At 63.0% G+C, this 227,526-nt stretch carries 210 protein-coding genes, 2 tRNA genes and 3 pseudogenes (1 of these 215 only partly in view); 109 read left to right on the forward strand and 106 right to left on the reverse strand.

The genetic code is table 11. The features are described from left to right. Positions 1-217: 217 nt before the first annotated feature. The 5 genes from pimD to EAV90_RS04280 all read right to left on the reverse strand — a co-directional run bounded on the left by pimD (position 218) and on the right by EAV90_RS04280 (position 7,909). Positions 218-1,360 carry a pimeloyl-CoA dehydrogenase small subunit gene (gene pimD / locus EAV90_RS04260; RefSeq protein WP_122405784.1) on the reverse strand — a complete coding sequence of 381 codons (1,143 nt, stop codon included), beginning with the start codon at positions 1,358-1,360 and terminating at the stop codon, positions 218-220. 135 nt (positions 1,361-1,495) lie between these two features. Then, positions 1,496-2,686: a pimeloyl-CoA dehydrogenase large subunit gene (gene pimC, locus EAV90_RS04265; protein ID WP_122405785.1), complete on the reverse strand. Its 1,191-nt coding sequence runs from the start codon at positions 2,684-2,686 to the stop codon at positions 1,496-1,498. A 134-nt stretch (positions 2,687-2,820) separates the two neighbouring features. Then, the gene (locus EAV90_RS04270; RefSeq protein WP_129142676.1) at positions 2,821-4,008 is read right to left on the reverse strand and encodes an acetyl-CoA C-acyltransferase; all 1,188 of its coding nucleotides are present in this window, start codon (positions 4,006-4,008) and stop codon (positions 2,821-2,823) included. Next, positions 4,005-5,687 (reverse strand): dicarboxylate--CoA ligase PimA, encoded by a 1,683-nt coding sequence (gene pimA, locus EAV90_RS04275; protein ID WP_129142677.1) that lies wholly within the window; start codon positions 5,685-5,687, stop codon positions 4,005-4,007. Before pimA ends, EAV90_RS04270 begins: the two co-directional genes overlap by 4 nt. A 125-nt stretch (positions 5,688-5,812) precedes the next feature. Continuing rightward, a complete protein-coding gene (locus EAV90_RS04280) occupies positions 5,813-7,909 on the reverse strand; it encodes a 3-hydroxyacyl-CoA dehydrogenase NAD-binding domain-containing protein (protein WP_129142678.1) in 2,097 nt (698 codons plus the stop codon). Between the two features lie 130 nt (positions 7,910-8,039). Here EAV90_RS04280 and EAV90_RS04285 point away from each other — a divergent pair, with 130 nt between their 5' ends. The 10 genes from EAV90_RS04285 (at position 8,040) to EAV90_RS04330 (ending at position 19,587) form a co-directional block, all read left to right on the forward strand. Continuing rightward, a complete protein-coding gene (locus tag EAV90_RS04285) occupies positions 8,040-8,906 on the forward strand; it encodes an IclR family transcriptional regulator (RefSeq protein ID WP_162500653.1) in 867 nt (288 codons plus the stop codon). 66 nt (positions 8,907-8,972) lie between these two features. Then, complete coding sequence (locus tag EAV90_RS04290) at positions 8,973-9,770, forward strand: ABC transporter ATP-binding protein (RefSeq protein ID WP_122405789.1); 798 nt, start codon at positions 8,973-8,975, stop codon at positions 9,768-9,770. Next, the gene (locus EAV90_RS04295) at positions 9,767-10,480 is read left to right on the forward strand and encodes an ABC transporter ATP-binding protein (protein WP_122405790.1); all 714 of its coding nucleotides are present in this window, start codon (positions 9,767-9,769) and stop codon (positions 10,478-10,480) included. The genes EAV90_RS04290 and EAV90_RS04295 overlap by 4 nt, the downstream gene beginning before the upstream one ends. A gap of 232 nt (positions 10,481-10,712) precedes the next feature. Continuing rightward, entirely contained in the window at positions 10,713-11,591 is an 879-nt protein-coding gene (locus EAV90_RS04300) for a branched-chain amino acid ABC transporter permease (RefSeq protein ID WP_122405791.1), read from the forward strand. A gap of 2 nt (positions 11,592-11,593) precedes the next feature. Then, a complete protein-coding gene (locus tag EAV90_RS04305; RefSeq protein ID WP_122405792.1) occupies positions 11,594-12,613 on the forward strand; it encodes a branched-chain amino acid ABC transporter permease in 1,020 nt (339 codons plus the stop codon). A gap of 37 nt (positions 12,614-12,650) precedes the next feature. Then, positions 12,651-13,886 (forward strand): ABC transporter substrate-binding protein, encoded by a 1,236-nt coding sequence (locus EAV90_RS04310; RefSeq protein WP_164936772.1) that lies wholly within the window; start codon positions 12,651-12,653, stop codon positions 13,884-13,886. 119 nt (positions 13,887-14,005) lie between these two features. After that, positions 14,006-15,232 carry an ABC transporter substrate-binding protein gene (locus EAV90_RS04315; RefSeq protein ID WP_129142679.1) on the forward strand — a complete coding sequence of 409 codons (1,227 nt, stop codon included), beginning with the start codon at positions 14,006-14,008 and terminating at the stop codon, positions 15,230-15,232. Between the two features lie 264 nt (positions 15,233-15,496). Continuing rightward, positions 15,497-16,723, forward strand: coding sequence for an ABC transporter substrate-binding protein (locus EAV90_RS04320; protein ID WP_129142680.1), 1,227 nt, complete (start codon positions 15,497-15,499; stop codon positions 16,721-16,723). Positions 16,724-16,889: 166 nt separating this feature from the next. Then, positions 16,890-18,119: an ABC transporter substrate-binding protein gene (locus tag EAV90_RS04325; protein ID WP_129142681.1), complete on the forward strand. Its 1,230-nt coding sequence runs from the start codon at positions 16,890-16,892 to the stop codon at positions 18,117-18,119. Between the two features lie 184 nt (positions 18,120-18,303). Then, positions 18,304-19,587 carry a glycerate kinase type-2 family protein gene (locus EAV90_RS04330; protein ID WP_129142682.1) on the forward strand — a complete coding sequence of 428 codons (1,284 nt, stop codon included), beginning with the start codon at positions 18,304-18,306 and terminating at the stop codon, positions 19,585-19,587. A 130-nt stretch (positions 19,588-19,717) separates the two neighbouring features. On the opposite strand, the gene EAV90_RS04335 is transcribed toward EAV90_RS04330, so the two are convergent. After that, positions 19,718-20,239 carry a MarR family winged helix-turn-helix transcriptional regulator gene (locus tag EAV90_RS04335; protein WP_122405797.1) on the reverse strand — a complete coding sequence of 174 codons (522 nt, stop codon included), beginning with the start codon at positions 20,237-20,239 and terminating at the stop codon, positions 19,718-19,720. A 173-nt stretch (positions 20,240-20,412) separates the two neighbouring features. Between EAV90_RS04335 and EAV90_RS04340 the strand changes: the two genes are divergently transcribed. The 3 genes from EAV90_RS04340 to EAV90_RS04350 are packed head-to-tail and all read left to right on the forward strand — an operon-like array spanning position 20,413 to position 23,956. After that, a complete protein-coding gene (locus EAV90_RS04340) occupies positions 20,413-21,453 on the forward strand; it encodes a branched-chain amino acid ABC transporter permease (RefSeq protein WP_162500463.1) in 1,041 nt (346 codons plus the stop codon). A gap of 5 nt (positions 21,454-21,458) precedes the next feature. Continuing rightward, a complete protein-coding gene (locus tag EAV90_RS04345; protein ID WP_122405798.1) occupies positions 21,459-23,228 on the forward strand; it encodes a branched-chain amino acid ABC transporter ATP-binding protein/permease in 1,770 nt (589 codons plus the stop codon). Continuing rightward, the gene (locus EAV90_RS04350; protein ID WP_129142683.1) at positions 23,225-23,956 is read left to right on the forward strand and encodes an ABC transporter ATP-binding protein; all 732 of its coding nucleotides are present in this window, start codon (positions 23,225-23,227) and stop codon (positions 23,954-23,956) included. The genes EAV90_RS04345 and EAV90_RS04350 overlap by 4 nt, the downstream gene beginning before the upstream one ends. A gap of 53 nt (positions 23,957-24,009) precedes the next feature. Here the strand turns inward: EAV90_RS04350 and EAV90_RS04355 are convergent, their stop codons facing one another. Continuing rightward, entirely contained in the window at positions 24,010-24,642 is a 633-nt protein-coding gene (locus EAV90_RS04355) for a pyridoxamine 5'-phosphate oxidase family protein (protein WP_129142684.1), read from the reverse strand. A gap of 120 nt (positions 24,643-24,762) precedes the next feature. Between EAV90_RS04355 and EAV90_RS04360 the strand changes: the two genes are divergently transcribed. Next, a complete protein-coding gene (locus EAV90_RS04360) occupies positions 24,763-25,647 on the forward strand; it encodes a LysR family transcriptional regulator (RefSeq protein WP_129142685.1) in 885 nt (294 codons plus the stop codon). Positions 25,648-25,700: 53 nt separating this feature from the next. Here EAV90_RS04360 and EAV90_RS04365 read toward each other — a convergent pair. Beyond that, a pseudogene (locus tag EAV90_RS04365) lies at positions 25,701-26,120 on the reverse strand (PaaI family thioesterase). Between the two features lie 255 nt (positions 26,121-26,375). After that, positions 26,376-27,545 (reverse strand): 4-hydroxybenzoate 3-monooxygenase, encoded by a 1,170-nt coding sequence (pobA, locus tag EAV90_RS04375; protein WP_129142686.1) that lies wholly within the window; start codon positions 27,543-27,545, stop codon positions 26,376-26,378. 264 nt (positions 27,546-27,809) lie between these two features. Between pobA and EAV90_RS04380 the strand changes: the two genes are divergently transcribed. From EAV90_RS04380 to EAV90_RS04425, 10 genes are all read left to right on the forward strand, one after another. Continuing rightward, on the forward strand, positions 27,810-28,826 hold the full coding sequence (locus tag EAV90_RS04380) for a TRAP transporter substrate-binding protein (RefSeq protein WP_129142687.1): 1,017 nt from the start codon (positions 27,810-27,812) through the stop codon (positions 28,824-28,826). Between the two features lie 203 nt (positions 28,827-29,029). Then, positions 29,030-29,539: a TRAP transporter small permease gene (locus EAV90_RS04385; protein WP_122405805.1), complete on the forward strand. Its 510-nt coding sequence runs from the start codon at positions 29,030-29,032 to the stop codon at positions 29,537-29,539. A gap of 2 nt (positions 29,540-29,541) precedes the next feature. After that, positions 29,542-30,861 (forward strand): TRAP transporter large permease, encoded by a 1,320-nt coding sequence (locus EAV90_RS04390; RefSeq protein WP_129142688.1) that lies wholly within the window; start codon positions 29,542-29,544, stop codon positions 30,859-30,861. Between the two features lie 106 nt (positions 30,862-30,967). Beyond that, on the forward strand, positions 30,968-31,426 hold the full coding sequence (locus EAV90_RS04395; RefSeq protein WP_129142689.1) for a DUF3237 domain-containing protein: 459 nt from the start codon (positions 30,968-30,970) through the stop codon (positions 31,424-31,426). Between the two features lie 305 nt (positions 31,427-31,731). Next, the gene (locus EAV90_RS04400; protein WP_122405808.1) at positions 31,732-32,412 is read left to right on the forward strand and encodes a DUF2270 domain-containing protein; all 681 of its coding nucleotides are present in this window, start codon (positions 31,732-31,734) and stop codon (positions 32,410-32,412) included. Between the two features lie 132 nt (positions 32,413-32,544). Continuing rightward, on the forward strand, positions 32,545-33,354 hold the full coding sequence (locus EAV90_RS04405; RefSeq protein ID WP_122405809.1) for a crotonase/enoyl-CoA hydratase family protein: 810 nt from the start codon (positions 32,545-32,547) through the stop codon (positions 33,352-33,354). After that, positions 33,351-35,234 carry a feruloyl-CoA synthase gene (locus EAV90_RS04410; RefSeq protein ID WP_129142690.1) on the forward strand — a complete coding sequence of 628 codons (1,884 nt, stop codon included), beginning with the start codon at positions 33,351-33,353 and terminating at the stop codon, positions 35,232-35,234. The genes EAV90_RS04405 and EAV90_RS04410 overlap by 4 nt, the downstream gene beginning before the upstream one ends. A gap of 25 nt (positions 35,235-35,259) precedes the next feature. Then, positions 35,260-36,021, forward strand: coding sequence for an SDR family NAD(P)-dependent oxidoreductase (locus EAV90_RS04415; RefSeq protein WP_129142691.1), 762 nt, complete (start codon positions 35,260-35,262; stop codon positions 36,019-36,021). Between the two features lie 22 nt (positions 36,022-36,043). Beyond that, positions 36,044-36,463 carry an acyl-CoA thioesterase gene (locus EAV90_RS04420; RefSeq protein ID WP_129142692.1) on the forward strand — a complete coding sequence of 140 codons (420 nt, stop codon included), beginning with the start codon at positions 36,044-36,046 and terminating at the stop codon, positions 36,461-36,463. 78 nt (positions 36,464-36,541) lie between these two features. Continuing rightward, the gene (locus EAV90_RS04425) at positions 36,542-37,693 is read left to right on the forward strand and encodes an ABC transporter substrate-binding protein (protein WP_122405813.1); all 1,152 of its coding nucleotides are present in this window, start codon (positions 36,542-36,544) and stop codon (positions 37,691-37,693) included. A gap of 158 nt (positions 37,694-37,851) precedes the next feature. On the opposite strand, the gene EAV90_RS04430 is transcribed toward EAV90_RS04425, so the two are convergent. Together EAV90_RS04430 and EAV90_RS04435 are read right to left on the reverse strand one after the other, a co-directional pair. Beyond that, complete coding sequence (locus EAV90_RS04430) at positions 37,852-38,580, reverse strand: glutathione S-transferase family protein (protein WP_129142693.1); 729 nt, start codon at positions 38,578-38,580, stop codon at positions 37,852-37,854. 35 nt (positions 38,581-38,615) lie between these two features. After that, a complete protein-coding gene (locus EAV90_RS04435) occupies positions 38,616-38,891 on the reverse strand; it encodes a hypothetical protein (protein ID WP_129142694.1) in 276 nt (91 codons plus the stop codon). Positions 38,892-39,018: 127 nt separating this feature from the next. On the opposite strand from EAV90_RS04435, the gene EAV90_RS04440 reads away from it, so the two are divergent. Both EAV90_RS04440 and EAV90_RS04445 read left to right on the forward strand, forming a co-directional pair. Beyond that, positions 39,019-39,717, forward strand: a complete 699-nt coding sequence (locus tag EAV90_RS04440; protein WP_122405816.1) for a helix-turn-helix transcriptional regulator — start codon at positions 39,019-39,021, stop codon at positions 39,715-39,717. 5 nt (positions 39,718-39,722) lie between these two features. Further along, the gene (locus tag EAV90_RS04445) at positions 39,723-40,037 is read left to right on the forward strand and encodes a YkgJ family cysteine cluster protein (RefSeq protein ID WP_164936773.1); all 315 of its coding nucleotides are present in this window, start codon (positions 39,723-39,725) and stop codon (positions 40,035-40,037) included. Here EAV90_RS04445 and EAV90_RS39280 read toward each other — a convergent pair. Together EAV90_RS39280 and EAV90_RS04455 are read right to left on the reverse strand one after the other, a co-directional pair. Further along, complete coding sequence (locus tag EAV90_RS39280; RefSeq protein ID WP_162500465.1) at positions 40,034-40,432, reverse strand: hypothetical protein; 399 nt, start codon at positions 40,430-40,432, stop codon at positions 40,034-40,036. The genes EAV90_RS04445 and EAV90_RS39280 overlap by 4 nt on opposite strands. Before the next feature lie 241 nt (positions 40,433-40,673). After that, positions 40,674-41,021: a DUF3307 domain-containing protein gene (locus tag EAV90_RS04455; RefSeq protein WP_174221653.1), complete on the reverse strand. Its 348-nt coding sequence runs from the start codon at positions 41,019-41,021 to the stop codon at positions 40,674-40,676. 397 nt (positions 41,022-41,418) lie between these two features. On the opposite strand from EAV90_RS04455, the gene EAV90_RS04460 reads away from it, so the two are divergent. The 4 genes from EAV90_RS04460 (at position 41,419) to EAV90_RS04475 (ending at position 45,392) form a co-directional block, all read left to right on the forward strand. Beyond that, complete coding sequence (locus EAV90_RS04460) at positions 41,419-42,867, forward strand: TAXI family TRAP transporter solute-binding subunit (RefSeq protein ID WP_129142696.1); 1,449 nt, start codon at positions 41,419-41,421, stop codon at positions 42,865-42,867. A 239-nt stretch (positions 42,868-43,106) separates the two neighbouring features. Then, complete coding sequence (locus EAV90_RS04465; protein WP_122405820.1) at positions 43,107-43,325, forward strand: hypothetical protein; 219 nt, start codon at positions 43,107-43,109, stop codon at positions 43,323-43,325. A gap of 163 nt (positions 43,326-43,488) precedes the next feature. Beyond that, entirely contained in the window at positions 43,489-44,595 is a 1,107-nt protein-coding gene (locus tag EAV90_RS04470) for a cyclic nucleotide-gated ion channel (protein ID WP_129142697.1), read from the forward strand. Positions 44,596-44,606: 11 nt separating this feature from the next. Further along, positions 44,607-45,392 carry an enoyl-CoA hydratase/isomerase family protein gene (locus tag EAV90_RS04475; protein WP_129142698.1) on the forward strand — a complete coding sequence of 262 codons (786 nt, stop codon included), beginning with the start codon at positions 44,607-44,609 and terminating at the stop codon, positions 45,390-45,392. Positions 45,393-45,396: 4 nt separating this feature from the next. Here the strand turns inward: EAV90_RS04475 and EAV90_RS04480 are convergent, their stop codons facing one another. Beyond that, positions 45,397-46,041, reverse strand: coding sequence for a glutathione S-transferase family protein (locus EAV90_RS04480; RefSeq protein WP_129142699.1), 645 nt, complete (start codon positions 46,039-46,041; stop codon positions 45,397-45,399). An 85-nt stretch (positions 46,042-46,126) separates the two neighbouring features. Here EAV90_RS04480 and EAV90_RS04485 point away from each other — a divergent pair, with 85 nt between their 5' ends. Together EAV90_RS04485 and EAV90_RS04490 are read left to right on the forward strand one after the other, a co-directional pair. Next, entirely contained in the window at positions 46,127-47,107 is a 981-nt protein-coding gene (locus EAV90_RS04485) for a helix-turn-helix transcriptional regulator (RefSeq protein WP_129142700.1), read from the forward strand. 136 nt (positions 47,108-47,243) lie between these two features. Further along, positions 47,244-47,486 (forward strand): hypothetical protein, encoded by a 243-nt coding sequence (locus tag EAV90_RS04490; RefSeq protein ID WP_129142701.1) that lies wholly within the window; start codon positions 47,244-47,246, stop codon positions 47,484-47,486. 72 nt (positions 47,487-47,558) lie between these two features. On the opposite strand, the gene EAV90_RS04495 is transcribed toward EAV90_RS04490, so the two are convergent. From EAV90_RS04495 to EAV90_RS04505, 3 genes are all read right to left on the reverse strand, one after another. Then, positions 47,559-48,506: a fatty acid desaturase gene (locus EAV90_RS04495; protein WP_129142702.1), complete on the reverse strand. Its 948-nt coding sequence runs from the start codon at positions 48,504-48,506 to the stop codon at positions 47,559-47,561. Positions 48,507-48,521: 15 nt separating this feature from the next. Beyond that, positions 48,522-49,535, reverse strand: a complete 1,014-nt coding sequence (locus tag EAV90_RS04500; RefSeq protein WP_129142703.1) for an alpha/beta fold hydrolase — start codon at positions 49,533-49,535, stop codon at positions 48,522-48,524. A gap of 160 nt (positions 49,536-49,695) precedes the next feature. Further along, positions 49,696-50,499: an MBL fold metallo-hydrolase gene (locus tag EAV90_RS04505; RefSeq protein WP_129142704.1), complete on the reverse strand. Its 804-nt coding sequence runs from the start codon at positions 50,497-50,499 to the stop codon at positions 49,696-49,698. 184 nt (positions 50,500-50,683) lie between these two features. On the opposite strand from EAV90_RS04505, the gene EAV90_RS04510 reads away from it, so the two are divergent. Then, entirely contained in the window at positions 50,684-51,883 is a 1,200-nt protein-coding gene (locus EAV90_RS04510) for an MFS transporter (RefSeq protein ID WP_122406948.1), read from the forward strand. Positions 51,884-51,962: 79 nt separating this feature from the next. Here EAV90_RS04510 and EAV90_RS04515 read toward each other — a convergent pair whose 3' ends face one another. Further along, complete coding sequence (locus EAV90_RS04515; protein WP_129142705.1) at positions 51,963-53,573, reverse strand: acyl-CoA synthetase; 1,611 nt, start codon at positions 53,571-53,573, stop codon at positions 51,963-51,965. Positions 53,574-53,795: 222 nt separating this feature from the next. On the opposite strand from EAV90_RS04515, the gene EAV90_RS04520 reads away from it, so the two are divergent. Then, positions 53,796-54,986 (forward strand): ABC transporter substrate-binding protein, encoded by a 1,191-nt coding sequence (locus tag EAV90_RS04520; RefSeq protein ID WP_164936795.1) that lies wholly within the window; start codon positions 53,796-53,798, stop codon positions 54,984-54,986. A gap of 97 nt (positions 54,987-55,083) precedes the next feature. On the opposite strand, the gene EAV90_RS04525 is transcribed toward EAV90_RS04520, so the two are convergent. After that, complete coding sequence (locus EAV90_RS04525; RefSeq protein ID WP_129142707.1) at positions 55,084-58,140, reverse strand: ATP-binding protein; 3,057 nt, start codon at positions 58,138-58,140, stop codon at positions 55,084-55,086. 279 nt (positions 58,141-58,419) lie between these two features. On the opposite strand from EAV90_RS04525, the gene EAV90_RS04530 reads away from it, so the two are divergent. From EAV90_RS04530 to EAV90_RS41610, 6 genes are all read left to right on the forward strand, one after another. Continuing rightward, positions 58,420-58,914 (forward strand): hypothetical protein, encoded by a 495-nt coding sequence (locus tag EAV90_RS04530; RefSeq protein ID WP_129142708.1) that lies wholly within the window; start codon positions 58,420-58,422, stop codon positions 58,912-58,914. Between the two features lie 548 nt (positions 58,915-59,462). After that, positions 59,463-60,053: a pentapeptide repeat-containing protein gene (locus EAV90_RS04535; protein ID WP_129142709.1), complete on the forward strand. Its 591-nt coding sequence runs from the start codon at positions 59,463-59,465 to the stop codon at positions 60,051-60,053. Between the two features lie 411 nt (positions 60,054-60,464). Then, positions 60,465-61,715 (forward strand): site-specific integrase, encoded by a 1,251-nt coding sequence (locus tag EAV90_RS04540; protein ID WP_129142710.1) that lies wholly within the window; start codon positions 60,465-60,467, stop codon positions 61,713-61,715. A 1,012-nt stretch (positions 61,716-62,727) separates the two neighbouring features. Next, entirely contained in the window at positions 62,728-62,940 is a 213-nt protein-coding gene (locus EAV90_RS04545) for a helix-turn-helix transcriptional regulator (RefSeq protein ID WP_129142711.1), read from the forward strand. After that, positions 62,937-65,063 (forward strand): phage/plasmid primase, P4 family, encoded by a 2,127-nt coding sequence (locus EAV90_RS04550; RefSeq protein WP_129142712.1) that lies wholly within the window; start codon positions 62,937-62,939, stop codon positions 65,061-65,063. The genes EAV90_RS04545 and EAV90_RS04550 overlap by 4 nt, the downstream gene beginning before the upstream one ends. Positions 65,064-65,397: 334 nt before the next feature. After that, complete coding sequence (locus tag EAV90_RS41610) at positions 65,398-65,799, forward strand: hypothetical protein (RefSeq protein ID WP_129142713.1); 402 nt, start codon at positions 65,398-65,400, stop codon at positions 65,797-65,799. Between the two features lie 214 nt (positions 65,800-66,013). Here the strand turns inward: EAV90_RS41610 and EAV90_RS04560 are convergent, their stop codons facing one another. Next, entirely contained in the window at positions 66,014-66,394 is a 381-nt protein-coding gene (locus EAV90_RS04560; protein ID WP_129142714.1) for a hypothetical protein, read from the reverse strand. A gap of 79 nt (positions 66,395-66,473) precedes the next feature. Here EAV90_RS04560 and EAV90_RS04565 point away from each other — a divergent pair, with 79 nt between their 5' ends. Genes EAV90_RS04565 through EAV90_RS04575 form a run of 3 tightly spaced genes read left to right on the forward strand, consistent with a single transcriptional unit; the run spans position 66,474 to position 69,828 of the window. Then, positions 66,474-68,039, forward strand: a complete 1,566-nt coding sequence (locus EAV90_RS04565) for a recombinase family protein (protein ID WP_430644714.1) — start codon at positions 66,474-66,476, stop codon at positions 68,037-68,039. Next, positions 68,036-68,920 carry a plasmid partitioning protein RepB C-terminal domain-containing protein gene (locus EAV90_RS04570; protein WP_129142716.1) on the forward strand — a complete coding sequence of 295 codons (885 nt, stop codon included), beginning with the start codon at positions 68,036-68,038 and terminating at the stop codon, positions 68,918-68,920. The genes EAV90_RS04565 and EAV90_RS04570 overlap by 4 nt, the downstream gene beginning before the upstream one ends. Next, positions 68,917-69,828, forward strand: coding sequence for a plasmid partitioning protein RepB C-terminal domain-containing protein (locus EAV90_RS04575; protein WP_245509450.1), 912 nt, complete (start codon positions 68,917-68,919; stop codon positions 69,826-69,828). The genes EAV90_RS04570 and EAV90_RS04575 overlap by 4 nt, the downstream gene beginning before the upstream one ends. 508 nt (positions 69,829-70,336) lie before the next feature. On the opposite strand, the gene EAV90_RS04580 is transcribed toward EAV90_RS04575, so the two are convergent. Beyond that, entirely contained in the window at positions 70,337-70,564 is a 228-nt protein-coding gene (locus EAV90_RS04580) for a hypothetical protein (protein WP_129142717.1), read from the reverse strand. A gap of 550 nt (positions 70,565-71,114) precedes the next feature. Between EAV90_RS04580 and EAV90_RS04585 the strand changes: the two genes are divergently transcribed. The 6 genes from EAV90_RS04585 (at position 71,115) to EAV90_RS04615 (ending at position 74,937) form a co-directional block, all read left to right on the forward strand. Beyond that, positions 71,115-71,363 carry a hypothetical protein gene (locus EAV90_RS04585; protein WP_129142718.1) on the forward strand — a complete coding sequence of 83 codons (249 nt, stop codon included), beginning with the start codon at positions 71,115-71,117 and terminating at the stop codon, positions 71,361-71,363. Then, on the forward strand, positions 71,360-71,590 hold the full coding sequence (locus tag EAV90_RS04590; RefSeq protein WP_129142719.1) for a hypothetical protein: 231 nt from the start codon (positions 71,360-71,362) through the stop codon (positions 71,588-71,590). The genes EAV90_RS04585 and EAV90_RS04590 overlap by 4 nt, the downstream gene beginning before the upstream one ends. Before the next feature lie 27 nt (positions 71,591-71,617). After that, the gene (locus EAV90_RS04595) at positions 71,618-72,838 is read left to right on the forward strand and encodes a DUF2130 domain-containing protein (RefSeq protein WP_129142720.1); all 1,221 of its coding nucleotides are present in this window, start codon (positions 71,618-71,620) and stop codon (positions 72,836-72,838) included. 206 nt (positions 72,839-73,044) lie between these two features. Further along, on the forward strand, positions 73,045-73,239 hold the full coding sequence (locus tag EAV90_RS04600) for a helix-turn-helix domain-containing protein (RefSeq protein WP_129142721.1): 195 nt from the start codon (positions 73,045-73,047) through the stop codon (positions 73,237-73,239). A 229-nt stretch (positions 73,240-73,468) separates the two neighbouring features. Further along, positions 73,469-73,972 carry a BREX-3 system P-loop-containing protein BrxF gene (gene brxF / locus EAV90_RS04610; RefSeq protein WP_129142722.1) on the forward strand — a complete coding sequence of 168 codons (504 nt, stop codon included), beginning with the start codon at positions 73,469-73,471 and terminating at the stop codon, positions 73,970-73,972. Then, the gene (locus EAV90_RS04615; RefSeq protein ID WP_208738467.1) at positions 73,969-74,937 is read left to right on the forward strand and encodes a DUF6079 family protein; all 969 of its coding nucleotides are present in this window, start codon (positions 73,969-73,971) and stop codon (positions 74,935-74,937) included. The genes brxF and EAV90_RS04615 overlap by 4 nt, the downstream gene beginning before the upstream one ends. Before the next feature lie 92 nt (positions 74,938-75,029). On the opposite strand, the gene EAV90_RS04620 is transcribed toward EAV90_RS04615, so the two are convergent. Next, positions 75,030-76,553, reverse strand: coding sequence for a DNA methyltransferase (locus EAV90_RS04620; RefSeq protein WP_129142723.1), 1,524 nt, complete (start codon positions 76,551-76,553; stop codon positions 75,030-75,032). Positions 76,554-76,558: 5 nt separating this feature from the next. Then, complete coding sequence (locus EAV90_RS04625; protein ID WP_129142724.1) at positions 76,559-77,659, reverse strand: DUF6079 domain-containing protein; 1,101 nt, start codon at positions 77,657-77,659, stop codon at positions 76,559-76,561. Between the two features lie 29 nt (positions 77,660-77,688). Here EAV90_RS04625 and EAV90_RS04630 point away from each other — a divergent pair, with 29 nt between their 5' ends. From EAV90_RS04630 to EAV90_RS04655, 6 genes are read left to right on the forward strand one after another with little or no spacing between them, the layout of a single operon-like run. After that, positions 77,689-78,822: a hypothetical protein gene (locus tag EAV90_RS04630; protein ID WP_208738468.1), complete on the forward strand. Its 1,134-nt coding sequence runs from the start codon at positions 77,689-77,691 to the stop codon at positions 78,820-78,822. Further along, positions 78,819-80,756, forward strand: coding sequence for an AAA family ATPase (locus tag EAV90_RS04635; RefSeq protein WP_129142725.1), 1,938 nt, complete (start codon positions 78,819-78,821; stop codon positions 80,754-80,756). Before EAV90_RS04630 ends, EAV90_RS04635 begins: the two co-directional genes overlap by 4 nt. A gap of 1 nt (position 80,757) precedes the next feature. Further along, entirely contained in the window at positions 80,758-81,798 is a 1,041-nt protein-coding gene (locus EAV90_RS04640; RefSeq protein ID WP_129142726.1) for a hypothetical protein, read from the forward strand. After that, on the forward strand, positions 81,795-84,683 hold the full coding sequence (locus EAV90_RS04645) for a DEAD/DEAH box helicase (protein WP_208738469.1): 2,889 nt from the start codon (positions 81,795-81,797) through the stop codon (positions 84,681-84,683). The genes EAV90_RS04640 and EAV90_RS04645 overlap by 4 nt, the downstream gene beginning before the upstream one ends. After that, entirely contained in the window at positions 84,680-86,686 is a 2,007-nt protein-coding gene (gene pglZ, locus EAV90_RS04650; protein WP_129142727.1) for a BREX-3 system phosphatase PglZ, read from the forward strand. The genes EAV90_RS04645 and pglZ overlap by 4 nt, the downstream gene beginning before the upstream one ends. Then, positions 86,683-87,435, forward strand: coding sequence for a hypothetical protein (locus tag EAV90_RS04655; protein ID WP_129142728.1), 753 nt, complete (start codon positions 86,683-86,685; stop codon positions 87,433-87,435). Before pglZ ends, EAV90_RS04655 begins: the two co-directional genes overlap by 4 nt. A 346-nt stretch (positions 87,436-87,781) precedes the next feature. Here EAV90_RS04655 and EAV90_RS04660 read toward each other — a convergent pair whose 3' ends face one another. After that, positions 87,782-88,324, reverse strand: a complete 543-nt coding sequence (locus EAV90_RS04660) for a hypothetical protein (protein WP_129142729.1) — start codon at positions 88,322-88,324, stop codon at positions 87,782-87,784. A 93-nt stretch (positions 88,325-88,417) separates the two neighbouring features. Here EAV90_RS04660 and EAV90_RS04665 point away from each other — a divergent pair, with 93 nt between their 5' ends. The 4 genes from EAV90_RS04665 to EAV90_RS04680 all read left to right on the forward strand — a co-directional run bounded on the left by EAV90_RS04665 (position 88,418) and on the right by EAV90_RS04680 (position 91,341). Beyond that, positions 88,418-88,993: a tyrosine-type recombinase/integrase gene (locus EAV90_RS04665; RefSeq protein ID WP_129142730.1), complete on the forward strand. Its 576-nt coding sequence runs from the start codon at positions 88,418-88,420 to the stop codon at positions 88,991-88,993. 35 nt (positions 88,994-89,028) lie between these two features. Then, positions 89,029-90,054 (forward strand): hypothetical protein, encoded by a 1,026-nt coding sequence (locus EAV90_RS40045; RefSeq protein WP_129142731.1) that lies wholly within the window; start codon positions 89,029-89,031, stop codon positions 90,052-90,054. Between the two features lie 214 nt (positions 90,055-90,268). After that, the gene (locus tag EAV90_RS04675; protein ID WP_129142732.1) at positions 90,269-90,889 is read left to right on the forward strand and encodes a tudor domain-containing protein; all 621 of its coding nucleotides are present in this window, start codon (positions 90,269-90,271) and stop codon (positions 90,887-90,889) included. Positions 90,890-91,002: 113 nt separating this feature from the next. Next, positions 91,003-91,341, forward strand: coding sequence for a DUF3768 domain-containing protein (locus tag EAV90_RS04680; protein ID WP_129142733.1), 339 nt, complete (start codon positions 91,003-91,005; stop codon positions 91,339-91,341). Between the two features lie 647 nt (positions 91,342-91,988). Here EAV90_RS04680 and EAV90_RS04685 read toward each other — a convergent pair. From EAV90_RS04685 to EAV90_RS04695, 3 genes are all read right to left on the reverse strand, one after another. Then, positions 91,989-93,536, reverse strand: a complete 1,548-nt coding sequence (locus EAV90_RS04685) for an argonaute/piwi family protein (protein WP_129142734.1) — start codon at positions 93,534-93,536, stop codon at positions 91,989-91,991. Then, the gene (locus EAV90_RS04690) at positions 93,533-94,945 is read right to left on the reverse strand and encodes a toll/interleukin-1 receptor domain-containing protein (RefSeq protein ID WP_129142735.1); all 1,413 of its coding nucleotides are present in this window, start codon (positions 94,943-94,945) and stop codon (positions 93,533-93,535) included. The genes EAV90_RS04685 and EAV90_RS04690 overlap by 4 nt, the downstream gene beginning before the upstream one ends. A gap of 230 nt (positions 94,946-95,175) precedes the next feature. Next, positions 95,176-95,252: transfer RNA gene (locus EAV90_RS04695), tRNA-Met, on the reverse strand. Positions 95,253-95,620: 368 nt separating this feature from the next. Here EAV90_RS04695 and EAV90_RS04700 point away from each other — a divergent pair. Together EAV90_RS04700 and EAV90_RS39300 are read left to right on the forward strand one after the other, a co-directional pair. Continuing rightward, a complete protein-coding gene (locus tag EAV90_RS04700; protein WP_129142822.1) occupies positions 95,621-96,997 on the forward strand; it encodes a coniferyl aldehyde dehydrogenase in 1,377 nt (458 codons plus the stop codon). Between the two features lie 38 nt (positions 96,998-97,035). Continuing rightward, the gene (locus tag EAV90_RS39300) at positions 97,036-97,188 is read left to right on the forward strand and encodes a hypothetical protein (protein WP_164936771.1); all 153 of its coding nucleotides are present in this window, start codon (positions 97,036-97,038) and stop codon (positions 97,186-97,188) included. 29 nt (positions 97,189-97,217) lie between these two features. Here EAV90_RS39300 and EAV90_RS04705 read toward each other — a convergent pair whose 3' ends face one another. Further along, complete coding sequence (locus tag EAV90_RS04705; protein WP_129142736.1) at positions 97,218-97,979, reverse strand: SDR family oxidoreductase; 762 nt, start codon at positions 97,977-97,979, stop codon at positions 97,218-97,220. 104 nt (positions 97,980-98,083) lie between these two features. Here EAV90_RS04705 and EAV90_RS04710 point away from each other — a divergent pair, with 104 nt between their 5' ends. Together EAV90_RS04710 and EAV90_RS04715 are read left to right on the forward strand one after the other, a co-directional pair. Then, on the forward strand, positions 98,084-98,596 hold the full coding sequence (locus EAV90_RS04710) for a CvpA family protein (protein ID WP_129142737.1): 513 nt from the start codon (positions 98,084-98,086) through the stop codon (positions 98,594-98,596). A gap of 129 nt (positions 98,597-98,725) precedes the next feature. After that, positions 98,726-99,508 (forward strand): SDR family oxidoreductase, encoded by a 783-nt coding sequence (locus EAV90_RS04715; RefSeq protein ID WP_122405833.1) that lies wholly within the window; start codon positions 98,726-98,728, stop codon positions 99,506-99,508. Between the two features lie 80 nt (positions 99,509-99,588). Here the strand turns inward: EAV90_RS04715 and EAV90_RS04720 are convergent, their stop codons facing one another. Continuing rightward, positions 99,589-100,065 carry a DUF3775 domain-containing protein gene (locus EAV90_RS04720; protein ID WP_122405834.1) on the reverse strand — a complete coding sequence of 159 codons (477 nt, stop codon included), beginning with the start codon at positions 100,063-100,065 and terminating at the stop codon, positions 99,589-99,591. 112 nt (positions 100,066-100,177) lie between these two features. On the opposite strand from EAV90_RS04720, the gene EAV90_RS04725 reads away from it, so the two are divergent. The 7 genes and pseudogenes from EAV90_RS04725 (at position 100,178) to EAV90_RS04755 (ending at position 107,814) form a co-directional block, all read left to right on the forward strand. Next, positions 100,178-101,026 carry an MBL fold metallo-hydrolase gene (locus EAV90_RS04725; protein ID WP_164936779.1) on the forward strand — a complete coding sequence of 283 codons (849 nt, stop codon included), beginning with the start codon at positions 100,178-100,180 and terminating at the stop codon, positions 101,024-101,026. Between the two features lie 256 nt (positions 101,027-101,282). Further along, positions 101,283-102,125: a fumarylacetoacetate hydrolase family protein gene (locus tag EAV90_RS04730; protein ID WP_129142740.1), complete on the forward strand. Its 843-nt coding sequence runs from the start codon at positions 101,283-101,285 to the stop codon at positions 102,123-102,125. Between the two features lie 158 nt (positions 102,126-102,283). Continuing rightward, positions 102,284-102,895 (forward strand): glutathione S-transferase family protein, encoded by a 612-nt coding sequence (locus EAV90_RS04735; protein WP_129142741.1) that lies wholly within the window; start codon positions 102,284-102,286, stop codon positions 102,893-102,895. Positions 102,896-102,909: 14 nt separating this feature from the next. Continuing rightward, the gene (locus EAV90_RS04740; protein ID WP_129142742.1) at positions 102,910-103,779 is read left to right on the forward strand and encodes an MBL fold metallo-hydrolase; all 870 of its coding nucleotides are present in this window, start codon (positions 102,910-102,912) and stop codon (positions 103,777-103,779) included. Between the two features lie 117 nt (positions 103,780-103,896). Beyond that, positions 103,897-105,045, forward strand: coding sequence for an alpha/beta hydrolase (locus EAV90_RS04745; protein WP_129142743.1), 1,149 nt, complete (start codon positions 103,897-103,899; stop codon positions 105,043-105,045). 67 nt (positions 105,046-105,112) lie between these two features. After that, entirely contained in the window at positions 105,113-106,084 is a 972-nt protein-coding gene (gene mbfA, locus EAV90_RS04750) for an iron exporter MbfA (RefSeq protein WP_122405839.1), read from the forward strand. A gap of 261 nt (positions 106,085-106,345) precedes the next feature. Further along, positions 106,346-107,814 (forward strand): annotated as a pseudogene (locus EAV90_RS04755) (amidase). A gap of 140 nt (positions 107,815-107,954) precedes the next feature. On the opposite strand, the gene EAV90_RS04760 reads toward EAV90_RS04755, so the two are convergent. Both EAV90_RS04760 and EAV90_RS04765 read right to left on the reverse strand, forming a co-directional pair. Further along, positions 107,955-109,043 carry a Zn-dependent alcohol dehydrogenase gene (locus EAV90_RS04760; protein ID WP_129142744.1) on the reverse strand — a complete coding sequence of 363 codons (1,089 nt, stop codon included), beginning with the start codon at positions 109,041-109,043 and terminating at the stop codon, positions 107,955-107,957. Positions 109,044-109,118: 75 nt separating this feature from the next. Then, a complete protein-coding gene (locus tag EAV90_RS04765) occupies positions 109,119-110,903 on the reverse strand; it encodes an acyl-CoA dehydrogenase family protein (protein WP_129142745.1) in 1,785 nt (594 codons plus the stop codon). A 221-nt stretch (positions 110,904-111,124) separates the two neighbouring features. Here EAV90_RS04765 and EAV90_RS04770 point away from each other — a divergent pair, with 221 nt between their 5' ends. From EAV90_RS04770 to EAV90_RS40360, 3 genes are all read left to right on the forward strand, one after another. Continuing rightward, entirely contained in the window at positions 111,125-111,826 is a 702-nt protein-coding gene (locus tag EAV90_RS04770; protein ID WP_129142746.1) for an SDR family NAD(P)-dependent oxidoreductase, read from the forward strand. A gap of 125 nt (positions 111,827-111,951) precedes the next feature. Continuing rightward, on the forward strand, positions 111,952-112,782 hold the full coding sequence (locus tag EAV90_RS04775) for an enoyl-CoA hydratase (protein ID WP_129142747.1): 831 nt from the start codon (positions 111,952-111,954) through the stop codon (positions 112,780-112,782). 119 nt (positions 112,783-112,901) lie between these two features. Beyond that, positions 112,902-113,063 (forward strand): RNA polymerase sigma factor region1.1 domain-containing protein, encoded by a 162-nt coding sequence (locus tag EAV90_RS40360; protein WP_283810436.1) that lies wholly within the window; start codon positions 112,902-112,904, stop codon positions 113,061-113,063. Between the two features lie 57 nt (positions 113,064-113,120). On the opposite strand, the gene EAV90_RS04785 is transcribed toward EAV90_RS40360, so the two are convergent. Together EAV90_RS04785 and EAV90_RS04790 are read right to left on the reverse strand one after the other, a co-directional pair. Further along, positions 113,121-113,744, reverse strand: coding sequence for a GNAT family N-acetyltransferase (locus EAV90_RS04785; RefSeq protein ID WP_122405845.1), 624 nt, complete (start codon positions 113,742-113,744; stop codon positions 113,121-113,123). A gap of 67 nt (positions 113,745-113,811) precedes the next feature. Then, on the reverse strand, positions 113,812-114,015 hold the full coding sequence (locus tag EAV90_RS04790; RefSeq protein WP_129142748.1) for a DUF1127 domain-containing protein: 204 nt from the start codon (positions 114,013-114,015) through the stop codon (positions 113,812-113,814). A gap of 110 nt (positions 114,016-114,125) precedes the next feature. Between EAV90_RS04790 and EAV90_RS04795 the strand changes: the two genes are divergently transcribed. Continuing rightward, the gene (locus EAV90_RS04795) at positions 114,126-115,025 is read left to right on the forward strand and encodes a transcriptional regulator GcvA (RefSeq protein WP_129142749.1); all 900 of its coding nucleotides are present in this window, start codon (positions 114,126-114,128) and stop codon (positions 115,023-115,025) included. A gap of 56 nt (positions 115,026-115,081) precedes the next feature. Here the strand turns inward: EAV90_RS04795 and EAV90_RS04800 are convergent, their stop codons facing one another. From EAV90_RS04800 to EAV90_RS04810, 3 genes are read right to left on the reverse strand one after another with little or no spacing between them, the layout of a single operon-like run. Beyond that, the gene (locus EAV90_RS04800; RefSeq protein WP_122405848.1) at positions 115,082-115,495 is read right to left on the reverse strand and encodes a Rieske (2Fe-2S) protein; all 414 of its coding nucleotides are present in this window, start codon (positions 115,493-115,495) and stop codon (positions 115,082-115,084) included. Next, positions 115,495-116,604, reverse strand: coding sequence for an amidohydrolase family protein (locus EAV90_RS04805; protein WP_122405849.1), 1,110 nt, complete (start codon positions 116,602-116,604; stop codon positions 115,495-115,497). The genes EAV90_RS04800 and EAV90_RS04805 overlap by 1 nt, the downstream gene beginning before the upstream one ends. A gap of 25 nt (positions 116,605-116,629) precedes the next feature. Next, a complete protein-coding gene (locus EAV90_RS04810) occupies positions 116,630-117,688 on the reverse strand; it encodes an amidohydrolase family protein (protein WP_122405850.1) in 1,059 nt (352 codons plus the stop codon). Between the two features lie 144 nt (positions 117,689-117,832). Between EAV90_RS04810 and EAV90_RS04815 the strand changes: the two genes are divergently transcribed. Next, the gene (locus tag EAV90_RS04815; RefSeq protein ID WP_122405851.1) at positions 117,833-118,315 is read left to right on the forward strand and encodes a CinA family protein; all 483 of its coding nucleotides are present in this window, start codon (positions 117,833-117,835) and stop codon (positions 118,313-118,315) included. A gap of 267 nt (positions 118,316-118,582) precedes the next feature. On the opposite strand, the gene EAV90_RS04820 is transcribed toward EAV90_RS04815, so the two are convergent. From EAV90_RS04820 to EAV90_RS04875, 12 genes are all read right to left on the reverse strand, one after another. Then, positions 118,583-118,858 (reverse strand): DUF1488 family protein, encoded by a 276-nt coding sequence (locus EAV90_RS04820; protein WP_162500468.1) that lies wholly within the window; start codon positions 118,856-118,858, stop codon positions 118,583-118,585. An 80-nt stretch (positions 118,859-118,938) separates the two neighbouring features. Next, positions 118,939-120,408, reverse strand: a complete 1,470-nt coding sequence (locus EAV90_RS04825; RefSeq protein ID WP_164936780.1) for an AMP nucleosidase — start codon at positions 120,406-120,408, stop codon at positions 118,939-118,941. Between the two features lie 165 nt (positions 120,409-120,573). Next, the gene (locus tag EAV90_RS04830; RefSeq protein WP_122405852.1) at positions 120,574-121,908 is read right to left on the reverse strand and encodes an HlyD family type I secretion periplasmic adaptor subunit; all 1,335 of its coding nucleotides are present in this window, start codon (positions 121,906-121,908) and stop codon (positions 120,574-120,576) included. A gap of 10 nt (positions 121,909-121,918) precedes the next feature. Further along, positions 121,919-123,667 (reverse strand): type I secretion system permease/ATPase, encoded by a 1,749-nt coding sequence (locus EAV90_RS04835; protein WP_129142750.1) that lies wholly within the window; start codon positions 123,665-123,667, stop codon positions 121,919-121,921. Between the two features lie 360 nt (positions 123,668-124,027). Continuing rightward, complete coding sequence (locus EAV90_RS04840; protein ID WP_122405854.1) at positions 124,028-124,297, reverse strand: GlsB/YeaQ/YmgE family stress response membrane protein; 270 nt, start codon at positions 124,295-124,297, stop codon at positions 124,028-124,030. Positions 124,298-124,390: 93 nt separating this feature from the next. Continuing rightward, positions 124,391-125,365 (reverse strand): ABC transporter ATP-binding protein, encoded by a 975-nt coding sequence (locus EAV90_RS04845; protein ID WP_129142751.1) that lies wholly within the window; start codon positions 125,363-125,365, stop codon positions 124,391-124,393. Beyond that, positions 125,362-126,777: an amidase gene (locus tag EAV90_RS04850; RefSeq protein ID WP_129142752.1), complete on the reverse strand. Its 1,416-nt coding sequence runs from the start codon at positions 126,775-126,777 to the stop codon at positions 125,362-125,364. The genes EAV90_RS04845 and EAV90_RS04850 overlap by 4 nt, the downstream gene beginning before the upstream one ends. Then, entirely contained in the window at positions 126,774-126,971 is a 198-nt protein-coding gene (locus EAV90_RS04855) for a hypothetical protein (RefSeq protein WP_129142753.1), read from the reverse strand. The genes EAV90_RS04850 and EAV90_RS04855 overlap by 4 nt, the downstream gene beginning before the upstream one ends. Continuing rightward, on the reverse strand, positions 126,968-128,029 hold the full coding sequence (locus EAV90_RS04860) for an ABC transporter ATP-binding protein (RefSeq protein ID WP_164936781.1): 1,062 nt from the start codon (positions 128,027-128,029) through the stop codon (positions 126,968-126,970). The genes EAV90_RS04855 and EAV90_RS04860 overlap by 4 nt, the downstream gene beginning before the upstream one ends. Positions 128,030-128,217: 188 nt before the next feature. After that, complete coding sequence (locus EAV90_RS04865) at positions 128,218-129,120, reverse strand: ABC transporter permease (RefSeq protein WP_122405858.1); 903 nt, start codon at positions 129,118-129,120, stop codon at positions 128,218-128,220. A 4-nt stretch (positions 129,121-129,124) separates the two neighbouring features. Further along, the gene (locus EAV90_RS04870; RefSeq protein ID WP_122405859.1) at positions 129,125-130,078 is read right to left on the reverse strand and encodes an ABC transporter permease; all 954 of its coding nucleotides are present in this window, start codon (positions 130,076-130,078) and stop codon (positions 129,125-129,127) included. Between the two features lie 250 nt (positions 130,079-130,328). Continuing rightward, on the reverse strand, positions 130,329-131,987 hold the full coding sequence (locus tag EAV90_RS04875; RefSeq protein WP_129142754.1) for an ABC transporter substrate-binding protein: 1,659 nt from the start codon (positions 131,985-131,987) through the stop codon (positions 130,329-130,331). Between the two features lie 199 nt (positions 131,988-132,186). Between EAV90_RS04875 and EAV90_RS04880 the strand changes: the two genes are divergently transcribed. Then, a complete protein-coding gene (locus tag EAV90_RS04880) occupies positions 132,187-133,782 on the forward strand; it encodes an ABC transporter substrate-binding protein (RefSeq protein ID WP_122405861.1) in 1,596 nt (531 codons plus the stop codon). Between the two features lie 206 nt (positions 133,783-133,988). On the opposite strand, the gene EAV90_RS04885 is transcribed toward EAV90_RS04880, so the two are convergent. Together EAV90_RS04885 and EAV90_RS04890 are read right to left on the reverse strand one after the other, a co-directional pair. Beyond that, positions 133,989-136,220 (reverse strand): CHASE2 domain-containing protein, encoded by a 2,232-nt coding sequence (locus EAV90_RS04885; protein ID WP_129142755.1) that lies wholly within the window; start codon positions 136,218-136,220, stop codon positions 133,989-133,991. A 73-nt stretch (positions 136,221-136,293) separates the two neighbouring features. After that, on the reverse strand, positions 136,294-142,164 hold the full coding sequence (locus EAV90_RS04890) for a VCBS domain-containing protein (RefSeq protein ID WP_129142756.1): 5,871 nt from the start codon (positions 142,162-142,164) through the stop codon (positions 136,294-136,296). Between the two features lie 618 nt (positions 142,165-142,782). On the opposite strand from EAV90_RS04890, the gene EAV90_RS04895 reads away from it, so the two are divergent. Next, positions 142,783-143,514: a transglutaminase-like cysteine peptidase gene (locus EAV90_RS04895; RefSeq protein WP_129142757.1), complete on the forward strand. Its 732-nt coding sequence runs from the start codon at positions 142,783-142,785 to the stop codon at positions 143,512-143,514. A gap of 87 nt (positions 143,515-143,601) precedes the next feature. Next, positions 143,602-144,717: a lysozyme inhibitor LprI family protein gene (locus tag EAV90_RS04900; RefSeq protein ID WP_129142758.1), complete on the forward strand. Its 1,116-nt coding sequence runs from the start codon at positions 143,602-143,604 to the stop codon at positions 144,715-144,717. 237 nt (positions 144,718-144,954) lie between these two features. On the opposite strand, the gene EAV90_RS04905 is transcribed toward EAV90_RS04900, so the two are convergent. The 6 genes from EAV90_RS04905 to EAV90_RS04930 all read right to left on the reverse strand — a co-directional run bounded on the left by EAV90_RS04905 (position 144,955) and on the right by EAV90_RS04930 (position 151,747). Further along, positions 144,955-146,154: an ABC transporter substrate-binding protein gene (locus EAV90_RS04905; protein ID WP_122405866.1), complete on the reverse strand. Its 1,200-nt coding sequence runs from the start codon at positions 146,152-146,154 to the stop codon at positions 144,955-144,957. 80 nt (positions 146,155-146,234) lie between these two features. Then, positions 146,235-148,076 carry an AMP-dependent synthetase/ligase gene (locus tag EAV90_RS04910; protein ID WP_129142759.1) on the reverse strand — a complete coding sequence of 614 codons (1,842 nt, stop codon included), beginning with the start codon at positions 148,074-148,076 and terminating at the stop codon, positions 146,235-146,237. Between the two features lie 91 nt (positions 148,077-148,167). Then, complete coding sequence (locus EAV90_RS04915; RefSeq protein ID WP_129142760.1) at positions 148,168-148,956, reverse strand: ABC transporter ATP-binding protein; 789 nt, start codon at positions 148,954-148,956, stop codon at positions 148,168-148,170. Between the two features lie 3 nt (positions 148,957-148,959). Beyond that, positions 148,960-149,718 (reverse strand): ABC transporter ATP-binding protein, encoded by a 759-nt coding sequence (locus EAV90_RS04920; protein ID WP_129142761.1) that lies wholly within the window; start codon positions 149,716-149,718, stop codon positions 148,960-148,962. Further along, positions 149,715-150,866: a branched-chain amino acid ABC transporter permease gene (locus tag EAV90_RS04925; RefSeq protein WP_122405870.1), complete on the reverse strand. Its 1,152-nt coding sequence runs from the start codon at positions 150,864-150,866 to the stop codon at positions 149,715-149,717. Before EAV90_RS04925 ends, EAV90_RS04920 begins: the two co-directional genes overlap by 4 nt. Before the next feature lie 5 nt (positions 150,867-150,871). Continuing rightward, positions 150,872-151,747 (reverse strand): branched-chain amino acid ABC transporter permease, encoded by an 876-nt coding sequence (locus EAV90_RS04930; RefSeq protein WP_129142762.1) that lies wholly within the window; start codon positions 151,745-151,747, stop codon positions 150,872-150,874. A gap of 262 nt (positions 151,748-152,009) precedes the next feature. Here EAV90_RS04930 and EAV90_RS04935 point away from each other — a divergent pair, with 262 nt between their 5' ends. The 4 genes from EAV90_RS04935 to EAV90_RS04950 all read left to right on the forward strand — a co-directional run bounded on the left by EAV90_RS04935 (position 152,010) and on the right by EAV90_RS04950 (position 155,007). Beyond that, positions 152,010-152,759 (forward strand): ABC transporter ATP-binding protein, encoded by a 750-nt coding sequence (locus EAV90_RS04935; protein WP_162500655.1) that lies wholly within the window; start codon positions 152,010-152,012, stop codon positions 152,757-152,759. Then, the gene (locus tag EAV90_RS04940; protein ID WP_122405873.1) at positions 152,756-154,282 is read left to right on the forward strand and encodes a permease; all 1,527 of its coding nucleotides are present in this window, start codon (positions 152,756-152,758) and stop codon (positions 154,280-154,282) included. Before EAV90_RS04935 ends, EAV90_RS04940 begins: the two co-directional genes overlap by 4 nt. 78 nt (positions 154,283-154,360) lie before the next feature. Beyond that, positions 154,361-154,615, forward strand: a complete 255-nt coding sequence (locus EAV90_RS04945) for an AbrB/MazE/SpoVT family DNA-binding domain-containing protein (RefSeq protein ID WP_122405874.1) — start codon at positions 154,361-154,363, stop codon at positions 154,613-154,615. Next, the gene (locus EAV90_RS04950; RefSeq protein ID WP_122405875.1) at positions 154,612-155,007 is read left to right on the forward strand and encodes a type II toxin-antitoxin system VapC family toxin; all 396 of its coding nucleotides are present in this window, start codon (positions 154,612-154,614) and stop codon (positions 155,005-155,007) included. Before EAV90_RS04945 ends, EAV90_RS04950 begins: the two co-directional genes overlap by 4 nt. A gap of 17 nt (positions 155,008-155,024) precedes the next feature. Here the strand turns inward: EAV90_RS04950 and EAV90_RS04955 are convergent, their stop codons facing one another. Then, positions 155,025-156,191: an acyltransferase family protein gene (locus EAV90_RS04955; protein ID WP_129142763.1), complete on the reverse strand. Its 1,167-nt coding sequence runs from the start codon at positions 156,189-156,191 to the stop codon at positions 155,025-155,027. Positions 156,192-156,414: 223 nt separating this feature from the next. Here EAV90_RS04955 and EAV90_RS04960 point away from each other — a divergent pair, with 223 nt between their 5' ends. The 5 genes from EAV90_RS04960 to EAV90_RS04980 all read left to right on the forward strand — a co-directional run bounded on the left by EAV90_RS04960 (position 156,415) and on the right by EAV90_RS04980 (position 159,162). Next, on the forward strand, positions 156,415-156,819 hold the full coding sequence (locus EAV90_RS04960) for a glycosyl hydrolase family 28-related protein (protein ID WP_129142764.1): 405 nt from the start codon (positions 156,415-156,417) through the stop codon (positions 156,817-156,819). A 5-nt stretch (positions 156,820-156,824) separates the two neighbouring features. Continuing rightward, positions 156,825-157,403, forward strand: coding sequence for a hypothetical protein (locus tag EAV90_RS04965; RefSeq protein ID WP_122405878.1), 579 nt, complete (start codon positions 156,825-156,827; stop codon positions 157,401-157,403). After that, positions 157,403-158,215: an MBL fold metallo-hydrolase gene (locus EAV90_RS04970; RefSeq protein ID WP_122405879.1), complete on the forward strand. Its 813-nt coding sequence runs from the start codon at positions 157,403-157,405 to the stop codon at positions 158,213-158,215. The genes EAV90_RS04965 and EAV90_RS04970 overlap by 1 nt, the downstream gene beginning before the upstream one ends. A 70-nt stretch (positions 158,216-158,285) precedes the next feature. Further along, positions 158,286-158,555 carry an EamA family transporter gene (locus EAV90_RS04975; RefSeq protein WP_244607827.1) on the forward strand — a complete coding sequence of 90 codons (270 nt, stop codon included), beginning with the start codon at positions 158,286-158,288 and terminating at the stop codon, positions 158,553-158,555. Positions 158,556-158,622: 67 nt separating this feature from the next. Beyond that, entirely contained in the window at positions 158,623-159,162 is a 540-nt protein-coding gene (locus tag EAV90_RS04980; RefSeq protein WP_162500471.1) for a hypothetical protein, read from the forward strand. 86 nt (positions 159,163-159,248) lie between these two features. On the opposite strand, the gene EAV90_RS04985 is transcribed toward EAV90_RS04980, so the two are convergent. Continuing rightward, positions 159,249-159,704: a cupin domain-containing protein gene (locus EAV90_RS04985; protein ID WP_164936783.1), complete on the reverse strand. Its 456-nt coding sequence runs from the start codon at positions 159,702-159,704 to the stop codon at positions 159,249-159,251. Positions 159,705-159,939: 235 nt separating this feature from the next. Between EAV90_RS04985 and EAV90_RS40365 the strand changes: the two genes are divergently transcribed. Next, positions 159,940-160,077 (forward strand): hypothetical protein, encoded by a 138-nt coding sequence (locus EAV90_RS40365; protein WP_244607828.1) that lies wholly within the window; start codon positions 159,940-159,942, stop codon positions 160,075-160,077. A gap of 347 nt (positions 160,078-160,424) precedes the next feature. Here EAV90_RS40365 and EAV90_RS04995 read toward each other — a convergent pair whose 3' ends face one another. Both EAV90_RS04995 and pcaB read right to left on the reverse strand, forming a co-directional pair. Next, positions 160,425-161,681, reverse strand: coding sequence for an aminopeptidase (locus EAV90_RS04995; protein ID WP_122405882.1), 1,257 nt, complete (start codon positions 161,679-161,681; stop codon positions 160,425-160,427). 113 nt (positions 161,682-161,794) lie between these two features. Next, the gene (pcaB, locus tag EAV90_RS05000) at positions 161,795-163,156 is read right to left on the reverse strand and encodes a 3-carboxy-cis,cis-muconate cycloisomerase (RefSeq protein ID WP_122405883.1); all 1,362 of its coding nucleotides are present in this window, start codon (positions 163,154-163,156) and stop codon (positions 161,795-161,797) included. A gap of 369 nt (positions 163,157-163,525) precedes the next feature. Here pcaB and EAV90_RS05005 point away from each other — a divergent pair, with 369 nt between their 5' ends. Together EAV90_RS05005 and EAV90_RS41150 are read left to right on the forward strand one after the other, a co-directional pair. Next, positions 163,526-165,082 carry a winged helix-turn-helix domain-containing protein gene (locus tag EAV90_RS05005; protein WP_122405884.1) on the forward strand — a complete coding sequence of 519 codons (1,557 nt, stop codon included), beginning with the start codon at positions 163,526-163,528 and terminating at the stop codon, positions 165,080-165,082. A gap of 99 nt (positions 165,083-165,181) precedes the next feature. Beyond that, positions 165,182-165,940: pseudogene (locus EAV90_RS41150) on the forward strand (GMC oxidoreductase); the annotation flags it as partial. A gap of 93 nt (positions 165,941-166,033) precedes the next feature. Here EAV90_RS41150 and EAV90_RS40380 read toward each other — a convergent pair. The 4 genes from EAV90_RS40380 to EAV90_RS05035 all read right to left on the reverse strand — a co-directional run bounded on the left by EAV90_RS40380 (position 166,034) and on the right by EAV90_RS05035 (position 169,171). Continuing rightward, positions 166,034-166,717 carry a hypothetical protein gene (locus EAV90_RS40380; protein WP_129142766.1) on the reverse strand — a complete coding sequence of 228 codons (684 nt, stop codon included), beginning with the start codon at positions 166,715-166,717 and terminating at the stop codon, positions 166,034-166,036. Between the two features lie 88 nt (positions 166,718-166,805). Next, positions 166,806-167,519 (reverse strand): hypothetical protein, encoded by a 714-nt coding sequence (locus EAV90_RS05025; RefSeq protein WP_162500473.1) that lies wholly within the window; start codon positions 167,517-167,519, stop codon positions 166,806-166,808. A 196-nt stretch (positions 167,520-167,715) separates the two neighbouring features. Beyond that, entirely contained in the window at positions 167,716-167,964 is a 249-nt protein-coding gene (locus EAV90_RS05030; protein WP_122405886.1) for a hypothetical protein, read from the reverse strand. A gap of 241 nt (positions 167,965-168,205) precedes the next feature. Further along, positions 168,206-169,171, reverse strand: a complete 966-nt coding sequence (locus tag EAV90_RS05035; RefSeq protein WP_164936784.1) for an NAD(P)H-dependent flavin oxidoreductase — start codon at positions 169,169-169,171, stop codon at positions 168,206-168,208. 108 nt (positions 169,172-169,279) lie between these two features. Here EAV90_RS05035 and EAV90_RS05040 point away from each other — a divergent pair, with 108 nt between their 5' ends. Then, positions 169,280-170,842 carry an AMP-binding protein gene (locus EAV90_RS05040; protein ID WP_129142768.1) on the forward strand — a complete coding sequence of 521 codons (1,563 nt, stop codon included), beginning with the start codon at positions 169,280-169,282 and terminating at the stop codon, positions 170,840-170,842. 477 nt (positions 170,843-171,319) lie between these two features. On the opposite strand, the gene EAV90_RS05050 is transcribed toward EAV90_RS05040, so the two are convergent. From EAV90_RS05050 to EAV90_RS05085, 7 genes are all read right to left on the reverse strand, one after another. Beyond that, positions 171,320-172,093 carry a thioesterase family protein gene (locus EAV90_RS05050; protein WP_122405889.1) on the reverse strand — a complete coding sequence of 258 codons (774 nt, stop codon included), beginning with the start codon at positions 172,091-172,093 and terminating at the stop codon, positions 171,320-171,322. A 144-nt stretch (positions 172,094-172,237) separates the two neighbouring features. Then, a complete protein-coding gene (locus EAV90_RS05055) occupies positions 172,238-173,206 on the reverse strand; it encodes an NAD(P)H-dependent flavin oxidoreductase (protein ID WP_122405890.1) in 969 nt (322 codons plus the stop codon). Positions 173,207-173,470: 264 nt separating this feature from the next. Further along, positions 173,471-174,871 (reverse strand): aspartate ammonia-lyase, encoded by a 1,401-nt coding sequence (locus EAV90_RS05065; RefSeq protein WP_122405891.1) that lies wholly within the window; start codon positions 174,869-174,871, stop codon positions 173,471-173,473. Positions 174,872-174,907: 36 nt separating this feature from the next. After that, a complete protein-coding gene (locus EAV90_RS05070; protein WP_129142771.1) occupies positions 174,908-175,426 on the reverse strand; it encodes a hypothetical protein in 519 nt (172 codons plus the stop codon). 46 nt (positions 175,427-175,472) lie between these two features. Beyond that, positions 175,473-176,075, reverse strand: a complete 603-nt coding sequence (locus tag EAV90_RS05075) for a YqaA family protein (RefSeq protein WP_208738470.1) — start codon at positions 176,073-176,075, stop codon at positions 175,473-175,475. A gap of 45 nt (positions 176,076-176,120) precedes the next feature. After that, positions 176,121-176,525, reverse strand: coding sequence for a phosphoribosyl-ATP diphosphatase (gene hisE, locus EAV90_RS05080; protein ID WP_129142772.1), 405 nt, complete (start codon positions 176,523-176,525; stop codon positions 176,121-176,123). Between the two features lie 110 nt (positions 176,526-176,635). Then, complete coding sequence (locus EAV90_RS05085; RefSeq protein ID WP_122405894.1) at positions 176,636-177,001, reverse strand: hypothetical protein; 366 nt, start codon at positions 176,999-177,001, stop codon at positions 176,636-176,638. A gap of 229 nt (positions 177,002-177,230) precedes the next feature. Here EAV90_RS05085 and EAV90_RS05090 point away from each other — a divergent pair, with 229 nt between their 5' ends. From EAV90_RS05090 to EAV90_RS05115, 6 genes are all read left to right on the forward strand, one after another. Then, complete coding sequence (locus tag EAV90_RS05090; protein WP_164936785.1) at positions 177,231-178,280, forward strand: ABC transporter substrate-binding protein; 1,050 nt, start codon at positions 177,231-177,233, stop codon at positions 178,278-178,280. An 85-nt stretch (positions 178,281-178,365) separates the two neighbouring features. Next, positions 178,366-180,162, forward strand: coding sequence for a glucan ABC transporter ATP-binding protein/ permease (locus EAV90_RS05095; protein ID WP_129142774.1), 1,797 nt, complete (start codon positions 178,366-178,368; stop codon positions 180,160-180,162). 289 nt (positions 180,163-180,451) lie between these two features. Continuing rightward, positions 180,452-181,924: a D-alanyl-D-alanine carboxypeptidase family protein gene (locus tag EAV90_RS05100; RefSeq protein ID WP_129142775.1), complete on the forward strand. Its 1,473-nt coding sequence runs from the start codon at positions 180,452-180,454 to the stop codon at positions 181,922-181,924. Positions 181,925-182,117: 193 nt separating this feature from the next. Next, the gene (locus EAV90_RS05105) at positions 182,118-183,800 is read left to right on the forward strand and encodes a long-chain fatty acid--CoA ligase (RefSeq protein WP_129142776.1); all 1,683 of its coding nucleotides are present in this window, start codon (positions 182,118-182,120) and stop codon (positions 183,798-183,800) included. Between the two features lie 17 nt (positions 183,801-183,817). Continuing rightward, positions 183,818-184,372, forward strand: coding sequence for a DUF924 family protein (locus EAV90_RS05110; protein WP_129142777.1), 555 nt, complete (start codon positions 183,818-183,820; stop codon positions 184,370-184,372). Positions 184,373-184,480: 108 nt separating this feature from the next. Then, entirely contained in the window at positions 184,481-184,966 is a 486-nt protein-coding gene (locus tag EAV90_RS05115) for a peroxiredoxin (RefSeq protein WP_122405900.1), read from the forward strand. Between the two features lie 172 nt (positions 184,967-185,138). Here the strand turns inward: EAV90_RS05115 and rnhA are convergent, their stop codons facing one another. Genes rnhA through ispH form a run of 3 tightly spaced genes read right to left on the reverse strand, consistent with a single transcriptional unit; the run spans position 185,139 to position 187,558 of the window. After that, positions 185,139-185,603 (reverse strand): ribonuclease HI, encoded by a 465-nt coding sequence (rnhA, locus tag EAV90_RS05120; RefSeq protein ID WP_122405901.1) that lies wholly within the window; start codon positions 185,601-185,603, stop codon positions 185,139-185,141. After that, positions 185,600-186,583 carry a homoserine kinase gene (locus EAV90_RS05125; RefSeq protein ID WP_129142778.1) on the reverse strand — a complete coding sequence of 328 codons (984 nt, stop codon included), beginning with the start codon at positions 186,581-186,583 and terminating at the stop codon, positions 185,600-185,602. Before EAV90_RS05125 ends, rnhA begins: the two co-directional genes overlap by 4 nt. A gap of 6 nt (positions 186,584-186,589) precedes the next feature. Next, a complete protein-coding gene (gene ispH / locus EAV90_RS05130; RefSeq protein WP_129142779.1) occupies positions 186,590-187,558 on the reverse strand; it encodes a 4-hydroxy-3-methylbut-2-enyl diphosphate reductase in 969 nt (322 codons plus the stop codon). Between the two features lie 265 nt (positions 187,559-187,823). Here ispH and EAV90_RS05135 point away from each other — a divergent pair, with 265 nt between their 5' ends. Continuing rightward, on the forward strand, positions 187,824-188,516 hold the full coding sequence (locus EAV90_RS05135) for a DUF1013 domain-containing protein (RefSeq protein WP_164936786.1): 693 nt from the start codon (positions 187,824-187,826) through the stop codon (positions 188,514-188,516). 136 nt (positions 188,517-188,652) lie between these two features. On the opposite strand, the gene EAV90_RS05140 is transcribed toward EAV90_RS05135, so the two are convergent. The 5 genes from EAV90_RS05140 to EAV90_RS05165 form a co-directional block, all read right to left on the reverse strand. Then, positions 188,653-188,859 (reverse strand): DUF6494 family protein, encoded by a 207-nt coding sequence (locus EAV90_RS05140; RefSeq protein WP_027575415.1) that lies wholly within the window; start codon positions 188,857-188,859, stop codon positions 188,653-188,655. Positions 188,860-188,883: 24 nt separating this feature from the next. Further along, positions 188,884-189,153, reverse strand: coding sequence for a hypothetical protein (locus EAV90_RS05145; protein ID WP_122405905.1), 270 nt, complete (start codon positions 189,151-189,153; stop codon positions 188,884-188,886). A 235-nt stretch (positions 189,154-189,388) separates the two neighbouring features. Beyond that, positions 189,389-191,299: a propionyl-CoA synthetase gene (locus EAV90_RS05155; RefSeq protein WP_129142781.1), complete on the reverse strand. Its 1,911-nt coding sequence runs from the start codon at positions 191,297-191,299 to the stop codon at positions 189,389-189,391. 412 nt (positions 191,300-191,711) lie between these two features. Beyond that, positions 191,712-193,094: a tetratricopeptide repeat protein gene (locus EAV90_RS05160; RefSeq protein WP_129142782.1), complete on the reverse strand. Its 1,383-nt coding sequence runs from the start codon at positions 193,092-193,094 to the stop codon at positions 191,712-191,714. A gap of 109 nt (positions 193,095-193,203) precedes the next feature. Continuing rightward, positions 193,204-193,968, reverse strand: coding sequence for a tetratricopeptide repeat protein (locus tag EAV90_RS05165; protein ID WP_164936787.1), 765 nt, complete (start codon positions 193,966-193,968; stop codon positions 193,204-193,206). 81 nt (positions 193,969-194,049) lie between these two features. Between EAV90_RS05165 and EAV90_RS05170 the strand changes: the two genes are divergently transcribed. Further along, positions 194,050-195,627, forward strand: coding sequence for a cation:proton antiporter (locus tag EAV90_RS05170; RefSeq protein ID WP_129142784.1), 1,578 nt, complete (start codon positions 194,050-194,052; stop codon positions 195,625-195,627). A 223-nt stretch (positions 195,628-195,850) separates the two neighbouring features. Next, positions 195,851-196,621, forward strand: a complete 771-nt coding sequence (locus EAV90_RS05175) for a hypothetical protein (protein ID WP_129142785.1) — start codon at positions 195,851-195,853, stop codon at positions 196,619-196,621. A gap of 170 nt (positions 196,622-196,791) precedes the next feature. Here EAV90_RS05175 and EAV90_RS05180 read toward each other — a convergent pair whose 3' ends face one another. The 5 genes from EAV90_RS05180 to EAV90_RS05200 form a co-directional block, all read right to left on the reverse strand. Further along, positions 196,792-197,598: an SDR family NAD(P)-dependent oxidoreductase gene (locus EAV90_RS05180; protein WP_122405911.1), complete on the reverse strand. Its 807-nt coding sequence runs from the start codon at positions 197,596-197,598 to the stop codon at positions 196,792-196,794. 61 nt (positions 197,599-197,659) lie between these two features. Then, positions 197,660-198,073: a DUF1850 domain-containing protein gene (locus EAV90_RS05185; RefSeq protein WP_129142786.1), complete on the reverse strand. Its 414-nt coding sequence runs from the start codon at positions 198,071-198,073 to the stop codon at positions 197,660-197,662. Then, positions 198,034-200,145, reverse strand: a complete 2,112-nt coding sequence (locus EAV90_RS05190; RefSeq protein WP_164936789.1) for a TRAP transporter permease — start codon at positions 200,143-200,145, stop codon at positions 198,034-198,036. The genes EAV90_RS05185 and EAV90_RS05190 overlap by 40 nt, the downstream gene beginning before the upstream one ends. Before the next feature lie 190 nt (positions 200,146-200,335). Beyond that, positions 200,336-201,283 (reverse strand): TAXI family TRAP transporter solute-binding subunit, encoded by a 948-nt coding sequence (locus EAV90_RS05195; protein ID WP_129142787.1) that lies wholly within the window; start codon positions 201,281-201,283, stop codon positions 200,336-200,338. A gap of 180 nt (positions 201,284-201,463) precedes the next feature. Next, on the reverse strand, positions 201,464-201,943 hold the full coding sequence (locus EAV90_RS05200; protein ID WP_162500481.1) for a hypothetical protein: 480 nt from the start codon (positions 201,941-201,943) through the stop codon (positions 201,464-201,466). A 192-nt stretch (positions 201,944-202,135) separates the two neighbouring features. On the opposite strand from EAV90_RS05200, the gene EAV90_RS05205 reads away from it, so the two are divergent. After that, entirely contained in the window at positions 202,136-202,441 is a 306-nt protein-coding gene (locus EAV90_RS05205; RefSeq protein WP_129142788.1) for a hypothetical protein, read from the forward strand. Between the two features lie 167 nt (positions 202,442-202,608). Here EAV90_RS05205 and EAV90_RS05210 read toward each other — a convergent pair whose 3' ends face one another. Beyond that, entirely contained in the window at positions 202,609-203,826 is a 1,218-nt protein-coding gene (locus EAV90_RS05210; protein WP_129142789.1) for a hypothetical protein, read from the reverse strand. A 56-nt stretch (positions 203,827-203,882) separates the two neighbouring features. After that, entirely contained in the window at positions 203,883-204,509 is a 627-nt protein-coding gene (locus tag EAV90_RS05215; protein WP_129142790.1) for an NUDIX hydrolase, read from the reverse strand. A gap of 64 nt (positions 204,510-204,573) precedes the next feature. Here EAV90_RS05215 and EAV90_RS05220 point away from each other — a divergent pair, with 64 nt between their 5' ends. From EAV90_RS05220 to EAV90_RS05235, 4 genes are all read left to right on the forward strand, one after another. After that, positions 204,574-204,999, forward strand: a complete 426-nt coding sequence (locus tag EAV90_RS05220; protein WP_122406958.1) for a PaaI family thioesterase — start codon at positions 204,574-204,576, stop codon at positions 204,997-204,999. Between the two features lie 182 nt (positions 205,000-205,181). After that, positions 205,182-206,204, forward strand: a complete 1,023-nt coding sequence (locus EAV90_RS05225) for an aldo/keto reductase (RefSeq protein WP_129142791.1) — start codon at positions 205,182-205,184, stop codon at positions 206,202-206,204. A 15-nt stretch (positions 206,205-206,219) separates the two neighbouring features. Then, on the forward strand, positions 206,220-207,533 hold the full coding sequence (locus EAV90_RS05230) for a tetratricopeptide repeat protein (protein WP_129142792.1): 1,314 nt from the start codon (positions 206,220-206,222) through the stop codon (positions 207,531-207,533). 202 nt (positions 207,534-207,735) lie between these two features. Then, positions 207,736-208,314: a hypothetical protein gene (locus tag EAV90_RS05235; RefSeq protein ID WP_122406959.1), complete on the forward strand. Its 579-nt coding sequence runs from the start codon at positions 207,736-207,738 to the stop codon at positions 208,312-208,314. Between the two features lie 6 nt (positions 208,315-208,320). Here EAV90_RS05235 and EAV90_RS41405 read toward each other — a convergent pair whose 3' ends face one another. Next, positions 208,321-208,578 (reverse strand): oleate hydratase, encoded by a 258-nt coding sequence (locus EAV90_RS41405; RefSeq protein WP_430644715.1) that lies wholly within the window; start codon positions 208,576-208,578, stop codon positions 208,321-208,323. Then, complete coding sequence (locus tag EAV90_RS41615; RefSeq protein WP_283810433.1) at positions 208,544-208,642, reverse strand: oleate hydratase; 99 nt, start codon at positions 208,640-208,642, stop codon at positions 208,544-208,546. Before EAV90_RS41615 ends, EAV90_RS41405 begins: the two co-directional genes overlap by 35 nt. 197 nt (positions 208,643-208,839) lie before the next feature. Between EAV90_RS41615 and EAV90_RS05245 the strand changes: the two genes are divergently transcribed. Continuing rightward, a complete protein-coding gene (locus tag EAV90_RS05245) occupies positions 208,840-209,187 on the forward strand; it encodes a DUF3088 domain-containing protein (RefSeq protein WP_122405919.1) in 348 nt (115 codons plus the stop codon). A gap of 337 nt (positions 209,188-209,524) precedes the next feature. Continuing rightward, the gene (locus EAV90_RS05250) at positions 209,525-209,836 is read left to right on the forward strand and encodes a hypothetical protein (RefSeq protein ID WP_164936791.1); all 312 of its coding nucleotides are present in this window, start codon (positions 209,525-209,527) and stop codon (positions 209,834-209,836) included. A 36-nt stretch (positions 209,837-209,872) separates the two neighbouring features. On the opposite strand, the gene EAV90_RS05255 is transcribed toward EAV90_RS05250, so the two are convergent. The 7 genes from EAV90_RS05255 to EAV90_RS05285 all read right to left on the reverse strand — a co-directional run bounded on the left by EAV90_RS05255 (position 209,873) and on the right by EAV90_RS05285 (position 217,677). Next, positions 209,873-211,144, reverse strand: a complete 1,272-nt coding sequence (locus EAV90_RS05255; protein WP_129142793.1) for a flavin monoamine oxidase family protein — start codon at positions 211,142-211,144, stop codon at positions 209,873-209,875. Between the two features lie 9 nt (positions 211,145-211,153). Further along, positions 211,154-211,861 (reverse strand): RibD family protein, encoded by a 708-nt coding sequence (locus EAV90_RS05260; protein WP_129142794.1) that lies wholly within the window; start codon positions 211,859-211,861, stop codon positions 211,154-211,156. Positions 211,862-211,880: 19 nt separating this feature from the next. Further along, complete coding sequence (locus tag EAV90_RS05265; protein WP_122405921.1) at positions 211,881-212,555, reverse strand: FABP family protein; 675 nt, start codon at positions 212,553-212,555, stop codon at positions 211,881-211,883. 184 nt (positions 212,556-212,739) lie between these two features. Next, a complete protein-coding gene (locus EAV90_RS05270) occupies positions 212,740-212,988 on the reverse strand; it encodes a hypothetical protein (protein WP_122405922.1) in 249 nt (82 codons plus the stop codon). 292 nt (positions 212,989-213,280) lie between these two features. Continuing rightward, complete coding sequence (locus tag EAV90_RS05275; protein ID WP_129142795.1) at positions 213,281-215,974, reverse strand: bifunctional diguanylate cyclase/phosphodiesterase; 2,694 nt, start codon at positions 215,972-215,974, stop codon at positions 213,281-213,283. Positions 215,975-216,201: 227 nt separating this feature from the next. Then, on the reverse strand, positions 216,202-216,966 hold the full coding sequence (locus EAV90_RS05280; protein ID WP_244607831.1) for a DUF2182 domain-containing protein: 765 nt from the start codon (positions 216,964-216,966) through the stop codon (positions 216,202-216,204). A 78-nt stretch (positions 216,967-217,044) separates the two neighbouring features. After that, complete coding sequence (locus tag EAV90_RS05285) at positions 217,045-217,677, reverse strand: DUF1326 domain-containing protein (protein ID WP_122405925.1); 633 nt, start codon at positions 217,675-217,677, stop codon at positions 217,045-217,047. Positions 217,678-218,172: 495 nt separating this feature from the next. Between EAV90_RS05285 and EAV90_RS05290 the strand changes: the two genes are divergently transcribed. Together EAV90_RS05290 and EAV90_RS05295 are read left to right on the forward strand one after the other, a co-directional pair. Then, the gene (locus tag EAV90_RS05290) at positions 218,173-218,643 is read left to right on the forward strand and encodes an aminoacyl-tRNA deacylase (protein ID WP_174221614.1); all 471 of its coding nucleotides are present in this window, start codon (positions 218,173-218,175) and stop codon (positions 218,641-218,643) included. A 115-nt stretch (positions 218,644-218,758) separates the two neighbouring features. After that, complete coding sequence (locus EAV90_RS05295; protein ID WP_122405926.1) at positions 218,759-219,178, forward strand: CBS domain-containing protein; 420 nt, start codon at positions 218,759-218,761, stop codon at positions 219,176-219,178. A 275-nt stretch (positions 219,179-219,453) separates the two neighbouring features. Here EAV90_RS05295 and EAV90_RS05300 read toward each other — a convergent pair. The 11 genes from EAV90_RS05300 to EAV90_RS05355 form a co-directional block, all read right to left on the reverse strand. Then, positions 219,454-219,529: transfer RNA gene (locus EAV90_RS05300), tRNA-Phe, on the reverse strand. Positions 219,530-219,715: 186 nt separating this feature from the next. Beyond that, positions 219,716-219,898, reverse strand: coding sequence for a DNA gyrase inhibitor YacG (gene yacG / locus EAV90_RS05305; protein WP_122405927.1), 183 nt, complete (start codon positions 219,896-219,898; stop codon positions 219,716-219,718). Positions 219,899-220,019: 121 nt separating this feature from the next. After that, the gene (locus EAV90_RS05310) at positions 220,020-220,649 is read right to left on the reverse strand and encodes a Maf-like protein (protein ID WP_122405928.1); all 630 of its coding nucleotides are present in this window, start codon (positions 220,647-220,649) and stop codon (positions 220,020-220,022) included. Between the two features lie 157 nt (positions 220,650-220,806). Continuing rightward, positions 220,807-221,274: an arsenate reductase ArsC gene (locus tag EAV90_RS05315; protein WP_122405929.1), complete on the reverse strand. Its 468-nt coding sequence runs from the start codon at positions 221,272-221,274 to the stop codon at positions 220,807-220,809. A 72-nt stretch (positions 221,275-221,346) separates the two neighbouring features. After that, positions 221,347-221,844, reverse strand: coding sequence for a UPF0262 family protein (locus EAV90_RS05320; RefSeq protein WP_129142796.1), 498 nt, complete (start codon positions 221,842-221,844; stop codon positions 221,347-221,349). Beyond that, positions 221,841-223,136 carry a histidinol dehydrogenase gene (gene hisD, locus EAV90_RS05325; RefSeq protein ID WP_129142797.1) on the reverse strand — a complete coding sequence of 432 codons (1,296 nt, stop codon included), beginning with the start codon at positions 223,134-223,136 and terminating at the stop codon, positions 221,841-221,843. Before hisD ends, EAV90_RS05320 begins: the two co-directional genes overlap by 4 nt. A gap of 142 nt (positions 223,137-223,278) precedes the next feature. Beyond that, positions 223,279-223,722: a DUF2948 family protein gene (locus tag EAV90_RS05330; protein ID WP_162500484.1), complete on the reverse strand. Its 444-nt coding sequence runs from the start codon at positions 223,720-223,722 to the stop codon at positions 223,279-223,281. A 524-nt stretch (positions 223,723-224,246) separates the two neighbouring features. Next, positions 224,247-225,071, reverse strand: coding sequence for an alpha/beta fold hydrolase (locus EAV90_RS05340; protein WP_129142798.1), 825 nt, complete (start codon positions 225,069-225,071; stop codon positions 224,247-224,249). A 123-nt stretch (positions 225,072-225,194) separates the two neighbouring features. Continuing rightward, positions 225,195-225,704: a hypothetical protein gene (locus tag EAV90_RS05345; protein WP_122405933.1), complete on the reverse strand. Its 510-nt coding sequence runs from the start codon at positions 225,702-225,704 to the stop codon at positions 225,195-225,197. 299 nt (positions 225,705-226,003) lie between these two features. Further along, positions 226,004-226,312: an EthD family reductase gene (locus EAV90_RS05350; RefSeq protein ID WP_122405934.1), complete on the reverse strand. Its 309-nt coding sequence runs from the start codon at positions 226,310-226,312 to the stop codon at positions 226,004-226,006. Positions 226,313-226,517: 205 nt separating this feature from the next. Beyond that, on the reverse strand, positions 226,518-227,526 hold the 3' portion of the coding sequence (locus EAV90_RS05355; protein WP_129142830.1) for an FAD-dependent oxidoreductase. Its footprint extends 698 nt past the window's final position; only the last 1,009 of its 1,707 coding nucleotides appear in the window; its start codon lies off the right edge, out of view — the gene reads right to left on this strand; the stop codon is at positions 226,518-226,520.

The raw sequence follows: 227,526 nt of genomic DNA on the forward strand, positions 1-227,526 counted from the left end.
GTCGCTTCGCGACGGCCCTACGGGCCGACCTTGACTCGATCTGCGCGCGCCATCCTACGTGCTCCACGGTCGGGACGAAGAGCTGGCCTGCAATCGAACAAAGAGCTGAACAAACCGCCTTGACACACCAAATCCCCATGTGAGCAATCCAGACTGCCTCAACGGAAAGATCCTGGATTGCTTCGCTTCGCTCGCAGTGACGTGACGGTGGTGATACTCAGATCAACCCGCCCGCGTCCGCGACGCGGCGCTGGTGGTAGTCGGTGTCGCCGAACGTGTTCTCGATCATGGTGAGGCGCTTGAAGTAGTGGCCGATCTTCGCCTCCATGGTCATGCCGATGCCGCCGTGGAGCTGGATCGACTGCTGGCCGACGAATTTGGCGGACTTGCCGATCTGCACCTTGGCCGCGGCGATCGCGTTGGACCGCTCCTTGGCGTTCTCGAAATCGTTCGCCATGGTCGCGAACATCGACATCGAGCGTGCCTGCTCGGCGGCGACGAACATGTCGGAGGCGCGGTGCTGGAGCGACTGGAACGAGCCGATCGCGACGCCGAACTGTTTTCTGGTCTTGATGTACTCGACGGTGGTCTTGAGCGATTCATCCATCAGGCCGACCGCCTCGGCACAGAGTGCGACGCGGGCGTCATCGACCACGCGCTCGATCAGTGCGAGCGAATCCTCGGGGTTGCCGAGCACGGCATCCGGGCCGACCTCGACACCGGTGAAGGTGATGTCGGCGGCGTGCAGGCCGTCCTGCGTCGGATAGCCCTTCCTGGCGACGCCCTTGGCATTCGCCGGGACCAGGAACACGCCGATGCCGGTCTTGTCGCGGCGGTCACCCCTGGTGCGGGCGGTGACGACAAGCGTGTCGGCATTCTCGCCATTGAGCACGACGAATTTTTCGCCGTCGATGATCCAGCCATCGCCCTTCTTCTTCGCGGTCGTGGTGACGTCGAACAGATCGTAGCGCGAGTTCTTCTCGAGCTGCGCGAAGGCCAGCGTCTTGCTGCCGTCGATGATCCCGGGCACGTGCGCGGCCCTCTGCGCATCGGTGCCGGCATGGCGCAGGAAGCCGCCGCCGATCACGACCGTGGCGAGATACGGCTCCAGCACCAGCGCCTTGCCGAGCGCCTCCATCACGATCATGGTCTCGACGCCGCCGCCGCCAAAGCCGCCGTCGGCCTCGCTGAAGGGCAGGCCGAGCAGGCCCTGCTCGGCGAGCTTGAGCCAGACGGTCTTGCTCCAGCCGCCCTTCTCCGCCATGTACTTCTTGCGGCTCTCGAAATCGTAGGAATCGGTCAAGAGGCCGTCGATGCTTTCCTTGAGAAGCCGCTGCTCCTCGTTCAAATCAAAATCCATGTTTCTCTACTCTCCCGGTATCTGATGTCGTCATGCCCGGCCTTGTGCCGGGCATCCACGTTTCTCCGTGCCGCTAGGCGTGGATGGCCGGGTCAAGCCCGGCCATGACGTCGAGTGCATGGCGACGAGTTGCAATCACAGCCCCAGCACCGCCTTGGCGATGATGTTGCGCTGGATCTCGTTGGAGCCGCCGTAGATCGAGACCTTGCGATTGTTGAAGTAGCTCGGCGCGATCTGGGCGGTCCAGTCCATGGCTTCGTTCGAGCCGTCGTCGCCGTGCACGTCGTAAGGCGCGGCGAACGGGCCGATTACTTCCATCAAGAGCTCGGTGGTGGTCTGCTGGATCTCGGAGCCCTTGATCTTCAGCACGGACGAGGCCGGATTGGGCTTGCCCTTGCCGTGCTTGCCTTCGTCGGCGACGACGCGCAGCTGCGTCAGCTCGAGCGCCTTCAGCTCGATCTCGCAGGCCGACAGCTTCTCGCGGAAGGCCGGGTCCTGGATGATCGGCTTGCCGCCGGATTCGACCTTGGAGGCGAGATCCTTGATGCGGCGGATGCGCTCCTTGGAGACGCCGACCCGCGCGATGCCGGTGCGCTCGTTGCCGAGCAGGAACTTGGCGTAGTCCCAGCCCTTGTTCTCCTCGCCGATCAGGTTCTCGATCGGGACTTCCACGTCGTCGAAGAACACCTCGTTGACCTCATGGCCGCCGTCGATAGTCTGGATCGGACGCACGGTGACGCCCTTCGACTTCATCGAGAACACGATGAAGGAGATGCCCATCTGCTTCTTCGCGGAGGGGTCGGTGCGGCAGAGGCAGAAGATCATGTCGGCGTGCTGGGCCAGCGTGGTCCAGGTCTTCTGGCCGTTGATGATCCACTTGTCGCCCTTGCGCTCGGCTTTCGTCTTCAGCGAAGCGAGGTCGGAGCCGGAGCCGGGCTCCGAAAAGCCCTGGCACCACCAGTCGTCGACATTGGCGATGCGCGGCAGATACTTCTTCTTCTGCTCCTCGTTGCCGAAGGTGTAGATGACGGGGCCGACCATGCTGACGCCGAAGGCGAGCGGCTGCGGCGCGGGATGCGCCTGAAGCTCCTCGTTGAAGATGTAGTGCTGCACGGCGGTCCACCCGGTGCCGCCATATTCCTTGGGCCAGTGGCTGACGCCCCAGCCTTTCTTGTTGAGGATGCGCCACCACGTCACCATCTCGTCCTTGGTGAGATGCCGGCCCTCGACCAGCTTGCGCCGCGTATCCGGCGGCACGTTGTCGCGGAAGAACTGCCGCACTTCCTCGCGAAACGCCTGCTCTTCTTTCGTGAATGCGAGATCCATCGGATCCTCCTGTGAACGTTATTCCCTATTCGTCATTCCGGGCGCGCGAAGCGCGAACCCGCAAATCTCGAAATTTTGGCTCGAGGTTCCGGGTTCATTCGCGTGCCGCGAATGCCCGGGAACGACGGGGCCCGTTACTGCAGCACCTCGAACAGCCCGGCAGCGCCCATGCCGCCACCGACGCACATGGTGACGACCGCATATTTGGCCTTGCGGCGGCGGCCTTCGATCAAAGCGTGGCCGGTGAGGCGCGCGCCCGACATGCCGTAGGGATGGCCGACCGAGATCGCGCCGCCATTGACGTTGATCTTGTCGGGATCGATGCCGAGCTTGTCGCGGCAATACAGCACCTGCACCGCGAAGGCTTCGTTGAGCTCCCAGAGGCCGATGTCGTCGACGGTGAGACCGTGGCGCTTCAAAAGGCGCGGCACGGCGAAGACCGGGCCGATGCCCATCTCGTCCGGCTCGCAACCGGCGGAGACGAAACCGCGGAAGATGCCGAGCGGCGCAAGGCCGCGCTTGGCGGCTTCCTTGTCGCTCATGATGACGGAGGCGCTGGCGCCGTCGGAGAGCTGGCTGGCATTGCCGGCGGTGATGGTGAAGCCCTCGCCGCGCACCGGCTTGAGACCGGCGAGGCCCTCGATCGTGGTCTCGGGGCGCGGGCCTTCGTCCTGCGACAGCGTGACCTCCTTCATCGACACGGCGCCGGTTGCCTTGTCGGTGACCGCCATCTGCGTCGTGATCGGCGCGATCTCCTCCTTGAACTTGCCGCCCTGCTGGGCCGCAGCGGTGCGGCGCTGGCTCTCCAGCGAATATTCGTCCTGGCGTTCGCGCGAGATGCCGTAGCGCTTGGCGACGACCTCAGCGGTGTCGATCATGGGCATGTAGACCTCGCCCTTGATCTTGAGCAGCGCCGGATCCTGGGCGTGGAAGCCGTTCATCTTGTCGTTCTGCACGAGCGAGATCGACTCGCCACCGCCGCCGACCGCGATCTCGACGCCGTCGAAGATCACCGAACGCGCGGCGAGCGCGATGGCCTGCAGGCCCGAGGCGCATTGCCGGTCGATGGTGGTGCCGGCGACGGTGACGGGCAGACCGGCGCGGAGCAGCGCCTTGCGCGCGATGTTGCCGCCGGTCGCGCCCTGCTGGAGGGCTGCGCCCATCACGACGTCCTCGATCTCCTTCGGGTCGACTTTTGCGCGCGCGACCGCTTCGCCGATGGCGTGGCCGAGCAGGGTTGCGCCCTCGGTGGCGTTGAGCGCGCCGCGATAGGCCTTGCCGATCGGGGTGCGGGCAGTGGAAACGATGACGGCGTCGGTCAAGAACGACCTCCTGATGCGGTTTTGGTGGATTGTGACGGTTTCTGCTGCTGGCGCAATTCGTGGCGCGACAATTTTCCGACCGGCGTGCGCGGCAGATCGTCGACGAACTCGACCGCGGCCGGCAGTTCGTGCTTGCCGAGCTTGCCGGCGAGCTGCGCGCGCAATTCGTCCAGCGAGAACGGCTTTGCGTCCGGCTTGAGCTTGATGAAGGCCTTCGCGGCCTCGCCGCGATACTGGTCGGGAATGCCGAGCACGATCACCTCGTGCACGCCCGGAATGGTGTAGATCGCCTGCTCGATCATCTGCGGATAGACGTTGAAGCCGCCGGAGATGATCATGTCCTTCTTGCGATCGACCAGGAAGAAATAGCCGTCGGTGTCGACATAGCCGATGTCGCCGGTGAGGAAGCGGCCGTCGACGAAGGCCTCAGCGGATCCCTCCGGCTTGTTCCAGTAGCCCTTGGTGACGTTCGGGCCCTTGATGCGGATCTCGCCGACTTCGCCCGGCGGCAGCACGCGTTTGGGATCGTCGAGCGCGACGACGTCGAGCTCGATGCCGGGCAGCATCAGGCCGATCGAGCCGGGCTTGTCCGGGCCGGCGGGCGGGTGGCCGGTGCCGGGCGAGCAGGTCTCGGTCATGCCCCAGCCGCTGCGCAGCTTCTTGCCGATCTTGCGCTCGAAGAAGCTCGCGATCTCCACCGGCAGCGGCGCGCCGCCGGAGCCGATGGTGACAAGCGAGGAGAAGTCGCGCTTGTCGAGATCGGGGAGCGCGGCGATCGCGATCCACATCGTCGGCACGCCCGGAAAATAAGTCGCGCGTTTCACCTCGATATCGCGCATCACGGCCTCGACGTCGAAGCGCTGATGCAGCGAGATCAGGTTGCCGCGGCGAAGCGAGGACAAGAGCACGACGGTGAGCGCGTAGATGTGGAACAGCGGCAGCACGCAGATCACGCGCTCGATCACGTCGCCGCGGGCGGCGCGCGCTGGCTTGCCCCAGACGTCGTAGATCGACACCGCCGCGGTGAGATTGCCGTGGGTCAGCATCGCGCCCTTGGGCAGGCCGGTGGTGCCGCCGGTATATTGCAGCAGCGCCACGTCGTCGGCCGTCACGGACGGCCACTGGGCCGGTGCGGTCGCGCCCTCGACAAAGGTCTTGAAGGTGACGATGCGGGGATCATCGGGAATCGCCGCCTGCGGCGTGCCGACCTTGCCCCAATGATCGTCCTCGCAGACGACGAGGCGATCGATCAGACCCTTCTCCAAAAATTTCAGCGCGGTCGGCAGCAGCGCCTGGAGATTCGAGGTCACGAGCACGCGCGAGCCGGAGTCGGAGACCTTGTGGGTCAGCGCGATCTCACCGTCGAGCGGCGACAGATGCGCGACGCGGCTGCCTGCCTTCAGCGCGCCGAAGAAATTGATGGGGTGGTCGGGCGTGTTGCCGAGGAACAACGCCACCGACGTGCCCTTGCCGCAGCCGGCCCGCAAGAACGCCGCGGCGGCGCGATCCACCATCGCGGCAAGCTCGGTGTAGGTCATGGGCCGGTCGCGAAACTCGATCGCAGTGCGCGGGCCGTAATCGGCGGCGGCTTTCGACAAGAGGTCGGGCAGCGTGCCCTGGACGATGGTGTCGTCCCACCGCACGCCCTCGGGATAAAACTGTTCGCCGGGATGGATCATTGCTTCTCTAAACCACGCAGACCGTCATTCCGGGCGGCTCGAAGAGCCGAACCCGGAATCTCGGGATTCTCAGGTGCGCAGCTGCGCACCATAGTTCGCCCTTCGGGCAGGGGCAGCAGCGGCCATCACGCCGCCTTCGACGCCGCCGCGAGCGAGGCGAACGTCTTGCCCTCCGCCGCGAGCCTCTTCAGCAGCGGCGCGGGCTCGAGGCTGGGGTCGTTGGTCTCTTTGGCATAGAAGGCGAGACGGTCGGCGATGTGCTTGAGGCCGACGGTGTCGGCCCAGTACATCGGGCCGCCGCGATAGATCGGCCAGCCGTAGCCGTAGAGCCAGACCACGTCGATATCGGAGGGGCGCGCCGCGATGCCCTCTTCGAGGATCTTCGCGCCCTCGTTGATCATCGGGTACATCATGCGCTCGAGGATCTCCTCGTCGCTGACGACGCGCTTCTTGCGGCCGAGGCGGAGAAGCGTCTCGTCGATCAGCTTCTCGACCTCCGGGTCGGGCAGCGGCGCGCGGGAGCCGGCTTCGTACTTGTAGTAGCCCTTGCCGGTCTTCTGGCCGAAGCGGCCGGCTTCGCACAGCGCGTCCGCGATCTCCGACTTGATGCCGCGGTCTTTCCGCGAGCGCCAGCCGATATCGAGGCCGGCGAGATCGCCCATCGCGAACGGTCCCATCGGCATGCCGAACTTGGTGACGACCGCGTCGACCTGCTGCGGCAGGGCGCCCTCGAACAGGAGCTTCTCGGCCTGCTTGCCGCGCTGCGCCAGCATGCGGTTGCCGACGAAGCCATCGCAGACGCCGACAACGGCCGGCACCTTGGCGATCTTGCGCGCGATCGTGACGGCCGTCACGAGAGCATCCGGCGCGGTCTTGTCGGCGCGGACGATCTCGCACAGCTTCATGACGTTGGCCGGCGAGAAGAAGTGCATGCCGAGCACGTCCTGCGGACGCTTGGTCGACTTGGCGATCTCGTCGATGTTCAGGTACGAGGTGTTGGAGGCGAGCACGGCGCCGGGCTTGGCGTACTGGTCGAGCTTGCCGAACACCTCCTTTTTCACTGCCATGGTCTCGAACACGGCCTCGATGACGAGATCGGCATCGCCGACATTCTCGATGCCGACCTTGCCGTCGATCAGCGCCATGCGCTTGGCGGGCGCATCGGCCGGAATGCCGCCGCGCGCAGCGGTCGCTTCCCAGTTCTTCTGCATCACGCCCATGCCGCGCTTGAGCTGCTCCTCGCCGGTCTCGATCAGGGTGACCGGAATACCGGCATTGGCAAAGGACATCGCGATACCGCCGCCCATGGTGCCGGCGCCGAGAATGGCAACACGGTTGACCGGACGCGGCTTGGTGCCTTCAGGGACGCCCGCGATCTTGTTGGCTTCGCGCTCGGCGAAGAACGCGTAGCGCTGCGCCTTGGACTGATCGCTGGCGACGAGCTTGAGGAAGCCTTCGCGCTCCTTCTTCAGACCTTCGTCGAAGGGCAGGTCGATGGCATAGCCGACGGCGTCGGCGGCCGCGAACGGCGCCTCCAGGCCGCGCGACTTCTTGGTCATGGCGGCAACCGCATTGGTGAAGATCGAGCGGTCGGCCTTGGCGGCCGCGAGCTTGGAATCGTCGTCGCGCAGCCGACGCAACGGACGCTTCTCGGCGATGAGCTTGCGCACGAAGGCTTCGCCGCCGGACGCTGGTCCTTCGACGATCTCCTCGATCAAGCCGTTCTTCAGCGCTTCCGCCGCACCGATCGGGTCGCCGCCGACGATCATCTTGACGGCGAGCTCGGGCCCGACCGCGCGCGGCAGGCGCTGGGTGCCGCCGGCGCCGGGCAACAGGCCGAGCTTCACCTCGGGCAGGCCGAGCTTGGCTTCTTTCACCGCCACGCGGAAATGGCAGGCGAGCGCGACCTCGAGACCGCCGCCGAGCGCAGTGCCGTGGATAGCCGCAACGACCGGCTTGGGCGAATTCTCGATCTCGGACAGCACGTCGTTGAGCGCGGGCGGCTTCGGCGGCTTGCCGAACTCGGTGATGTCGGCACCGGCGATGAAGGTGCGGCCGGCGCAGGTCAGCACGATGCCCTTGATGGCGGGATCGGCGATTGCGGCCTTGATGCACTCGAGGATACCACCGCGGACTGCGGCACTCAGCGCATTGACCGGCGGACTGTTGACCGTGACGATCCCGACTTCGTCATGACGCTCAAGCTTGACCACTTCGCTCACGGTGTCCCTCCTTGGTGGGGATTTACTTTTGTTCGATTTCGCGGTGCGGAATTTAATTCCGCATCTTGACGGCAGGGTTATTTTGAAGCACGGACGTTGTCAACGACTCCGCGCAAGAAGCAGATCAGGGATGAAGCGTACAGGAAAGAAGGCTGCGACCGATCGGAATTTCGTCGTCGCGCTTTCCCGCGGACTGGATGTATTGCGCGCGTTCCAACCCAATGACGGCCTGCTCGGCAATCAGGAGATTGCGGCCCGCACCAAGCTGCCCAAGCCGACCGTGTCGCGGCTGACCTACACGTTGACCAAGCTCGGTTATCTGACGCCGGTTCCCCGGTTCGAGAAGTACCAGCTCGCCCCTGCAGCGATGTCCCTCGGCTATGCGGCATTAGCCAATCTGGGCGTTCGGCATTTGTCCGAGCCGTTCCGCGAGGAAGTGATGCGCGCGACCGGCGGCGCCGTCGCCGTCGGCGGCCGCGATCGTCACAGCATGATCTATTTCGGGCAAAGTCGCGGCAGCGAGACGGTCGGTGTTCAACTTGACGTCGGCTCGCGCGTGCCGATTGCAACTACCGCGATGGGGCGCGCCTATTACTGGGCCCTCGACGACGAGGGTCGCGCTGAAGTGTCGCGCATTCTGCGCGAACATTACGGCAGCCGCTGGCCGAAGATGCGCGACGGCTTGGAGCGGTCCGGCGAGATCATAGCGAAGTATGGCTTCGCCATTTCGGTCGGAGACTGGCACGACGACATCGGCGCCGCCGGAGTGGCGCTCAAGCTCAACGACGGAACCGGACCTTACGCATTCAATTGCGGCGCGCCAGCATTCCGTTTCACGGAAGAGCGTTTGATCAACGACATTGGACCGCGTCTGCTTGCGATGGTAAGGAACATCGAAGCGGCGCTCGGGGGTCTGATGCCGCATTCCAAAAAAGACATCAGCAAAAAGCTGAAATCAGGAGGAAAAGTTGCGCGTGTGGCCGAGGGATTCAGATAGCCTTTGTCGTCACCGGGAGCGGTTCGCATCGCCCCATCGCTCACTGAAGAACGTGAGCGAGACGAGATGACGCAGGCACAGCTCGCGCGGGGGACATCGCCCCTGCTCGCAGTTCGCGACGTCAGCGTCGTGTTCGGCGGCATCGTTGCGCTCAACGGTGTGTCCTTCGACATGCACAAGGGCCAGATCCTCGGATTGATCGGGCCCAACGGCGCCGGCAAGACCACGCTGTTCAACTGCCTCAGCCGGCTCTACCAGCCGTCGTCCGGCGACATTCTGATGGAAGGCGTGAGCATCCTGTCGCGGCCACCGCACCGGATCGCCGAGATCGGCATCGGCCGCACCTTCCAGAACGTGGCGCTGTTCCCGAATCTGTCGGTGATGGACAACGTCCGCGTCGGCGCGCATTCGAAGACCTCCAGCGACATCATCAGCGACTCCTTAAGGCTGGCCTGGGTCCGGCGCAGCGAGACCGAGGTCAACAAGAAGGTGCACGAGATCCTCGCCTATCTCGATCTCGAGGACGTCGCCCACACCGTGGTGTCAGGCCTGCCCTTCGGCACGCAGAAGCGGGTCGAGCTGGCGCGTGCGCTGGCCGCCGACCCGAAGATCCTGCTGCTCGACGAGCCGGCGGGCGGTCTCAATCATGAGGAGGTCTATGTGCTGGGCGACCTCATCCGCCGCATCCGCGATGAGCGCCACATGACCGTGCTGCTGGTCGAGCACCACATGGGCCTCGTGATGTCGATCGCCGACCACGTGGTCGCGCTCAATTTCGGCAAGAAGCTCGCGGAAGGCACCCCCGCCCAGGTGCAGGCGGACCCCCACGTCATCAAGGCCTATCTCGGGAGCAAAGACCAATGACGACACTGCTCAACGTCAAGGATCTGCGCGCCTATTACGGTCAGGTCCAGGCGCTCCATGGCCTGTCCTTCTCGCTCAACGAGGGATCGCTGACGACGCTGCTCGGGGCCAACGGCGCCGGCAAGACCACGACGCTGCGCGCGATCTGCAACATGGTGCGCTCGACCGGCGCGATCGAGTTCGACGGCAAGCCGCTGAACAACCGCTCGACCGAGAACATCGTGCGGTACGGCATTGCCCATGTGCCGCAGGGCCGCGGCACCTTCACCAACATGACCGTGGAGGAGAACCTCCAGCTCGGGGCGATCACCCGCAAGGACAGCGCCGGCATCGTCTCCGACATCGAGCGCATGTATGCGCATTTCCCAGTCTTGAAGCAGCGCCACACCCAGCAGGCCGGCACGCTGTCCGGCGGCGAGCAGCAGATGCTGGCGGTCGCTCGGGCGCTGATGCTGCGGCCGCGCCTGATGCTGCTGGACGAGCCCTCCTTCGGGCTCGCGCCGCTGGTGGTGCGCGATCTGTTCGGCATCCTCGGCAAGATCAACCGCGAGGACAAGGTGTCGATCCTGGTGGTCGAGCAGAACGCCCAGCTCGCGCTCGAGCTCGCCGATCAGGCCTATGTGATCGAGACCGGGCGCATCGTGATGTCGGGCAAGGCCAAGGACATCGCGAACAACGAAGAAATCCGCAAATCCTATCTGGGTTATTGAGGTGGGTGCATCGATGGAATCGATCTATCCGCGCGCTCGCTACACCTCTCCCGAAGGGAGAGGTCGATTTGCGAAAGCAAATCGGGTGAGGGGTTACGGTCTCTCGTTGGAGCGGCGCCCCCTCACCCGGATTGCTTCGCAATCCGACCTCTCCCCGCTGGGAAGAGGTGTCGTCGCCGACGCCGTTCTCGCTCAATCCCAACTCGCAGCGCTATAGGGGAGCCCGAGGTCCATGGAGCTTTTCACCAACCAGGTCCTGGCCGGCATCGCCACCGGCGCGATCTATGCCTGCATGGCGCTCGCCGTGGTCATGATCTACCAGGCGATCGACCATCTCAATTTCGCGCAAGGCGAGATGGCGATGTTCTCGACCTTCATCTCCTGGCAGTTGATGCAGTGGGGCGTGTCCTACTGGGCTGCCTTCATCATTACGCTGGCATTTTCCTTTGTCGCCGGCATCGCGATCGAGCGCATCCTGTTCAAGCCGCTCGCCAAGGCACCGGTGCTGACCAACGTCGCCGGCTTCATCGCCCTGTTTGCGATCATCAACTCCTCGGCCGGCCTGATCTGGGACTTCACCATCAAGCAATATCCGACCCCGTTCGGCTCCGCGCCGTTCCTGGGCAGCCAGCTGATCTCCACCCACCAGGCCGGCATGATCGGCGTCACCGTACTGCTGCTGCTCGGCCTCTATTTCTTCTTCCAGTACACCAGGATCGGCCTCGCCATGCGCGCCGCCGCCTCGGTGCCTGAATCGGCCCGCCTCGTCGGCATCAACACGAGCTGGATGATCGCGCTCGGCTGGGGCATGGCGACCGCGATCGGCTCGATCGCCGGCATGCTGATCGCTCCCGTCGTGTTCCTCGAGCCGAACATGATGGGCGGCGTCCTGATCTACGGCTTCGCCGCGGCGGTGCTCGGCGGATTGTCGAGCCCGTTCGGCGCCGTGGTCGGCGGCTTCCTGGTCGGCGTCTTCGAGAATCTCGCCGGCACCTACATCCCAGGGGTCGGCAACGAGCTGAAACTTCCGATCGCGCTCGCGCTGATCATTTCCGTCCTGGTCGTCAAACCCGCTGGCCTGTTCGGCCGGCACATCGTCAAGCGAGTTTGATCATGAGCGCTGCAGAAGAAGTCGTCGCCGAAGGCCACGAAGCTGTCGAGGCGGTTCCGAAGCGGGCCATGACGCTGGGCACCGGCACCTCGCTGCTGGTGCTGGCGGCGCTGCTGATCGTGCCGGTGTTCGTCAAGAACTTCATCATCTTCCAGATGACGATGCTCCTGATCTACGGGCTCGCGGTGCTGGCGCTGAACATCCTGACCGGCGGAAGCGGCCAGTTCTCGCTCGGCCAGAGCGCGTTCTACGCCGTCGGCGCCTATACCTCGGCGGTGCTGATGGAGCACGCCAACATCAACTACGCGCTGACCATTCCGATTTCCGCCGCGGTCTGCTTCGCATTCGGCTACCTGTTCGGCAAGCCGGCGCTGCGGCTGTCGGGCGTCTATCTCGCGCTCGCGACCTTCGCACTCGCCACCGCGATGCCACAGCTGTTGAAACTGAACTTCCTCGAGCACTGGACCGGCGGCGTGCAAGGCCTCGTCGTCACCAAGCCGGACGCACCGTTCGGCCTGCCGATGTCGCAGGACATGTGGCTGTACTACTTCACGCTCGTCGTGACCGTCGCGATCTACATCTTCTCGGTGAACCTGCTGCGCTCCCGCTCCGGCCGCGCCTTCATGGCGATCCGCGACAACGAGATCGCGGCCTCCTCGATGGGTGTCAACGTCGCGCTCTACAAGACGCTCGCTTTCGGAGTGTCCGCCGGCATCACCGGCGTTGCCGGCTCGCTTGGCGCCATCGCCGTGCAATTCGTCGCGCCCGACAGCTACACCATCACGCTTGCGATCTCGCTGTTCCTCGGCATGGTCGTCGGCGGCGTCGGCTGGCTGCCCGGCTCGTTCGTCGGCGCGGCCTTCATCATCTTCGTGCCAAACATGGCGGAAAGCATCTCCAAGGGCCTTTCCGGCGCGGTGTTCGGGGTGCTGTTGTTCCTCGTCATCTACCTCGTGCCGCACGGCGCAAGACAGGCCGCAATCCTGGGCCAGCAACTCGCTGGCAAGCTCAGGAAGAACTGAAAACTCTCAAGGACCGTCGTTAACCAAGGAGACCCAATTGCTTTTCGGAAGAACACTGCGATCCGCCGCGCTGGTCACGGCAACGGCGGCCATCACTCTCACCTCCGGCGCTGCACTCGCCCAAAAGAAATACGACACCGGCGCGTCCGATACCGAGATCAAGATCGGCAACATCATGCCGTACAGCGGTCCGGCGTCGGCCTACGGCATCATCGGCAAGACCGAAGAAGCCTATTTCAAGATGATCAACGACAAGGGCGGCATCAACGGCCGCAAGATCAATTTCGTGACCTATGACGACGGCTATTCGCCGCCGAAAGCCGTCGAGCAGGTCCGCAAGCTGGTCGAGAGCGACGAGGTGCTGACCGTCTTCAATCCGCTCGGCACGCCCTCGAACACGGCGATCCAGAAATACCTCAACGCCAAGAAGATCCCGCAGCTCTTCGTCGCCACCGGCGCCACCAAGTGGAACGATCCGAAGAACTTCCCCTGGACCATGGGCTGGCAGCCCTCCTACCAGAGCGAAGCGCACATCTACGCGAAATGGCTGATGAAGGAGAAGCCCGATGCCAAGGTCGCGATCCTCTATCAGAACGACGATTTCGGCAAAGACTACCTCAAGGGCACCAAGGACGGGCTCGGCGCCAAGGCCTCTTCCATGATCATCATGGAAGAGAGCTATGAGGTCTCCGAGCCGTCGATCGACGGCCACATCGTCAAGATCAAGGCGGCCAATCCCGACGTGCTGCTGATCTATGCGACGCCGAAGTTCGCGGCCCAGACCATCAAGAAGACCGCCGAGCTCAGCTGGAAGCCGCTCCAGATCCTCACCAACGTGTCGATCTCGGTCGGCAGCGTGATGAAGCCGGCCGGCTTCGAGAGCGCGCAGGGCGTGCTGTCGGCGGCCTATGCCAAGGATTCGACGGATCCGCAGTGGGTCAACGATCCCGGCATGAAGAGGTGGAACGAGTTCGTCGACAAGTACATGCCGGGTGCCGACAAGTCCGACACCAGCATGGTCTATGGCTACGGCGCCGCGTCGACGCTGGCCAAGGTGCTGGAAATGTGCGGTGACGACCTCACCCGCACCAACCTCATGAAGCAGGCGGCGAGCCTGAAGGACTTTGCGCCGGATACCCTGCTGCCCGGCGTCAAGATCAACACCAGCGCCACCGATTTCGCTCCGATCGCGCAGCTCCAGATGATGCGCTTCAAGGGCGAGAGGTGGGAACTGTTCGGCGAGATCATCAGCGGCGACGTCGCCTCCGAATGACACGCTGATGCAACAATTCAGCGCGAAGAGCCCCCGCGGGCAACTGCGGGGGCTTTTTGTTGACGTCTGGCCGCAATCTTGTTCAATGCGGCGCCGATCCAGCTCGGGGTAGGAGAACAATGACTGCCGTTCGTTTTCAGGTTGCGACGCTCTGGGTCGCATTTGCGTTGTGCACTGCAATGAGCAGCGAAGTGCTGGCGCAGAAAAAATATGACAGCGGAGCTTCGGATACCGAGATCAAGATCGGTAATATCATGCCCTATAGCGGTCCGGCCTCCGCCTATGCCGCTATCGGCAAGGCCGAAGAAGCCTATTTCAACAAGATCAATGCCGAGGGCGGCATCAACGGCCGCAAGATCAAATTCATCTCCTATGACGACGCCTATTCGCCGCCGAAAACGGTCGAGCAGGCGCGCAAGCTGGTCGAGAGCGACGGGGTGCTCTTGATCTTCGGCTCGCTCGGAACCTCCACCAACAGCGCCATCCGCAAATACATGAACGAGAAGAAGGTGCCGCAATTGTTCGTAGCGAGCGGTGCGTCGAAATGGAACGAGCCCAAGCAATATCCATGGACCATGGGCTGGCAGCCCTCCTACCAGAGCGAAGCGCGCATCTACGCCAAGTACATCATGAAGGAGAGGCCGCAGGCGAAGATCGGCGTGCTCTACCAGAACGACGATTTCGGCAAGGACTATCTGAAGGGACTCAAAGACGGCCTCGGCGCCAAGGCTTCGATGATCGTGCTGGAAGAGGCCTACAACACCTCGGAGCCGGCGGTCGACGAGCACGTCGTCAAGTTGAAAGCCTCCGGTGCCGACGTCTTCATCAGCATCACCACACCGAAATTCACGGCGCAAGGAATCAAGAAGGCCGCGGAGATCAACTGGCATCCGGTCCAGATCATCTCCAACGTCTCGACCTCGGTCGGCGGCGTGATCGAACCGGCGGGGTTCGAGATCTCGCAAGGCATCCTGTCGGCGAGCTACACCAAGGACGGCTCCGATCCGCAGTGGGATGCCGATGACGGCATGAAGAAATTCTACAACTTCCTCGCCCAATACGACCCCAAGGCCAACAAGCTCGATGCCGGCGTCGCGTTCGGCTATGCCGCCGCGCAGACCATGGTGAAGGTGCTGCAGATGTGCGGCAACGATCTCACCCGCGAGAACGTCATGAAGCAGGCCGCCAGCCTGAAGGACTTCGCACCCGACACGCTGCTGCCCGGCATCAAGATCAATACCGCGCCGGACAATTTCGCCCCGATCGAACAGCTCCAGATGATGCGGTTCAAGGGCCGGAAATGGGAGCTGTTCGGCGACATCATCTCGAGCGAGCTCGGACAATAGAGCCGTCGCGAGCAGCCGCAATTTGGAGTTAATTAGATCGGAGTGACGCAACTCCAGGTTCGCGCGATCGCGGGCGCGGCAGTACTGCCGCATGGAAATATTCCGCACCGCATCGATCAAATCACGCTCTCGACGATGGTTTCGCCGGGGGCGTTTTTCTTGCTGGGTGCGGGAGAAGGGTATTCAATGTGAGCCGGAGCGGCACGAGACGAGCGCTCCCAATCAAGAACAAGCGACACATTCAACAGACCCAGGGAGATCGAGATGCCTGCAATGCATGTGCGTTTGGGGGCCCTTGCGGCTGCCCTCGCGCTGTCTGCCGCTCTGTCCACCGTAGCGTCAGCGCAGAAGAAATACGATACCGGCGCATCGGACACCGCAATCAAGATCGGCAACATCATGCCCTATAGCGGACCGGCCTCCGCTTACGGCGTGATCGGCAAGACGGAAGAAGCCTATTTCCGCAAGATCAACGCTGAAGGCGGCATCAACGGTCGCAAGATCAACTTCATCAGCTATGACGATGCCTACTCGCCGCCGAAGACGGTGGAGCAGGCCCGCAAGCTCGTCGAGAGCGACGAGGTTCTGCTGATCTTCAACTCGCTCGGCACGCCGCCCAACTCGGCGATCCAGAAATACATGAACTCCAAGAAGGTGCCGCAGCTCTTCGTCGCCACCGGCGCGACCAAGTGGAACGATCCGAAAGATTTCCCCTGGACCATGGGCTGGCAGCCCAACTACCAGAGCGAATCGCAGATTTACGCAAAGTACATCCTGAAGAACCATCCCGACGCCAAGATCGGCGTGCTCTACCAGAACGACGATTACGGCAAGGACTATCTGAAAGGCTTCAAGGACGGACTTGGGACCAAGGCCTCGATGATCATCATCGAGGACAGCTATGAAGTCTCCGAGCCGACCATCGACTCGCACATCGTCAGGCTGAAGTCGTCCGGCGCGGACGTGTTCTTCAACATCACGACGCCGAAATTCGCGGCGCAGGCGATCAAGAAGAATGCGGAGATCGGCTGGAAGCCGCTCCATTTCCTCAACAACGTGTCGGCGTCGATCGGCAGTGTGATCAAGCCGGCAGGCTTCGAGAACGCGCAGGACATCATCTCCTCGCAATATTTCAAGGATCCCACCGATCCGCAGTGGAAGAACGATCCCGCGATGAAGGCCTGGAATGAGTTCCTGGACAAATACTATCCCGAGGCCAACCGGGCCGACGCCTCGGTGATGTACGGCTTCATCGTGTCCCAGGGTCTCGTGCAGGTGCTGAAGGCCTGCGGCGACGATCTGACGCGTGAGAACGTGATGAAGCAGGCGGCCAGCCTGAAGGATTTCGAACCGCTCGGCCTGCTGCCGGGCGTCAAGGTTAACACCAGCCCCACCGACTTTGCTCCGATCTCCCAGTTGCAGCTCATCCGCTTCAAGGGGGAAGCCTGGGAGCGGTTCGGCGACGTTCTCAGCAGCGACGTCGGAGGCTAGGGGATCGACAGGCGCGAATAACGACTAAAGACGCAGCCCCTGCGGCCAAGTCGCAGGGGCTTTTCCTTGAAGCTTTCGGGCAAATCGTATTGAATTGCGGTCGCGCCACCAAAAAACCCGAGACAAGAAAAGGGACGCACACACCAAGAAAAACAGGGAGATTGGAATGCCTGCTGTCACCGGCAAGCTTGCGGCCGCATCATTGGCGCTCGCGCTCATCGCGGCCTCGGCCTCAACTGCATCAGCCCAGAAGAAATACGATACCGGCGCGACCGACACCGAGATCAAGATCGGCAACATCATGCCCTACAGCGGACCGGCCTCCGCCTATGGCATCATCGGACGCACCGAAGCCGCCTATTTCAAGAAGGTCAACGACGAGGGCGGCATCAACGCCCGCAAGATCAACTTCATCAGCTATGACGATGCGTACTCGCCGCCGAAGACGGTGGAGCAGGCCCGCAAGCTGGTCGAGAGCGACGAAGTGCTGCTGATCTTCAACTCGCTCGGCACACCGTCGAACTCGGCGATCCAGAAATACATGAACTCGAAGAAGGTGCCGCAGCTGTTCGTCGCCACCGGCGCCACCAAGTGGAACGATCCGAAAGATTTCCCCTGGACCATGGGCTGGCAGCCCAACTACCAGAGCGAGACGCAGATCTATGCGAAGTACATCCTGAAGGAGATGCCGAACGCGAAGATCGCCGTCCTGTTCCAGAACGACGATTACGGCAAGGACTATCTCAAGGGCCTGAAGGATGGCCTCGGCGCCAAGGCCGCCAGCATGATCGTGGCCGAGGAAAGCTACGAGACGTCCGAACCGACGATCGACAACCACATCGTCAAGCTGAAGGCCACCGGCGCCGATATCTTCGTCAACATCACCACGCCGAAATTCGCGGCGCAGGCGATCAAGAAGAACGCCGAGATCGGATGGAAGCCGATCCACTTCCTCAACAACGTCTCCGCCTCGGTCGGCAGCGTGATCAAGCCCGCCGGCTTCGAGAACGCGCAAGGCATCATCTCGGCGGCCTATCTGAAAGACACCACCGATGCGCAATGGGCCAACGACGCCGGGATGAAGGCATTTCTCGATTTCATGACGAAGTACTTCCCCGAAGGCGACAAGACGGACAACGGCACGATCGTCGGCTACGGCGTCGCGCAGACGCTGGTCCAGGTGCTGAAGAACTGCGGTGACGATCTCACGCGCGCGAATGTGATGAAACAAGCCGCGAGCCTGAAGGACTTCCGCACCGAGGTGCTGCTACCCGGCATCAAGATCAACACGTCGGCGACCGACTTCGCCCCGATCAGCTCACTGCAGCTGCAACGCTTCAAGGGCGAGCGATGGGAACTGTTCGGCGACGTGATCGACGCGGAAGCCGGCGGCTAGCGCGAAACACACGACGAGCCCCCCGCGAGACGATCGCAGGGGGCTTTGCTTGCGCGTGGATTATGATCACGCGATTGCACAATCGAATAATGGTAAAGGCCGCTTACGCTTTGCCGCACGATGCGGTAGGCAGATGGCCGGCGACCTTGTCGCCGCCACCTCAGTCTGCTCAAGGCCATCGTCCATGACCGACCGCCGTCCTTTGCTCCGCGCGCTCTACGACGCCGCCGTCGCCGCCGCCCATCCCGACGTGGTGCTGGCCCCTCATTTGCGGCCTGCCCCCAAGGGACGCGTGATCTGTCTTGCCGCCGGCAAGGGCGCCGGCGCGATGGCCGCGGCGGCGGAGCGGCACTATCTCGATACGCTCAAGCTCGCGCCGGAGCGGCTGGTCGGCATCGCCACCACGCGCCACGGCTACGGCGTGCCGACGCGCCGCATCCGCGTGGTCGAGGCCGGTCATCCCGTGCCCGACGAGGCCGGCCTGAAGGGCGCCGCCGACACGCTGGCGCTCGCCGGCGAGGCCGGGCCCGACGATCTCTTGCTGGTGCTGCTCACCGGCGGCGGCTCGGCGAACTGGATCGCGCCGGTGGAAGGCATCAGCTTCGCGCAGAAGCAGGCGGTCAACAAGGCGCTGCTGCGCTCGGGTGCGCCGATCGGCGAGATGAATGTCGTGCGCAAGCACCTGTCGCGCATCAAAGGCGGCCGGCTGGCGCGCGCCGGCAGGAATGCCGCCGAGATCGTCACGCTCGCGATCTCGGACGTGCCGCACGACGAGCCCTCCGCGATCGCCTCCGGCCCCACCGTGCCCGACGCGACGACGCTGGCGGATGCGCTCGCGATCGTGGCCAAGTACAGGCTCGACATCGACGATGCGGTGCGCCGCGCGCTCGACGATCCCAATAACGAGAGCTGCAAGCCGGGTGACGCGGCGTTTGCGCGCGCGCATTTCGAGCTGATCGCGCGGCCCAAGCAATCGCTGGACGCCGCGGTGAAGCTCGCGCGCCAGTCCGGCTACGAGACCATCGATCTCGGCGCAGATCTCGAAGGCGAGGCCCGCGAGGTCGCCGCCGATCATGCCAGGCTGGCGCTGCAAGCCCGCGCCCAGGGCAAGCGCGTCGCGATCCTCTCCGGCGGCGAGCTCACGGTGACCGTGCGCGGCCATGGCCGCGGCGGACCGAACCAGGAATACGCGCTGGCGCTCGCCGAGCTGCTCCAGGATACGCCGGACATTTCGGCGCTCGCCGGCGATACCGACGGCGCCGATGGTGGTGCCGGCCACCCCACCGACCCCGCCGGCGCGCTGATCGACGCAGCGACGTTTGCGAAGATGAAGGCGCTGGCGCTTCAGCCGCAGGCCTATCTCGACAACAACGACGCGACGACGTTCTTCGAGGCCACGGGGGATCTGCTGCAGCCGGGGCCGACGCTGACCAATGTGAATGATATCCGCGTGATCCTGGTGGATTGAGGCGCGAAAGCGGGGAATCCAGTACGCCGCGGCTTATCGACAAATCACAACCGTCTCGGAGTACTGGATCGCCCGCCTTCGCGGGCGATGACGGCAGAGAGTGAGGATCCACCGCCGGTAGCCGCGGGGCTCAAAACTCGTTCGCGATCTTCGCGAGCATCGCGATCAGGGCCTCGCGGTTGGCCTGGCCGAGCAGATCGTTCAACCGGGCCTCGTGCTTGGTGGCAACGAGCTTTTTCGCGCGCGCCAGCACGGCCTTGCCCTTGTCGGTCAGGACCAGGATGTGCGAGCGGCGGTCGTTGGTGGAGCGGATCCGCGCGCAGAGGTCGCGGCTCTCCAAATTGTCGAGCATCGCCACGAAATTCGGCCTGAGGATGCCGAGGGTGGAGGCGATCTCGGTCTGGTTCCGGCCGGGGTTCTTCTCGACCAGCAGCAGCACCGAGAACTGCGCCGGCGTCAGCTGCAGCGAGGCCATGCAGCGCAGAAAGTTCTCGAATACCTTGAGCTGCGCCCGCTTCAGGACATAGCCAAGCTGTTCGGATAGCTCGCCGAGCTGGAGAGCTTCGCTCTGCGGCTCGGCCGCATCCTTGCGGCCCTTGGCCGCGTCAGCCGGCTTTTCGGAGGTCTTTTCAGCGGTTTTGGAAACGGTCATCGCCTCGTGCTCGTAATCCCGCTAAATTCGGGAGGGGTCGCTTCCCACTCTTGATGTTATATTTGATAATTGTTATGGACCATATCAAATATCGCATGCGTTTTTCAATGGCTGTGAGCGGACCGTCCACCGCAATCGAGAGGACCGGTCCGGATTAGGGGGAGCGTCCGGTCTTGAATACCACCATCATGCTGTTCCTGGTGCAGGACGGCATCACCAATGGCGCAATCTATGCGCTGCTCGGCCTGGCGCTGGTGCTGGTGTTCGCCGTCACCCGCGTCATCCTCATTCCCCAGGGCGAATTCGTCACCTACGGCGCGCTGACCTATGCCTCGCTGGCGGCGGGCCAAATGCCGGGCACGGCCAAGCTCGCGCTCGCGCTCGGCATCGGCGCCTTCGCCTTCGACCTGTTCGTGGCGCGCAGGGCGCTGCATGCGCGGCTGGTGGTTCGCAGCTTCATCACCAACATCGTGCTGCCTTCCATCGTGCTGGCGCTGACCCTCTACTTCGCCGCGCAGAAGCCGCCGGTGCCGGTCTGCATCGCGCTGTCGCTGGTGATCGTGGCGATGATCGGACTCTATCTCTACCGCATCGCGTTCCAGCCGCTGGCGCACACCTCCGTGCTGGTGCTGCTGATCGCCTCGGTGGGCGTGCATCTCGCGCTACAGGGCCTCGGCCTGCTGTTCTTCGGCGCCGAAGGCCAACGCGGACCTGCCGTGCTGTCCGGCGCCTTTACTGCCGGCGCGCTGCGCTTCACCGGCCAGAGCATCACCGTCTACGCCATCACCATCGCCTTCATCGTCGCCCTCTGGCTGTTCTTCGGCCTGACGCTCTACGGCAAGGCGCTGCGCGCGACCGCGGTGAACCGGCTGGGCGCGCGGCTTGCGGGCATCCGCACCACGCTGTCGGGGCAGATCGCCTTCCTGCTGGCCTCGGTCATCGGCGCGCTGTCAGGCATCATGATCGTGCCGATCACGACGCTCTACTACGATTCGGGCTTCCTGATCGGCCTGAAGGGTTTCGTCGCCGCGATCATCGGCGGGCTGGTCAGCTATCCCCTCACCGCCGCCGCGGCGCTGGTGGTCGGCATCGTCGAGGCGTTCTCGTCCTTCTATGCCTCCAACTACAAGGAGGTGATCGTCTTCATGCTGCTGATCCCCGTGCTGCTGCTGCGCTCGCTCGCCGCTCCCGCAGTCGAGGAAGAGAAGGACTGACGCGCATGCAGAGCCGGCTTCCCATTCTCGTTTTTGCAGCTCTCATGGCGGCGATCCCGTTCGTCCCCGGCATGCCGCCGTTCTGGATCGTGCTGCTCGACAATATCGGTCTCGCGGCGCTGGTCGCGATGGGTCTCGTGCTGCTGACCGGCGTCGGCGGCCTCACCTCGTTCGGGCAAGCCGCCTTCGTCGGCTTCGGCGCCTACACCACCGCGGTGCTGTCGACGGCCTACGGCCTGTCGCCGTGGCTGACGCTGCCGCTGTCGCTCGTGGTCAGCGGATCGCTGGCGGTGCTGCTCGGGTTGATCACGGTCCGCCTCTCCGGCCATTATCTGCCGCTCGGCACGCTCGCCTGGGGGCTTGGCCTGTTCTATCTCTTCAGCAAGCTGGAATTCTTAGGGAGAAACGACGGCATCTCGGCCATCCCGCCGCTGTCGATCGGTGCGTTCAAGATGCTCTCGCCCGGCTCGATCTACTACGCGATCTGGGTCGCGGTGATCGTCTCGGCGCTGCTGACGATGAACCTGCTGGACTCCCGCACCGGCCGCGCCATTCGCGCGCTCAGGCGCGGCCATGTCGCGGCCGAGGCGTTCGGCGTGCACACGCCGCGGGCCAAGCTCCTGGTGTTCATCCATGCCGCGGTGCTCGCGGGGCTTTCGGGGTGGCTCTACGCGCATCTTCAGCGCGCGGTGAACCCGACGCCGTTCGGCGCACAGGCCGGCATCGAATATCTCTTCATCGCGGTGGTCGGCGGCGCCGGGTATGTCTGGGGCGGCGTGCTCGGCGCGGCGATCGTCGTGGTGCTGAAAGAGGTGCTGCAAAGCTATCTGCCGCTGATCCTGCCCGGCTCCGGCCAGGTCGAGACCATCGTGTTCGGCATCATGCTGGTGGCGCTGCTGCAGCTCGCGCCCGGCGGCCTGTGGCCCTGGCTGATATCGTTCCTGCCCGAGCGCACGGGTGGCAGGAAGCCTGACACCTCGCTGAAGCTGGAACATCGCGCCCGCACGGTTGGCGAGTCCGGCGTCCTGCTTCAGGTGGAGAAAGCGCGAAAACAGTTCGGCGGCGTGGTCGCGGTCAACAACGTCTCCTTCGACGTCCAGGCCCGCGAGATCGTCGCGCTGATCGGTCCGAACGGCGCCGGCAAGAGCACGACGTTCAACCTGATCACCGGCGTGCTGTCGGCGACATCGGGCTCGATCTCGGTGCTCGGCAGGAAGGTTGACAACGCGCCGCCGCAGGAGATCGTCAAGCTCGGCATCAGCAGGACCTTCCAGCACGTCAAGCTGGTCCCCGACATGACCGTGCTGGAGAACGTCGCGATCGGCGCGCATCTGCGCGGCCATTCCGGTCCGATCTCCTCGATGCTGCGGCTCGACCGCGCTGATGAGGCCAAGCTGCTCGCGGAAGCCGCGCGCCAGATCGAGCGCGTCGGCCTCGCCGAGCAGATGCACCAGCTTGCCGGCAGCCTCTCGCTCGGCCAGCAGCGCATCGTCGAGATCGCCCGCGCGTTGTGTGTCGATCCGATGCTGCTGTTGCTCGACGAGCCGGCCGCGGGCCTCCGCCACATGGAGAAGCAGCGCCTCGCAACGCTGCTTCGTGACTTGCGTGACGGCGGGATGAGCGTGCTGCTGGTCGAGCACGACATGGGTTTTGTGATGAACCTCGCCGACCGCATCGTGGTGCTCGATTTCGGCACCAAGATCGCCGAGGGCACGCCCGCCACGATCAAGACCAATCCCGAAGTGATCAAGGCCTATCTCGGAGTGGCGGCATGAGCGCGCTGTTGTCCGTCACCGATGCGCATGTCGCCTATGGCAAGGTCGAGGCCGTGCGCTCGGTCTCGCTCGAGGTCGGCACCAACGAGATCGTCACCATCGTCGGCGCCAATGGCGCCGGCAAGACCACGCTGTTGTCGGCCATCATGGGCATCCTGCCGCTGAAGGGCCGCGTCACCTTTGCCGGCCAGGATCTCGCCCGGCTCGACATCGAGGACCGCGTCGCGATGGGCCTCGGTCTCGTCCCGGAGCACCGCGAATTGTTCGTGACCATGAATGTCGAGGACAATCTCGAGCTGGGCGCCTTCCGCATCGAGCGGAGCCGGGCGAGGTCCTCGATCGAGCGGATCTATGCGCTGTTTCCGCGGCTCAAGGAGCGCCGCAAGCAGCTCGCCGGCACCTTGTCCGGCGGCGAGCAGCAGATGCTCGCGATGGGCCGGGCGCTGATGGGCGAGCCGAAGCTCTTGATGCTGGATGAACCGAGCCTCGGCCTCGCGCCGATCATCGTCGCCGACATCTTCCGCATCGTCACCGAGCTGCGCGCCAGCGGCGTTTCCGTGCTGCTGGTCGAGCAGAACGCCCAGGCCGCACTGAAGATCGCGGACCAGGCCTATGTGATGGAGCTCGGCGAGTTCGTGCTCAGCGGCAAGGCCAGCGACATCGCCGCGAACGAGCGCGTGGCGGCGAGCTATCTCGGCTTCCAGCACGAGGGCACGAGCGTGTTGTGACTCTTACCCTCCCCTGGAGGGGCCCTGGAGGGGGAGGGTAAGTAAGCACGGCGTTACGACGCTCCCGTCCCCTTCTCCCCCTTCAGCGCCGCGACCTCCGCCTCAAGCTCCGCGATCCGCTGGTCTCTTGCCGCCAAAGCCGCCGCGACATCGGCGGCATCGAACTTCTGCGGGATGTGCTGCGGGCAGTTGGTGTCCCAGGCGGCGATCTTGAACAGGATGACCTGCTCCGGCCGCGCGCGATAGCCCTTCGGCATCAGCGACGTGGTCAACGCTTCGTCGTCCTCGACGACGCGCGCCTCGCCCCAGATCTTCACGCGGCGGCGATGGGCGTAGTCCATCACGAAGATATAGGCCTTGGGATTCTCCGAGAGATTGCCCTGGGTGATGAACTGGCGGTTGCCGGCATAGTCGGCGAATGCCAGCGTCTGCTTGTCCAGCACCTTGAGAAAGCCCTTGGGCCCGCCGCGGTGCTGGATATAGGGCTGGCCCTCGGCTGAGGCGGTGGCGAAGTAGAAGCTGTTGGCGTCGGCCAGGAACGCGGCGAGGTTATCGTCGACCTCGGTGCGCCAGCCACGCTGCTCGCTATCCGCATAGGCCTCACGCGAGCCCTTGCGGGCCTGGATCGCCTTCACCGCCGGCGAGAAGGCGACGTCGCTGGCATAGGTGTGGGCTGCGGTGGTCATCGGAACCTCTCCTAAAATTCCGGCGCATCTCTGCGTCTTCGTCGATCAAGATGGAGCTTCCGCCGACTAGAACAATCTAGCCGCTTGACACTTCATCATTGCGGCATATGCAATAATGCCATGGACCGCCTCGACGCCATGCACGTCTTCGTCACTGTCGCCGATCTGCGCGGCTTTGCGCCGGCGGCACGCAAGCTGCGCCTGTCGCCGTCGGTGGTGACACGGATGATCGCGGCGCTGGAGGAGCATCTCGGCGCCCGCCTGCTGCAGCGGACCACGCGCCAAGTGACGCTGACCGACGTCGGCGCGCGCTACCTGGAGCGCGCGCGGCGCATCCTCGCCGATGTCGAGGAGGCCGACGGCTCGGCGCGGCAGGAGCGCAACCGGCCGACTGGGCGATTGGTTGTGTCGGCGCCGGTCGGCTTCGGCCGGCTGCATGTCGGGCCGGTCATGACCGCCTATCTCAAACGCTACCCTGAGGTCGCCGCCGAGCTCAGGCTCTCCGATCACCTGGTCAATCTCGTGGAAGACGCCGTCGATGCCGCGGTGCGGATCGGCCATCTCGCCGATTCCTCGCTGGTGGCGCGCCAGGTCGGCGAGATGCGGCGGATCGTGGTGGCCGCGCCCAGCTATCTGAAGCGCCATGGCGAGCCGAAGACGCCGGAGGCGCTGCGCGAACATCAGACCATCCAGTTCGGCCCGTCCGCCAGCTGGCACTTCGTGCAGGACGGCCGCGACATCGAGGTGACGCCGTCGCCGCGCTTCACCAGCAACAGCGCCGACGCCGCCCTGCAATATGCCGAGGCCGGCGGCGGCGTGACGCGGGTGCTGGCCTATCAGGCGGCCGAGGGGCTGAAGCGCGGGCGCTTGAAGGTCGTGCTGGCGAAATACGAACAGCCGGCGCTGCCGATCCACATCGTCTATCCAACCTCGCGCCTGCTCTCGGCCAAGGTGCGCGCGTTCATCGATCTCGTGGTGGAGACGGCGGAGTGGCGGTTTGGGTAAGGCGTGTCCCGGACAAGCGCGCAGCGGCGCAGAGTCGGGACACGAGAGCGCGGCTACCCCTTCTTCGGCACGACGCGAAACGTGCCGCTGGCGCGCGCGATCACGGCGTCGTCGGCCTTGATCAGGCACTGCGCGAAGCAGATCGTATTGCCGGTCTTGATTGCGTCGCCCTCGACCGCGAGCCACTGGCCGATCTCGGCCGCGCCGACATAGTCGACCGAGAGCGAGATGGTGACGAAGGACGTCGTCCAGTTCGTCGCGTGGGCGCAGCTGTAGCCCATGGCGGCGTCTGCAAGCGCCGCGATCAGCCCACCATGGATCAGTCCGCGCGCGTTGGTGTGCGGCATTGCCAGGCGCAGCCCCACCGTGACGCCTTTCTCGGTCTTCTTCGAATAGAGCGGCTCCTAGGGATCGGTGAGCGGCGCCTTGCGGAAATGCGGCTCGAAGCCGGCGGGGATGTCAGTGGAGGTCATGGCTGTCTCGCGTGTCGTTGGCTGCCGCCATTGAACGCGATGTGAATGACGGTTTCACCGCCTACAAAGTTTTAAACGGGATTTGCGCGTGTGTTTGAAATGGGCGACGCTGTCGCAAAATCTCAAGACTGTCATCACCCGCGAAAGCGGGTGATCCAGTATTCCAGAGGCGGCGCGTCGACACCGAGAGGCCGCGGCGTACTGGATGCCCCGATCAAGCCGGGACATGACACCTATTGTGGGGCGGGCACCGTCTCAAAACGGCAGTCCCACGTAGTTCTCCGACAGCGAAGTCATCGCGGCCTTGGACTGCGTGACATAGTCGAGCTCGGCGAGCTGGATGCGGGCGCCGATGGTGCCGGTGTCGGGGAATTTGTGCAGCATCGAGGTCATCCACCACGAGAAGCGCACGGCTTTCCAGACGCGGGCCAGCGCCTTGGTGGAATAGGCGTCGATGCCGGCGCTGGATTTCTCGTCGTAGAACTCGCGCAAGGCGCTCGACAGATAATGCGCGTCGCTGGCGGCGAGATTCAATCCCTTTGCGCCGGTCGGCGGCACGATGTGGGCGGCATCGCCACACAGGAACATTTTGCCGAAGCGCATCGGCTCGGCGACGAAGCTGCGCAAGGGCGCGATGCTCTTCTCGATCGAGGGTCCCGTGACCAGGCTATCGGCCGCCTCCTGATCGAGCCGGCGTCTCAATTCGTCCCAGAAGCGGTCGTCCGGCCATTGATCGACATGATCGTCGAGCGCGCACTGCACATAGTAGCGGCTGCGTTTGGTCGAGCGCATGGTGCACAGCGCAAAGCCGCGGGCGTGGTTGGAGTAGATCAGCTCATGGCTGACCGGCGGCGTGTCCGAGAGGATGCCGAGCCAGCCGAACGGATAGACCCGCTCGAATTCTTCGATGGCCGAAGACGGCACGCTGGCGCGGCTGACGCCGTGGAAGCCATCGCAGCCGGCGATGAAATCGCAATCGAGCGTATGGGTGACGCCGTCCTTGACGTAGGTCACGCGCGGGTGACTGCCGTCGAAATCATGCGGCTGCACGTCCTTGGCCTCATAGACCGAGACGAGACCCGCAGCCTTCCGCGCATTCATCAGGTCGCGCGTGACCTCGGTCTGGCCGTAGATCATCACCGTCTTGCCGGTCGCGCCCTTCATGTCGATGCGGTGACGGCTGCCGGAAAAGGCGAGCTCGATGCCTTCATGCACCAGGCCTTCGGCATGGGCCCGCGCCCCAGCGCCGACCTGATCGAGCAGTGCGACGGTTCCTTCTTCCAGGAGACCTGCGCGAATGCGGCCGAGCACATAGTCCGGGCTCTGCCGCTCCAGGATGACGTTGTCTATGCCGTATGTGTGCAGAAGTTGCCCAAGCAACAATCCGGCCGGCCCGGCCCCGATGATTGCGACTTTTGTCCGCAATACTTGCTCCTCCCGATGCTGTAGGCTTCGTCGCGGCCTGCTTGTGGCGAAGGCCCGCAGACGATAATTATATCATATAACGGTCTGGCAAAAGGGGAGCGTTCGTCGTCCGAGCAGCGACAAACCCATGCAACATGGCTGACGTAGATGGCGCGGCAAGGCGCGCGTCAGTTCCGGCTTGAACGTGCCGGGCGATTAGATAACATGTTAATTAACGAGACCGGGCCATCGAAGCCCGCCGTCGAAAACAGGGAGAGACGCGTGATGAAAAAAGCCTGTCTGGCGTTGCTGCTGGCAGCAAGCGTGAGCCCAGCGCTCGCGCAGGACAAGACCTTCGACCTGAAGGTCTCGCACTGGGTGCCGGCGTCGCACCCGCTGCAGAAATCGCTGGAAGACTGGGTGGCCGCGGTGAACAAGGATTCCGGCGGGACCATTACCGGCAAGGTGTTTCCGGCCCAGCAGCTCGGTAAGGCGTTCGACCATTACGACATGGCGCGCGACGGCATCGCCGACGTCACCTACGTCAATCCCGGCTACCAGCCCGGCCGCTTCCCGATCATCGGCGCCGGGGAATTGCCGTTCCTGATCTCGGACGCCAAGGGCGGCTCGATGGGACTGGACGCCTGGTATCGCAAATATGCCGAGAAGGAGATGAAGGACGTCAAATACTGCCTCGCCTTCGTCCATTCGCCCTCCTCGTTCCATTCCCGCACCAAGAAGATCGTCAACCCCGAGGACGTGAAGGGCATGAAGATCCGCCCCGCCCACGCTACCATGGCGAACTTCGTGACCTCGCTCGGCGGCACCAACGTGCAATCCTCGGCGCCCGAGGTCCGCGACATCATCGAGCGCGGCGTCGCCGACGGCGTCACCTTCCCCTGGGGTTCCCTCGTGCTGTTCGGCATCGACAAGGTGACGAAGTACGACATGGAGGCGCCGCTCTACACCACGACCTTCGTGTTCGTGATCAACAAGGACAAGTACAATGCGATGTCCGACAAGCAGAAGGCCGCGATCGACAAGAACTGCTCGATCGAGATGGCGGGCGCGGTCGGCGAGCACTGGGGCAAGTTCGAGGATGCCGGCATCGACAAGGTGAAGGCGGAATCCGGCCACGAGGTCTACAAGCTGACGGCTGAGCAGACCGCCGCCTGGAAGAAGGCCGCCGAACCGCTGGTCAAGACCTGGGGCGAGGGCGCCAAGAAGGCCGGCGCCGATCCCGACGCGGCGCTGGCGGATCTGAAGGCTTCGCTGAAAAAGTACAACGCGCTCGCGGAGTGAGGCGATGGCAGGCTCTCTCTCCCCATCTCCCCGTTCTTACGGGGAGAAGGTTGGGGTGAGGGGCTGCTTCCGCAAAGTTGCTGACAGATAGACTCGCGGAGAGTCCCCCTCACCCGGAATTCGCGCTGCGCGCGAATTCGGGGAGAGGCGAAATGCGCAGCGAGACCTGAGCCCAAAATGACGCCACTCGATAGGACCACCCCATGAAGCGCGCCTGGATGGATCGCGTGATCGACTCGATCGAATGGATCGCGGCCGGCTTCGTCGGCCTCGTCGCGCTCGACATCTTCCTGTCGGTGCTGTTGCGCAACACGCTGAACTATTCGATCCCCGACAGCTTCGACATCGGCCGCATGCTGCTCGGCATCCTCATTTTCTGGGGCATCGCGGCGACCTCCTATCGCGGAACCCACATCACGGTCGACCTCGTCTGGGGCAATGTCGGTCCGCGCTACCAGCGCTGGATCGACGTGTTCGCGACACTGGTGCTGCTGTTCGTCGTCACCGTGCAGACCTGGACGCTGTTCGACAAGGTGCGCGGCACCTACAACGACAATGTCCAGACCTTCGACATGCACATGCCGACCTGGCCGTTCTTCGCGGTCGCCTGGATCGGCGACGTCTCCGCCGTGCTGCTGATCGCGATCCGCACCTACCGGCTGATCTTCCACCCCGAAGAGATGCACGACCCCAAGATCAAGGCGACGGAGTAACCATGAGCACCGATGCCGTCGCCGCTATCGGCTTCGTTTCCTTATTTCTCCTGATGCTGCTGCGCGTGCCCGTCGGCATGGCCATGGGCCTCGTCGGCGTCTCCGGCTTCTCCTATCTGGTCGGCGCGACGCCGGCGCTGAAACTGGTCGGCCAGACCTCGATGCGGACCGTGACCGACTACACCTTCGGCGTCATTCCGATGTTCCTGCTGATGGGCTCGTTCGTCTCCCATTCCGGCATGAGCCGCGAGCTGTTCCGCGCCGCCAACGGTTTCGTCGGACATCTGCGCGGCGGGCTCGGCATTGCCACGGTCGGCGCCTGCGGCGGCTTTGCCGCGATCTGCGGCTCATCCGTTGCGACCGCCGCGACCTTCTCCGCCGTCGCCTACCCGGAGATGCGCCGCTTCGGCTATCCGCAATCGTTTGCCACCGGCGTGATCGCGGCAGGCGGCACGCTGGGCGCGATGCTGCCGCCCTCCACCGTGCTTGCGGTCTACGGCATCATCACCGAGCAGGACATCGGAAAGCTGTTCATCGCCGGCATCATCCCGGGCCTCTTGGCGATGACCATGTACATGATCACGATTTTCCTGATCGGCTATTTCAGGCCCGACTTCCTGCCCAAGGGGAAGGTGACGCCATGGCGCGAGCGCTTTGCCGGGTTGAAGGAGATCTGGGCGCCGGTGCTGCTGTTCGTCTTCGTCATCGGCGGCCTCTATGGCCTGCCGTTCCTGCCGCGCTTCACGCCGACGGAAGCCGGCGGCGTCGGCGCCACCGGCGCCTTCATCATCGGCGTGCTGACCGGCCGGCTCGACCGCGAAAAGGTGCTGGCCTCGCTGCTGCAGGCGACGCGCACTGCGGCCGCGGTGTTCACCGTGCTGATCGGCGCGCTGATCTTCGGCTATTTCCTCACGGTGACCCAGACGCCGCAGAAGGTCACTGAATTCCTCACTGGGCTCGGCCTCGGACCCTACGGCGTGCTGGCGCTGATCATGGTGATGTATCTCGTGCTCGGCTGCCTGATGGACGCCATGGCGATGATCATCCTCACCGTGCCGATCATCTTCCCCGTGATCATGCATCTCGGCTTCGACCCGATCTGGTTCGGCGTCATCATCGTGATGACGGTCGAGCTCGGCCTGATCCATCCGCCGGTCGGCATGAACGTCTTCGTCATCAAAAGCGTGGTGAAGGACGTCTCGTTCTCCACCATCTTCAAGGGCGTGATCCCGTTCGTGGCGACGGATCTCGTGCGCCTCGTGATCCTGATCGCCTTCCCGCTGCTGGCGACCTGGCTGCCGACGCGCATGATGGCGCATTGACGTTTTGAGGCTGGACAGTCGCCACAACGGCGGTGAGCCCCCTCGCCCCGCTTGCGGGGAGAGGCGAAGACGCCGGCGCCTTCTGACATGACAGTTGGAGTGATCGATGACCCCCACTCTCGAGACCAAATACGTATTCACCATCACAGCGCGCATCGGCGACGTCATCACCGCCGGCGAGACCGGCATCGGCGTTCGTCGCATCATCCCGATCATCGGCGGCGAGGTGACGGGCACCGTCATCGGGAAGGTGATGCCGTTCGGCGCGGACTTCCAGACAATCCGTCCCAACGAGCTGATCGATCTGGAGGCGAAATACGCCTTCGAGACTGACGATGGCGCAATCGTCTATGTAGAGAACAAGGGCATGCGCTTCGGACCGGTCGAGTTGTTGCAGAAGCTGAAGCACGGCGAGCCGGTCGATCCGAAGCTGATCTACTTCCGCACCGTACCGAAATTCGAGACGGGTCACGAGATGTATCGCTGGCTGATGCAGCACATCTTCGTGGCCTCCGCCGCGCGCCATGCGGACCGCGTGGTGATCGACGTGCATCAGGTGATGTGAGGGAGTCCGTGCGTCCCTTGGACGGCCAACGAAGTTGGCCCGCAGGCATTCAATTTCCTGCAACCGGTAGTGGCAATACCTCAACTGCGCACAGGGGGCGCGGGTACCAGCCGGCGGCTAGCTACCCTGCGCCTCCAAGCATTTCGAGGGAGCGCTGTCCGGCACAACGAGTGAAACGCACCGCGAGAAGGCAGACGTGCGCCCGACGCGACGTGAAAGTCGGATCGCAATCCGCCTTTGACCCAGGGCTCGGCTGGTTTCAGGATGGTCCGGCGCAAGGTTGCGCAGACCAGGGGAGTGCCACCATGTCCCTCATGGCTTCCAGCGGCTCGAGCCCGCAGCACCGCTTCGATCCTGCCGAAATGGGCGCTATTGCCCACCTCTACCGCGGCGAGGTCTATCGCTCGACCATCTGGCGAACGCGGCTCGACAACACGACCAACTGGGCGATCGTCACGATGGGGATCGCGCTGTCAACGACTTTTTCGACCCCGGGAGCATCGCCACTGCCGATGGTGCTCGTCGGCCTGCTGGTCGCCGTGTTCCTCGCCATGGAGGCGCGGCGCTATCGCTATTTCAACGTTTGGCGGGCTCGCGCGCGCTGGCTGGAGAAGAATTTCTACGCCCCGATGTTCACGGGCGAAGCACACGACGATACCTGGCAGGCCATTCTCGCGCGCGACTACACCGCACCCCGTCACCACATCTCATTCGTCCGCGCCGCAGGACGGCGGCTGCGTCGCAACTATGTTTGGATCCTCGTCATCCAGGCGGTCGCCTATTACGGCAAGATCGCCATCCATCCGACGCCGGCCGCGAACCTGGCGGAGTTCGTCGATCGTGCCGCCGTCGGACCGCTTCCCGGCGGGATCGTCCTCATCATGGGCTTTGCCTACGATTTCGGCTGGCTGGCGTTTGCACTCGGCACGCTGTGGCTCGACCAGCGCGAGCACGGCGCCAAGGGCGACGGAGTGGCGATGGGCTAGCGACGGGGTGTTGCGACCACAGACGCGGCGCGGCCGTCGCCACTGTCCTCGCCCTCTTGGGCAGGGAACCCTGTCCCATATTGACTCCTCCAAAATTCGTTATACAACATAACTATTCTGACAAGGACGCAAATGACACAGGGAAACGCCGAGACCGCGAACGCGGGCGCCTCCGGGCTACTCCGGATCGAGCGGGCAGACCGGGTTCTGACCGTGGGTCTGAACCGGCCCGCCAAGCGCAATGCGCTCAATGACGGCATCATCCTGGAAATCGGCGAGTGTTTCGCGAACCTGCCCGAGGACATCGGCGCGGTCGTCATCCACGGCATCGGCGACCATTTCTCCAGCGGTCTCGACCTGTCCGAATTGACCGAGCATGACGCCACGGGCGGCCTGCTCCATTCCCAGATGTGGCATAGGGTGTTCGACCGCATCCAGTACAGCCGCGTGCCCGTCATCGCGGCGCTCAGGGGCGCGGTGATCGGCGGCGGGCTGGAGCTTGCCTGCGCAGCGCATATCCGCGTCGCCGAGCCCTCGACCTATTTCGCGCTGCCGGAGGGACAGCGCGGCATCTTCGTCGGTGGCGGCGGCTCGGTGCGGCTGCCGCGGCTGATTGGCGTCGCCAGGATGATGGACATGATGCTGACGGGCCGCGTCTATAGCGCGACCGAAGGCGCGTCCTACGGCTTCGCGCAATACCTGACCGAGGCCGGCCACGGGCTCGGCAAGGCGCTGGAGCTCGCGACCAAGGTTGCGTCCAACGCGCCGTTGACGAATTTCGCCGTGCTCCAGGCGTTGCCGATGATCGCCGAGGCCAATCCGCAGACCGGCCTGTTGATGGAGTCGCTGATGGCGACCGTCGCGCAGAGCGATAAAGAGGCAAAGCGCAGGATCCGCGAATTCCTCGAGCACAAGACCGCAAAGGTGAAGCCGAAGTCATGAGCGCGCAGCCGTCCTCTTCCAGCATGGAGCGCGGCGCGAGCACTTTCCCGCTGCGGCCGATCTCGTTCGGCGATCCCGTCGTCAACATCGAGCGGCGTGAAGACGGCACGATCTATCTCAGGCCCAAGCAGCCGCTCGGCGACTATCCGGTCCGCATCACCGATCGCCTGCATCACTGGGCCACGACCACGCCGGACCGCGTCTTCATGGCCGAGCGTGAAGGCGGCCGCGGCTGGCGCAAGATCACCTATGCCGAGCTGCTCACCGCGAGCCGGCACATTGCCTCCGCGTTGATCCAGCGCGGCCTGTCGGCGGAGCGGCCGGTCGTGATCCTCTCCGGCAATTCGATCGACCACGCGCTGCTGGCTTTCGGCGCTTTGTACGCAGGCGTTCCGTTCTGCCCGGTGTCGCCGGCCTATTCGCTGGTGTCGAAGGATTACGGCAAGCTATCTTACCTGATGAAGCTGCTGACGCCGGGCCTCGTCTTCGCCGCGGACGCCGACAAGTTCGCCGATGCGCTTGCCGCCAACGTCTCGCTCGGCACCGAGATCGCCGCGTCCTACGGCAGCGTGCCGGGCCGCGACGTCACCCTGCTTGCCGACCTCATGGCCGCGCCGATCCGCGGCGACCTCGACGACGTCCATAGCAGGATCGGCCCCGACACGATCGCAAAATTCCTGCTGACCTCGGGCTCGACGGGCAATCCCAAGGCCGTCATCAACACGCAGCGCATGATCTGCGCCAATCAGGTGATGCTGCGCGAAACGCTCGCCTTCCTCAAGGACGAGCCGCCCGTCATCATCGATTGGCTGCCGTGGAATCACACCTTTGGCGGCAACCACAATATCGGGCTGACGCTCTACAATGGCGGCTCGATGTATCTGGACGCCGGCAAACCGGTGCCCGGCGGCATCGAGGAGACCGTGCGCAATCTCCAGGAGATTTCGCCGACGGTCTATTTCAACGTGCCCAAGGGCTACGAATCGCTGCTGCCCTATTTGCGCAAGGACCAGGGGCTGCGCGCAAAGTTCTTCGACCGGCTGCACGCGATGTTCTTCTCGGGCGCCGCGTTGTCGCCGTTCGTCTGGAACAGTCTCGACGAGCTCGCGGTGAAGGAGAAGGGCTATCGCGTGCCGATGCTGACCGGCCTTGGCGCCACCGAGACAGCACCGTTCTTCATGTCGGTCAATCCGCGCACCAGCCGCTCCGGTCATGTCGGACTCCCGGTGTCGGGCAACGAGGCCAAGCTGGTGCCCAACAACGGCAAGCTTGAGGTGCGCGCCAAGGGGCCGAACGTGATGCCGGGGTACTGGCGCCAGCCCGACATCACCGCAAAATCCTTCGACGAGGAAGGATTTTACAAGATGGGCGACGCGCTCAAGCCCGCCGACCCGAATGATCTCAACGCCGGCTTCGACTTCGACGGACGCGTCAGCGAGGATTTCAAGCTGGCGAGCGGCACCTGGGTCAGCGTCGGCCCCTTGCGCGCGCGCTTCGTTGCGGCCTGCGCGCCCTTGGTGCGCGACGTCGTCATCGCCGGCATCAACCGCGACGAGATCTGCGCGCTGGTCGTGCTCGATCTCGACGGCTGCCGCCTGATCAACCCGACGCTGCCGGCCGACGATCTGGTCGTCGCGACGCGCGACCGGCTGGTTCGCGAGGCTTTCCGCGAGCGCCTGACCATTTTCCTCAGCCAGGCCACGGGCTCCTCGACCCGGATCACGCGCGCGATCCTGATGGACACGCCGCTGTCGATCGACAAGGGCGAGGTCACCGACAAGGGCTCGATCAACCAGCGCGCCGTGCTGGAACATCGCACCGCATTGATCGACGAGCTCTACGCTGCCAATCCGTCGGACCGTGTGATATCGGTCCCCTGAGAAATCATCGCCAAAGGAGAACGCCATGTTGTTGAAGGATCAGGCAGCCATCGTCACCGGCGGCGCATCAGGGCTTGGCGCGGCCACCGCGCGAAAGCTGGCAGCGCAGGGCGCCAAGGTCGCGGTGTGCGATCTCAATACCAAGCTTGCCGAAACGGTTGCGGCCGAGGTCGAGGGCGTGCCCGTGACCTGCGACGTCTCCGATGCCGCGTCCGCTGAAGCCGCGATCGCGCAGGCGACGAAGGCCCACGGCCCGGCGCGCGTGCTGGTCAACTGCGCTGGCATCGGCGTGGCAAAACGCGTCGTTGGCCGTGACGGTCCGATGGCGCTTTCAGACTTCGACAAGGTGATCAAGGTCAATCTGATCGGCACCTTCAACATGCTGCGCCTCGCCGCGGCCGAGATGTCCAAGCTGGAGCCGCAGGCGAGCGGCGAGCGCGGCGTCATCATCAACACCGCCTCCGTGGCGGCCTATGACGGCCAGATCGGCCAGTCCGCCTATTCGGCGTCCAAGGGCGGCATCGTCGGCATGACGCTGCCGATCGCGCGCGAGCTCGCGCAGTTCGGCATTCGCGTGCTGACGATTGCGCCCGGCCTGTTCCTGACGCCGCTGCTCGCCAACCTGCCGCAGGAAGCCCAGGACTCGCTCGCTGCCGCGATCCCCTTCCCGCGCCGGCTCGGCAATGCCGACGAGTTCGCCGCACTCGCCCTGCACATGGTCGAGAATGCCTATCTGAACGGCGAAGTGGTGCGCCTCGACGGCTCGCTGCGCATGGCGCCGAAGTAAATTCGTGACGTAAGGCACCGCCATGTTCGTGAACCGGCGCGAGGTCCAGATCCAGTGGGGTGATTGCGACCCTGCCAACATCGTCTATTACCCGCGCTATTTCGCGATGTTCGACGATTCGACCTCGACCCTGTTCGAGGTCGCCGGCTTCTCCAAGCAGGACCTGGTCCGCAAGTACGGCCTGGTGGGCATTCCCATGGTCGACACGCGGGCCAAGTTCTACATCCCCTCGACCTATGGCGACTGGATCACCATCGAAACCAGAATCGAGAGCATCAAGCGCTCGAGCTTCGAGGTGAAGCACGACGTCTACAAGGACGAGGCGCTGGCGATCGAGGGGTTCGAGACCCGCGTCCTGGTCGGCCGCGATCCTGCCAACCCCGACAAGCTGAAATCGGCACCGTTTCCGCCGGAGATGGTCGCCAAATTCACGGGACGCTAAATCGCCGCATCACCAAAAGAGGGGGCTGAATTGCCCCCCGATTTCTGCTTTCAAGGAACGACGTCAAGGGAGGAATAGATGAAACGCTTTTATTTGACCGCTGCCATCACCGCGGCCGCACTGGCGCTGCCGGCACTGCCTGCGCTGGCCCAGACCAGCGAAATCACGATCGGCATCACCACCACCACGACCGGCCCGGGCGCGGCGCTTGGCATTCCCGAGCGCAACGCGCTGGAATTCGTGCCCAAGGAGATCGGCGGCGTGCCGCTGAAGGTGATCGTGCTCGACGACGGCGGCGATCCCACCACCGCGACCACCAACGCCCGGCGCTTCGTGACCGAATCCAAGGCCGACATCATCATGGGCTCGGCGCTGACGCCGCCGACGATCGCGGTCTCCAACGTCGCCAACGAAGCCGGCATCCCGCACTTTGGTCTGGCACCCTTCCCGATCACGCCGGAGCGCATGAAGTGGTCGGTGGCAATGCCGCAGCCGATTCCGATCGTGGGCAAGGTTCTGTACGACCACATGAAAGCCAAGGGTGTGAAGACGCTCGGCTATATCGGCTATTCGGACTCCTACGGCGACCTCTGGTTCAACGACCTCAAGGCGCAGGCGGTGCCGATGGGCATGACCATCGTCGACGAGGAGCGCTTCGCCCGTCCTGACACTTCGGTGACCGGACAGGTGCTAAAGCTCGTCGCGGCCAATCCCGACGCCATCCTGGTCGGCGCCTCCGGCACCGCCGCCGCGCTGCCGCAGACCGAGCTGCGCGAGCGCGGCTATCAGGGCCTGATCTACCAGACCCATGGCGCGGCCAGCATGGACTTCATCCGCATCGCCGGCAAAGCGGCCGAGGGCGTGCTGATGGCCTCGGGCCCTGTGATGGACCCCGAAGATCAGCCGGACGAAGCTGCCACCAAGAAGCCGGGCCTCGCGCTCAACTCGGCCTATGAAGCCAAGTACGGTCCGAACAGCCGCAGCCAGTTCGCCGGCCATTCCTACGATGCATTCGAGATCCTGAAGCGCGTGATCCCCACGGCGCTGAAAACCGCAAAACCCGGAACGCCGGAATTCCGCGAAGCGATTCGCCAGGCACTGCTTTCCGAGAAGGAGCTTGCAGCGAGTCAAGGCGTCTACAACTTCACCGAAAAGGACCGCTACGGCCTCGACGAGCGCTCGCGCATCCTGCTGACGGTGAAGAACGGCAAGTACTCGCTGGTGAAGTAGGCAGAGCGACAGTTTGAGACGACGAGAGCCGGCCCATTGGGCCGGCTCTTTTGTTTTTCTTCGGGATCAAATTGCCACCTGGGTCGTCATGCCCGGGCTTGTCCCGGCCATGACGATGTGGGGAGTTCAGCGCTTCACGAATAACCGACTTGCAAGCGCTAAGCCGCCTGCCGCAGCGGGGTCCAGGCGAACTCCGGATAGTAATCGTCCATCATGCGGTCGACATACGCCGTGAGGTTTGGAAATCCCTCGGCCCGCTGCCGCAGTCCAGATTCGAAGAATGGCGTCAAGATCCCGGCGAGTGCGCCGAAGGCGGTGGCGTCGACGCCGCAGGGCTTGTTGCCCATCAGATACGCCTTGTCGCCGAGCTGCACCGACAGCGCGAACAGCGAGCGCACGGCGAGATCGACGTCGTCATCGGGCGCATGGCGGCCGAGGCCGGAGAGCAGATAGTTCTCGGCGACGCGGAACTGTGCGTCCTCGCGGAGTTTTTCGCGGCTGTGCTCCGGCGCACCGTCGAAGAAATGCGCAGGGCCCTTGGCGAAGTTGACCGGATCCACCCAGCGGGCGCCGACCAGCGCCCAGTAGACGTGATGCTCGATCATGCGCTCGAACGCCCAAGCCTGCGCACGCTCCTGCAACGAGAGGCCGGCATCGAAATCGAAGCCGTAGCGGCGCTCGATGTGGGCGCGGATGAAGGTGGAATCGGCCACCGCCTCGCCGCCGTCGTCGATGAAAGGCAGCTGCCCCTTGGGCGAAGCCGGCGGCATTGCCCGCTCCTTCCGGTATGGCAGCCCCGCCATCTTGAGCTGCACCTCCGTCTTGGTGACGAAGGGGCTGATTTCCGGCAGGCCGAAGCCAGCGCCAAAGCCGTAAAGCGTGATCATGCGAGCTCTCCTGAACCTGTCGAACGAGAAGGAACCTAGCGGTCTGCTGCTGCCACCATGGTGGCAGCAGCCGTGATATCTTCTGCAAAGCGGGCCCCTCGCCAGGCGAGCCCCATGAAATGGCGGACCAGCGCATCCGCGGCATGAACCAGCGAACGCGTCACGGCGGTCGCGAGCGCAAGGCGGAGGTCGACAATGGTGAAATCGAGCGAAACGAGGCGGCTGAATGCCCAAGCCTGCCACGCCTGCACCTGGAAAGGCTGGCTCCGCCACAACGGGCCGGCCGGGCCGGAATGGGTTGAAATGATCATGGACAAATCCTCTTCAGTCGATGTGTTGCCCCGGTATAGAACTCACCTGCTGCCAACATTCTGTCAGCAGCCGCACGCCGCCTTCTGAGAAAGACCACCGAGAAAAAGCAGCGATAAGAGACCTGTCATGAGACGCGCCGACCGGCTGTTTCAAATCATCCAGGTGCTGAGGCGCACGCGTAAGCCGCTGACGGCGGACGCGATCGCAGCCGAGCTCGAGACCTCGAAGCGCACCATCTATCGCGACATCGCAACCCTGATCGGCCAGCGCGTGCCGATCCGCGGCGAGGCCGGGATGGGTTACATCCTGGAAAAGGGTTTTGACCTCCCGCCGCTCATGCTGACACCCGACGAGATCGAGGCGGCGGTGCTGGGTGCGCAATGGGTCGCAGGCCACGCCGACTCCGCTCTGGCGCGCGCGGCCGAAGACTTGATGGCCAAGATCGCCGACACCGTGCCTGAGCGCCTGCGGCCCTTCGTGCTGGAGCCGGCGAGCCGGGCGCGGCCGAGCTGGAACAGGGAGCCGGACCGCCTGGACATGGCGCGCACCCGCACTCATATCCACGAAGGCAAGAAGATCATGCTGCGCTATCGCGACGAGCAAGGCCGCCCCAGCGAGCGCGTGATCTGGCCGATTTCGGTCGGCTATCTCGAAGCGGTGCGGCTGCTGGCAGCCTGGTGCGAGCTGCGCGGCGACTTCCGCAGCTTCCGCACCGATCGCGTGGTCGAGGCGACCTATCTCGACGAGAAATATCCGGAGCGGCGCGACGTGCTGCGCGCAAGATGGCGGCAGAGCCTGGTCTGGGGTCCGCCAAAGGATACGTGAGGACGATGGAAGAGATCGACCCGTCGAGCTGTTGCCAGGGTTGCGGCGCCTGCTGCAGCTATTCGGAGAACTGGCCGCGCTTCTCGATCGAGAGCGACGAGGAGCTTGCCGCGATTCCCGACGCGCTGGTCAACGCGCGCCAATCCGGCATGCGCTGCGAGGGTGATCGCTGCGCGGCCTTGCAGGGGGAAATCGGAAAAGCGACGGCCTGCGGCATCTATGAAGTGCGGCCGGACGTGTGCCGCACCTGCATGCCGGGCGATGCCGAATGCGCGATGGCGCGGCGGAAGTTCGGGTTGCCGATGATAGAGGCCGTTTAGGCCGGAACGGCTTCGCTGATCTCGTCGTCGAGCTCGTCATCGAGCGGTGCGAGCACCGAGAGCGGTTTGGTCGACAGCGTGATCGGCTTGCGCCCGCCCGACAGCGACGATGAGGATTTCGCCGTGCCTTCGCGCGACAGCGTGTAGAGCGTCGAGCCGACGCGGCCGCCGTTCTCGATCAGGTCGCGCTCGCTGCAGCTTGCTGCGATCGCGACCGCCAGCGAGTGCAGATGGCTGCGGCGGTAGCAGAACAGCGCCAGCCTGGCGCGAACATCAGGGGAAACACTCTCAACCAGCCTCGGCAGGCCGCTCTCGCTGGCGCGATACATCTCGCCAAGGAGCTCGTCGCGGACCGGGCAGAAATCGCCTTCAAAGGTGTCGCGGCTTGAAAACATTGCAGTTCTCCCTCGTGTGCGGAAGATGCAGCGCAATTCTCTAACGAAAGGTTAACCACGCCGGGCGGCAGTCGTCCGGGGTAGTTTCGCGTGACCCGCGAATCAGGAGGGGGGGCTTTGCTGATTGCCGTCATTCCGGGGATCGCGAAGCGAGAACCCGGAATCTCGAGATTCTCTCAGGAGCGCAATTGCGCTCCATCGTTCGGTCCTGCGGACCGCCCCCGGAATGACTGCGCAGCCCTCAGTTCGCCGCCATGAAGATGGAGAGGCCGAAGCCGGTCAGGTGATGCAGCGCCTGGTCGACGCCGATCAGGGTCCAGAACCAGGGATGCGCGAGGTCGACGCCGAAATTGGCGGAGACGAATCCCTTGGCGCGGTCGATCGTGATGTGGATCGCGAAATCAATGAAGGCCACGAACCAGAATTTTGGCGCCACGATCACGATCAGGGGCAGCGCAACGGCAAGGTGGACCAGGCAGTGCACCAGAAGCGGCAGGGCCCAGCCATGCTTCTGGTCCTTGCCGTGCGCCATCCAGGCGGTTTGGAGAACGAAATCGGCAATGATGTGCTTGAAGGTGAGCAGCAACATCCAGCCAATGAGCGCTTCAACCGGAATCGCCGATAACATGGTTGGAAACGACAAGCTGACGCCCTCATTGACGTGACGAGAAGAATTGGAGCGTTCAGCGCGACTTCTTCTTGGACCGGTCAAATCGCCGGGACGCGTGATTTATGACATCTCCCACGGCGGAATGCAGCCGGGTGGAACCGGAAAATCGCCAACTGTGGCTAACTGGTGATAGGATGACCAATAGCCGCGGCCACATCGGGTAAGGTTACCCTCCGGCTCGAAATTTGCATTCCGCTAGCCCGGCGCTATCATCGCCGCTAGAGAATATCGTTCTTTTTTCAGGCGTTTACGAATTACGGGGCGTCCGCCCATGAGCGCACTACCCGCCATCAAAGAGTAAGGCCAGAGTGCTGCCATGGGTACTGAAGGCCCCACCGCATCGCCGACCGTGCCTCCGCCCCGGCGCACCAAGGTGATCAAGACCAACCAGCAGCAGGTTTTCCTCTACGTCGTGCTGACCCTGCTGCTGTCGCTTGCCACCGTCTGGGCCGGCCGCACGCTGGTGCACAATTCGGAAACGCTCACCTTTGCCGTCGGTGGACCCAACAGCGACGAGGCACTGTTCGCGGCCAAGCTCGCTGCTCTCCTGAAGAACAACGCCTCGCGCTTCCGGATCAAGATCGTCAACAACGGCGACAACGCCAAGGCGGTCGTCCAGTTCGACCGCAGGCAGGCCGACCTCGCCGTGCTGCGCACAGATGCCAGGGTACCGCTGCGGGCGCGCACACTCGCGATCCTCGAGCACGACCTCGTGCTCCTGCTCGGTCCCGGCAACAAGAAGATCAAGTCGCTCGCCGAGCTGAAGAAGAAGAAGAAGGTCGCGGTCGTCGCCGAGAACGAAGCCTCGCTCGCCTTCGTCCGCAGCATCCTCGACGTTCCCGACGGCCCTGACGCTGCGAAGATCCAGATGGCGCCGCAGGGCACAACACTCGACAAGCTGTTTGCGCCGTCAAACGGCTTCGGCGCAGTGGTCGCCATCGTCCACGCTTCGAAGGCGGTGCGGGACAAGTCCTATGAGCAAGCCGCCAAACGCGGCGGCTTCACGCTGAACGCGATCGACGAGGCCAAGGCGCTGGCGCGCAAATTCCCGGGTATTTCCGACGAGACGCTGACAGCGGGTACATTGTCGACCTCGCCGCAAATTCCCGACGACGATCTCGACACGATCGGGCTCGAATGGCTGCTGGTCGCACAATCCAGGATGTCCCCGACCACCGCCGGCGAGCTCGCACGCACCATTTACGAGAACAAGTCCGCACTCGGACTCGACAACGGCTTTGCCACCAGGATAGAGCCAGCCTCCGTCGAGAAGGACGCCTTCGTGATCGCGCATCGGGGCGCCGCCGACTACATCAACGACGACACCAAGTCGTTCATGGATAAGTACAGCGACATGATGTATCTGGGCGCCGCCGCGCTCAGCGTCATCGGCTCGATCTTCGCGGCGATCTACGCCAAGATCACCCGCATCGCACCGGAGAAGGCCAGCGAGCTCTCGACTGCGATTCTCGATATCGGCGAGCGGATCGAGCACGCCCACTCGCTGGATCAGCTCGAATGTCTCCAAGACGAGCTGGAGGCCATCTTGCGCGGCGCCGTGATCGGCCTCAGAGACGGCACGATCAGTACCGACGGGCTCGACACCTTCAAGCTCGGCTACGAATTCGTCCGCGACGAAATCGGCATGCGCCGCGACTATCTGAAACGTCATGCCAGCGAAGCTGAAAAGACCGCGCGCGATGCCGGCCCGGCCCCGCTGGACGACAGCAATGTCGTGGTGGTGAAGACCGCCCAGAGCGCCTGATCCACCGGGCTGGGCCAACCCACCACCCTCATGTTCCGGACAAGCTGCAATGCCGAAGGCGTTGCGGCGCCGAGCCGGGACCCAGGAACCCACCACACCATGCGCTGCCATCATTACGTGCTGCGCCGCGCCCGGGGCACGGCACTGAGGCTATGATGTCCCGCCTGATCGTGAGCCGGCGGTCTGGAACCCTGCCCATCCGCAACCGTTGGCTTCCAGTTACAACCGGAGAACGCGGCATGCGTGCACTCCTGATCACCCTCCTTCTGGCAATGCTTGCGGCGGCCGGCTACTTCGCCTATTCCGCGATGGCGGTCGAAGGTGAGCCGATCCCGACTGAAGGTTATGTGGCGCTGGCGCTGGGTGCGGGGTTTTCGGTCATCGTCGGGGTCGGGCTGATGGTACTGCTGTTCTTCAGCAGCCGTCGCGGCTACGACGAGCCGCCACACTTCAGATAGCCACTCCGCCAGCGATGGTGGCACGGACCGGCAAGGCCCGGCGCAGCGGCGCCGGCAAAACGGCCTGCGCCATCGTTGACGGCCTCCGCCCGGGCGGGCACTTTGGTGTCGACGTCCCAACCGGGGCCTCGAGACTTGCCCCGAGACCGAATAGCCTTCCCGCATGTCCAAGCCGCTGATCTCCGCTCTGGCCCAGTTCACGGCCGCCACGGCCGGCCGCAACATGACCAAGGCGGCTTATGTCGCGGTGATCGTCGGCGTGCTCAGCATGGTGTTGCTGACGGACAGCCGGGCCAAAGAGGCGCGCGGCTGGGTCGACGCCCTGCTCTGGACCTGCCTCGCCTATTTCGTGTTCGAATGGCTGGTGCGGCTGCGCCACATGACGCGGCAGGGGCGTCTTTCGCTCTATGTGTCCTCCTCCGCCGGCATCGTCGACGCGATCGGGGCGCTGGCCGTGCCGGTCGCGCTTCTCCTCGGCGTTGAGCCGAAGACGGCCTGGCTGCTCAGCGTGCTCTGGGTGCTGAAGGTGGTGCCGGGCATTCCCGGCCTGCGGCAGCTGCGCCGCGTGCTGGTGCTGGAATCGGGGCCGCTGCTCAGCGTGCTCGTGATCTTCCTGATGGTGGTCTTCCTCGCTTCCGTCGCCGAATATTTCCTGGAGCGCGACGTGCAGCCGCAGACCTTCGGCAGCGTACCGGCCGCGCTGTGGTGGGCGGTGGTGACCCTGACGACGACCGGCTATGGCGACGTCGTGCCGGTCACGCCGCTAGGGCGCTTGGTGGCGGCCCTGGTGATGATCTCCGGGCTCGGCGTGTTCGGCCTCTGGACCGGTATTTTGGCGACCGGATTCGCCGCGGAGACGCGGCGCGACAATTTCCTCAAGACCTGGGAGTCCGTCAGCAAGGTACCGTTCTTCGCGACCCTGGGACCCGCGGCCATCGCCGACGTCACCCATATGCTGCGCACCATCGAGCTGCCGGCGCGCACCACGGTCATCCGCAAAGGTGCGCAAGGCGACTGCATGTATTTTATCGCCGCCGGCGAGGTCGAGGTCGATCTGCCCGGCAAGAAGGTGCAGCTCGGCGAAGGCGACTTCTTCGGCGAGATGGCGCTGCTCGGCAACAACAAGCGCGGCGCGAACGTCTCGACCACGAAAGTGTCGCGGCTTCTGGTGCTCGACCTCGTCGATTTCCGCGTGCTGATGGCGCGGCATCCCGATCTCGCCGAAACTATCGACGCGGAAGCAAAACGGCGTGCGCTCGAGAACAAGTAATGGAGACAAGAATGTCGGATACAGCCGAGACGGCATCCAGCCCCCTGCTCGAGATCACCGGCGCCCGCGCCACCATCCGCCTCAACCGGCCGAAGCATCTCAACCGGCTCCAGGCGGAGGATCTCGGCGAATTGACGAGACTGTTCGACCGGGTCGAGGCCGATCGCGACATTCGCGTGCTGGTGCTGACCGGCACCGGACGCGCCTTCTCCGCGGGCTACGATCTCAATTCGGTGGCAGAACGCGCTGTCAGCGCCAGCGAGCAGCAGAGCGCGGGCTCGGCCTTCGAGGTGGTCGTCAACCGGCTCGAGGATCTCGGCGTGCCGACGATCTGCCGGCTCAATGGTGGCGTCTATGGCGGCTCGACCGACCTCGCGCTCGCCTGCGATTTCCGCATTGGCGTCGATACCGCGGAAATGTTCATGCCGGCGGCGCGGCTTGGGCTGCACTATTACCCGAGCGGTATCAAACGCTACGTGACCCGCCTCGGCGTGGACAATGCGAAGAAGCTGTTCCTGACCGCACAAAAGATCAGCGCCCCGGAGATGCTGCGCATCGGCTATCTCACCGCGATGGTGCCGGTGGAATTCCTGGACGAGGAGGTCGACAAGCTCGCTGGCCTCCTCGCCGGCAACGCGCCGCAGGCGATGCGCGGCATGAAACGCGCGATCAACGAGTTCGCCCGCGGTGAGCTCGATGAGGAAGCCGCCGACCAGCGCCACCGCGACAGCATGCGCGGCGAGGAGATCAAGGAAGGCATCAAGGCGTTTGCCGAGAAGCGGGCGCCGCGGTTTTGAACTCTCATCCACCCGCCGCAGCGGCATGCTGGGCCGCCATCTCGGCGTCGGCGGCGGTGACGCGCTGGAACGCCGGCCGCGCGGTCATGCGCTCGGCATATCTTACGAAGACGTCCTTCTTCGGGACGATGCCGAACATCATGGTCCAACTGAAGGCGACGCCCCACAAGATATCGGCCGCCGTCATACGCTCGCCGAGCAGATAGGGTCCTTTCGCCAGCTGGGCCTCGAGCGCACCCAGCATGGTGTCGTAATCGGCATAGGGCGATTGCGTGATCGGCGCCGGCTCGCGCTGCATGAACTTGTCGATCAGGGCCGGCTCGAACGACGATCCGTAATAGGCGATCCAGCGCAGATAAGGCCCGCGCAGCGGATCGTTCAGGGCGGGCGTCAGCCCAGCCTGCGGGAACAGATCGGCGAGATAGATGGTGATGGCGACCTGCTCCGTCACCAGCGCCTCGCCGTGGCGGATCGCCGGCACCTTGCCGAGCGGATTGATGGCGAGATAGGCGGGCTTGCGCTGCTCGCCGGCCTTCATGTTGAGAATATGGAGATCGTAAGGTGCTCCCAGCTCCTCCAGCAGCACCCGCGTGCCGGTGGCGCGCGTCTGCGGCGAATAGAACAGGGTGACGCGGATCGGATCGGTCATGGCAGTCTCCATCTGGCCGGCTGGCGATGGGCTGCTTCTAGCGAACCATACCTGACATTCTCTGTCAGGTATGGTTTAAGGCATCATGCGCGCGAGCCGGATGCTGTCGATCCTCACCACACTCCAGGCCAGGGGGCGGGTCACCGCGCCCGAGCTCGCGGAAGCCTGCGAAGTCTCGGTGCGCACGATCTATCGCGACATTGACGCGCTCGCCGCGTCCGGCGTTCCCGTTTACGCCGACCGCGGCGCGGAAGGCGGCTATCGCCTGCTCGACGGCTATCGCGTGCGGCTGAACGGGCTGTCGCAGAGCGAGGCCGGCGCGCTGTTCCTGGCGGGATTGCCAGGCCCGGCCGCGGCGCTCGGGCTCGATGCCGCGATGATCGCCGCCCAGAACAAGCTGATGGCCGCCCTGCCTCCGAATTTGCGCGAGGATGCCGGGCGGATGCAGGAGCGTTTCCACCTCGATGCGCCAGGCTGGTTCGGCGAAGCGGAAGACCCGAAGCACCTGCGCACCATCGCCGGCGCGGTGCTGCGCGGGACGCTGATCAGGATCCGCTACCAGAGCTGGCGCGCGGAGAAGCAGCGCCGCGTCGCCCCGCTCGGCCTCGTGCTGAAAGGCGGCAGCTGGTATCTCGCCGGGCAAGTCGACGGCAGCGTGCGCACCTATCGCGTCGCACGCGTGCTCGACTGCACGGCGCTCGACGACCGCTTCGACCGCCCCGCCGATTTCGATCTCGCCGCCTATTGGCAGGCCGCGACACTTCGCCTCGAGGCCGAGATGCATCCCAATGTCGCGATCGTCCGGCTGTCGCCATTCGGCGTCAAGCTGCTCGACGCGCTGAGCCAGCCCTACGTCAAGGCGCGCACGCAGCTCGAAGAGACGGCCGACGCAGACGGCTGGCGCATTGCGCGACTGCCGGTCGGCAAGACGTCGTGGCACGCCGCAGCCGAATTGCTGCGGCTCGGGCCCGAGGCCGAGGTGCTGGAACCCGCCGATCTCCGCGACAAGATGGCCGAGCTGACACAGGCGATGGCTGTGCGCTATCGCGCGGTACGAAGAGCCTGACAGCGGCACATTTGCCGCAGCCGACGAAACAATCCTGAAACACGATTCTTCCCTCGCGCCATGAACGAGTTCGCGGCTCGCGCCGACGCAGACGCAGGGACACAACAACGGCCTCGCGCCAAACTGGAGAATGAAGATGTTTCGTAAGCTCGCTCTTGGTCTGATCGCTGCCGGCTCGCTCGGCGCTGCCGCTCTCGCGCCCACCGCCGCTTCGGCTCACGGCTTCCATCACTGGGGTCATGGCTGGGGCCCGGGCTGGGGCTATGGCGGCATCTACGTCAACACCGGCGTCAGCAACTGCTACCAGGAGCGCGTCGTCCGGACCCGCCACGGCCTGCGCGTGCGCGTCGTGAATGTCTGCCCCTACGGGATCTACTGATAACTCGCGTTCACGACAAAGCTCCGGTCGCATTGCGGCCGGAGTTTTGCGTTCGTTCAAGCGATTTTGGTGTCAGCCGGCCTGCCGCTGCCGGCGAAACCACGCCCAGGTCTCGCGCGTCGTCCTGATGTAGCCGCGCCCGCGATGGAAGATCTCGCCGTCGACGATCTCGTTCAGTTTCGGCAATGCGTGAAAGGGAATCGAGGGATAGGCGTGATGCTCGACATGATAGGGCATGTTCCACGCGAACCATTTGACGATGGCAGCGGTATAGGTGGTGCGGGTGTTCTGGAAGGCGCTGCGGGTACGATCGCAACCGGTGTGCTCGGCCAAGAGATAGGGCCGCAGGAAGAATTGCCCGATGACCAGCGGAACGACCCAGACCATGAGCAGCAGCGCGGAGGAGAACCACAGCGAGAGCGCGAGCAGCAGAACATAGAGGGCGGCATAGACGCGCGCTTCGGTCACGATAATGGCGCGCTTGTTCTCGGGGATCCAGGGCACCGTGACCTTGCCGGTGACGGCATGGCCGAGCATCAGCCGGAGGCGCCCCGCAACCTGGAGCAAGCCGCTATAGGCGATCACGATCTGGGTGTCGGATTTCGGCTTCACGCCGACGATCAGCTCCGGGTCCCTCTCGGGATCCTGGGTGTAGCGATGATGGTCCCAGTGGAACAAGCAGTAATATTCGTAAGGTTGCCCGATGATGAAGGCCGAGAGATAGCCGACCGTGAGATTGAGGCCGCGGCTCTTGAACGCGGTCTTGTGCGCGGTCTCGTGCACCGCCATGAACAGGAAGGCGACGAAATAGCCCTGTATTACCATCAGCGGCAGCGCCCAAAGGACGCCATAGCTCGAGCTGACTTTCCAGATCAACGACCCGACCAGAATGACCACGCCGTAATGGCAAAGGCTGCGCACCGCGCCCTGGAAATTGGAGCGGGCCGACAGTTCGCGCAGCATCGCCGGGCTCAGCGGCTTCAGGCGATGGCCGGACTCGGAAACGGTTGCGTCAGTCATGATCGGGTGCCTGTCTTACTTGCGGAGGAGCCCGGCGATCTCGGCCTTGATGAAGACCTGGTCGCGGGGATTGTTGACGGGATTGCCGGCGCGATGGCCGTGCAGCGATGGGATCGGATGCAGCACGGCTGACTTTGCATTGATCAGCTTGCCGAGTTCGTCCTCGTTGTCGCGGACGTCGAAATAGCGATCGGTCGCGCCCGGCATCAGCAGCATATGCGCCTTGATCGCGGCGAGCGCACGATCGAGATCGCCGCCGAAGGCCGAGCACCGGCTGATGTCGCCGCGCTGCCAGATGCCGATCTGCGCCAGGAGATCGTTGGCATCGCGCCGCGCGAAAGTCGCATCCCAGGCGCGGACGAGATAGTCCTCGAGCGAGGTGAAGCCGGCCTCGCGCCAGAGCTCGTCGCGATAGAAGCCGTGCGACATCGCCCAGCCGGCATAGACGCGTCCCATGGCGCGATAGCCGGCGACGGGCCTTTCGACGAACCGGCCGTCCCGGAAAGCGGGATCGCCGGTCAAGGCGGCCTTCACGCTTTCCAGGAAGACGTAGTTGTAGGGCGCGCAACGCGCGCTGCCGCAGACGACCGCGGCACGCGCGACCATATCAGGATGCAGTGCCGCCCAGTGATAGGCCTGCATGCCGCCCATCGACCAGCCATACACCAGCGCGAGCTTTGTGATGCCGAAGCGCTCGGCGAGAAGGCGATGCTGAACGGCGATGGCGTCGTGAAAGCTGAGTTCGGGGAACGGCGCGGCGGAGTTCGACGGCGAGGATGACAGGCCGTTGCCGAACAGATTCGGGATGACGATGAAATAGCGCGAGGGATCGAGCACGCCGTCAGGCCCGATCAGCCACTCGGTGTCGAAGTGCTGCGCGCTGAACGAGGTCGGATAGAGGATGACGTTGTCTCTGGCCGGGCTGAGCGTTCCGTAGGTCTTGTAGGCGAGCTTCAGCTTCGGAAAGACGACGCCGGATTGGAGCACGACGTTGCCGGCCTCGAAGATCTCATAATCGCGCTCAGCCATTGTGCGTCCCACTCTCGCTCGCGGCCCCCACGACGCGACGCGGCAGCGGCGATGCATCGATCATGCCAGCAGCAGACGCGCCATTGCGTCACACTCAATAACTGTACTTATAGTACATTTATTATGGACCGGCAAGACAAATCCGATCGGGCGCCGGGTCTCAGGCGATGGCCGCGATATATCGCGCCACCGATGCCGCGAACGCGGCCTTGGCAGCGCTGGCGATGTTGCGTCCCCACCAGGCGCCATAGATGCGATCGAAGGCGAGCGGCTCGACGGCAGCAGCGATCCGCCGCACCGCGGCTGCGTTGAGCGGCATGTAGTTTGGATAGGAGTACATGAAGCTGACGAAGCGGCGGTCCATCGTCACCTGCGCGATGTCCCCGGTGAGCAGAGCGCCCGCGCCGTCCGTACCGCGTGCCCAGTGCAGCATGGTGGCGCCGGCGAAATGGCCGCCGGTGCGCAGCAGCAGCACGTCATCGGAGATGCGATGCTGATCGCCGGTCCAGTGCACGATCGACGGATGTGGACGCGTCACCCATTGGCCATCGTCCGCGTGCAGATAGACCGGCACGCCGCCGAAGGCATCGCTCCAGTCGGCGAGCGCACCATAATAATGCGGATGCGAGATCGCGATCGCTTTCAACCCGCCGAGCGAGCGGACGTGAGCGATCGCCTCCGGCGTCGCCAGCGGCACGCAGTCCCACATCATGCATCCATCCGCCTGCGGCACCAGCAGCGCGCGCTGGCCGATGGCGAAACTCGGCTCGAGGGCGAGACCGGTGAGGCCGAGATCGTCGCGCCAGACGACGCGGTGACGTTCGGCCACCGTCTCGCGCGTCATGAAGGTCTGCCCCTTCCAGTTCACATATTGGCGTTCGTCCTCGCAGATCGGACAGGATGCGGGCGGATGTCCGCCATCCGGAAATTGCGCGCCGCAGGTTTCGCAGGTCCAGAGTGGCATGGCCGTAGTCCTATTGAGACCGTCGCAAGTATGACATGACGTCGCGGGGCCGCGATCGCAAGGGCGATCGGAACCAACGTGATGAGCGCAGGTTAGGTTCTGGTCCGCCCGGGCACCTATGAGCCCGCAGTCTCCGCCTCATGCGAGATCCCAGTCGATCGGCAACATTGCGTTGAGCGTCTCGATGACATCGCGCCCTTCACCGTCTCGTATCTGGCCCCTGTTCGCGCTCAACTTCTTCATGGCCGACATGCAGTCCGGCATCGGACCGTTCGTCGGCGTCTTCCTGCAGGAGCGCGGCTGGGCCAGCGGGTTGATCGGCACCGCAATGACGATTGGCAACGTTGCGGGCATGCTGATCACCACTCCTATCGGCGGCTTCATCGATTCCAGCCGCAACAAGCGCATGTGGGTCGTCATCCCCGGCATCTGCGTGGTTCTTGCCTCCGCGATCATCCTGATCTCGCAAAACTTCTGGGCCGTCACCTTTTCCCAGGTCGCGCAATCGCTGGCGAGTGCGGCGATCGTGCCGGCGGTGACGGGTATCACGCTCGGCATCGCCAAGCAGAAGGGCTTCAACGCGCTCAACGGCCGCAACCAGGCGTACAACCACGCCGGCAACATGGTCGGCGCCGCGTTGTCGGGCTATCTCGGCTACAAGTTCGGGTATGTCGCCGTGTTCCTGCTGGCCGCCATATTCGGCGCCATCGCGATCGCCTGCGTGCTGATGATTCCAGCCCAGGCGATCGATGATCGCGCCGCGCGCGGCAGCAAGGAGGACGATTCCAAAGCTCCGCCGGATGCGCTCACGATGCTGCTCAAGCACAAGCCGCTACTCGTGCTGGCGCTGACACTCGCGCTGTTCCATCTCGGCAACGCCGCCATCGTGCCGCTCTATGGACTTGCGGCCGTGGCCGACGGCCAGGCCAACGGCCCGAGCTTCGTCGCAACCACCATCGTGATCGCACAGGGCATGATGATCGTGACCTCGCTGATCGCGATGAAGGCGGCGAGCAAGCGCAATTACTGGCCGGTGATCCTGGTCTCCTTCATGTTCTTACCCGTCCGCGGCGTGCTTGCCTTCTTCGTCACGGGATGGTGGGGTGTCGTGCCGATGCAGGTGCTCGACGGCATCGGCACCGGACTGCAAACTGTCGCCGTCCCCGGCATGGTCGCGCGCTCGCTCAACGGCACCGGCCGCATCAATCTCGGCCAGGGCGCCGTGATCACGGTGCAGGGCGTCGGCGCGAGCCTCAGTCCCGCACTCGGCGGCTGGATCGCGCAATGGATCGGCTACGGCCCGACCTTCCTGCTGCTCGGCGGCTTCGGCCTCGCGTCTATGGCGCTGTGGCTGGCCTTTGGCGCCGCGGTGAAGAAGTATTGAGGGCCGCAACGCGGAGAAGATTGGGTTCCCGCAACCTCCTCCTCTCAGTCATCGCGAGCGCCGCGAAGCAATCCAGCCCTCAGCCAAAATTCTTCTGGATCGCCCTGTCGAGCGTCTCGCCGCCAACGAAGCGCTGGCGCAGCTCGCGCTTGAGCAGCTTGCCGCTCGGGTTCTTCGGCAGGCTATCCACGAAGATGACGCGCTTGGGCACCTTGAAATGCGCCATCTGGCCGGCGCAGTGCTTGATCACGGTGTCTTCGTCCAGCGCCTCGCCGCTCTTGACCACGACGATCGCGGTCACCGCCTCGGTCCAGCGCGGATCAGGCAGGCCGACGACGGCGACTTCGGAGACGGCGGGGATGCGGTAGACCATCTCCTCGACCTCGCGGCTCGCGACGTTCTCGCCACCGGTCTTGATCATGTCCTTGACGCGGTCGACCACGGTGATGTGGCCCTCCTCGTCGACGGTGGCGAGATCGCCGGAGTGAAACCAGCCGCCGGAGAAGGCCGCCGCGGTCTTCACGGGATCGTTGTAATAGCCGGACAGCAGGTGCGGCGAACGGTGCACGATCTCGCCGACCTCGCCGATCTTCACGTCCTCCATCGCCGTGTTGACCACGCGCGTCTCGACATTGAGAACGGGCTTGCCGGCCGAGCCGGCCTTGCGCAGCTGATCCTCCGGCCGCAGCACGGTCGCGAGCGGCGCGATCTCGGTCTGGCCGTAGAAATTCCAGAACTTGACGTTGGGCAGGCGGCGCTGCAGCTCGAGCAGCACCTCCACCGGCATGATCGAGGCTCCGTAATAGCCTTTCTGCAAGGTGGACAGATCGGTCTTGTCGAAGTTCGGCGAGCGCAGCATCGCGATCCAGATCGTCGGCGGCGCGAAGAACGAGGTGATCTTGTGTGCCTGGATCAGCGCCAGAATGTTGTCGGCCGTCGGCTTGCCCGTGATCACGCCGGAGGCACCGAGATAGATTTGCGGTCCCAGGAACACATCGAGCTGGGCGCAGTGATACAGCGGCAGCGCGTGCAGGAACTTGTCCTCCACGCTCATGCCGCCATCGATGATGCAGCTGACATACTGCCACATCACGGCTTCATGGGTCAGCATCGCGCCCTTGGGCAGTGATTCCGTGCCGCTGGTGTAGACGATCTGCGCGAGATCGCGGCTGTCGACGGAAGCGTCCAGGAAGGAGCCGTCGGCGTCGAGGAGATCGTCGAAGGTGGTGAGGCCCGCAGGCGCCGTGGCCGGATCCTCGCCGGGCAGCCAGATCATCTTCTCGACCGCGCAATCCTTGGCGCTGGCCGCGCGTCCGGGCTCGACGAAATCGGGTCCGGTCGCGAGCAGCTTGGCGCCGGAGCTCTTCAGGATGAAATTGATCTCGTCCGGATTGAGCATGAAGTTGATCGGCACCAGCACCGCGCCGATCCGCGCCACGGCGAAGCGTAGCGCGGCGAAGGCGTGCGAATTGCGCGAGAGCACGGCGAGGCGGTCGCCCTTCCTGACGCCGAGTCCCAGCAGGCCGCGGCCGAGGCGGTTGCAGATCGCATCCATCTCGGCAAAGCTCCAGCTGACATTGCCGCAGCTCACCGCGAGCTTGTTCGGCTCCCGGCCCGCCGAGCGGCGCAGGAGGTCGCCGATGGAATGCTCGCGCGCTTTCGAGATGGTGGCTGCGGTGTCGCCGGTCATGTCCTTCCCCCTGAATCTTTACCCTGCGTGAATGGTGGCATGAGCATCCGCCGGCCCACCGCATTCAAGCGTTTTGTGTTTGCGCAAACGTAGTCGGCACGATTGGCTGCGTCAAATTAGCCGGCCCGCGCGGCGCCAGCACGCAAGAATTGACACTCCGGAGCAGCAAATCTGGATTCGTGCACCAACCATAATATCAGGGGGAATACCATGTGCCGGACTATGTGCGCCGCATTTGCGGCCGCACTCGCTGCGTTTGCCATCTGCCCTTCTCATGCCCAGCAGGCGCCGCTCAAGATCGGGGTGCTCTCCGACTTCTCATCCGTCTATTCCGACATCGGCGGCATGGGGAACGTCGAGGCCACCAAAATGGCGATTGAGGATTTTGGCGGTCAGATGTTCGGCAAGCCGATCGAGATGATCAGTGCCGACGTGCTCAACAAGCCCGACGTCGCCTCCACCATCGCCCGCAAATGGTGGGAGACCGAAGGCGTCGACATGATCATCGACCTGCCGACCTCGGCCACTGCGCTCGCGGTGATGGAGCTGTCGAGGCAGTACGAGAAGATCATGATCGTGACGGATGCGGCGAGCTCCGATATCACCGGAAAATCCTGCTCGCCCTACACCGCGCATTGGACCTACGACACCTATGCCAACGCGCACACGGTCGGCAGCGCCATCGTCAAGAATGGCGGCGATACCTGGTTCTTCCTCACCGCCGATTACGTGTTCGGCCATTCGGTCGAGCGCGACACAGGTGACGTCGTGAAGGCCTCCGGCGGCAAGGTGCTAGGCAGTGTCAAGCATCCGCTCAACACGGCGGATTTCTCCTCGTTCCTGCTTCAGGCCCAGGCGTCCAAGGCCAAGATCATCGGGCTGGCGAATGGCGGCGGCGACACTATCAACGCGATCAAGCAGGCCGGCGAGTTCGGTATCGTCGCCGGCGGCCAGAACCTGGCTGCGATCGTGATGTTCATCTCCGACGTGCACAGCCTTGGCTTAAAGCTGGCGCAAGGCCTGATCATCACCGAGGCCTATTACTGGGACCTCAACGACAAGACCCGCGCCTTCGGCAAGCGCTTCCTGGAGCGCGTCAAGCGCATGCCGACCATGAATCAGGCCGCGACCTACAGTGCAACGCTACACTACCTCAAGGCCGTGCAGGCCGCCGGCACCAAGGACGCCAAGACGGTGATGGCCAAGATGCGCGCGCTGCCGGTAAGGGATGCCTTCACCGACGACGGCGTGCTGCGCGAGGACGGCCGCATGGTGCACAGCATGTACCTGTTCCAGGTGAAGAAGCCCGAGGAATCGAAGGGCCCGTGGGATTACTACAAGCTTCTCGCCGAAGTCCCGGCCGACCAGGCGTTCCGGCCGCTGAAGGATGGCGGCTGCCCGCTCGTGAAGTGAGGCTCGCGGGGACGTACAACCGGTCGATCGGCCTCAATTCGCTCGCAGCGGCGCTGAGGTCGGCCGCAGCAGCATCGCGGACCGGCCCGAGGCAGAGTCAGGTGAACTCGTCGCCGCTCGCCAGCATCGCGCTCAGCATCGCTTCGGCCTTGTGCTTCAGCGGCAGCGCGCCGCTGTCGGAGGCGAGCGCGATGGCGGCGCGCAGAGCGACAAAGATAGCGGCCTTGTTCGCCGCATCCGATGGCGGGGTCACGATGGCTTCGCCGAACAGGGCTTCGGCCTCGAGGCCCGAAAACCCCTGCTGACAGGCGGTGTTGCGGGCCTCGCGCAGCATGTTCTGCGCGGCCCTGATATCGCCGAGGCGGTGGGTGACGAGCGCAAGATAGATCGAGCTGCGCAGCACCGCCGAGGTATAGCCGACCGCCCTCGCCTCCTCACGCGCCTCGGTCAGCATGCCGCGCGCCCGCTCCAACAGCCCCTGCTCCAGATAGGCGATGCCGAGATGGCAGGCGAGCACCGGCACGAACAGCCGGATGCCGTGCTTCTGCGCCAGGACAAAACCGTCTTCGAGAATGGCGGCGGCGGCCGCCGGATCGTTCTGCCCGAGCTTCAGCCAACCGCCGCTATAGGCGGCGGCGACGCGGTCGTAGGGGCGGCCGGTCTCCTCGGCGATCGTGGCGGCTTCGCGCTGGAGCTGCTCGGCGGCGTCGAGCTGGCCCATGACGGTGTGGGTGAAGCTCTTCATCATGCAGCAGAGGAGGAGTGTGTATTTCGGGGGCGTGGCGAAAGGCGCACTCGCTTCCATCCCCAAGAGATGACTACGGGCCCGTGCGAAGGTCTGCTCTGCCTCGCGATAGCGCCCGGCAAGAAAGTACGCTTGGCCGAGATTGTATAGGGCGAGGTTGCGCCACCCCGGATTACCTGTTTCCTCGGCAAGACCAACAACTTCCTCACCGAGAGCAACAGCTTCGGTGGGCGTCCCGTAGAAGTTCTGCCCGCCGGCCATGACTGTCATGGCGGCAACCTTCCTACCGACGTCTTCGATCTCGTTGGCCCTGCGGTCGGCCTCCTTTCCCAGCTCGACCCACTCGGCAATCCGGCCGGACCAGATGAAAGCCATGCGCGCTTCCATCCGAAGATCGATGGCATTCATCTCACGCGAACGCGTTATCGGGGTTTTGTCGAGCGCACTCATCGCCGTCTGGAAATAGTCGACCGCATCAGCATATGCCGAACGCAAAAGACACTTTTGTGCGGCGCTTCTCCCGTAGCTGAACGCCTTCGGCCAGTCCTTGGCACGTACCGCATGGTAACTGAGGGAGTCGGGATCATCTCTCCACGTACCGTCGCTCTCGAAAGCCGCGAGAACGCGCGCATGTATGCTCTCGCGTACCTTTTCGACCATCGATTCATACGTAACTTGGCGGACCATTTCATGCCGAAACTCAAGCGAGTTCTCGAGGTCGCTATCGATCCGAACGAGAAGCTCAGCGCGGTCGAGCGCCGCAAGGCAATCTTGGAAGGCGCTTTCAGGCAACTCCGAGACCTTCTGCACGACCGCTTCGTTCGATCGCGGCCCCAATGCGGCAGCCACTTGCAAGACGAGGCGCTCCTGTCTCGACACGCGATCCAGCCGCGCTGCAATCACGCCTTGGATGCTCGCGGGGATACCCAGCTCTTCAATCGGCCGAACGAGAGCCAGATCGCCCCACTGACCGCGCAGCGTACCGTTATCTTTCAGGCCCCGGCAGACCTCCTCGATGAATAGCGGGACGTTTGCCGTGTGAGAAATGATCCGGTTCTTCAAGTCGCCATTTGTCGCTGATGTGCCAAGCATGTCGGTCAGCATCGCCAATCCTGAATCATCGTCCAATGGACGCATCGCAATGACCTCGGCACGACAACGCGCGATCCATTCCGGCATTCCGTTCGGTCGGCTCGTCAGGAACACGAACAGATTGGGAGTCTGGAGCGACGCAATCGCCGCAATAACGTTGTCGCTGGCTCGATCGACCCAGTGTAAGTCCTCTATGAGCAGAATGGCGCTCTTTCCACGGACCACGCTTTCCACGATCGCGCAACTTGCCTCGGAAATCGCGCGACCACGCGCGTAAGGCTCCAATTCGCTCCAGCGCGGATCGGAAATGGGCAAATCCAGCACTGCATCGATTGCAAGCCGATGCACCGCCGACAAATCCTCTCGAGGATCTCCACGGCGATCGCAGTCCTTTGCGACGGCCTCGAGAATAGAAAGCACCAGACGCTTCAAGGTGCTGAATGGCGCCCCCTGAAGGTTAGGGCTGCATTCGGCGTCGACCAGCAGCCAACCATCGGTCCGAAGATCCTGCACAAACTCGTGTGCAAGCCGCGATTTTCCAATGCCGGCGTCGCCCATCAGCAGAACGGTCTGCCGACTCGTCGGAACCCTTTCCGCGGCACGCCAGAGCAGCGCCCGCTCCATCGTCCGATCAACGAACCGGGAAACGCTACGCGCACGCCGCACCCGCCAACTCGAAAGATCGCTCGCTCCAACAATGCGATACACAGGCAGGGCTTCGCTGAAGCCACGCAGGCTCTTGCGACCAAGAAAATCAAAGCGGACGTGCCCGTCTGCTAGCTTCTGGCAGGCTTCCGACACATAGATCTGGTTTGCCTCAGCCGCCGACTCCAGCCGCGCGGCCAAATGCTGGGCTGCGCCACCGATCTCATAAACCTTGGAAAACTCGCTGGAGACCATGTAGGCCACCACATGGCCCGAGTGGAGGCCGACGCGGACCTGAAGTCCGGGATCGCCAAGGCTGCCTACACGCCGGACCAGCTCGATGGCCGCGTGGCAGGCCAAGGGTGCATGGTTGTCGTCGGCGATCGGGGCGCCAAAGACCGCCGCCAGCCCGTCCCCCAACTCCTTGCTGACAATTCCGCCAAACTGACGTACCGCGGCCCTCATCGCTGCCAGCGCCGGCTCAAGGCGCGAGACGGCCTCCTCCGGCTCCAATTCGGCAACAAGACCCGTGGAATCCACGACATCAGCTCGCAGGATCGTCACAAAACGACGTTCGCTATCGGGATCGACCTGCTTGCGCACTGCGGCCCCGCATTTGGAGCACCAGCTATCGTCCGGATCGATCGCCGACTGACATGCGAAGCAATGCATCCCTGCGCCTCAAGGGTCGCGGTCCTTCTGTCGACCAGAATCCACCGGCAACTTTCGACAACAATACCTATCAAGAACCGCTTAGCAATCGCGCTCGCTCCTCAGTCAGCCGGCACGGTGCGGTTGGCGATCTGGACGAAGCACAGTCCTGAGTGGTAGCGTAAACAATCCCAGCAAAGATGGGGCACATTTTCGACGGCGTGAGGTCGGCCAGACTGATCAGCGTTGCCGGAGTTGTATGTATATTCGCAAAGCCAAGGAAATATTGAGGGAAAGGCGATGGGCTCGAGAACTTACACCGGGGCTTCATTCAAGGATTTGATGAACGACAATTATTTCCCGCTGGAAAACATGCAGCGGAGCGTGGACATTCTGAAGGCGTCGCCGGATATTCATCTGCCGACCCTCGAGTATGGCCAATACCACCTGATCCTGACGCCGGCCGACAGATGGCCGGATGGGAGTGCTGCGTATTGGCACAAGGAGAAGGGTTGGGCTCGCGTCGATCTCAGCACCCAGCCGAACTGCACGCCGCTCTCCAACGACGAGCCCGGCGTCATTCCGCTGACTCGCTGCGATCTGCTCGATGCCAGCGTCCGCAAATGCTTCAACTCCGAGCCGCCGATCCCGATGAAGACGAACATCATCACGCATGCAGCCGGCGATGCGTTTGCGCACCGACACGAGATCCGGCTCAAGTGGGAATATGCCAACGGCGAGGACAAGGCGCCAACCCTGCTCTATCTGACGATGGTCTGCCCGTACAGGGACTGATCTTTCGCCGTCTTCGGCTTTGATCAAGGGTCACAGCAATCGCATCTCGCACGCTCCGGCCCCACGGAGTAAAGACGCCGCCGTCAGCTCCGTGTCGGTCAAGCGCTGTCGCCACAACTGCATCGTTGAATGGTGAGCTCGCTGCTCTTGATCGGTGCTGTCGACGTGCGGCCCTTGATCTTGGGGCCCTCGAAGACGTGGGTCGGCTGGAACGCCGCGCAATTTTGCGGAGTTCGTCGAGGGCGGAAAGACGATCAAGTTTCAGCCTGATAGCTTGGTGTGCGGGGAAGCACCCCCGAAGCTGGTCGGGACCGAAAGGCAATCAGGGACTTTTGAGAGCGGCCGAATCTGAAGATGGAAATGGCCCGCTTCGCGCGCGCCATTTCCGTATCGGGGCGGCGCAAATACCAATACCGGCATTCGCTTCAAGTTGCGATCAGATCGAGGCACCTCCCGCGTCACGAACGCAGTGAACCTCCTTCAAGCCATTGATCTTTCGCAATCGCTCCCGGATCGAACGAAAACGTCAGATCGCGCGACAGAGGTGCATGGTTAGATCTGATGATCCCAATGATTTGCCTGAAGAGGATGATCCTCTGGACCGCACGGTGCGCCTGCCGCCCAACGACTGCTCTCTGGCCAGGACGGTGCAGCAGGGCCGCGACATGATGTTCGCGCAGCTCGCTGGCGTCGACATGACCGAAGCGAACTTTTACTGGGCGATGTTTCACGATGCGATGCTCGAAGGCGCCATTTTGGCGCGTTGCGATCTGCGCGGCGCGACCTTCAATGACGCCAATCTGCGCCGAGCCGACCTTCGCGGTGCCAATTGTGGGCTCGACAATCTGGGCGGTTCGACCGATTTCATTGGAGCTGACCTGTCAGGTGCCGACTTGCGTCAGGCCAATATCGGCGGTGCGGATTTCACCAACGCGAAGTTGGTCGGCGCCGATCTTTCCGGTGCCAATGCCGTCAGCGAGTTGCCTAACTGGCGTCTCACATGGTTCGGGGGCGCCGATTTGACGGGTGCACGTCTTGCCGGGGCAAGGCTGAGCGGCGCGACATACGATGATCGCACTGTCTTTCCCCGCGGGTTCAATCCGAACGAGGCCGGAATGATTCTATTCATCGGCCGATAGATGAATGTGGTGGATGTAACCGCCTTCGGGAATTGCGGGAGCTGCACATTCGATTGAGCGACCAGAAGTCCGCACCGCTGCAACGTCTCGCCGAGCCGAGCCTGCCGAACGGCCCTGCAATAATCTCCGCCCAAACAAAAAATGGCCCGCATCAAGCGGGCCATTTTCGCATCGGATCCGGTGAAATCCGAATTTGGTTGCGGGGATAGGATTTGAACCTATGACCTTCAGGTTATGAGAACAATTAGGCTCGTTTCCTGGCGATGCCTCTGGTTGCCTCACGTGTCATAACCCATTGTTTATGCACTATTTATTTGACTTTTCGATTTCGGCGGTGTCCTGTCATTTCCGCTACGGTGGCGACACGGTGGCGACACGAAGAACAAACCGACACCGTTTTTCCGCCCTGGTATGCCAATCAAGCTTTCCAAACGCACTGTTGACGCCATCGCTGCTGGTCCCCTCCCCGCAATCGGCTACGACACCGAACTGAAGGGGTTCGGCGTGCGGATCGGCGCGAGCGGCTCGCTGGGCTGGTTCATCGAGTATAGGCCGGGCGCTGGTGGTCGGCGCGTCGCCAAGAAGCGGTACTACTTTGGCTCGCGTGAATTCACGCCTGAGCAAGCTCGCCAGACGGCCAAAGAGCTGCTTGCCGCAGTGGCCCTCGGCGGCGACCCGATGAAGGAGCGCCACCGCGAGCGCCAGTCGCTGACATTCAGCGAATTTGCTGAGCGCTACCTCTCCGAGGAAGCTGAGGCAAAATTGAAACCCGGCACGATTGCCAATTACAAAATCGCGGTCAGAAAACATGCAAACCCGGAGCTTGGCCGAATCAAGCTCGACAAGATTTCTAATGCCGATCTCGCCCGGCTACACACCAAGATTGGCAAGACCAGCACCGTGACCGCCAACCGGACGATGGAATGCATTTCGTCAATCTTTCGCTACGCCGCCACCTGCAACATCGTTCCAGTCGGTCACAATCCAACCAAAGGAATTCGGGCGTTCCGTGAAACTCGACGTGAGCGTTTTCTCAGCTCGGAGGAACTGGCCCGCCTTGGCGAATCAATCCGGGAGGCAGAGACCGTTGGCACGCCGTATGAAATCGACGAGTCAAAGCCGTCTGCGAAGCACGCCCCCAAACCTGAAAACCGCCGCATCAAGATCGATGCTTACACGGCGGCCGCGTTTCGGCTGCTCATTCTAACGGGTGCTCGTCTTCGCGAAATTTTGCATCTCAAATGGGATTACGTGGACTTTCAACGTGGCCTGCTTCTGCTACCCGACAGCAAGACGGGGCGGAAAGCGATAGTGCTCAATGCTCCGGCCCTTGCCCTACTGCAGAGGATCGAACGAGCGGGCCAATATGTCATTGCGTCAGGGGATCCTGATCGGCCGAAAGCTGATCTTAACCGCCCCTGGCGCACAATTTCCAAGCGGGCTCGTTTAGCGGGCGTCCGGATACATGATCTCCGACACACGCACGCCAGTGTCGGCGCAGCCGCTGGCCTAAGCTTACCTATCATCGGCAAGCTGCTCGGGCATACCCAAGCAAGCACAACACAAAGATATGCGCATCTAGCATCCGATCCGTTGAAGGAGGCATCGGACAAGATTGGATTGTCCATATCGTCGCAAATGGGCGAAGCAGCGCAACGCTAGATCCAATGACAAAAAGAAAAACTAGAGACGCCCGAATAGTTGCTACCGGCATCGGAGCCCACCCGGATGCCGATTACAGATATCTGAGCGATGCGGACTGGCTCAACATTCAACAAAGGTTTGGGAGGGGGATCAAGATACCGGCCAATCTCCGGGAGCAACTCTCCGGGCTCACAGCGATATACTCCGATATGCTTCAAACACCGCGTCTTGGTCGCTCGCTAACTGGAACAGTAGCGGAAATCGAACTCTGGTGTAAGCGAACGGAATCGCTCAAAAGGGCAATCTGGACAGCATCAGCGGCCGAGCCCAAGAACGCGCCACGAGACCTAAGCGACATTATAGAGCGCTATTTCCGTCGCCCTCGCTCACCGATGGAGGCGACGCTCCCACTTGCTCACCTTGCTCAATTTCTCACCGGGGCACAGGCTCTTGCTCGATACATCGTCCAAACTCTGGAAAGGACTGATAGTGATAATAAGACTGCCGAGAGCTGGTTAGTTTGGGCAGCCCTTGTTATTTCCTTTTGCAGAGACCACAAAATTCCGATTGTGAGCGAGTCCCGCGGATCGCTTCATCCAGGATTCTTTTATCTGCTTAAGAGTCTACAAGCTACGCTGCCGAGCAAAGCGCAAAGCTCATTGAGCGGCGGTGAAGCCAAACTGCTTAAACCATCTTCGCCAGTGAAGGCTGGCCCGTCCCTTCGAAAGTCGGCGCTCCGAGCAGCGGCGCTGGCCGACCGAGACTCCGCGGAGGCACTCTTTAGCCGTTTGATGTGGTGGGGGCTCGGTCTGGTCCGCCTGAAGCAAACCGTCCCCTTCGAAAGCAAGGCATCCATAACCAGGATGCTTAAGCGCCTCCTGGCAGATTACTGACCGTTCGCCTAACGAGCCGACGAGAACGCCATAACGCGAAAATAAGGATATAACGCTCCCGTCGCTCGCGGCGGGCGCTCTTAGGATGCCTCCTGTTTCCCGGCCTTACATCGAGAGGCCAACAGCAAGAGGCGAAGATGAGAAACGAAAACTATCTCAACCCGAAAGAGGCGGCAGCTTACCTGAAAAGCTCCACGTCAACGTTAGCCAAACGACGTCTTAGCGGAAGTGGCCCTCGCTTCACGCGCATCGGCCGAGCGATACGCTATCGCAAATCCGACCTCGACGATTTCATGGGCGCCCATACAGCCAGCTCCACGTCAGAGCTCGGAAAGGAGCAGCGCCAGTGAAGAAGTCCAAGCATCGTCCTACAAAGAAAACTCGCGCACTCCAATACGCTCGAAAAGGGTTCGCGGTAGTTCCAATGCATACGGTCAAAGACGCCGTATGTTCGTGCCCTAAGGGCATCACGTGCCCGGCCCCCGGCAAGCACCCATGGAATTCGAACGGCGTCAAAGGAGCTTCGACGAACCGAAAGCAGATCCGTGAATGGTGGACGGCCCACCCAGAGGCGAACATCGGAATTGCTTGCGGACGCAAATCCAACATTCTCGCGCTCGACATAGACCCACGTAATGGCGGGAACGAGACGTTGCGTCAATGGGCAGAGAAGCTTGGGAATTTGAACTCGATCGTTGTGTCGAATACGGGGGGCGGAGGCACTCATCTTGTCTTCACGCTTCCCCAGTTCAAGGTTCGGAAGGACAGCAGCGGAAAAGTATTTGGGCCTGGTATCGACGTAGCATCGGATGGAGCCATCATTATCGTTCCGCCCAGCATTCATGCTTCGGGCAAGATGTACAAATGGCAAAAGGGAGCGTCGCTCTACAAAAATACGCCAGCTCGGCTACCAAAAACTTGGCGCAATCACATCAGGACCCAACAGAAGATCGATAAGCCGAAAGGCGCAGCGACCGAGGTCATTCTCAACGGAGCAAGAAACAACACACTCACGAGTATTGCCGGTAAACTTCAGAACACCGGCATTGGACAACAGACTTTGCTCGCGGCTTTGATGCAAGAAAACCAGCGCTGCCTTGAGCCCCTCGGTAAGGAGGAAGTTGAACGAATAGCCCAAAGCGTCAGCAGAATGACCTCACATTTAAGCGCCGGAACACAAGGCGATCTTGCCGAACGTGTGATGAAACTCGTACTCGACCGCGATTTCGGCGGCGGGAGTCATCTCATCTTCTGCACGGACGGTCGGTTCTGGATGTACAACGGGAAACACTGGGAGCCAACACAGGAGAGTTGGCTTCGCGGCCGGACGTTGGCCGCCATCCAGAGCATGACTGACCGCGGGGCCACCGCGACTTCCGCGATCATCGGGCAGGTTGCAACCCTTCTGAAGGCCAGCCGGTCCGTCAATGGTGATCCTTTGCGGTTTATTGGAATGCCGCTGCCGGTCATCAATTGCGCGAACGGCGAGCTGTGGATCAATGCCGATGGATCTGTTGAACTTCGGCCGCACGCGGCACAGTCATATCTTCGGCATTGCCTGGCTGTGGCTTACGATCCCACTGCCAAGTGCCCCCGTTACGATAAAGCAGTCGAGGAGATATTCAGTAGAGCAACTCCAACAGCCGAAGGTTTGCGCCGCCACTGGGATGAGTTCTTCGGCTACATGATCCAGCAGCGGCGCGAGATTCCAACGGTCGCAATCCTCAAAGGCGGCGGTGACAACGGGAAAACGGTTCTGATGCAGACCGTACTGAGGCTGTTAGGTGACGACCTGGTATCCGCCCAGCGTATCGAGAGTCTAGAAAATCAATTCGCAGTCGGAAATCTCCTTGGTAAACTGCTGTTGCTGGACGACGACGTGAAAGCTGGGATTCGCTTGCCCGACGGACAACTAAAGAAGATCAGTGAGGCTAAGACCGTAACTGGCGAACACAAGCATGGGCCCCAGTTTAACTTCACGATCAGATCGCTGCCGGTGCTCCTCTGCAACAACGTGCCGTCCTTGGCCGATGTATCATACGGGATGAGGCGAAGGTTGATGGTGATCCCTTTTGATCGGACCTTCACCGAGGAGGAGAAGGATGAGGAACTCTTCAAGGCTATTTGGAGAGACGAAATGTCCGGCGTACTCAACCGAGCAATTCAGGGATTTCAACGAGTGTTTGCAAGAGGGATGCGCTTCAAAACACCGAAGGCAGTAGCCGCCGCCAAGAATGCTTGGCTTGCGGAGGCAAACCCCCTGCCTGCGTTCTTGGACGAGCGCTGTGTCCGCGATTCTTCGGCGAGCTACCTTCTCGCCGAGTTCTACAGAGCATACACCGTTTGGGCTGGAGAAAAAGGTTACACCCGTATCCAGCAAGCCGGATCTGTCGCTCGGAATTTGAATCTACTCGGATTCGAGACCAAGAAGCGGAATCGCGGTCAGACCATTCTGGGGCTCAAGGCGATCTAGTGGCAGGCGGTCATGGACATGACCGTGGCCCAATCGGGCAGGTGCAAGCCTGACGCATAGACCCAGAGGGCAGATTGCCCTCTGGGCCATAACACAACATTATTCGTCGAAAGGTGACGAGAGTGACGGCTTTCTCTTCTTTAAGATTAGAAGAATCAACTTCTAATCTTCTGATTCTCAAGGTCTCGTCACTCTCGTCACTGTCGAAGGTGAAGCCGTGTACGGGCCACGGCACAACCAGGCCGCGGACTTGACCACACCAATGGCCATTCTTTGGGTAAAATCATGAACTGCGTCTATCACTGCACAGTACACGCCAATTGCGACCAACATATTGTTCTTTGACCGCTCAGGGCCCACCAAGGATGTTTGGTACTACGAGCATCCGATCCCGGAAGGGCGCAAGAACTATACGAAGACGCTTCCGCTCCAGTTTGAAGAGTTCAAGCCCCGCTTCGAGTGGTGGACCCAGCCCACGGAGAACGAACGCGCGTGTAAGGTGGGCAAGTGTTGCGTAGTAGCTGATCGCGTCCTGAAAGAAATCGATGCAGGGCATATGGATATTGTCGGTCGAGGGGATGTAGCAGGCCCGGCTGCCGCCATGGACCATATTCGCGGCCGTCATTGCGAAAAACGCATCGGCTTGCGCTATGCGCTCCACGGAATCCTCCGGCTACCGTTTGGCAGGAGAAGCCAGATCGCGAAAGCGATCAGCAGGCTGCCGATCACGCAATGAAATAGAGCCAGCCCACTTATGACGACCAAGCGAACGAAATTCGCGATGCGGGTGATGCTGTTCATGGACGCCCCCTCAACAAGTTAAGTCAGGCTAGCGGACACCGCCGGCTATCGAAATCGATCTGTTTGGGAATGTTGTGCAATATCGCGTAATTCTCTCAGGCAGTATCACCTCCTGAAGCTAAGAGGCAGAGAATTACGACTTGACCCAACTAGCCCTGGAGTTCGCCGATAAGGTTGAGCATCTTGATCAAGGTCTGTTTGGAATCGCCGAGCTTCTTAGCGAGAATCAAGTCACTCCTGCCGGACATCCGCAAGACCGCTTCCAGAACCTCATCGGAGATACGTACAAGATCAACCAGGTGTCGACCCGTTGGCCCATTCTTGGCCGAGAACCAGTTCTTCACAGCGCGCTCGTTGGCCTTTGTCAGGGCGACGACCGACTTGATCGCTGCGTGGGTCTCGCCAAACTCCTTGTGAAGAGCCTCTGCAATCTCACGTGCAAACTCGGCGCTTCCGAGGTCTGTCGCTCCATCAGGATGAGAATTTCCTGAAACGGACTGAATCTTTCGGTCCTTTTTCGGAAGCGACATTCCAGCTCTCCCTTGGGTACGCTGAACTATCCGCGAGGCTCGACCCGAATTCAGGTTGATCGATGACCGAGTAGCTCCCGTGCGACGCGCGAGACAAGCAATTGCCGAAGAGCCGCCGAAAGGCCCAGCACGGGCGGCGCAATATGTGCGCATGTCCACCGACCATCAGAAGTATTCGACGGAGAACCAGAAGGACGCGATCGCTGCCTACGCTGCCCGGCACAGCCTCACGATTGTCCGTACCTATGCCGACGAGGGACGCAGCGGACTGCGCATCGAGGGCCGCGACGCGCTGAAGCAACTGATCGACGATGTTCGAAACCGCCGGACCGATTTCGGCGTCGTGCTGGTCTATGATGTGAGCCGCTGGGGCCGGTTTCCGGACGCCGATGAGAGCGCCTACTACGAATACACCTGCAAGGAAGCAGGCATCCGGGTCCAGTATTGCGCTGAGCAGTTCGAGAACGACGGAAGCCTGTCATCCACCATAATAAAGAGTATGAAGCGGGCGATGGCCGGCGAGTATAGCCGGGAACTATCCGCAAAGGTCTTTGCCGGGCAGTGCCGTTTGATCGGTCTCGGTTTCCGGCAGGGCGGCACCCCCGGATATGGTCTCAGGCGGCAACTGATCGACGAACATCGGACGCCCAAGGCCGATCTTGGCCGCGGCGAGTACAAGAGCCTGCAAACCGACCGGGTCATACTAAAGCCCGGACCGCCGCAGGAGGTCGAACTGGTGCGGCGCATCTACAGGTGCTTCGTTCTTCAGCTAAAGTCGGAGGCCGAGATTGCCGCCATGCTCAATCTCGAGGGAATTCCAAACGAATTTGGCCGCCCCTGGACCCGCGGGACAATCCACCAGATCCTCACCAACGAAAAGTATGTCGGCAACAACGTCTACAATCGCGTTTCTTTCAAACTGAAGCAGACGCGTGTGATCAATCCGCCGGATATGTGGATACGCGCCGATCACGCGTTCGATGCCGTGATCGACAGTGACTTCTTCCTCGCCGCCAGACGCATCATCGAGGAACGCAGCAAAAGGCTGACAGACGCTGAAATGCTTGAGCGGCTAACAACCCTTCTGAAGCAGAAGGGGCATCTTTCCGGTCTTGTTATCGACGAGATGGATGAGATGCCCTCAAGCTCCGTGTACCGAACGCGGTTTGGCAGCCTTATCCGGGCTTACCAACTCGTCGGATACGATCCGGGGCGCGACTACCAATATATCGAAACCAACCGCGCCCTCCGGACGATGTTTCCGGAAGTTCTTGATAAAGCGATGGCTGGGATACGCGAAGCTGGGGGAACGGTCGAGTTCGATGAGCTAACGGACATTCTGACGATCAACGGCGAGTTTACGGCCTCGATCGTCATTGCCCGATGCCTGCACACTCCGGCCGGTTTTCTGCGCTGGAAGCTCAGGCTCGATACCGGCCTGCGCCCGGACATCACGATCGCGATCCGCATGGATGCAGAGAACAAGGAGATTCTCGACTATTACCTCCTGCCCAGCATCGATATGTCAGCCGACCGGCTGAGGCTCGCGGAAGAGAATGGTATCTACCTGGATGCCTATCGCTTCGACGATCTCGACGCATTCTTTGGACTTAGCGCGCGCAACGAACTGGGAGTTGCCGCATGAACGACGAAACAACCCCGGAAATCGTTAAAGTCCCTGTCGCGGACATCAGGGTCATCAATCCCCGGTCGCGCAACAAGCGCACCTTTAGCGAGCTTGTGACCAGCATCGCCCATCTTGGCCTTAAAAAGCCAATCACGGTTAGCCGCCGCAATGGTCACGGATTTGACCTCGTCTGCGGCCAAGGTCGACTGGAAGCCTTCATAGCGCTTGGTCAAACGGAAATACCGGCGATTGTCATCGAAGCCTCCGAAGAGGATTGCTTCGTGATGAGCCTCGTTGAAAACCTGGCGCGGCGGCATCATTCTCCCCTGGAGCTGGTCTCCGAGATCGGCAGCCTCAAGAAGCGAGGCTATTCGATTGGTCAGATTGCGGCCAAGATCGACTTCAGCACCGAGTATGTCTATGCAATCTGCTCGCTCCTGGAGAACGGTGAGCAACGGCTATTGGCCGCGGTAGAGAGGGGGATCATTCCCCACACCATTGCCATGGAGATTGCCAAGGCCAAGGATGGTGACGTCCAAAGGGCGCTTGCGGAAGCCTATGAAGCCAACGCAATCCCTGGCAATCAGCTCCTGACCATCCGGAAGATTATCGAGCAACGTAACCTCCTTGGTAAGGCGAAGCCCTCGTCAGGGCCACGGCAGCAGGCGAAGCGCGTAACGTCGGGCGCCCTTGTGCGCGCCTACAGGAAAGAAGCTGATCGGCAGAAACTACTCGTGAAGAAGGCTGGCCTCGCCCAAAGCCGCCTGCTCTTCACTGTTAACGCCCTGCGAATGTTGATGGCAGAGGCCCCGTTCGCCAAACTGTTACAGGCGGAGGAGTTGCATACGCTTCCAAGGCCCATTGCTGAGCGGCTCCACGGGGCGGGAGGACAGCCATGAGCATGGCCGATGTCCGGATAGCCTTTGAGCAAAACATCATTGTCGTTCCCTTTGAGTCGATCCTGCCACTCAAGCAGATATCCGACGAGACGAAGAGGCTTGTCCGGTACAAGCGCGTGGCCCAGTCGATTGCCGAAGTCGGATTGATCGAACCCCTGGTCCTGTCGAAGCACCCTGACGAGAACGGAAAATATCTCCTGCTCGACGGCCATTGGCGCCGCGCGGCTCTGCTGGATCGCGGCGAAACCTCTACACGCTGCATTCTGGCGCATGACGATGAGACCTTCACCTATAACAAGCGCATCAATCACCTCGCGACGATCCAGGAATACTTCATGATCGTGCGGGCACTTGCGCGGGGTGTTTCGGAAGAGAAACTGGCGAAAGCGCTCGACGTCAATATTGGCCACATCAAGCGGCGGCGGGCCATGCTGGACGGCATAAGCCCGGAGGTCATCGAGATGCTGAAGGACAAAATGGTCAGCACGGTGACGTTCGACGTAATGCGCAAGATGGGTTCGATACGCCAGGTCGAAGTCGCAGAGCTGATGTTGTCGGCCTCAAACTTCACTGTTGGCTATGCGCGGGCGCTTCTCGCGGCGACAAAGCAGGCGGATCTGGCGAAGCCTGAACGGGCGAAGCGGATCGACGGCATGACGCCGGAGCAGCTGGCGCGCATGGAACGCGAAATGAGCACGCTTCAGCAGGACTTCAAGGCCGTCGAAGCGTCCTATGGCGAAGATGTTCTCCATCTGGTGATTGCCTCCGGCTACATATCGAAGCTCATCGCCAACCGGAAAGTCGAGCGCTATCTCGATCAAAATCATCCGGAGATACTCGAGGAATTCAAGGCGATCGTTTCAGTTACATCCCTCGATCATCCCGTGCCCGAGTCCACCGCGCGGTGACCGCGATGGCCCGCTCATCGTCTCCTGCAATCGGCATAGCCCCTCGGTGCTTTGGACATCAATGACTGGGATTTGATTCGTCCAGCTCCTCTCATGCTCGCGAATTGTCGCTGTCCCATCGGCACAAACACACCTTCATTGACGCACCCGACAGCCGTGGCAGTGTCGAGGTGAGGGCAGAGAAAGCCTGCCTTCAGCGTGTGAGAACCTCTTAGTGAGCGCAATGATCTTGCGTCATGAGCGACTTATCACTCCCGCGCCCGCCAGTGGAAGGTTCTCTTTGGTATCTTTCCGAGCTTTCCGGTGCGAGATTGTGCGAAGCGTTGTGTTTGGTGTCTTTCTCTCATCCTGCCTTGCCGGTGCATAACGCAATGGCAGCCGATCCTCGAGCCCCTGCACAGAGCCCTCCTCCGAAGGAGCCTCTCTTCTTCTACTTCCCCTCGGACATTATGACGGCTACTAATTGAACGAAACTTCCCGGGGGCTCGAATGCCCCCAGGAACTCCAACTAATTCGCTGAGGCGAGCCGTATTGTTGCGCGTGTACCGGCCTCGGCTGAGGTGGACTTCGGTGCGCCAACCGGCTTCGCTGTCGTGCCAAAGGCTTGAACGGCGGAGCCGGCCTTATCGAGGTCGTTATAGAGGGTGTCCAGCGTCTTCACGGCGGTCTGGAAGCTTTCCCAGGTCAGAGCCGGGTTCGAGAGCTTGTCGTTCTCGTCGACGATCTGGTCGAGCAACTTGTCGATGCTCTGGACCGTGGCTTCAAGGGTGAAAAGATTGTCGCTGCGTCAGATACGCCTGGTAAGCATTGTCTAGATCAAATCCGTTCGCCGCGACAAAGTACGAGCCCTGATAGGTCGGTATCTTTCTCAGCGGTTGGTCCCGAATGAATATGAGTTTTTCGTTCGCGCACTCGTCCCAGGCGTTAAACGCAGCCTGTTCCTTGACGAGGAATTTGGGATACTAGCGCTTCAGATACTTCACCGCTGTTGCAAGCGGCTTGTGTGCCTTGCGTGCGGCGTCGCTGATCTGTTCAACGGCTATCAAGCCCCTGACGTCCGCCGCGAGCGTATCCACGTAAGCACAGCGACGCGACGCCGCGGCAGCAGTTCCTGCTCGACACCCGGGAAAGGATCGACGAGCAGCCTCCCGCCAGCTTCTCCATCTGCTTTGGGGATGGCATTCGCCAGCTTGCGGGTCGCTCATTCGTCACGGTCAGGCCAGATTGACAAAAGAACATATAGAGAACATTATTGAGTGGTCAGGTCAAGCAGTTGGAGTTAGGCCGTGGCGGAAGTCACCTATTTTGTCGCGCTGCCGTTCGTCGCCGCCGATGACGGCATTGCCGCTGGGGAGCCCACGGAATGCTTCAATCCAAACGCCGCTGTAATGCGCGCTGAGGCGTTGTCTCGTAAACAAGGCCACGTCGGCGCAGTGGCCTTTAGCCGCACCGGTGACCCTGCCACCGGCGATTTCAGCGATGCCAAGGTGATCAGGAAATTCGGCCACGTCCCCGATGATTTGAGTGCGCTATGACCCTTCAATTCATCTGCGCTGAGATTGAAAAGCTGCACCTGCAAATTCCTAGGCAACAGAACGACGTCTCCGCGCTTCAACGTTCCGGCATTGGTGCTGCGTCGGCGGAACTGTTGCTGGCGCAGATGCAAGCTTCTGTGGATGCGCTGTGCATAAAGCGAGACAATTTGGTTAGCGAACGGCGCATCGTGCCACTCTGCACGAACAACAGCAATTTGATTCACTGAAGTAACAATTGATCGAGGGGAGCCGTCGTGGCGAACGAGGAAACCGGGTTCGGTACCATCAAATGCCCGGGGTGTGGCGAAGCGATTCCGATCAGCGAAGCCATTCATCATCAAATCGCCGAACGAACACGCCAGGAGTTTAAGGCCGAAACGTTAGAAGCAAAACGGCTGCTCGCCGCGAGAGAACGTGAACTGGATGAAAAGGTCGCCGCTTTCGATCAGACGATTTCCGACCGGCTCGCTGCGGAACGAGCCAGTCTATCGAAAGAGATCGAAGCACAATTGAGGTCCGGACTTTCGACTGAGATTGCAGACCTTAAGAGGCAAGCAGATGAACGGAGTGAGCGGCTGGCGAAAGCACAAGCTGTCGAACTTGAACTCCGAACCGAGAAGCGAAACCTAGAGGAGCGGGAAAAGGCCCGCGATCTCGAAATGGCAAGAAAGCTTGATGAAGAACGGATTTGGCTTCAGCAAGAAATTTCCACGCGGCTCGCAGAGGAACATGCGCGGCAGGTGGCTGAGAAAGATAAGCGCCTTTCAGATGCAATGAAGGCCAACGATGAGCTTCGGCGCAAGTTGCAGCAAGGTTCGCAACAGCTTCAGGGAGAGGTACTCGAACTAGCTCTGGAGGACTTGATCTCCCAAACGTTCCCATCGGATCTGGTTCAGCCGGTACCAAAGGGCATCAACGGTGCGGACATAATACAGCGTGTTCAGAATCCGAACGGCGACCTTGCTGGCTCTATCATTTGGGAATCAAAACGGACGAAAGCCTGGAGTGACGGCTGGATACAAAAGATCAAGGACGACCAGCGGCAGGCCAAAGCCGACATAGCTATACTGGTAAGCGACCCGCTTCCAAAGGACTGTAGTCACTTCAAACAAATAAGTGGAATTTGGGTAACCCATCCAAGGTGCGCGATTCACTTAGCGAGTGCACTGCGGCTGCTTCTAATCGAGGTCGCTTCGGCGAAGCGCGCCGCAGTGGGAAAAAACCAAAAGATGGAGATCCTTTACGCCTACCTGTCGGGCATTGAATTTCGCCAAAGAGTTGAGGCCATCGTCGAAGCGTTCGTCAGCATGCAAGAGGATTTGCAAGAAGAGCGCCGATCAACCGAGCGCCGCTGGGCCAAACGCGAAAAGACAATTCAAAGGGTTATTTCCAATACGTCTGGCATGTATGGTGATCTTCAAGGATTGGTCGGGTCGTCACTAGCAACCATCCCAGCCCTCACTTCCGGCGATTAACAGCCCATCGTGCAAGCTCAGGTGTGCCAAGCGAACGCGCCCTCGGCAAATTGGGCGATCCTCAACCCGTGCGGCCAAGACGGCTGCTGCATGGCAGATTGGCCCCGGAGCAAAGAGCTTCAAGTTTTCTCCAATTATCTCCGGGTTTCTCTCTTTTTCGCTCATTTTCTCTAGGAATCGGCCAGACCGACCCGTATAGTTCCCGAATGGCCGACGAAATCCTAACAATCCGTGAGGTTGCCGAGCTTCTCAAGATCAACGAGAAGACTGCATACAAGCTGGCCTCGGCAGGCAAGATTCCCGGATTCAAAGTCGGCGGGTCGTGGCGTTTTGAGCGCCAGGAAATTGCAAGATGGATCAAACAGAAGGTTGAGGAGCAGCAAGGGGGCAACGGCGAGTGATAACCGAGTACGACGTCAAGCTACTTGCTCATGAGCTGGGCAGACGGCATTCAGTCGCATGTGCCGAGAAGCTGGCTGGCGCTCTGACGGATGCACAGGTTGACCTCAATCCCCATCGGAGCGGTCGGCGCTGGATGTTCAGGCAAGGAGAAGTTGACGGCTGGGTGCGTTCGGGCGGTGCAGCAGACAAATCTGACTCTCCGACTTCTAAACGGGATGGAGAGTGAGTATGCCGACATCAATCCAGAACAGAATAAAGCAGTCGCTCGGACAAGCGGAAAACCTATATCATCGATTGGTCCTACTGGTCGGAAAGAGTGGATCCGGCAAAACCGCTGCTCTGCGCATAGTTGCAGGCGAACTCGGCACTGACGTTATCAACGTCAATTTGGCGCTTTCCGCCAAGCTGATCGAGTTGACGGAGCGCCAACGGACCCTGCACCTTTCGACCCTATTCGGCGGCGTTATCGAAGAGGCTGGGACAGTCGCGTTGCTCGACAACATTGAAATCTTGTTCGACCACGGCTTGCACCAAGATCCGCTCCGTCTCCTTCAAAGTGTGTCCAGAAATCGCTGCGTCGTTGCAAGCTGGAATGGTGCTGTCACCGGCAGCAAGCTGACCTACGCCGAAAGCGGACACCCGGAATATCGAAGCTACGACGCTGCGGATGCATTGATCGTGAACATGAATGAATCGTCCGGGCTTGATGCCCAAGAAAGGCAGCGGGCATGAAATACGGCGATCTTATTCATTTCGACCCCATCGAATCTGTTGTTCAACTGCGCGACGCGAACAAGCACGACGCAGCCCGCCAGCTTGTGAACACCTACGTCATCTCAGATGAGATGGCGGATCGACTGGTCCATCTCGTCATTCCACAGTTGCAGTTCGACGAGCCTGCCGACAACAAGGGACTTTTGGTCGTTGGTAACTACGGCACCGGCAAATCGCACCTGATGTCGGTCGTGTCGAGCCTCGCTGCGGATGCAAGCCTGAACGATGCCTTGCACAGGGATGACGTGCGGCAGGCCGCAGGCCGCATCGCCGGGCGCTTCAAGGTGATCCGAACTGAAATCGGTGCAACCACGATGTCTCTGCGCGACATCCTGATCGCCGAACTGGAGGAGAACTTCGACAAGCTTGGCGTGGATTACGTCTTTCCGGAGTCGGATACGATTTCTAGCCACAAGCGCGCCTTCGAGGACATGATGGCGAAGTTCGGTCAGGTGTACCCCGACCATGGACTCCTGCTCGTCGTGGACGAACTGCTTGATTATCTGCGCACACGCAAAGACCAGGAACTAATCCTCGACCTGAATTTCCTGCGCGAAATCGGTGAAAGCGCCAAGGACTTGCGCTTCCGTTTCATCGCTGGTGTTCAGGAAGCAATTTTCGACAGTCATCGTTTCAACTTCGTGGCCGACAGCATACGGCGCGTGAAGGACCGCTTCGAGCAAGTGCTCATCGCCCGCAACGACGTCAAGTTCGTCGTGGCCGAGCGCCTGCTCAAGAAGACGGCCGAACAGCAGGCGCGTATCCGCGAGCATCTTGTTCCCTTCGCCAAATTCTACGGCAACCTCAATGAAAGGATGGATGAGTTCGTCCGGCTGTTCCCGGTCCATCCCGACTACATCGACACCTTCGAACGGGTGACCGTCGCCACGACTCCCACAAGTAATTCAGTTCGGAATAATTGATGTTTGCTCCAAAAGGAGGGTCAAAGAAAAAATAATCCAGGGAGCTGTCAGGGATCAGAACGGACTCAGACGAGGATGTAAATACAACTTGTCTAGTGGCTGGAATCTCTCTTGCTCAAATACGAAGAGACGTCCTTTATCCTGTATCCAACCATCGCGATAAGACAATATTCTATTTGATTTGATGGGACGTAAAGCGTTCCAGCAAGAACTCCTGCTGTCTTTGACAAATTAGTGTTGAGACGGCTCACCGCAATCTTATGCATTTTGCTTGCCCGCGGGAGTTGATCCCCCACAAGGCAGAGCAACTGACTCTCTATATGCGATGTCGTTAAGATGTGTCGCAGTGTTGCAAGAACGCGCAAATTTCGCTTCGTGTAAAAATGGTGGACGTGCGTAATGCCGATAGGGTCATTTCGACGCGTTTCCCGGCCATCAATCATGCGAGAGGACGGATACCAATATGGAATCGGTTCGTTCTCTATCTTCGAAATCAAAGCAATGTCTTTGCTGTCCGGCTTTTTTTCAAAGCGGCCCGAGAGCCCGGGGACGGAGTAGTTTATCTGAACCGGAGTTTGCTTGGCCTGCTTAACGGTTTCGCCAACAGCAATGTCGTACTTATTGATCCAAGCGCGCTCAAGATTCCTCTTCGTCAGTTTGGCATTGCAGTGCGGGCAGGGAAAGCTATCTCGAACGATACCGTTCTTCTCATCAACTGCTTCTTCCCAGAAGACGAGCTCGCGAACACATTCGTTGCATACGAAAACGTCTGACCAAACCGTGTAATTAATTGTGCCAATACGGCCATCGGAATGCTCCGTCTCATACATCCATCCGCATTGCTTCTCGAGCTCGCTTAGAACACGATGGGCTTCGCGTTCGAAAGCAGTCGTGTTTACGGGCGTATTGTAGTTATATGAGATGAAGGTAGCCGCAGGAGATAAATCGTTCAGTATCGCTCGGCGTATACCGAGCTTGGAAAAAGCCCTCCAAACTTTCTTGCCCGCGTCATCCGTCTCCTCGCGGAGAATGACGCCGTCTGATCGCACCTGGTAACCAAGCGACAAAACAGCATCGCGGTCGCCGCACATTTGCGCCGCAACGCCGGTCATGCCGGTGCCACAAAACGCATCAAATATAATATCCCCCGGCTGGGTATAATGGAGGATGTAGCGCATAACCGCCTTATGCGGCACCTTGGTATGATACGAGTGCGCGTTATAGATCGGATCGTTCTTCCCCTCACTTACGTCCGCGGCGAATGGCTCGCGGTGGTAATGCCAGCCTTCGGACTGGGCCGGCTTTGCCGCCTCCCACTCCTTGATAAAATCCGCAAGCCAGGGGTTTGGGCATGCTGTGTAATACGGTGGGTCGGAAAGCGCGAGGATGTCCTCGTCCGAACCCATTGGGAAGCCTTCCATCTTCCGAAATCCGGGGTCCTTCAGTTTTTCCCGGAGTTTCTCGGTGAACCAGGCCCGCCGATCACCGTCATTCGCAAATGTCATACCGAGACAAGCGACCCGCCCATGAGCGACAGTTAGCTCCTCGTCAAAGAGACGCCCCGACCCAGGCTTTCCGGGGACCAATTTCGATTGGAACAACGAATTCTGCGTCATGTCCCCTACCCGTTCTCCTGATTCTCATTGTTTTCGTGCGCGCCAGACTCCAGCACGATGCGCGCCTTCTGGCGGTCCTTGCCTTTGAGCAGCTTGTCAATCCAGCTTTCGAAGCGGCCTCGAAGCTCATCGACCGTGGCGGCGCCATGATCCCCCACCAGCGTTTGGTCGAGATCGTGCAAGCTGGCCGCCACCCGCACCAGACCGGAGAATGCCTCGCGCAGCGCCTGGACGAAGTCGGAATCCAGCGGGTCCGGCAAGCTTCTGCTGGCCACGAAATCCGCGACCGCCTGGGCGTCCTTTGGAGCGAGAAGGTCGAGATTGTGCCTGGTGATCGGGTCTTCGAGATTGGCGAGCAGCGCGGATGTCCAGCTCGTCACGACATCATCGAGCGTCTTGTCCAACTGGGCCAGCATGACGCCACCCGCGACCACGCTTTCTGTCTGCGGCCGGAAACCGCAGTGCGGGCAGATCGGTGAGGCGTCGAGATCGCGCTCGGTCAATGCGAAGCAGCTCTTCAAGCCGGCAAGGCGGTTCTGGAAGTCGGTCAGTTGCTGCCGCGGCATCAGCTCGATACCGGCAAGGCGCTGAAGCGTCTGCAATCGAGGATCGGTGAGAAGCGTGCTCTTTCGTTTGTCGTCGTTCACGCCGAGGCGTGCGCGCGTGTGCAGATCCATGTAGAGCGTGATGAACTCACGCTTGAAGGGACGAAGCGTACCGGAGAGGCGCTCGAACTCCTCGGGCAGTCTCGGCAGATCGGCGCCGCGAATGGCGCTTTCGAATTCCTGCCGTGCGGCGCGCACGCGCTTCACCCACTCATGCTCGGCGGGCAGCACCGTTTCGGCAAGGCTCAGCCAATGAGCTGTAGCGCCCTGGCGCGCGACGAAATCCCGGACCGCTTCCATCAGTCCAAGGGTACGGACCGCCTCGGCGTGGACGCTGATCTCGCTCGCGGCATAGCGGAGGTTCTTCAGCTTGCCCGGCGAGGAATAGGCTTGGCACGATTCCAGAAACGCCTTGGCGTCGGCCAGCTTCTCCGCGCGGACGGCCAGATCGCCGACATTGCGAAGATCGATGCCCCAGAAGGAAACGCCCTCCCGGAGCATCTGCTGCGCCTCGACAATGCGCCGGACGTGTGGCCCGGTGTTTTGAAGAAGCTTACCGACTGCTCAAGCCTGGCCGCTGGCTTACGGTCGAATTTTCGAATACGAGCGCCGCAGTATGGAACAGCATCCAAGTTGCCTTGGCTGAAGCCGGATTCATCGTGGCCAACGTATCTGCTCTTGACAAGAAACAGGGTAGTTTCAAAGCAGTCACAACGCCAACCGCGGTCAAGCAGGATCTTGTAATTTCTGCTTATAAGCCGAACGGAGGGTTTGAACAGCGATTCCTCAAGGAGGCCCAGACCGAGGAAGGTGTTTGGGACTTTGTCCGTACTCACCTGAAATATCTGCCGCACACGAAAATACACGGCAAAGAGCTGAGATTTATCCCTGAACGGGATGCCCGCATCCTCTTTGATGCAGTGGTGTCTTACTACATCCGGCAAGATTATCCTGTCCCAGTCTCCAGCCAGGAGTTCCAGGCTGGACTGGCGCAGCGATTTGTCGAGCGGGATGGCATGTTTTTCTTGCCGGAACAGGCCGTCGAATATGACCGTGCGAAGATGCAATACGGGAATTCTGGCGAGCATCTAGACACCAGCGTTGTCGATGATGAGCAATCGGCCATCATATGGCTACGCGCACGCCTAAGAAAGGCGCCGCAGGTCTACAGCGACATTCAACCCGCATTCATGCCGATGCTCAGCCATCTTAAGCCGAATGAACGCGAGCTGCTGAGCCTTGAACTCTTACTGAATCAAAATTTTCTTTGCTATGACGGTAATGGGCCGGTCCCAGAGCAAATCCATGCCTACCTGTCGTCCAATTGGAAGGATCTGCGCAATTTGTCCAAGGAGGACGCCAGCTTGTGCGCCAAGGCACGAGACCGCTGGTATCTGCCCGATCCAAGCAAAGCTGGCGATCTTGAGAAGCTAAGAGAAAGAGCCCTGCTCAAGGAGTTCGAAGCCTACAAGGAGGAAAAAAAGAAGCTCAAGGTCTTCCGCCTAGAAGCCGTCCGCGCCGGCTTCAAGAAGGCATGGGCTGACCGCGACTACGCTACCATCGTGGTGGTGGCGGACAAGATCCCCTCCAGCGTCCTCGAAGAGGATCCGAAACTGCTCATGTGGTACGACACGGCGAAGACGCGCATCGGGGGTGATGCATGATCACCAGTTGGCGTGTCTCCAATTTCAAGTCCATTCGGGACGGCAACGACCTGCCGTTGGCGCCGCTGACAATCTTTGCGGGAGCAAATAGCAGCGGCAAGAGCACCTTTATTCAGTCAGTCTTGCTCGTCGCGCAGACGCTGTCGAATAAGGTCGGCTCCCGTTCCGTGGTTCTCAACGGAGCATTCACGAGCCTCGGGCAGTTCGACGACCTGAAATCGATCGGAAATGACTCGGATCAGATCGTCATCAAGGGCACCTGCCACCCCCTTTCTGATGGGGAGGGCGTTCCGCTCTGGGGCGGCTCGTCTCTGCCATCGCGAAGGCGATTGTACTACGGCCGCAGAGCAATGGGCGTGCGCGAAGTCTCGTTCGAAATAGCTTTCGACGCCGATCCTTCGAGCCCGGATCGGGATATCTATCAAATCCAGCCGCGGCTCTTCTCCAGCGGTCTGGACTGCATCCTGCGCGATGAAGACAACGTCGATCAGAAGTACTCAATCTTTGTCCGGCATGCTGGATCGGAAACATCCCCGCGCAAGTTTGGGCTTCTCGATGATGGTTCCGATGTAGACGATTACCTCCGGGCGGGTTTGGCATACGACGTCACTCTGGACGAATTGTCCATGTCCGAGGTCAGGGAGGAAGCGCACTCGGCTCAGCCGGTCGGGTGCGTTCTGCGGCATTTCCTTCCCGCAAGAATCCTGCACACCGTCGATCCCATCCAGGAAGATGCCCGCGCAATCACGGCGGCGCTACAGAACAGCCGCTTGCTCCGCCCCACCGCTTTGGCAGCGCGGCCTTGGCGAGCGCGGGATCTGGTGCTCAGCGGCAACGTTCTCGAAATTCTGAAAGACATCCTCAGAGAAGAAGGCATTGACCTCAATGAGGCATTCGCCGCTCAACTCCAGCAGACATCACTCTTCGAGTCTGACGGCGCAGCAATTCCGCTGAGCCGTTGGCAGGAGGTCTTGCGCTCGCTGTCAAGGGAACAACGACTCAAGGCGCAACAGGCGCTTCAGGACGTGGACAACCTGTTAGAGAGGATTGAAGACGTACTAAGAAAATCCGCCGCTTCGTCGGAGGTGGCAACGGTCATACTGCCATTCGGACCACGACAGATACTGGATTCGTCGCGGTATATTGACGAGTTTTTCGCCTCATCTGTGAAATATCTCGGCCCACTACGAGATGCGCCCAAGCCTCTCTATCCATTGGCGCCATCCGCCGATCCCTATGACATAGGATTGCGCGGCGAGAATACGGCTTCCGTATTGGAGCAGCACAAGAGTCGGCGGATTCGATACATCCCGTCGTCGAACTTCAAATCGCCATCGATCGAACGACGGACGGTTACCCGAACGTTGGAGGCGGCAGTTGTTGATTGGCTCCAGTACCTTGGGATCGCAAGCTCGGTCGAGAGCAAGGACATGGGCAAGCTTGGGCACGAACTCAAGGTGGCGCTGGCCAACTCCGAGGGGAAGCACGATCTGACGCACGTCGGCGTCGGTGTCAGCCAGGTCCTCCCGATTCTGGTCATGTGCCTACTTGCTGAGGCGGATTCGACGCTCGTGTTCGAGCAGCCGGAACTTCATCTGCATCCGAAGGTGCAAACGTTGCTCGGTGATTTTTTCCTCTCCATGGCATTGTGCAACAAGCAATGCATCGTCGAAACGCACAGCGAGTATCTCATCGATCGCCTTCGGTTCCGAATTGCTTCCGCAGAAAAGGAGCCGCTCACCGACAACGCGAAGATATATTTCGTTGAGAAGCTTGGGCCGAATTCGACTTTCCGGGAGGTCAAGATCAATCAATATGGGGCCATTGTCGATTGGCCCGACGGCTTCTTTGATCAGTCTCAGCGACAGGCAGAGGAGATACTTAGAGCAGCGGCGCTAAAGAGGAAACGCACAAGGGACAAGGGCGACGCCTGACATGCTCGACGTAACCATTGACGCTGGCGTCATCGCCGTTCCGTCCCCAATCTCTTCCGCAGATCAGCTTCACGATTATGTGGGCACATTGTTGGATTGGAGCAAGCTGCTCGATGAGCCGTGGGTAGCGATTCATATCAGCGAAGGGGCGGCAGAAGCGCTCGTTGAAGATCAATTGTATCCGCTACGCGACCAGCTCAAAGCTCTTTTCCATGATCATGGCATAGTTGAATATGACGTCAATACGGTCGCCAAGATGACCGACAGATTGCTCGCGTTAACTCCGTCGTTCGAGACATATTATCGAGTGAAGGATGTTTTGGCAGATTCGCTCGATACCAATCCCGACATAATAAAGCTGACAACACATAATGGCCTACAATCGGATTTAGCGCGTTGCGTCTTATTGATCGCGATCCTTCGCAAACATTGCCGGCAACCATTAGCGGGACATTCGCTTATTCTCCGCTCGGTGCCGCACTCACTCGTCAAGGTGCGCGCGCAGATTCACGAGATCGAGCATGAGCGTGACGATCTGCCGGCACTCCCATCACCGCCGGATTATTTCGAAGGCGATGTCCTGGTGTGCGACGACTTCAAGGGGCTCGTTAAGTGTCTCGATGAAAGCGCTATCCTGAAGGAGGCGCGCGATACTCCGGGAGTCGAGCTGGCGATCAAAGTGGCTCTGTTCAAAGAGGCTCTCGCGAAGAGCCAGGAGCCAGACTGGTCAGACACGAGAACCCCGACCATCGGGAGCCGCTTTCTCGAAACGTGCCAAGAGTGTTGCCGCGATCAAGGGGGTGGGCTCGCGCCCAGGATATTGCAGGCTATCGTCGAGACCATGCTGAACCAGAATATGGCGGCGATTCATGCTTTGAGAACGGGTATGGGTGGTGCTGATCCTCAGCGGATGCGAGGTACCGACAAGGCGCAGAGAAGGGATATCGATTACGAGTTTCATCTACACTACTGGGAATGCGCGAATGGCGTCATCGAGCTTGCGTCCGTCGTTCACCACAATGACTTTTCGATACCAGAGTGACGGCTGTGGTGAAGCAATGGCTTTTCAGCACAGTCCATAACTGCGCTTGCAAGGTCATCGAGGAACAGACCTTGTGGGGGCAGACGGTGTGCCGCGTTTGGTTGCCGAACCAAGATGCTGTTGTCCGGGTGTCGCGATCCGCTCTGCGGCCGTTGGGAGCCGATCTACGGCCTGATATCGAGGGGCACCGTATCGCGTATGTCGCGGCGGCCGCCAAGGTGGCCGAGGTGCTGGATGGCGGAACGGGCGACATCAATGGCCCGGTATTGATGGCGCCGATGGAATCCAACGTCATTCCGTTGCCCCATCAGCTCTACGCGCTCTCCCGCGCGATTTCCGGTGATCGCATCCGCTATCTCCTGGCGGATGAGGTAGGGCTCGGCAAGACAATCGAGGCCGGCCTGATCATGCGCGAGTTGAAGCTGCGCGGTCTCGTCCGGCGGACTTTGGTCGTCGCGCCCAAGGGGCTTGCCACCCAGTGGGTAGCGGAGATGCAAAGCCATTTCGATGAGCGCTTCCAGCTTGTCCTCGGCGAGGACATCGGCGCCATGCAGCGTCTCACTTCCGGGACTGGTTTGGCTGCCTCACCGTGGGCGATGTTCGATCAGGTCATCGTCTCGCTGGATTCGGTGAAACCACTCGACCGACGCCGCGGCTGGTCGCAGGCCAGGATCACCGAATTCAACCGCAGCCGTTTTGAGGATCTCATCACAGCAGGCTGGGACCTCGTCGTGGTGGACGAAGCCCATCGCCTGGGCGGCAGCACGGACACGGTCGCCCGCTACAAGCTAGGCCGCGGCCTCGCCGAGGCTGCGCCCTATATTCTGCTCCTTTCAGCGACACCACATCAGGGCAAGAGCGATTCCTTCCACCGTCTGCTGAACTTGCTTGACGATGATGCATTCCCGGAAGCGGGGAGCGTAACGCGGGAGCGCGTTGCGCCCTTCGTGATCCGAACGGAAAAGCGCAAGGCTATCGACGCGGAAGGCAAGCCGCTCTTCAAGCCGCGGCGCACGCAAATGGCTCCGATTGCCTGGGAAGCTCGGCACTATCCACAACAGCGTCTCTATGAGGCGGTCAGTGACTATGTGCGGGACGGCTATAACCACGCCGTGCGCGAGAAGAAGCGGCACATCGGTTTTCTGATGATCCTCATGCAGCGTCTGGTCACCTCCAGCACGCGCGCCATCCTCACCACACTGGAGCGCCGGCAGGCCGTTCTCAAGGGTAGCGAGCTGCGCGATCGGCAGTTGAGCTTGCGGTTCGACGGGACCAACGGCAGGGACGCTGAAACGCAAGAGATTTACGACATGGACGCGCAGGAGTTGCTTGATGAGCTTCTGTCCCATGTATCGGCGTTGAAGAACGAGCGCGGCCATGTCGAAACGCTGTTGGAGGCCGCTCGCGCGTGCGAACAGGCTGGTCCGGACGCGAAGACGGAAGCGCTCATCGACTTGATCTACCGGCTTCAGGCGGAGGAGAACGAGCCCGATCTCAAGGTGCTAATTTTTACCGAGTTCGTCCCCACTCAGGAGATGCTGAAGGAGTTTCTGGAAGCGCGTGGCATCCGAGTTGCGACTCTCAACGGCTCGATGGACATGGATGCCCGCAAGCGGGTTCAGGACGATTTCCGGCTCGATGCGCGGGTACTCATCTCCACGGACGCCGGTGGCGAAGGTCTCAATCTGCAATTCTGCCACGTCATCATCAATTACGACATGCCCTGGAATCCGATGCGGCTGGAGCAACGGATCGGGCGGGTGGATCGTATCGGCCAGACCCGAACGGTACGCGCCATCAACTTTGCAATCGAAGACTCGGTGGAATTCCGCGTTCGCGAAGTGCTGGAACAGAAGCTTGCCGTCATTTTCGAAGAGTTCGGCATCGACAAGACCGGCGATGTTCTGGATTCGGCGCAAGCTGGCGAGCTGTTCGAGGAGGCGTTTGCGGCAGCGATTCTCGATCCTGAAAGCATCGAGCGCACCGCCGAACACGCGACGACACAGATTCGGGACGAAATCCGTAAGGCGCGCGAGTCGTCTCCGCTCGGCGCATCCGCGGAGCCAGACACTCGGTCGGCTGAACAGCTTCGCTTGCATCCGCTGCCAACATGGCTTGAGCGGATGACCGTCAGCTATCTCAGCGGTCATGGAGGCAAGGCGGAGCACAAGCGCTTGACCTGGGATCTGACCTGGCCCGATGGCGAGCGTTTTGCCAAGTGCGTATTCAGCGCGCGGGACGCTGAGAGCACTCCTGATGCAGAATTGATAACGCTGGAAAACAGCCGAACTCGCAGGTTGGCGCTCAACCTGCCAATGATCGTGGCGGGAGAGCCCATTCCGGTTGTAGCGATCAACGGTCTTCCACCCGGCATCGAAGGAGCCTTCGGCCTATTCGAGATTCGAGTTCAGAGCGGTCTTGTATCGGGAGGACGGCTCATCCGGGTGCCTCTCGCCCGGCGGCGCTATCTCGGTGTGTTTGTTGATGAGCAAGACAGGGTCTTCCTGCCAACGGCGCGCCATATCTGGGATGCGATCCAGACGGCAGAAATCAAGATTGAAGACAGCTTGGAGCCGCTGGCGAGCGAGGCTTTTCATGCCCGCCTTGTGGATGCTGCAAAGCAAGCGGGCGAGCACGCATTCTCCGCCTTGCGCCAGGAACACCTCGACGCGATCGACCGGGAGGTAGAGCGCGGCACCACGGCCATGACGGCCCGACGCCGGGCTATCGAGCGGGTCGGACTCGCCGAAGTGCGCCAGCACCGTATGAAACGGTGTGATGCCGAAGACGCTGAGTGGCGACGGGAAGTGGCGGACGCACGGCAAATTGTGCCCGAGATTCGGCCGATCCTCCTGATGCGAGTCATTAGGGCGAGATCGTCATGACGAACTGGCGCGACGCCATCCTGGCGCATTTCGTACCGCACGTCAGCCGGCTCACGATCGTGGCTGATCCGGACGCGCTTCTGACGGAAGAGCGGCTCGCGGTCGAATTGCGGCAAAAGGGTTTCGATCTGGTCGAATTCACAGATTCGGTCGAGTTCCGTTACGCCTATGAATCACAGTATCGGTCGGTCTGGGATCGCGGAGAGCACACTGATCTTGTGGTCGTCTTGCGCCTGCCAGGTTCCTCCGTTGATTCGCTTCCTTACGACCTGTTGCGCGCTGGTCGAAGGTTGGCTTTCGACTTGGGAAGCTTATTCCCCCATCTCAGCTATCGGGTACTGCAATCGCTTGATCGTGGTCTTCTGGACGAGGTCTTCGACGCCCAAACCAGAGCGGCACCCGACCGAATGGGGGACAACGCCACCAAAGATTTCATCCTGCGCCACGTTTTCGGCATCGCCGCAGAGTTGATTGCCACGGACACCGACTTGCTGCGGGCGCTGCTACGGCTGCATTACCGGAGCATGCGCCTGCCGCCTGTGCTGAGCGAAAGGCTCGTCCAGGTTCTCAAGGTGCAGGGCGCGTTCCGCGACTGGCCGCTTGAGGCAATCGTTCCGGACGACGCCACCTTCTACGCTTTCCTTCAGGAGCGTTGGCCAGGCTTTCTGCGTGGCCACGATAGTTCCGGCCTCCACGAAGAAGGGGCGGAATATGGCCGTACATATTCCGGTCCCGATCACCTCCCCTTCGGCCATCACGATATCCGCGTCTACATCGACAATCTCTTCGTTGAGGGAAAACTGAAGCCGGTGCATCTGCCGGCAGGTGCGCCCCCGCCCCAGAGCTGGATGCTGAGCGGAATCATCAAGGATGTCGGCAGCAGCAGCGCCGTGCGGACCGATCGCCTGTTTGAGCTGATTGATGCGGAACAACCAAGCGAAGGCAGCCGGTACACAGACTGGGTCGCCTTTGCGCAGAGATGGGCGGAATTGAGCGCGCTGGTGCATTCGGCAAACCGCAGTGACGCGAAGGGTAGGCTTCTGCGGAAGGGTTCCCAGATCAATGAAGCCTTCGCTCGCTGGCTGGACGGACACTATGCAAGCCTGGTCAATGTGCCGCCTAGCAACCCGGCAATGGTGCATCATGTTGCCCGACATATCGCGCGTGAGCTGGAGAAATCAAAGCAAGCTCGCGCGGCGCTCGTGGTCGTGGACGGGCTGGCGCTCGATCAGTGGATCACGGTTCGCCACGCCTTTGAGGAACGCGATCAGTCCCTTCTCATTCACGAGAGCGCGATCTTTGCCTGGATCCCGACGCTGACTTCCATCTCGCGGCAAACTATTTTCGCCGGGAGGCCACCTCTCTATTTCCCGACTTCGATCTATTCGACCAATGCCGAAGGCAATCTCTGGCGCAAGCTGTGGGAAGACGCCGGTTTCTCCAAGCTGGAAATCGCTTATCAGCGGGCTTTGGGCGACATGCCCTCTAGCGGCGACGTTTCAGAAACGCTCGACGCCGCGCTGATCTCTCCCAAAACGCGGATCGCCGGTCTTGTTGTCGATAAGGTCGATCGGATCATGCACGGTATGCAACTAGGCAGCGCGGGCATGCATAACCAGATCGCCCAGTGGTGCGAGAGTGGGTTTCTCGGTTCCCTGATCGGCGCACTGCTCGACAAGGGCTTCGACGTTTGGCTGACGGCCGATCACGGCAATATTGAGTGCCGCGGCATGGGGCGGCCAGGTGAAGGCGTGATCGCGGAGATCCGCGGCGAGCGGGTGCGAATTTATCCGACGCCGGAATTGCGCGACCAGACGGCAGCAGCCTTCCCGTTCGCCCGCAAATGGAACCCAATCGGCCTACCGGCCGAAACCTTCCCGCTCGTGGCGCAGGGCGAAGGCGCTTTCGTTACGCCGGGCGAGACCCTCGTCGGTCATGGTGGTGTTGCAATCGAGGAAGTCATCGTACCCCTGATCCGTTTCGAGCGGCGGGAAGTGCGATGAGCAAGCGTCATGATTCTATCGGCGTAAAGCAGGTCATTCCGTATGAATGGATGCGGAAGACAGCGAATTTCGTGCTTGCCGGAATGAACGCGAAGGAAGTTCGGCATGAGCTTCATACCGCTCTCGCCGCAGAAGGTAGAAATATACAGCCCGGTGAGCGCAGCGCGTGGACGAGAACATTTCTCGTGAACAATCTGATGGCGATGTGGCCATCACCCGCTGCCGAGTTGGTTGTTTTTCGAGATATGGCGCTCCAGGCCCTGCAGAAGCATCCCGATCAAGAACTTACGATTCAATGGGCAATGATTTCAGCCGCCTATCCCTTTTGGTTTAACACAGCGCGGCAGACCGGGCGTCTGCTAAACCTACAATCCCGGGTTACCCAGGCACAAATTGTGAATCGCCTCAAAGAACAATACGGTGACCGGCAGACAGTCAGCCGTTACGCGCGTTTTGTAGTTCGTTCCTTTGTTGACTGGGGAGTCCTGAGAGATGCGGCTGTTGCCGGCTCTTACGAGAAGGCTGAGCCTGAAATCGTTAGTGACCGCAATGTGATTGCGCTGCTGGTGTATGCCACGTTGCTCGCCATGCCGGAAGGAAAAGCTCCTCTCAGTATGCTGTTAAACAATCCCGGGCTCTTTCCATTTTGTCTCCCAGCCATGCAGGGGGAAAGCCTTCTGGGACCTAGCCGCCATTTCAAAGTTGTTCGCTATGGATTGGATGATGAGCTTGTGGTGCTGAGCACATGAATCGGTGGCTTCCCGGGAGAAGACCGGGAGAAGGTAGGCACAATCTTCTGCTGGCGGGACAGGCGCCATTGTGTCCAAAGTTGTCTCCCTGACGATCAGCGTTCAGCGGTGCGCTCGTCATTTCCATTACAGCAGCAAGGTACGCTGCAGTTAGCGGCGACTCAATGGCGGCATTTAGACAAGGTAGTCTGCGCTTGGCGTACCGAGAGAGCTTCGATCACCACTACGGACGTTGCCAATGGTGACTCATAACTCTCGACAGGCTGACTCGATAACTTTTCAATATTGTGTTCACAGTGAACAACTAACTGATCGGCCCCGGCAGCGAAGGAGCGCCAAGCCAATCTCAAAACGCATTCTTGCGCGCGGCTTGATGGCAATACTTCGAGAACAAATAATCAATCGCCTTGCCGACTCTATCCATGTTTAGATTATTACCCGCAATATCGAATTCGTTGGCGCAATTGGTGTGAATCACCGCGGCTGGAGCAGAACTGCCGTTTGGCAGATTCTGTGTGCAAAAAACGGGGTCTTCGCCTACTGCCCAAACAACGCTTCGTTGAGCGTCGCTTTCTCCAGATTTCCAACCGACGATATGATTGAAGTGAACTTGTACAGCGATTTGCTGGTTTGTCTGCAAGTTGGGCCCAAATCCCTGCACTACACAGCCTTCTTCGCCGGAAATCGAAGTCCATGTTTGCGAAGGGGTCAAATTCAAACCAGACGTATATTGCGGCGTTGAAACTGATCCATCAAGATTCAATTTCATTCTTGATAGATCGACATCTCCACCTAGAACGATAAAAGCGGCGGTCTGTTCAAACGTTTGCGCCTGCGCAGCAGTGACCAAGAAATAGCAAGCAGCAAGGCTAAAGAATGAAGTTCTCATAGGTCCTTTTCCCCCGATCAAAGCGCTTTAATTCATGGTTGCATTATCAATAGCAAAGGCTAGAATCATTGAATTGTAAACTCGATTGACGCAATGCCGGGCAAGCAGGCGAAAATTTTAGCCGCCGACCAGATCGACAACCTCCTACTCTTTGCCGAAACGACTCGGTATCCGCTTAGAGACCGCGTTATCGTCTTGCTATCTGTTAAAGCTGGCCTTCGAGCCGCTGAAATTGCGAATCTCACGTGGGAGATGGTTCTCGATCCAAACGGCGGCATTAGCACGGCGTTGGAGTTGAGAAACTGCGCTGCAAAGAAGGGGCACGGCCGGATCATCCCTATCCATGCCGATCTTCGAGAGGCGCTCTGCGAGCTTCAAGGGACATCCGAGCCTTCACGGCCTGTCGTGCTTTCGGAGCGGGGAAGCAAGATGAAAGCGCGCAGCATCGTTATCTGGTTTAGCCGCGCATACCGCGCGCTCAACCTTGATGGCTGCTCCTCACATTCAGGTCGGAGGACATTTATCACTCGGGCGGCTCGACTCGTGCATAAGGCGGGTGGATCCTTGCGCGATGTTCAGTTGCTTGCTGGACATCGCTCGATCCAGACCACGCAGGGGTACATCGACGGCGACAGTGACGCCCAGCGGAGGTTGGTATCCCTGATCTAGGACCGCGTTCGCGTAGTCTACAACCGCCCCGCAAGATGGCGGCAAAGGTGACTGCTCCGTGTACCGACAATATTGAACCACGCGCGCAGGCCGACGCTTTGATCCGCGCCGTCTGCACGTTCGCCGGATCACTATCGCTACTCGATGAGATAGACGACGAGATTCGTCACGCGGGCCTGGATCAAGCTGTCGCGTCGGGCGATACGCGCCCCATTTTTGATTGGCTCCTAACGGCGTTCAGCTTTCAGGGTATTTCCGACCGGGTTGCTCGGAGCTACATGGAGAAGCATGGGAGCGCGTCCTGGGCCAAACTGGAGGCGAGCCTCCAAGCTTGCCCCTCCTGCCCCAAGCTCCAAAGCTATTGGGATTACGAGGGCTGCCGGTATGACAAGGGCAGCTTTACTTGCGCCGAGCCCGATCATATCGAGGCTTGCCCTGTACCCCGTCCAAGACTCCGCAATGGGAGGTTGAGTCAGACTGCGGCCTCATTCTTCCTATTCATCCGGGACATCGCTGGGGGCGATCTCATTGGCTGGATCGATAGCCAATTGGAAGCCACCACAGGGTCATCTGACGCCGATTTGGAGGCTGCCAGACAGGAAGCCCTGATCGGCCCCCTCCGAGAAGTTTTCGGAGTGGCCGACAAGGTCCTGACGAATGCGCTGTCCTGGCTGATGATAGGGGCGCGCAACCACAGGCCCATTTGGTTCGAGACCGGAAAGGCCATGCTCGTCATTGATACGCTGGTCCACAATTTCTTGCACCGTACCGGCATTCTGGAGAACTGCGGCATTCCCCATCGGTACGGCCCGGCCTGCTACGCCAAAGGCGGCTGCGCCGAGATCATCCGGCGTGCCGCAGAACGGATTGACGCCCGCTCCTTCAATCCGATCTTTCCAAAGGTTTTTCCGCGCTTTGTCCAGCACGCCATCTGGCGATATTGCGCCGCGGACGGCCTAGACCTGTGCAATGGCAATCGAATTGACGACCGCGAGGCGTGCCAAATCAGCTACTGCTACCTCTTTCGAATCTGCGGTCGAAAACCGATAAAATCGACGTAATTTCAGATATTTACTACACTTTCAGATGCTTGTTCTCGACCATTTATTAGCGTATACTGTATAGGCAAGGTCGATTCACGACTTTGCTGGTTTTAGACTTGGAAATACTTCGGGGAATACTTGAATTCACCCCGACCTTCTGGGACTAAAATCACCATTCAATCGCGGATTGAGGGAGCCTGTCGGCTCCCTTTCGCATTTCTGGGAGCAGCAGATGGGTAAGAAAACTGGGAAGACCACACCGGCAAAGGTTGATCCGGTCTACGTCCTGGGACTCGACGCCAACGGCAAACCGCGCGGCGCTCGGTTCGCCGAGCTAAAGGACAGCATCGTGTCGGCGGCCATGGACCTGAAGTGCCGCGTCTTGATCGACCAACCGGAAGCCGTGTCAGCGTTGGGTATGAAGCTGCCGGTAGGACGAGTTTACGGCGGCGGCAAGGTCGTAAGGCTGTTCGTCCCGAATATCAGGCGCGAACTCTACGACAAGATACTGGAAGCGGCGGGTCCGCTTGCAGACGGAGAGCCTGCCGCCGAAAGAGCCCACGTTGCGGGTCTTACGTCCGAGAACCCTCAGGCAAAAGGCGAAACGGATGCTGCGACGGACCACGTGAGGTGCATCTCGCCGGTAACATCGGGCTTGCCGCGCAGTTGGGAGGAAATCACCGTCGGCCACATGGTGCTGGCCCATGAGTCGCCTGACGATGGCTGGTGGGAGGCGGTCGTTATAAAGCGCGAGGAAGAGATTCTGACCTTGCGGTATCGCGACGCACCCAAGCTGCCAAAGTTTATTCGGCACATCAACACGGTCGCATTGGTCAACCCCGGCCCAGCCTAAAAAACGCAACATCGGCTCGGACCTTGGTCCGAGCCATACCTTCTAGACGCCCTGGCCTATGCCACCGGGGCGGTCACTCCAAATCCAATCCCAACATTCACAGGAGACAAACCATGTCTACGGACACGGATCGCATACGCACGCTCAATGATGATCTTCGGAAGCACCTTGTCGGTGGCGCAGCCGTCATCACGGCAGGGATCGCTGAACTTGGATCGGAAGCTGTCGAACGTTTGGTCAAAACCATAGCGATCTTTGATGGCTTTTGTAGCGCCACCCATCCTCACAGCGAGCATGACTTTGGCGTCTTTGATTTCGACGGGACTGCCGTGATGTTCAAGATCGACTACTACGACAAGTCGTTGACCTATCACTCGCCCGACGCTGCCGATCCGGCCGTTACCGAGCGAGTGATCACGATCATGAGGGCAGACGAGTATTTGCCGCGATAACGGCTTCCTCGTATCTCATTCCCTCAGATCAGCATCTTCCCATCACCCCAAAAGAATGCCCCCCTGGAGATTATCTATGAGCGAACAAGTGTCTGTACCTCCACCGATACCGTCAGCTTCAAAGCCAAAAAGAAAGTGGCGCTGGCTAAAGATTCTACTCGGAATCCTCGCGGCAGGATTTTTGGTCGTAAGAATCTTCGGCAGCTACAATCCTGTGGATTTGGAGTTGGTTCGAAGAGACCTTTTCGACGCCGCGCACGACGGCAAGGTCTTGGAAATGACAAACGTAGGCAGCAAGCCGGTCAAGCTCCTCCGCATCACTATCAATGATCGGCCTGATTGCAGCGTCTCTCGACTCTCTTTCGTCGATAACTCCCCGCTATTTCCCTCAGTCATGAGGATTGGGGACCAGCTTAGTCTAGTAAGCTCATGTCAAATTGTTCGGGCCACGGCCGAGACCGACCAGGGTTCAAACACCTACTCGTTTAATCGGTAACGGCTGTAGGGGAGCCGGGCGTCCGCTCGGACGCCCGGCTTTTCACTGCAGCGGCCAAGCTCATGAACATGGCAGCGCTGTTACGGCCCGGAGGCGATTGGAATGACTAGCTCTCGTAAAGGAGGAGGGAACTTCTTACGCAAGTGCATGGCTACACATAGAACTTGAATGGCTGGCGATCCGCGCCCTTAGCAGAGCCCATTGTCAGCACTTCTCCGACCATGCTGGCGAAACGAACCGTTACGGGTAGACCATCGTTATAGTTGCAGGAGTTATAGTTGATCTTCGTCAATCCCATTATGTCACTCAGGATAGTCGATAGTTCCGGCATTGCCTTCTTACTTTTAAGAGCAGTGATGAAGAGCGGATTCGGCGTCTCAGGCCCGATATAAGTGTCGAGCTGCGGGACGTAGCCATTCGTCCAAAGGTAGGCGTTTTTTTCGTCGAGCAGCATCGCCGTGCCACGCAAGACTGGATAGTCACCGTCACGAAAAAGCTTGGTCTCTCCCGAGGTCGTCTTGATGCGCACGCCAACCACGTTGGTGGTCGCGGGTGTCGCTGCTTCAAAGGCTGTCCATTCTTCATCATTGTAAAAAGTCTGCCCGTGTATGAAGAGTTCCTGTGGCGCACATCCATGAATCTCTTCGTATGTAGTCAAGACCTTCTTGATCAAGTCCTTCGCTGCCTCTGCACTCAGATGGTAATCGTAGTCCCCCTTTTTCCAAGGTCCGTTAGCACCCCGAAAAACAACTCCATCACCTTCGCTCAAAAACATCTGAGCTGCACAGCAGGCGTGATCCGACACATCGCCGGGAAGCGTCTTGTAAACAAGCCCAATATAGCAAACGCCTTTTCGGATGCCTGACAGCTTCCACGGCGGCTTGGGTTGCGTCTTGTAGTAAAGGCCGGTCGCTAGATTCCAAGCGACTGTGGCGACATCCTGTGTCCTGCGAAGAGGATAGCCTGCCCTATTCTTGAATTCCTCAGGCACCAACGTGGTCTCTCGCAATATTTGCGTCGGGGAAAGAGTTAGATACTCCGCCTTGACCTGTCGGTGAAAATCCGGCGCATCGTCAAAAAGGTCCTCCTCGGTTAGCACTTCCTTCAACAAAGGAAGATCAGATCGTGTCCTCTTTCTCTTCTCAAAACTGCCAAGCACCATGGGAAGCCCGGTGCGACGTGAGTTTGGCTTGCATCGCTCGAAAATGATTTCCGGTACAACCAAGATCCACAAATCGACTGAACGCTCATCGTTCTCTCGGTGTTTGCGAGTTTTGTCAGCGTAGAGCTTAACAACCTTCTTTACCGCTTCGTGCAAATTTACAATTCGTGTCGCGGCGTCGATTGCTTTCGCGTCCAATACGCACGTTACAAATTCAGCATCGTTCAACGAGATCCCGAAGGCTTCCTCAAGGCCAGGGAAATTAGCAAGATGCAACCTATCCTGCTTTTCCGTCTTTCCCGGCGGAGGGACGGGTATCCCTTTTTTCAGGCACGCCGCCCATGCGCGGAAGTATTTTATTCCCGATATCGTACCAATCACGCCAACGCGGACTTCCTTCGTTTTTTTCGATTTTTCGTGAGGGCCGTACAGGAATAGTCCGTCCTTCGGGTGCGGCGTCGTTTGCTTGAAATTAAACTCAAGTAGAGGCTCGTTGAAATGGACTACCTGCAGCGAACGCTCCGGAAAGCTTGTCACGTTTCTTCCTCCGGTTCGGGACGCCCGAGGGTTGACGGATCGATTTCCTCATCCTCGTCTTGTAAAACTGAGGGAAGGACAGTGCTCACGGGTGAGGAGAACAGTTGCGGAGCTGCTTCGACGCGGACGGTAGCGGCTTTTCCCAGTTCGAGCAGCATGACCGACCTATCGCCGGACAAAAGCTCCAAAAAGGCAAGAAGCCGTCCTTGCCATTGTCTATTTCGCCAGCCTTTGCAGACTGTCCGCCGCAACCGGTGCTGCTTTTTTGGGTCTTGAAGCGGATCGTCGGCCTCACCATCCAGTATCGGCGCGAACAATACCCGCGATTTTAGTTTGAGATGCGGAAAAGGCCAAAAAGACGGAAGAACCGAAACGCCATACTGCCAGACATGCCCCTTAGCAACGTTTCGAAGCATTGAAGAACGGCGCTCACCTTGCGTTCCCCAAGCGATCTTCTTACCGATTGGCGTTTGACCTTTTCCGACATGGAAGCCGACCGCGTTCGAGTAGTGGTATTCGAGAAGTCCTCGCTTTTGGCAGTAAGAATTCCACGCCTGCCTAAACATGGAATGCGCTACATTCGATGCGTCCTGTCGCTTTATGTTTGCAGGTTCGTATCCAGATTCCACGAACGCCATTAGCGGCACCGAATGAACTAGGACAAAGCGGCCCACATCACCGAAGATCGCGGCTACCTCATCGGCAGATTGGAAGGTAACGAACCCGCCCTGCATGAGCGCAACCGGGTAAGGGCTCTTAGGTGCAATCTTTGCAAGAGCATCGCGGTCAATCACACCGCTTGCTTCGAAATAGTTTATGGTGTCCGGAGCTTCCGAAATTCTCAGCCAATTGGAAGTTAGCCGCTCCGGCTCTTCCTTGAGCGCCACACCTCCGCGGCGGCGATAAAGCTCCCAGCTCGGCTGAATAATAGCGGCTTGAGTCCTGACGGGGACTTTCTGCCGTTTCAGGGTTTCCAGCAGCTTCTCTAAGCCTTCCGCCCACCCACGAACAAAGTCGATATATTGGAGACCTGCGATACCAAAGAGCTTTTTATAGGGCCTTATCCGCAGTGGGATCACAAATCGCGGATCCTTAAGCTCTTTGGCAAGGTCCAAGCCAATCTCAATCTCTTCCTGCACGCCCGCAGCAGCAAGTGTCTCGTTGCTACAGCAGAGTAGCATCTTGCACGCCTGATTTTGCAGGGTTGAGGTGATGACGTTTCGCCAACGGTCACCGGGTTCGAGGGTGCGAATATCTGTGAAAACCTTGTAACCCGCCGCCTCAAGCTTCGGTGCGAGCCAAAGCGCAAACTCATCGTCTCCGGGTGTTGCTTTGCTCAGGAAGACGACATCGCGCACTTCCGGCGCGCTGGCCAGCGGAACTGATTGAGCGACGCGTTCTTCCATCATAGCCCCAACCGATTCGGTTAGCAGCGATGGTACACGCGGTAGGCAGTTGCCCTCTCAATGTTCTGCAATTTCATCGTGTGCCCACAGGTACCATGCAAACCGGGATGACGGGGGCGTGAATGCTTAGAGGTTCCTTTTCGGTGGCGACACGGTGGCGACACGGCCTCAAAACAAAAAAGCCGCCCCGAAGGACGGCTTTCTGAAAACCTCGTATAATCAGAGGCTTGTCTTGGTTGCGGGGATAGGATTTGAACCTATGACCTTCAGGTTATGAGCCTGACGAGCTACCGGGCTGCTCCACCCCGCGTTAAACACTTGCGCGCCTTCGCCAAAATGCCGGGACGGTCGGTTGAGGCCGGCGCTGTTCGCGCAGCTTGCTTCTTCCGTCCCAAAGGCTTCCTTGGAAGGCAACCCGGGGGCAGTGCCCGTCGGGTGCGGGGCGTATGTATCAAGGCGAGGTGCCTTTGGAAAGGGCTGCGGGAACGTTTTTTTCGACTTTATGACAGGGAGATGGACGGATTTCGGCTCCGTTCCGCGCGCTCTTGCCAGAAGTTCCACAAAGGGCCAGCTTGCGGCAACAAGATTAAGGCTGGAACGCCGGTCGAGGGGAGGAAAGCCGTGGACAAATCCCTGACGACCGCCCCGCTGCGGACGCTGGAGGAGGCCTTGCACGCCATGATCGTGCGGTCGCGGAGCGAGCCGGCGCCGGACCTTGCCGAGCGGCTCGACCGGCTGGCGCGGCTGCGCAGCGTCGTCGCCGACAATGAAGAGCGCTTCCGGCAGGCGATCACGGCCGATTTCGGCCACCGCTCGGCGGTCGAGACCACCATCGCCGAGATCATGCTGGTGTTCTCCGAGATCCGGCATGCGACAAAGCACCTCAAGACCTGGATGACGCCGCAGCGCGTCGCCACCGCGCTGCAATTCCTGCCCGCACGCAACCGGCTGATGCCACAGCCGCTCGGCGTCGTCGGCATCATCGCGCCCTGGAATTACGCGCTCCAGCTCACGCTCGCGCCCGCGATCGGCGCCATTGCCGCCGGCAACCGGGTCATCATCAAGCCGAGCGAGCTGGTCCCGCACTTCGCGGCGCTGCTGAAAGAGGCGGTCGGGGAGAAGTTCGATGCCGCGGAGGTGCTGGTCACCGGCGTCGAGGACGAGATCGCCACGGGCTTTGCGAGCCTGCCATTCGACCATCTCATGTTTACCGGCTCGGCGCGGGTCGGTCGGCTGGTCGCGGAGGCCGCGGGGCGCAACCTGACGCCCGTTACGCTCGAGCTCGGCGGCAAGTCGCCTGCGATCATCGACGCCTCGGCCGATCTCGACGAGGCAGCCGAGCGCATCGCCTACGGCAAGCTGCTCAATGCCGGGCAGACCTGCATCGCGCCGGATTATGTGCTGGTGCCGGAGCGCTCGTTGCAGGCCTTCGCCGAGAAAGTGCGCGCGCAGATGCGGCGCATGTTCGGCACCGATCCCTCAAATGAGGACTACACCTCCATCGTTTCCGACCGGCATTATGCCCGGCTCGAAGGCCTGGTCGCGGATGCGGCGCAGCGTGGCGCGAAAATCCTGCAACCGGCAAAGCCGGATGATCCCAACTGGAAGGCGCATCGCAAATTCCCGCCGACGCTGATCCTTGGTGCGACCGAGGCGATGGCGGTGATGCAGGAGGAGATCTTTGGGCCCGTGCTGCCGGTGCTCGGCACTCGCGATGCGGCGGAGGCGATCGCCTTCGTCAACGCCCGCGACCGGCCGCTAGCGCTGTATTGGTTCGGCAAGGAACGCAGCGCGCGCGATGAGGTGCTGGCGCGCACCGTCTCGGGCGGCGTCACGATCAACGACTGCCTGTTTCACTTCACGCAAATCAACCAGCCGATGGGCGGCGTCGGCGCCTCCGGCAGCGGCGTCTATCACGGCGAATGGGGCTTTAGGACGTTCAGCAAGCTGAAGCCGGTGTTCTATCGCTCCAAGTTCAACCGTCTCGCCGATCTCTATCCGCCCTACGGCGGCAAGATCGCGCGACTGGAGAAGTTGATGCGGCTCATGTCGTAGATCGTCAAACACCGTCATTGCGAGCCAACGGGTCTGCGATGGAGACGCCGGCGCTGCGCGCGCTGCAGACCAGGGACATGTTCACCGCCAATGTTCGAACCGACGAAGACATCCGCAGCATTCTGCGGCAGCGCGTCGACACGGTCTATCACCCCGTCGGCCCGGCCTCCACCGGGACGACACCTGAGTGAATCGCGCTTGTCCGGGACGACGGAGAAAATCAATTCAGCAGGAACCCGCCGTCCACCGTCACCACGCTCCCCGTCATGTACCGCGACGCGTTCGATGCCAGCAGCAGGATCGCGCCGTCGAGATCGGACTCGGCGCCGACGCGGCGCTGCGGGATGCGTTTGGCGAGGCGCTCGCCTGCCGGCGTCGACCAGAACGCGTGGTTCATCTCCGTGTCGATATAGCCCGGCGCGAGCGCGTTGATGCGGATGTTCTGCCCGGCGAGCTCCAGCGCCATCGCCTTGGTCGCCTGAATGATGCCGGCCTTGGAGATCGCGTAAGGCGAGACAGCCTTCAAGACGCCGGTGCCGAGCACGGAGGCGATGTTGACGATGTTGCCTGACTGCTTGCGCGCGATCATGCGGCGGGCGATCTCGGTCGCGAGGAAATAGGCGCCCTTGAGATTGGCGCCGATCACGGCATCCCAATCGGCCTCGGTCTGCTCGGTCGCGAGCTTCTCGATGGCGATGCCGGCATTGTTGATCAGCACCGTGACGGCACCGAGCGCCGCTTCCGCCGCATCGACGGCCTTCGCGATCGAGGCCGTGTCGGTGACATCGAGCGCGACCGCAGCCGCGCGGCCGCCCTTGCCGCGGATCTCCTCCTCCAAGCTATTCAGCTTGTCAGTCTGCCGCGCGGCAAGCGCGACGGCCGCGCCATGCGCCGCCAGCACCCGGGCAAACTGCCGGCCCAGCCCCTGGCTCGCGCCCGTGACGAGGATGGTTTCTTGACTGACGTCGAATAGGTCTGACATTGGCGATAACCCTTCGCTTTTGGAGCCATCAATACAGACGATTTTAACGATCTGAAACCGGAATGATCGGTTCGGCGTTCATTCGTCAGGCAGGGCTTTCGCTCATGAACAGTTTCGATCTCGCGGTCTATGCCGCGCTCGCCGTCGCGGTCGGCTTCGGCTTCAGGACCGGCCTGCTGCGCAGCGGCATGACCATTCTCGCCTATCTCCTCGCCGCGCCGGTCGCGGTGGCGCTGATGCCGATGATCGCACCGCAAATCGCCGCCAATCCAAACTCGCCGCTGCTGCAGAACTGGATCTGGTTCTTCGCCATCTTCGTGGTGGTCGGCATGCTGTTCGGCCATATGGGCCGCATCGCGCTGAACGACACCATCGGCGAGGCCGGCATCGGCGACCGGCTCGGCGGCGCCGCGCTCGGCGCCGTCAGGGTCGGCCTCGTGGCCACAACCCTGGTGCTGGTGTTCGACCAGATCGTGCCGGCCAACCGGCAGCCGCAGTTCCTCGCCGGCTCGCATCTGCGGCCGCTGTTCTCGGCTGCCGGCCAGATGGGATTCAAGTCGCTGCCGCCGGAGGCTGCGGCCGCGATCGACCGCCTCAAGCAGGAGCGGCGCATCTGATCAGGCGCATATGCATCGCCGCACGGAGGCGCATGCATTTTGGTGCGAGCGTCTCTCTTATCAGAGGCGTCACAGTTGGCTAGAGTGCGGCCCGTCCAAAACCTGCCTGACATTTACGGGAGTGAAACAGTGGATCTTGGGATCAAAGGTCGCCGCGCCATCGTCTGCGCATCCAGCAAAGGCCTCGGGCGCGCCTGCGCCATCTCGCTGGCGGAGGCCGGCGTTCATGTCACGCTGACCGCGCGCGGCGCCGAGGCCCTGAAGAAGACGGCTGACGAGATCCGCAAGGCCTATCCCGATGTGACGGTCACCGAGATCGTCGGCGACATCACGACGCCGGCCGGCCGCGAGGCGGTGCTGAAGGCCTGCCCCGAGCCCGACATCCTGATCAACAATGCCGGCGGCCCGCCGCCCGGCGATTTCCGCAACTGGACCCGCGACGACTGGATCAAGGCGATCGACGCCAACATGCTGACGCCGATCGAGCTGATCAAGGCGACGGTCGACGGCATGATGGCGCGCAAGTTCGGCCGCATCGTCAACATCACCTCGGCCGCGGTGAAGGCGCCGATCGACATCCTGGGCCTCTCCAACGGCGCGCGCGCCGGCCTCACCGGTTTCATCGCCGGCCTCTCGCGCAAGACGGTGATCAACAACGTCACCATCAACGGCCTGTTGCCGGGCCCGTTCGAGACCGATCGGCTCACCGGCACCGCGAAGGCCGAAGCTGACAAGCGCGGCGTCAGCCCTGAGCAGATCCTGGCCGAGCGCGCCAAGCTCAACCCCGCCGGCCGCTTCGGCCAGCCCGACGAGTTCGGCTACGCCTGCGCCTTCCTGTGCGGCGCCAAGGCCGGCTTCATCACCGGGCAGAACATTCTGCTGGATGGTGGTGCGTTCCCGGGCACGCTGTAGTCGGCACCGCAGGTGTGCTCCCTCGCCGCATTCTTAAGGGGCGCGGCGATGGGCTCGCAAGCGACACGACATGATATTGGTCACCGCCGCTTCGTCGATTCGTCCTCGTCCCGCGCGCTGGGATCGGAGGAATCGGCGGTGAGGCGCTCGCCGGTCCAGTCGATGCCGAATTCGTCGAGCCCATTGGCGAGCAGGTCGCCCAGCATCGGCTCGCCAAGCAGATAATGCACCGTTTCGCGACGCGGGCTGCGATACTCCCCCCGCGCCTCGACGGCGCGGGCCCGCAGATCGTCCCAATCCTCGATCGTGCCGTCGCCGCGACCGAGCCAGGTCAGCGCGACGAGATCGAGCTGCTCGTCCTCATTCAAAGCGATCATGAAGCTTCCGAGTTCTTGGATGACGGGGTCGGAGCCATCGTCATCGAGGACATCGACCGCATCGTCATCGCTCGGGTTGGAGCCGGAATCCGGATCGGAGCCCGCCTCCTTGACGTCGAATTCGCGTGCCTTCTCGATGATGAAGGCGACCTTGTCGGCGGATATTGCAAGCTCTGGCATGGCTCCTCCTCCGGTTCCCCGATAACGCCGCATTGCGCCAGATGATCCATTGCGCTTGATGGCGGAAAGCCGCATCTTTCGGCGCCAAAACAAGAACACGGGAAGGCGCCGGATGCGGTGGAAGGTTGGCAGGGTCAAAATCACCAAAGTTGTGGAATTGGAGACGGTCGGCTCGACCCGCTTCATTCTGCCGCTCGCGAGCAACGAGGAAATCCGCAAGCTGCCCTGGTTGATCCCGCATTTCGCAACTGAAGAAGGCCGGCTGAAAATGTCGATCCATTCGCTGGTGGTGGAGACGCCCGGCAGGCGTATCGTGGTCGATACCGGCCTCGGCAACGACAAGCAGGGGCGCAACGTCCCGACCTGGAACAACCGCAGCACGCCATTTCTGGAGACGATGACGGCGGCCGGCTTTCCGCCCGACAGCATCGATACCGTGCTGTGCACGCATCTTCACGTCGATCACGTCGGCTGGAACACGAGATGGTCCGGCGGCAAATGGGTGCCGACTTTCCCGACGGCGCGCTACGTTTTCGGCAAGACCGAATACGAATACTGGCGCGACCATTCGACGGAGCCGGACAAGCAGGCCGTGTTCGGCGATTCCGTGCAGCCGATCGTCGATGCTGACAGGGCCGATTTGATTCCGAGCGACCACCGGCTCTGTGAGGAGATCAGCGTTGTCCCGACCCCGGGCCACAGCCCCGGCCACATGAGCGTCCTGATCCAGTCTGAGGGCGAACAGGGCCTGCTCACCGGCGATGTCGCCCATCATCCCTGCCAGATGGCGCATCTCGACTGGTCCTCGACCGCCGATTCCGACCAGGCGCAGTCTGCCAAGACGCGGGCAGCGCTGTTCGGCCGCTTCGCCGACACGCCGACGCTGGTGATCGGCGGGCATTTCGCGGCCGGGCACATCAGGCGCGACGGGGACGCGTTCAGGTTTGTGGCGCTGGCGTAGGTCTCATGCCCTGGACGCTGCGCAGCACGAAGTGATGCGCTGCTGAGCCGGGGTCCATACCGCGCCAAATCGGGCACAAGTGATCTGGATCCCGGCTCTGCGGAGCAGCGTTGCACGCTGCACCGCGTCCGGGACACGATCGCACCCATCGAATCCAGAAGCCTGCAATGCGGCCCGTTATGAGCGGTTGAATTTCCTGCCGCCCTGTTCCATGAAGCTATTAACCGATCGGTCCAATCTCCAGGGAGAAACGAGAATGAAGCTTGTTCGTTATGGCGAGAAGGGTGCGGAAAAACCCGGCCTGATCGACAGATCCGGCCAGTTGCGCGACCTGTCGGCGCATGTGAAGGACCTCACCGGCGAGGCCTATTCGCCTGAGTCCCTGAAGAAGCTGGCGGCACTCGATCCCGCCTCGCTACCCTCCGTCTCCGGCAAGCCGCGGCTCGGTGCGCCCGTCACCGGCATCTCCAAATTCGTGGCGATCGGCCTCAATTACAGCGACCATGCCAAGGAGACGGGCGCAGAGATCCCGAGCGAGCCGATCATCTTCATGAAAGCCAACACCTCGCTGTCCGGCCCGAACGATCCGGTCGAGAAGCCGCGTGGCTCGACCAAGCTCGACTGGGAGGTCGAGATCGCCGCCATCATCGGCACCCGTGCGAAGTACGTCTCGGAAGCCGATGCGCTCAACCATGTCGCCGGCTATTGCGTCTGCAACGACGTCTCCGAGCGCGCCTTCCAGATCGAGCGCCTGGGCCAGTGGACCAAGGGCAAGTCGCACGACACGTTCGGGCCACTCGGGCCGTGGCTCGCCACCAAGGACGAGATCAAGGACGTGCAGAACCTGTCGATGTGGCTCGACGTCAATGGCCAGCGCCGCCAGACCGGCTCGACCAAGACCATGATCTTCTCCATGGCCAAGTGCATCTCCTATGTGTCGCACTTCATGACGCTGCTGCCCGGCGATATCATCACGACGGGCACCCCGCCCGGCGTCGGCCTCGGCATGAAGCCGCCGACCTTCCTCAATGTCGGCGATGTCGTCACGCTCGGCATCGAGGGCCTCGGCGAGCAGCGCCAGGAGATCGTGGCGGCGTAGGCCGCACGCGCATCACACTCCGTCGTCATGCCCGGGCTTGACCCGGGCATCCACGTCTCGCAGTCTGACCACACCGCGACGCGTGGATGGCCGGGTCAAGCCCGGCCATGACGGAGGAGACACCGTTCGCAAAAGATCGATTGCAGGGAATAGTCCTCATGAAACTCACCTTCTCCCCCGCCTCGCCCTTTGCGCGCAAGGTGCGGATCGCCGCGATCGAGCTCGGGCTGATCGACAAGATCGAGCTCGTGCCGGCGACCGTCGCGCCGGGCATCGCCAACGAGGACTATTCGCGCATCACGCCGCTGAAGAAGCTGCCGGTGTTGATCACCAACGACGGCGACGTGATCTTGGACTCCTATGTCATCGTCGAATATCTCAACGAGCTGGCCGGCGGCAGCCTGGTCCCGGACTACGGCCCGCGGCGCTGGAAGGCCAAGACCAACCACTCGCTGATCAACGGCATGCTCGATTCCATGCTGCTGTGCCGCTACGAGAAGATGGTGCGGCCGCAGGGCCTGCAATGGCAGGCCTGGTCGGACGATCATTGGAACAGGGCCTGGACCGGCATGGCGCGCTTCGAGAACATGCCGGAGGTGCTGAACGGCCCGTTCGACATCTCGCAGATCGGCCTCGTTTGCGTGCTCGGCTATGCCGACTTCCGCTTCGCCGATTGCGGCTGGCGCAAGGCCTATCCCAAGCTCGACGCCTTCCACCAGAAGATGCTGGAGCGGCCCTCCGTGAAGATTTCGGTGCCGCCTCCGGCGTAGTCGCAGGAGTTCTCATGAGCCTCACATACTCGGTCGGCGATCTCACCATCCATCGTGTCATCGAGCAGGAAACCTCGTTCGTCCCGGCGCTTGAGATGCTGCCGGGGCTGACGGGCGAAGTGCTGGCCGAGAACCGGGCATGGATGCGCGAAGCGAAGGCGCTGGATGACCAGGACGTCCTGCTGCTGTGCTTCCAGTCCTACGTGGTGAAGACGCCGCACCATACCATTTTGATCGACAGCTGCATCGGCAACGACAAGCCGCGCCCCAATCGGCCGAAATGGAACATGAAGACCGACGACACGTATTTGCGTGCTCTCAACGCCGCGGGGTTCTCGGTCGATGACATCGACTTCGTGATGTGCACGCATCTGCATGTCGATCACGTCGGCTGGAACACGCGGCTGGAGAACGGTCGCTGGGTCCCGACCTTCCCGAAGGCGCGCTACATCTTCGCGAAGCAGGAATTCGATCACTGGTCCGCACAGAATGCGAAGGCGGAGATCCCCCCTTTCGCCGATAGCGTGCTGCCGGTCGTGGAGGCGGGACGCCATGAGCTCGTCGGCAACGACCATGCGATCGGCGACCACGTCCGCATCCTGCCAACGCCGGGCCACACGCCCGGTCACGTCGCCTTCACGATGGGCCGCGGCAAGGACGACGCGGTATTCTCCGGCGATCTCATGCATTCGCCGTTGCAGACGCACTATCCGGAGCTCTCGATCAAGTTCGACGTCGATCCGGACGCGGCGGCGAAAACGCGCCGCAGCTTCCTGGAGCGCTATTGCGACAGCGACACGCTGTGCTGCACCGCGCATTTCCCCTCGCCGTCGGTCGGCAAGATCAGGCGCAAGGGCAACGGGTTCGTCTGCGTGGCGGTTTAAGGCGACCTTTCTTTTCGGTCATGCCCGGGCTTGTCCCGGACATCCACGTTCTTACAATCGATGGCGACGAAGGACGTGGATGGCCGGAACAAGCCCGGCCATGACGAGGAAGCAATCATGGCCGATCTCCCCGACATTCCCCTTCCCGCCGGCATCCGCTCGCGTTATGTCGACGACATCAACGGCCTGCGCATGCATGTGCTCGAGGCCGGCTTCGAAACCAGGGACCGTCCCTGCATCCTGCTGCTGCACGGCTTTCCCGAGCTCGCCTTCTCCTGGCGCAAGGTGATGCCGGCGCTGGCCGCCGCCGGCTACCACGTGCTCGCGCCCGACCAGCGCGGCTATGGCCGCACCACCGGATGGTCCGCGGACTATGACGGTGATCTTACGCCGTTCTCGCTTCCGAACCTCGTGCGCGACGCGCTCTCACTGGTGTCGGCGTTCGGTTACAGGCAGGTCGACCTGGCCGGTCATGATTTCGGCAGCCCGGTCGCGGCGTGGTGTGCGCTGATAAGGCCGGATGTGTTTCGCTCGGTGACGCTGATGAGCGCGCCGTTCGGCGGCGCGCCGCCATTGCCGTTCGACACGGTCGATGGCCCGCGCAAGCCTGCGCTCGAAGATCCCGTGCATCGCGAGCTCGCCGCGCTGCCGCGGCCGCGAAAACACTATCAATGGTACTACTCGACGCGCGAGGCGAACGCCGACATGCACCGGGCGCCGCAGGGCGTGCATGATTTCCTGCGCGCCTATTATCACCACAAGAGCGCGGACTGGGCCGACAACAAGCCTTATCCGCTGAAGTCGTGGTCGGCGGACGAGCTCGCAAAGCTGCCGACCTATTACGTGATGGACCTCGGTGAGACCATGGCGGAGACCGTCGCTAAGGAAATGCCGTCGCCGGCCGCGGTCGCCGCCAACCAATGGCTGCCGGACAGCGATCTCGCCTATTACAGCGCCGAATATGGCCGCACCGGATTCCAGGGCGGCCTGCAATGGTATCGCTACGGCACGTCGGGCATGCTCAACAGCGAGATGCAGCTGTTCTCGGGCCGCAGCATCGACGTGCCCTCCTGCTTCATCTCGGGCAGGCAGGATTGGGGCACTTACCAGCGTCCCGGCGTGTTCGAGACGATGCAGGGGCGCGCGTGCACGAAGATGCTCGGCTGCCATCTCGTCGACGGCGCCGGCCATTGGGTGCAGCAGGAGCAGCCGGCCGAGGTGAGCCGGTTGCTGCTCGACTTCCTCGCAAAGGCCGGCACGGCCTGATTTGACCCGGAAACGGTGGCGTCCTATATAGTTTAGAATAATTCTAAACAGTTGAAACAGGGCCGCCGTGAAGAATTTTGCCGATCTGACCGAGCGCGAGGTGCTGGCGGTCGCGATCTCCTCCGAGGAGGAGGACAGCCGCATCTACATGACCTTTGCCGAGGATCTGAAGGAGCGCTATCCCGACTCGGCAAAGCTGTTCGAGCAGATGGCCGAGGAGGAGCGCGGCCACCGTCACATGCTGCTGGAAATGTATGAGCAGCGCTTCGGGCAGCACCTGCCGCCGATCCGCCGCGAGGACGTCAAGGGTTTTCTGCGCCGCCGCCCGATCTGGCTGACCAAGAACCTGCCGCTCGACACCATCCGCAGGGAAGTCGAGACCATGGAGCTCGAGGCCGAGCGCTTCTATGCGAAAGCCGCCGAGCAGGCCGAGGACGTCAACGTGCGCCGGCTGCTCGGCGATCTCGCCGAAGCCGAGAAGAGCCATGAGCACACCGCCGCCCGGCTGACCGGCGAAATCCTCAAGCCCGACGTGCGCGCGGAGGAAGACCGCACGCGCCGGCGCATGTTCGTGCTGCAATATGTGCAGCCGGGCCTCGCCGGCTTGATGGACGGCTCGGTCTCCACGCTGGCGCCGCTGTTCGCGGCCGCGTTCGCCACGCACCAGAACTGGCAGACGTTCCTCGTCGGCCTCGCCGCCTCGATCGGTGCCGGCATCAGCATGGGATTTGCGGAAGCCTTGTCCGACGACGGCTCGCTCACGGGGCGCGGCTCGCCCTGGCTGCGCGGCATCACCTGCGGCGCAATGACGACGCTCGGCGGGCTCGGCCACACCGCGCCCTATCTCGTGCCCGACAGCTGGGCGAACGCATTCTGGATCGCGACCGGAATCGCCTGCGTCGTCGTGTTCTTCGAGTTGTGGGCGATCGCCTTCATCCGCTCGCGCTACATGGACACGCCGTTCCTCCAGGCCGTATTCCAGATCGTGCTCGGCGGCGCCATCGTGCTGGCAGTGGGGATATTGATCGGGGCGGCGTAGGCCTCACGGATCTTGCGAAGGCCGGGACCCACAATCACAGGGAGCAATTTGGCGAAAATTCTCGATTATCGAGCGGCGGCAACTTGCACCGCGCGCCCCCGATAGATCACGCGGTATGGGTCCCGGCCTTCGCCGGGACGACGGCGGAAGTTGTAGCGCCGCGTCTGCCTGTTTCTCCCACACGTCAATCGCCATCAAGCAGCGGCTGCAGCGTTCGGCCAAACTGCGCATCATCCAACAACCAGAGCGGGAGAACGCGCCGTGGCCAAATCGGAATGGAGTTTCAAGAGTGCGGTCGAGCTGTCGGCCGCATTGAGCGCGAAGAAGGTCTCGGCGGTCGAGCTCACGCAGGATGCGATCGCCCGTATCGAGCGTCACGATGGCAAGATCAACGCGGTCTGCGTGCGGGATTTCGATCGCGCGCTCGGCACCGCGCGCGAGGCGGACGCCGCATTGGCCCGCGGCGAGCGCAAGCCGCTGCTCGGCCTGCCCTTGGCGATCAAGGAATCCTTCAACATCGCCGGCCTGCCGACGACCTGGGGGTTCGTGCCGCAGAAGGACTTCAAGCCCGTGGAAGACGCGCTGGCGGTGGCCCGCATCAAGCAGGCCGGCGGCGTGATCCTCGGCAAGACCAACGTGCCAGTCGGCCTCGCCGACTGGCAGAGCTACAACGACATCTACGGCACCACGAACAACCCCCATGATCTCGGCCGCACGCCGGGTGGATCGTCCGGGGGATCGTCGGCTGCCCTTGCCGCGGGCTATTGTGCGCTCGCCACCGGCTCCGACATCGGCGGCTCCCTACGTGTGCCGGCATTTGCGGCGTCTTCGCTCACAAGCCGACCATCAATCTGTGCGCCGCGCGCGGCGAGACCCCGCCGCCGTTTCCAGCCATTCCGCGCGAGGGCGACCTCGCCGTCATCGGGCCGATGGCGCGCACGGCGGCGGATCTTTCCTTGCTGCTCGACGTCATGGCGGGACCCGATCCGCTCGACGCCGGTATCGCCTACAAGCTCGACTTGCCTGTCGCACGGCATCAGTCGCTGCGGGATTTTCGCGTCGTGGTGATCGACAGCCATCCGCTGCTACCGACTGACCGGGATGTCCGCAGCGCGATCGACAGGCTCGCAACCGATCTTGCGAAGGCCGGCGTCACCGTCGCGCGCGAGAGCGCGCTGCTCCCGGACTTCGCGGAGACGTCGCGGCTTTACATGCGCATGCTGCTGGGCTTCCTCGGCGCGTTCTTACCTCCCGACGAGCTGGCGGATGCGCGGGCACGGGCGAGCCAGCTGTCGCCGGAGGACCCGAGCCTCGGCGCCGAACGACTGCGCGGCATCACCGCGAGCCACCGCGCCTGGGTGCTCGACGCAGGTAGCCGCGCCGGCCTGCGTGCGCAATGGCGCGCGCTGTTCAGCAGCTTCGACGCGGTGATCTGCCCGATCATGCCGACACCGGCCTTTCCGCATGATCATTTGCCGGAACAGCGCCTGCGACGCATCAGCATCGACGGCAAAGACTACCCTTATTCCGACCAGCTTGCCTGGCCGGGCGTTGCGACGCTTCCGGGCCTGCCTGCGACCGCCGTTCCGCTCGGCCTGTCGAAAGACGGCCTGCCGGTCGGCGTGCAGATCGTCGGCCCCTTCCTCGAGGACCGCACGCCCCTCAAGCTCGCCGAGCTGATCGAGCGCAAATTTGGCGGGTTCAAACCGCCGCCATTATTTGACGATTAGCCTTGATCGTCATTGCGAGCGAAGCGCAGCAATCCAGCATCTTTCCGAGGCGACAGTCTGGATTTGCTTCGTCGCAAGAGCTCCTCGCAATGACGGAGCAGAACAATTTCGAGATTCCGGGGTCGCGCTCCGCGCGCCCCTCAGCTATCGAACACGATCACGCTGCGCAGCGTCTTGCCGGCTTTCATGCTGGCAAAGCCCTCGTTGATCTCGTTCAGCTTCAGCTTGGCCGAGATCCAGTCCTCGAGGTGCAGCCGGCCGCGCAAGTAGAAATCGACCAGGCGCGGCATGTCGACGCGAAAGTGGTTCGAGCCCATCGAGGAGCCTTGGATCTTGCGCTCGCGCAGGAAGTCGAAGCCGTGCAGCTCGATCTTCTGTCCGAACGGGATCATGCCGACGATCGTTGCGGTGCCGCCGGAGGCGAGCATCGCAAAAGCCTGCTCGGCGGTCTCCTTGCGGCCGAGCACCTCGAAGGAATGATGCACGCCGCCATTGGTGAGATCGCGCACCTGCTTCACGACATCGCCATCCGCCGGGTTGATGATGTCGGTCGCCCCCAGCTTGGTCGCGAGCTGGAGCTTGGCCGGATTGGTGTCGATGGCGATGATGCGGCCGGCGCCGGCGATCTGTGCGCCGTTGATCGCGGCCATGCCGACGCCGCCACAGCCGATCACCGCCACGGTCTCGCCGGCCGTCACCTTCGCGGTGTTCACGACCGCGCCGTAGCCGGTGATGACACCGCAGCCGATCAGTGCGGCGAGATCCAGCGGCATCTCCTTCCTGATTTTGACGATGGCGTTCTCGTGCACCAGCATCTGCTCGGCGAAGGAGGAGAGATTGAGGAACTGGTGCAGCTTTTCCGGCTTCGACCATTGCATCCGGTTCGAGACACCCGGCATCATCTTCACCGTGGTGTCGGTGCAGAGCACGGTCCGGCCCGTGGTGCAGTTGTCGCAGGTGCCGCAGAACACGGACAGGCAAGTCACGACATGGTCGCCCGGCTTGACGTAAGTGACGTCCGAGCCGACCTGCTCGACCACGCCGGCGGATTCGTGCCCGAGCACCGCAGGCAGCGGATGCGGATAGAGACCTTCCATGAAGTGCAGATCGGAGTGGCAGAGGCCGGCGACGGCGGTGCGGATCAGAACCTCGCGCGGACCCGGCTTCGGCAGGCTGATGTCCTCGATGACGAGCGGCTGGTTGACTTCGTAGAGGACGGCGGCCTTCATCGGTGTTTCCTCGTTGTTATGATCGTTGCCTTGCAGGGACTCCACCTCTCCCATGGGGAGAGGTGGAGGGAGAGCCTACGCTGCCAGAACCAGCTCGCCAACCTCGCTCATGCCACCTGCGCGATCGCTGAGCAGCAGTTCGGCGATCTTCGTCTGCGCCGCATTTTCCGTCAGCCGGAACGGATCGCTCGGCGAAACCCGATGGTCAATGACGAGGCGTGACAGCAGCAGCCGGCGCGCATCGCCGCGCCTCTCGTGGATGCGATGCGCCTCCCAGGCGAGCGCGACGGCGCTTGCAACATGATAGAGCAGGCTGGTGGCGCGGCGCGCATCAGCCTCGTTCTCGGACCTGCCCGCGACCTCGCGTGCGAAGCCGACCGCGCGATCTGTGAGGCCGCGCAGATGGTCGCGCCAGGCCTGCGGCACGGAGACGCTGTCGTCGAGCCGGGCGTGCAGATCGGCAGCAAGCGCGGACTCCGCGCCGTGACGGCCCACGGCGCGTCGCAGCGCATCGATTGCGACGATGTTGCCGGTGCCTTCCCAGACCGAGCCGAGATGGGCATCGCGCAGCAGGCGGGCGGTGGCGAATTCCTCGATGTAGCCGATGCCGCCGCGCATCTCGAGCGCATCGCCGCAGACCTTTCGCGCGTCACGCGTGGCACGGAACTTCAGCGTCGGGGTCAGGATACGCAGCAGCGCCGCCGCGTCCTGGCTTCCGGCTTCGGCGCGGTCGAGCGCGTCCGCGGTGAGAAAGCTCATCGACAGCGCCTGCTCGACCGGCAGCATGATCTTCATCATTTGCCGCCGCCCGAGAGGCAGATCGATGATGCGCCGACCGAATACGACGCGGTTGGTCGCAACCGTCATCGCGTCATGATAGGCGCGGCGCATCAGCGCGGCCGATTTGACCCCGTTGGAGAGCCGCGACGAGTTCACCATCTCGGCCATCTGCACGAAGCCGCGGTCGAGCTTGCCGACGGCATAGGCGATCGCGCCTTCGAGCTTGATCTCGCCTGACGCCATCGAGCGCGTGCCGAGCTTGTCCTTGAGGCGCACGATCCGGTACTGGTTCTGCGCACCGTCGTCGAGGAAGCGCGGCATCAGGAACAGGCCGACGCCGCGCGTGCCGGGGCCGGCACCTTCGGGGCGCGCCAGCAGCATCACGACCTCAGCATCGGCGTTCGAGCAGAACCATTTCTCGCCGTAGAGACGCCAATGATCGCCCGCCTGCACCGCGCGCGTGGTCAGCGTGCCGACGTCGGAGCCGCCCTCCTTCTCCGTCATGAACTGGCCGCCCTGGGTCAGCTTGCTCATGTCGGTCGAGGTCAGGCCGTCCAAATATTTCGCCTTCAGCGCCTCGCTGCCGAAATTTGCGAGCAGCTTCGCGCAGCCGTCAGTGACGTTGATCGGACAGCCCATGCCGAATTCGGTCTGGTTGAACAGGAAGGTGAAAGCATGCTTGGCGACGACGGGATATTTGTCTGGCCAGCCCATGATGCCCTTGCGGATCGAGAGCGCGTGGATGCCGAACTCACCGAATGCAGCCTTTTCCAACTCGCGGTAGGCCGGGTGATATTCGATCCATTGCACGTCGCGCCCGAACTTGTCGCGCTGATGCAGGATGGGCGTGTGCCGGTCGGCCAGCCGCGCGCATTCGTCGAGATGGCCGCCGGCGAGTTCGCCGAGGCGGTCGAGATGCGGCTCGATGTGGCGGAACAGATTATCCGGCAGATGGATGCGCAAGAGGTCCGCCAGCGCCGGATCGGCGCGGTAGAAATTCATGCCTGACGTATCGGGCGCCAGCAGGCCGGATGGTGCGGCCGCGACATTTTGTGGCTGCGCTGTGGCCGGTTTGTGCATGATCGTCCTCGTCGTTTCCGCCCGACGGCAATTCTTTGCGCTTGCCGCTTGGGATGATGTCGATCATGCTCCAGAGGCGGACGCCGATAAAGCCGCAAATCGTCAGGGCGGCATGACCGTCGCGAGGGAGCAATTCGCCCTGCGGAATTGTGGGCGCTCTGGCTGGTTGTTCGCGCGGGCCATGCATAGATCAACGGCTTCCCGTCCTGAGAGATCACGCCATGGAACATCCGAAATACAAGATCGCCCTCATCGTCGGCGCCGGCGAAGGCCTGAGCGCATCGCTGGCGCGCCTGCTTTCAGCGCAAGGCATCCGCGTCGCGCTCGCCGCGCGAAAGATCGAGAAGCTCGGCGCGCTCTGCACCGAAACCGGGGCCAAGGCCTATGCCTGCAACGCCACCGAGCCTGACGAGGTGGAGCGGCTGTTCGGCCTCGTCGAACGCGAGATCGGCACGCCCGACCTCGTCGTCTACAACGCCAGCGGCCGCACGCGCGGGCCGTTCATCGACCTCGTCCCGGCCGACGTCGCGCGGGCGATCGCGGTCAGCGCCTATGGCGGTTTCCTCGTGGCGCAGCAGGCGGCCAAACGCATGCTGCCGAACAAGCACGGCGCGATCCTGTTCACCGGCGCGTCCGCCAGCGTCAAAGGTTATGCGCAGTCGGCCCCGTTCGCGATGGGCAAGTTCGCGCTGCGCGGCCTCGCGCAGAGCATGGCGCGCGAACTGTCGCCGCAGGGCATCCATGTCGCGCATTTCGTCATCGACGGCGGAATTAGGAGCGCGGCGCGCACCGAACCGGACGACAAGCCCGACTCGATGCTCGATCCCGGTGCGATCGCGTACAGCTATTGGAACGTGTTGCAGCAGCCGCGCAGCGCCTGGAGCTGGGAGCTGGAGCTGCGGCCGTGGGTGGAGAATTTTTGAGGCGATAACGTCGCCACAACAACCGTCATTGCGAGGAGCCCTTGCGACGAAGCAATCCAGGGCTGTCTCCGCGGATACATTTCTGGATTGCTTCGGTTCGCTCGCAATGACGGCAGGGAGGATCAATGACCACGGAAACCACCATCGACACCGGCACCAACGAGTTGCTCTGCGTCATCCGCGACCGCGTCGCGATCATCACGCTGAACCGGCCGGAAGCGCGCAACGCGCTGTCGGACGCGCTGACGCCGGCGCTGCGCAGCATGATCCGGAGCTGCGGCGAGAATCCTGATGTCGGCGCGCTGCTGTTGACTGGCGCGGGCGAAGCGTTTTGTGCCGGCGGCAACGTCAAGGGCATGGGTGCGCATCGCGACAAGTCCAAGCTCGACATGTCCTTTGACGACAAGGTCGCCGATCTGCAGGAGCGGCAGCGGCTGCTCACCGGCGCGCTGGTGTCGGTGCGCAAGCCGACGATCGCCGCCCTGCCCGGCCCCGCGGTCGGCGCCGGTCTCGCCATCGCCATGGCCTGCGACATTCGCATCGCCGCGCAATCGGCCTTCGTCGCCACCGGCTACGCCCGCATCGCGCTGTCAGGCGATTACGGCATCGCGTGGCTGCTCACCCGCCTCGTCGGCACCGCGCGGGCGCGCGAATTGATGTTCACCGGCGACCGTGTCGATGCCGCACGCGCCGAAGCGATCGGCCTCGTCAACCGCGTCGTGCCCGACGACAAATTGCAGACTGAGGCGTTCGCGCTGGCCAAATCGCTCGCCGAAGGCCCACGCCTCGCGCTGCGCTACATGAAGGACAATCTCGACGAGGCCTTGCTGTTCGACTTCGAGACCGCGCGCGACCACGAAGCCGAACGGCTGGTCCGCCTCACCACGACCGCCGACCACAAAGAAGCGGTTCAGGCCTTCATCGAGAAGCGCAAGGCGGTATTCACGGGGAAGTAGGATTAGTCCTCCGAGCAACCCCGACTATCAGCTGACTCCATATAGCAGGTACCCTACTTCATAGCAGGTACCCTACTTCAAGGAGCGCTGAATGGATATCTCTGGGGTCATCCGCCGTCCTGGCGGAGAAGACGGGCTATGTCACGTTCCATCAGTTGAACGAGTTGATACCGTCGGCCAAGGCGGAAGCTGAAGACATCGAGGCGATACTCACCGCTTCGAGCGAGCGGGGTATCTGGATTGCAGAGGAATGGGTCGGCGCTCTTGCGGGATACGATTGAGTTCGTCTCGAAAAAAATGCCCGGCTCTGGCTGGGCCAGGCCGGGCTCGGAGTGTTGTCAGGCCGAGGCTGAGGGGTTGTCGGCCTGACGGGAAAGGGCGGCGAGGCGCCAGCTCGCGCAAGGGATCTCTTTCGGGCCAACGCTGATCTCCTTGTCGAAGCGCACCAGCTTCCAGTCGTCGGGATGGTTGACGAAGGCGAAGCCGGATTTGCGCGCGAGCGAGACCATGGCCTCGTTGGAGCGCAACGTGTCGCCGAACATGTGCTCGGCGCCGAGCGCGGCGGCGCGGCATTCGAGATTCTTCATCAGCGCGGTGGCGATGCCGTGGCCGTGCCAGCGATCATCGACCGAGAGGCCGAACTCGAGCGTCGCGGTCTCGGTATGGAAGGCATAGCGCGCTTCGGCCACGATGGTCTCGAAGCCGTCAACCATCATCGTCGCCACGATGGTGAAACGATCGCGCTCGCCGACCTCGAGGAAATCTCGCAGCAGGCCTTTCGGCAATTCGCTGACGGCGCCGAAGAAGCGGTTGTAGCGGGAGTGGGTCGAGAGCGAACGGAAATAGTGCTGCAGCTCGTCAGTGTCGCGCGGCTCGACGAAGCGGAGATCGAGCCGCTCACCGTGTCGGGTGCGCATCACGTCGGAATATTGCTTGAGGTCTTCGAGGCGAAGGGTGCTCATGACACACGCCATGCGGAAAAGGGACCGCCGGCGCCCCGCAGACAGGCGGCGCCGGCCTGGCGGCCAATCAGGCCCGCCAGAAGGGTTTGTCGGCCTCGTAGGCGATGTCGGACCAGGACAGCCCGACGTCATGGAGGTCGCGGGCGGTCCAGTGGGTCAGTTCGCGCCGGGTTCGGTAGCGCTCGTGCCAGACGTGAAGGGTCTCGCCGATCTGGTGGAGCAGCCCGAGTGCATGATGATTTGTCATCGAATTGTCGGTCAACGTAGACATTTTCAGCTCCTGGAGCTAAGTTGACTACTAATATCTGCCTCCTGCTGCGCTGCGACAAACGACAATTTGTACCTTTTCGCATGAAATAACGTCATGCATCCTGCTGCCAAATGACTGCCAGATTGCCATCCCTGAACGGATTGCGGGCGTTCGAGGCCGCTGCGCGCCATCTCAGCTTCACGCTGGCCGCCAGCGAGTTGAACGTGACCCAGACCGCGATCAGCCATCAGATTCGCAGGCTGGAGGAGGAGCTCGGCATCCGCCTGTTCATCCGGCAGAACCGCGCGCTGGCGCTCACACCGGAGGCGCGCGACTATTTGCCGGGCGTGCGCGCCGCCTTCAACGATCTCCGCCTTGCGACCGACCGGCTGCTGCGCAAGGACGACGACAAGGTACTGACGGTCTCGACGCTGGCCTCGCTCGCGGCAAAATGGCTGCTGCCGCGGCTGACCGATTTCCAGGAGCAGCATCCCGGCATCGACGTGCGCATCACCACCTCGACCAGCCTCGTCGATTTCCAGCGCGACAATGTCGATGCCGCGATCCGCTATGGCCGCGGCCAGTGGCCGGGCGTGCGCGCCGAATGGCTGATGGCGGACGAGCTGTTTCCGGTGTGCAGCCCGTCACTGCTGCGCGGCGACAAACCGCTGCGCCGGCCCGAGGATCTGCGCAACCATCCGCTGCTGCACACATCCAATGCCAACAGCGACGACTGGCGGCTGTGGCTGACCGCGGCGGGCCTGCCGGCCGACATCGCGAGGCAGCCTGGCATCACCTTCGACATGATCTTCATGACCATCCAGGCCGCGATCGACGGCATCGGCGTCGCGATGGGGCGGACCTCCTACGTCCAGGACGACATCGCCAAGGGCCGGCTGGTGGTCCCCTTCAAGATCGCGCTGCCGGCCGATGCCGGGTTCTACCTGGTCGCGCCGGAGGGCCGCCGCCAGGCGCCGAAGCTTGCCGCGTTCCGGCAATGGGTGCTCGCGGCTGCGCAGAATAAAGCCTGAAGGACGCGATTTATCTCCCTAAGAGAAGGCGAGGGAGCGCACCTGCGGTGCGGCACTTACAGCTCCACCACCACGTAATCGCTCTCGATGCTGACCGTAACAGTCTCGGCGACATACGGTCCCTTCACCACGCTCGCGCCCGGCTCGACATTGGCCGGATAGGCCTTCACGCGGAAGCGGCGAGGGTCGCAGTAGGATTGTCCGGTGCGGATGTCGAACTCCCAGCCGTGCCAGGGGCAGCGAATGATCTCGCCGAGTTTCGTGTACTCGATCTCGCCGGGATTCTTTGACTGCGCCAGCCCGATCAGCGGCCCCTCGCACAGCGCCGCGCCCTGATGCGGGCAGCGGTTCATCAGGCCGAAATATTCGCCCTTGATGTTGAAGACCGCGATCGGCCGTCCGTCGATCTCCAGGAATTTTCGCGTGCCGGGCGGAAGCTCGTCCACCGGCGCAATGACGTGTCTTGCCATCAGGAAATGCCGTAGAGCTTCTTCGCATTGCCGAGATAGAACGCCTCTCGATTGGCCTCGCTGACGCCGGCCGGCAAGACGCGCGACGGCTCGTCGTAGTCCCAATGCGGATAGTCGGTTGCGAACAGCAACTTGTCCCAGCCGATCCATTTGATGAGGTCGAACAGATCCTCGCGCCGCTCCGGATCCTCCATCGGCTGCGTCGTCCACCACACCTGCTCGCGGATATATTCCGACGGCGGCCGCTTCACATGCGGCACCTCGCTGCGCAGGCGCTGCCAAGCCTTATCGAGGCGCCAGCAAAGCGATGGCGCCCAGCCGAAGCCGGCCTCGATCATCACCATCTTCAGTTTCGGGAAGCGCTCGAACACGCCTTCGAGCACGATACTCGCCAGCGCCGATTGCTGGCATTGCGAGTGGCCGACCATCTCCTCGATATAATACGACGGCCAGCCCGACGGCGTGATGGGATTGCCGCCGAAGCCGAAGGCGTGCACGCCGACAGGAAGGCCCGCCTCTTCCGCGGCCTGATAGATCGGCCAGTAACGGCGCTGGCCGAGCGGCTCGACGTTGCGGCTGAGCAGCAGCACCTGCACGAAGTTCTTGTCGCCGGCGCGCTCGCGGATTTCGGCGGCGGCCGACAGCCCATCCTCATTACCGACGACGATGGATGCCTTCAGCCGCTTGTCCTTGCTGGTCCATTTATCGATCTGCCAGTCGTTGATCGCCGAGCACAACGCTGCCGAGAGCTCGTGATTGCGGATGCCCTGTCCGGTGTTGAGCGGATTGAGCACCCCAAGCTGCACATTGTTGGGATCGAGCAATTGCTTCTGCATGAAGGACAGCGAGGAGCCCTGCGGACCGCCTTCCGGCGGATAGGCATCGCGGCGCGAGGCGTTGGGCTGGGCCTTGGGATAGGGCGGGCCTTCCATCATGCCCTGATAGGCGTGGACGCCGTAGACTTCGAGGTGATGCTGCCAGCGTTTGGCGAGGTAGGGATAGAGCTCGGTGCGGGTGGCGCGTGCCGGATGGATGTCGCAGTCCGCGATCGCGGTTCTTACGGTCAGTGGGGAAGCGGCTTCTTGGCTCTCGCGGAACTGGATATTCATCGCCTTGCCTCCTTTGGCAGCGGGCTCACGTCAGGCGGGGGTAGGTTGCATGGGGATTGTCGATCATGATCTTGCGCACGAGATCGGGGGACAGACCTTCGGGCAGCGCGTCCTGGCCGTCGAACTGCCAGTGCGGATAGTCCGTGGAGAATAGGACCAATTCGTCGGACTGCATATGCTCAAACAGGCGAATTAATGTCTCAGGTTCCGGCGGCGCATCAAATGGCTGTAACGAGAAGCGGATGTTGCTGCGCACAATCTCCAGCGGCGCACGATCGACCCACGGTGTCTCCATCCGCACCCCGCGCCAGAACTTGTGCAGGCGCCAGAGATAGGGCGCGATCCAGGAGACGCCGGACTCCAGCATCACCATTTTCAGCCGCGCATATTTGGCGAACACGCCCTCGACGATCAGGCTGGTGAGCTGGGTCTGAAACGCCTGGGCCTGCCCGACATAATCCTCGATGTGATAGGACCCCCAGCCCACGGCGGTCGGCGGATTGTGATAGGCGGAACCGGCGTGGATGCCGACGGCAAGTTCCAGTCGTTCCGCAGCCTCATAGATCGGCCACAGCGCTCGCTTGCCCAGCGGCGTGTCGCCCATCACCAGCATGAGCACTTGCACGAAGCGTTTGTCCTGGGCGCAGCGCTCGATCTCGGCGACCGCCTTCTCGACGCTTTGCGTGGGAATCACGATGGAGCCGCGCAGTCGCGCGTCGCGATCGAGCCATTCCTTCGCCAGCCAATCATTCAGCGCGCGGCAGAAGGCGGCCTGCATGTCCTCGGAGAACACCATCTGCACGCCGTACAGTGGATTGCAGATGGCGTAGCTGAGCTGGAAGGGATCGAGCACATGGCGCTGCATGGTCTCCAGACTCTCGCCGGGTTTGCCGGTCTCCGGCCGCCAGTCCGGCCGCGCCGTGATCGGCGAGTTCTGCGGATAGGATTGCGAGACGAGGTCGACCATGCCGCGCGTCGTCACCTGATCGCGCCAATAATCGTTCAGGTATGGCAGCAGGCTGGTCAGATGCGGCACGGCCGGATGCACGTCGCAATCGATGCCGCCGGCAATCAGGGACGCCATCACGTCTCCCTTCTCACGTTTCCTTGCATGTCGCTTCTTGCACCCGCCATTCAAGCAGGCCTGCCCGTCGCCCGCAACTCGGCCAATCATCCTGTCATATGCTAGGAAGGCTGAGCTCGGTTGCGAAGGAATGGGGTACCAGAGATGAAAGAACTCGTCGGCATCGCGCAACAGGTCGCGGCCCAACTGATGGCGCGCAAACAGACCATTGCGGTTGCGGAATCGTCAGCCGGCGGCCTGATCTCGGCCAGCCTGCTCGCGGTGCCCGGCGCCTCCGCCTATTACCTCGGCGGCGCCGTGGTCTACACGCGCGATGCCAGGCGCGTGCTGATGGATATTTCGGACGAAGGAATGAAGGGCTTTCGCTCCTCATCGGAGCCCTACGCCAAACTCCTCGCCGAACAGATGCGGAGCCGCTTTGGCTGCGACTGGGGCCTGTCTGAGACAGGCGCCGCCGGGCCCACCGGCAACCGCTACGGCGATGCCGCCGGCCATAGCTGCATGGCGGTTGCGGGCCCTGCGTCAGAGGTGATGACGCTGGAAACTGATAGCAATGACCGGTTCGCGAACATGCAGGTGTTTGCGGCGACGGCGCTGAAGCTGTTGCTGCGGAAGCTCGAGGGATGAGTTGCTGTGCGGATGAAGTGAGCCGGGATAGCCTCGCCACCAACACTACGGTCATCGCCCGGCTTGACCGGGCGGTTCAGTACTCCGAGGCGGTTGTGATTGAATTGGTGGGCCGCGGCGTACTGGATGCGCCGGTCCCGGCTCCGCCAAGGCTACGTCGGGGCCACAAGAGTGCTCGGCCGCCAAAGCTTTAGCGAAGGCGGCAAGCCGGGGCATGACACCGAGAGTGAGGAGCGATGACAGCCGACGATGGAGCGATAGCAGCAGCTACCGCCCCAAATGCCGCGTGAAGATCCGCACCACGTGCCCCCTCACCCGCGGCGCCTCGTCGTAGAGATCCGACGCGAGCCGCTCGATGGTCTCGCGCAGCGACAGGAATTGCGCCTGCCGCGCACTGCTTTCGGTGCCCTGCATGCCCGCGAGCTCGTCCATCGCGGCGTCGCTGATCTGGCACTGCACCACATCGCCGTCATTGAGCATGGTGAAGCGAAAGGCCAGCCGTTCAAGGTCATGGCCGATGATCTTGTCGCGCGTCAGCGGCATCAAGTCTTCCCGGTCGAGCCCCCGCACCGGACAATGCGGAAAATCGCTGCAATTGTCAGCAGCAAAGTGCAGCTTCGCTCCTACTGGAACGCGACTTCGGCAAAACTGCGAAGCTTGCGCGAATGCAGTCGCTCGGATTCCTGCTGCTTCAGTCGCTCCAGCGCCTTCAGGCCGATCTCGAGGTGCTGACCGACACGGCGGCGGTAGAACTCGCTGGCCATGCCGGCGAGCTTGATCTCGCCGTGCAGCGGCTTGTCGGAGACGCATAGCAGCGTGCCGTAGGGAACACGGAAGCGGTAACCGTTGGCGGCGATGGCAGCCGATTCCATGTCGAGCGCGACCGCGCGCGATTGCGACAGGCGGCGGATCACGTCGGGCCCGGATATCTCCCAGTTGCGGTTGTCGACGCTCGCCACCGTGCCGGTGCGCATCAGGCGCTTGAGCTCGAAGCCTTCGAGCCCCGTGACATCCTCGACCGCCTCCTCGAGCGCGACCTGCATTTCGGCCAGCGCTGGGATCGGCACCCAAAGCGGCAACTCGCGATCGAGCACGTGATCCTCGCGCACATAGCCGTGCGCGAGCACGTAGTCGCCGAGGCGCTGCGTGTTGCGCAGGCCCGCGCAATGGCCGAGCATCAACCAGGCGTGCGGCCTCAGCACCGCGACGTGGTCAGTGACGTTGCGCGCATTGGATGGACCGGTGCCGATATTGATCAAGGTAATGCCGCGATAGCCGGGCGCGATCAGATGGAAAGCCGGCATCTGCGGCGCGCGCTCCGGCGCCGTCCCACTGGTGACGCCGCCACTGCATGTGATCACATTGCCGGGCGCGACGAAGCCATCGAGACCAGCCTCGCCGGACTGAAGCCGCTGCTGGCAGAGTTGTACGAAGGCCTCGACATAGAACTGGTAGTTGGTGAAGATCACGAAGTTCTGGAAATACTCAGGGTCCGTGCCGGTGTAGTGATAGAGCCGGCGCAGCGAGTAATCGACCCGGGCGGCGCGGAACAGGGACAGCGGCTCGGGCGCGCCCGGCTGGAGCTCGAAAGTGCCGTCGGCGATCGAATCGTCCATCGTCGCGAGATCGGGCACATCGAACGCATCGCGCAGCGAGCGCGTGACGGCGGAGCTCTCGCCGGTGGTGATGGCGGCCTCGATGTTGATGTCGCGGCGATAGGCGAAGTGGATCGGGATCGGCTCGGCGGACTCGCCGATCTCGACCGGCACCGCGTGGTTCTGGAGCAGCAATCCGATCTGCTCGGTGAGGTAGGCGCGGAACAGATCCGGCCGCGTGACGCTGGTCTCGTGCACGCCGGGACCATGGACGAAGCCATAAGCGAGACGCGAATCCAGCCGCGCATGCGTCGCCGTGGTGAGACGGACGAAGGGATAATAGGCCCGGACCCGCGACGTGATCGCCTCGCCATTGACGTAAGCTTCGAAACGATCGCGTAGGAACCTGGTATTGCGCTCGTAGATCTCTTCGAGCCGCGCGACGGCCGCGGACGCATCGGAGAAGGATTCGGTGGCGATGGAGGGTGGGGATTGCATTGTTCGACCGCCGGGTTTGCTGTTTGCAATCGCAGTATAGCAAACTGACAGCCAAGTCATCATTGCGAGCGCATCGAAGCAAATCCAGAAATCTGTCCGCGGAGACAGGCTGGATTTGCTTCGCTGCGCTCGCAATGGCGAGGGAAGATGACGCGCAGTCGCGCGTCACTTCTCGCGGAAGGCGCGCATCAGCTGATCGTGCAGCGGCTTCATCAGATAGGACAACATGGTGCGGTCGCCGGTCTGGACGAAGGCTTCCACGGGCATGCCGGGAATCAGCTTGACGTCACCGAGCCGGGCGACCTCCTCGGGCGGCATCGAGACGCGGATGGTGTAGTAGCCTTGACCGGTGCGCTGGTCGGTGGTGACGTCGGGCGAGACGCGGCTGACGACGCCGTTGAGCTCGGGCGTGGTGCGCTGGTTGAACGCGGAGAGGCGCAGCAGTGTCTTCTGACCGATCTGGAGCTTGTCGATGTCGACCGGATTGACCTTGGCCTCGACCTGAAGATCATCGGCCTGCGGCACGATCAGCATCAGGGTATCGCCCGCGGTGACGACGCCGCCGACCGTGTGCACGGTCGATTGCAGCACCATGCCATCCTGCGGGGCGCGGATATCGACGCGGCGGAGCTGGTCTTCGGCAGCGACCTTGCGCTCGATCAGCTCGCCGATCTTGTCGTTGGTCTCGCGCAGGTCCTTGGAGACCTCGCTGACCACGTCCTTGTCGATCTGGATGATCTGGAGCTCGGTCTCGGTAATCTTGCCCTTGGCCTGGGCGCGTGAGGCGATGTACTGCGCGCGCTCGCCATTGAGCCGGGCCGAATCGCGCTCGAGCTGGGTTAGGCGCGAAATCTGCACCAGACGCTTGTCGTAGAGCTCGCGCACGCCGGTGAGCTCGTTCTGCACCAGCGCGATCTCCTGATCCTTGGCCTTCTCCTGGGCGCTGAGACCGGCGATTTCCTCGTTGAGCTGCGTGATGCGCTCGCGCAGCTGGGCTTTCTGCCCGGTGCGGCCGTTGACGCGGACGTCGAACAGCTTGGTTTCGGCGGCGAGCAGCGCCTTGACGTCGGGATCGTCGGCGCGCTCAAGGAGGCTTTGCGGGAATTCGATCTTGTCGAGACCGCGCTGCTCGGCCTGCAATCGGGCCGCACGCGCCTGCGCGGCGTCGAGATTCTTGGTGACGATGGCAAGATTGGCCTTGGTGACGGTGTCGTCGAGCCGCACCACGATGTCGCCGGCCTTGACCAGGTCGCCGTCGCGGGCGCGCACCTCGCCGACCACACCGCCGGTCGGATGCTGCACCTTCTTGACGTTGGATTCGACCACGATCTGACCCGGCGCGATCAGCGCGCCCGAGATCAGCACCGTCGAGGCCCAGCCGCCGAGGCCTACGACGAGGACCAGCACGATCCCAAGACCGAGCATCAGGTGGAACTTGATCGACTCGCGCACGGTCTTCTTCGCGGCAGGCTTCGAGCCGCCGATGGCCATCGTGCTCATGACTTTGTGCTCATGGTTTGGCCACTCCGCCTTCGCTGACGATCTTGATCGGTGCCGGCGGCATCACGCGCGGCTGCAGCACCTGGGCGAGGACCTGTTCCTTCGGTCCGAAGGCCTGCATGCGGCCGTCACGCAGCACCAGGATCTGGTCGACCGCCTCGACGCCGATGGGACGGTGCGCCACCACGACGACGATCGCGCCGCGCTCGCGCGCTGAGCGGATGGCGCGGGTCAGCGCCTCATCGCCCTCGGTGTCGAGATTGGAGTTGGGCTCGTCGAGCACGATCAGGAAGGGGTTGCCGTAGAGCGCGCGCGCCAGCGCCACGCGCTGCGCCTGGCCTGCCGATAGCGCGGCGCCCTGCTCGCCGACTTGCGTGTTGTAGCCCTCGCGCATCTTGATGATCATCTCATGCACGCCGGCTTCTTTCGCAGCCGCGATGATGCCTTCAGAGGTCGCCGCCGGATCGAACCGGCTGATGTTCTGCGCGATGGTGCCGCCGAACAATTCGACGTCCTGCGGCAGATAGCCGATATGGCGGCCGAGCACGTCGCTTGACCACTGATCGAGCGCCGCGCCGTCGAGCCGCACCTTGCCGCGCACCGGCTGCCAGACCCCGACCAGCGCGCGGATCAATGACGACTTGCCGGAGCCGCTCGGGCCGATCACGCCGAGGCCGTTGCCCGCGGCGAGCGCGAAGGTGATGTCCTGCACCACGAGACGCTGGTCGCCCGGCGGCACCATGGCGATGCCTTCGACCGAGAGCCGGCTGGTCGGCGCTTGCAGCTGGGTGGGCATCGTCTGCGCCGGCATCTGCTCCAGCAGACGCGTGAGGCGCTGCCAGCTCTGACGCGCGGCGACGAAGGATTTCCAGTGCGCAATCGCAAGATCGACCGGCGCCAGCGCGCGGGCGGAGAGGATCGAGCCGGCGATGATGATGCCGGCGGTCGCCTCCTGGTGGATGACGAGATAGGCGCCGACCGCGAGCACGGCCGATTGCAGCATCATGCGCAACACTTTTGCGACCGCGCCGAGACCGCCGGCGACGTCGCTCGCACGCTGATTGCCCGTAAGATATTTTTCGTTGGCCTCGCTCCAGCGCTGATTCATCCGGCCGGCCATGCCCATCGCAACCATCACTTCGGCGTTGCGGCGGCTGGACTGGGCGAGATCGTTGCGCTGGGCGGCGAGACCCATCGCCTCTTTCGCCGGCTGGCGGGACATGAACTCGGTGACCAGTGTCAGCCCGACGAGGATGATGGCGCCGACCAAAGCGGTGACGCCGATCAGGACGTGGAAGGCGAAGCAGATGGCGAGATAGAGCGGCAGCCAGGGCAGGTCGAAGAACGCGCTCGGGCCCATGCCGCCGAGGAAGGAGCGGACATTGTCGAGATCGCGCAGCGGCTGCAGGCCTTCGTTGCGGCTGCCGACCAGGAGCGGCAGGCGCACGATGGTGTCGAACACGCGCTTGTTGAGGGCCTCGTCGAGCGAGGTACCGATCCGCCCCAAGATGCGGTTGCGAATCATGTCGAGCACGCCCTGCGCCATATAGAGGAAGCTGGCGAGGATGATGAGGCCGACCAGGGTCGGAATGCTGCGGCTCGGCAGCACCCGGTCGTAGACCTCCAGCATGAAGATCGACCCGGTCAGGTAGAGCAGGTTGATCATGCAGCTCATCAGGCCGACGCCGATGAATGCCGTACGACAAGCGCGCAAGGCATCACCGAGCTCCGAACGGCGGACGCCAGGGATGGCTGCCATCAGTCTGATCTCTTTCAGGTGGGGGCCACAGCCCCTGATTTCACGGGCATTCAGGGTACACGCCCCGGATTAACATCACGTTCGCTCTGCGTCCAAAGCAGCCGAGTTCATCCAGAACCCTGACGGACCACATCTACCCCTGACGGCCCCACACGCAAGTCCGGTATTTCACAGGCTTTGCGGCTTTTTGGTGCAGAGGCCGCCGTCCTCCCCAACTCTGGCGAGGCGACAAGTTCCGACCGATCGAACCGAGGGCTGGCTAAAGCGCGATGAGATTTGGATGAATCGTCATCGCGCTTTAGCTTGTTGTTTACGCATGATCTTTCCGGAAAACCGCTTCGCACTTTTCCGGATCATGCTTTAGAGCCGGCCGCCGCCACGCACCAGCCGCACCACCAGAAGCAGGATGACCGCGCCGATCGCGGAATAAACGATCTCGGAGACCAGGCCGGTGCCGAGCCGAATGCCGAGCTTCGGAAACAGCAAGCTCGCCACCAGCGCGCCGGCGACGCCGACCACGATGTCGCCGATGATGCCGAACCCGGCGCCCCGCACCACCTTGCCGGCAAGCCAGCCGGCGACCAGGCCAACGAACAGGATGACGAGCAGGCCTTCGTTCGAAATGTACATAAGTAAGGTCCCTCTCCGTGAACGGAGCCATGGAACGGGAACCGGGATGAATGAGGTGTGAATGCTGTTCGCGGCTCGCCGGTTGGGCGGTGGCTACGCTGCAACCACCGGCCCTGCCAGCACACACCTTGCCGCTCGTCCTGCCCCCACCTCGACACTCGCAGGCAATTGCTCCAGGCAGCGCGGCTGGGCCACGGCGCAGCGGGGAGCGAAGGAGCAATTGTGCGGCTTCTCGGCGAGCGAGGGTGGCGTGCCGGGGATGGTCTCCAGGCGGGCGCCGCGCTTGGCGCCGTGGATGGTGGAGGCGAGCAGGCCCTTGGCATAGGGATGCACGGGCGAACGCACGATGTCGCGAAGCGTCCCCTGCTCCACGATCTGGCCGGCATACATCACCGCGACGCGATCGCAGATCTCGATCGCAACACCGATGTCGTGGGTAACGAAGATGACGGACATGCCGAACTCGCGCTGCAGCTCGCGCAGCAGCAGAAGGATCTGGATCTGCACGGTGGCATCGAGCGCGGTGGTCGGCTCGTCGGCCAGCAGGATTTTTGGCCGGCAGGCGAGCGCCAAGGCAATCATCGCGCGCTGGCGCATGCCGCCGGACATTTCATGCGGATAGGTATCGAGCCGCCGCTTGGCGGAGGGAATGCGCACGACCTCGAGCATCTCCAGCGCACGTGCCCTGCCCTCGGCAAAACTCTTGCCTTCATGGCGCACCACGCTTTCGGCGATCTGCGCGCCGATGGTGTAGACCGGATCGAGCGCGAGCGCGGGCTCCTGGAAGATCATCGAGACGGAGTGGCCGCGGAAGGACGATAGCTGCTCGTCGTTCATCGCGAGCACGTCCTGTCCCATCACATTGACAGTGCCGGAGATCTGCGTGCGCTTCTTCGGTAATAGCCGCATCAGCGCACGTAGCGTCACACTCTTGCCCGAACCGGATTCGCCGAGCAGGCCCAGCACCTCGCTATTGCCGAGCGACAGGCTGAGGTCGTTCACGGCATAGACCGTGCGCTCGCCGGTGAAGCGGATGTTGAGGCCTGAGATCTCGACGAGTTTTGTCATGACGGCAGTTTCGGTATCCGGTCGTGATAGTCGGTGGCGCGCTGGAACGCGGCGCCGATGGTGAGCAGGGTTGCTTCATCGAAGGAGCGGCCGATCAGCTGCATGCCGACCGGCAAGCCGCTTCTGGTGAAGCCGGAGGGCACGGTGAGCGACGGCAGGCCGAGGAAATTCACCGGGCGGGTGAACAGCGTCAGCCGCTGCAACAGCGCCGGCGCGTTCGGGCCACCACCGACGTCGCTCTCCTCGATCGTCGGCGCCGGCACCGGGGAGGCCGGGGCGATCACCGCATCGACGCCGGCGGTTGCGGCGTTGTGGGCGGCGAGCGCAGGCCCGCGCCAGCGCATGGCCTCGAGATAGGTGATGGCGGGAACGGCGAGACCGTTCTGGAGCCGCATCAGGACCTGCGCGCCGTAGTCCTGCGGACGCTCGATCATCCAGCGCTTGTGGAAGGCGGCAGCTTCGGCGGCGAGCACGAGCTGGCTGGCCGACGACAATTGCCGCTGGTCCGGCAGCTCGACCTTGACGATGTCGGCACCTTCGCGCTTGAGCACCGCGATGGTCTCGTCGAGCACGCGCGCGACCTCGCTGTCGAGATCGTCGACGTAGAAAGACGCGGGGACGCCGATCTTGAGACCCTTCAGCGAGCCTTTCGTCGCCGCGACATAGTCCGACAGCGGCTCGTGGCTGCAGGTCGGATCGGCGGGATCGGGGCCGGCCATCAGCGCCAGCAACAGCGCGCAGTCCTCGGCGGTGCGGGCGAGCGGGCCAACGGTGTCGAGTGATTGCGACAGCGGCATTGCACCGGCGCGGCTGACGCGGCCCACGGTCGTCTTCAGACCGGTGACGCCGCAGAAATGCGCGGGCATGCGGATCGAGCCGCCGGTGTCGGAGCCGAGCGCGGCATAGGTCAGCCGCGCGGCGACCGCCGAGCCGGAGCCCGAAGACGAGCCGCCGGTAATATGCGCGACGTTCCAGGGATTGCGCACCGGGCCGTAATGGGCGTTGTGCCCGGTCGGACCATAGGCGAATTCGGCGAGGTGCAGCGTGCCGAGGCGGACCTGGCCGGCGTCCTTCAGCCGCTGCAGGGCGGTGGACGTGACGGTCGGCACGAAATCGCGGCGGATCAGGGAGCCGCAGGTCGAGACGTGGCCCGCGTCATAATACATATCCTTGTGCGCGAGCGGCACGCCGTGCAGCGGACCACGGACATTGCCCTTGGCCAGCTCGCCATCGGCGGCATCCGCCGCCTTCAGCGCCGCTTCCGCTTCGATCGACATGAAGGCGTTGAGATGCGGCTGCCATTGCGCGATGCGGTGCAGCAGCGCACGCGTGACCTCATGGGAGGACAGCTGCTTCATCGCGATCGCACGCGCGACCTCGGTAAGCGTCATGAAGGCAGGCTCGGTGCTCATTTCGACACCTTCCGCGTCTGCGCGAGCACATGGCCGGCGGGCTCGAGATCGAATGGCAGCGTGCCGGCGATGGCGGCGAAGCCTTCGAAGGCAGGTCCGATGGCATTGGAGATGCGGGTTGCGATCTCGTCGTCCACGGGCACGCCGGCAATTTGCGCGATCGGCTTGATCTCTTTCGGTGTCGGTCTCGTCATTCGGTCTTCTCCCTGGGCGCGCGGCTATGGCCTGAACCCGGTATAGCCATGTAGCACGCGGCCTCATGGCCCATATTATCCAGCGCCGTGAGCTTTGGTGTCGCATTTGCGCAGAGCGGCTCCGCAAACGGACAACGGGTGTGGAAGCGGCAGCCCGAGGGCGGATCGATCGGATTGGGCGGATCGCCCGTGATCGGCGGCGTCTCGGTGCGCCTATCGGGGTCCGATGATGGCATCGCCGCGAGAAGGGCGCGCGTGTAGGGATGCGCCGGCTGATCCCAGACCTGGTCGACCGGGCCGAGCTCGACGACTTCGCCGAGATACATCACCAACACGCGGTCAGAGATGTAACGGACGACGTTGAGGTCGTGGCTGATGAAGAGGTAGGTCAGGCCGAACTCGCGCTTGAGGTCGGCCAGCAAATTGAGCACCTGCGCTTCGACGGATTTGTCGAGCGCCGAGACGGCTTCGTCCAGGATCACCAGCCGCGGCGACAGCGCCAGTGCGCGGGCGATGTTGACGCGCTGGCGCTGACCGCCGGAGATTTCGTGCGGATAGCGGTTGGCGAAGTTTTCGGGGCGCAAGCCGACCTTGCCGAGCAGCTCGCGCGCCAGCGCCCGGGCCGTGCCGTCCGCCATGCCGTGGACCTTGGGGCCGAAGGCGATGGATTCCTCGATTGTCAGGCGCGGATTGAGCGAAGCGTAGGAATCCTGGAACACCATCTGCATGCCGCGGCGCAGCTCGCGTAAGCTCAACGACTGCCCGACGGTCATCCCGTCATAGATGATGTCGCCGTCATCGCGCGGCATCAGATGCATCAATAGGCGCGCGGTGGTGGACTTGCCGCAGCCGGACTCGCCGACTATGCCGACGGTTTCGCCCTTGGCGACGGAGAAGGAGACATTGTCGACCGCACGCACGGTGCGCTTGGCAGCGAACAGCCCGCCGCGCACGGGGAAATGCTTGGTCAGGCCGTTGACCTGGAGCAGCGGCTGCGCGACGCCGCCAACGTCCTCGACCTGCTCCAGCATGGCGACGGAGGTGTTGGTTTCGCTCATGGCCGTTGTCCTTCACCTCTCCACATCGGGGAGAGGTCGGCGCGCAGCGCCGGGTGAGGGGGCGCGACAAACTCGATCGAGCGTAACCCCTCACCTGGATTGCATCTTGCGATGCAATCCGACCCCTCCCTTCGGGAGAGGTGTAGCACCTCCAGCACCGCAACTGTGTGCGTCACTCTCATCATTCGCTAATTCCTGATGTCCATGGCGCTGCGCAGGCCATCCGAGAGCAGATTGAAGCAGATCGAGACCGCGAAGATCATCGCACCCGGCAGGGCTGCGACCCATGGATTGACATAGATCGCGGTGCGCAGCGTGTTCAGCATCAGGCCCCATTCCGGCTCCGGCGGTTTCGTGCCGAGGCCGAGGAAGGAGAGACCGGCGGCCAAAATCATCGAGACCGAGATCAGGCTCGTCGCATAGACGAAGATCGCGCCCAGCACGTTGCCGAGGATGTGCACGCGCATGATGGTGAAGGCGCCGGCGCCCGAGGCGCGCGCGGCCTCGACGAAGTCCATGTTGCGCACGCCTGTGGTGACGCTTTCGGCGACGCGCGTGATTTGCGGCACGAACACGATGGTCAGCGCCACGATGGAGTTGAGAATGCCGGCCCCGAGCGCACCGGAGATCGCGATCGCCAGCAGCACGGACGGGAAGGCGTAGAACACGTCCACCGTGCGCATGATCGCGGTGTTGAGCTTGCCGCCGACATAGCCGGCGACGATACCGAGCGAGGTGCCGATGCAGAAGGCCAGAATCACCGGCAGGATGCCGATCACCAGCGACAACCGCCCGCCATAGATCAGCCGCGCCAGCATGTCGCGGCCGAGTTCGTCGGTGCCGAGCGGATAGCCTGTCGTGCCGATGTGGCGCAAGCGGCGGATCATCGAGCCTTTGTAGGGGTCTTCGAGACCGAGCCACGGTGCAAGGATCGCGGAGAGGAAGATCAGCAGCAGCACCAGCGCGCAGGCCATGCTGACCCTATCGCGCATGATGCGCCGTCCGACCGTCGCCCAATAGCCGCGCGCCTTGGTGGCAGGCGCGGCCTGCAGCGCGGCGTCGGCGGTGGCTGACAAGGGAAGCTCGCTCATCCCGCTAGCCCCGCTTGATGCGCGGGTCGATCGCGGCTTGGGCGATGTCGACCAGCAGGTTGAGGAAGACGAAGAACAGCGCCAGGATCAGGATCGTGCCCTGCAGCAGCGGCAGGTCGCGCTGGAAGATCGCGGAGTTGAGCAGGAAGCCCGAGCCTGGCCAGGAGAATACGGTCTCGATCAGGATCGAGCCGCCGAGCATGTAGCCGAGTTGAAGCCCCATCACCGCGAGCGCGGTGGGCGCGGCGTTCTTGATGACGTGGCGGAACACGCCGGTTTCGCGCAGGCCCTTGGCCCGCAAGGCTTCGACGAAATCCTGCGAGAGGATGTCGCCGGTCAGCGCACGCACGGTGCGGGTGACGATGCCCATTGGGATCACCGAGGTCGTGATCGCCGGCAACACCAGATATTTCAGGTGCGCCCAGTCCCAGGCCCAGGAATTGGAGCCGCTGGGGCCGGCGCCGACCGCGGGCAGCCAGTTCAGCTGGACCGAGAAGATGATGACGAGCAGCATGCCGAGCCAGTAATGCGGCACCGAGACGCCGGCGATGGCAAAGGAGGTCGCGACCTTGTCGATCCAGGTCTCGCGGAAATAGCCGGCGATCAGGCCGAGCAAAATGCCCATGGTGAAGCCGATGACGGCGGCGGCGATCGCGAGCGTGACGGTGTTGCCGACCGCGCGCATGACCTCGGCCAGAACCGGGCGCCCGGTCGCGATGGAATTGCCGAGGTCGCCATGAAGGGCACGGAGCAGCCACAGCCCGAACTGCACCGGCAGCGGGCGGTCGAAGCCGTAGGCGGCGCGCAGCTGCGCGGCGAGCTCCTGCGACGCGTCGGCCGGCAGCACGGCGACCAGCGGATCGCCCGGCGTGATGTGCACGAGCAGGAAGCAAACCAGCGCCACGCTGATGACGATGGGGACGACATAGACAATGCGTCTGGCGGTATAGGCGAGCACTGGTCTTCTTTCTTCCTTCTCCCCTTGCGGGAGAAGGTGGCATAGGCCGCCTCCGGCGGCCGTTTCTTAAGTCGACGCCGAAGCGAAGCTTCGGCTGCGGCGCCGGATGAGGGGTTCTATCCGCGGATACAGTCGTTACGAACGCGAAAGGGGTGTCCGCGGAAAGAGACCCCTCACCCGGCTTCGCTGTCGCGAAGCCACCCTCTCCCACAAGGGGAGAGGGTGCACGGAGTACCTTGCTAGCGCCTCACTACTGCATCGACACCAGCGAGAAGTCGATGAACCAGCTCTTCGGCTGCACGACGCCTGTCACTTTCGGGCTCATCGCGCGCGGGCCGACGTCGTGGGCGACGTAGAGGAAGGCCGCGTCGTCGACGGAGGCCGCGTGCAACTCGGCGAGCGCGGCGTCACGTGCGGCGGGATCGAAGGTCTGACGCGCCTTCTTCACCAGCTCGTCGAACTTGGGGTTGTTGATGAAGCCCCAATTGTTCGAGACCGGCGGCGCCATGCCCGATTGCAGGAAGCGCACCAGCGCGAAGAACGGGTCCATCGCTGCATAGGTCACGTTGGTCGCGTGTGAGCCGTTGGCGCTGGGATCCTTGGCGCCGCGGCGCCAATTGGTGAACAGCGTATTCCATTCGATGACGTCGAGCTGCACATCGAAATAGCATTCGGCCAGCGCCTGCTGGAGGTACTCGTTCATCGGCAAGGGCTGCATCTGGCCCGAGCCGGACGCAGACGTCTGCGTCTTCACGGTCAGCTTCTTGTTGGGACCATAGCCGGCCTCCTGCATCAGCTTTTGCGCAGCCGCCTTGTCATACGTGATCTGGAAGGTGGGATTGCCGCGCCAGGGATGGCCGGGCTCGAAGGTGCCGGTTGCCGGCACCATCAGGCCGGCGAGCAGGCCGTCCCTGAGGCCTTCGCGATCGACGCAGAGGTTCGCCGCCTTGCGCACGCGGATGTCGTTCCAGGGCGAGCCCTCGACGCGCGAGAACTGCCAGGGCCAGACATGCGGCTGCTCGTTGGCGTAGAGCTTGAAGCCGCGCTGCTTGAGTTCGGGCAGCGCGTCCGGCGCCGGCGCCTCGACCCAATCGACCTGCCCGGAGAGCAGCGCGGCGGTGCGCGCATTCGCTTCCGGCATCGGCAAGAGCACCATCTTGTCGATCTTGGGCACGCGCGCCTTGTCCCAATAGTTCGCGTTCTTGACGAGCTCGAGCCGTTCGCGCGGGGTGAAGCTTGCCATCTTCCACGGGCCGGTGCCCGAGGCGTCCTTGGCGAACGCGGTCCACGCGGCCTGCGACTTCGCCTTGGCATCGGCACCTTCCGCCTTGTCGTAGAAGGCCTGCCACTTCGCCGGGCTCGCCATGAACAAATTGGTGAGGTTGATCGGCAGGAAGCTGTCGGGCTCCTTGGTGGTGAGCTCGACCGTCATGTCGTCGATCTTCTTCGCGGAGGCCAACGTCGGCATGCGCGAGGCCGTGACGCCGACCTGGCTGGCGTCGAATTGCGGCGCGTCTTGCTTCAGCACTTTCTCGACGTTCCACACCACCGCATCCGCGTTGAACGGCGAGCCGTCATGGAAGCTGACGCCGGGGCGCAGCTTGAAGATCCATTTTGTCTTGTCGGCATCGTCGACCTTCCACTCGGTGGCAAGGCCGGGGATGACCACGCTCGCCTTGTCGGCGGAGGACAGATCCCAGCCGGTCAGCGCGTCATACATGGTGAGGCCGGTGAAGCGGTTGCCTTCAAAACCCTGATCGGGCTGGCCCAGGGTGCGCGGAATATCGGCAGCGGTCATGCCGATGCGCAGCACAGTTTCCGCAGCTACCGCGCGTGGCCATGCGGCCGCGCTGCCGAGCGCCAAGAGCGCAATCAGCGCCGCGCGGGTCTTGTTGTTCTTGATAAGCATCGCCTCAGTCCTCTTCCGGCTTTCGATGATTAATTTTGATGCAATCGTATGCAATGGCTATGCCAGGGAGAAACTTATTCTGCAAATTGCCCATGCGGCGACAAGTCCTTGTGATGACGCACCGGCGGAAACGGCGCGCTGCCTATTCTGGCATCAAGATTGCACGTTTGGCTTCGACGTCTCCTGGGAGCTTTGGGCCATGCGTATTCGTCTGTCGACCTGTCTCGCCGTGCTTGCGCTGGCGTTGTCCGCAATCTCAGCGGGCGCCGAAACGGTGGTGCGCTATGGCATCTCGATGGCGGACATTCCGCTGACGACGGGCCAGCCCGATCGCGGCGCCGGCGCCTATCAGTTCACCGCCTACACGATCTACGATCCGCTGGTGGCCTGGGAAATGGATGTGGCCGATCGACCCGGCAAGCTGGTGCCGGGCCTCGCCACCGAATGGAAGGTCGACGATGCCGACAAGACCAAATGGCGCTTTACCCTCCGCAAGGGCGTGAAGTTTCACGACGGCAGCGAGTTCAACGCCGACGCGGTGATCTGGAATCTGGACAAGGTGCTCAACGATAAAGCGCCGCAATTCGACAAGCGGCAGAGCGCGCAGGTGAAGACCCGCCTGCCCTCCGTCGCCAGCTACGCCAAGATCGACGACTTCACGGTGGAGATCACCACCAAGACGGTCGATTCCTTCTTCCCCTATCAGATGCTTTGGTTCCTGGTGTCGAGCCCGGCGCAGTACGAAAAGCTCGGTAAGGACTGGGACAAGTTCGCAAGCCAGCCCTCCGGCACCGGCCCGTTCAAGCTGACGAAGCTGGTGCCGCGCGAGCTCGCCGAGCTCAGCAAGAATCCGGACTACTGGAACAAGAAGCGGATTCCCAAGGCCGACAAGATCGTGCTGGTGCCGATGCCGGAAGCGCTGACGCGCACCAATGCGCTGCTCGCCGGACAAGTGGACCTGATCGAGACGCCGGCGCCGGATGCGGTGCCGCAGCTGAAGGCGGCCGGCATGAAGCTCGTCGACAACGTCACGCCGCATGTGTGGAATTATCACCTCAGCGTGCTGCCGGGTTCGCCCTGGACCGACATCCGCTTGCGCAAGGCGCTGAACCTCGCGATCGACCGGGAGGCGGTTGTCGGCCTGATGAACGGTCTCGCCAAGCCCGCCAAGGGGCAGGTCGATCCGTCGAGTCCATGGTTCGGTAAACCCAGCTTCGAACTGAAATATGACCTGGCTGCAGCGAAGACGCTCGTCGAGGAGGCCGGCTACTCCAAGGCAAAACCGCTGAAGACCACCTTCATCATCGCGCAAGGAGGCACGGGGCAGATGCTGTCGCTGCCGATGAACGAATTCCTGCAGCAGAGCTTCAAGGAGATCGGCATCGAGATCGACTTCAAGGTCGTGGAGCTCGAGACGCTCTATACGCATTGGCGCAAGGGCGCGGCCGACGAGATGAACGCCGGCATCACCGCCAACAACATCGCCTATGTCACCTCGGACCCGCTCTACGCCATCGTCCGCTTCTTCCATTCGGGGCAGATCGCGCCTGTCGGCGTCAACTGGGGCGGCTACAAGAACCCGAAAGTCGACGCGCTGATCGACGAGGCCAAGCAGACCTTCGATAGCGCGAAGCAGGATGAATTGCTGGCGCGAGCGCATGCGCTGATCGTGGATGATGCCACGCTGGTCTGGGTCGTCCACGACACCAACCCGCATGCGCTGTCGCCGAAGATCAAGCACTTCGTGCAGGCGCAGCACTGGTTCCAGGATCTGACGACGATCGGGGTGGAGTGAGGGGCGCCCGAGCACGCGCCTCAATGAACGTGATCGTCGCGGCCTTCGTTGGGGCGACCGCCCGGGGTTATTGCGCACAATCGCCCCAGCAGACTCGTCATTGCGAGCGTAGCGAAGCAATCCAGGATCTTTCCGCAGCGGCAGTCTGGATTGCTTCGCTTCCGCAATGACGGAGTGTGGGCGACTGCGAAGCCCACCCCACATCCCTACTTCGTCAGCAGCGCATATGCCCCGGTCCAGCCCTCCGCCGGCGGATTGACCTGGAAATCCCGGATCCTCGCCTCGTAAAGCCTGAACAGCTTCTCCAGCGTGTCGGCGTCCTCGCTCTTGCGGCCCCGTTCGATCGCATCCAGTGCGCCCTGCCAGTCGCGGCTGCGGTAGCAGCCGAGCATCTCGATGGTGATGTTGCGCAGGCGCTGGAACGCGCCCGAATGCATCACGTCCTCGCGGCCCGCGATGGCGTAGATCACTTCCGGCTCGGTCTTGCCCTTGACCATGATGAAGTCGAGCTCGAGGATCGCGAACTTCTCCTTGGCGGCGAGTGCGGTCCTGGAGCCGACAATGATGGGAAAGCCGTACTCCTTCGACTGGCCTTCCAAGCGCGAGGCCAGGTTCACGCTGTCGCCGAGCACCGAATAATTCTTCTTCAGGTCGGAGCCCATGTTGCCGACCACGCCGATGCCGGTGTTGAGACCGATTCCGACGTTGAGCGGGATGTAGACATGGCCGCCGTCGGCCGCTTCCTGCTCGCGCTCCCTGTTGACGGCATCGATCTTCTCGAGCATCTGGATCGCCGCCTCGCAGGCGTTGACCTCGTGCTCGGCATCGTCGAGCGGCGCGTTCCAGAACGCCATGATGGCGTCACCCATGTATTTGTCGATGTAACCCTTCCGCTCGATGATGACGTCGGTCAACGGCGTCAGGAAGCGGTTCATCAGCGCGATCAGCCCTTGCGGATCATGCTTGTAGCTCTCCGAGATCGTGGTGAAGCCGCGCACGTCGGAGAACATGATCGTCATCTCGCGCTCCTCGCCGCCGAGCACGAGCTTGTCCGGCGACTGCGCCAGCTGCTCGACCAGCACCGGCGACATGTATTGCGCGAACATGCCGCGGATCTGCACGCGCTGGCGCTGCTCGCGGACGAAGCTGGCAAAGATCAGCGTCAGATAGATCGCGGTGGTCGAGAGCAGCGGATAGGTGAAGTCGATGAGATAGCGGTACCGCGCGTAGAAGAACCAGGACACCCCGATGAGGATCGCCGCGAACATCGCGCCGGCAAGCACCAGACGGACGGGGCCGAGATTCGGGGTGAAGATGATGACCAGAATGCCGATGATCATCGCGGTGAGCAATTCGACGCCAAGCGCGTAATTCGGGCGAGAGATCGCTGCGCCGGTCAGCACGCTTTCGAGCACCTGGGCATGAATCTCGACGCCCGGCATGGCCCGCGACACCGGCGTGGTCTTGATGTCGTTCAGACCGACCGCGGAGGTGCCGACCAGCACCAGCTTGCCGGCAAGCTTGCTCGGCGGCACCATGTTGTCGAGGACATCGGCCGCCGAGACGTAGATCGATGGATCTTGCCGGGCATAGTGCACCCAGAGCTGACCGTTCTCGTCGGTCGGAATCTCGACGCCTTTGATGCGGATCGCGCGGATGCCGGTCTTGTCGGTGCGCACCAGCAGGGTTGGTGTTCCCGTGACGACCCGCAGGATTTCGAGGCTGAGCGAGGGCATGATGTTGCCCTGCGCGCGCATGATCATCGGCACGCGCCGGATCAAGCCGTCGCGCTCGATTGGAATACTGAACAGGCCGCGCCCCGCCGCGACCTTCTCGATGACAGGGACGTTGCGGAGCAGACCGGGGAACTCGAACAGGAAACGCTCGGCGTTCTCTTCTCCGACCGTGGCAACGCCGGTGAAGGGCAGCGTCTTGTCGATTTCCGACGTGACCTTCTGCTGCCCCGTCTCGCCCAGCACCACGCGCGAGTGCTTGATCGCGTCGGATAGGATCTGGTCGTTGGACGGCAGCTCGCGCAGCTTGCCGCGGGTGGCGTCATCGAGATAGCGCATCTGACCCGCGACCAAATCCGGATTGAGCCGGTCGGCTTCCGAGAACACCACGTCGAAACCGATCGCCACCGCGCCGTTGTTGGTGAGGTTCTGGATCATGTCGGCGATGCGCGTGCGCGGCCATGGCCACTGGCCAAGCTTGGCGAGGCTCTTGTCGTCGATGTCGACGATGGTGACCGGCCGCGCCGTCTTGTGGCGCGGATCGATCAACTGGAACATGTCGAAGACGCGCAGCCGCAATTCCTGGATCGGCGGCGGATCCCAGAGGCGGGCGCCGGCAAACAGAACCAGCAGCGCAAGGCACATCAGCCGCGCAAAGCCGAACTTCTGGGCAAACCACCGCCGCAGGATATTGAGACGCTTCATAGGGCCTGGATATCACGCTTTTGCGGCGAACGGCAGCGCGGATCGCGTGTGCAGACGCGCGGCGCGCCGGCAATCAGGCATTGAAGATAAAATCGCCGGCCTTGAGGTTCGCGGCAATGACGTTATGCAGCAGCAGGGACTCGTGCTCGATGACAGGCGCCCCCTCGCGCCGAGTGATCTGCTGTTGCCACGTCACCATCGCATCGCCGGACTGCTGGACGATGGTGAGATCGTTGATGGAGCTCACGTCCGAGAACTGGCGCAGGTCGATCTTGTCCACGCCAGTCGTGAAATCGGTAATGGTGTGCGTGAAATCGGTGATCGGCTGAGGGCCATAGCCGATTGAGCCCGGCGAGAACACGAACTGGTCCTTGCCGGCGCCTCCAGTCAGCGTGTCCCCCGTCTCGGTCGCGAAAATGACATCCTTGCCGTCGGTGCCTTCCAGAGTGACGCCTTGGCCGGTGTCGCCCGCCTCGTTGAAGATGAAGTGGACGGTATCGAACAGGCCGGTGGTCTTGTCCGTAACCGTAAGCGTGATCTGATCGGTATTCGGCGGCGTCTCGCCCGGATAATAAGTGACGCCATCCGTGAGGACCGAGTTGATGTCATCGAGGGATCCCCACGCTGCGCCCGGATCGACATTGCTGTCCGGATCATGGGCGGTGACCGCCGTGATCTTGAAGTCATGCGTCGCGGCGTCGGGATCGGTGTCGAGGACCGCTAGATGGGTAATGAGATCAGTGCCGCCCTCGTTGTCGTGCCAGACGTAGAAGTGCGTGGTATCGATGACGGGGCCGCTGTCGTCGTTGGCTCCAGTCAGGTCTACCGTGAGCGTTGCAGTGCCGGTCGCGCCATGCACGTCCGTGGTCTGCACCGTGAAAACATCCGAGTAGGAGCCTTCCGGCAGCGCGTTGATGGCGGCGGCGTTCGGAACGTAGCTGTAGCTGCCGTCCGGGTTGACCGTCAGCGAGCCGTACAGTCCCGTCGCCGTCCCATGACAATCCGCATTGAGGACCGCATAGGTCAGCGTCGCCGTCTCACCGCTGTCGGCGTCGGTCCCGGCGAGGTGGCCGGTGAGGCTAGGGAAGGTGTCGGTCGCAGCCGTGTCCGTGAGCGGGCCGATGTGGAGATCGGCAAGCTTCGGCGCATCGTTGGTGCCGGTGATATTGACGGTGACGACTGCGCCCGCGCCAGCACCATGGGCATCCGACGGAACGATCGTGTATTGCAGCGACAGCGTCTGGCCGGCGGCGAGGAAGTCGAAGGCCTGTCCCTGCGAGTTGAAGGACCAGCTGAACTGCGCGTGAGTGGCGGTGCCGTTCAGGATATCGCCGGACGGAACGGCGAGATAGTTCAACAGCGCCTCATGGGACAGCCCGCCGACATTGCCGGTTTGCGCTATGCCGTCGAGAGAGACCTGCAGCTGGCTGACCGATACCGTGACGTGATCGATCGCGTCGACGTCGGAGACCGCCAGCACACCGTGCGCAAGCTGGCCGGCATTGGTTTCCATGAGATCGGCGATGGTCCCACCCGGGCCGGAGGTGCCGCTCGTCCAGTCCGCATCACCCTCGATTGCGAGGCTCTTGGCAGGGTTGACGGCATTGGAAGCCGTGGTCCCACTGCCGTCGCTGAGCTGATAATACGCTGCAAGGTCCGTCTCACTGCCCGTGAGCGCGGTGAAATCGATCGACTGGATCTGCGCCTGCGTGAGCGCGGTGGTCCAAACGCTGACATCGGCGATCGCGCCGTAGAAGCCTTCCGCCCCGAAGCCCGCTGCGCCCGAGTCGCTCGCGGCACCAATCATCATGTAGGACGCAGACGGATTCGACGGACTGCCGTCGATCGGGTTGACCGTCCATGAGTGCGAATATTCGAGGTGCCCATCGAGATAGAGTTTGAAGGTGTCATTCTCGCGGGTCAGCGCAATGTTGTGCCACTGCGACGCCGTGAGTGCCACGCCGGTATCGGCGATCTGGCGGCCGCCCGCTAGAATCTGCAGCTCCATCGTGCCATCAGTGTTGACGGTGCCGAGGAGACCGAAACCGGTGGTCGAGGTGTTGCCGTTGTAGAACAGGATCTGGCCGTGACCGGCATCTGCTGCGCCGTTCCAGTTGACCCAGCCGTCCAGCGTCACGTCATCGGTGGCCGCAGTCGGCACCTCGCCGACGGCGATCGTCTGGCCGTCGAAATTCATGTAGTCCGACGTCACATAGGAAACCGCCGGCGCATCATTGGTGCCGGTGATCGTGACGGTCACGTCCTGGCTAACCTTGCCGCCATGGTGGTCGTCGAAGGTGACGGTGTAGACCTGAGTGATGGTCTGCCCTTCCGCCAGCGACTGCAGCACGGGATCGTCATTGTCCAAAGTGAAATGCCAGCCCAGCGTCGCGCCGTTGCTGGTGTCATTGCTGGCTTCGGTCACCGACGAATCGATCGAGAATGTGCCGATATGCGAACCGGTCCCGAAGCCCGGCAGATCCGTGCTGACGGACGACGACTTGAACGACCACTCCGCCGTGTGGGTGTCGATCAGGTCGAGGTCCTGGATCGCCAGCGTGCCGCCGGTCGTCAGCGACGCGCCCTCGTCCTCGGTGACCGCGCCCCTCGCCGCGTCGGCATCACTCGTGATCGTCGGCGCGTCGTTGGCACCGTTGATCGTGACGGTGACGTCCTGCGAGACCTGCGCGCCGTGATCGTCGATGAAGGTGACGGTGTAGACCTGGGTGATGGTCTGGCCCTCGGCCAGCGATTGCAGCACCGTATTGCTGTTGTCGAGACTGAAGTGCCAGCCCAGGGTCGCACCATTGTCGGTGTCGGTGTTGAATTCGTGCACCGACGGATCAATCGTGAAAGTGCCGAGCGGCGTGTCATCGTCGAAGCCCGGCAGATGCGCACTTGACGTCGACGACTTGAACACGGCCTGCGCCGTGTGGGTGTCGATCAAATCGAGATCCTGGATTGCCAGCGTGCCGTCGATCGACAGAGTGGCGCAGGTATCCTCGGTGACGCTCCCCGAGGCCGCTGCTGCATCGCTGGTGATCGTGGGCGCGTCATTGGTACCGACGATCGTGACCGTGACGTCCTGGGATACCTGCGCACCGTTGTTGTCGGTGAAGGTGACGGTATAGACCTGCGTGATGGTCTGCCCCTCAGCCAGCGACTGCAGCACCGGATTGCCGTTGCCGAGCGTGAAGTGCCAGCCCAGCGTAGCACCGTTGCTGGTGTCGCTGTTGGATTCGGTCACCGACGGATCGATCGTGAAGGTCCCGAGCTGCGTGTTGCCGTCGAAACCCGGCAAATGCGCGCTCGACGTCGCCGACTTGAACACGGCCTGCGCGGTGTGCGTGTCGACCAGGTCGAGATCCTGGATCGCCAGCGTCCCGCCGGTCGACAGCGTCGCGCCGGCGTCCTCGGTGACGGTCCCCGTGGCCGCGCTTGCATCGCTCGTGATGGTCGGGGCGTCGTTGGTGCCGGTAATCGTGACCGTGACGTCCTTGGTCACCGTCCCGCCGTGATGGTCGTCGATCGTAACGGTATAAATCTGCGTGATGGTCTGGCCCTTGGCCAGCGACTGCAGCACCGGATCGTTGTCGTCGATCGTGAAGGTCCAGCCGACCGACCCGCGGGAGCTGACGCCTGGGCTCTCGCTCACCGGTTCAAGCGCGAACGTGCCGATATGCGAGGTGCCGTCGTTGAATCCGGGCAGATGCACGGTCGAATTCGTCGACTTCAGGACGAAGCTCGCGGTGTGCGTGTCCGTGAGATCAGGATCGCTGAAGGTGATGGTGCCGTTCGCGGTGAGCGTGGCCGCCGCATCCTCGGTCACCGCACCGGTCGAGGTGGTGGAGTCCTCGACGATCGTGGGCACGTCGTTGGTGCCCTCGACGTTGACGTCCGCACCGTTGATGGACACCGTGATCGGCGTGCTGACCACGCCGCCATGTCCGTCATCGACCTGCACCACATAGTTGAGGGTCAGCGTCTCGCCTTCGGCGAGGAAATCGAACAAGTGGTCGGGGACGCTGTAGGTCCAGGTCGCCGAGCCATTGTTGGCGTTCCCCGCGCCCTGCACCACCGTCAGCGGCACCTCGACGGCTGCGATCGCGGCGAGTTGCTGCGGCGTCAGCGTCGCGGTGACGTCGTGGCCTTGCGCATCGAGATATTTGAACGGCTGACTCGACGAGAGCGCCGCGCTGACGATCGGCCGGTCCGTCAGATCGACGTCGGCGAAGGTGACCGTGCCCGTGATGGTGTCGAGGGCCTCGTTGCCGGTCCCGACCTTCTCAATGACGGTTCCGCCCGACGTCGCGACGGTCGGCTTGTCGTTGGTCCCCGTGATCGTGATGGTGATCGGGATGAACGCGGACTCGGGGCTGACTACGAAATTGGTATCGACGCGGACCATGTAGGTCAGCGTCAGGGTTTCGCCGGCGGCCAGGAAGTCGAAGACCTTGTCCGGGATCGTGTAGGTCCAGACCGCCGAGCCGTTGTTGTTGTTGGCTGGGTCGGCAACGACACTGATGTGGATTTGCGTCGCCGCGATATCCTGCTTCTGCAGCGCGGTGAGCGAGCTGGTGACGTCCTGCTGGCCGGCGTTCTTGTAGACATAGTTCGGCGCCTCGGCGAGGCTCATGCTCACCGACGGCCGATCGCCGAGATTTTGATCGACGAATCTGATCAGACCGGAAACCGTGTCGGCATGCGTGTCGCCGGTGGTGTCCGCGCGTTCGGTCAGCGCGAACGCCGTCTTCACATTGCCGCCGAGATCGAAGCTTTGCGCAATCGGCTGGCCGGGAATGCGGACGACGGGCGGCGTGGACGTGCCAGGATTGTCATGTCCCTGCGGATTGAGGTTGACGAACGTCGCGATGACGACTGGGCCGGATCCCGACTTGAACACCAGGTCCTGGCCGAACGGTGTGATCGTGTCGGTGAAGTTCGTGGTCAGCTTGGTGTTGGTGTTGTTGTCGGTGAACTTCAGCGTGAACACGTCCGTGATCAGCTTCTGCACCTCCGGCGACATCAGCGCATTGGAGATCGAGACGTTGCCGCCGCTGATCTGGATCATCTGGCCGGCCTGGTTGACCGTCGCGATCGGCAGCAGTGTGATCTTGTCGAACAGGATGTAGGAGCCCGTCGTGCCATTCGGCTCGACCAGCACCTGGAAGCTCGCCTGCGGCTGCGGATCGCCGCCGCCGGCGGGAACGACGAAGTTGATCTGGGTCAGCACCGCGGTGCCGCGGATGCCCATGGTCGCGACCGGCGTGTCGACCTTCATGTCGCCGTGCTTGGCGGTCTCGCCGGCGACGAAGGTGATGGTGCCCGCAACCAGGCTGAGTAGCGAGGAGTTGCTCGACCCGTTGGGGTCATAGACCATCTCGTTCAGCACCATCCGCGCATTGGAGGACAGGCCGAACACGGTGCCGTCGATGAAGGTGATGCCGAGCGTCGAGTCGGCGCCGGTCGAGACCACGTCGCCCTTCTCGACATTGTCACCGTTGTTCAGGATGACCGAGACGCCGTTGCGGATCGCGGTCGCGCTGCCCACGAGCTTCGTGACATGACCGATGACCTGAGCCGCGGCGGCGCCGGGCGCAGCCTGGGCGATCTGGACGTGGCCGGTGAGGGCGTTGACGATGTCGCCGGTGAGGTGGGCGCCGTCGGGCGAGGCGATCGCGGCGCGCTTGTCGCCCCTGAAATAGTCGTGAACCACGAACTCATGCCCTTCATGGGACAGCACGAGATCGAGGCCGGCGCGCTTGAACTCGCCGTTGAAGATCAGGTTGGGGTCGGGAACAATGAACGCGCCATCAGGCACATGACCATGCGCCTTTGCGATGAAGGGCTTGGCCACAGAGGGATCGGCATGGACATAGGCGAACGCGCTGGAACCCTCGCCGTTCAAGGAGGTCGCGGCGTCAAATTTGCCAGCGTAATTCAACCGGGCACCGTAAAGAGGTTAAAATCTAAGTAAGTATCGACTGCTTAAGCTTGCTTAGCATTACCAAGTCCTTAGCGAAACCGTCTACTGCTTGTGTGATTTCGCGTCACTTGGCCATAACAGCCGCCCCAGGGCGGCGCTTTCCCAGAAAAGGCAAAGTAATATTTCAAGCATTCTGAAGTCGAAACAAGCTTAGATGCACGCATTTCCCGTCACCCCAAGTCATCTATCGTACAGTTGGTTGAACAGATACTTGCGTCATCTTTCCTTCGTGGTGCCCTGCAACATCCTGCGGCAAATACGGGGCCAAATCTGTGAGCTAACTAACAGAACCCGTGAAATAGCGGGCTCTTAGCCATAAGAGGCGGAATCGGCAGCCCCGCAACTTCTGCCTGCAACTGGCTCGATTTCGCGGCAATGAGGCCCTCCTTGTCCTCGAATCGTAAAATTTTACGCAATTCGGGCATGTCCGTTTCAGCCTGTCACCCGGTTTTAGGGCCCGTGCTGGGCGCGTTAAGCAGAACAAAGCGGCCCGCCTCACACTATCTCCGCGAAAGCAACAAAGCCCGGCACGTCGAGATCGAGGATATCTCGCGAAGCCCGGGAAGGGGATGTCAGATGGAGACCGCTGCTCGCTCGCGCGCCTGGCGCGCAATCCTTATCTTGTGCGGCTTGGTCCTGCTCGGATCGGCCGCCGAGCTTCGCGCCGGCACGCTGCTGTCGCCGGGCGCCGGCGTCCTCGTGCGCAAATCCGCCGAACCGTTCGGCGTATTCGCCTTCGCCATCTCGTCCGGCAGCCTGCAGCAGAAATGGTCCGCACTGAGGGACAAGTTCGACGACGACATGGTGCAGCTCGCACTGTGCGACGGCGACCGCGACAATTGCGCGTCCCCGGCGGCCTTGAAACTGCTCGCCATCGTTGACCAGGCCCGCGCCCGCGACGGCCGCGCGCGCCTTGGCGAGACCAACCGCGCCATCAACCTCGCCATCCACGCCGCCAATGACGGCACCGACGACGTCTGGAGCTCGCCGCTTGCGACCTTCGCGCGTGGCGCCGGCGATTGCGAGGATTATGCCATCGCCAAGCTGGCCGCGCTGCGACTGGCGGGCGTTGCCGCTGAAGACCTCCGCATCGTCGTGGTGCGCGACGTCAGGGCCGGCGAGGAGCACGCGATTGCCGCAGCGAAGCTCGACGGCCAGTGGCTGATGCTCGACAATCGCCGCATGACGATGGTCCGGGACGACGCGACGCGGAGCTATCAGCCGCTGTTCGTGCTCTACCGGTCGGCGGTGATGAAGTATGTCGACGAACCGGTGCAGGTCTCGATGGCGGCCGGCGAGGCGCGCTGATCACCTCGGCTGCACTCCCAACACAAACCCATTTCGCCGCGCGATCCCAGACGCTAGCATGGCGCCTTCCATGCGGGGGCGACTGGAATGCGATTCATCGTGCTGTCTGTGCTTGCGCTGCTGGCGTTCTCGGCGGCGCCCGCGTCCGCGCAATCCGACCGCTCGGTCGCCGAGAGGCTGCCGCTGTTTGCCAAGAACAACTGCCAGCAGATTCGCGATCCCGGCAACCAATTATTCTGCGCTGACGCCGAGCTTGCCGCCGCCGCCGAGAATCTGAGCATCGCGATCGAGGCGCGGCTCGCCCGCCTGCCCGATCGCCTGCCCGCAATCGAGGAGAATGCGATCTGGATCCGCCAGCGCAACCTCAGCTGCGGCATCGTCGGCCAGACCGCGATCCGCGCCGACGAATTCGACCGGGTGAAGGGGTGCCTGCTCAAGGTCACCGAAGAGCGCGCCGCTATCGTGCGCGACCCTGATTTCGACTGCCTCGCGGCCAATACCGCGGCGGGCGCGCTGATCTGCGCCGAGCCGTCGCTGGCGCTTGCCGAAACCGAGCTCAACGGCCAGGTGCTCGGTCTGATCGGCAAGCTGGACCCGACCGCCGCGCGCTTTGCCTTCGCCGAATATGGAAGGTGGACGCGAGAGCGCGACCGCAAATGCAATCTGGTCGGCAAGGAGAACGTGCCGCTGCAAGAGCTGGAATCCGCGGAGGACTGCCTCGCCGACCATTTGAAGCGCAAGAGCGACGAAATCCGCGCGGCGAAGGGCGATCCCAAAAAAGTGTTCGGCCGGCAGGTCGCGGCCCGTTCGCCCGACACCGACGCCGTCGATTTCTGCGCCGCGCGAATCCATGCGGCCAATTCCTGCGGCAACTTCCTGCGCATCAACCGCGTCTATGCGCTCGACAGCCAGGTGACCGAGCAGGAGGCGCAGGTCACGGGCGAGATCGAGATGGCCGTGCTGGCGCCCTTCACCATGTGCAGCAAGGTCGCCTCCACCTGCACCGGGACCTGCTGGGACGCGAGGACGGGTCGTCCGCAGCCGGGAGCCGGCAACAAGGAGCGCTCCGCAGAAGCCTTCAACGTCACGCGCCGCCTGCGGATCCAGCGAACTTTCGCCTTCGTGAAAGCCGCCGACGGCTGGCGCTGCCGTGAGGACGAGCTGGCCCCGGTGAATTCGGGGACGGCAGGCGGGGGGTCGTAGCAGGGCTATCGCATTTGAGCGCTTTTCTCTGCGGCCATCCTTCGAGACGCCCGCTTAAGGCGGGCTGCTCAGGATGAGGACGGAGTGCGCGGCGCCAGTTTCAACGGCACTGACGCCGATTGGCCTCATCCTGAGGAGGCGCGTAAGCGCCGTCTCGAAGGACGAGGCGTGCGCGCAGGCCGCCGCAACGAGTCATATGCGATAGGCCTGCCGCAGGCGGGGAGAGGCGAAGAAGCATCAAAACATCAGATTGTCCTTCACCAGCACCCAGCGGCCGCCCTTGACCTGCTGCACCTGGGTGATGGTGTTGGCAAGATGGTCGGTCTTGGAGAACTTGGTCGGCGGCGAGTTGAAGATGTCGAGGAATTTCTCGCCCGACTCGAGCGCGTCCAGCATCTTCTGACCAGTGAGATCCTTGCCGGCCTTGCTCGCGTAGAACGCAAACGTCATCATCGCATTGTAGCCGATGATGGCCTGCGTGTTGGCGTCCGTGCCGAACATCTTCTTGTAGTTGACGAGCCAATCCTTCACTTTGCCCTTGGCCGTGTCCTCATAGGGAATCTCGAAGCCGCTGGCGGCATAGAGACCCTCGACGGCGTCCTTGCCCAGCGCCGGAACCTCCATCACGTTGGTGGGGGTGGCGCCGAGGAAAGTGACGTCCCAGCCGAGCTTCTTGGCTTCGGTCATCGCCCCGATGGTCTCGCGCAGCACGGTGCCGAGCACGACGAGGTCGCAGCCATCGGATTTCATCTTGGCGACCTGGGCGCTGAAATCGGAGGCGCCGCGCTTGTAGCTCGTGATCGAGGCCGGCTGCACCTTCATGGCCGTGAGCTGCTGGTTGAAGCCGTCGAGCACGTTCTTACCGTACTCATCATCCTGATGCATGATGCAGGGCTTCCTGAAATTCTTCCACTCCATCATGTATTTCAGCGCGGCCCGCGTGCTCTCGACGTAGGGCAGCAGATTGTTGAACTTCAATCGCTCCTGCGGCTTGGCCGGATCGAATTTGAAGGTGAACTCGGCCGCCGTCAGCGGGAAGAGCTGCAGGACGCCGGCGTCGAAGAGGATGTCCTGCGCGGCGAGCACTGTCGGCGATCCCATCGGCCCCACCATCGCGAAGATCTTGTCACGCTCGATCAGTTTCTGCGAAGCCAGCACGGCCTTTTTCGGATCATAGCCGCTGTCCTCGACGACCAGTCGAATCTTGCGGCCGTTGATTCCGCCGGATGCGTTGATCTCCTCGGTCGCCATCTTCATGCCGTTTGCGACCGGGACGCCCCACCCCTTGATCGGGCCCGACAAATCCTGGTGAGTGCCGATGACGATCTCGGTCGCCGAGATGCCCTCGTTGGTGACCTTGGTTTGCGCTCCGGCCGGCAGACAGGTGAGCACCACGGCACTCACAGCAAGGCCGAATGCGCTGAACGATTTCGACATCGACGTCTCCTCTCCTAAAGGCCCGTGTTGGACGAAGGGCGAGGGCCACAGCCCCTTCGCTTCTCGACTAGGCAGACGCGTCACGCCACCTCACGCTCGCGATACATCGCTTCGATCTCGGCGGCGTAGCGCTTGTTCACGAAGCCGCGCTTCAGCTTCATGGTCGGCGTCAGCTCCTCGTCCTCCGGGGTGAGCTGGCGCTCGATCAGATAAAACTTCTTGATGGTCTCGACACGGGCGAAGTTGCCGTTGACCTGCTCGATCTCGCGCCCGATCAGGTCGTGAATCTCCCTCGCGCGGCACAGGCTCGCATAGTTGGTGAAGGGAATGTCGTGATCCTGGGCGAACTTTTCGACGTTCTCCTGGTCGATCATCACGAGGCAGGTGAGATAAGGCCGCTTGTCGCCGACCACGACCGCGTCCGAGATATAGGGTGAGAATTTGAGCTGGTTCTCGATCTCGGACGGCGTGATGTTCTTGCCACCGGAGGTGATGATGATGTCCTTCATCCGGTCTGTGACGCGGACGAAGCCCTCATTGTCGATGGTGCCGACGTCGCCGGTGTGCAGCCAGCCGCGAGAATCGATGGTTTCCGCGGTCTTCTCCGGCTGGTTCAAATAGCCCATGAACAGGAAGTCGCCCTTGATCAGGATCTCGCCGTCGGGCGACAGCGCGACCTCGCCCCAGGGCACGGCGGTGCCGACCGAGCCGAGCTTGATCCTGTCCGCGGGCATCATGGTGGCGACCCCGCAATTCTCGGTCTGGCCGTAGACCTCGTGCATGTCGATGCCGAGCGCGAGATACCAGCGGATCAGCTCGGGTGCGATCGGCGCTGCGCCGGTGAACGCAATGCGACAGCGGCGGTCGAGCCCGATCATGCGGCGAATGTTGCGGAAGGCGACCAGGTAAGCGATGCGGTTGGCGATGCGTAGCGACAGCGGCGGCGCTCGGCCCTCGAGCCTGTAGTCGACCATGCGATAGCCGATGCCGATGGCGCGGCGATAGACCCATTGCTGCAGCGGCGTCGCATCCTTCAGCGCGATGGTGATGGCGGAGTAGAATTTTTCCCAGATCCGCGGCACCGCGAGGAAGGCGGTCGGCTGCACCTCGCGCAGATTGTCCGGCACGGTTTCCGGGCTCTCGGCGAAATTCATCACCGAGCCGAGCGCGACCGAGATGTAATAGCCACCGACGCGCTCGGCGACGTGGCAGAGCGGCAGGAAGACCAGCCGGTCCTCGTCCTCTCGCGCCGGGATGAAGTCGTTGGCGTGCCGCATCTGGTGGGTGACGCTGCGGTTGGCGTGCATCGCGCCCTTGGGCGGACCGGTCGTGCCGGACGTATAGACGAGGATCGCGAGATCGCCGGCGCTGCGGCTGTCGATCATCTCCTGCCACAGCGCTTCGCGGCCGACCATGTGGTTGCGGCCGAGCGCGCGAAACTCGTCGAGCGACATCACCATGTCGTCGGAGAAGCCGCTGAGCCCCTCCATGTCGAACACGATGATCTTCTGCAGGGACGGACACCGCGCGCGGCAGGTGAGGATCTTGTCGAGCTGCTCCTCGTCCTCGGCGAAGATCACCTTGGTGCGGGAATCGTTGACGAGATACTCGACCTGGGATGGGGAATCGGTCGGATAGATTCCTGAGGAGACACCGCCGGCGCACAATATCCCCATATCGGCGTAGACCCATTCGGGCACGGCATTGGCGATGATGGAGGCGACGTCGCCGGGCAGGAAGCCGATGGCGCGAAGCGCGTAGGCGATCTCCTTCGATATCGCGAGCCATTCGCGCCAGCTGGTCGGCTGCCAGATGCCGAACTTCTTCTCGCGGATCGCAGGCCGATCGCCCCGCGTCTCGGCGGCGCGCAGAAAGCTCTTTGCGATCGTATCAGCGACCGTCAGCACCGCCGGTCGGACCATGCGCCTCTCCTCCCTGTCGCCTGCCTCCGCTGCCTGCCTTGCCGGCGGTCTATGTTGCGGATGAGGAGCTCATCTTACTGCCAGCTCTTCCTCACCGCCATGTCTTCTTCTTTTTCCAGCGCCGCTCGCCGCGTGCGCCCGCTTCCTTGGCGCCAAGGTAGAATTCCTGGATGTCCTGGGAATGCATCAAGCGGTCGCAGGTGTCGTTCATCACGATGCGGCCGATCTCCAGGACATAGCCGTAATGCGCCGTCTCCAGCGCGACTTTGGCGTTCTGCTCGACCAAAAGGATCGACATGCCCTGCTCCTCGTTGACCCGGCGGATGATGGTGAAGATCTCCCTCACCAGTAGCGGCGACAGACCGAGCGAGGGCTCGTCAAGCAGCAGCAGCGTCGGCCGGTTCATCAGCGCGCGTCCGATCGCCAGCATCTGCTGCTCGCCGCCGGAGAGCTGACCGGCCGGCTGGTCGATGCGCTCCTTCAGTCGCGGGAAATAGCCGTAGACGCGCTCCAGATCCTCCACGACGCCATCGCGGTCCTTGCGCGGATAGGCGCCCATCATCAGGTTCTCGCGCACGGAGAGGAACGGAAACACCTCGCGTCCTTCCGGCACATGGCTGAGGCCGAGCCGCACGATCCGGTCAGCCTCCATGCGCTGGATCGGCTTGCCCATGAACTCGATCGTCCCCTTCTGCGGATCGAGGATGCCCGAGATCGTCTTCAGCACCGTGGTCTTGCCGGCGCCGTTGGCGCCCAGCAGCGTGACGATGCGGCCGCGCGGCACCTCCAGCGAGATGCCGCGGATCGCCATGATCGGCCCGTAATAGCTCTCGATGTTGGAGAGCTTCAGGATGATGTCCGGGGTCACCGCGGCTTCCATGCGTCAGGCTCCCAGATACGCCGCGACGACGTCGGGGTGCTCTTGCACCTCGGCGGGCGAGCCCATGGCGAGCACCCTTCCATAGTTCAGCGCGATGACGCGATCGGAGACGCGGTTCACCAGCGACATGTCATGCTCGACCATCAACACGGTGACGCCGAGCTCGCTCTTCATGTCGCGGATCCAGAACGACATGTCGTCGGTCTCCTCGACGTTGAGGCCGGAGGACGGCTCGTCGAGCAGGATCAGCTTCGGCTCGGAGCACAGGGCGCGCGCCAGCTCGATCACCTTGCGCACGCCGTAAGGCAGGCCCGAGATCAGCTTGTCGCGATAGGGTTCCAGATCGAGGAATTCGATCACCTGCTCGACCCTGCGGCGATGCACCTTCTCGTTGGCACGTACGCTCGGCAGGAACAGCAGCTCCTGCCAGAGCTGCGTGGTGGAATGGCGGTGACGCCCGACCAGCAAATTCGACAGCACGGTCGCGTTCTCGAACAGCTCGATATTCTGGAAGGTGCGGGCGATGCCGAGCTTGGCGATGTCGTAGGGCGGCTGCTCGGTGATGTCCTGGTCCTCGAAGAAGATGCGGCCCGAGGTCGGCCGGTAGATCCGCGAGATCAGGTTGAAGATCGAGCTCTTGCCGGCGCCGTTCGGCCCGATGATCGAGAGGATCTCGCCCTTCTCCACCGCGAACGAGACCGCATCGACCGCCTTGAGGCCGCCGAAATGCAGCGACAGGTTCTCGGCGCGAAAATAGCTCATCGGTTGCGCTCCGACTTCACGTAGATCTTCTGCCGCTTGAAGGTGGCGCGCTTGTAGAGCGGAAACAGCTGGAAGAAGAGCTTGATCTTCAGCCAGCGGCCGTAGAGCCCGAGCGGCTCGAACAGTACGAACAGCACGATGATGATGCCGTAGATCGCTCCCTTCAAACCATTGAGCGAAGCGAAAGCCGCGGCGTTCGACTGGATATTTCCCGCAGTCGCCGGGCTCGCGCCGAAGGTTGCGGCGATGCCGGCGATGATGCCGGGCATGTCGTCCTTGAGATAGGTCAGGAACGGATCGATCATCACGATGAAGATCGCACCCAGCACCGCACCGTGCAGGCTGAAGGTGCCGCCGATCAGGATCACGATGATGAACTCGATCGAGAGCTGCAGCGTGAACATCTCCGGCGAGATGAAGGAGAGCTTGTGCGCGAACAGCACGCCGGCAAAGCCGGTGATCGTCGCCGAGATCGCGAACGACTTGACCTTGTAGAGCGCGACATTGACGCCCATGCTGCGCGCCGCCGTCTCGGAGTCGCGGATTGCGACGAAGGCGCGGCCCGTCGGCGAACGTAGGAGATTGAGCGTGCCGACGATGGTCAGCACCAGCACGGCTAGACAGAGGTAATAAAATGTCGGGCTGTCGCGCGGCACGGTGACGCCGAGCAGCGACAGCGTCTTGACCCGCATGCCTTCATTGCCGTTGGTGACGCTCTCCCATCGCGCCAGGATCTCCTCGACGATCAGGGCAAAGGAGATGGTGGCGATGACGAGATAGATGCCGGTCAGGCGCAGGGCGGGAAAACCGACCATCGCGCCGATGATGCCGGTCGAGGCTCCGGCGGCGAGGAAGTAGACCGGGAACGGCACGTTGTACTTCTGCAAATAGGCCGCGGTGTAGGCGCCGATCGCGAGGAACGCGGCGTGGCCGAGCGAGGCCTGGCCGGTGAAGCCGGTCAGGATCAGCAGCGCCACGCCGACGGTTGCATAGATGCAGACGAACACCAGCTGGCTCATCAAATAGCTGGAGAGCACATAGGGCGCGATCAGCAGCAGCGCGAGCAGGAGGCCGTAGGAGATGATGTAACCCGAATGCGGGAACAGCTTGATATCGTCCTCGTAGTCGGTCTTGAACAGGAAGCGCATGATGTTCAGACCTTCTTGCGGACGTGAAGGCCGAACAGGCCTTCGGGCTTCAGGAGCAGCACGGTCAGCAACACCACGTAGGGCGCGACGTCCTTCCAGCCCTCGGGCAGGTAGAAGCCGGCCATGCTCTCGATCACGCCGATCAGGACGCCGCCGACCACGGCGCCCGGGATCGAGCCGAAGCCGCCGAGCACCGCGGCGGGAAACGCCTTCAGGCCAAGCACGAGGCCGACATTGGAGTGAATGAAGGTGATCGGCGCCAGCAGCACGCCGGCGCAGGTCGCGACCGCCGCGCTGATCGCCCAGACGACCGACACCACGCGCTTGACCGGGATGCCCATATAGTAGGCCGCCAGCATGTTCTCGGAGCTGGCGCGCATCGCGGTGCCGAGCATGGTCTTGTTGAAGAACAGCCACAGCAGCGCGCACAGGATCATCGTCGCCGCGATCACCGAGAGCTTGTCGTAGGCGAGCACCAGCGAACCCATGCGGAGCACGCCCTGGCTGAACGGCGTCTCGATCTTCAAATCGTCGGTGCCCCAGATCATGCCGGCGACCGAGCGCAGGAAATAGCCGAGGCCGATCGTGGCCATGATGATCGAGAATTGCGGGTAGCCGAGGATCGGCCGCACCACCACGCGCTCGGCCAGCATGCCGAACAGCGCCATCGTGGCCACTGCACCGGCAAAGCCGATCCAGTAGTTCAGGCCCATCATCCCGATGAAGGTGAAGGCGAAGAAGCCGCCCAGCATCATCAGATCGCCCTGGGCGAAGTTGACGACCTCGGTGGCCTTGTAGACGAGCACGAAACCGAGTGCGATCAGGCCGTAAACGCAGCCGAGCGCAACACCGCTGACCAGCTGCTGAACGAAATCCAGCATCGCCGCGCATCCTCCCGATGCAACCGGCGGTTCTTCGTGACCACCTTGCCGCATCTTGTGTCCAGTCGCTACGCAGTCGTTTCGCTGCGTTAGCGCCATTTGTCCGGCATCAATTCAGCCTGAACGCCCGCGCGCTGTCAACAAACGGTGACTTGCCTTTAGTCCAACCCGGATGGCGGAATTTGTCGGCCGTAAATTCACGGTGCCGAAACATCTTCAAGTCAAGGTCGCGGGCGATGCAAAACCGGATGGTATGGCCGTCATGAAGCCGGGCAACTCGGCGCTGGAAGTTCGAGGGTTAACGAAGCGTTTTGACCGCCTGGCGGTCGACAGCCTCGATCTCACCATTCACGCCGGCGAATTCTACGCCCTGGTCGGCCCCAACGGCGCCGGCAAGACCACCAGCTTGCGCATGGTTGCGGGCCTGCTGCGGCCCGATGCCGGCGCGGTCTCGATCTTCGGCACCGATGCGCTGGAGAATCCCACCGCCGCCAAGCAGGTGATGGCCTGGGTCTCCGACGAGCCCATGATCTACGACAAGCTGACCCCGCTCGAATATCTCGAATTCGTCGCGGGGCTCTGGGGCATCGCCCCGTCGGCCTCGGAACCGGTCGCGGAAGAGCTGCTCAGCTCGCTCGGGCTCGAGGCGCACCGGCACGAGCGCTGCGAGGGCTTTTCCAAGGGCATGCGCCAGAAGGTCGCTCTCGCGGGAGCACTGGTGCACGATCCCCGCCTCATCATCCTCGACGAGCCGCTGACGGGGCTCGATGCCGTCTCCGCCCGCCACGTGAAGGGCCTGCTCAGCGCGCGCGTGCGTGCCGGCTGCACCGTGATCATGACCACGCATATTCTCGAGGTCGCCGAGCGCATGGCCGACCGCATCGGTGTGATCGCGTCCGGGCGCCTGGTCGCCGAGGGCACGCTCAGCGAGCTGCGCCAGCGGAATGGCCATGCCGACACCAGCCTGGAGGATCTCTTCATCGCGCTGGTGACGCTTCAGGCTGCGGCATGAGCTCGGCAACCGCGCTGTCCTGGTTTGCCCGCCACGAGCTGCGGCTCGCCTGGCGCGAATGGGTCGCCATGATGACGGGCGGCCGGCGCAAACGTACGCGCGCTGCCGTGATCGGCCTCGTCTGCTTCGCCGCGCTGCTGCACCTGCCGGCCTGGGCAGTGATCGGCCGTTTCGCCGACCTGCAGCTGCCGCTCGACAAATCCTCGCTGATCGTGATTTCGGCGACGATCTTTCTCGCCTGGACCTTGATGCTGTCGCAGGCGATCGAATCGGTGACGCGGGTGTTCTACGCCCGCGCCGATCTCGACCTGATCATGTCCTCGCCGGCGACCTTGGCCAATCTGTTCTCGGTCCGCATCGCCGCGATCGCACTGACCGTCACCGTGCTCGCGCTGCTGTTCGGGACGCCCTTCATCGACGTTCTCGTGATCGGCGGCGGCGTGCGCTGGCTCGCCGCCTTCGGCGTCGTCGTTGCGATGGGCCTGTCGGCCGCGGCGATCGCCATCGCCGTCACCATTCTCCTATTCCGGCTGATCGGCCCGGCGCGAACGCGCCTGATTGCCCAGATCCTCGCCGCGATCATCGGCGCCGGTTTCGTGATCGCGCTTCAGATCGCCGCGATCATCTCCTACGGCACGTTGTCGCGCTTCACCATCCTGACCTCGGGGAGCCTTGCCGCCTACGCGCCTGATATCGGCAGCATCTGGTGGTGGCCGGCCCGGGCAACCATGGGCGACAGCGAGGCGCTGCTGCTGCTTCTCGCGCTCGCTCTGGTGCTGCTCGGAAGCGTCATGGCGATATTCTCGCATCGATTCGCCGACACCGCGATCGATGCGGCGGCGTACGGCACGTCCGGCCGCGTCCGCGCCACGGAGCGCCCGTTCCGCGGCGGATCGCGCCAGCAGGCGCTGCGGCGCAAGGAATTCATGCTGCTGTGGCGCGATCCCTGGTTGATCTCGCAGACATTGATGCAGCTGCTCTATCTGGTGCCGCCGGCGCTGCTGCTCTGGCGCAATTTTGCCGAAAGCTCCGCGGCTCTGACGCTGATCACGCCCGTGATCGTGATGGCGGCGGGACAGCTCGCCGGCGGGCTCGCCTGGCTGACGATCTCCGGCGAGGACGCCCCCGACCTGGTCGCAACAGCACCGTTGACGCCGTCCAGCGTCATCCGCGCCAAGATCGAGGTGGTGCTGATCGCAATCGCAGTCATCTTCTGCCCACTGGTCGGAGCGCTGGCCTTCGCCTCGCCGCTCCAGGCCGCGGTGAGTGCCGGCGCGATCATCGTCAGCGCGGCCTCGGCGGCCGCGATCCAGCTCTGGTTCCGGGTGCAGGCAAGGCGCAGCCAATTCCGCCGCCGCCAGACGTCTTCGCGGCTTGCAACCTTCGCCGAAGCCTTCTCCTCGATCGGTTGGGCCGCGACCGCCGCGCTGCTGCTCGCCCTGCCGCTGGCCGGCCTCATCAGCGGCCTGATCACCGCGAGCCTCGTCGCCCTTACCTGGAAGTTCAGCCCCAGGCGGGAGTAAGAGCGGGAGTGGGGGCCTACTCACTTGAAAGTAAGGCTAAATCGCCTTACTTATCGGGGAGCAAGGATTGAGGCTCCGATGAGTACGCTCACTGTCACGGCAAAGGGGCAGGTTACGCTCCGGAAGGATCTCCTGGAACACCTCGGTGTACATCCGGGCGACAAGATCTCGATAGAAAAACTTCCTGGGGGACGAGTTGAGGTGAAAGCCGCTCGACCAACCGGAAAGATTTCGGATGCCTTCGGCTTCCTGAAAGGGAAAACGAACAATCGATCACTGTCGATCGAGGAAATGAACGAGGTCATTGCTGACGCTTGGGCCGGTAAGCGATGAAGATAACACCCGATACCAATGTCCTGGTGCGGGTTCTGGTCGAAGATCACGCCGAACAGAGCAAGGTGGCCGAAGCCCTTCTCAAGAAGGCAGACCTCATAGCCATTTCGATCCCCGCATTATGCGAGCTGACCTGGGTTCTCTCTCGAGGCTACAAGACTTCGGCTGCCAATATCGCGGCTTCGATCCGGCACTTAATCAATGCCTCCAATACGGTTGTTGACCGGCCCGCAGCCGAGGCCGGATTGGCGTTCCTTGATGCCGGGGGTGATTTCGCCGATGGTGTCATCGCCCACGAGGGCAACTGGCTTGGAGCCGATACCTTCGTCTCTTTCGACAAGAGGGCCGTGAAACTGATCGAGGCAAGCGGCGGATTGGCGCGAATACCCTAGCGCGCGATCCTGCCACGTCAGGTCTCGAAGGCCGGCTGCGCGCTGCGCACTGCGGCAGCCTTGCGCCGATCCGTCAGGCGCCTGACCCAGTTCCGTCCGGGCTCTTCCACGAAGCGATAGGTTGCAACCGACAGCAGCACGGTCGACAGCAGCATTGCAATTTGCAGGAGATCCCCCAGCCAGAGCGATCCATTCAGGGAGACCACCTTCGTCGGTTCATGGCCCGAGCTCAGCGCATAGGAAACAAACAGCTCCATATGCCCGAGACGTTCGACGACCATGAGGATCGCCCGCACAACGGCTCTGACGAGCGGATGCAGCATGTAGATCGAATAAGTCAGTGTGCCGATCATGAGCATGGATGGCGCCGTCAGCCGACGGCTGACCGCACCGGCCTCACGCGCGAACACCAGAACGACCAGCGTGAATACCATGGGCGACGCCACCTGCAGTATGACGTTGCTTCCGGCGACCGAAACATAGAACACGACGAGCATGACGCTCGCCGCCTCGAGCCATGTTTCGCCTGATGGCCCCAGGCGTGCGCGCAACACCGGGAAGCGCTCTCGCAAATCGAAACAGACAACGCCGAGCGCAAAGCCATAGAGGCAACGCACGAGACCATAGTCGTAGGTCGCATTCATCCCATCGGGGCTGATGGTGGCGAGCACGGCCGGTCCGACCATGATCGGGAGCAGCCAGGGCAAGATCGCCGGCCCGATCCGGCTTACGACGACGGCGAAGATCGCATAGGCGGCGAACTCGGTGCTGATGCTCCAACTCGCGAAGTTCAGCCAGTTTTGCGGATTGATGCCGAGGCCCTGCAGCAGAAGGACGTTTGTGACGATGGCCTGGAGAAGGTTGGGACGGATGCCGTCCTTCGCAGCATCAATGGGAATGAACAGCAGCAACGTCACGAGATGCAGGGGATAGATGCGCCCCAGCCGCAGCACGAGAAAGCGGCCGGTGCCAAAGCCCTCGGCAAGGCGCGAGCGATAATTCGAGGCGATGACAAAGCCGCTCAATACGAAGAAGAAGTCGACGAACAAATAGGCGTGTCTGGTGAGTGGCAGGAAGGACAGATGGCTGATCACGTCGAAGTGAAACAGCGCAACCATGCAGGCGCAAATGCCGCGCCAACTGTCGAGCGCATGACATCGGGTGACGTTTTCAGCCGAGGCCATCGGAAACGGGTAGGCAGAAAACGCGACTGTCACAAGCAAGGGTTGAATACATGCTTAATGTGGCACGTGGTCGCGGAACCACGCAGCGCCCGCTTCGACTGATTGACCGTCGATGACTTGAAAAATCTAGAGTTGAAGTCCCACGAGCGGACACAGCCGACAAGTTTCGGACAGCATCGTCTCTTTTTCAGACACCCTCCCTCCAGCATCAGGACTCGATCTCTTGACAGGTGCCCCACAGACCATCGCCATCCTTCAAACCTATATGGCGAACCTGATCGCCACCCTGCAGGCCAGAACGGGAAATCTGAAGATCAACCTGGTCACCGATCCCGAGTTCGGCGCCGATCCAACCAACACGGTCGACAGTACCGCAGCTTTCGCCGCCGCTCTCGCAGGTCCCGCGGTGGCGGTCATCCCGCCGGGCACCTACAAGATCAACAATCTCGTTATTCCCAGCGGCGCCTGCCTGATCGGCTATTCCGCCTTTGGGTATGGCAACTCCGACGGCGTCAGTAACAAGATGATCCTCGTCGCGCTGAGCAGCTCGACGGTCCGCGTGTTGAACGTCGATGGCGCCTCGAACGTCATGCTGGCAGGTTTCCAGATCGACTGCTACTCGCCCTGAACAACGTGCAGAACGCGACCTGCGGCAATGACTCGCCGGCGGTCTGGGCGCGCGAAAGCGGCACCAGCGGCAACATCAGCTTCGTCGGCAACGACCTCTCCGGCACGACCGTACCCATGCCGATGGCGCTCGCCAACACGTGGTCCGGCAATCTTCCGACAAGTTACACGTTCTCGAACAATCTCGGCCTGCTCATGGACGAGCGGACGAGCGGACGACCCGTGGTCAAGAGCGGCTTTCCCTATCAGGACCTGCAGAACATCAACCTGTCGGCAAGCTCGACCGGCAGTACGGGAGGGTGGTGCACCGACAATCACGCCGTCGCCGGCGTTCGGAACCATAGGCACCAGCGGCTATATCGGATTCGGGTCCGGTACGCTGCAGCTCGGTTGGACCGGCATCGCCGCGGATGTCTCGACCTATGCGCTGAGCGTCCAGAACACCAGCGGTGCGACCCACTATGTCACCGCCCAGCTCTTCTGAGCTGCGTCACTTTTCCGAATCATGCCCTCGGCGGCATGACGCCGGAACAATTCGAAGATACAGTGACCGGATCGTCGACTGAATGGCGGACGGATCAGTGATGTCACGACTATGGCTGGCGGCTTTGGCGTTCCTCGGCTGGCTGCTGACCCCTGCCTTCGCCCAGCAGCCACAGCGCAGCGAATGCCTGGCGATGGCCAATGCGGCGCCGCGGGTCATGCCGGTCGTCTTCAGGCAGGCGACAGCTGCGGCCGAGGTCGAGATCACCTATGCCGGCCACTCCACCTATTTCATCGACACGCCCGCCGGCTTGCGCATCGCGACCGACTATAGCGGCGCATACCAGGTCGGGCGGCTGCCCGATGTCGTCACCATGAACCGGGCGCACAGCACGCACTACTCTTTGTACCCGGACAAGCGCATTCCCCACGTGCTGCATGGCTGGAGCGACGACGGCAAGCCGGCGATCGTGTCGGAGCGTATCAGCGACACCTTCATCCGCAACGTCACGACCGACATCCGCCGCTATTACGGCGACGATGCCGGCAGCGACATGATCCGCGACGGCAATTCCATCTTCATCTTCGAGGCGGCCGGCCTCTGCATCGGCCATCTCGGCCACCTTCACCACAAGCTGGACGACAGCCATTTTGCCCAGATCGGACGGCTAGACATCGTGATGGTGCCGATCGACGGCACTTACACCATGTCACTGGACGGCATCTCCGAGATCACCAAGCGGCTGCGCGCCTCGGTGGTGCTGCCGATGCACCGCTTCGCCACCCCGCTAGACGACTTCATGCGCCGGATCGGCCAGGAGTTCGAAATCGACCGGCGCATCGAGCGCTCGTTCCGGATGTCGCGGGATACGCTGCCGACGAGCCCGACCGTGATCATCCTCGACGGGGTCTGAGCGCCAGAACCGGAACGCATCAGCCGTCGACGATTCGGTTGCTCCGAGAGCCACGTCAGTCGGAGCAATCATGAACAAGCGGTTCCTCGTCATCGGCTCTTTTGCGGCAGCGCTTTGGTTGATCATTTCCGGCAGCGTGATCGGATTCGTCGCCTACAATTGGCTGCTCGAGAGCGTATCGACCTCCTTGGTGTCGACCTATACCTTCGTCAACCCGGTGATCGCGATGCTACTCGGCACCCCTGTGCTCGGAGAGCCGTTCTCTCGCATGATCCTGGTGGGTCTCGTCGTTGTCACCGTTATCGTCATCTCGCGCGCTGAACGCAGCCGCAAGACCTGACGACGGCAATTTTCTCCAAGTCGCCCGCGGCTCGTTCGTGCTGAAATCTCCGCAACAGGAGAGCAACATGAGCGACTTTGCGAGACTTCTGCACGCGAGCGGGCCGCATCCCGAACACGAGGCGGCGCTTCGGCTTTACGGCCGCTTCGTTGGCGACTGGAACAGCGAGATCACGGTACATGCGCCTGATGGCGCCAGGCACACGGCAATTGGCGAAATCCACTTCGGCTGGGTGCTGGAAGGCCGTGCGATTCAGGACGTCTGGATCATTCCCCGGCCTGCGGGCAGCCCAGCCTTTCCGATCGCCGGCAATTGGTACGGCACGACGCTGCGCGTCTACGATCCGGCCATCGATGCGTGGCGGATTTCCTGGTTCGATCCGGGCCGCCGCGTGTTCCGGCAGCAGATCGGCCGTCCGCGTGGCAACGACATCGTGCAGGAGGGCACGACCGAATCCGGCGAGCTGACGCGCTGGAGCTTTACCGAGATCACGGACGATTCCTTCCGTTGGCTCGGCGAAGCCAAGTCCGCAGCGGCACAGGATTTTCGGCTGATGGTGGAGGTCAAAGCACGACGGCGCAAGGCTATGACACCAGCGGACCCATGAAACGAGAAGAGGGGCCGGAATGCTGGTCCCGACCCCTCTTCGTCGTGGCCGCTGGGAAGCGTCCTTGAAAAACCTTGTTGTCCGCTTTAGCCGGCACCCATCAGCGAGGCGGGACGGCGTTCGCCGGTCAACGCGAACATCTTCTTCAGCTTGTTGACGGCGCGGATCAGGAAGCCGATCATCACGGGGTTGGTCTTGCGGCAGAAGGCGATCTTCTTGACGTGGCCTTCGACATGCCATTTGGCATGCGCCCCGTCGCGGAAGAAAATGACGTCGCCGGGGCCGTAGCGCTTCGGCGGCATGCCATCACTTTCGAGCACGATCGATCCTTCCATGATCATGATCGTCTCATCGATGTCATAGTACCAGTTGAAGCGGCCCTCGGTGCAGTGCCAGATGATCGTCTGGGCAGTGCCGTCCGCGCTGGTCGACAGGACGCGCGAGCGGGATACCGGATTGCCCTCGATGATCCAGGACGGCTCGATCGGCCGCAGCTCGAGGTCCACGTTGCAACTACCGATTTCAATCAATGCGCGCGACATCTGCGTCCCCAGGAGATATAAATATGAATGGGCGGGTCTCGGCCCGGATTGCTTCGAAAGAAGCTGGGACGCTAGTAGCCGGTTTTTAATTCTTTCTTACGCAGAGCTCGACAATCAGCCCCTAGTTGCAAGTGCGAAACGGTTAACGTCGCGATTTCCCTGCAAATCCCTACACATGAACCGATCTTTTCCGGGGTGCGACAAAGTGCGCGAAGTATCGGAAGGAGCCGCACCGATGCCCCTCACGCCCGAGGTTCTGACCGCCAACGGCGAGGTGGTCGCCCGGCTCCGCAGCCTCGACATCTCCTTCGCGCCGGACGAGGAGCCGCAGGCGGCGACCTCGCCGAAATGCGCCGCGCGCGGATGCGCTTGAGGCGACACTCGACCACGAGCATGAGGTCAATGAGGCTCGCGAAGAAATCCGCGACGCGCTCGAGCTGCCGGAGAAGGATGATCCCGTCGGCGCGCTTTACGAGGCCGTGGCGGCTTCCGATGCCATCGTGCGCGCCACCGATGGCAGCCCGTTCACGACACTGTTCAACCGCTTCAGCATCGACAACAACCCGATGCTGCGCAACGCGGCCGCGTGAGGGTTGACGCTTGCGAGCTTGAACCTTCAAGGATCGTCATGCCCGGGCTTGTCCCGGCCATCCACGCCCTGCTACGGAAAAAGAAGAACGTGGATGCCCGGGACAAGCCCGGGCATGACGAGCAGCAGCGCTACTTCGCCCATTCGCCCTTGCGGAACACGGGCACCTTGCTGCCGTCGGCCAAAATGCCGTCGATGTCGGTCTCGGCCGAACCGATCATCCAGTCGATATGGATCAGGCTCTGGTTGCCGCCTTGCGCCGCGATCTGCTGCGGCGTGAGCTGGGCGCCGTTGACGAAGCATTTCGAATAGCACTGGCCGAGCGCGATATGCGAGGCGGCGTTCTCGTCGAACAGCGTGTTGTAGAACAACAGTCCGCTCTGCGAGATCGGCGAGGAATGCGGCACCAGCGCCACTTCGCCGAGGCGCCGCGCGCCCTCGTCGGTGTCGAGCACCTTGTTCAGCACTTCAGCGCCGCGCGAGGCCTTGGCGTCGACGATCTTGCCGTCCTCGAAGCGCACCGCGATGTTGTCGATCAGCGTGCCCTGATAGGACAGCGGCTTCGAGCTCACGACATGACCATAGACGCGGCGGCAATGCGGGGTGGTGAAGACCTCTTCGGTGGGAATATTGGCGTTGCAGCTGATGCCGTTCTTGGAGAGTGACGCGCCGCCTTCCCATTCGTGACCGTCGGCAAGCCCGATGGTGAGGTCGGTGCCGGGACCCGAATATTGCAAGGCGCGGAAGCGCTGGCCGTTGAGCCAATTGGTGCGTTCGCGCAGCACCGCATTGTGGCTCGCCCAATTGCCGATCGCATCCTCGCGATCGACACGGGACGCGGCGAAAATCGCATCAGCGAGCTTGCCGACCGCGATGTCCTCGGGATCATCAGGGAACACCAGCTTCGCCCAGGACGGGCTCGGATAGGCGATGATGTTCCAGTTGGTGTCGAAATTGACGATCTTCTCCAGCGCGGGCTGATAGGCCATCGAATTGGCTTTGCTCGCACGCGCCACTTTGGAAGGATCCTCGCCGGACAGCAACATGGGATTGTCGCCGACGATGGCGAGCCGTGCGGTGTTGTCCGAAAACGCCTTGGCCATGCCCTCGTAGAGCCAGCCGGCGGCACGATCGAAGCTGTTGTCGTGACCGTGGCGGTAGCGCGCCAGCGTCATCTCCTCGTCCGACAGGATCGGCGTCACGAGGCCGGCGCCGGCCTTGTAGGCATGCACGGCGATCCGCCGCACCAGCGGCAGCGCGATCGCGGGCGCGGTCAGCAGCAGGTCCTGTCCCGGCCGCAAGCCCAGGCCCACTTTCACCGCCACCTCGGCCAGCCGGTCGAGCTTCGCGGGATCGATGGGAGTGGAAGTATTGCGTTGATCAGTCATGCCGGGCCCTCTGCCGAAAGTCTCTCACTCAATCTAAGTCTAGCATCGCAAGACACAAGTGTGCGAGCGTCTTGCAAGGCGTGAAAGATACGCGGTTTCACGCATTTTGGTTTTCAACGCGTTGCCGATTTCAGCACCCGGTCGACCATCGCGGGCGCGAGCCCGAGGTAATTTTTCGGTGAGGTGAGCGCCTCGATTGTGGCGCGGTCGATGCGGCTCGATATCCGTGAATCGGCGGACAGCGCATCGGCAAGGCTCATTCCCTTCTCGGTGGCCCGACGGCAGGCGTCATAGACGACGTCATGCGCCTCCTGCCGGCCGATCTGCGGCGCGAGCCCCATCATGACCGCTTCGGCCACAATCAGGCCGCGGCTGATCGCGAGATTGTCGTTCATCTTCGCCTCGTCCACAATGAGGCCTGCGAGCGCAAACTTGGCTTGGTGCAGCGCGCCGGCGGTCAGTACGAAGCTTTCGGGGATCGCCATCCATTCGGCGTGCCAGGGACCGGTAGCTCGCTCGAAATCCTGCACCATCGCGTCCAGCATCAGGCCGGCGTGCTGGCGCACCGCCTTGGATGCCGCAAGCATCAGTTCCGATGAAATCGGGTTGCGCTTCTGCGGCATGGTCGAGGAGGCGCCGCGCCCCTTGACGAAGGGCTCGTAGACCTCGGCGAACTCGGTCGAGGCCATGATCATGATGTCGAGCGCGATCTTGCCGAGCGAGCCGGTGACGAGGGCGAGGAAGTTCACCGCCTCGGCAAAGCCGTCGCGCGCGACGTGCCATGTCGAGGCGGGAACGCCGAGCTTCAGTTCGGTGCAGAGCGCCTCCTGCACCTCGAACCCCTTGTCGCCAAGCGAGGCCAGCGTGCCGGCAGCGCCGGCGAACTGGCCGACCAGCACGCGCGGCTTCAGCTGCGCCAGCCGCTCGGCGTGGCGGTCGAACATCGCGAGCCAGATCGCGGTCTTGTAGCCGAAGGTGACCGGCAGCGCCTGCTGCAGGTGAGTTCGACCCGCCATCGCCGTGTCGCGATGGCGCTTCGACAGATCAGCCAGGATCTTGCGCAGCTCGGCGATGTCGCGTTCGACGATCTCGAGCGCGGCCTGCAGTTGCAGCACCACGGCGGTGTCCATGATGTCCTGCGTGGTCGCGCCCCAATGCACGTAGCGGCCGGCCTCGCCGCATTGCTTCACCATCTGATGCACCAAAGGGAGGATCGGATAGCCGACGATGTCGGTCTCCTGTCGCAGCAGATCGAAATCGAGCGCGCCAACCTCGGTCCGCGCCGCGATCGCTGCGGCGGCGTCCTGCGGGATCACACCGCACTTCGCCTCCGCCTTCGCCAGCGCCACCTCGACCTCGGCGTAGCGCGCAACCGTCGCGACGTCGGAGAACACCTCGCGCATCTCGGGCGTGCCGAAGGCGTCGCGAAACAGCAAGGAGTCGAGCACGGTGGTGGAGGCGGGGAAAGCAGGCATGAGCGTTTCTTCGTGGTTGGTGTTTGGTGTGAAGGCAGCTTACGCAGGCCACGTTTTTCGGCAATGGACATTCACCTTTCGCCACATCTGCCGCGCTCCGGCTTTACAACGGCGCGTCGCGCACGATGTCAGCAGCGCACGAAGAGCCTCGGGATGACGGTGTTGGATGGGCGAATATGATCGCCTCGGCGATCGGCCCCAGACCGCAACATTCAAGCTGCGGTCGTATTCCCCTCCGGAAACGGCATGGCAGCCATCACGCAATCGCGATGAACCAAGCGCCACCTTCGCCAGACACACGATTTTCGACCCAAATTTCATTTTGTCGTTTTGCTTGCCCGATTTCGAAATGAGGCCTGAGTTCTCGACGTGCAGTTTCTGTTCCGGGACCACCTTCTCGATACCGACCGGCGCGAGCTGAGCCGCGAGCAGGTTCCCGTTGCCGTGGAGCCGCAGGTTTTCGATCTCGTCGTCCACCTCATGCAGAACCGCGACCGGGTGGTCAGCAAGGACGAGCTGATCGACAAGATCTGGCACGGGCGCAGTGTGTCCGAATCGACCCTGACCAGCCGGATCAACGCGGCGCGCAAGGCGATCGGCGACGATGGCGCGAGCCAGGCGCTGATCCGCACCATCACCCGCAAGGGTTTTCGCTTCGTCGGTGATGTCCAGACACAACACGGCGCGGTTCCGCCGGAACCGGTCCGCATCGCCCAACCTCAGGCAGCTTTCGCGCTACCCGAGCGGCCCGCGATCGCCGTGCTGCCCTTCACCAATATGAGCGGTGAGGCCGAGCAGGATTATTTCTCCGACGGCATCAGCGAGGACATCATCACCGCGCTGTCGAAGCTGCGATGGTTCTTCGTCGTCGCGCGCAACTCCTCCTTCGTCTACAAGGGCCGCGCCGTGCACATCCACGAGGTCGCGCGGGAACTCGGGGTGCGCTACGTCGTCGAAGGCAGCGTGCGGCGGAGCGGCGAGCGGGTGCGCATCTCGGCCCAGCTCAACGACGTTTCGACCGGCAGCCATCTCTGGGCCGAACGCTACGACCGCGAGCTCGCCGACATCTTCGCGGTGCAGGACGAGATCACCGAGGCGATCGTCGCCGCGATCGAGCCGCAGCTCTATGCCGCCGAAAGCTTCCGAGCCCAGCAGAAGCCGCCGGGCAGCCTGGATGCATGGGACCTCGTGATGCGCGCATTGTCGCATTACTGGCGCATCACCCGCGAGGACAATGCCGTCGCGCAAAAGCTGCTGGAGGAAGCCGTCGCGGTCGATCCCGCCTACGGCAAGGCGCTCGGCCTGCTCGCGACCAGCCATATGTTCGGCGCGCATATGGGCTGGGCCGACATGGCCGCGACCGCGCCGGTCGCTGAACGTGCGGCGCTCGCGGCGGTGGAGGCCGACCGCGAGGATGCCTGGGCCCATCACGGCCTCGCGTACACCTATCTGTTCCGCCGCCGCTTCGACGACGCGCTGGCTGAATTCGAATTGGCTTTGAGGCTCAATCCGAATTTTGCCATGGCGCATGCCTTCCACGGCGTGACGCTGTGCTATGCCGGACGATGGCAGGACGGCGATGCCGCCGCCCGCCGCGCACTGCGGCTGAGCCCGCGCGACCCGCTCGCGGCGATCTATTGCGGGGTTGCGGCCTATGCCCGGTTCGTCGGCCGCGACTATGAGGGGGCCGTGCGGATGGCACGGGAATCGATGCGCCAGCGCGGAGATTTCGTCGGCGCACACCGCGTGCTGACGGCCGCCGCCGGCATGCTGGGCAATCCGGTGCTCGCGGCTTCCGCCCTGGAGGGCCTGCGCCGCGCCCAGCCCGAGGTCTCGCTTGCCTGGATCACGCGCGAGCTGCCGATGCTGCGGGAGGAGGATCGTGCGCATTACCTCCAGGGCTTGCGGCGCGCCGGACTGAAATAGCCGTGGCGCGATGATGGCGGCGGACCTCCCCGTTGTCCATGGGGAGTGGAATTAAGCTGCGCCAATCGGCAAAGCACGAATCTTGCAAGCGCCCGCGGCATGAATGTCTTCGCGGAGTGCCCTTCAACGTACGACACGATCATCGTGGGCGCCGGCTCGGCCGGCTGCGTGCTGGCCAACCGCTTGTCGGCCGATCCAAGCCGCAAGGTGCTGGTGCTGGAGGCCGGTCACGCTGCCCCGCCCAACCTCCGACATTCCGTCGGACTGGCCGACGATGTTCAACACATCAGTCGATTGGGGCTTTCACACCGGGCCGCGAGCAGGCTGCCGCGGACGGCGCATCTACTGGCCGCACGGCAAGATGGTCGGCGGCTCCGGCGCGATGACAGCCGCCCCGATGTCGAGCCCGATCTCCAGCTCTATGGCGCGATCAGCCCGCACCGCGACTATGTGCGCTTCCTGTCGTCCAAGCCGGGCATCACCCTGCATGCGACCTTGCAGCGGCCGAGGAGCCGCGGCCGGATCACGCTGCGCTCGGGCGACCCGATCGAAGATCCCGCGATCGATCCCGGTTATTTCGCGTCGGACCCGAGTGGCAGCGACATCGTGACCATGATCGAAGGCGTGCGCATCAACCGTCGCATCGCAGCGCAATCACCGCTCAAGGAGATGATCGAAAGCGAGGTTACGCCGAGCGCGGAAGCGACCAGCGACACCGAGATCGCCGACTATATCCGCGGCCATTGCACGACGCTCTATCATGCCGCCTCGACCTGCCGGATGGGCGCGGACGAGCTGGCCGTGGTCGATCCCAAACGATTGCAGGTGCGCGGCATCGACGGGCTGCACGTCGCCGATGCCTCGGTGATCCCGATCATGATCTCGGGCAACATCCAGACGCCGACGCTCCTGATTGCCGAATGCGCAGCTGCGGCGATCACTGACTGGGCGCTAATCGTCGTCAGGCCCGAACAGCCTGATCTGCGGGAAGCCGCCGCGCGGCCGGCTCGCGAAATCGCGCGCATCGGAATCTTCGCGGATGTTGCGCGCAACGTCGTCCCAATCGGTGCGGTCGCGCATGCCGCGCGGCTCGCGGAATTCATAGTGCCGGCGCTCGGCCCAGCGCTCGCGACGCTCGGCTCGGCGCCGTTCGGACGCGGCGCGCTTCATGTCGGAATCCCTGGCCTTGGCATAGGCGTTGTTCGACGGGGATGACGGCTCGGCGGCGGCCTGCTGCTCGGCAGGTTTTGCTGCCTGTGGTGACGATGCCGGGGCCGGCTTGGACGGCTCGACTGCAGCGCCTTGCGAGGACTGCGGCGGCGGTGGTCCAGCATTCGCCGACGTGGTTTGCGTATCAGGCTTTGCGGCTTCAGGTTTTGCTTCGGCCTGCGCGGGTACTGCGATCATCGCGCCAAAGGCTTGGGAGCCGGTGAGATAATTGACGCGCTCGGACGGGGCATTCGCGCTCGCTGGCGTGGAAGCCTCCGTGCGCTGCGTCATCTTGCCGGTGTTCGGGCCCTGCTTGGGCGCGACCGGATTCATGATGTTGCCGGCAACGATACCGCCGCCGAGACCGATGGCGATGGCCGCGATGATGGTTCCGGCACCGACAAAATAGGCTGTCGCGGCGCGCATTCATCCACTCCTGTTTTGGAGCGGGCAACGCGTGGGGATTGCCAGATGTTCCTGATGGCCGCGGCTCCTCAAAGAGGAACCGCGCATGTCAGATCTGCTGCGCGACCTTCTCGAGCCCGATGAGGCGAGCGAGCTTGCGCACTTCTTCCTTCTGGTCGTCGCGGAGCTGGAACAGCAGCGGCATCGCGGCCGACTTCAACTGCTGCACCTCCTCGCAGTTCGGATCGATCTGCGCGCTGGGCGGCGCGTTTGGATTCGACAGCTTGTTCGCCTGGATCTTGCGGGCGACGTTGCGCAGCGCGGTCTCGACCGAGGGCCAGTAATATTCCTGCGACGACGACAGTTTCAGGCGATCCCTGATGCCGGCGATCTGCACGTCGGACAGCAGCGAATAGGACTTCTGCGGCTGCGGCTTGGCGACGACCTTCGGCTTGGCCGGAACTTCGACGGCTGGAACCTCGGTCGCGGCGGGCGCCTCGTGCGCGCTTGCTTTCGGCATCGGGAAATCAGAAGGCGTGGCCGCGGCGAAGGCCTGGCGCAGCGGCTCGGTCAGCATGGGAGCCTGGGCAGGCTTGTCGGCGGCGACCTGGACCGGCTCGATTGCAGCCGAGGCCAGAGCGAGCGTCGGGAGCAGACGGTCGGCCTTGGCGGCGCGGTTCGTTGCGAGCGGCTTGGGCGGGGGCGTCTGGGCGATCATCTCGGCGCTGATGCTGGGCACGCTGTCGCGGCCGAGAATTGCGGTGGTGGCGGCGCCGAGGACGAGGAAACAGGTCAGCGCGACGATGGTGATGGCTTTGGACAAACGTCCCTCCGCGTCCGACTTCAAGTCCAAGTCTGCAAGTCCAAGTCTGGAAGTCCAAGTCTGGCTTCAAGTTCAAGTCTGGCTTCAAGTTCAAGTGATCACTGCCCGGAAACTGGGCGATAATTAAGGCTTAACCGTGCCATCGCGGCGGCAATCGCGCGGACTACGACGACATCGCCCGGGGATCCCAAGCAGATCAGGCAGCTGCCGCGAGATCATAGGCGTCCTGGATGTCGGCCACGATCTCCGAGGCCTCCCAGACCGCGCGCGGCTCGACCGATTGCAGCGTCACCGTCCAATTGCCGCCACGGCGGGTGCGGGGAACGCTGACGATGTCGAAGCGCACATTGCGGCACAGCGGGTGGCGGGCCAGCGCATGGGCGACGCGAACGCGGATCTCGTCCAGCGTCGCAGCTCTCTTGCCGTTGAGATAATCGAAGTCCATCGCCTGTCCCTCTCGCTCCTGATTGGCGGCCGTGACGGGGATTCTTGGCGGGCGATGGTTAATCTGCCGTTAAATGAACGGAGCGGAAGCGTGCGGGATCAACCGTGATGGAGGGCTCTCTCCGAAACCAAGGTGGCAGTTGGACTCGCGGAGGCTCCCCCTCACCCGCCGCGCTCGGACGATGCTTCGCATCGATCGGCGCGCATCGGCCGCTCCCGTAGGCGGGAGAGAGGCGAACAGCCTACCGCGCACACGCCTGACGATATTCGGCGACTGTTCGCGCGACGAGATCATCGACCGCGAGCACGTCGGTCACCCCCGAAGCCGAGTGGCCGGCGCTCCAGACGTCGCGCCAGCGCTTTGGCCGGTTCTCGCGCGCGGCGACGTCGATATCCTCAGCGATGTCGATCGCGCCGCGTGCCGGCAGATCGTCTGGATCAAGCCCGGCGGCGACGATCGACGGCCTCAACATGCTGGTCTGCAGTCCCGTGAACGCGGTGGTGAGCAGGATGTCGTCCGCGTTGCTTTCGACCAGCATCCGCTTGTACCGGTCATCCGCCATGCTCTCCCGCGTTGCAATGAACTTCGTGCCCATGTAGGCGAGATCGCAGCCGAGCACGTCGGCGGCGTGCAGCGCGCGGCCGTCGCTGATGCCGCCCGCGAGCACGACGACGCCGTCGTAGAATGCGCGTACCGCGCGGACGAAGGCGAACGGGTTGAGCCAGCCCGTCTGCCCGCCCGCACCAGCCGTGAGCAGCACCAGCCCGTCCGCGCCTGCTTCCACCGCGCGCTTGGCGTGGCGGATCGAGGCGACATCCGCCAGCACCAGTGTGCCGGCGTCATGCAGCGGCTTCAGCACCGGTGCTGGCGAGCCGACCGACGTAATGACGATCTCCGGCCCGTGCCGGAGCAGCACGGCGAGGTCCTGCTCAAGCCGCGCGTTGGAGCGGTGGACGATCAGGTTCGGACAGAGCGGCGCTGCCTTGTGGCCGGTTTCGTCCTCGTGCCGCCGCAGCCGCGTCTCGATCTCGGTGAGCCATTCATCGAGTTGTTCCGCGCCACGGCAATTCGCGGTGGGAAAGCTGCCGATCACGCCATTGCGGCAGGCTGCAGCCATGAGCTCGACGCCTGACACCAGAAACATCGGCGCCGCGATCAGCGGCAGCGCGAGACGATCACCGAAGCGTTGCAGTCGGTCCGATGGCATGCATGCCTCCCTCTCGCGGGCTTTGTCGTTTCCTCCCGCGGTCTCTGTGCTAGCGTCGTCAGCAACATTGGCACGCCAGAAGCCGATGACAAAGCAACGAGGAAACACATGTCTGATCCGCTCCACGCATCATCCCCGGCTTGCGCACAGACGCTACGGGCGCTGTCGCGCTATCCCGATCGCACCGCTTTCGCCTGGCCTGAGGGATCGCTGAGCTATCAGGGCACCATCGACCTGATCGGACGCATCCAGGGCGTTTTCATGCGGCTTGCATTAGAGCCCGGCGCGCGCGTCGCCTTCCTCACCGCGAACCGCGCCGATACCTGGTGCGCCGGCGTCGCCGCGCAACTGGCGCGGCTCTGCATCACCTGGCTGCATCCACTGGGATCGCTGGAGGACCAGCTGTTCCAGCTCGAGGATTCCGAGGCCGAGATGCTGGTGGTCGATGCGGTCGCCTTCCGTGACCGCGGCGGCGAGCTCGCTACGAGGGCGACCCGGCTGAAGGCGGTCTTCACCATGGGACCGGCCGACTATGGCACCGACCTGTTGCAGGCGATCGAGACCGGAGGCCATTTCAGCGCGCGATGCCTCGCCGGCTCTGACGACCTCTCCACGCTGAACTACACCGGTGGCACGACCGGCAAATCCAAGGGCGCGCTGCGCTACCACCGCGAAAATGCCGGAGCCGCTGCCGCGATCCTCGCCGACTTCGAAATCCCGGAGGGTGCGCGCTATCTGACGGTCGCCCCGATCAGCCATGTCGCCGGCACAAAGGTGCTGCCGACCCTGATGCGCGGCGGCAGAGTGCACATGCTGAAAAGCTTCGATCCCGAAGCCGTGCTGGCCACGATCGCACGCGAGCGCATCAATTTCACGCTGCTCGTGCCGACCATGATCTATGTGCTGCTCGATCAGCCCGCGCTCGGCAAGACCGATTTGTCCTCGCTCGAGCTCGTGCTCTATGGCGCCTCCGCGATGTCGCCGAGCCGGCTAGTCGAAGGCATCGAACGCATCGGCCCGGTGTTCTCGCAGCTCTACGGCCAGACCGAATGCTATCCGATCTCGGTGCTGCGCAAATCTGATCATGACCCCAAGAACCCGGAGCTGTTCCTGTCCTGCGGCTTCCCGATCGCGGCGTGCGAGGTCAAGATCCTCGACGACAACGACCGGGAAGCGAAGACCGGCGAGGCCGGCGAGATCTGCGTGCGCGCCCCGCATGCGATGGCGAAATACTGGAAGCGGCCGGACATCACCGCCGAGACGCTGAAGAACGGCTGGGTCCACACCGGCGACATCGCGCGGAGGGACGAACGCGGCTACATTTGCATCCTCGACCGCAAGAAGGACATGATCGTCTCCGGTGGCTTCAACATCTTCCCGCGCGAGGTCGAGGACGTGCTGTCGCAGCACGCCGACGTCGCGATGGTCGCGGTTGTCGGCATTCCCGACGAGAAATGGGGCGAAGCCGTTACCGCCATCATCGTACCGCGTGACGGCGCAAGGCCCGATCCGGACGAGCTGATTAATCTCGTGAAGACGCGAAAGGGCTCGGCGCATGCGCCGAAACAGATCCAGTTCGTCAAGCAACTGCCGATGACCGGCGTCGGCAAGGTCGACAAGAAGGTGCTGCGCGCGGGCTTCTGGAGCGGGCGGGACCGGATGGTGGGGTAAAAACCCCGGGATCTTACGGTGTCGTTGTGGCCCCGGCACCACAGCGGGCAACGGAGTGCGCGTCGGCGATGCCCACCCGATTGCCGGCGAATCAGGGAATCACCTAGACCGCTGATGGGGCTGGGAAGCGGAGTAAGACATGAGAGTCGCTTCCCTGGAAAGTGCAGTCGCCGCGGTTACGTTGATCACGGCTATCATCGTGGTGCTGTGGGAGATCAAGATCTTCTACGGTCTGTGAACTGGCAGGATGGCAAGCATCCCTTCCGCGGCGGCGGAAGCCTGCCGTTCAATTGGTCCACGCGGCCGCAAGCCTCCGCATATTCGACACAGCGACCACACAACAGATGTCATCGCCCGCTTGACCGGGCGATCCAGTACGCCGAGACGCCTGTGATTCAACAGGTAGGCCGCGGCGTACTTCATGCCCCGGCCAAGCCGGTGCATGACAGCGAAAGTGATACGCTGGCGTCGCGCTCCTTACCGTTTCTCGATCACCAGGCTCTGCACGGCGCGGCCGAAATAGCCCTGCCTGTCCGCCAGCCGCGACATCGCAAGACCCGCGCCGTCAGGGCCGATCCAGGAATCGCCATCGAGCAAAATCCACTCGCCGATCGGCTGGCGCGCAAAGCTCACGGTGAGATCGGCGTTGATGTAGGTCCAGGCGCGGAAGTCGAGCGAGGAGGCGGTGCCGTTGGAGAAGTCGGCGGCGACCACCGCGCGCATCGCCTGCGAGACCGCTTCACCGGCGATCAGGGGGTGGTCGACGCGAAACCAGATCGCGCCGGCACCGGCCTGGCCGAAGCGGCCGCGCGCGGCACGCATCGACACCGATCGCACGAACGGGCTGGTGGCGGCGTGACCGTCCTCGACCAGCGAGTCCTCTGGAGACGGCAGCGTGATCGGCAGCTCCTTGACCTCGTCCGGCAGCGCCTGGGCCTGTCGCCTGATCTTGAGCACGGTGGCGCCGACCACCTGCACGCCGTCGGCGAGCAGCTTGATTTCGCAGAGCTGGATCTTGCGGCCCTCGCGCAGGACCTCAGTCGCAATCGTGAGCGGCGCGACCGGCACCGGGCGCATCAGATCGATGGTGACGCGCGCGATGTCCATCGCGACTGGCGTCGGGATCCGTTCGGCCGCCCACGTCACCAGCGAGGCCGGTGCCGAGCCGTGCTGCATGCGCCGGTCCCAGGGACCGGCGGCATCCGGACTGGTGACGACGCTGTTGCCTTCGACGCGGTAGATGGGAGACATTTGGTACTCACTCTCACGGCGCGTTCCCCGGACGCCGCGCAGCGCGTAAGCGGTGCGCTGCTGAGCCGGGGTCCAGTCGTTGCGCGATGGGTCCCGGCTCGGCGGCGCGGCACTTCGCGCCGCACCACGTCCGGGACACGGCAATCACAACGGCGGATCGATCGCTTCGTCGTATTCCTTCTTGAAGCGCGCGATCAACTCGGCGGCCGGCACGACCTTGTCGATGCTGCCGATGCCCTGGCCCGAGCCCCAGATTTCCTTCCAGGCCTTCGGCTTGGCGCGCTCGCCGGAGGCGTCGGTGCCGAAATTCATCTTGGAGGGATCGGACGTCGGAAGATTCTCCGGATCCATGCCGGCGGCGAGGATGGAGGGCTTCAGATAGTTGCCGTGCACGCCGGTGAAGAGGTTGGAGTAGACGATGTCGTCGGCGCTCGAGCCCGCGATCATTTCCTTGTACTTCTCGACGGCATTGGCCTCCTTGGTCGCGATGAAGGCCGAGCCGATATAGGCGAAGTCGGCGCCGAGGATGCGTGCGGCGCGAATCGCCTTGCCATTGCCGATCGCCCCGGACAGCGCAATCGGGCCATCGAACCATTTTCGCGTTTCTGCGACGAAAGCTAGCGGCGAGATGGTGCCGGCATGGCCGCCGGCACCGGCTGCGACCAGGATCAGGCCGTCGGCGCCCTTCTCAATCGCCTTGTGCGCGAATTTCTGGTTGATCACGTCGTGGAAGACGATGCCGCCCCAGCCGTGCACGGCCTGGTTCAGCTCTTCGCGCGCGCCGAGCGAAGAGATGATCATCGGCACCTTGTACTTGGCGCAGAGCTGCATGTCGTGATCGAGCCGGTTGTTCGACTTGTGCACGATCTGGTTGACGGCGAACGGCGCCGACGGCTTGTCGGGATGCGCGCGGTCATAGGCCGCAAGCTCTTCGGTGATCCGCGCCAGCCATTCGTCGAGCAATTCCGGCGGCCGCGCATTCAGCGCTGGAAACGAGCCGACCACACCCGCCTTGCACTGCGCGATCACGAGATCGGGCACCGAGACGATGAAGAGCGGCGAGCCGATCACGGGGATCGACAGGCGCCCTTTGAACAAGGCAGGCATGGACATTGCGGAACGATCCTCTTCTGGCGGTCAAACTGGAGTTGGGAGCCATACCAACAAGGCAATCTTTCCACTGTCAAGTATTGCGTTTTGGCGCCGCAGCGGATGCAGTTACCGCAATTCCAAGCAGCGGAATTCTTACCCATCCGCCTCCTCCGTCATTGCGAGCGCAGGGAAGCAATCCAGACTGTCTCCGCGGAGGGACGCTGGATTGCTTCGTCGCAAGAGCTCCTCGCAATTGTGCGAGGCGAGAGCTGCGGATGACAGCCCCTACCCAATCAAATCCGGGTTGATCAGCCGCTCGAACGAGAACATCTCGTCCCATTTCTCCTGCGTCAGCAGCTTGCGCTCGACCACGACGATCTGGTGCAGCGACTTGCCGCTCTTGTAGCCCTCGCGGGCGATCTCGGCGCATTGCTTGTAGCCGAGCAGCGGCTTCAGCACGGTGACGATGCCGAGCGAGTTCAGCACCATATTGCGGGTGTGCTCCTCGTTGGCGGTGATGCCGACGACGCAATTCTCGCGCAGGCTGTTGACCGCGCGCTCCATGGTGCGGATCGAGAAGAACAGCGCGAACGAGATCACCGGCTCCATCACGTTGAGCTGGAGCTGGCCCGCCGAGGCCGCCAGCGTCACCGTGGTGTCGAGGCCGATGACCAGGAAGCTGGTCTGGTTGACCACCTCCGGGATCACCGGATTGACCTTGCCGGGCATGATCGAGGAGCCCGGCTGCAGCTGCGGCAGGTTGATCTCGTTGAGGCCGGCGCGCGGGCCCGACGCGAGCAGGCGGATGTCGTTGCAGATCTTTGTCAGCTTGCTCGCCGTGCGCTTCAGGACGCCTGAGAGCTGCACATAGGCGCCGGTGTCGGAGGTCGCTTCGACGAGATCGCCGGCGAGCACGAAGTCGACGCCGGTGAGCGCGCCGAGGTGGCGAACGGCGAGCTTGGGATAGCCGACCGCGGCCGTGACCGAAGTGCCGATCGCGGTGGCACCGAGATTGATCTCGCGCAGCAGCGCGCGTGCCTCCGAGATGCGATCGACCTCCTCGCCGATCGTGGTGCCCCAACCGCGGAACTCGGCTCCCAGCGACATCGGTACCGCGTCCTGCAGATGGGTGCGACCCATCTTCAGCACGCGGTCGAACTCGCGCCCCTTGGCGAAGAAGGCCTCCTGGAGCTGGCGCAGCGCCGTCATGTAGCTCTCGAGCCGCAGGATCAGCGCCAGCCGGAAGGCGGTCGGATAGGTGTCGTTGGTCGACTGGCCGTAATTGACGTGATCGTTGGGGCTGACGTGCTGGTAGTCGCCCTTGGTGAAGCCCAGCGATTCCAGCGCGAGGTTGGCGATCACCTCGTTGGCGTTCATGTTGGTCGAGGTGCCGGCACCGCCCTGGATGAAGTCGGTGACGAACTGATCCATCATGTCGCCGGCGATGACGCGGTCGCAGCCGACGATGATGGCATCCGCGACCTTGGCGTCGATCGCGCCGAGATCACGATTGGCCATGGCGGCAGCCTTCTTGACGTAGCCAAGCGCCTTCACGAAGTAGGGCTCCTGGCTCATCGGAATACCGGTGATGTGGAAGTTCTCCTTACCCCGGATGGTCTGGACGCCGTAATAGATGTCGTCGGCGATCTCACGCTGTCCGAGGAAGTCGTGCTCCGTCCGGCTCATGGGCGCTCCTTGTTGCTTGTGCGCTGGGCCATCACGTCAATTCTGGCACAGCGCACTGGTCACGAAAGTATCGGTGCGGCAATCATCCGGCTTACGTTGCCTGCCCGGGATGAGAACCTTGGCCGAGCATTTCTCTGCGGAGTCGGCGTTGAGGCTCTTGCCTTCCTTGTAACCCTTGCCCTGGCAGAGCTGGTCGGCGGCCTGCTTGCAGTCGGGCGCGCCGTTGGACGAGACCGGGCAGACCACGCGCGCCGACACCATGGTCGAGGGCTTGGCCAGCCGCGACAGGTCGTTCATGGTCTCGCTCGGGCTTTTGATCGGCGGCAGAATCGAGGGCAGCTTGTCGAACAGCTTGCCCATTTCATTGATCAGCCCGGGATTTTCCTCGTGCGCCGGCGGCGCCGATGGAGCGGGTGTCGATCCCTGCTCCTGGAGGCCGAGCGCCGGCGGGGCGGATTGTGTCCACCCTGTCCCGCCGCCACCGAGCAGAAGCAGCATCGCTGCTGACGTCAGCGTCCCGAACCGCATGGCCGGATTGCCGGATCGAACCATCATGACGGCAACCGTAACCGAAGCCGGCGCGGCGGCAAAGCCGCTGGCGCTAGATCAGCTTGATGGCCACCACGAAGCCGAGCACCAGCACCGCGGCGCCGATCGCAACCCACAGGCCGAGATGCTTCTCGATCCGGACCCGGATCCAGTCGCCATAGCGGTTGAGCAGGATCGCCACGACGAAGAAGCGTCCGCCGCGCGCGACGATCGAGCACAGGACGAACAGGACGATGTTGTAACCGGCAAAGCCCGAGGTGATCGTGACGAGCTTGTAGGGGATCGGCGTCAGCCCCTTGAGCAGGATGATGATCGCACCCCATTCCGCATAGGAGGCGCGGAAGGCGTCGACCTTGTCGCCGAGGCCGTAGACCTGGATCAGCCATTGGCCGACCGAGTCGAACAGCAGCGCGCCGATGGCGTAGCCGACGATGCCGCCGACCACCGATGTGATGGTACAGACCATTGCATAGATCCAGGCGCGCTTTGGGCGCGCCAGCGACATCGGGATCAGCATCACGTCCGGCGGGACCGGAAAGAAGGAGCTTTCTGCAAAAGCCACGGCGCCCATGATCCAGAGCGCGTAGGGCTTGTGGGCGGCGTCGATGCACCAGTCGTAGATACGTTTCAGCATGGCGCCGCGATGAAGCACCATGAGACGGATTTGTCCATGCCGAGATTGAGGCGATTTTTGACGTTTCTAGTGGCGCTTGCGCCCGGCGCGGCCTTCGAGCGCGACAATTGGCCGCCGAGAGGCCATGCGCGGTGACGCGACTTTGGGCAGCTTCATCGGCGACTTCGGCAGCTTCTCGGCAATACCGAGCAAGTCTTCTCGCCGCGTCATTTCCCGCCAGACGTCCTCCGGACGTACTCCGGCCGAAGCCCACAGCACGGTGAGGTTGTAGAGCAGGTCGGCGCTTTCACGGATCACGGCCTCACTATCGCCATTGACCGCATCGATGACGACTTCAATGGCCTCTTCGGCCAGCTTCTTCGCCATTTTGGAGGGCCCACGCTGAAACAGCCGGGCCGTCCGCGATGTTGCCGGATCGAGATCCCTGGCCGCGAGCACAGCCAGATATAGCCGCTCAAGCGAATCACTCATGGTACTCAAAACTACTCTAAACAAATGGCGGGCGTGTTAACGCGCGGCAATAAAAGCAGAAAACAGGCCGGCGCGGCAAGCGCGACGGCCTGTCATGGTCACCCTTCGGGCTAGTAGCAGTTCTGATAGTAGCCCTGGCCGCAGAACTCGGACGGTGCCGTACCGCCATAGCGCTGATACGGGAAGTTCGGGCCTGGACCATAATACGGCCCATAGGCAGGGGCGCTGTAATAGACGGGACCGCCGTAATAGCCATAGCCGGGACCGTAGTCATAGGCGTAGGCGTCACGGCTTGCGGCGATGGCAAGACCGGTGCCGATGGCGGCGAAAGCCGCGGCAGCAGCCGCGCCACCGCCACCATGCCAGTGGCGGCCGCCCGCATATGACGCAGTCGGGGCGATTGTGGTCAGCGCCAGCACCGCGGCCGTGGCAAGAACGGCCTTTCGGCCCGCAAACTTGGAGAATCGCTCGAACATGTCTTGGGCCCTCCTTTGGGACCTGGAATGGACGCCTGCGGACAGGCTCATGCCTCTCAAACCCGCAGTACCTAAGTTGGGTTCCCCAACCCCAACACGAGCTGAACGGGGTTGCGTAATCGTGACGCAACCGCCGCTCATCCGCCGTTCATGTTGGCGCGCGCACGCTTGCCGCGGGCCGGCGCTGCAAGCGTCACGAAACCACAACAATGCGGGACCGGCGCAATCGATGTCAGGACTCAAGACGATCGCCCTTCACGGCCTGCTGGCCCTTGCAATCTCGTTCGCAGCATTGATTGCGTGCGAGGCCACGGGGGCCGAGAGCGGCGTCCCCTCCACAGCGATCCACTTCACCTTCGACCGTCCCATCGATGCGAGCATGGCGCCGTTCTTCCTTGCGGCGAAGGACGGCGGCTTCGGCGCCGAGCGTCTCAACGTGTCCTTCAACAGTGCGAGCGGATCGCCGGAGGCGCTCGCACGCGTCGCCAAGGGCGACAGCGAGCTTGCGCTCGTCGACATCAACGAGCTGATCCGCTTCCGTGACAAGGACGACGTGGCGCCGGTCAAGGCGGTGTTCGTGCTGTTCAACCGCGCTCCCTATGCGATCGTCGCGCGCAGGAGCCGCGGCATCCACCTCCTGCCCGATCTCGACGGCAAGACCGTCGGCGTTGCCGACAACGATCTGTCGATGCGGCTATGGCCGGCCCTGGCGCAGCAGAACGGCATCAAGACATCACGCGTCAAATTCCACAAGATCGGCGCGGCGGTACGCGAGCCGATCCTGTCCGCGGGCCAAGTTGATGCGGTCGCCGGCTTCAGCTTTCTCTCGGCGGTGAATCTGCGCGACCGCGGCGTGCCCGGAGCCGATCTCGTCGTGCTGCGATATGCGGATTATGGCTGCGAAGCCTATGGCTTTGCCGTGGTGGTCAATCCGGCCTTCGCCACAGCAAAGCCGGACGCCGTGAAGGGCTTCGTTCGCGCGTTGATCGCGGGCATCAATGCCACCGTCAGGGAGCCGGGGCGTGCGGCGGAGGAGGCGGCGAGCCGCATCGAAGACGGCGACCGCAACCTCGAGCTGGAGCGCCTGCGCACCGTCCTCGCCGACAACATCCTGACCGATGAGGTCAAGCGCAACGGCCTCGGCGGCGTCGAGCCCGCGCGCCTGGAGCGCTCGATCGACCAGATCGCGCAGGACTTCAAATTCCGCAAGCGGCCGATGGCGCGCGACGTCTTCGACGACCAGTTCCTGCCGGCGGTGGCGGAGCGGCTGATCAATTGAGAAAAACTGACGGCTTCCGCTATATCTCACGCGCGATCCCTGGTTAGAATACGGGCTCCGTTATCCGCTCGAGTTCGTCGTCCGCATGTCCATGCTCCGTCTCTACACCCGCGTTCTCGAGCTGCTCGGCAAGGAGGCGCGGCTGGGCTGGCTGCTCGCGGTCGCCAATCTCCTGCTCGCGGGCTCGCAATTCGCCGAGCCTGTGCTGTTCGGCCGTATCGTCGACGTGCTCTCGGGCAAGACGGTGGCCGGATCGAACTCGGCCTGGTCATTCCTGGCCGCCTGGGTCGCGTTCGGGCTCTTCACCATCGCGTGCAGCGCGCTCGTGGCCTTGCAGGCCGACCGGCTCTCGCACCGCCAGCGCCAGGCGGTGCTGACCGACTATTTCGAGCACATTCTGCAACTGCCGTTGACCTTCCACTCCGGTACCCATTCGGGCCGGCTGATGAAGGTGATGCTCAACGGCACGGATGCGCTGTGGCGGCTATGGCTCGGCTTCTTCCGCGAGCACTTTGCCGCGATCCTTTCGGTCGTGGTGCTGCTGCCACTGTCGCTGTACCTGAACTGGCGGCTCGCGATCCTGCTGTTCGTGCTCTGCATCGTCTTCACCGCACTGACGACCTTCGTGGTGCGCAAGACCTTCGGCATGCAGATGGAGGTCGAGGAGCATTACAGCGAGCTCTCCGCGCGCGCCTCCGACGCGCTCGGCAACGTCGCGTTGGTGCAGAGCTTCGTCCGCGTCGAATCCGAGGTCAAAGGGCTGCGCTCCGTCGCCGACGAGTTGCTGGCCGCGCAGATGCCGGTGCTGTCCTGGTGGGCGCTCGTCACCGTCATCACGCGCGCCTCCACCACCATCACCGTGCTCGCTATCTTCACCCTCGGCATCGCGCTGCACGACCAGGGGCTCACCTCGGTCGGCGAGATCGTGATGTTCGTGAGCTTTGCGACACTTTTGATCCAAAAGCTCGAGCAGGTCGTGAGCTTCATCAACAACGTGTTCATGGAAGCCCCGCGCCTGCGCGAGTTCTTCAATGTGCTCGACGCCGTGCCCGCGGTCCACGACAGGCCCGACGCGATCGATGCCGGCAGGTTGTCCGGCCTCGTCGAGTTCCACGACGTCACCTTCTCCTATGACGGCAAGCGCCCTGCGGTCGAGGACCTCTCCTTCACCGCACTGCCCGGTCAGACCATCGCACTGGTCGGCCCGACCGGTGCCGGCAAGTCGACGGCGATTGCGCTCTTGCATCGCGCTTTCGATCCACAATCCGGGGTTATCAAGATCGACGGCATGGACGTGCGCGGCGTCACGCTGACCTCGCTGCGGCGGAATATCGGCGTGGTGTTCCAGGAAGCGCTGCTGTTCAACCGCTCGATTGCGGAGAACTTGCAGGTCGGCAAGCCCGACGCGACCGAGGCCGAGATGCGCGAAGCTGCCGAGCGCGCGCAGGCGCTCGAATTCATCGAGCGCAGCGGTGGCTTCGAGATCAATGCCGGCGAGCGCGGCCGCATGCTGTCCGGTGGCGAGCGCCAGCGCCTGTCCATCGCCCGCGCGCTGCTGAAAGATCCGCCGATCCTGATCCTGGACGAAGCGACCAGCGCGCTCGACGCCGTCACCGAGGCCAAGGTGAATGCCGCTCTCGACGAAGTGATGAAGGGCCGCACCACTTTCGTGATCGCCCATCGCCTCTCCACCATTCGCAACGCCACGCGGATCCTGGTGTTCGAGAACGGCCGGGTGATCGAAAGCGGAACTTTCGATGAACTCGTGGCGAAAGGCGGCCATTTCGCGGAGCTCGCCAGGGCCCAGTTCATGGTCCAGGAGAACGCACGGGCCAGCGTGACGGCGGCCGAGGCTGCCGCGACGGCCGCCAAATCCCCCTAGCGCGATGCGATCAGGATCAATCGTCATCGCGCTTTAGGTTATTGTTTGAGCATGATCTTTTCGGAAAACCGCTGCACGCTTTTTCCGGATCATGCTCCAGCAAGTCCCCACAGCATCGTCGAAATTCGGCCCATTTCATTGCGGAATACCGTGCCCATCCCCCTATTATCGACGCACCAGCCGGTATAGGTTTGCCACGCCGCAAGCGGCGGCGCCGGATTTCAGAATCGACAATCAGATCACGAGAGCCGTCCGTATCAGGCGGATCTCCAAGGACCGGAATCGGATAGTGCACGCCCTTCGCCCGCTGCTTCGCAAATTTCTGTTCAAACTGTTCGCTGCGACGCTCGCATGTGCCGCAGTGCTCGCGCCGCGCGCGGCGAGCGCAGAAGCGCTGCTGCTGATCGAGGCCGACAGCGGCAAGGTCCTACAGGCCGACAACGCGACCGTTCCGTGGTACCCGGCCTCCGTCACCAAGATCATGACCGCCTATGTCGCCCTGAAGGCGGTCAAGGACGGCAGGCTGACGCTCGACACGCTGCTCACGGTCTCGCCGACCGCGGCCTCGCAATCGCCCTCGAAGATGGGATTTCGCCCGGGAACACAGGTCACCGTCGACAACGCGCTGAAGATGATGATGGTCAAGTCGGCGAACGACATGGCCGTGGTGCTCGCCGAAGGCGTCGGCGGCTCGATCGACGGCTTCTCCGCGATGATGAACGACACCGCAAAGAAGCTCGGCATGACGCAGACGAGCTACGTCAATCCGAACGGCCTGCCCGCCGACGGCCAGATCACGTCGGCGCGTGACCTCGGCATTTTGGCGCGCTCGTTCCTGCGCGACCTGCCGGAATACGAATATTTCGTGCACATCCCGGCGATCCGCTTCGGCAAGCGCGTCACCGGCAATTTCAACAAGCTGATCGGCCGCTATCCCGGCGCCGACGGTTTCAAGACCGGCTTCATCTGTGCCTCCGGCTACAACCTCGTCGCCTCGGCCACGCGCAACGGCCGCAGGCTAATTGCGGTGGTGCTGGGTGCCAATTCCGGCACGGCGCGCGCGGTGAAGGCCGCGCAGCTGCTCGAGCGCGGCTTCGCTCAAGACAACCTCACCTGGCTGCGCCCTTCGCTCGGCACCGTCGAAAATCTCGTGCCGGTCGACGCCACTCCGCCGAATCTGCGCGACGAGATGTGCGGCGGCCATCGCAAGCGGCCGGCCACCGACGACGACGATGCGCTGATTGCGGCCGGTGGCGGGACGACCGGATCGGCCTCCGCCACCGGCGGCGAGGCCCAGGTCACCTTCTTCACGGCGGGCCTGCAGCCGCCGCTGATGAAGGCTTCCGAGCTGATGGCCTCGGCCCCCGCGGCGGTCGAACCCGTGCTGGTCTATACCGGCCCGACCCGCACCGGCACCGCGCTGATCGCGGCGGTCGCGGCCGACGCCGACCAGCAGACCGCGTCCAAGCCACGTGGCAAGAAGTCGCGCGTCGCCAAGAAGCCCGACGCGGCCGACAAGCCGACGGACAAGCCCAAGGACACCAAGACGGCGGCGGCGAAACCGAACGCCAAGCAGGCCGACGGCAAGAGCGACGGTAGGACCGCGGCCAAGCCGGCCCCCACCAAGCCGGCCGGAGCCAAGCATGCTGCGGCCAAACCTGCCGAGAAGCCTGCGGCAAGCGGCGATCAGGCGGCGAAGCCTGCCAAGCCCAAGGCTACAACGAAGCCCGCCGCTGCCGCCAAGCCGGCGAACAACAGTTAACGTCCCCTGGGCATTTGCACGGTAGCCCGCGCTTCGCACCTGCGGCAGCGCGGTTTGCGACGATTCCAGTAGCTGCGACCCGACCTTTGCCCTAAGCCACGACGGCTTGCCACCCGTTCCGGCAAGCTGGATACTGGCGGCAATGCGGCAAGCCCGAGACACAACGGGCCCTGATCAATGAGGGGAGTCTTCCATGGAGCGCATCTGGCTCAAGCAATATCCGCCCGGCGTGCCCGCCGATATCGAGCCGACGCAATACACATCGCTGGTCGACCTGCTGGAGGAGAGCTTCACCAAGTTCGCCGACCGCAAGGCGTTCATCTGCATGGATAAGTCGATCAGCTATCGCGACCTCGACCAAATGTCGATCGCGCTCGCCGCCTACCTGCAGGGCCGCGGACTGCAACGCGGCGCCCGTGTTGCCATCATGATGCCGAACGTGCTGCAATATCCGGTCGCGACCGCCGCCGTGCTGCGCGCCGGTTTCGCCGTGGTGAACGTCAATCCGCTCTATACCCCGCGCGAGCTCGAGCATCAGCTCGAGGATTCCGGCGCCGAAGCGATCATCGTGCTGGAGAACTTCGCTCACACGGTCGAGCAAGTGATCGCCAAGACGCAGGTCAAGCACGTCATCGTCGCCAGCATGGGCGACTTGCTGGGCTTCAAGGGCGTGATCGTCAATCTCGTCGTCCGCCGGGTCAAGAAGATGGTACCAGCCTGGTCGCTACCGGGGGCGGTGGCCTTCAACGACGCGCTGTCGGCCGGACGCGGCATGACCTTCAACAAACCCAAGCTGTCGCCCGGCGACGTCGCCTTCCTGCAATATACCGGCGGCACCACCGGCGTCTCCAAGGGCGCCACGCTGCTCCATCGCAACATCGTCGCCAACGTCCTGCAGAACGACGCCTGGCTCCAGCCGGCGCTCGCCGCGCCGCCGCATGTCGACCAGCTCATGATCGTCTGCGCGCTGCCACTCTATCACATCTTCGCGCTGACGGCCTGCTACCTGTTGGCGGTGCGCGCCGGCGGCTGCAATCTCCTGATCCCGAACCCGCGCGACATTCCCGGCTTCATCAAGGAATTGGCGAAATACCAGGTCAACAGCTTCCCGGCCGTGAACACGCTCTACAACGGGTTGATGCACCATCCCGATTTCAAGAAGCTCGACTTCTCCAAGCTGAAGATCTCCAACGGCGGCGGCATGGCGGTGCAGCGCACCGTCGCCGATCAGTGGAAGGCGATCACCGGCTGCTTCATTGCCGAAGGTTACGGCCTGTCGGAGACCTCGCCGACGCTGACCTGCAATCCGGCGACGGCAACGGAGTTCACGGGTACGATCGGCATTCCCGTGCCTTCGACCTGGATCTCGATCCGCGACGACGACGGCAACGAAGTCTCGCTCGGCCAACCCGGCGAGATCTGCGCCAAGGGCCCGCAGGTCATGTCCGGCTACTGGAACAGGCCGGAAGAAACCGCCAAGGTGATGACCGCCGACGGATATTTCCGCACCGGCGATATCGGCGTGATGGACGAGAAGGGCTACACCAAGATCGTCGACCGCAAGAAGGACATGATCCTGGTCTCCGGCTTCAACGTCTATCCCAACGAGATCGAGGAAGTGATCGCGAGCCATCCGGGCGTACTGGAATGCGCCGTGATCGGCATCCCCGATTCCAAGTCGGGCGAAGCGGTGAAGGCCTTCGTGGTGAAGAAGGACCCGAACCTCACCGCGGAAGCCGTGATCAAGTTCTGTCACGAGCAGCTCACCGGCTACAAGGTGCCCAAGCACATCGAATTCCGCAACGACCTGCCGAAGACCAATGTCGGCAAGATCCTGCGCCGACAGCTTCGCGACGAGAAGGCGGAAGCGGCGTAAGGCGACGCCTCTGGCCGATGACTGAGGTTGGCGACATCGAGCCATCAAGCATTCTCGCCTTCTGGCGCGAGGGCGGCCGCGAGCGCTGGTATAAGCGCGACGATGCTTTCGATGCCGAGATCAGGCGCCGCTTTCTCGCCCTGTGGCAGAAGGCGGTCGCCGGTGAACTCGGAGCATGGGAGACAACGGACGAGGGCGCGCTGGCGCTCGTCATCGTGCTCGACCAGTTTCCCCGCAACATGTTCCGCGGCACGCCACAAACCTTTGCCAGTGACGCGCAGGCACGCGACGTCGCCCGCCGCGCCATCGGTCGAGGCGTCGACCGCAGGCTCGATCCCATGCTGCTCGAATTCCTCTATTTGCCCTTCATGCATTCCGAGCACCTGGCTGACCAGCTGCACTGCGTCGCGCTGTTTCAAAACACCGACAATGCCGAGAACCTGAAATACGCTCGCGAGCACGCCGACATCATCCGGCGGTTCGGCCGCTTTCCCCACCGCAACCGCCTCCTCGGTCGCGACACGACGGAGGAAGAGCAGGCCTTCCTCGATCATGGTGGATTTTCCGGCTGATGACATCATGGTGAACGGCCGCCGCCTTCGCCGCTTCCGCCGCCGGCAATATTGTGCAGGTCCGCCGCCCGGTCTAAAAAGCGGGACCGATTTTCAGGGAGACTGACGATGGCGATCCAGATTGGCGACAAGCTGCCCGAGGCGAAATTCCGCGTGATGACGGCGGAAGGCCCGCAGGTGAAGAGCACCGACGATATCTTTAAGGGCAAGAAGGTGGCGCTGTTCGCGGTGCCCGGCGCCTACACCGGCACCTGCCACAAGATGCATCTGCCGAGCATCTTCCTCAACGCCTATGCCATGAAGGACAAAGGGGTCGACACCATCGCCATCGTCTCGGTCAACGATGCCTTCGTGATGAACGCCTGGAAGCGCGACACCGACCAGCGCGATGAGGCCGTCTTCCTGGCCGATGGCAATGCCGACTTCACCAAGGCGATCGGCATGGAGCTGGATGCCTCCGCCAACGGTCTGGGCATTCGCTCCAAGCGCTATTCGATGCTGGTCGAGGATGGCGTGGTGAAGAAGCTGAACCTCGAAGCGATGCCCGGCAAGGTCGAGGTCTCCGGCGGGGATACGCTGCTCGGGCAGCTCTGAGCCATACGCGCAGTTCTTAGCCGCAAATGACACTGTCATTCCCCGGTCAAGCTAGGCTTGACCGGGGCATCCAGTACCGTGAGACCTCTCGGCTGAATCACAACTGCCTCTGGGATACTGGATCGCCCGCCTCGCGGGCGATGACAGTTGAGAATGAGGCAACGACGGTGCGCTACTCCCTCACTCTCTGCTGCAAGCGCGCCATCGCGACGCCGTCGCGCGCCAGCTGATCGGCGCGTTCGTTCTCGGGGTGACCGGCGTGGCCCCTGACCCAGTGCCAGCGGACCTCGTGCTGCTTCAGCGCGGCATCGAGACGCTGCCATAGCTCGACATTCTTCACCGGCTTCTTGTCGGCGGTGCGCCAGCCGTTGCGCTTCCAGCCGAAGATCCAGCCGGTGATGCCCTGCCGGACATACTGGCTGTCGGTGTAGAGATCGACCTTGCACGGCTTCTTCAGCGCCTCGAGCGCGGAGATCGCCGCCATCAGCTCCATCTGGTTGTTGGTGGTGTGTGGCTGGCCGCCGTTCAGCTCCTTTTCCTTGTCGCCGAACTTCAGGATCGCGCCCCAGCCGCCCGGCCCTGGATTTCCCGAGCAGGCACCATCGGTATAGATCGTGACATTGGGAAGCTCGCTCACGCCACCAGCCCCGACGGCGTCAGCCCATAGTCGCGCGCGCTCGTCACGCTTTGGTGGAAGCGCAGCTTGCGAACATATTCCAATGGATCCTTCGGCTTGACCAGCGCGCCCGGCGGCACGTTGAGCCAGTCGACCAGCCGCGTCAGCAGGAAGCGGATCGCAGCACCGCGCGCCAGCAGCGGCAGCGCCGCCTCTTCCGCCTCTGTGAGCTTTCGCACGCGGCCATAGGCGTTGAGGAAGGCGCGCGCCTTGGTGACGTTGAAGGAGTGATCCGGCTCGAAGCACCAGGCGTTGAGGCAGATCGCGACGTCATAGGCCAGCATGTCGTTGCAGGCGAAGGTGAAGTCGATGATCCCCGAGAGCTTGTCGCCGAGAAAGAAGACGTTGTCGTTGAAGAGGTCGGCGTGGATCACGCCCTCGGGCAGGTTGGTCGGCCAGATGCCGCTGGAGAGATGATCGAGCTCGGCGGCGAGGAATGCGCGCAGGCCCGGCTGCACCTCGTCGGCCCGGCCCGATGCCGCGTCGAACAGCGGCCGCCAGCCCGAGACCGACAGCGCATTGGCACGCCGGACCGCGAAATTGGCGCCGGCAAGATGCATCCGGGCCAACCCCTCGCCGACGCCGGCGCAATGGGTCGCGTTCGGCTTGCGCGGCCAGACGCCCTCGAGAAAGGTGATGATCGCGGCGGGGCGGCCCGACAGCTCGCGCAGCGCCTCGCCGTCGCGTCCCTTCACCGGCAACGGGCAATTGACGCCGTGCTCGGCGAGATGCGTCATCAGCGCAAGGAAGAACGGCAAATCGTTCTTCGCCACGCGCTTCTCGTAGAGCGTGAGGATGAACGACCCCTGGCTGGTGTGCAGCAGGAAGTTGGAGTTTTCGACGCCCTCGGCGATGCCCTTGTAGGAGAGCAATTCGCCGAGATCGTATTGCTTCAGGAAATCCGCAAGCTCGTCGGCGGCGACGTCGGTATAGACCGCCATAAAAGTCTACTCGGCGGCAGCTTCAGGGCGCACCTGACGCGGCAGCGGGAAGAACTCGTTCTCTTCCGCGGCCGAGACCGTCTCCACATGCAGCGTGTAGCGCTCGGCGAAGGCGTCCATGATCTCCTCGACGATCACTTCCGGCGCGGAGGCGCCCGCGGTGATGCCGAGGCTGGCGATGTTGCCGAACTTGCCCCAATCGATGTCGGTGGCACGCTGCGCCAGCACCGCGATCTTGCAGCCCTCGCGCTCGGCGACCTCGCGCAGACGCTGCGAGTTCGACGAATTGGGGGCACCGACTACGATGAGCGCGTCCACCACCGGCGCCACCTTCTTGACCGCGAGCTGGCGGTTGGTGGTGGCGTAGCAGATGTCTTCCTTGTGCGGCCCGTTGATGTTCGGGAAGCGCTCCTTGAGCAGCGCCACGATCTCCGCGGTATCGTCGATCGACAGCGTGGTCTGGGTCACGAAGGCGAGATTGTCGGGGTCCTTCGGCGTGATGGTCTTGGCGTCCTCGGCGGTCTCGATCAGGGTCACGGCGCCAGGCGGAAGCTGGCCGAGCGTGCCGACCACCTCGGGATGGTGGGAATGGCCGATCAGGAAGATCTCGCGGCCGCGCTTGAAGTGGATCGCAGCCTCGCGGTGCACCTTGGTCACCAACGGGCAGGTCGCATCCAGCGAGAACAGATTGCGGGACTGGGCATCGGCCGGAACCGACTTCGGCACGCCGTGGGCCGAGAACACCACCGGAGCGGTGGTATTTTCCGGGATCTCCGCGAGCTCCTCGACGAAGATGGCGCCCTTCTTCTTCAACCCATCGACGACGTACTTGTTGTGCACAATCTCATGGCGAACATAGACGGGGGCGCCGTACTTATCGAGTGCCCGTTCCACGGTGTCGATCGCCCGGACCACCCCGGCACAGAAACCACGGGGAGAACAAAGCACGATCTTGAGGTCTGGTTTGGCTGACATTGAGCGATCTCGGGACCGAATCACCCGTTTCGCCTTCTGGCGGGGGGCGGTCGATGGATGGAATAGGGCTTAAAGCTGTCGGCTTGAACCTTACAGCAGTTCAAAGGGAATTGGGCCCCCTTTCAGGCGGTGTCAAGGCACTATCTATAGCAGAACCATTGCATGGCTACCCCCTCCGGGCTTATATAGCGCGAATTCCCTGTCATCGCTGATGACCACCGGTTTCGCCTCCAGAGGGGTGGGCGAAGCACAAAGGAGATTTGCCATGAGCAACGCACCTCTGATGCCCAAGGCGACCGCCGTCTGGCTGCTCGACAACACCGCGCTGACCTTCGACCAGGTCGCCGATTTCACCAAAATGCACCCCCTCGAGGTGCGCGCCATCGCCGACGGCGACGCCGCCCAGGGCATCAAGGGCATGGATCCCCTCTCCAACGGCCAGCTGACCCGCGAGGAGATCGAGAAGGGCGAGAACAACCCGGATTACCGGCTCCGCCTCCAGGAGAGCAAGGTGGTGCTGCCGCCCCAGCCCAAGCGCAAGGGACCGCGTTACACCCCGGTCTCGCGTCGCCACGAGCGTCCAAGCGCGATCCTCTGGCTGCTGCGCAACCATCCGGAGCTCAAGGACGCCCAGATCATGCGCCTGGTCGGCACCACCAAGAGCACGATCGCCAGCGTACGCGATCGTACCCACTGGAACACCTCGTCCCTGACCCCGATCGACCCCGTCACCCTCGGCCTCTGCTCGCAGATCGAGCTCGATTTCGAGGTACAGCGAGCCGCCAAGGAAAAGCCGATCGACGCAACCTATGGCGGTGCGACCCTGCTGCCGGCCTCCGAGACCACCCGCAAGGACGAGTACGAGCCCGCGGAGAAATCCAGCGACGATCTCAACGTCGACGCCGTGTTCGCCAAGCTGAAGACGCTCGGCGGAAAGAAGCAGGAGGAAGAGGAGTAACTCTCCTCTGTCGGTTCGCTTTCGAATCCGGTTTGAACACGGCGGGCCGACCCGCCGCGTTTTTATTTGGGCTTGCGATCTAGATCGCGCCGATTGTCGGCGCGGGAGTCGTATGTGCGGCTCGCCGAACGGCGGATCACCCCAGCTCGATTGTGTCGTTGATCTCGTGGACGAGTCCGACGTTGTCGATCGTCAGCACCATCTTCGCGTTGAGTTTCTCGTGGCCCTTGATCCGGCCCGCCGCGATCGCGTCGCGCACGGCCTTCTCGATCTCGCGCTGCGAGGTGACACCGACTTGCTTCAGGAATTTACGCAGGCTGGTGTTGAACTGGTCTTCGTTCATGACGGCCTCGTAGGCTGGGGCGGCTCACGGCCGCTCGGGATGATTCAGCATGTACTCGCCGAGGTCGCGCTGGCGGCGGTCGGCGCGGGCGATGGCGGCATTGCGCTGGACGTCGCGGTCCTTGCGGCAGGCCACGTATTCCGGCGAGCCCTGGGCATAGCCCCGGCCCTGACAGACCGCGTCGTCGTCGTCGCCGCCCATCGCCACCGGCGTCTGGTAGCGTGCCGAGCAGGCGGAGAGAGCGATGGCGAGCAGCATAGCTGCAAGCAGGCGCGGCACGGTGGCAAGTGGCATACGAGGTCCCCTGTTGGCCGGCCCTGTTTAGCGCGGAATGCGGAGAATGTAAGTCCTTGGCCGCCGTTCCTCACGCGCTGTCATTCCCCGCGAAAGCGGGGAATCCAGTCCGCCGCAGCGGTCATTGGCCCACACAACAGCCGCGGAGTACTGGATCACCCGCTTTCGCGGGTGATGACAGCTGAGGTTGGAGGGACGGCCTCGCGCCTCACGCGTATGATGACCGCGGACTTCCTCACACCCGTCCCTTCAACGCCTCCCCAATTTCGTCGAGCGCCTTGGGATCTTCGATCGTCGCCGGCATGGTCCAGGATTCGCCATCGGCGATCTTCTTGATGGTGCCACGCAGGATCTTTCCGGAGCGCGTCTTGGGCAGGCGGCCGACGGTGATGGCGAGCTTGAAGGCGGCGACCGGGCCGAGCTTGTCGCGCACCAGCGCGACGATCTCCTTCTCGATCTCGGCAGGCGGGCGCTTCACGCCGGCCTTGAGCACCAGGAAGCCGCAGGGCACCTCGCCCTTGATCGCGTCCTTGACGCCGAGCACGGCGCATTCGGCGACGTCGGGATGCGAGGCCAAGATCTCCTCCATGCCGCCGGTGGAGAGCCGATGGCCGGCGACGTTGATGATGTCGTCGGTGCGGCCCATGACGAAGACATAGCCGTCCTCGTCCTTGTAGCCGGCATCAGAGGTCTTGTAGTAGCCGGGGAATTCGCCGAGGTATGCCTCCTTGAAGCGCTCGTCCTGATTCCACAGCGTCGGCAGGCAGCCCGGCGGCATCGGCAGCTTGATGACGATCGAGCCCATGGTGTTGGGCCCCACTGGCTTTGCCGCTTCATCGACGACATCGACCTGGTAGCCCGGCATCGGCACCGTCGGCGAGCCGTGCTTCACCGGCAGCATGCCGAGTCCGACCGGATTGCCGGCGATGCACCAGCCGGTCTCGGTCTGCCACCAATGGTCAATCACCGGCACGTTGAGCTGCTGCTCCGCCCATTCCACCGTCGGCGGATCGGCACGCTCGCCGGCGAGGAACAGCGTGCGGAATTTGGAGAGATCGTACCGCCGGATGAACGTTCCTTCGGGATCCTCTTTCCGGATCGCGCGGAACGCGGTCGGCGCGGTGAAGAAGGCCACCGCCTTGTGCTCGGAGATCACGCGCCAGAATGCGCCGGCATCGGGCGTGCCGACCGGCTTGCCCTCGTACATGATCGAGGTCGCGCCATGCAGCAGCGGCCCGTACACGATGTAGCTGTGGCCGACCACCCAGCCGATGTCGGAGCCGCACCACCAGACCTCACCCGGCTTGACGCCATAGAGGTTGAACATCGACCATTCCACCGCGACGAGATGACCGCCATTGTCGCGCACGACGCCCTTTGGCACGCCGGTCGTGCCGGAGGTATAGAGGATGTAGAGCGGATCGGTGGCCGCAACAGGCACGCAAGGTGCCTTCTTGCCGTCGTTCATCGCCTTGCGGCGCAGGCTTGCCCAGTCGTAGTCGCGGCTTGGCGTCATCTCACAGGTGAGCTGCGGACGCTGCAGCACGATGCAGGCTTTCGGCTTGCTGCCGGCAAGCCTGATCGCCTCGTCGAGCAGCGGCTTGTACTGCACGATGCGGCCGGGTTCGATGCCGCAGCTCGCGGAAAGGATGAGCTTCGGCTGCGCATCGTCGATCCGTGTGGCGAGTTCTTTCGCGGCAAAGCCGCCGAACACCACGGAGTGCACCGCGCCGAGCCGCGCGCAGGCGAGCATCGCGACTACCGCCTCCGGCACCATCGGCATGTAGAGAATGACGCGATCGCCCTTGCCGACACCGAATTCCTGCATGATGGCGGCGAGCGCCTGGACCTCGTTCAGCAGTTCGGCATAAGTGAGTTTGGTGACCGAATTGGTCAAGGGCGAATCGTGGATCAGCGCGACCTGGTCGGCGCGGCCGCGTTCGACGTGGCGGTCGAGCGCGTTGTAACAGGTGTTGACGATACCGCCGGCAAACCAGCGGCCATAGGGTCCTTGCGAGGGATCGAAGATCTTCTTCGGCGGCTCGATCCAGTCGATCTCCTTGGCCGCCTCGCCCCAAAAGCCTTCGGGATCGGCCAGCGAGCGCGCATGGACCTCATGATAACGGCTCTTCCCCTGGACGTTCATTTCGCGCTCCCGTTCCCTTTATGGCCTGGCCCCGACCCTTGTGGCAGGACTGGCGTCCCGCCATGACCAGGATCAATTGCTGGCCTTGTTTGATGGCTATTTTCCCGGGAACGGGCCGCGGTTCAAGCTGAAAAGGACGTGTCTTCCTCTCCCAGTTCTTACGGGAGGTTGTCGCAGATGCCTTCTTGGTGGCGGCCTGAGCAAGCGCCTCGTCCTTCGAGACGACCGCTTGCAGCGGTCTCCTCAGGATGAGGCTAAGCAACGTTAGTGCCGGCTGAAATTGCTGCCGCGCACTCCGCCCTCATCCTGAGGGCCCGCCATCGGCGGGCGTCTCGAAGGATGGGCTGCGGGCGGCTATCCGCCACGCTTCTTCATTGGCTATGCGATGATCTTACGAGAGGAAAGACCCCGCCTATCCCTCCATCGCATTCAGCCGCTGCAAGCGATCCTGCATGACCTTCTTCAGGTCATAGCCGGGGCGACGGAAGCTCGCATCGCGCGTGGCGAGGAAATCGCGCTGGGACTTGCGCAGGCCATCCGCCGAGCGCTTGCTCGCGGATTTCAGCACACGCTCGTAAGCCTCGGCGATCTGGCTGTCGAGCACGCCGAGCTGCGGATCGGCGCAGATCACCTTCTCGACCTCGCGCTTGGCGGAGGCGCAGTCGAACGACGGGTCGCTGGCGGCGGCGTTCAGCACACGGGGCGGCTCGCCGCCAAATTTTGCGATCTCGGCGATCATCGCGCGACGGCCGCTGTGCGCGTTCTCATTGGCGGGATCGAGCCGCAACGCCGCCTCGTAATCGGCCAGCGCCTTCTTGCGCTCGCCCATCTTCTTGTAGAGCACGGCGCGGTTGTTGTAGGTCTTGGCAAAATTCGGATCGAGCTTCAGCGCGTCGTTGTAGTCCGACAGTGCAGCACCGAGTTCGCCCTTGAACTGGTAGGAGTCACCGCGGTTGGTCAGGAAGTTCACCCGCTGCTCGAGACGGATCGCCTGATCGTAATCGGCGATCGCCTTGTCATACTCCTTCATCGCGGCATAGGTGAGACCGCGGTTGTCGAAATACTCCGGCACCTTCGGATCGAGCCGGATCGCCTCGGTGTCGTCTGCGATCGCCTTGTCGAGCTCGCCGAGCTTCTTATAGGCGGCGCCGCGGTTGGTGTAGCTGCGCGCCCGGTTCGGATCGAGCCGCAGCGCCTCGCTGAGGTCGGCGACGGCCTTGTCATAGTCGCCGCGCAGATAGAAGGTCGCGCCGCGGTCGGACCAGGCCTGGGCGAAATCCGACCTCAGCTTGATGGCCTGGTCGTAATCTGAAATGGCGCGGTCGAAGCGATGCTGGTTGGTGTAGACCACGCCGCGCAGCTCGTAAGCTTCCGCATCCTGTGGATCGAGCTCGATCGCCTTGGTCAGATCTGCCGCGGCCCGGTTGAGGTCGCCGCCGGCTTCGCGCAGGAGGTTGCCGCGCACGCGCCAGGCCTTTGCGTTCTTGCCATCGAGCGCGATGGCGCGGTCCAGATCGCGTAGCGCCTGCGACTGGCCTCCGGAAGTTCGCGCATTGGCTTCGGCACGAGCGACGAGCGCCATGGCGCGTTCGGACACCGGATTGGCCGTCTGGTCGATGATGACGCTGCACGCAGAGATCAGCTCCGCGGGAGCAGCCTTGCTCCCCGGCACGCAATCTGTGCCGGCGGCAGCCGGACCGATGAGGGTCAGGCCCATAGCCGCGCCAAGGAAGAAGGCGCGAAGCGAGGTTTTGGCAAACGAGGACATTTGCGCGGAACGGGGCATGCCGCACATGGCTTTGGACTCCGTGACAGGGACTTTCCCCGTTGTCGCCGCCATCCAGCAACGGGTTCAAACGGCGCGCTCTCCCTCCCGCCGCGGTCCGGAAGGGCAGAGAGCGGCATCAATATCCGTCCACGCCGTTGATCTGTTGCAAGCGCTCCTGCATCGCCTTTTTCAGATCGTACCCCGGCCGCCCGAATTCGGCGTTGCGGCGGGCGACGAAGGCGTCCTGCTCGCGCTGGATCTTGCGTGCCTCCGTCGGGCTCCGGGCCTCGCGGAGGGCGCGCAGATGGGACCCATAGATTTCGCGGTCGAGATCGGCGAGCTCGCGATTGCCGCAGATCGTCTTCTCAACGGCGAGGGTCGCGCGGGCGCAGTTGAAGCTGGGCTTGCCGGCGACCGCCATCTGCGCGCCGATCCGCTCGAGCTCGCGCGCCATCGCCTTGTGATTGGCCCTGGCCTTCTCGTGGTTCGGATCGATCTTGAGCGCGGCACCGAAATCCTGCACCGCCTTCGGCTTGTCGCCCTTTTTCAGCCAGAGCTCGCCGCGGGCGTTGAAGATGTCCGCGAGCGTGGGATCGAGCAAAAGGGCGCGGGTGTCGTCGGCGATCGCGCGATCGATCTGGTCGTGCCGTGCCAGCAGCGCACCTCGCGCGATCAGCGCCTTGACCAGGTCCGCCTTCGTCGTCTTCTCGTTGTCGATCACGGCCGCGCAGGCGTAAGTCGCCTTGTCGACGTCGTCGGCCGCGCTGGCCGCGAGGCATGGCGCGATATCGACCTGCGTGATGGCCGCCGGCTCGCCGCCGGTCGCAGCATGAGCCGCGCCGGTCGGAAGCGCCGAGAGCACCGCGACAGCTGACCATGGGATGAGTTTTTGAAAACGCATGCTGTTGCAGTCGGAAGGTCTTGCTTCACTCTTGCGTTGGGGCCGCATTTTCCATCATACGGCCGGATCTGGTGTTAGCTTGTGGCGCCGCTCAAATCGATCTCGGGGACTGTCGTGTCGACATTCGAATGGATCATCGCGCTTCTGCTCGGCGCCGTTGGCTTATCGGCGCTGGCGCGGCGGATCAAGGTCCCCTATCCGACCTTCCTCGCCATCGGCGGCGCGCTGGTCGCCTTCGTGCCATCGAGCCCGTCCTGGGTGCTGGAGCCGGACCTCGCCTTGGCGCTTTTTGTCGCACCGGTCCTGCTCGATGCCGCCTTCGACACCTCGCTGCGCGATCTGCGCAACAACTGGGTTCCGGTCTCGACCCTGGTCGTCGCCGCGGTCGGCCTGACCACGGCCGGCGTGGCCTATGCCGCGCACCGGCTGATGCCTGACATGCCCTGGGCCGCCGCGGTCGCGCTCGGCGCCATCGTCGCGCCGCCGGACGCCGCGGCGGCGGTCGCGATCCTGAGCCAGGTGAAGCTGCCCCACCGCATGGTCAAGGTGCTGGAAGGCGAGAGCCTGCTCAACGACGCGACCGCGCTCCTGATCTATCGCATCGCGGTCGGCGCAGTTGCCACTCAGCACCTGACGTGGAGCCAGGTCGCTCCGACCATGGCGCTGGCGCTGGTCGGCAGCGTCATCGCCGGCCTGCTCGCGGGCCGAATCATTCCGCTGTTCATGGAACGGGTGACGGAGGCGCCGAGCGCCATCATCGTGCAGTTCGCCACCACCTTCCTGGTCTGGATCACCGCCGAGCATCTCGGCCTCTCCGGCATCCTCACCATCGTGGTCTATGCCATCACCGTCGCACGCACGGCGCCCGCGCGCATCCCGGCGCGGCTGCGGGTGCCCTCCTATGCGGTCTGGGAGACGATGGTATTCGTGCTCAACGTGCTCGCCTTCATGTTGATCGGCATGCAGATGCGGCCGATCTGGACGCGGCTCGACGCGGACGTGCGTTGGGAATATTGCGTGGCCGCCGCCTGGATCCTGCTCACGGTCATGCTGGTGCGCCTCGGCTGGGTGACGTTCTACCGCATGACCTTGCGTGTGCTGGTGGCGCAGGGGATCTATCATCCGAAGGACCCCGAGGCCGTCGCCTCGCCCAAGGGCGGCCTCATCATCTCCTGGTGCGGCATGCGCGGCCTCGTCACGCTCGCCACTGCCTTTGCCCTCCCTGAGAATTTTCCCTATCGCGACTTCGTCGTCTTCATTGCCTTTGCGGTGGTGCTTGGTTCGCTGGTGATCCAGGGCCTGACGCTGCGGCCGCTGATCCTCGCCTTCGACCTCAAGGACGATGATCCCGTCGGCATCGAGGTCGCCCGCGGGCGCGCCGTCGCCTATCGCGCCGCGCTCGATGCCATCGAGAGCGATCCGTCGGAGGAGGCGGAGATCCTGCGGCTCGAATATCGCGCCATCCTGATGCAGACCGAGACCGATCCGAACGGAGGCATTGCCAACGGCGAATTGCCCGCCGATCCCTTGCGCCGCCGCGCCATCGAAGCGGCGCGCAAGGCGATCTTCGATCTGCGCGCCACCGAGGTGATCGGCGACGATGCGTTTCATCGGCTCGAGGAGGAGCTCGATCGCGCAGAATTGAGCGCGGGGGGTTAAACCTCCGCTGTCGTCCCGGACAAGCGCGCCCAAAGCGCGCGCCGATTCGGGACCCATAGCCACGAAATTCTGTTTGGCGAAGACCCGGAGTTGCCAGCGAGCGATACAACTCCCTCTTGTGGCTATGGTCCCGGATCGGCGGCGCTTACGCTTGTCCGGGACGACACTGGAGGGTGGACGGGGAGGCGTTGAACCAAATCCCGCTTCCCCGGACTCACTCCTGATGACAACCCTGATCGACGACCGTCGTGTACGCGCGCGTGATGCGTCGCCTGCACGATATTTTTATCTCCACATGGCACTCGCCTGCGCGGCGACGGCTTTCCTCGGCTTCGCGCCGACCTATTGGGTGCCGCTGGCTCACCGGACATTCTCTGCAAGCCCGGTGATCCACTTTCACGGGCTCTTGTTCTTCACCTGGACGCTTTATTTCGTGCTCCAGACCTGGCTCGCGGCTTCCGGCCGCGTGGTCAACCACCGCTCGCTCGGCATTGCCGGCGTCTCGATCGCGACCGCGATGGTCATTTTTGGCTTCTTCGCATCCGTGACTTCGATGAAGAACGCCGCTGCCGTTGGCCAGGCCGATGCAGGCATTGCCTTCTCGATCGTGCCGCTCAGCGGCATCGCGCTCTTCGCGGTGGTGTTCGTGCTTGGGATCATGAATACGCGCAGGCCCGAGATCCACAAGCGCCTGATGCTGCTCGCCGCGGTCTCGATCCTCGACGCTGCGATTGCGCGATGGTTCCTGACCTTCCTCGCACCTCCCGGACCGCCCGGCCCGCCGCCGGTACCCGTGACGATTGCGCCGGCTGTGGTCGCCGCCCTTCTGCTCGGCGTCGCCATGGTGCGCGACTGGCGCACCGAGGGCCGCGTGCATCCGGTCTACATCTACGGCACACTCGCGCTTTTGGCGGTGAAGGTGCTGAACTGGCCGGTCAGCGAGACGGCAGCGTGGCACGCATTTGCCGGCGGGATTCTGGCGCTGGCGCAGTAACTCTGTAGCGGCAACACCAATGTGATCCCGTCACCCCTGGGGTGGCCGCTTCTTCAGCGGCCCTCGAAGAGCGACGGCCCGGCTGCACCGGGGCCGCTCATCCTTCGAGGCTCCCCGCGCGATGCTCTGCATCGCGCGCCTCGCACCTCAGGATGACGGAGCTAGTTGGGTTACGCCCCCGCCTTGCACGTGATCCCGCCATCGACCACGAGCTCGATGCCCGTCACATATTTCGACTCGTCCGAGGCCAGGAACAGCGCGGCGTTGGCGACGTCGAAGGCATCGCCCATGTGGCCCATCGGCACTTGCGCATCGCGTGCGCGCCACATCGCTTCGACGTCGCCCTTGGCGTAACTATTGGCGAGACCTGCGGAGTGCTCGACCATCGGCGTTTTCATCAGGCCGGGCAGGATCGCGTTGACGCGGACATGATGGCGCGCGAACTCGATCGCCGTGGTGCGCGTCATCTGGTTCATCGCCGCCTTCGAGGTGCCGTAGGTGACGTAGGAGATGCCCATGTGGCGGATCGAGGCGATCGAGGAGATGTTGATGATCGAGCCGCCGCCCTGCTTCACCATCACGGGGATGACGTGCTTCATGGCCAGATAGGCGCTCTTGAGATTGACGCTGAAGACGCGGTCCCAGCTCTCCTCGCTTACCTCGACCACGCTGCCCATTTCGGCGATGCCGACATTGTTGTCGAGCACGTCGATGCGGCCATAGGCCTTCAGGCACGCCGCCACCATCGCCTCGATCTCACTGGCGCGCGAGACGTCGGCCGTGAACGCCATCGCCTTGCCGCCTTCTCCGGTGATGATCTTCGCGGTCTCCTCGGCCGCTGCACCATTGCGATCGACGCAAAACACCTGCGCGCCCTCGCGCGCGAAGGTCACTGCGGTCGCCTTGCCGTTGCCCCAACCGGGCCCGATCGAGCCGGCGCCCACCACCATCGCAACCTTGCCCTTGAGCCGATCCATCCTGTGTCTCCCGTGTTGTTCTTGTAGCCCGGATATCGTTGCGCTCATCCGGGCTGCGGTTCTACGGATCCTTGCAAACTCTCATCGTCGTGACGTTAGCACCGATCGGATGCCCGACAATCTCCGACAGTGTCCGGCACTTCCCGTCATGGCACAGCCGCCACTCTCCCGCCGCGCCCGAATTGCCCAGCACGACCTCCGGCATCCGCGGTCGCTGCGGCCGCCATTGAAACCAGCCGTCGACCAGCCTCGCCTCAGGCGGCGGCTCCATGCCGGGGCCGGTGCCCTTGACGCGCGCCTGCACCAGCTCGAGGCCGGCGGGCGTGACGCGCCAGTCTTCCTGCCAGTCGACCTTCGCGATCGAATGCGTCCATACGAGCGTGAACGCGGACAGCACCAGCGCCTTCACACCGACCGCCGTTGCGAAGCAGAGGCTCACACCGCCTCGACCGCTGCCGGCGGACGCTGCCGCCATTGCCACAGCACGAGCGCCGCAGCGAGCACGAAGCCCGCGGTGTCGCTGAACGGGAATTCGCCGAGCAGGCAGAACGCGGCGCCGAGCGCGACGAGGCGTTCGACAATCGTCAGCCGCGTGAACAGGAAGCCGATCGCGACCATGCCGAACAGCCCGATCGCCACCAGCGCCTTGACGGTCGCGAGCGCCACCGCCCCGTAGAAGCCGAGCTTTGCCGCCATGGGATCGCCGGCCTGGAGCATCAGGGCCGGCGAATAGACGAAGATGAAAGGGATGACGTAGCCGGCGAGCGCGATGCGCATCGCCTCCCAGCCGATCTTGTCCGGATTCTCCTTCGCGATCGGCGCCGCTGCCAGCGCGGCGAGCGCGACCGGCGGCGAGAGGTCGGCCATGATGCCGTAATAGAACGCGAACATGTGGCTCGCGATCAAGGGCACGCCGAGCTTCGCCAGCGCGGGCGCCGCGAGCGCGGCGGTGATGATGTAAGTCGGGATGGTCGGGATGCCGGTGCCGAGCAGGATCGACAGCAGCATGGTCATGACCAGCGCCAGGAACAGGCTCTTCTCGCCGAGCCCGATCACCCAGCTGCCGAAGATGGTGCCGACGCCGGTCTGCGACATCATGCCGATGATGACGCCGACGATGGCGCAGGCCATGCCGACGGTGATGGCCGACTTGGCGCTTTCGGCCAGCGCATCGCGGCACTCACGCAAGGCCTTGAAGCCGCCACGGATGAAGGCGGTGATCACGATTAGGCCAACGACGACGCTCGCCACCGGCACGATCTGGAGGCCGTCACGCGACAGCGCGGCAACGACCAGCGCAAGGCCGATCCAGAAAATATATCGGATCACCATCGACGAGGCGCCCGTCGTGATGGCGGTGCCGAGGATCAACGTCACGGTCAACGCGAGGCCCATGCTGCCGGCATAGAGCGGCGTAAAGCCTTCGAACAGCATGTAGACCAGCGCTGCGAGCGGCAGCACGAGATACCAGCGCGTCACCAGCGCCTTCCAGGCGCTCGGGATCTCCGAGCGCTTCATGCCGACGAGCCCGTGCTTGCCGGCTTCGAGATGCACCATCCAGAACGCAGAGGCGAAATAGAGGATCGCAGGGATAGCGGCCGCTTTCACGATCTCCGAATATTGCACGCCGAGCGTCTCAGCCATGATGAAGGCGACCGCGCCCATCACTGGCGGCATGATCTGCCCGCCCATCGAGGCCGTCGCCTCGACGCCGGCCGCGAAGGCGCGGCGGTAGCCGAAGTTGATCATCAGGGGGATGGTGAACTGGCCGACGGTGACGACATTGGCGACGCCCGAGCCGGAGATGGTGCCCATCATGCCCGAGGCAAACACCGCGACCTTGGCGGGTCCGCCGCGGGTGCGGCCGAACAGGCCGAGCGAGACGTCGGTGAACAGCTGGATCATACCGGCGCGCTCCAGGAACGAGCCGAACAGGATGAACAGGAAGATGTAGGTCGCCGAAACGTAGATCGGCACGCCGTAAAAACCTTCGGTGCCGAACGACAGATGCGTGACGATCTGGTCGAAATCATAGCCGCGATGGTTGAGCGGCGACGGCAGATACTGGCCGAAGAACCAATACAGCAGACAGGCGCCGCACATCAGCGGCAGCGCCGCGCCCATCAGCCGCCGCGTACCCTCGAAGATCAGCACGGCAAGCAGCGTGCCGACCACGAGATCGAGCCGGGTCGGATCGCCGTCGCGGGCGATCAGATCGGCGTAGAAGATCCACTGATAGAGCCCGCAGAGGAAGCCGGCGCCCCCGATCACCCAGCCGAGCGCGCGGCCAAAATGACTCTTCGCGGTGAAGTTGGCGATCAGGCCGAAGGTGAGCAGGATCAGGAAGCCGACATGGACGCCGCGCACCACCTGGCTCGGCAGATAGTTGAAGGCGGCGACATAGAGCTGGAAGCTCGCGAATGCGATGCCGATCCAGTAGGCGAGCTGGCCCCACCAGCCCGGGCCAAAGCCTTCGGGGAAGCCATGCTCGAAATTGTCGAACTCGACCTTGATGGGGGCCTCGTTGGCCTCTGCCTTTTCCAGCATTTCAAATCGTCCTCAGCCTGTCCGTGCCTGATAGCATTGGCACGGGCTCCAAAAACGTCATGCCCGGGAGAGTCCCGGGCATTCGCGATTTTCCTCTCCGTCATTCCCGGGCGGCCCATCAAAGGCGAACCCGGAAATCTCGAGATTCGGGGTTCGATGGTGCGCATCGCCCCGGAATGACTGACGAGAGTTACTCGATCAGCCCCTTTTCCTTGTAATAGCGGATCGCGCCGGGGTGCAGCGGAACCGGGCTACCGGTGGCGGCGGTCTCGAGCTTGATCTCCTTGCCGGCGGCGTGCGCGTTGGCGAGCTCCGGCAGCGACTCGTAAACCAGCTTGGTCATCTGATAGGCGAGATCGTCCGATACGGCGGAGCTCGTAACGAGATAATTGATTACGGCCGCAGTCGGGACGTCCTTGTCCTGGCCGGTATAGGTGTTGGCCGGAATGATCGCCGAGACGAAGGGCGGGCCGATCTTGTCGACGGTCTCCTTCGGCACCGAGACCACCGTGATCGGGCTCGAGGTCGACAGGTCCTTCAGCGAGGCGACGCCGAGCCCGGCCGATTGCAGTGTGGCGTTGAGCTGCCGGTTCTTCATGAGGTCGACGGATTCGGCGAACGGCAGATATTCGACCTTGCCGAGATCCTTGTAGCTCATGCCGGCGGCAGCGAGGATCGCGCGCGAGTTCAGCTCGGTGCCCGACTTCGGCGCGCCGATCGACAGGCTCTTACCCTTGAGGTCGGCGAGCGTCTTGATGCCGCTGTCGGCAGTCGCGACGATCTGGATGTAGTTAGGATAGATCGCGCCGATCACGCGCAGCTTGTCGAGCTTGGTCTTGAAGCCCGCCTCTTCCTCGCCGTCCCAGGCCGCTTTCAGCGAGTCGCCGAGCGTGAACGCCAGCTCGCCGCGGCCCTGCTGCAGCAGGATCAGGTTCTCGACCGACGCCTTGGTGGCCTGCACCTGCGTCTTCACGTTCGGAATCTTGTCGCCGTAGATCTTTCCGATCGCGACCCCCAGCGGATAGTAGACGCCCGAAGTGCCGCCGGTCAGCACGGTGATGAAGGATTGCGCCTGCGCGCAAGGTGCCGATGCCGCCAGAGCAAGAGCCGCGGCCACGCCGAAAATCGTTCGTTTCATGGTTGTTGTACTCCCCAAACCGGCGGCGAAATTGGCCGGATGAGGGGTGCGGGTCAACCCATCCAAAAGACAAAACAGGACTGCGGCAAGTGGCCGCTTTGGTTCGATTTTCGGGAACCAGCGGGTGCGGCGAGGTGGCGCAGTCAGGCGGTGGAGCGCGCCTCGCCCAGCTGGCAAGTGCTACTGGAACGTCATATCCAGGCACTTGGAGATGTCGGAGCCGAGACCGGAGGAGATGATGATGCAGCCGCGCACCTTCTGTGCGGTGACGTCGACGGCCCAGACCGAATAGCCGCCGGGGCCGAAGAACGAGTTGGTGTTCGGCGGCTCGGTCTCGGTGGCATCGAAGTCGTAGTGGCCGTCGGTCTCGAAGATGCGCGGCTTCTTGGTGCAGCCGCCGTCGGCCTGGACGTTGATGACCTCCTTGTTGTCGCGGGTCAGCGCCAGGGAGACCTGGCAGCGGAAATATTCCGAGGTCTTGGTGTTGAAGAGATAGGTGTAGGACTTGCAGGTCGCCGTGTTCAGCTTGCCCGGCGCAAGGCCGCGGCTGCACGAAATTCGCTGGTTGTGGCTGAGCTGGTAATCATCGGCCCGGGCTGCCGGCGCCAGCGCCGTCAGGGACACTAAAGCAGCCCAGCAAAGCTTGATCACATGGCGCATCCGAATCATCCCCACCAACAATTTTGTCGAGTTGCGTTCTAGACGGAAAGCGGAACATAGTCGCGAGGGGACGAAGGGAAAATCACAAGCTGCTGGGCAAGACGTGATGCGCTGTGGCGCTTTCGCAAATTGACCCGGACACATCGTTCGTGGTTTGTTCAAGCCTGGAATGTCCCGACCGTGGAGGATGGGATGACGGCATTTTCAATCAAGACATTTGCAATCGTAGCCGCGCTCGGCGCATTCGCAGGGCCCGCATTGGCGCAAACGGGAGCGACGCCTTGGGAGCTCAAGCCCGATATAGGCTACGCCTACGACAAGGACGGCAAGACCTATTCCTACAAGATGGGCACCAGCAACGCCGGCGAGCTGCTGAAGGGCGCCAAGAAAGTGCCCAAGGGCACGCTGTTCTTCATCGGCCACAACGGCCAGCTCTACATGCGCACCGGACCGTATCTGGAGGGTGACGGCAAGTTCAAGTTCGGGCCGGATCAGTAGGGCTTGAGGCGGCGGGGCGACACAGCCGCCACACTCTCGGCGTCATCACCCGCGAAAGCGGGTGATCCGGTATTCCAGAGGCCGTTGTGCTTGAAGCGAGAGGCCGCGGCGTACTGGATGACCCGGTCAAGCCGGAGCATGACGGCGAGATGGGGTAGGACGGAGAGCTAAAACGCGCCCGCCAGCTCCCTTGCGCCGGCTTTGCTACTGTTCGAGTCCATCCGCTCATCCGTCACCGCGAGCAGCTTCGCCACCGTGTTGTGGCGGATCGCGACGGGGTTGCGCTCATAGCCGCCGCGCTGGAAGAAGTTCGAGGTCGGCACCTGCTCGCGCATCGCCTGCGGCATCGTCACCATGTCGAGGCCGGTGCCGTCGCCGGTGAGGTTCATCATCTCGAGCTCGGCCGCGGTGAGCGGACGGCTGTAGCCCTTGGCGCGGGCGAACAGCACCGAGGTCAGCAGCTTGTGGGTCTGCAGCATCGGTCCGATGTCGATGTCGAGCACCATCGCATGCATGGCCCAGCCCTGCGCAGTGTTGCCGATCTTCTCGTGCTCCGACCAGGTGTCGGGCACCGACTTCGCATGCCCCACCATCTTCTTGAGCACGGCGAGCTTGTGCTCGAGCGCCTGGCGCGCAGGTCCTGACGTTCGCGCCACCTTCTCCGAGAGCGCACGAATGAATTCATGCCCCTGCTCAGCAAGCAGCTCGACGCTGTTGGTGGTCAACAGCTGGTTGTAGCCTATTGCCGTCGAGATCGCGCGCTTGCCGCCATGCTCGATGCCCGCCTGCACGTCGTAACCGCCGGTGCCGCCGGTCTCGAACGAATAGACCCGCACCGCCTGCTCGCGCGTCAGCCCCGAGGCGAGCGCGTAGCGCGCATAGGCGCGCTTGAACTCGAGCTCGCTGGACGGGCGTTGCGGCGTGAACTGGTAGAGCTCCTGCGCCGCGCGCAGCAAATCGGCGACCACCGGAATGGGCTTCCGGGGCGGGCGTTCAGGCGCCTCCTCCGGCTCCGGGTTCACCGGACGCTTCGGCCCGGTATAGATCGGCGGATGCTCCAGCACGTAATCGTCGAGCGTGATCTGCTGTCCGCTGCGCCGCTTGGCATTGCGGGTCTTTCGCTTCTCCGAGATCTGGCTCCAATAGGCGCCGGCCTCGGCATCGAAGGCGGCGCGCGCGGCCTGATATTCGGCGAGCTTGCGGCGATATTCGAGCACCGCCGGCGAGGCCCCACCTTGCGCGAAAAACTGCGACAGCAGCTGGGCGTTGGCATTGCGAACGGCCGGCGGCAGCGTGTCGGCCTCGCCACCGCGCGCGGCCGGTGCGAGCAGCACGAACGCGAATGGAACCAGCGTCAGGACGCGTCGAATCGATATGTGATGCATGCTGCCCTCTTAGCAGGCATCCGGTAACCGTCACGTTAACGCGCCGTTTACCATCGTCACTTCCAGGCAAATATCGGCTGTTCCAGGTCGATGACGCGGGTGTGCCGGCCCGCCAGCACCTCGCGGAACTGGTAGATCAGCGCTGCCGTCGGGGCATGGATCAGGCTCATCTGGTGATGGAAGCGGATCACGCGGCGGCTGCTTTCGGGAATCGCGACGAAATCGAAAGCGTCCTCGCGTTCGATCGTGGCGAGCGCGATGCGATGAACCGACGCGACCTCGTCTGGGTTCGGTCTGATCGCGGCGCTATCGGCCGCCCAGACCACGACCGGCGTGATCAGATAGCCGGAACGCGTCGGGTAATCGTCCAGCGCACCGAGCACGTCCGCATCCGTGAGCCGAAGACCAAGCTCCTCGTCGAGTTCGCGCAACGCCGCTTCGACCGGGGTCTCGCCTGGATCGCAGCGGCCGCCGGGCAGCGCCCATTGACCGCGATGGGCGCGCAGATGCGATGCCCGCAGCGTGAGCAGCAGCGCAGTGTCGTCGCCCTCGCCCGCGGTCAGCGCGACCGCCACCGCGGCGCGCTTCAGCGTCGCCGGCGCGTCATCCCCCCGCAGGCGCGTGAAGGCTGCGCAGGCATCCGCGATATTCCGTCGTGTGGCATCGTCGAACGATCTCATGATGCTTGACTACACCACGTCCGCCCCCGATGAAATGAGCTCGCAAGGCCAAGGAACGGACGACGACATGACCAACAAGGCCGCCGCAAGGCTGAAATCCGACGGCTGGAGCATCCTGGAGACCACGGGCTTCCTGCACCTGATCGGCCCGTTGTGGGAGCGCAGGGTCGACGGTCATTACGAGTTCGCACTCGCCACCGAAGACAAGCACCACAACCGCCGCGGCATGGTCCAGGGTGGCGTGATGATGACCTTCGCCGACCGCACCTGCGGCATGACCGCCCGCTATGTCTCCGGCAAGGAGTACATGGCGACGGTGCAGCTCGACACGCACTTCGTGGAAGCCGGCCAGATCGGCGACATCCTGATCTCTCGCCCGCGCGTGGTCCGCTCGACCCGCAGCCTGATCTTCATGAGCACCGAAGTGACGGTGGATAACCGCTGCATCGTGATGGCGAATGGCGTGTTCAAGATCTTGAAGGGGCCGGGGTAGCTGTTCGGTCAGGTTGCCACCGCCGCAACCACACACTCGTCGTCGTCCCCAACCTCGTCATTGCGAGCGCGGCGAGGCAATCCAGAATCCCTCCGCGGACACATTTCTGGATTGCCTCGCTGCGCTCGCAATGGCGACTGTAGCTGGCTATGCTGCCCTCCACCAATATCAAGGACCCGCCCATGCAATACCGCCAGCTCGGCCGCAGCGGCCTGAAAGTTTCGCCGATTTGTCTCGGCACCATGATGTTCGGCGGACCGACCGATGAAGCCACGTCACAACGCATCATCGACAAGGCGCACGCCGCCGGGATCAATTTCATCGACACCGCCGACGCCTATTCGAAAGGTGCATCCGAGGAAGTCGTCGGCCATGCCATCGCGAGCAAACGCCACGCCTGGATACTCGCGACGAAGCTCGCCAATCCCATGAACAACGAATTGGGCGATGATCCCAATCGCGGCGGGCTGTCGCGGCGCTGGGTGCTGCAGGCGGCTGACGAGAGCTTGAAGCGGCTCGGCACCGATCACATCGACATCTACTATCTGCACAAGGAAGATCATGCGACGCCGCTGGAGGAGACGGTCCGCGCGATGGGCGACCTGATCCGCGCCGGCAAGGTGCGCTATTTCGGCGTCTCGAACTACCGTGCCTGGCGCGTTGCCGAGATCTGCAACATCTGCGATCGGCTCGGCATCGACCGGCCTGCGGTGAGCCAGCCTTACTATAACGCCATGAACCGCATGCCCGAGGTCGAGCACTTCCCGGCCTGTTCCTATTACGGCCTCGGTATCGTGCCCTATAGTCCCTTGGCGCGCGGCGTGCTCACCGGCAAGTACAGGCCCGATGCAGCTCCCGACAAGGAGACGCGCGCGGGCCGCAACGACACCCGCATGATGCAAACGGAATGGCGGCCGGAATCGCTTCACCTCGCGCAGGAGATCAAGACGCACGCGGAGACGAAGGGCATCACCGCCGGCCAGTTCGCAGTCGCCTGGGTGCTCAACTCCGCCTTCGTCTCGTCGGTGATCGCAGGTCCCCGCACCGAGGAGCAATGGGACGGCTACATCAGCGCACTCGATTATCGTTTCACCGCGGAGGATGAGGCGCTGATCGACCGGCTGGTGACGCCAGGCCATCCGTCGACGCCCGGCTATAACGACCCGGCCTATCCGATCGAGGGCCGCCGCGCGCGGACGGCGTGAGAACGGGAGACCACGATGGCGCTTGAAGACCGCTACGGCTTTCCGCTCTCCACCACCTCGCATGAGGCAGCAAGCGCCTATCGCGAGGGCGTCGATCTCATGCTTTCGGGGTGGACCGGCACGGCGGAGACGCTGGAGTGCGCGATCACGGCGGACCCGGACTTCGCGCTGGCCCATATCGCCCGCGGCCGCGTGCATGCTTTCTACCAGCAGGGCGATCTCGCGCGGCAGAAGGCGGCGCTCGCGCGCGAGCTCGTCGCCAAGCGCGGCGCCGAGCGCGAGCGCTCGCATGTCGAGACGCTGGCGCTCGCGATCGAGGGCCGGCTGCCGGAGGCGATCGCATCGACGCTGAAGCACGTCGACGCATGGCCCCGCGACGCCGTGGTGCTGTCGCTGCCGCTCGGCGCGTTCGGCCTGTTCGCCTTCTCCGGCATGGCCGACCACGATCGGGCCCGGCACGAGCTCTGCGAGCGCGTCGCGCAGCATTACGGCGAGGACTGGTGGTTCCTCACCATGTCCGGTTGGGCGATGACGGAGAATGGCGACGTCGCGCGCGGCCGCGCCGTCACCGAGCGCGGCTTCAATCTGCGCCGGGCCAACGCCCACGCTGCACATGCGGTCCTGCACGCGATGTTCGAGGATGGATCGATCGACGCGGCCGATCGTCTCGTCGACGACTGGATTCCGACTTACGACCGCGGCGGAATCCTGCACGGCCATATCCGCTGGCATCAGGCGCTCGGCGCGCTCGAACATGGCGACGCCGCACGGGCGCTTGCGATCTATGCCGACGTGCTTCAGCCCACCGCGACGCGGGCGCCGCCACTCAACGTCATCACCGACAGCGCCTCCCTGCTCTGGCGCCTGTCGGCTTACGGTCATACCGTGCCGCAGGCGCTGTGGCGCGAGGCCGACGCCGCGGCGCAAAAGCTGTTTCCGAAGTCGAGCCTGTCCTTTGCCGACGTCCACATGGCGCTGTTCGCGGCCGCCACGCAGAACCGCGAGGCGCTGGCCGCGCGCCTTGCGGTGATCGAGCAGCGGCTCGCTGACGGTAAGCTGCCGGCCGGCCCCGTGGTGCCGGCGATCTTCCGGGCGCTCGCGGCTTTCGTCGATGAGGATTACGGGACTTGCGTGCAGATGCTCGCGCCGCTCCTCGGCGAGGTCGTGCGCATCGGCGGCAGCCATGCCCAACGCGAGCTGATCGAGGATACCTTTATCGTCGCGCTCATGCGCAGCGGTGAGCTGCCCCGCGCCCGTGCCGTGCTGGACGCCCGTCTGCACCGCCGGCCGTCCCTGCGCGATAAGCGCTGGCAGGCGGCGATAGGCTAGCTCCGCCACGAAAAAAACACCGCTCTGATGGCAGGTGCCTCTTGGGACGGATTGGGCGATTTGGACGAATCGCTGTCGGGGTGACACGGTGGTATTCCAGACGGGACTTGCAGAACAAACGAGATCGCAACCAATTTGCGATACGATCGTTATGGTGCGGAACCTTTCCGCCGCCACGGCCCTCTGGCACACGAGCCCGACGATGCGCCTCTGCCGACCGGTCCTCGCCGCTTTGACCGTGGCTCTGGCAAGTCCTTGTTTTGCCGAGACTTCCAAACCCATTCCGCTCGACAATCCGCAGTTGCAGCAGAACGCCTTCATCGATCTGCTGGCGCTGATGTCCGGCCACTGCAAGACGTTGAGGGTCGCAGGCCGCACCTTCCCGTGCAAGACAGTGGCCTATGCCCACGGCGACAAGGGCCGGGTCAATTTCGCGGTCGCGGTCGACGATCCCAGCGACGACAGCCACGTCGTGTCGTTCTCGGGCGAGAACGGCAAGCGCGCCGACGACAATTCTTACGAGCTGCCGATCGACCGCATGCTGCTCAACTCCAAGGACCGCCCGAGGGTCGACGGCCTGCCGGTGCCGGCCGAGCAGACCTCCACCGGCATCTGCCGCCAGACCGGCAATTTCGCCGCCAGGAAGGTGCACGACGTCACCTGCTCGGCGACCGACAGCGATGGCCGGACCTACGAGCTCCTATTCGTCTCCGACGGCACGCCGGTCAGCGTGCGCCGCATTCGCCAGTCGGCACCGTCGATCCAGGACCCGTTCAAGTAGCTCAGATCACGGCGAGTGACCGTGCCCTGGAGTGCGCAGGGTTCTCCACGTTGAACGCGACCATCTCCTCGCGCTGAGGCCGGGATGTTCGAGCGAGGGAATGCTCGAGAGCAGATCCCAGGTGCATTCGTAATGGTCGGTGGTGAGCATGCGCCCGCCGCGGAGCGAGTAGGCGCCGTTCGCGAGCTGCGTGCCATTCGAAGCTGCCGCCGACCAGCGGCTGCGCCTCCTAGATCGCGATGTCGTGCCCCGACAGCTGCGCATCGCGAACGAGGAACGCCGCGCCCGCGAGCGATCCAATGCCACCGCCGATGAAATACGGCTTCATGACCTGCCTCGACGTCCCGTTCGAATGTCGCGGCGACATTGCATCGCGCGGCGCGCGGTCAAAGTTGCGCTTGATCAAGGGCAGGCTGCCTGTAGATCACTTGAGTTGAGCCGATTGACTGATTGGCCTCGCCATGGCGTCCTTTCACGACGTCAGTGATTCCCCGGTGACATCGCGGCCAAGCTTCGGAACGACCCATGACGCGCGACCGCCTGTTTCTGCTGCAGCCCGGTTTCGAGGATCCGGCTTTTCCCGGCCAAAGCTTCTATTGCTGGCACTGCGCGCTGATCGAGGGCGTGCTGGCCTCGTTTCCACAGCTCGCCGAAAAGCTCGATGTCGAACGAATCCCCTGGCCACGGCCTCGGCAAGCCGTGATTGCGCTGGTCGGCGAGGAGAACCAATCGCTGCCCCTGCTCGTGCTCGCGACTGGGGCGACGTCGCCGCACCAGACCGGCAGCCACCAGGGCCGCGCCTTCATCGCCGACAAGGACGCAATCCTCGCCGCGCTCTCCGAGCGCCACGGCTTTCCCGATCCGCATCCGTGAGAGTGTGCGCGAAAATTTGCGTGCTCACTCCCGTGTCGCGGACGCGCTGCAGCGTTCCTTGCGCTGCTGCGCAGAGCCGGGACCCACGCAGCCGACACACCAGGAACATGGGCCCCGGCTCAGCATCGCATCATCTAGGAGACGCTGCGCTGCGTTCGGGGCACAAGTCCGCAGCCGACGCATCGTCATGCGAAGATAGAACGCGCGGCATTCGAACATTCACAGACGTTAACGCGTGTTGATCGGACCTCACATCTGCGTCGTTTCGACGCCCGCACTGGCGGGAACACGCTGGATGCTCATCTGTTGTCACACGACATTCAACTGGAGTGATGACATGAAATATCTCATTGTCGCGATGGCCGTCGGCGCTGCGGCGCTTACTGGCGGATCGGCGGCGAACGCAGCCGGTGGCACGAGCGCCAGGCAGACCGCGCAGGAAAGCCAGTCCACCGACATCAGCGCACAGCGCAGGCACCATCGCTGGCATGGTCACCACCATCATTGGCGTCCTCATCACGGCTATTACCGGCCCTATTACAGAAGCTACGGCTATTACCCGCGCCACGGCTATTACGGCGGCGGCCCCTATGGGTACTACGGCGGCGGTCCCGGCGTGACGTTCAGCTTCGGCGGCGGACGCTGGTAAGACGCAAGCGGCCCGCAGAGATGCGGGCCTCTTTTGCTATCCCTGCAAGATCATCCCCGCCGTCTCCAGGCCACTCGCGAGCGCCGCCTCGACCGTGCCCATGTCGCGGCCGCGATAGAGTGCTTCGCCGGAAAACAGCACCCGCCCGCCTGCACGCGAGAGGATCGCTTGTGCCTCGCGCGTCCGCGGCGTCGCCCACGAATAGGCGCCGCGCGCGAAGCGATCATGCGCCCAGTTGGCCGCAGCTCCGGCCACCAGCTGGCGCGCGATGTCATCGCGCGGCAGGCTGAAGACGGCGGCGAGCGAGCCAAGCCCGGCCTCGATCAGGCCTTGCGGATCGAGGCTTTCCAGCTCCATCGTGCGCGGACCGCCGAACCAGCCCGTAAGCACGGCATGCTGGCTCGGATATTGCGTCCACCACACCGGGATCGCCTGGTCCGACAGCAGGAAGGTCATGTCCGCAAGGTCTTCCTTGCGCTCGCGCCACCATGGCCGTGCGAAGCGCAGTACGATCTTGATGACATTGCCAAAGCCGATGTCGTCGGCAGCAGCAAGCTTCGCGCGCGCCCCCGCCGGCAGCGCGATCTCGCGCAGCAGCGGCAGCGGCACGGTGAGGATCACGCGATCGCAGGCATGCACATCGCCGCCGGCGCATCGAACGGCTACCGCGCCGCCCTCCTCCGCAATGGCCGATACGACGCAACCGAGACGGATAGTCACGCCGTGCCTGCGGCAGTCGGCGGCCAGCACGTCGATCATCGCGCCGTATCCACCATCGATGCGCGCCTGGGGAGCGTGTCCGCCATCCATCCATTCCGCGCGCAGCGCTAGCGTTGACGCGCGCTCAGGATCGGCCGCGTCATACCCCTCGACCATCCGTTCGATCGAATGGCGCATCGACGCGTACTCGTCCCCGGAAAAATGCCGGCGCAGGAAGTCGGCGACCGTGAGGTCGTCCTTCAAGTCCCCTAGCACGGCCTGAAGCTCCGCTTCGTGAGGATCGAGGCGATCCTCGCGCGAAAGCTTCGTCCCGTCAAAGCTCCACTGTTCGCCTTCGATCTCCTGAAGCGACAGCGCGGCCTCGCGCAGGAGTGCGCGCGTGACCGGCGCCTCGCCATGAACGAACTCGGCGCCGCCATCGGCGGGATAGCCGAACTCGGAGACCGGTAGCGGATGAATGCGACCGCCACAGCGCTGGCGCGCTTCCAGGATCGTCACCTTGCGGCCGGCACGCGCCAGCTCGCGCGCCGCCATCAGGCCGGCCGCGCCCGCGCCGACGATCACGATGTGCTCGGATGTATCGGACATGGCCGCGCCTTACCGGCTCGCGGCTTGAGGATCGTTCTCGATCAGATATCGCAGCAGCAGGACGCCGCCGCCGAGCTCGCGCGTGCTCTCCAGCGTCATCGCCGTGATCGGCGCGCGCCGCTCGCTGTCCGCCTCGGTCGAATCGAACACGAAGGGGGCGCCTTTCGCGCCGTCGATCGCGGGGCTGAGGATCAGATTGAATTCGTCGATGAGGCCGGCGCGCAGGAACGCGCCGTTGGCGACGCCGCCGCCCTCGACCAGCAGACGCTTCACGCCGAGTTCATGGCTGAGAATGTCCAGCGTCAGGGCCAGGTCGATCTCGGATTTACCGGCAAAGATGTAGGACACGCCCTCGCCGCGGAGGCCAGCGAGATGCGAATCCGGAACGTTCTCGGTCAGCACGACGACGATCGGATCGCCGCCGATGTCCGCACGCCCCCAGCCGATCTTGCCTTGGGCATCGAGCACGACCCCATAGATTTTCGCATCGCGCTGCGCAAACCAGTTCTCGCGTGGAAATTTCGCGTTCGTCGCGGGATAAGGCTTGCCCTTGGCGAACTCCGACCCGGTGACGCGGCCGATCACCCAGGCATCGCCGCCGAGCTCGTCGTGGATTTTTTCGAACCAATCCGTGCCTGCGCCCTTCGGACGCCAGCGGCTGGGATGTGTGCGGCCGTCGAGGCTCGAGTGCATCAGACAGATGACATACGGCTTCATGCAATCCTCCGAGTAGCGCTCAGGCCGCCGATCCATCGCCGCCTGCATTCTCCTTGGCGCGCGCGTTCACGATCAACGCCAGCGGATTGAGCTTTGGCGGCGCGACGAGCTGGAGCGTGTTGGTGTCGCGATGATTGAACGGCGCGCCGCGCACGAACAACTCGGTCTGGATCAGATAGGTCCAGCTGCCATCGTCGTTGAAGGTGATGTCGCAGCGGTAAGCATCGGTGCGGAAGGCCTGTTCCAGAAAATCGGTCGAGCAGATCCCGTAAGCGGTGTCGCCGCGCTTGGCCGTGACCGAGATTGTCCTGTCATCGGGCCCGGCCTTGCCCGAGGCCAGCAGCACCTGTCCGCGCGGGATCGCCAGCGTCTGCATGACCAGACCGGTCGCCGGCTCCCACAGCCAGTAGCCGACCTGGTCGTGGAACGTGATGTCTTCCTCGGGTGTGTTGATGTGGATGTGATAGCGCAGCCCGTACAACAGCTGCGGCCCGTTGGCCTGCGGATCGATCGGATCCATTCGGATGCGCTCGATGAACGTCCGCCGCTCGGGCCCTTCCGCCTTCGGATTGATGTCGATGCCCTTGTCGGCCTGCCAGGTGCCGGCAAGACGGCGGAGCGGGCCGAGATTGGCAAGTCCGTCGGGCGAGACGTCCTCGGGCTCGGTGAAGATATCGGCGGGAATGGGGAGCATAGAGGCCTCGCGGGGTTGTCGGGGCCACCAATATCACAGGCAGGCGCGGCGTGAATTCAACTCATGCCGCCGACAGGCATTCGAGCCATGCGATGATGCTCGTTGCATTCGGCCCCGTCCTCGAAGCGACAGCCTGCAGGCTGCCGCCGTTGCTGACGTTGCCGGTGTAAGCCGCAAGCCACTCTCAAGCCGCCTCCGACGTTGATCTCGCACGCTGCTCGAGCATGCCGATCGTCGCGACCAGATTATCGCGTCGGGCGCGAAGGTTGAGCGCAAGAAGCGGGTAAGTCGGCTGGTGCACGTCGAACACCCCGGCGCGAGCTTCTTCCTCGAGAATATCGGTGTTAATCAGTCGAACGCGCCACCACAAATCCGCGATCAACGCGTCGAGCCGGAGTTCATCAGCAGCACCAGAACGGGACACTTCCTGCATCGCTTGCCTCAACCTGAAACGGCCTCTTCGCCGAGGCCTGGCTTGGGCCCTGCTTGAGCAAGCACAGTGCCAGGAAATGTCGGGCCGCGATCTGGCTTGGGAATTAGCTCCGCGCGGCGCTGCTTCGGCTCTCGTCGGAGGCCGAACGTGTCAGTGGGCCGACCAAGCCTTATCGTCTAAGGCATTCATAATCCGAGGCAATTTATACGAAGGAAGATCACCTGCTCAGCTTCTGCTCTTGGATGCAAGGGCTGCAGTGGCGCCATGATGACAAACGCCGAAGGCATTCGGCTCACGCCGCCCGACCTTTGCGGCGCCCCGTGCGGTCTTGCCAGGAGAGGCCGGCGAGCGGCACGGGCTTGCTGAAGTGAAATCCCTGGCCGAGCGGGATGCCGAGTGATTGGAGCCTTCTGACCTGTTCAGAGGACTCGACCCCCTCGGCGACGATCGACAGCTTCAACGTCTTCGCGAGCTGCACGATGGACTTCAGCACGGCGACGGTCTCGCTTCGATCGATCCGGTCGATGAATGACTTGTCGATCTTGACCTTGTCGAACGGAAACGCCGTCAGGTAGGACAATGACGAGTAACCGACACCGAAATCATCGAGGGCAATGGAGACGCCGAGCGCCTTGAGGCGCTGAAGCGTCTTGAGGTTCTCCTCTGTGTCGGCGAGAAATACGCTCTCGGTGATCTCGAGCTCGAGCCGGGTTTGCGGAAGGCCACTCTCCACCAACGCAAACGTCACGGCGTCGACGAGATTGGTGCCGGCAAATTGCAGGGCAGAGAGGTTGACGGCGACCTTGACGTCGGCCGGCATGCTGGTCGCATCGCGACAGGCTCTGGCGAGCACCTGATTGCCGAGCTCGACGATCAGTCCCCCCGCCTCCGCAACGGCGATGAACTCTGCCGGAGGAATGTAGCCCCTGCTGCGGTGATGCCAGCGCGCCAGGGCCTCGACCGATTTTACCCGACCGGTGCCCAGCTCGATCACGGGCTGATAAAACACCTCGATCTCCTCACGCCAGATCGCTTCGCGCAGCTCGATCTCGAGCACGTTGCGCTGCTCCGCTTCGGCCTTGAGCTCCGCTGAATAGACGTGGAAGCAGCTTCGGCCGGCATTCTTCGACCTGTAGAGCGCAAGATCGGCGTTGCGAAGGATCTCGTCGACCCGCGTGCCGTGCTCGGGCACGAGTGCAAGGCCAATGCTACAGCCGATCACGACCGGATGGCCATCGATATGATAGGGCTCGGCAATGGCCTGGACCAGCCGCGCCGCCAGACTTGCAGCGCCGCCGCGCATCGCGGCCCGGCCCGGCGCCACGATCACGGCAAACTCGTCGCCGCCGATCCGGGCCGCCATGTCGATGTCACGGATCTGCGCCTTGATCCGGACGGCGACCTGCTTCAGGAGCGCGTCGCCGCATTGATGGCCGAGCGCATCATTGACGGACTTGAACTTGTCGAGATCCAGCAGGAGTACTGCAAACGTAGGCTCCAGCGGGCGCGAGCCGGCCAGCGCCTCGTCAATACGCTCCTTGAACAGATTGCGATTGGCAAGGCCGGTCAGGCTGTCGTAGTGCGCGAGCTTCTCGATCCGGTCCTCGGACGCCTTGCGCTCGGTGATGTCCTCGTGGGTGGCGACCCAGCCACCGCTCTCGCGCCGGCCGTAGGAGATGTAGACGACCCGTCCATCCGGAAACTGGACGGTGTTGGACGTGTGCTCCGATTGAGCGAGCCGATTCTTCAGATCGACGAGATAAGCCCCGACGTCGAGCACGGCGGTCTGTTTCGCGAATACATCCCGGAAATCCATGCCGATCCGGATCTCCTCAGGCACCAGCCCATAGAGTTCGAGCCATTGCCGGTTGAACGCGATCAGGCGGTCACGGCCGTCGAACATGCTCAAGCCCTGCGGAAGGTTTCGGAGCGCATCCTCGAACTTGCCGGCAAAATCGCGCAGCTCACGGTGGGCACGATCCAGCGCCTGTTGCCGCCGCCAATGGAATGCCGCGGCGGCCACGATGATGAACGTGAGCAGCAACGTGCCGCCGAGATAGACCTTCTGTCTGAAGGCGGCGCGGGAATAGATCTCCTGCTCCGAAATGCCGACCGTGAGGATGAGCGGAAACGCGAGCGACCTGCGCGCGGTGATCAGCCGGTCACTGCGGTTCGGCCGGTTCTCGTTCCAATATTGTGCATAGAAGCCGTCTCCCAGCTCACCCTCGACGCGGTTCGGCGCGCGTTGTCCCAGCACGGAGCCCTGGTCCACGCCGCGCGCGGCGAGCACGACATGGTTCGCATTCCTGAGCACCAGCGTTCCTCCGGCTCCCAGCTTTGCCGTTTCGTAGAACTTGCCGATGAGGTCCACGCTGATCGAGCCGACGACTACGCCGGCCGGATTCCGGGCAAGGTCGAACACCTTTCTCGCGAGCTGGATGGTCCACTGGCGCGACACCCGCCCCACCACCGGCTTCGCCACGTAGAGGCTATCATCGGCTTGCGCCATGGCCTCGATGAAGTGCTCGCGATCGCCGAGATAGAGCGGCGGGCCGGAATAGCCCGCCGTGGTATCGAGCAAGTAGCCGTCCGGTCCGATCAGCGAGAACTGAACCACGTCGCCACTCGCAATGCGGGTCTTGTCGGACCAGAACTTCAGGCTGAAGGTCAGCGGGTCCTGGGCGTAAAGTGCGCGCACCACCAGCAACGACTGATCGACCTGTTCGAAAATACGTTCGGTGTTTTCCTCGAACAATTCGGCGACGCTATCGCCGTGCGACCGCGCCTGCTCGACCGCGTCCGCCCGCTCCGATGACGTGATCGCGAAGTAGCCGATCCAGACCAGGGGCAGGAAGAACAATGCGATCTGCAGTGGCGCATTGCGCAGAACCGTCAGCGCCGCCCTGCGGAGTGATCTCGGGCGCATGATCATGCCCGCTCGCGCCAGCCACAGCGGCCGAACAGTGCTGATCGCCGAAAACAGCATCGCCTCTCTCCGCCTCGATTGCACAGAGACGGCCACGGCCGAAAGCGGGACGCGGGCCTGTCCATGGCCCGAATCTAGTCAGGACAGCCTTAAGTTTCGGTTGGAACAAAGCTTAGCTTTTGGCTTGCGAGGTCCGTATGACCACGGGGGCATGGCGGCTTTGAGCAGCATGGCGGTGTCCAGGTATTGACAGTGATGGTGTCCTACCACACCCGCGCGGGGGCTTCTCACATCGCGCGTGCAAGCATGATCGCACCGGACAGGATGAGGGCCCCGCCTGCCGCATGGCTCAGTCTTCGGCCAAACGGCAGCAGCTTCTCACCGGCGACATAGAGCGCGATGGCGATGATCCAGACAGGATTCATCACGCCACCGACGAACAACAGGACCATCAATGACCAGCAGCAGCCGACGCAGTAGCTGCCATGGCGAAGTCCCATGCGGAATGCCCCGCGCGTTCCAGGTTGCCAGTGTCGGCTGAGAAATAGCAGTGGGCTGTCGCAGTAGCGCAAGCAGGCATGCTTGAGCGGCGTGAACTGGTAGAGCCCAGCGGCAACCACAATGAGGCCGCCGAGGATGGCGCTGGTGCTTGCCATCGCCATCGACAGCAACCCGAAGCGCTCGAGCGCCCATTGCGTCAGCACCGCGAAGACGCTGAATCCCGCCCATGTCGCGAGATAGCCCGCGAGAAAGATCCAGGCATCGATTGCGGCGCGGGATGCAGTCTCCTGCTTGCGCTTGACGCTCGCATACAAGAGCACGGTGGGCGCCGCGCTCGGCGCCATCATCGCGACCATCATCACCCACCACATCACGAACAGCAGCACTGCATAGTCCGGCGTCCATGGCATCGGCGCCATGTCCGGCATGTCGGCCATCATCTCGGTGTCCATGCCGGCGCCTGCAGCGAGGTAGGCCCAGGCGAGCGCCACCACTGCGGCGGTCCCGATCGCGACGATCAGCCGGTCGCGGTGGAGCAGCTGTTCCAACATCGGGCGCCCCTGCATCGAGTTGTCCAGGATGGCGATGAGGAGCTGACACCGGGATGTCGTCTCGGTGTCAGCGCCGCATCACGCCGCAACGCCCTCGGGCGTCTGCACGACATTGGCGAGCGAGCTGTGCGTACCCCGGGTCTCGAACGAGATCGCGCCGGTCGAGCGGATATTGGCGGACGCGACCTCGGCAGCCCGGTGCTCGAAGCCCTCGGGCATGACCACCTGAACGCGATGGGGAGCGCCGGTCACGGGATTCTTGATCGGCTCCACCTCGGTCTCGAGCACATCGCCGGCGACGAGTTTTGCGATACGGCCATTCTTGTCGAAGGAAAATTCGAACGGCGCGAAAACCGGGTCGCGAATGGTCGTCACGATCAGGCTGAAGATGTGGAACAGCGTGCCCTCGGCCGAATGCTTGCCCGACAGAATGTTGAACAGGGCCTGTCGCTGCTCCGGCGTGGCACGCTGGTCGACGATGGGCTGCATCGTGCCGTTGCCTTGATGCAGTGCGCCGGGGAAATCCACCACGACGGCAAAACAAATGCCGTCGAGCTTGACGCCCTCAAAATGCCCCCTCGTGATCCGCATGCCGACCATGCCTTTGCAATAGCCGTGGGTCGGTAGAGCGTTGAAATCGCAAGGGCAGCCAAACGCGCAATTGCAATTCTTCATCCATTCGCCTTCGAGACGCCAGTCCGATGCAGCCATGGCACATCTCCCAATGTGAGCGGGGACACAGCAGCCCTTGACGAATTTGTTCAGCGTTCTTGTCGAGGCAACGCAAAAAGGGCGCGAGCGGGATCGAGTCCGATCAGAAAGCCGGCATCGCAGAAAAGTATGGTGGCGAGCTGCCGTTTACCGTCCCGGCATCATATCAGCGGCAGCCGGGCGCGTATAGCGAACGGCGTTAGTGGCTCAGGCGCAGCCGGAGATGTTCGACGTCAGGGACGTGGCGCCCCTTCGGCGCTCGCCCGCCCGATACGCACAGCGCCACTCCCTTCAAACCAAAGCTGCGAACTCCTATCCATTTGAGACATAAATACAATTCATCCAGGAAACGGGCCATTTTGCCGGGAAAACGCTCTGATTGCGGCATTCGGGGGCAAGGCCTATGCTGAAGCCCGGCAATCACGCGGCCGCCCATCGTGCGGCGGGGGCAGCCTCACGGTGGATGGCTCGCACACCCATCCGAAAGGCTACGCCATGACCATTGCCCACACATTGCACCGATATCTGGCTGCCGAGAACATCGAGTATGCCGAGATCCCTCACGCCTTCACCATGTCATCCGCGCGCACGGCGCAGGCTTGCCACATCTCGGGCGATCACCTCGCCAAGGCCGTCGTGCTGCGGCATGACGGGGGCTATATGCTCGCGGTCTTGCCAGCATCGCACCATCTCAACCTGCCGGACTTGAAGGAGAGGCTCGGCGAAGATCTTGTGATGGCCAACGAGACCGAGATCAACCGGCTGTTCGCGGACTGCGCGCACGGAGCCGTTCCGGCGGTCGGCCGGTGCTACGGGCTCGATCTCGTCGTCGACGACAGCATCCGCGACCAGCCTCAGGTCTATATCGAGGCCGGCGATCACGAGACGCTGCTTCAGCTCACCCATGCGCAGTTCGCGCGCCTGACGGCCAACGCACCGCATGGACGCTTCAGTATGCACGACTGACGCGGCATGACAGTGGGGATGATTCCCGGCACGCCCGTCGCGGCGACGCGTGCGGTCGCGCCCGGTTCGTTGTATAGTCAAGTCGCGGGGGCTGCGTTCGCAACGGAGGTCCTCCATGAAAGTCAAAGAGGCAATGCACAAGGGCGTCGATTGGGTCAGCCCCGACACCCCGATCACCGAGATCGCGAAGTTGATGCAAGGCCACGACATCGGCTGCATTCCGATCGGCGAAGACGACCATTTGATCGGGATGGTGACCGACCGCGACATCGTCTGCAAAGGGCTTGCGCGCAGGGACTTCAACGCCGCGCGCATGACAGCACGGGACGTGATGACTGAAGGCATCCATTGCTGCCGGGAGGACGACGATCTGGCGAAAGCCGTGCATCACATGCAGACACTGAAGATCCGCAGGTTGCCTGTGATCAACAAGAGCAAGCGGATGGTCGGCATGATCAGCCTGGGTGATGTCGGGCAATCCGCCACGGCAGATTTGTTGACCCAGTGCGTCAAGGGCGTATCGGCGCACCATTGAGGCAACATCGGCTCGATCCGGACCTTCATCGGATCGGTCGCAGCCCCCCCGCGGCCGCGGAGTTCTCTCGAGCGTGCATTGACTGCACTATAGCTCGGTTCGCCGCACTCTGCGGCCATTTCCGCTCGGGGCAAGCGGCAGTAACCGGCTGGAGCGTTTCCCAACGAAGTGGACACCGGCTTCGCGTAAAACGCGTCAAAACAAGAATCTGGAGCCCCGTTCCGATGCAATCGGAGCGGAAGCGGCCCTCGTCAAACCCGAACGCTGAGGCGGGATGGTGCCCAGGGGCGGAATCGAACCACCGACACTGCGATTTTCAGTCGCATGCTCTACCAACTGAGCTACCTGGGCGTGCTCCAAGAGAGGGGCCAAAGCCCATCGAGCGGGCGGTTTATAGTGGGCTCGGGGCGGCCTGTCCACCCGGCTTCGCCAAGAGGCTTCCCCGGGCACGGCCCGGCTGTGCACAAGGAAGGACGGGCTTGCCGCGATTGGCCGGCGGCGGACCGGACATTCACGCAAAGAATTGATATCGTTTATTTATTCGACGTCATCCGGATCGTCGTCGCGGCCAGGGATGACATAGGAACCCTTCAGCCAGCGGTTCAGATCGACGTCGCGGCAGCGCGAGGAGCAGAACGGGCGGGTGGCCTGCGACTGCGGCTTGCCGCAGATCGGGCAGGTCTTGAGCGGGCTTGCGGGTTTTTTGACTTCGTCGTCCATGACGTCGGCAGTTTACCTGAGGTGAAGGGGTTTAAGCGCCGGCCGGCAAACGGGTTCCTTCGACGGCAACCCCCGCATTCCGCAGGGGCCCGAAGCGGGCTGCGCCGGCTTGGCCGCCGACTCACACTGCGGTGGCGTTGAGCCAGCCGAAACGGATCGGAAAACCTTCGCCACCGAGCAGCGTCGCGGTCTCGTAGAGCGGCAGGCCGACGACGTTGGTGTAGGACCCCACCATCTTGACCACGAAGGAGCCGGCGATGCCTTGCACGGCATAGCCGCCGGCTTTGCCGCGCCATTCGCCGGAGCCGATATAGGCCTGGATGTCATCCTCCGAGAGTCGCTTGAAGCGCACGCGGGTCTCGACCAGGCGCTGCCGGAAGGCTTCGCGCGGCGTGACGAGGCAGATCGCGGTGTAGACGCGATGGTTGCGGCCCGACAGCAAGCGCAGGCATTGCGCGGCCTCGTCGACCAGATTGGCCTTGGGCAGGATGCGGCGGCCGACCGCCACCACGGTGTCGGCGGCGAGGATGAAGGCGCCACGCAGCTCGTCGTCGAGCTGCACCGATTTGAGTGCTGCATCGGCCTTTGCCCTCGCGAGCCGATTGGCGCAGGCGCGCGGCAGCTCACCCCGCCTCGGCGTCTCGTCGACATCGGCTGGCCGGAGCGCGTCCGGCTCGATGCCCGCCTGGTTGAGCAGCGACAGCCGACGCGGCGAACCGGAGGCAAGTACGAATTTGGGGCGGCCTAGCATCAGGTGATTTGGGGGGATGAAGCGGGGTGAATTGCGCGCGGAACCTATCGGAAGGGGGCCGGTTTCACAACCCGGGAACCAGTGGTTTGGTGATTCGAGGCTGGCCCAGCACGCATGTGCCTACGCTCTGTGACGCGGGTGTTACGGACGCCGCTTGCTACCCGCTCGCCGCGCCCGCCTTGGCAAAGCGCCGCCGGATGCGCATCAGGAGCTGGTCGCAGAGCTCGCGATAGGCCGCGAGCTTCTGGTCGCGGCTGCCTTCGATGGTGGTGGGATCCTGCGTCGGCCAGTACTCGACCTCGGCCGCGAGTGTCCGCGTCAGATCCAGCGCCTTGTGATGCGCCTCGGGCGAGAGTGTGATGATGAGGTCGAAATTCAGCCCTTCCCAATCCTCCAGCTCCTCGAAGGTCTGCGGCTTGTGAGCCGAAATGTCCTGGCCAAGCTCGGCCATCACGGCCACTGCGAATGGATCGAGCTCGCCCTTCCTGGCGCCAGCCGACTTCACGTAGAGGCCTTGCGGAAACATGTGCTGCAGCAGGCTCTCGGCCATCGGCGAGCGCACGCTGTTCATCGCACAGGCGAACAGCACCGATTGCGGATCGCGTGCGCGTGGCGGACCCGCCATCGCTTACGCTCTTTCGTTTTGGCGCATGATCCGATCCGAAAACCGGTTCCCACTTTTCGGGATCATGCGCGCTCACCCCTTCCAATGCAGGACGGTGATGAGCGTGAATAGCCGGCGCGAAGTCTCGAAATCGACCCGCACCTTGCCCTTCAGCCGCTCCTGCAGCGTGCGCGATCCCTCGTCATGGATGCCGCGGCGGCCCATGTCGATGGCCTCGATCTTGTCCGGGGTCGCGGTGCGGATCGCCTGGTAGTAGCTGTCGCAGATCATGAAATAGTCCTTCACGATCCGCCGGAACGGCGTCAGCGACAGCAGATGCGCGACCACGGGCGTGCCGTCCTCGCGGCGGATATCGAACATCAGCCGGTTGCCGGTGATGCCGATATGCAGCGTGAACGGACCCTTCCCTTCGGCGCCATCGGGCGCGAACAGGTTCTGCTCGATCAGATCATAGATCGCGATCGCCCGCTCATGCTCGATGTCCGGCCCGGAACGGCCGATCGAGTCCTCGTCGAGCGAGACGGCGACGATGCGATTGGTCGAGTCGTCCTGTTCGGGCGGCTTTGTCATGACAGATTGAGGCGCAATCCAATCGAGCGCGAATGGGCATCCAGCCCCTCCGCCTTGCCGAGCGTCATCGCGGCTGGACCCAGCGCACGCAATTGATCGGGTCCGCATTTCAGAATCGAGGTGCGCTTCATGAAGTCGTGCACCGAGAGTCCCGAGGAAAATCGCGCCGATCGCGCCGTCGGCAGCACGTGGTTCGAGCCGCCGACATAGTCGCCGATCGCTTCAGGCGTATGCGGCCCGAGGAACACCGCGCCGGCGTTGCGGATCTCTGAGGCGAGCGCGTCCGGATCCGCCGTCATGATCTCGAGATGTTCGGCAGCGATGGCATCCGCGAGCGGGATCGCATCCTCGAGGTTCTTCACCATGATGACGGCGCCGAAATCGGCCCAGGAACTGCTTGCGATCGCGGCGCGCGGCAGCGTCTTCAGCTGCGCCTCGACCGCCTTTTCGACATCGGCGGCAAGGCGCGCCGAATCCGTGATCAGGATCGATTGCGCGCTCGCGTCGTGCTCGGCCTGCGCCAGCAAGTCGGCGGCGATCCAGTCGGCGTTGCCGGTGTCATCGGCGATGACGAGCACCTCCGAAGGGCCGGCGATCATGTCGATACCGACTTTGCCGAACACCAGCCGCTTTGCGGCGGCGACATAGGCGTTGCCGGGCCCGACGATCTTTGCGACCGGTGCGATCGTCGCGGTGCCGTGCGCGAGCGCGGCGACGGCCTGTGCACCGCCGACACGGTAGATCTCGGTGACGCCACCGAGATGCGCGGCCGCCAGCACCAGCGGATTGAGCTTGCCGTCCGGCGAGGGCACCACCATCACGAGACGTGCAACGCCGGCGACCTTCGCCGGCACGGCGTTCATCAGCACCGAGGACGGATAGGCCGCGGTGCCGCCGGGCACGTAGAGGCCGGCCGATTCGATCGCGGTGTAGCGCCAGCCGAGCTCGACGCCGAGCGGGTCGGTGAAGCGCTCGTCCTTCGGGAGCTGACGGCGGTGATAGGTCTCGATGCGGTCCCGCGCGAGTTTCAGCGCGTCCAGCGTCGCGGCGTCGCAGGCCTTCACGGCGGCCTCGATCTCAGCGGCGGAGACGCGCAAGGAGGATGCATCGAGCCTCAAGCGGTCGAATTTTGCCGTGGCCTCGAGCAGGGCGGCGTCGCCGCGCCTGGCCACATCATCGACAATCGCGCGCGCGGTGGCCTCGACGTCGGCCGAAGCCTCGCGCTTGGCGGCGAGGAAGGCGGCGAATCGCTGGTCAAAATCGGCGCTGCTGCGGTCGAGGCGAACGGGCATGTTTCGCTTGGCTTCTGGCTGGTCTTGAGGGGCGGATCGGCGCAGGTCCCCTGCTCAATGGCGCGGCGGGGAAGCTGCGTCAACCCTCGGGAGATGCCGTTCCGGCGAGGACTGAGCCCGTTTGGCTGGTATACCGGCCACGTCACCCCTCCCCCTCAATTCCCACTCCCAACTCGTCCGCCCCGAGGTCGGTCAGCTCGCATTCCAGGCACTCGACGTCCAGGCGGATGGCGCCGCCCTGGGCGAACAAAAGCAGGGCACTGCCGCCAGGCTCCTCGTGCCGCCCATCCTGGGGATGAAATTCAATGCCGATCAGGTCCAGCACCTTTTCCGGCACAGCGAGGTCGATGTTGCGCGACTTGCAGGCGAGCACACGGTCGAAACGGAGCGCGGCGACCAGCCGGCGCGGCTCGGCCTCGCCCTCCAATGTCTGCTCCCAGTCCAGCCGGCTCATGCCGACCACAAGCCGCTTCTCGCTCTGCCGCCAGATGATGTCGGACGTCTGGACTCGGGCGTCCTGGACATGGGTGGAGATCACCGCGAGATCGTCGGCGTCGAGCGCGATCAGTTTCAGCTGGGGCGACATCGCCGACACTTCTCCTTTGGAGCGGACGGGACTCAACGCGCGCGGGCCGCGAAATTTCCGTACAAACTAGCAGGTCAGAGGCTATTGATATCCGTCATCTCCAGCATCCTGCGCGGATATCCTCCGGGCAACGCGGATCATGGCGCGGCCGAATCTGCTCGGTCGAGGTCACGAGCCGCGGGGAAATCCGGCGTAGCACCGACCTTTCGCCGTCGGCTGTCAACGGCTGCGACAATCGGCCGACCCAATGGATTTATTGACGCCAGGGCCGTTCGCAATGAGGTCGGTCCGCCGGGATAGCCGGCAAGGTTCACCGGGCCCAGCCGGCGGCGAGGCTGCGGCAACAGCCGCACCACCAAGCCTTCATGGTTGACGAAGGGATCTTGTCGTCTCACCTGGAGCGCTGCGGAATATGAGACGGGGTGGGGTGACGGTCTCTCCGCATTGAGCAGTGCCCGATTGGAGAGATCGCTTCACCCCGCTCGCGCTTCGCGCGATCGACCCTGCCCTCCAGGGCAAGAGCCTCAGTCCTTGAAAAACGCAAGGAGATCCGCGTTGATCGTTTCGGCGTGCGTTGTCGGCATGCCGTGAGGGAATCCCTTGTACGTTTTCAGAATGCCCTTCTTGAGCAGCTTGGCCGAGAGCGGCGCCGAGTCGGCATAGGGCACGATCTGATCGTCGTCGCCGTGCATCACCAGCACAGGCACGTTGATCTTCTTCAGGTCCTCGGTGAAATCGGTTTGCGAGAACGCAACGATGCCGTCGTAGTGCGCTTTCGCACCGCCCATCATGCCCTGGCGCCACCAGTTCTGGATCACCGCTTCCGACGGTTTTGCGCCGGGGCGGTTGTAGCCGTAGAACGGGCCGGCGGGGAGGTCGCGATAGAATTGCGTGCGACTGGCGGCGAGCTGCTTCTGGAGATCGTCGAACATGCTCTTCGGGAGCCCGCCGGGATTGGCCGCCGTCTGCACCATCAGCGGCGGTACCGCCGAGAGGATCGCCGCTTTCGCCACCCGGCTTTCCCCATGACGCGCGATGTAGTGCACGACTTCGCCGCCGCCGGTGGAATGCCCGACATGAATGGCATTCTTGAGGTCGAGATGCGCGGTCAGCGCGGCGAGATCGTCGGCATAATGATCCATGTCGTGGCCGTCGGCGACCTGCGCCGAGCGGCCGTGGCCGCGGCGATCATGGGCGATGACGCGATAGCCGCGCGTGACGAAGTACAGCATCTGCGCGTCCCAGTCGTCCGAAGAGAGCGGCCAGCCATGGCTGAACACGATCGGCTGGCCCGCGCCCCAGTCCTTGTAGAAGATCTCGACGCCGTCTTTGGTGGTGATGGTGGGCATGGATTACTCTCTTTCGGTGAAATTGGTGCGCGCGAACAGGCACGCGCCGACGATCTGCAGATGGTTATGCGACGTTCCGAATGCGATGCGCCGCATCAACTGGGAACGTTGAGAATCGTGTGATCAGGCAAACGCCATCGGCCTGAAGCGGCGCCAGGCGCCGATCGTCAGCACCACGAAAAACACCAGCACGATACCCTGCACGACGGCGAATACCGGCCCCGATGGCGGCGCCGGCGGTACGGCGGGCGCGAGCGCGGCAAGCGCCGGCACCTTCAGGAACGACTGGATCACCAGCACGAAGACGTTGAAATACAGCGAGATCATCGCGGTCACGATGTAGACCGGACGCCAGACGCCGGCGAGCCTCATGCCGTAGAGCGCGACGCAGGCGATCGCGAGCAGCACCAGCGAGATGATGCCGATGATGTGCGAGGGCAGCAGTTCCCTGGACGGGAATAGGAATCCGGTGGCGCTGGTGAGGATGGTGAACAGCAGGAAGATCGCGGTGAGGCCTCGCATCGGCTTCGAGCCGAGCAGACCGAACATCACGACCAGGCCGGCGGCGATCGCGATCAGGCTGATGATGACATGGACCAGCGTGACGGCAGGCAGGCTCAACCCAAGGACCATGACATCTCTCCTACTCTCCGCATTGAGATGATGAGAGTAGTATTACGGCCCTCATGGAATTGCCACCTGCGTTGTCGCCACATACAGAGGTGCAGCCACGCGTCATCGTGCGAATCGACAAACGCATGGCTGAATTTCTTGCAGCGCCGTCGCGCATGACGGCAGTTGTTAGTTTGTAGCCCGATGGAGCGAAGCGAAATCCGGGAAACGTGCCACATGCAATAGCTGCCCCGGATTACGCTGCGCTCCATCCGGGATCTACGGGCATTCAGGCTTTCGACGAAGGTTGAATCGATCCCTCACACGTCCTTGGTGTCGAAGATCAGCATGTCGGCACCGCCGCTGGCGAATTTCGGCACGTCGGCGCCGGTCGCCTTGCCTTCCGGACTGGCGAATGCCGCCTGGATGTCGGCCACGCTGTCGAAGGTGAGGATGGCGACGAGATGGATTCCGGAAGGACCTGCGGGAGATGCAACCGGCCCCTTGCTGACGGCGTATTTCTTCAGGCCGGGAAGTTTCTTCGCGAGCGGGATGTGCGTTTCGGCATAATACTTGTCGAAGGCGTCAGTATCCTTTGGTGTTTTGTACAGCACGACGATTTCAGCCATTTAGTTCTCCCGTTGAAACTTGTTATCGTAATTCCTCATGGTGACGAGCGTGCGAAGCAGGCGTCTCGAACCATGCAGGCCCAGATGCATCCGGGCCTTCCCTCGAGACGCGCGCAAGCGCGCTCCTCAGGACGAGGGATAGTCACGCATCGCGCGGCTCGATGGCAAGCCGGATTCGCTTGCCATGCGCTTGCCTTCTGCTTGACTAAAGCGCCGGTTTTGCGGCGTCGCCGAGATAGCCGTGCAGGGAGGCTACGACCTGCGCCCCTTCGCCGATGGCGCCGCCGACGCGCTTGACCGAGCCGGAGCGGACGTCGCCGACAGCGTAGACGCCGGGCACGGAGGTTTCCAGCGGCGCCACCAGCTTGCCTTGGTTCTGCTCGGACTGCGCGCCTGTCACGACGAAGCCGCCGCGATCGAGCGTGACGCCGCAGCCGTCAAGCCACGAGGTGGCCGGATCAGCGCCGACGAACAGGAAGAGATTGCGGATGTCGGCGGAATCCTCGTCGTCGGACAGCCGGCTCTTCCAGCGGATGCGCCGCAGCAGCGAGGCCTCGTCGCCTTCGAGCGCCGTGATCTCGGTGTTGAACATCAATTCGATGTTAGGCGTCGCTTCGATGCGCTCGATGAGATAGCGCGACATGCTGGCCCCGAGGCCTCCGCCGCGGATGATCATCAGCACTTTTTTCGCGTGGCCCGACAGGAACACCGCGGCCTGTCCGGCCGAATTGCCGGCACCGACGAGCGCCACCTCCTCGCCGGCGCAGAGCCGCGCCTCGACCGGCGAGGCCCAGTACCAGACGCCGCGCCCTTCGAACTTATCGAGATTCGCGATGTCGGGCCGGCGATAGCGCGCGCCGCTCGCGACCACCACCGCGCGCGAACGCAAGGGATCGGCGCCCTCGAGCGCCACCGAAAATACGCCATCCTTGCGCGTGCAGTCGAGCGACTTCACCGTGACCGGAATCATGATGTCGGCGCCGAACTTTTGCGCCTGGGTGAAGGCGCGCGCGGTCAGCGCCTGGCCGGAAATGCCGGTCGGAAAGCCCAGGTAGTTCTCGATGCGCGCGCTGGCACCGGCCTGGCCGCCGAAGGCGCGGGTGTCGAGCACGGCGACGGACAGTCCTTCGGACGCCGCGTACACGGCGGTGGCGAGCCCGGCGGGTCCGCAGCCCACGACCGCAACGTCGTAGATGCGGTCGCCTTTCGCGCCG

Origin of the sequence: Bradyrhizobium vignae (assembly GCF_004114425.1) — a bacterium.
Taxonomy (GTDB): Bacteria; Pseudomonadota; Alphaproteobacteria; order Rhizobiales; family Xanthobacteraceae; genus Bradyrhizobium; species Bradyrhizobium vignae.

What these genes read in the sequence shown, in the direction of transcription:
- pimD (WP_122405784.1), bottom strand. Translation starts at nt 1,360, where the DNA reads ATGGATTTTGATTTGAACGAGGAGCAGCGGCTTCTCAAGGAAAGCATC.
- pimC (WP_122405785.1), bottom strand. Translation starts at nt 2,686, where the DNA reads ATGGATCTCGCATTCACGAAAGAAGAGCAGGCGTTTCGCGAGGAAGTG.
- pimA (WP_129142677.1), bottom strand. Translation starts at nt 5,687, where the DNA reads ATGATCCATCCCGGCGAACAGTTTTATCCCGAGGGCGTGCGGTGGGAC.
- EAV90_RS04285 (WP_162500653.1), top strand. Translation starts at nt 8,040, where the DNA reads ATGAAGCGTACAGGAAAGAAGGCTGCGACCGATCGGAATTTCGTCGTC.
- EAV90_RS04290 (WP_122405789.1), top strand. Translation starts at nt 8,973, where the DNA reads ATGACGCAGGCACAGCTCGCGCGGGGGACATCGCCCCTGCTCGCAGTT.
- EAV90_RS04295 (WP_122405790.1), top strand. Translation starts at nt 9,767, where the DNA reads ATGACGACACTGCTCAACGTCAAGGATCTGCGCGCCTATTACGGTCAG.
- EAV90_RS04300 (WP_122405791.1), top strand. Translation starts at nt 10,713, where the DNA reads ATGGAGCTTTTCACCAACCAGGTCCTGGCCGGCATCGCCACCGGCGCG.
- EAV90_RS04305 (WP_122405792.1), top strand. Translation starts at nt 11,594, where the DNA reads ATGAGCGCTGCAGAAGAAGTCGTCGCCGAAGGCCACGAAGCTGTCGAG.
- EAV90_RS04315 (WP_129142679.1), top strand. Translation starts at nt 14,006, where the DNA reads ATGACTGCCGTTCGTTTTCAGGTTGCGACGCTCTGGGTCGCATTTGCG.
- EAV90_RS04320 (WP_129142680.1), top strand. Translation starts at nt 15,497, where the DNA reads ATGCCTGCAATGCATGTGCGTTTGGGGGCCCTTGCGGCTGCCCTCGCG.
- EAV90_RS04325 (WP_129142681.1), top strand. Translation starts at nt 16,890, where the DNA reads ATGCCTGCTGTCACCGGCAAGCTTGCGGCCGCATCATTGGCGCTCGCG.
- EAV90_RS04330 (WP_129142682.1), top strand. Translation starts at nt 18,304, where the DNA reads ATGACCGACCGCCGTCCTTTGCTCCGCGCGCTCTACGACGCCGCCGTC.
- EAV90_RS04335 (WP_122405797.1), bottom strand. Translation starts at nt 20,239, where the DNA reads ATGACCGTTTCCAAAACCGCTGAAAAGACCTCCGAAAAGCCGGCTGAC.
- EAV90_RS04345 (WP_122405798.1), top strand. Translation starts at nt 21,459, where the DNA reads ATGCAGAGCCGGCTTCCCATTCTCGTTTTTGCAGCTCTCATGGCGGCG.
- EAV90_RS04350 (WP_129142683.1), top strand. Translation starts at nt 23,225, where the DNA reads ATGAGCGCGCTGTTGTCCGTCACCGATGCGCATGTCGCCTATGGCAAG.
- EAV90_RS04355 (WP_129142684.1), bottom strand. Translation starts at nt 24,642, where the DNA reads ATGACCACCGCAGCCCACACCTATGCCAGCGACGTCGCCTTCTCGCCG.
- EAV90_RS04360 (WP_129142685.1), top strand. Translation starts at nt 24,763, where the DNA reads ATGGACCGCCTCGACGCCATGCACGTCTTCGTCACTGTCGCCGATCTG.
- EAV90_RS04380 (WP_129142687.1), top strand. Translation starts at nt 27,810, where the DNA reads ATGAAAAAAGCCTGTCTGGCGTTGCTGCTGGCAGCAAGCGTGAGCCCA.
- EAV90_RS04385 (WP_122405805.1), top strand. Translation starts at nt 29,030, where the DNA reads ATGAAGCGCGCCTGGATGGATCGCGTGATCGACTCGATCGAATGGATC.
- EAV90_RS04390 (WP_129142688.1), top strand. Translation starts at nt 29,542, where the DNA reads ATGAGCACCGATGCCGTCGCCGCTATCGGCTTCGTTTCCTTATTTCTC.
- EAV90_RS04395 (WP_129142689.1), top strand. Translation starts at nt 30,968, where the DNA reads ATGACCCCCACTCTCGAGACCAAATACGTATTCACCATCACAGCGCGC.
- EAV90_RS04400 (WP_122405808.1), top strand. Translation starts at nt 31,732, where the DNA reads ATGTCCCTCATGGCTTCCAGCGGCTCGAGCCCGCAGCACCGCTTCGAT.
- EAV90_RS04405 (WP_122405809.1), top strand. Translation starts at nt 32,545, where the DNA reads ATGACACAGGGAAACGCCGAGACCGCGAACGCGGGCGCCTCCGGGCTA.
- EAV90_RS04410 (WP_129142690.1), top strand. Translation starts at nt 33,351, where the DNA reads ATGAGCGCGCAGCCGTCCTCTTCCAGCATGGAGCGCGGCGCGAGCACT.
- EAV90_RS04415 (WP_129142691.1), top strand. Translation starts at nt 35,260, where the DNA reads ATGTTGTTGAAGGATCAGGCAGCCATCGTCACCGGCGGCGCATCAGGG.
- EAV90_RS04420 (WP_129142692.1), top strand. Translation starts at nt 36,044, where the DNA reads ATGTTCGTGAACCGGCGCGAGGTCCAGATCCAGTGGGGTGATTGCGAC.
- EAV90_RS04425 (WP_122405813.1), top strand. Translation starts at nt 36,542, where the DNA reads ATGAAACGCTTTTATTTGACCGCTGCCATCACCGCGGCCGCACTGGCG.
- EAV90_RS04430 (WP_129142693.1), bottom strand. Translation starts at nt 38,580, where the DNA reads ATGATCACGCTTTACGGCTTTGGCGCTGGCTTCGGCCTGCCGGAAATC.
- EAV90_RS04435 (WP_129142694.1), bottom strand. Translation starts at nt 38,891, where the DNA reads ATGATCATTTCAACCCATTCCGGCCCGGCCGGCCCGTTGTGGCGGAGC.
- EAV90_RS04440 (WP_122405816.1), top strand. Translation starts at nt 39,019, where the DNA reads ATGAGACGCGCCGACCGGCTGTTTCAAATCATCCAGGTGCTGAGGCGC.
- EAV90_RS04445 (WP_164936773.1), top strand. Translation starts at nt 39,723, where the DNA reads ATGGAAGAGATCGACCCGTCGAGCTGTTGCCAGGGTTGCGGCGCCTGC.
- EAV90_RS39280 (WP_162500465.1), bottom strand. Translation starts at nt 40,432, where the DNA reads ATGTTTTCAAGCCGCGACACCTTTGAAGGCGATTTCTGCCCGGTCCGC.
- EAV90_RS04455 (WP_174221653.1), bottom strand. Translation starts at nt 41,021, where the DNA reads ATGTTGCTGCTCACCTTCAAGCACATCATTGCCGATTTCGTTCTCCAA.
- EAV90_RS04460 (WP_129142696.1), top strand. Translation starts at nt 41,419, where the DNA reads ATGGGTACTGAAGGCCCCACCGCATCGCCGACCGTGCCTCCGCCCCGG.
- EAV90_RS04465 (WP_122405820.1), top strand. Translation starts at nt 43,107, where the DNA reads ATGCGTGCACTCCTGATCACCCTCCTTCTGGCAATGCTTGCGGCGGCC.
- EAV90_RS04470 (WP_129142697.1), top strand. Translation starts at nt 43,489, where the DNA reads ATGTCCAAGCCGCTGATCTCCGCTCTGGCCCAGTTCACGGCCGCCACG.
- EAV90_RS04475 (WP_129142698.1), top strand. Translation starts at nt 44,607, where the DNA reads ATGTCGGATACAGCCGAGACGGCATCCAGCCCCCTGCTCGAGATCACC.
- EAV90_RS04480 (WP_129142699.1), bottom strand. Translation starts at nt 46,041, where the DNA reads ATGACCGATCCGATCCGCGTCACCCTGTTCTATTCGCCGCAGACGCGC.
- EAV90_RS04485 (WP_129142700.1), top strand. Translation starts at nt 46,127, where the DNA reads ATGCGCGCGAGCCGGATGCTGTCGATCCTCACCACACTCCAGGCCAGG.
- EAV90_RS04490 (WP_129142701.1), top strand. Translation starts at nt 47,244, where the DNA reads ATGTTTCGTAAGCTCGCTCTTGGTCTGATCGCTGCCGGCTCGCTCGGC.
- EAV90_RS04495 (WP_129142702.1), bottom strand. Translation starts at nt 48,506, where the DNA reads ATGACTGACGCAACCGTTTCCGAGTCCGGCCATCGCCTGAAGCCGCTG.
- EAV90_RS04500 (WP_129142703.1), bottom strand. Translation starts at nt 49,535, where the DNA reads ATGGCTGAGCGCGATTATGAGATCTTCGAGGCCGGCAACGTCGTGCTC.
- EAV90_RS04505 (WP_129142704.1), bottom strand. Translation starts at nt 50,499, where the DNA reads ATGCCACTCTGGACCTGCGAAACCTGCGGCGCGCAATTTCCGGATGGC.
- EAV90_RS04510 (WP_122406948.1), top strand. Translation starts at nt 50,684, where the DNA reads ATGACATCGCGCCCTTCACCGTCTCGTATCTGGCCCCTGTTCGCGCTC.
- EAV90_RS04515 (WP_129142705.1), bottom strand. Translation starts at nt 53,573, where the DNA reads ATGACCGGCGACACCGCAGCCACCATCTCGAAAGCGCGCGAGCATTCC.
- EAV90_RS04520 (WP_164936795.1), top strand. Translation starts at nt 53,796, where the DNA reads ATGTGCGCCGCATTTGCGGCCGCACTCGCTGCGTTTGCCATCTGCCCT.
- EAV90_RS04525 (WP_129142707.1), bottom strand. Translation starts at nt 58,140, where the DNA reads ATGCATTGCTTCGCATGTCAGTCGGCGATCGATCCGGACGATAGCTGG.
- EAV90_RS04530 (WP_129142708.1), top strand. Translation starts at nt 58,420, where the DNA reads ATGGGCTCGAGAACTTACACCGGGGCTTCATTCAAGGATTTGATGAAC.
- EAV90_RS04535 (WP_129142709.1), top strand. Translation starts at nt 59,463, where the DNA reads ATGGTTAGATCTGATGATCCCAATGATTTGCCTGAAGAGGATGATCCT.
- EAV90_RS04540 (WP_129142710.1), top strand. Translation starts at nt 60,465, where the DNA reads ATGCCAATCAAGCTTTCCAAACGCACTGTTGACGCCATCGCTGCTGGT.
- EAV90_RS04545 (WP_129142711.1), top strand. Translation starts at nt 62,728, where the DNA reads ATGAGAAACGAAAACTATCTCAACCCGAAAGAGGCGGCAGCTTACCTG.
- EAV90_RS04560 (WP_129142714.1), bottom strand. Translation starts at nt 66,394, where the DNA reads ATGTCGCTTCCGAAAAAGGACCGAAAGATTCAGTCCGTTTCAGGAAAT.
- EAV90_RS04570 (WP_129142716.1), top strand. Translation starts at nt 68,036, where the DNA reads ATGAACGACGAAACAACCCCGGAAATCGTTAAAGTCCCTGTCGCGGAC.
- EAV90_RS04575 (WP_245509450.1), top strand. Translation starts at nt 68,917, where the DNA reads ATGAGCATGGCCGATGTCCGGATAGCCTTTGAGCAAAACATCATTGTC.
- EAV90_RS04590 (WP_129142719.1), top strand. Translation starts at nt 71,360, where the DNA reads ATGACCCTTCAATTCATCTGCGCTGAGATTGAAAAGCTGCACCTGCAA.
- EAV90_RS04600 (WP_129142721.1), top strand. Translation starts at nt 73,045, where the DNA reads ATGGCCGACGAAATCCTAACAATCCGTGAGGTTGCCGAGCTTCTCAAG.
- brxF (WP_129142722.1), top strand. Translation starts at nt 73,469, where the DNA reads ATGCCGACATCAATCCAGAACAGAATAAAGCAGTCGCTCGGACAAGCG.
- EAV90_RS04615 (WP_208738467.1), top strand. Translation starts at nt 73,969, where the DNA reads ATGAAATACGGCGATCTTATTCATTTCGACCCCATCGAATCTGTTGTT.
- EAV90_RS04620 (WP_129142723.1), bottom strand. Translation starts at nt 76,553, where the DNA reads ATGACGCAGAATTCGTTGTTCCAATCGAAATTGGTCCCCGGAAAGCCT.
- EAV90_RS04625 (WP_129142724.1), bottom strand. Translation starts at nt 77,659, where the DNA reads ATGCTCCGGGAGGGCGTTTCCTTCTGGGGCATCGATCTTCGCAATGTC.
- EAV90_RS04635 (WP_129142725.1), top strand. Translation starts at nt 78,819, where the DNA reads ATGATCACCAGTTGGCGTGTCTCCAATTTCAAGTCCATTCGGGACGGC.
- EAV90_RS04640 (WP_129142726.1), top strand. Translation starts at nt 80,758, where the DNA reads ATGCTCGACGTAACCATTGACGCTGGCGTCATCGCCGTTCCGTCCCCA.
- pglZ (WP_129142727.1), top strand. Translation starts at nt 84,680, where the DNA reads ATGACGAACTGGCGCGACGCCATCCTGGCGCATTTCGTACCGCACGTC.
- EAV90_RS04655 (WP_129142728.1), top strand. Translation starts at nt 86,683, where the DNA reads ATGAGCAAGCGTCATGATTCTATCGGCGTAAAGCAGGTCATTCCGTAT.
- EAV90_RS04660 (WP_129142729.1), bottom strand. Translation starts at nt 88,324, where the DNA reads ATGAGAACTTCATTCTTTAGCCTTGCTGCTTGCTATTTCTTGGTCACT.
- EAV90_RS04665 (WP_129142730.1), top strand. Translation starts at nt 88,418, where the DNA reads ATGCCGGGCAAGCAGGCGAAAATTTTAGCCGCCGACCAGATCGACAAC.
- EAV90_RS40045 (WP_129142731.1), top strand. Translation starts at nt 89,029, where the DNA reads ATGGCGGCAAAGGTGACTGCTCCGTGTACCGACAATATTGAACCACGC.
- EAV90_RS04675 (WP_129142732.1), top strand. Translation starts at nt 90,269, where the DNA reads ATGGGTAAGAAAACTGGGAAGACCACACCGGCAAAGGTTGATCCGGTC.
- EAV90_RS04680 (WP_129142733.1), top strand. Translation starts at nt 91,003, where the DNA reads ATGTCTACGGACACGGATCGCATACGCACGCTCAATGATGATCTTCGG.
- EAV90_RS04690 (WP_129142735.1), bottom strand. Translation starts at nt 94,945, where the DNA reads ATGATGGAAGAACGCGTCGCTCAATCAGTTCCGCTGGCCAGCGCGCCG.
- EAV90_RS04700 (WP_129142822.1), top strand. Translation starts at nt 95,621, where the DNA reads ATGATCGTGCGGTCGCGGAGCGAGCCGGCGCCGGACCTTGCCGAGCGG.
- EAV90_RS39300 (WP_164936771.1), top strand. Translation starts at nt 97,036, where the DNA reads ATGGAGACGCCGGCGCTGCGCGCGCTGCAGACCAGGGACATGTTCACC.
- EAV90_RS04705 (WP_129142736.1), bottom strand. Translation starts at nt 97,979, where the DNA reads ATGTCAGACCTATTCGACGTCAGTCAAGAAACCATCCTCGTCACGGGC.
- EAV90_RS04710 (WP_129142737.1), top strand. Translation starts at nt 98,084, where the DNA reads ATGAACAGTTTCGATCTCGCGGTCTATGCCGCGCTCGCCGTCGCGGTC.
- EAV90_RS04720 (WP_122405834.1), bottom strand. Translation starts at nt 100,065, where the DNA reads ATGCCAGAGCTTGCAATATCCGCCGACAAGGTCGCCTTCATCATCGAG.
- EAV90_RS04725 (WP_164936779.1), top strand. Translation starts at nt 100,178, where the DNA reads ATGCGGTGGAAGGTTGGCAGGGTCAAAATCACCAAAGTTGTGGAATTG.
- EAV90_RS04730 (WP_129142740.1), top strand. Translation starts at nt 101,283, where the DNA reads ATGAAGCTTGTTCGTTATGGCGAGAAGGGTGCGGAAAAACCCGGCCTG.
- EAV90_RS04735 (WP_129142741.1), top strand. Translation starts at nt 102,284, where the DNA reads ATGAAACTCACCTTCTCCCCCGCCTCGCCCTTTGCGCGCAAGGTGCGG.
- EAV90_RS04740 (WP_129142742.1), top strand. Translation starts at nt 102,910, where the DNA reads ATGAGCCTCACATACTCGGTCGGCGATCTCACCATCCATCGTGTCATC.
- EAV90_RS04745 (WP_129142743.1), top strand. Translation starts at nt 103,897, where the DNA reads ATGGCCGATCTCCCCGACATTCCCCTTCCCGCCGGCATCCGCTCGCGT.
- EAV90_RS04760 (WP_129142744.1), bottom strand. Translation starts at nt 109,043, where the DNA reads ATGAAGGCCGCCGTCCTCTACGAAGTCAACCAGCCGCTCGTCATCGAG.
- EAV90_RS04765 (WP_129142745.1), bottom strand. Translation starts at nt 110,903, where the DNA reads ATGCACAAACCGGCCACAGCGCAGCCACAAAATGTCGCGGCCGCACCA.
- EAV90_RS04770 (WP_129142746.1), top strand. Translation starts at nt 111,125, where the DNA reads ATGGAACATCCGAAATACAAGATCGCCCTCATCGTCGGCGCCGGCGAA.
- EAV90_RS04775 (WP_129142747.1), top strand. Translation starts at nt 111,952, where the DNA reads ATGACCACGGAAACCACCATCGACACCGGCACCAACGAGTTGCTCTGC.
- EAV90_RS04785 (WP_122405845.1), bottom strand. Translation starts at nt 113,744, where the DNA reads ATGAGCACCCTTCGCCTCGAAGACCTCAAGCAATATTCCGACGTGATG.
- EAV90_RS04790 (WP_129142748.1), bottom strand. Translation starts at nt 114,015, where the DNA reads ATGTCTACGTTGACCGACAATTCGATGACAAATCATCATGCACTCGGG.
- EAV90_RS04795 (WP_129142749.1), top strand. Translation starts at nt 114,126, where the DNA reads ATGACTGCCAGATTGCCATCCCTGAACGGATTGCGGGCGTTCGAGGCC.
- EAV90_RS04800 (WP_122405848.1), bottom strand. Translation starts at nt 115,495, where the DNA reads ATGGCAAGACACGTCATTGCGCCGGTGGACGAGCTTCCGCCCGGCACG.
- EAV90_RS04805 (WP_122405849.1), bottom strand. Translation starts at nt 116,604, where the DNA reads ATGAATATCCAGTTCCGCGAGAGCCAAGAAGCCGCTTCCCCACTGACC.
- EAV90_RS04810 (WP_122405850.1), bottom strand. Translation starts at nt 117,688, where the DNA reads ATGGCGTCCCTGATTGCCGGCGGCATCGATTGCGACGTGCATCCGGCC.
- EAV90_RS04815 (WP_122405851.1), top strand. Translation starts at nt 117,833, where the DNA reads ATGAAAGAACTCGTCGGCATCGCGCAACAGGTCGCGGCCCAACTGATG.
- EAV90_RS04820 (WP_162500468.1), bottom strand. Translation starts at nt 118,858, where the DNA reads ATGCCGCTGACGCGCGACAAGATCATCGGCCATGACCTTGAACGGCTG.
- EAV90_RS04825 (WP_164936780.1), bottom strand. Translation starts at nt 120,408, where the DNA reads ATGCAATCCCCACCCTCCATCGCCACCGAATCCTTCTCCGATGCGTCC.
- EAV90_RS04830 (WP_122405852.1), bottom strand. Translation starts at nt 121,908, where the DNA reads ATGAGCACGATGGCCATCGGCGGCTCGAAGCCTGCCGCGAAGAAGACC.
- EAV90_RS04835 (WP_129142750.1), bottom strand. Translation starts at nt 123,667, where the DNA reads ATGGCAGCCATCCCTGGCGTCCGCCGTTCGGAGCTCGGTGATGCCTTG.
- EAV90_RS04840 (WP_122405854.1), bottom strand. Translation starts at nt 124,297, where the DNA reads ATGTACATTTCGAACGAAGGCCTGCTCGTCATCCTGTTCGTTGGCCTG.
- EAV90_RS04845 (WP_129142751.1), bottom strand. Translation starts at nt 125,365, where the DNA reads ATGACAAAACTCGTCGAGATCTCAGGCCTCAACATCCGCTTCACCGGC.
- EAV90_RS04850 (WP_129142752.1), bottom strand. Translation starts at nt 126,777, where the DNA reads ATGAGCACCGAGCCTGCCTTCATGACGCTTACCGAGGTCGCGCGTGCG.
- EAV90_RS04855 (WP_129142753.1), bottom strand. Translation starts at nt 126,971, where the DNA reads ATGACGAGACCGACACCGAAAGAGATCAAGCCGATCGCGCAAATTGCC.
- EAV90_RS04860 (WP_164936781.1), bottom strand. Translation starts at nt 128,029, where the DNA reads ATGAGCGAAACCAACACCTCCGTCGCCATGCTGGAGCAGGTCGAGGAC.
- EAV90_RS04865 (WP_122405858.1), bottom strand. Translation starts at nt 129,120, where the DNA reads ATGAGCGAGCTTCCCTTGTCAGCCACCGCCGACGCCGCGCTGCAGGCC.
- EAV90_RS04875 (WP_129142754.1), bottom strand. Translation starts at nt 131,987, where the DNA reads ATGCTTATCAAGAACAACAAGACCCGCGCGGCGCTGATTGCGCTCTTG.
- EAV90_RS04880 (WP_122405861.1), top strand. Translation starts at nt 132,187, where the DNA reads ATGCGTATTCGTCTGTCGACCTGTCTCGCCGTGCTTGCGCTGGCGTTG.
- EAV90_RS04885 (WP_129142755.1), bottom strand. Translation starts at nt 136,220, where the DNA reads ATGAAGCGTCTCAATATCCTGCGGCGGTGGTTTGCCCAGAAGTTCGGC.
- EAV90_RS04895 (WP_129142757.1), top strand. Translation starts at nt 142,783, where the DNA reads ATGGAGACCGCTGCTCGCTCGCGCGCCTGGCGCGCAATCCTTATCTTG.
- EAV90_RS04900 (WP_129142758.1), top strand. Translation starts at nt 143,602, where the DNA reads ATGCGATTCATCGTGCTGTCTGTGCTTGCGCTGCTGGCGTTCTCGGCG.
- EAV90_RS04905 (WP_122405866.1), bottom strand. Translation starts at nt 146,154, where the DNA reads ATGTCGAAATCGTTCAGCGCATTCGGCCTTGCTGTGAGTGCCGTGGTG.
- EAV90_RS04910 (WP_129142759.1), bottom strand. Translation starts at nt 148,076, where the DNA reads ATGGTCCGACCGGCGGTGCTGACGGTCGCTGATACGATCGCAAAGAGC.
- EAV90_RS04915 (WP_129142760.1), bottom strand. Translation starts at nt 148,956, where the DNA reads ATGGAAGCCGCGGTGACCCCGGACATCATCCTGAAGCTCTCCAACATC.
- EAV90_RS04920 (WP_129142761.1), bottom strand. Translation starts at nt 149,718, where the DNA reads ATGAGCTATTTTCGCGCCGAGAACCTGTCGCTGCATTTCGGCGGCCTC.
- EAV90_RS04925 (WP_122405870.1), bottom strand. Translation starts at nt 150,866, where the DNA reads ATGCGCTTCCTGTTCAAGACCGACTACGAGGACGATATCAAGCTGTTC.
- EAV90_RS04930 (WP_129142762.1), bottom strand. Translation starts at nt 151,747, where the DNA reads ATGCTGGATTTCGTTCAGCAGCTGGTCAGCGGTGTTGCGCTCGGCTGC.
- EAV90_RS04935 (WP_162500655.1), top strand. Translation starts at nt 152,010, where the DNA reads ATGAAGCCGGGCAACTCGGCGCTGGAAGTTCGAGGGTTAACGAAGCGT.
- EAV90_RS04940 (WP_122405873.1), top strand. Translation starts at nt 152,756, where the DNA reads ATGAGCTCGGCAACCGCGCTGTCCTGGTTTGCCCGCCACGAGCTGCGG.
- EAV90_RS04945 (WP_122405874.1), top strand. Translation starts at nt 154,361, where the DNA reads ATGAGTACGCTCACTGTCACGGCAAAGGGGCAGGTTACGCTCCGGAAG.
- EAV90_RS04950 (WP_122405875.1), top strand. Translation starts at nt 154,612, where the DNA reads ATGAAGATAACACCCGATACCAATGTCCTGGTGCGGGTTCTGGTCGAA.
- EAV90_RS04955 (WP_129142763.1), bottom strand. Translation starts at nt 156,191, where the DNA reads ATGGCCTCGGCTGAAAACGTCACCCGATGTCATGCGCTCGACAGTTGG.
- EAV90_RS04970 (WP_122405879.1), top strand. Translation starts at nt 157,403, where the DNA reads ATGTCACGACTATGGCTGGCGGCTTTGGCGTTCCTCGGCTGGCTGCTG.
- EAV90_RS04975 (WP_244607827.1), top strand. Translation starts at nt 158,286, where the DNA reads ATGAACAAGCGGTTCCTCGTCATCGGCTCTTTTGCGGCAGCGCTTTGG.
- EAV90_RS04980 (WP_162500471.1), top strand. Translation starts at nt 158,623, where the DNA reads ATGAGCGACTTTGCGAGACTTCTGCACGCGAGCGGGCCGCATCCCGAA.
- EAV90_RS04985 (WP_164936783.1), bottom strand. Translation starts at nt 159,704, where the DNA reads ATGTCGCGCGCATTGATTGAAATCGGTAGTTGCAACGTGGACCTCGAG.
- EAV90_RS40365 (WP_244607828.1), top strand. Translation starts at nt 159,940, where the DNA reads ATGCCCCTCACGCCCGAGGTTCTGACCGCCAACGGCGAGGTGGTCGCC.
- EAV90_RS04995 (WP_122405882.1), bottom strand. Translation starts at nt 161,681, where the DNA reads ATGACTGATCAACGCAATACTTCCACTCCCATCGATCCCGCGAAGCTC.
- pcaB (WP_122405883.1), bottom strand. Translation starts at nt 163,156, where the DNA reads ATGCCTGCTTTCCCCGCCTCCACCACCGTGCTCGACTCCTTGCTGTTT.
- EAV90_RS40380 (WP_129142766.1), bottom strand. Translation starts at nt 166,717, where the DNA reads ATGCGCGCCGCGACAGCCTATTTTGTCGGTGCCGGAACCATCATCGCG.
- EAV90_RS05030 (WP_122405886.1), bottom strand. Translation starts at nt 167,964, where the DNA reads ATGGACTTCGATTATCTCAACGGCAAGAGAGCTGCGACGCTGGACGAG.
- EAV90_RS05035 (WP_164936784.1), bottom strand. Translation starts at nt 169,171, where the DNA reads ATGCCATCGGACCGACTGCAACGCTTCGGTGATCGTCTCGCGCTGCCG.
- EAV90_RS05040 (WP_129142768.1), top strand. Translation starts at nt 169,280, where the DNA reads ATGTCTGATCCGCTCCACGCATCATCCCCGGCTTGCGCACAGACGCTA.
- EAV90_RS05050 (WP_122405889.1), bottom strand. Translation starts at nt 172,093, where the DNA reads ATGTCTCCCATCTACCGCGTCGAAGGCAACAGCGTCGTCACCAGTCCG.
- EAV90_RS05055 (WP_122405890.1), bottom strand. Translation starts at nt 173,206, where the DNA reads ATGTCCATGCCTGCCTTGTTCAAAGGGCGCCTGTCGATCCCCGTGATC.
- EAV90_RS05065 (WP_122405891.1), bottom strand. Translation starts at nt 174,871, where the DNA reads ATGAGCCGGACGGAGCACGACTTCCTCGGACAGCGTGAGATCGCCGAC.
- EAV90_RS05070 (WP_129142771.1), bottom strand. Translation starts at nt 175,426, where the DNA reads ATGATGGTTCGATCCGGCAATCCGGCCATGCGGTTCGGGACGCTGACG.
- EAV90_RS05075 (WP_208738470.1), bottom strand. Translation starts at nt 176,075, where the DNA reads ATGGTGCTTCATCGCGGCGCCATGCTGAAACGTATCTACGACTGGTGC.
- hisE (WP_129142772.1), bottom strand. Translation starts at nt 176,525, where the DNA reads ATGAGTGATTCGCTTGAGCGGCTATATCTGGCTGTGCTCGCGGCCAGG.
- EAV90_RS05085 (WP_122405894.1), bottom strand. Translation starts at nt 177,001, where the DNA reads ATGTTCGAGCGATTCTCCAAGTTTGCGGGCCGAAAGGCCGTTCTTGCC.
- EAV90_RS05090 (WP_164936785.1), top strand. Translation starts at nt 177,231, where the DNA reads ATGTCAGGACTCAAGACGATCGCCCTTCACGGCCTGCTGGCCCTTGCA.
- EAV90_RS05095 (WP_129142774.1), top strand. Translation starts at nt 178,366, where the DNA reads ATGTCCATGCTCCGTCTCTACACCCGCGTTCTCGAGCTGCTCGGCAAG.
- EAV90_RS05105 (WP_129142776.1), top strand. Translation starts at nt 182,118, where the DNA reads ATGGAGCGCATCTGGCTCAAGCAATATCCGCCCGGCGTGCCCGCCGAT.
- EAV90_RS05110 (WP_129142777.1), top strand. Translation starts at nt 183,818, where the DNA reads ATGACTGAGGTTGGCGACATCGAGCCATCAAGCATTCTCGCCTTCTGG.
- EAV90_RS05115 (WP_122405900.1), top strand. Translation starts at nt 184,481, where the DNA reads ATGGCGATCCAGATTGGCGACAAGCTGCCCGAGGCGAAATTCCGCGTG.
- EAV90_RS05125 (WP_129142778.1), bottom strand. Translation starts at nt 186,583, where the DNA reads ATGGCGGTCTATACCGACGTCGCCGCCGACGAGCTTGCGGATTTCCTG.
- ispH (WP_129142779.1), bottom strand. Translation starts at nt 187,558, where the DNA reads ATGTCAGCCAAACCAGACCTCAAGATCGTGCTTTGTTCTCCCCGTGGT.
- EAV90_RS05135 (WP_164936786.1), top strand. Translation starts at nt 187,824, where the DNA reads ATGAGCAACGCACCTCTGATGCCCAAGGCGACCGCCGTCTGGCTGCTC.
- EAV90_RS05140 (WP_027575415.1), bottom strand. Translation starts at nt 188,859, where the DNA reads ATGAACGAAGACCAGTTCAACACCAGCCTGCGTAAATTCCTGAAGCAA.
- EAV90_RS05145 (WP_122405905.1), bottom strand. Translation starts at nt 189,153, where the DNA reads ATGCCACTTGCCACCGTGCCGCGCCTGCTTGCAGCTATGCTGCTCGCC.
- EAV90_RS05155 (WP_129142781.1), bottom strand. Translation starts at nt 191,299, where the DNA reads ATGAACGTCCAGGGGAAGAGCCGTTATCATGAGGTCCATGCGCGCTCG.
- EAV90_RS05160 (WP_129142782.1), bottom strand. Translation starts at nt 193,094, where the DNA reads ATGTGCGGCATGCCCCGTTCCGCGCAAATGTCCTCGTTTGCCAAAACC.
- EAV90_RS05165 (WP_164936787.1), bottom strand. Translation starts at nt 193,968, where the DNA reads ATGCGTTTTCAAAAACTCATCCCATGGTCAGCTGTCGCGGTGCTCTCG.
- EAV90_RS05175 (WP_129142785.1), top strand. Translation starts at nt 195,851, where the DNA reads ATGACAACCCTGATCGACGACCGTCGTGTACGCGCGCGTGATGCGTCG.
- EAV90_RS05180 (WP_122405911.1), bottom strand. Translation starts at nt 197,598, where the DNA reads ATGGATCGGCTCAAGGGCAAGGTTGCGATGGTGGTGGGCGCCGGCTCG.
- EAV90_RS05185 (WP_129142786.1), bottom strand. Translation starts at nt 198,073, where the DNA reads ATGGCGGCAGCGTCCGCCGGCAGCGGTCGAGGCGGTGTGAGCCTCTGC.
- EAV90_RS05190 (WP_164936789.1), bottom strand. Translation starts at nt 200,145, where the DNA reads ATGCTGGAAAAGGCAGAGGCCAACGAGGCCCCCATCAAGGTCGAGTTC.
- EAV90_RS05195 (WP_129142787.1), bottom strand. Translation starts at nt 201,283, where the DNA reads ATGAAACGAACGATTTTCGGCGTGGCCGCGGCTCTTGCTCTGGCGGCA.
- EAV90_RS05200 (WP_162500481.1), bottom strand. Translation starts at nt 201,943, where the DNA reads ATGCGCCATGTGATCAAGCTTTGCTGGGCTGCTTTAGTGTCCCTGACG.
- EAV90_RS05205 (WP_129142788.1), top strand. Translation starts at nt 202,136, where the DNA reads ATGACGGCATTTTCAATCAAGACATTTGCAATCGTAGCCGCGCTCGGC.
- EAV90_RS05210 (WP_129142789.1), bottom strand. Translation starts at nt 203,826, where the DNA reads ATGCATCACATATCGATTCGACGCGTCCTGACGCTGGTTCCATTCGCG.
- EAV90_RS05220 (WP_122406958.1), top strand. Translation starts at nt 204,574, where the DNA reads ATGACCAACAAGGCCGCCGCAAGGCTGAAATCCGACGGCTGGAGCATC.
- EAV90_RS05225 (WP_129142791.1), top strand. Translation starts at nt 205,182, where the DNA reads ATGCAATACCGCCAGCTCGGCCGCAGCGGCCTGAAAGTTTCGCCGATT.
- EAV90_RS05230 (WP_129142792.1), top strand. Translation starts at nt 206,220, where the DNA reads ATGGCGCTTGAAGACCGCTACGGCTTTCCGCTCTCCACCACCTCGCAT.
- EAV90_RS05235 (WP_122406959.1), top strand. Translation starts at nt 207,736, where the DNA reads ATGCGCCTCTGCCGACCGGTCCTCGCCGCTTTGACCGTGGCTCTGGCA.
- EAV90_RS41405 (WP_430644715.1), bottom strand. Translation starts at nt 208,578, where the DNA reads ATGCGCAGCTGTCGGGGCACGACATCGCGATCTAGGAGGCGCAGCCGC.
- EAV90_RS41615 (WP_283810433.1), bottom strand. Translation starts at nt 208,642, where the DNA reads ATGAAGCCGTATTTCATCGGCGGTGGCATTGGATCGCTCGCGGGCGCG.
- EAV90_RS05245 (WP_122405919.1), top strand. Translation starts at nt 208,840, where the DNA reads ATGACGCGCGACCGCCTGTTTCTGCTGCAGCCCGGTTTCGAGGATCCG.
- EAV90_RS05250 (WP_164936791.1), top strand. Translation starts at nt 209,525, where the DNA reads ATGAAATATCTCATTGTCGCGATGGCCGTCGGCGCTGCGGCGCTTACT.
- EAV90_RS05255 (WP_129142793.1), bottom strand. Translation starts at nt 211,144, where the DNA reads ATGTCCGATACATCCGAGCACATCGTGATCGTCGGCGCGGGCGCGGCC.
- EAV90_RS05260 (WP_129142794.1), bottom strand. Translation starts at nt 211,861, where the DNA reads ATGAAGCCGTATGTCATCTGTCTGATGCACTCGAGCCTCGACGGCCGC.
- EAV90_RS05265 (WP_122405921.1), bottom strand. Translation starts at nt 212,555, where the DNA reads ATGCTCCCCATTCCCGCCGATATCTTCACCGAGCCCGAGGACGTCTCG.
- EAV90_RS05270 (WP_122405922.1), bottom strand. Translation starts at nt 212,988, where the DNA reads ATGCAGGAAGTGTCCCGTTCTGGTGCTGCTGATGAACTCCGGCTCGAC.
- EAV90_RS05275 (WP_129142795.1), bottom strand. Translation starts at nt 215,974, where the DNA reads ATGCTGTTTTCGGCGATCAGCACTGTTCGGCCGCTGTGGCTGGCGCGA.
- EAV90_RS05280 (WP_244607831.1), bottom strand. Translation starts at nt 216,966, where the DNA reads ATGTTGGAACAGCTGCTCCACCGCGACCGGCTGATCGTCGCGATCGGG.
- EAV90_RS05285 (WP_122405925.1), bottom strand. Translation starts at nt 217,677, where the DNA reads ATGGCTGCATCGGACTGGCGTCTCGAAGGCGAATGGATGAAGAATTGC.
- EAV90_RS05290 (WP_174221614.1), top strand. Translation starts at nt 218,173, where the DNA reads ATGACCATTGCCCACACATTGCACCGATATCTGGCTGCCGAGAACATC.
- EAV90_RS05295 (WP_122405926.1), top strand. Translation starts at nt 218,759, where the DNA reads ATGAAAGTCAAAGAGGCAATGCACAAGGGCGTCGATTGGGTCAGCCCC.
- yacG (WP_122405927.1), bottom strand. Translation starts at nt 219,898, where the DNA reads ATGGACGACGAAGTCAAAAAACCCGCAAGCCCGCTCAAGACCTGCCCG.
- EAV90_RS05310 (WP_122405928.1), bottom strand. Translation starts at nt 220,649, where the DNA reads ATGCTAGGCCGCCCCAAATTCGTACTTGCCTCCGGTTCGCCGCGTCGG.
- EAV90_RS05315 (WP_122405929.1), bottom strand. Translation starts at nt 221,274, where the DNA reads ATGGCGGGTCCGCCACGCGCACGCGATCCGCAATCGGTGCTGTTCGCC.
- EAV90_RS05320 (WP_129142796.1), bottom strand. Translation starts at nt 221,844, where the DNA reads ATGACAAAGCCGCCCGAACAGGACGACTCGACCAATCGCATCGTCGCC.
- hisD (WP_129142797.1), bottom strand. Translation starts at nt 223,136, where the DNA reads ATGCCCGTTCGCCTCGACCGCAGCAGCGCCGATTTTGACCAGCGATTC.
- EAV90_RS05330 (WP_162500484.1), bottom strand. Translation starts at nt 223,722, where the DNA reads ATGTCGCCCCAGCTGAAACTGATCGCGCTCGACGCCGACGATCTCGCG.
- EAV90_RS05340 (WP_129142798.1), bottom strand. Translation starts at nt 225,071, where the DNA reads ATGCCCACCATCACCACCAAAGACGGCGTCGAGATCTTCTACAAGGAC.
- EAV90_RS05345 (WP_122405933.1), bottom strand. Translation starts at nt 225,704, where the DNA reads ATGGTCCTTGGGTTGAGCCTGCCTGCCGTCACGCTGGTCCATGTCATC.
- EAV90_RS05350 (WP_122405934.1), bottom strand. Translation starts at nt 226,312, where the DNA reads ATGGCTGAAATCGTCGTGCTGTACAAAACACCAAAGGATACTGACGCC.